Here is a 224,160-nt window from a genome sequence, read left to right on the forward strand (position 1 = left end):
GCAAACTTGGGAAAAGTTGTGCGGCTTGAATGTGTGCCCAAGGTCCAATAAAGGTTTTTACTGTGGTATGACCTTTTAATGCTTCATGCCAAAGCGGTTCACTGCGTTGGAACAAATCACGTGTTCCCCCGACAATAAAAGTCGGAACTTTAATATTATTGGCTTGTTCTAACAGCGATCTTTCTTGCCAAAAGTCATTATCAAATGCATCAGCTTTGCCTTTTAGAGCATTGGCAAAAAGCGGTATTTGGAATTCTGTACTGTTAATAATTTTATCGAGTGCGGTCAGTTTTCCAGTAATCGGGTCTTGCACCAAGGTATCAATCGGTAAAGTACCCAACAGTGTAATTAAACTCATCCAAAGTGGAATGAAGTTAGTGTTTAGCTGCCCGCCATTGAAAAGAATATCGCGGTACGCATCACCCATAGGTACGATTGGGAACGCTGCCTTGATCGCTGGATGTTGTGTCGCTGCACCCAGCATCGCCGTGATTCCTAGATAAGAAACGCCATATAAGCCGACATTTCCATCAGAGAAGCTTTGTTTACTTGACCAGTCAATAATTTCATAAGCATCTTGTTGTTCGACTTTACCGAAAGCTTCCCACTTACCTGTAGAGTTGCCTGTTCCACGAACATCTGCAACGACTGTTGCATAGCCACGTTTCACCATTTCAGGGTCTGCGCCACCTGCTATTGCTGAAACCTTACCTGCAACCCCTGCGCTATAGGCCGTTTGAATAACAATCACAGGGAATTTTGCATTGATAGGACGACCTGACTCATCCGCAGGGAGCGTGACATAAGTGGCGATTCGCGTTCCATCACGCATGGTAATCCACTGTGCTGGCAAGGTCACCGACTTGGGATATTCAGCAGGTCGATCATACAATTGCCATTGAGCATTGGCATTGGAAAGTAATGGGACTTGAGGTTGACTCGGAGATTGTCTAGTTCCGAGTCGGGTGTTTTTTAATGCAACGGGAGTACCTGGGAGCGTGACATCTGGGGAGGTCACTGGGTCGGGTTGAGGACTTAAATAGCTTAAGTCTGGTGTCACATTGGGTGTTGGATTAATTGTTTTATTTGCTATGCCAATGGTAGTCGCAAGTATCGTGACACCGATGCCAACAGCAGCATAGAAAGAATTTAGCAATTTCATTACATAATTCCTTTTTGTTTTTCATTTTTGTAGTCGTGCTTGAGTGAAGAATGAAATATGCATAAAGCCAAATCGTTCCATTCATTTTATTTTTATGTCTCCTAATCTGATCAAAAAAGATAATTCAGATCAGGCTTCAATGTTGTATCACTGTTTAGTTTAACTAACAAGTTTGGGGCTTGCTGTTTGTCGGATTGGCAATGATGTTTTGATTAAGTATTTTATTTTTAATATAAAAAAATGTTTATTAGGTCAGTTTAAAAAATACAACTGTATATAAATTAATCATAATTTAGAAGATATTTCTTCTATCTGATTTCTATAGAAAATTATTGAATGTGAGCACTTATGCCAATCGGGAACTGTGATTAAGAAATCATGAAGTAGCTTCATTCCAATTAAAAAAGCACAGTTGGTTTTAGCCAATTGTGCTGTCGTAGTTTATGAATGATCAGATGAATGATTTTTAGCGTCTTAGAAATGTTCACACTGTTGAAGATTTTTCGCTTTAAAGTGGTTTTTGAGCGCGTTGAAATTGGTTTGTTTTACTGAATCTTGAATATCAAATATGGTCTGTTTGTTCTCGACATCTGCATCTAAATTTGCATGTGCTGAAATCAGTTTTTCCCCTTGGAAGAACCAGTATTCAGTAGCTTTGCCTGTTGCAAAATTGCCTGTGAATTCGATCAGGCAGTTGTCTTTTTGTTTAATGAGTCGTGCCAAATTGTGTTTGGTTTCAGGTTCAACGGCGATGTTCTTGTGTTGTTCTAAAACGCGTGGGGTGTTGGGGTTAGATGGTGTAGTCGAACAGGCTGTAAGGGTTAAACAAGTTAAAGCTGAAATAACTAAAGTTTGGATTTTCATCATCCCTCTTATATTTTGATCTCTATGAGTTTAAGTATATGAATTTGAAATCAGAATTCATATGGGTGTTTGGTTGAATTTTAGTGAAAAAATATAGATTTTTCATTCATTTAGTTCTTGTAGTAGGGTGAATCCTTGTTGTTGTAATTGTATAAATTTAACCTCTAAACCTTCCATATATGCAATAAAAGGTTCTAAAGTTGCAATCATAAGTTTTTTTGATCTGGTTAAATTGGTTGTCATTCTAGGTAACTGTTTAACAGCATTAAGAAAACTATTATTACCTTTAACCATGAGAGGAATAGCTTCAATAGTTTGGGTAAATGCGTTCAACATTGTTGTTAATTCTTTTGCATTATCTTTATTATGAATTTCAGGATATATATTTAGAAATTTATAAAATTTAGTTAGAGCTAATTCAAAATTATTTTCGATGCTTTTAAATTTCTTTTGTACTTTATGGGAGTAATCTGCCATATATTCACTCGATTCGTTAATGATCGATTTTCTTGCTTTAAAATTATCAGGATATTTATCTAATCTACTGGTGTAGTGATTGATCATTTCATTATGGCTATTTGTTAGATCATTGAAGCTTTGCAAATCATCTGTGACACTTTTAAATAAAGAAATCATACCTTCAAATAAGTCATAAAATCCTTCTTCGTCATCTTCTTGTTCTAGTTTAGTTATAGAGATATCTTCAACATGGATAGTATTGGGTCTTACTTGAGTTTGTGGAGAGGTTAACTTTTGACAAATTAATGTGAGGTGCCTTCTTAATGTGTCTTGGAAATTAGAACTTTGAAAATCCCAATGATATCCACCAAGTTCGCCTAAGCTACTCTTAAATTCTTTTACTTTTTTAAATTGGTCTAGATCAATTTTATAAAGATCAACTTCATCGGTTTTAAAATATAAACATATTTCTAAACTTTTATCCTTTTTAAATCTTGTCAAAGCTCTTTCAAATTCTTCCAAAGTTCCAGATAGAGCCCGATTAGTTGGTGTGCCGAATCTAGCCCATAGAATTCCGATGAAAATATCATACTCATCGCCGATTTGGTTGTTAATCACATCTTGAGGATAGTTGCCGAATGCTGGATAAGTGGCATTTTCCCAACCTATCATTTCGAGGTTCAGTTGAAGTGGTTTACAAATGGTTTGATTTAACTCATCGACAACATTTTTTACGATTGTTCTTTCAGCTAATACATCAGATGGTGATGCTACAAAAATAGTTAAAGTTGTAGTTTGTCTTGGCATTGTCTAATTTTGTAGGATTTGAATAAATTAGTTATATAAGTAAATGCTTAAATTGACAACAAAAAACCCGCTTTAAAGCGGGTCTTTTAATATTTAATACTTAGTGTTGTAACACCGAAATATCAGCCACTTTCGTAAACAAGTCACGAAGCTGTGCAAGCATACGCAAACGGTTCGCTTTTAATTCAGCATCATCTGCCATCACCATTACACCGTCAAAGAATGCATCTACAGGTGCACGAAGTGCAGCAAGTGCAGACAACGCAGCAGTGTAGTCTTTCGCAGCAAATAATGGCTCAACCACAGGCGTGATTTTCGCAAGTTCAGCGAACAATGCTTTCTCAGCATCTTCAACCAAGTTTGCTTCAACTACAGCGCCTTCAGGTGCAGCTTCTTTCGCAAGAATGTTTGCAACACGCTTATTCGCAGCAGCAAGCGCAGCCGCTTCAGGTAATGCACGGAAATGATTTACCGCATTTACACGCTTATCAAAATCAAGTGGTGATTTTGGTGACAACGCTTGAACCGCTTGAATCACATCAACAGCAACGCCTTGGTCTTCGTATTTCGCACGGTAACGACCTTCAAGGAATGCAACAGCATCGTTTAGCGTCTTATCATGATCTTTTAATACATCGCCATAAGCCGCTAAAGCAAGTTTGATCAAGTCTTCAATTGACACATCAAGCTCGTTTTCAGTCACAAGACGTAAGATACCAATTGCAGAACGACGTAGTGCAAACGGGTCTTTAGAACCTGTAGGTGCTTGACCAATACCAAAAATACCTGTGAGGGTATCTAAACGGTCAGCAAGGGCAATCGTTGTACCTGTTTTAGTTTTTGGTAAAACGTCACCTGCAAATTTAGGTAAATACTGCTCACCTAAAGACTCAGCAACTTCATCATTTTCGCCTTCAAGACGTGCGTAGTAAGTGCCTGCAATCCCTTGAAGTTCTGGGAATTCACCCACAAGTTCAGAGGTTAAGTCACATTTTGCAAGAAGCGCAGCTTTTTCAGCGTCTTGAGGGTTTGCACCTGTAATTGGCGCTAAAGCAACAGCGAGTTTTGCAATACGTGTCGATTTGTCCCAAAGCGTACCCAATTCTGCTTGGAAGACCATATTGGCAAGTTTCTCTTTACGAGAAGCAAGCGGTTGTTTTTGGTCTTGTAAGAAGAAAAATTCAGCATCAGACAAACGTGGACGAACCACTTTCTCGTTACCTTCAATAATTTGTGTCGGGTCTTTCGACTCAATGTTTGACACAGTAATGAAGTATGGTTGAAGTTTATTGTCGCTGTTTACTAAGCAGAAGTACTTTTGGTTGTCCTGCATTGTTGTGATGAGTGCTTCTTGAGGAACAGCAAGGAAACGTTCTTCAAAGCTAGCACGAAGCGCAACTGGCCATTCAACCAATGCAGTCACTTCGTCACGAAGGTCACTTGGCACAATCGCAATTGCATTCACTTCATCAGCCAAGGCTTTGACTTGACCGTCAATGATTGCTTGACGCTCTTCAAAGTTTGCCACAACGTAAGCCTCTTTTAACTTCGCTAAGTATTCATCAGCGTGCGTTAAAGTAATTGCTTCAGGCGCATGGAAACGATGACCGAAAGTGACGTTACCTGCTTTGTGATCTTGAATTGTTGCATCAATCACGTCGTTGTCTTTTAACAACACAACCCATTTTACAGGACGTACAAATTCAGTACGGCTTGCAGCAGAACGCATACGTTTAGCGATTGGAAGGTTGTCTAAAGCTGCTTGTAAAATTTGCGGTAAAAGTACGTCTAGGCTTTGACCTTTCACATCTTTTAAGTAGCAAACTTTTTCAACTTTACCTGCTTGGAATGTCGATACTTGATCAACCGTGATGCCTTGACCACGCATAAAGCCTTCTAAAGCTTTCGTTGGGTTGCCTTCAGCATCAAACGCTGCTTGTTTCGCAGGGCCATCAAAACGTTTTTGCGTGTCAGCTTGCGCGCCATCAACGTTTACGATTTTAAGGGCAAGACGACGTGGTGCTGCATAGGCTTCGATCGAGTCGAATGCAAGACCTGCATCTTTTAAGCCTTTTACAGTTTCAGCTTGCAGTGCATCACGTAATTTTTTTAAGCTTTTTGGTGGAAGTTCTTCACAACCTAATTCGAACAAAACGGTATGTTTAGACATTATTTGCTCTCCTCAGATTTTGCTTCTGCTTCAACTTGTGCCTTTAACTGTGCCAATACTTCATCACGTAATGCTGGTTCTGCCATTGGGAAACCAAGTTCCGCACGTGCAGCCACATAAGCATTTGCAATTGAACGTGCCAATGTGCGTACACGTAAGATATAACGCTGACGTTCTGTCACAGAAATCGCACCACGCGCATCGAGTAAGTTAAAGCTATGCGACGCTTTAACCACTTGTTCATACGCAGGAAGTGGAAGTTTTGCTTCGATTAAACGTGTTGCTTCAGTTTCATAGAAGTCGAAGAGTTCAAACAGTTTATCAACAGGTGCGTATTCAAAGTTATAAGTCGACTGTTCAACTTCATTTTGATGGAATACATCACCATAAGTCACTGTACCAAACTGACCTTTAGTCCAAACCAAATCGTAAACTGAGTCTACACCTTGCAAGTACATTGCAAGACGCTCTAAACCGTAAGTGATTTCTCCAGTAACAGGGTAGCACTCAACACCACCGACTTGTTGGAAGTAAGTGAACTGAGTCACTTCCATGCCGTTTAACCATACTTCCCAACCTAAGCCCCACGCGCCAAGCGTTGGAGATTCCCAATTGTCTTCTACGAAACGAATGTCGTGTACCAACGGATCAATTCCGATCGCTTTAAGCGAGTCAAGATACAACTGTTGGATGTTGTCTGGGTTTGGCTTAAGTACCACTTGGAATTGGTAGTAATGTTGCAAACGGTTTGGGTTTTCACCATAACGACCATCTTTCGGACGACGTGAAGGTTGAACGTATGCAGCGTTCCAAGTTTCAGGCCCTAATGCGCGTAGGAAAGTTGCAGTGTGGAATGTACCTGCACCCATTTCCATGTCGTAAGGCTGTAACACGACGCAGCCTTGCTCCGCCCAGTAGTTTTGTAAGGCAAGAATTAAGCCTTGGAAAGTATCAATATGCGATATGGCGCGACTCATGGTCTTCCACTTAAAATTAGAGAAAAATTGCGCTCAATTATAAGGACTTTAGCAGGGAGTGGCAAAGGGTTAATACGCTGAAAATATTTTGGAAAAAATTAAAATGGTCTTGATTCATGCCAGATTTTGCGCGGCTTTGCTACAATTTTATGCTAGATCAGCAATGGGGTGAGATCTAAAAATCAGGAATAAATCAGATGTATAGCATCCTGTTCACTGAAGCGCGATAAAGTTAAACTGATCTCATACGATTGCGGTCTTAGAATTAGTTCAATCTTCACACAATATAATAATGCCTAATAATAAGGAACTTCATGACCACTTACCAAATTCAGTGTCATTTGAAATACAAGATTGTGCAACCTACCGAATTTATTTTTATGGTTCAGGTCGCCCATCATCCCGATCAGAATATTCTCGAAGAACAGCTCACCATGAATATGCCGGTCAAATGGCATGAATTTCGGGATGCTCAGCATCAAAACCGTCATATCCGGTTGCAACTCGAGCCTTGTGAGGCATTTGAACTGAATTATAGCGCGACAGTTACCCGTCAGCCGTGCATTCCTGTTGATCTGAGACAAAACCTGAATGAAGTCAAAATTCCAGACCTGCCGGATGAAGTACTACCTTATTTGCTGGCCAGCCGCTATTGCAATTCAGATTTATTACTAGAAATGGCGAAACGCTCATTTGGCTGGATGACACCCGGCTATACGTGTGTAAAAGCCATCGAACAGTGGATTTATAACAATATTTTTTATGTCTCTGGCTGCTCTGACCAGTTTACGACTGCGACGGATGTACTGATCCACCGGGCGGGGGTATGCCGTGACTTTGCCCATTTAGGCATTGCGCTGTGCCGTGCTTTAGGAATTCCGGCACGCATGGTAGTCGGTTATGTGGAAATTGAAAAGTTTTTACCTGATTTTCATGCCATTTTTGAAGTCTATCTGGAAGGAGGATGGGTGCAGTTTGATCCGACCCGTTTAGCTCCAGTCGACGAGCTGATTCGCATTGGCACCGGGGTAGATGCCGGAGATGTGGCATTCTCAACCTATTATGGTCAGGTCGAGCTGCTTAAAATCGAGCCTCTGATTAAACCTGAATGCGATAGCGGCGCTGAGGCTAAAATTACCTGACATGAATGATCTTATTGAAAATCCTATGAGGAGTTGAACCGTAAAAGAGAACTAGATGGATGACTGTTGCCTGGAGAGAGACTTGGCTTTTTAAACAGCATCCATTTAAGTGTAATTAAAAGATATAAAATGAATACATCTTTAAAGCGACTAGTTTTATAATGCGCAAAATCTGTAAACATTAAAATCAGGCGCGCCGTGTTCCATTCCAATCTTGACTGGCTCAATACCTTAAAACCGAATTTTAAAGTTCTTCCACTCAAAGACCGTTTACTCTGCGGTATTGGGGCACTACTGGGTCTCACGGTATCGTCATTACTGAGTTTATGGATTCTGGGTGATTTTGAAGCCTGGTATATTGCGCCGATGGGGGCCTCATCTGTGCTGCTGTTTGCAGTTCCGACCAGTCCCTTGGCACAGCCCTGGAATATTCTGGTAGGTAATACTATTGCTGCGGTAGTGGGTGTGACCTGTGCCTTGTTTATTGCCAGTCCGACTGAAGCTTTTAGTCTGGCGGTGGCCTTGGCCATTATCCTGATGATGACCACAGATTCCCTACATCCACCCAGTGGTGCTGTCGCCATTACGGCGGTACTCGGCGGCAATGCGGTCCATGAACTCGGCTATGCTTTCGTTTTCTATCCGGTGCTGCTGAATTCGATCTTATTGATGGTAATTGCGATCGTCTTTAATCGAATGATTGGCAAGCGTTATCCGCAGCAGGCGCAATTGAATACCCGTTCCAAAGATCCGACCCCGACCCAGAAAGTCACTATTCAGCCGCAAGATATTCAGGAAGTACTAGATCAGCAAACCGAGCTGCTGGACATTAGTGAATATGACCTGCAAAAGATTATTCTGGAAGCGCAGGACCGAGCCAATGCCCGTGCGGTCAACCAGTTTACTTGTCAGGACATTATGACCAAAGACGTGGTGACCTTGCATGCCAATGATGATATTCAGCATGCACTGGACAAGTTTAAGCAGATGAACCTGATGAGCCTGCCGGTGGTTAATGCGGAAGGCAAGCTGGTGGGAACGCTGGCCATGTATCAGGTGGTAGAATGGTTTAAACGTGCTGCAGATGTGCGCAGCAGCTGGGAACATCAGGTCAAACATATTATGACCCGCAAGGTAGTCACAGTGCAGCCATTGCAGCCGATTCAGGATCTGGTGCCCTATTTTGTGGAGCGTTCTTTTAACTATATCCCGGTAGTGAGCGAGCAGCGTCTGGTCGGAATTATTAGCCGTGCAGATATTATCGCTGCCCTGAATCAGGAACTAAACCATTTTAAAATGAGAGCTTAAAACTGTTTTAGATTGTCCTAAAAAAGCACCCAAGGGTGCTTTTTATTTGGAATCTGGATTTATTTAAACTTAGATAAAGAACCAGTAAATAAACAGGGAAACCAAGAAAATACACATGATATTCAGGACAAAGCCGACTTTCATCATTTCACTTTGTTGAATATGGCCAGTACCAAACACAATCGCATTCGGTGGTGTCGCAACAGGAAGCATAAATGCACAAGAAGCACCAATGCCGATCACAATAACTAAAATTTCCTTAGGCATGCCCATTTGATCTGCAATCGCTGCAAATACTGGTACTAACAGTGCAGCTGATGCAGTGTTACTGGTGAATTCAGTCAAGAAGATAATGAAAGTAGCAACGACGAAAATAATGAGGAGTGGGGAGGCATCACCAAAGGCATTGGCAAGCGTTTGACCAAGCACCAATGAACTGCCTGAATCTTTTAAAATTGCACTGAGGGTTAAACCACCGCCAAATAAAAATAAAACGCCCCAATCTGTATTTTCAGCAACTTGTTTCCATGTTGCAGTGCCGATAATCACGACCAAGCATGCTGCCAGAACAGCAATCCAAGTATCAGGTTGTGAAATACCAAAGTTCTCGGTCAGCTTTTTGCTGAAGATCCAAGCAATAGCCGTACAGACAAACAATACCATTGTTGCAATTCGAGTACCTGTCCAAGGGATATCCTCAGTCACAAATTGCACTTTATGATTGAGCTTAGGTCTAAGTACCAGATAAAGACTCAAGAGCATGGCAGGTAAAATAAGAAGCATCATCGGTAAACCGATTTTCATCCAATCTGCAAAATCATAGTCTAAAGCTTTTGCTGCAATTGCATTTGGTGGAGAGCCAACCATGGTCCCTAAGCCACCAATACTTGCAGAATAGGCAATACCTAACAGGATAAAAACAAATGTTTTTCGATCTCGACTGACATCTAAATGTGAAAGTAAACCAAGGGCAAGTGGAAGCATCATTGCTGCAGTCGCCGTATTTGAAATCCACATAGATAAAAGTGCTGTTACAGCAAAAATCGCTATTACAGAGATGCCGAGATGACCACCAGACATAGAGATGATCCACATCGCAATTTTTTTATCGAGCTTTTGAATATGCAGCGCGGTCGCTAATGCGAAGCCACCAAAAAATAAAAAAATCACAGGATCTGCAAATGTAGCTAATGCCGCTTGTGTTGTGATTGGTATAAGCTCATTGCCTTTAGCCATAGGCATCGCGAGAAGAACTGCGAGTACGGGTACCAATAGGGCGGTAATCGTGATGTGGATGGCCTCAGTCAGCCATAAAATGCCGATAAAGCAGAGTAATGCCAAACCTTTATTGGCATTTTCATCATAGGGTAAGACTTGATAGAGTCCATAAGAAATAAAAGCGGCGATCAATATCAACACCCAACCTTTGATGAGCCCTTTAGGCATCATGTTGGTTGGGGTCGCGAGTTGTTCCGTCATATTCGCTCCTTTTGAATGTCGCTATAGGTTTTATAGTTGCATGTATTAAACTTCTTAATTCTGAAGAATGAATATCCTTATCACTTTTCAAAATATACTATTTAAACGATGAAATCGATTGTTCTAATAAATTATAGCTTTGCCACAGGGCTTGAATACCGAGCAAAAGTAATAGGATCAATACTGTATTTTTAAAAAACTGTTGAGAGATGTGTTGCCTGATCAGTCCGCCGATCCATACCCCAAATATTGCAAAAACACAGATCAACATGACTAAAAGTTGTTGATGCTCATCAATATTGACCAAAATTGGGTAAAGTAGAAGGAGTTGTATCAATTTGCTGGCGATAAAGCATAAATTACTCACGATCACAATATCGGTTTTACTCAGCTGACAGCTGAGTAAATACATCATTAGAAATGGTGCCATTGCATTGGTAGCACCACCGATAATGCCTGCTAACAGACCGAATATCAGCATATTGAGCACTGACGGGCTGACGGTGAATGAATGTTGTCGTAATTGATCAATCACATACAGCACCATCACCATGCCAAGTAAAAGCTTTAAATAACCTTCATTGAGCCACAATAAAAGTTTTACCCCAAGCAGACTGCCAACTAAGCTACTTAGAATAAGGGGAAAAAATCTTATGCTGTAGTGTTGAATGCTCTGCCATATTGAATACTGAGGGTGAGCAGTTAGCAGAATTAAATTTAAAATGAGACAGGGAAGAATGACCAAAGTGACAGCGAGGCTGAGCGGGAGTTGAGTAGAGAGTACGGCGGTACTCATCATGGGAAAGCCGAAACCGCTCAGGCCATGTAATAATGCGGCCAGTGCGCATAGCCACAATACCATCCATTCCGACTGTGCCATTGATTGTCCATATTTATTGTTTTGTTCAAGTTAGCGCTATTTTGAGAAAGATGCAAAATGAGAATAAAAAAAACACGATAATTGGGGGAAATTATCGTGTTAAAAAACTCACCCGAGGTTGTGTGGGTGATTGAGGGTAAACTCAAGTTAAAGCGGTGATCTGTCCTGATGTACAGTGCGCATTGGACGATCATAAGCATTTGAATGTTCGTGCTGAACTTTATTTTTTGGCATCACTAACCAAAGAACTAAGTACACTAAAATTCCTGGAAATGCAGCGCTCATCACTGACACTAGAACAAAAATAATTCGTAATAAATTCGCATTCCAACCAAAACGTTCAGCAATACCGCCCATCACACCAGCAATCATGTTAGAGCGGTTTGAGCGATATAAACCAACATTGGCCATTGAGTTCTCCTTTAGAACCAAAAAATAGTCATGAAATAGACTTCGCAATTTCTCTTTAACGTTTGTCTATACATTTTATATGGAGAATAATTTTTAGTTTTAAAGGAGATTATTCACAAAATATCGTAATTTTATGTAATGAAAAAGATAAAACCTTGATGTGGTATAGGTTCTGGATAATTAGACAGAACATGCTAATACTTGTATATCCCTATTTTATAAGGATAATATTTTTATACATCGCAATTTATGAAATGGCTCAAGATATAAAATGATGAATTTAAATTTTAAAGTTCATTCAATCTCAATGTTCAGCATTATCGCCATCATGAATATTGCACTTGCGGCATGTAGCCAGAATGAATCGCCACATATTGAACACATCAACCAAATTCAGGAGTCGCATACGCCTGAGTCTTCTAACTCATTAACGAATGTCGCAGGTAAGGCACGGCCTCCAGTTCAAGAGAATGCGGATACAACACCGCAGTCTGTTGCTAAAGAATGGCAGAAATTTGTAGGTCGTTACCAAACCACCATGCAATGTGATGATGGCTTTGCTCGTTGTGATAAGGGTGAAGCTGAGTTTATTATCAATTTATTGGCTGATGGCACAGCTCATCGTATTTTTATGCATCGTGGTAAGGTTGAATTTACAACGCAACGTCAATATCGCCAAGATCGTTGGTTGTATGATCCGCATCACCATCAAATCATTATTTTGAGAGAGAGTGGGGTTCAGTTTTTTTACGATTTGGATGAGCAGGGTAATATGGTCATGGATCTTGATAAAATTGCCAATGCAACGGAAGTGAACCAAACTTTCTTTAAAGACAATCCGCTTCCGTCACGTGCATATACTTTGCAACGTCAAAAGCTTTGAAGATATAAGAATTGATACTTTATAAGGGTAGCTTGTATTATATTGCAGGCAATAAAAAAGCCTTTCAAGATGAAAGGCTTTTTTAAGAATCTGGTGGGTCGTCCGCGACTCGAACGCGGGACCAACGGATTAAAAGTCCGCTGCTCTACCAACTGAGCTAACGACCCATAGGGTTTCAAAATAAGTGGTGGGTCGTCCGCGACTCGAACGCGGGACCAACGGATTAAAAGTCCGCTGCTCTACCAACTGAGCTAACGACCCATCTCGTTTTGATGTTGCGTATTTTAGCAAGTTATTTGAGTAGCGCAAGTAAAAAATATAAAACTTTGTTACGTTTGGCTAGAAATGACACAATTTCGTGTTTTCTAGCCAAAAAACAATCGATTTTAGCTTAAAAACGATATTTATACTGTTCAATATTTTTCAGAATCTCTTCATTTAAATCGCAATATGCATCTTCATTTGGTAATAAAACCAAAATACGATCTGAAGTTTTGTCTGGAAAATAAGCTTCTTCCTTTAACTTACTCTTTTGATATTTAAATGTTCCTGTAGTTTCGAGTGTTTTCTGTACACGTAAGAACACTGGAACCGCATAGCTTGGCAAAGACTTCTTAAAGAACTGAGCCATATCGGATAAATCTTGCTCATTTAGTTCAGCACCTTCTGCTAAAGTGATGGCTGCCATACCTGCACGACCGTTAGTATTTGGAATCTCAACGCCGTATACCACTGCTTCTGTGATCTTTTCATAATCACTACAAATATTTTCAACTTCAGTTGTAGAGACATTCTCACCTTTCCAGCGGAAGGTATCACCGAGACGGTCAACAAATTGAGCATGGCGGCACCCGATATCTCGCACAAGGTCACCCGTGATGAAATAAGAATCTCCTTTGGTAAAAACATCATGCATGATCGAGGATTTATTCTTTTCTGGATCGGTATAACCATCAAATGGCGAGCGATTGGTAATTTTACCAATCAATAAGCCTGTTTCACCTTTTTTGACTTTAATACAATGACCTTTTGCATCGCGAATAGGAGCTTCTTTTTCCTTGTCATATTGGATGATGGCATAAGGAATAGGAGAGAAACCTACGGTATTGTCGAAGTTTAAAATATTGGAAAAGCCGACATTACCTTCACTTGAAGCATAAAGTTCGAGCACTTCTTCAATACCAAAGCGATTTTTAAATTTATCCCAAATATTTGGACGCATGCCGTTACCAATCATCTTGGTGACGCGATGATTGCGATCTTGGTGTGATTCAGGTGCATCTAGAAGATAGCGACATAGCTCACCAACATAACCAATTGCTGATGCATTAAATTTTTGAACATCTTTCCAAAAAGAAGAGGTTGAGAACTTACGACGAATCGCTAGTGTCGAACTACCAGCAATTACACCACACCAGCACACTACCATGCCTGTAGCATGATAAAGCGGTAAAGTGACATACATAACGTCATCTTTATTTAGATTGAGGACATGACCATATGTGCCATACGCTAACATCCAACGACTATTGGTAAAGACTACGGCTTTTGGTAAACCTGTTGTGCCAGACGTATAGATGTAGAATAAGCCGTCAGCACCAGTCACCTTATGTGTTTCAGCTAGATTATCTTTAGATTCAGATAAAATTTCTTGTGCAAGATTATGATAGCCTTCAGGTGCTTGACCAGCATTTTGGCGTGTATTTTGATCAGCAAACCAATAGAGCTTATCTTTTGCGACAGTCAGTTGTTCGCGTACTTCATCTACAGCTTCACGGCATTCTTCACCGACTATTACGCCGATTGGTTTAACCAAATTAATACTATGGGTAAGTACCTTACCTGTTTGAGACGTATTGACGAGTGCTGAAACAACCCCAATTTTTGCAAGACCAATGACGGTGGCAATAAGTTCACTACGGTTTTCAACAATGACCGCAATCACATCACCTTTTTTTGCACCCTTAGCGATGTAGTAGTGTGCAATTTGGTTTGCCCAATCATTTAGTTGTTGGTAGGTATATTTCTGATCTTCACATAACAGCGCAATACCTTGAGGATTTTTTTGCGCTGCACGCTCAAAAGCGAGGGCAAGACCTGCTGGCGTTTTAGGAGTACGTAAATAAGCCTGTTTGAGCCCGACAAGAATATTTGGCAACTTCGTGACCAAATGTGGGAGTCGTGCTGCTACGTCTTTGATTCCAATGAGATCGTTTTGATAAGTCTGGCTCATACTGGTCCTATTTTTTGTGATATTCCGTTTAGTCTTTAATTTTTCGCAAGTTTTTTTACTTGGTTTTGTCACTGAATATCTTATCCATTTTGAAAAATTGATCAATTCTGAACAGGATTTTTCAGTCAAAACTTTAAAGACCATAACAAAAAAACCTAGCCACCGTAATGACTAGGTTTGTCAAAAGCTAATGTAGTTTAAGCAAATTACTCAGCTGATGGTGTTGCTTTTTTAGGTGGGCGACCACGAGGGCGACGCGGACGAACAGGTTTATCTTCTTCCTGCTGTTCTGCATCATCCTTATCTGCTTCAGCTTGTGCAGATTTATCTTCAGCACTTACGGCAACTTCCGCCACTTCAACTTTCGCAGTTTCTGCTTCTGTAGGCGCTACTTCATTTGATTCTGAAGATTTTTCTTCAGGTTGCTGTTGTGAAGAAGTTTGAACTTTTTCTTCAGTCTTCACTTCAGATTGAGTCACTTCAGCTGTCTGTGTTGCTGTTTCTTGATGTACAACATCAGATGTTGCATCAGTTGCTTGTGGAGCATCCGTAACAGGTGCTTCAACTTTCACGGCTTCTTGTGCTGCAACTTCTTCAAGGCGCGCTTGTTTTGCTTGCTCTGCTGCAAGTTTTGCAAGACGACGACGCTCACGTGGATCGTTTGCAACACGCTTATCAGACACTGGTTTTGGAGGTGTTAAGTCCAACACAGGTGCAGGCTCTTTTTCAGCTGGAGCTTGTTGAACAGCGACATCACGTGTGACTGGTTTTTTCTCAGTAGCAGGTTCAGCAGATTGAGTATTTAAACTCGCTGCATACTGTTCAGTAAACTTTTGCAATGCGCGATTGAAGGTTGGAATTAATCCAAACTGCTCAATCAATACAGAGCAATCCGCACCATAAACATGTTGAATTAAACTTAAAACCGTATGTTGTGCTAAAGCTGGCACTTGTGAAGGGCGAAGCTTCGGCGCATCTGATTTTGCTTTCTGGTCATGTTGATGCTTGTTACGACGACGTTGACGTGGGTCGTTACTTGCACGTTGTGGTGCTTGTTGAGGTTTAACCTCAGCTTCAATGACAGGTTCATCAACCGTAATTTCCACTTGAGGTGTTGACACTTCAGCGTCTGTCACAACAGGTGCTGGAGCAGTTGCTACAGGTGCTGCCACTTCAGGCGTTAATGCAACAATCTCACTTTGTGCTTGATCAACATTAACTACTAACGCTGTTTTAAGCTCATCATTACGAGGTACATCAATTAAATCAACTTTAACTTGAGCTTCTGGAGCAACAGGTGCTGAAGATTGTTCTTGATTTAATACACTTTGATCGCGGTGACGATTTGGGCGTTGTGGACGTTGTGCATTACGGTCACGACGTGGCACAGCTTGTTCAGTTTGTGCTTCGAAAGCCGTCTCGTTTTGTTGAGGGCGCTTTTGATGACGTTTCTGATCACGCTGTTCTTGGCGTTGCTCATGACGGTTTTCATTGCGTGACTCATGACGATTGTCTTGACGTTGTTCATGGCGAGGTGCCTGTACAACTTCTTCAATCACATGTTGATCTGCGTTAACTTCGCGTGTGTCACGTTGCTTATTGCGATTTTTCTTATTATGACGTTGTGGACGCTCGTCTTTTTCAGTTTGGCGTTCTTGGTCACGTGCATCATTTTTCGCAACAGGCGTATGTGAAATATACGCATTTGTTTCGACAGGTGCAGATGCTTCAATTGCCACAGGCGTCACAGGTGAAATTTGACCGAATTGACCACGACTTACGGCACCACCGTTCACCATTTGTTCAATTGCTGCCGCAGCAGAGTTAGCCGTACGCGATTGATCAATCGTACTCGCTTGTTTTTGAACAAAAAGATTTTCTAACCATGCGCATGGGCTAGTTGCTGGAGCAGCTACTGCTGGGGCCGTTTTTTGTGCTACCGCAGGTTGTGTAGCATTTTGGTTGTTTTTATGACGCTTATTGCCTTTTTCCTGTGTGACAGGGGCATGCGTATGTGGAGCTGTATGCTCTTCTTCTAAGTGCCATTCTGAAGACTCATAACCCAACTCTTTTTCACTTGAACGAGTCGCTTCAGTACGTTCATAGCTGGTTGGTGCAAAGCCTTCAGGATTATACGAGATTTCGTAATGTGGCGTTTCTAAATGCGGGTGAGGGAGTACAGTCACACGTACATTTGAAGTTTGCTCCAAATATACGAGGCTATGACGTTTTTCATTGAGAAGGAATGCTGCAATTTCAACAGGAACTTCTACTTGAACTTCACCTTGACGCTCACGAAGTGCAATTTCTTCAACTTTACGCATGATCGAAAGTGAAAGAGAACGCAAGTCACGAACCATACCTGTGCCATGACAACGTGGACATACATAGCCAGTCGCTTCTTCTAAAGAAGGGCGTAAACGTTGGCGACTCATTTCCATTAAGCCGAAACGAGACAATTGACCGAACTGGATACGTGCACGATCACTTTGAGTTGATTCACGCAGTTTCGCTTCAACCATACGTTGATTGCGTTCTTTGGTCATATCAATGAAGTCAATCACGACCAGACCACCGATATCACGTAAGCGAAGTTGGCGAGCGATCTCTTCTGCTGCTTCTAAGTTAGTACTAAGCGCAGTTTCCTCTACATCGTGACCACGAGTAGATTTTGCAGAGTTAATATCGATCGAAACCAATGCTTCTGTTTGGTCAATGACAATTGAACCACCAGAAGGAAGTTTCACTTCACGCTCGTAAGCTGTTTGAATTTGACTTTCGATACCAAAATGAGCAAATAAAGGCTCATTCAAAGTATATGTTTTTAACTTGTCTAATTGGTTCGGCATCACGGCTTTAACAAAGTTATAGGCTTCGTTATAAGCTTGTTCAGAATCAATTAAAATTTCTGCAACATCATCACGTAAATAGTCGCGAATTGCACGAGTAACTACACCAGCTTCCTGATGAACCAACATTGGAGAAGGTCCAGAATTTGCTGTACTTTGGATGCGTGCCCAAAGATCGAGAAGGTGCTGAAGATCAAGTTGCAGCTCTTCTTGTGAGCGACCAATCCCTGCAGTACGTACAATCACGCTCATCCCACGAGGTACATTTAAAGACGCCAACATTTCTTTCAATTCTTCACGAACTGAACCAGAAATTTGACGACTAATACCACCACCTTTCGGGTTGTTTGGCATTAAGACCAAGTAACGACCAGCAAGGGAAATAAAAGTTGAGAGAGCAGCGCCTTTGTTGCCACGTTCCTCTTTTTCAACTTGAACTAAAAGTTCAGTACCTTCAGTGATTAACTCACGAATGTTTGAAGTTTGACGAGGGTCAGCTTTGTAATATGAGTTTGCGATTTCACGCATTGAAAGGAAGCCTTGACGGCCTGCACCATATTCTACAAACACAGCTTCAAGAGATGGCTCAACGCGAGTCACATGACCTTTGTAGATATTGGCTTTCTTTTGTTCACGAGTACGATTTTCTAAATCGAAATCGTAAAGACGGTGACCAGTGATGAGTGCAACGCGAACTTCTTCGGCATGTGTTGCATTGATCAACATACGTTTCATGGGTGTAACACCTAATAGTGATACACAAGCAAAACATCGCGATTTACGTAGCGAACATCAACCCGCATGGATCAATTCCTAGATCACCATAATTAGATTGATCTAAGTGTATTACCGGCCTTTATTGATGGGCTTCGGTATTTTGATTCACGTATTGATGATGGCAATACGGCTTTAATCCTGTCACTGATTAAAGAAGCCTGAACATTCACTGGCGGACTAACGGTGCATTGGATGTTCGTTACTTTCACTGTCACATTGCTCGAAGATCATCTCTTCAATTTTTTGATAGAGTGTCTTGATACGGAATTATCGTCGTATCTTTACAAATTGTGCAGATCCAATGCATCTAACGTTATAGCCTGAATGAGAAATCAGGTTGCGACCATTCTGATGTGTATCAGTTAACGTTTAAAAACCAACATAATTTGTTGGCGACATATTTTTTTAAACAAACTGATTTATGTGCAAAAGCACAATTAAACGCAACAGTTTGTCTTTTTGCCGATATAATAAGCCTTCGGCGTTGGCATATTCTTTTGGGACCATTCCGAGTTTATGCTAAACAAAAATTTAGTTTGAATTTCAAAATTTTGAAATCTCTAAACAAATGTTCACTTACGGCGGTATCCGTGCGCTGACTATAGCAAACCTTAGATCATCTGCCTATGGGCTACACAGACATTTCTAGTCAATTGGGTAGTCTAAATGATCAGTTTTTAATCGAATTTAGTATTTTTTTAGGTCAACGTAACTGTATGAATTCTACGCAAGAATGGCAAAGCGTCACTTGGTTTGAAGTGGATGAGCACCAATTGGGGCAACGCATCGACAATTTTCTATTCGCTCGTCTTAAAGGAGTACCGAAAAGTCGAATCTATCGTTTAATTCGTGAAGGTCAGGTGCGGGTCAACAAAAAGCGTGTGAAAGCGGAAACTAAATTGAATATTGGCGATCAAATCCGTGTTGCACCGATTCGTTATGAACAAAAAGATGAATCTCAAGCTCCAGTATCAGACAAAGTCGCGCAGGGCTTGTTAAGCCGTGTGATTTATGAAGATGAAGGTCTTTTAGTGGTGAACAAACCTTCTGGGATTGCGGTGCACGGTGGAAGTGGTGTTGCGTATGGCTTAATTGAAGGCTTACGCGCAGCGACAGGGAAAAAATATTTAGAATTGATCCATCGTATTGACCGTGATACTTCAGGCTTGGTGATGATTTCTAAAAAGCGGAGCGTGTTAAAAACACTTCAAGATATGCTTCGTGAACACAAGATTCAAAAAACTTATGCTGCTGTGGTGAAAGGCCAAGTAACACTAGATTCCCAATTAATCGATGCACCATTACATCGCTATGAGCTAGCCAATGGTGAACGTCGAGTGCGTGTATCTAAAGAAGGAAAGCCTTCAAAAACCCAATGGAAGGTAGCAGAACGCTTTATGCATGCATCACTCGTGTATGCATCACCGCTTTCTGGTCGTACACATCAAATTCGCGTACATGGACTCAGTATTGGTCATCCCTTGGTGGGTGATGAAAAGTACGGGCATGAGACGGAATATCGTGGACCTAAACCACGTCGTTTATGTTTACACGCAATGCGCTTAGAGATTCCAGGATATCCAGTAATTGAAGCACCCTTGCCTGAGGATATGCAAAGTTTGGTTGCACAACTTCGCGCACAAAAAGCGGATAAACCTGTAGTGCAGTCTCAACAAGACTGATTGCGTCTCAGTGGTTGTGTAAAGATTGAATCGTTGTGTCATGACGAGGTCATGCAACGATGGGATCTTAATATGTCACGATGATATTTAAGTGGCATCTGCCCGATCAAAATTAGGATACAAAATATGACATCAGCGGTAAAACTCATTATTTTTGATTGGGATGGCACTTTGTTTGATTCAGTGGGTCAAATTGTTGAAAGTTTAAAATTTGCCGCTAAACAATTTAATCAACCTTTGACTGATGAGGATGCTAAAAGCATTATTGGCTTAGGATTACCTGAAGTTGCGCAAGTTTTATTTCCTCAGGTTCCTGATTTACACGAGGCAATTTTACAATCTTATTCAGCGCATTATGTTGAGCACTCGAAACATGATCGTTGGTTTGATGGTGTGGCTGAAATGTTGCATGATCTCAAAGAATCAGGAATTCATTTGGCTGTTGCGACAGGAAAAAGTCGTAAGGGGCTAGATCGAGTACTGGGGCAAACTCAGAGTGTGAGTTTGTTTTCAGCTACACGTGCAGCCAGTGAAACAAAATCAAAACCAGATCCGTTGATGTTGGCTGACATTTTAGCCGAAACTGGTTTTAATGCAGATCAAGCGATAATGGTAGGAGATACTTCATACGATCTTGAAATGGCATTGAATATTCGTATGCCAAGTGTAGGGGTGACGTATGGCGTTCATGTACCTGAGGTATTACAGCAATATCATCCCCTTGCGGTTGTGGATTCCATTGATGAATTACATCAACTTTTAAAAAATTTGATTAATCAGTCAGTTGCTTGCTAAATCACATCGATAAAAAACCCGCTCAATTCAGCGGGTTTTTTATTCACGTTGAACTTTGATTAAAGTCTAAATAAAAGACTTTTGAAAGTAACTCCATAAATTTTTGCACAGCAATACCAGTGGCATTCTTGCGATAACTTACAAAGAGATCCAGAGAAGGTAGCTCTACATCGAGTGGACGAGTCACACTATTTTCCAAGAGAAGTGGCATAATATAGCCAGGAAGAATCGTACACCCTAAGCCAATACCAATAGAGTTAATGTTAAACAAGATATTGTCAGCTTTTTGAACAATTTTAAAAGAAACGCCATTTTGTTCAGCGAAGCCTAAAATGGTGTCATGCAGGGTCTTAGATTGCTCATCTGAAGGAATAACAAAATCAATGCCATCAAGCGCTTTTACAGGAATACGTTCGTACTTTGCCAAAGGGTGGTCTTTAGGCAGAATAAAAACTAAAGGTTCACGCAGTACAAAGCGACTCTCGATCTCTTCAGAATCTAAACGTTGACGAGTAAAAGTAATGTCCAATTCACCTTTCTTTATGCCTTTGAATTGCTCAATATTATTTAAGCTTTGTAATTCAATTTTTAATTCGGGATTTTGAACACGTAAGTTAGGTAATACATAAGGAAAGATTTTCATTTCTGCAACTGGCACAAAACCAATGCGTAGCATTTTTTGTTTTGCTTTAGACACTTGGCGCGCCATATTAATTGCTTTTTCTGCTTGAGCAATGGTGAGTCTCGCCTGTTCCAGAAACACAGCGCCTTCTTCGGTCAATTCAACTTTTCGTTTGGTACGATTTAGTAAACGCACACCAACATCTTCTTCTAAATCTTTGATTTGTTGGCTGAGTGAAGGCTGTGCTGTGTAGAGCTTAAGTGCAGCTTTGCTAAAATTAAGCTCTTCTGCAACTGTAATAAAATAGCGCAAATGCCGTAATTCCATATAGCCTTCCAGAGAATAATCTAAAAAATGTCTTAATGTTGCTAAAGATGAGTATAAGTGAAATTGATCAATAAGTAGATGTATTTTGGTATTTAGTTAGTGAATGAAGCATTTTTTTGTATTTTAAAATTCACATGCATTTAATTTCTTACTTAGATAGAAATTCTACATTTCAAGATCGAACTCTCATCGCGAATGAGTGACTGATTTGTATAGGTTTAGAAAAGATTGTATCTATTAAAGTTGAAACCAATTGTTTCGGCTTTAAGTCTATGAAAAATAATAATGTAGAGAAAAGTACGTTGAAGCTTTGGGAGATCAGTTGTTCAGCGTTAAATCACATCCTAAACAAAATTTAACTTCCTCTATTTAAGATTTCTGTGGGTGATTAAAAAAACATCAAAAATCAGAAAAAAACAACAAAATCATAAACAAAAAGAAAGTCTGAGTTGTATATGATGAATAATAGAGGGATGATTGGTGTTCTATCTCACAATTTATTGATGAAATTATAACCACTTCATGGGAATTGAGATTGATGTTGTCTTAAATGAAACACGAACAGTGTATCTTTTAAAAACATAATTTAAAAATGCGAATAGATGATGAACATAATCTATTTATATAACTGAATAATCAACTATTTCAAAATCGCTTCGGTTTAAGGTGCTTACATTTATTATGTCTAATTTGACTGATATTCCAACGACGACTTCGAGTAATCCAGAGTCTACACTTGTTGTTGGACGGAAGCCGCAAGATTCTAATCTGCACTATCAACTAAAGACTGAAGATTGTATTCGGCATGTGTGGTTTAAACCAAAACTTAAATTGGTTTCACTGGATCACCATAATGGGCAAAGATTCGTTAATCAGGAACCACGTCCTGCACAGCTCAACCAATGGAATTTATATAAATGGTTGATGGCTCGTAAAAGCTTTACCTGGCAAGGTGATTTCGCGAAAGAGCAACAGGACTTTATTCAAACCAAACGTGCTAAGCCTGAGGCTCGTCCGCATGCAGATTTAGAAGATTGGCAAGTATGGTTTGTTGGTCATGCTACGGTTTTAATTCAAATTGGTCCATATAACTTCTTAACCGACCCTGTATGGGCGGATTATGTAAGCCTAAAGCACGGGAGTGGACCGAAACGTGTTATCCCTGCAGGGATTGCACTTGAAGATTTACCACAGATTCACGCAGTATTACTCAGTCATAATCACTATGATCATATGGATTTAGCGAGTTTGAATTGGCTACATCAAAAATTTGCTATGCCGATCTATACAGGTCTAGGAAATGCAGCCTATTTACCGAAAGCATTTCATGTGATTGAGATGGATTGGTGGCAGTCTGCCTTATTCAAAGATTTTAAAATTGTCTACACGCCTGCCCAACATGGTTCTGGTCGAGGGCTTCGTGATCAAAACCTTGCATTATGGGGTGGTTTTTCAATTTTATCTGAGCATGGTCATTGTTACTTTGCTGGTGATACAGGCTATGCACAACATTTTAAAGAGATTCACCAGCGCTTAGGTGCACCAAGGATTGCTTTACTGCCAATCGGTGCATATGAACCAAGAGTATTGATGCAATATCTACATATGAATCCTGCTGATGCATTCCAAGCACATAAAGATTTACACGCAAAACGTTCACTAGCGATTCACTATCGTACTTTTCAGTTGACAGATGAAGATCGGAATCAACCTGAGTTGGATCTGCACCAAGCGATGAAAAATGCATCTAAATTTATCAGTCCGTTTTATTGTATTCGGGAAGGTAAAAAACTAATTGTTTGAATAAAAAAAACCGCTGATAACAGCGGTTTTTTTATGGAGATATTAATTAAAGTAAGCCTGGATTTCCTTGTGCTGGGTCAGTTGCACGTGCAGCCTGTGCATCAGCTACGGTCATGCCTAATGCTTTTGCAACACCCTCGCCATATGCTGGGTCACAAGCATAGCAGTTACGAATATGACGATACTTAATGAAATCTAATGCATCGCCCATTGCTGCGGCTGTATTGTCAAATAAAGCCTGTTTTTGCTGATCATTCATGAGATTGAATAATGCGCGTGGTTGACTGAAATAGTCATTGTCATCTTCGCGGTAATCCCAGAAATCTGCCGCACCAGAAATTTTTAATGGTGGCTCTTTATATTGTGGCTGTTCCTGCCATTGGCTGAAACTATTTGGTTCATAGTGTGGCAAAGCACCATAGTTACCATCAGTACGACCTTGACCATCGCGACGGTTTGAGTGAACAGGGCAACGTGGTGCATTCACTGGAATTTGATAATGGTTAACACCAACACGGTAGCGTGCAGCATCTGCATAGTTGAACAGACGTGCTTGAAGCATACGGTCAGGTGAGAAGCTGATGCCTGGCACTAAGTTACTTGGGGCAAAGGCAGCTTGTTCTACGTCTTGGAAGTAGTTTTCAGGGTTACGATTAAGTTCGAATTCACCGACTTCGATCAAAGGATAGTCCCCTTTAGGCCATACTTTGGTTAAGTCAAATGGGTGATATGGAACTTTCTCTGCATCTAGCTCAGGCATGATTTGGACGTACATTTTCCATTTCGGGAAATCACCACGTTCAATCGCATCAAATAAGTCAGTTTGAGAACTTTCGCGATCTTTCGCAATAATCGCTTCAGCTTCTGCATCAGTTAAATTCTTAATGCCTTGTTGCGTGCGCATATGGAATTTAACCCAGAAGCGTTCGTTGTTGGCATTGATAAAACTGAAGGTATGGCTACCAAAACCATGCATGTGACGGTAACCATCTGGGATACCGCGGTCTGACATGACAATCGTCACTTGATGTAATGCTTCTGGAAGTAAAGTCCAGAAATCCCAGTTGTTGGTTGCACTACGTTTGTTGGTTTTAGGATCGCGTTTTACTGCTTTGTTTAAGTCAGGGAACTTACGCGCATCACGTAAGAAGAAAACTGGAGTGTTATTACCTACTAAATCCCAGTTACCTTCTTCAGTGTAGAATTTTATTGCGAAACCGCGGATATCACGTTCAGCATCTGCTGCACCACGTTCGCCAGCAACTGTAGAGAAGCGCACAAAAATATCGGTTTTTTTACCGATTTCAGAGAATAATTTAGCGCGAGTATATTGCGTAATATCATGGGTAACAGTGAAGGTACCAAATGCCCCAGAACCTTTCGCGTGCATACGACGCTCAGGAATCACTTCACGAACGAAGTTGCCTAATTTTTCATTCAGCCATAAATCTTGTGCAAGTAAAGGACCACGTGCACCTGCTGTCATACTGTTTTGGTTGTCTACTACAGGAGCACCAGCATCAGTTGTTAAGTGGGTGACAGGACATTTTTTTGAGTCATCGCTCATATTCATTCTCCATTTATAATATATGCCTTTCTTGATGGTTGGCTGAGCATTCACTTTTATAAGTTCTAGCGCCTCCAATATCAGAGACATGAACCGTTTTGTTCGATCATTCTAAAGCAACATTGTGACAAGAATGTGTGTTTTATTGAGTTTACAAATTCATCATAAATCATGATGCGTTCAATTGGAGTGTTTAATTTGTAAATAAAATTCCAATTACCCTCATATAAATTAAGGGTTTATTTGAATATTCACCAATAGAATATTTGGTTCAAGTTAAAAGGATTTAACGATGATTTACAGTAAGGTTTTGGTTGTGTAATTTTTGGATATGAATCATAAGTTTGGTTGTTTAAGTGTTTGAATCTTACTGTCATGAAGCATTGCATGATTACTTCATGACGGCGATTAACTTAAGAATCTTTGTTAAACATCAAGCACAATGATTGGTGAGCGAGCTACAGTGTTGCATAGGGTAATGCGATGTTGAATAGTGGATGAGTCAACTTCTAACTGAGTTTGACCTTCCAATTTAGTACATACACAGGCTTTGCATAAACCTTGTTGACAACCGCTTGGCAGTTTCAGTCCAGCTTGACGCGCGGCTTCAAGTAAAGTGACATTCCCTTCAATGTCGATACTTGTATTACTCTTTTTGAAAATCACTCGACGTGTAACACCATCAGACTCAAAACTGAGAGGAGCAGGTTTAAAATTTTCTGTGTGAAATGCTGCTGCTTTAACGCCTGCTTGAATAAGTTGTTGGCGAGCAGAATCGATTAATGCTTGAGGGGCGCAGGCATATACGTGTTGGCATTTAAAATCTCGAATATAAGCTTGGAAAATTTCAAGACTAAAACGTCCTTGTCGTAAATCAGATGCCGACTCGTTCTGAACTTTGGAGCAGATGAAGTGAACATTCAAATTTGAATACTTCACGATTTGACGAATCTCATTTTCAAACAAAATAGAATTTTCATCATGGTTAAAGTAAAACAAATGAGCTTCAGCTTTACTTTCGATACGATGATATTTTCTTAACATACTTAAAATTGGTGTAATACCGACTCCTGCTGCGATAAAGATTAACTTCGGCGGGAGGGTGTCTAAAACAAAATCGGGTGTAGATTGTGGTGGACTTACAATCGTCACCTCTGTATTTACAGGAACATGATCATGAATATAGTGAGAAACGATGCCCGCAGGTGTACGTTTCACTGCTATTTCAAAATAGCCATCTGCGCTTTGGCTTTCATGCAATAAGCTGTATTGACGAATATAAGTTTGCCCATTTATTTCAAAGCTTAATGAAATAAATGCACCTGCCTGCCATTTTAAATGTTCCCAGCCTTGAGGCTTGCTCATTTTAAGTGTTTTGACTTGACCATTAAGCTGTATTTCGACTTGTACAACTTTTGCCGACGCATTATAGAACTGTGGCTTGTGTAAATATGTCATGGTTGAGGGTGGCTGATATTGAATTCCTCGTTTGATACGTTTTAATAATTCTTTTGGTCGAATGAGTAATTTGAAAGGGTTATTTTTTTCTTGATTACCAAAAGGTAGAGTTCTTTTAATGAGGCTGAGCGGTATCGCTGGAATCAGCTTTTCCATGGGTGAATTGTGATAAGGCAAATGATATTTTTCACAAATACTACGTACTACAGCTTTGATTTGTCTTTGACGATTACATGCTAAATCTGGAAATAAATGATGTTCAAGATGTGTATCTAATCCGCCATAAAAGATTTCGAATGGAGGTGGATTTGGATACGGGACCTCTTCATCAAGGATCTTTTTGAGAAACTGATCCAGCGGTGCATATGGGATAAAATTGGTGGTACTTTTAATCTGTCGTATGAAATATTCTTCTTGCGTCTCATCAGGTCCAGGATCTGAATAAAGCTCCAAATTTTCAGCGTGATGTTCTAAGAAGAGGATATGAAGTAAAAAACCATAGCCTATCGTCGTTGTAAGATAATTTCCGATAAAAACTGGTAATTTTTTTGACCATTTTGCAGCAACTGGTGCTTCAATAAATTTTTTTTGAACATGAGCTTTTATGAGACGAAGTGATTGAGTAAAGGTTTCTTTGGACAGGATCTTTCGCCCTTCTGTACGTGCTGCTGATGTGGCTGTATAGAGTGTGAAATAGTAAGATGGTGTTATCATCAGTGCACTGTAAATTAGCAATTGAATACTGTGATGTCCGTACCAGCTTTGACCTGCTAAGCTTCTTAAAAAGGAATATCCTAAATCATGATCTTTGCCAACGATATTGGTAAATGGATGATGATTTTGATGATGCATGACGCGCCATTCACGAGGATCAGTCACAAAGTCCCATACCCAGCGTTCTGAATGAAACTCGGTTGCTTGGGGGAGGTGATCATAACTTCCGTGCATGATGTTATGACCGAGCTCTGAAAATTCGAGTAGGGTGTGTAAACAACCCAGAATAATGCCCCGTCCCCAAGATTCTAAACTTACACATTCACGAATAAGTTGCTCACTGCGTAATTTTATAGCCTTTGAATATGCAGCAACATTTCGAATATGATCAATATCTTGGTCGTTCATCTCGGCTTTGGTTTTTTGATATAACGCCGTGAGTTCATTGACCAGGCTTTGCTGTTCCTCAGCAAGATTGGCATACATGTTCATAAAAATTCCATTTTCTTTTTTTATGAATATAAGAGATTGAATTCACTTGTAGAATGATAATTAAACAGTTAAATTTGACATTAGATGACAAATAAAAACGCGAACAATGATGCTTAATTCATGGAAGTTTTTAAGGGAAGCGAATACAGCTCGGGTACTATGTCATGTTGCTGAAAGCTACGGTATTACTTTTGAGCAATGCCTAGAAAATACACAACTGACGAAACAGGATCTTTATCAAGAAAATTTTGAAATTCAAGAACGAAATGAATTACAGATCATCAGAAATATTCTGAATCTGATCTCTGACGAACATCCCATTGCGATCGAAGCTGGGCTTCGACATCACACCACCACATTAGGGGCTTGGGGATTTGCAATTTTAAGTAGTGCCAATGTCAGAGAAGCGTTGCTGATCGCGATACGATATCTGAAATTAGGCGCAATTTTTTCTGATGTGGCTTTGCAAGAAGATGGTGAATTTACACATTTAAATTTATTTCATCATGACCTAAGTGCTGATATGCAATTATTTATTTTAGAAAGAGATATTGCGACCATCATCACACTTCAAAATGACATTCTTGGTGCTCAATTACCATTTCAGATAGATTTAGCGATGACCAAGCCTTGCTATGCAAATCAGATAGAAGAATTAACTGGTTATCCTATTTTTTATGAGAAACCACAAAGTCGAATCACGATTCAATCTGAATTGTTGCTTACCCCATTGCGTCAAGCTGATGACTTCACTTTTATGCGTTACCAAAAAGAGTGTGAGCATGTATTTCGACGCCGAAAAAGCTTAGGGGACTATAGTAAAAAAATACGCGAGTTTTTATTAAAGAATGCATCACAAATGCCGACGATTGAAGATATATCCAAAGCTTTAGCTGTCAATGTTCGTACCATTCAGCGCAATTTAGCCAATGAAGGGATTACGTTTCACCAATTGGTTAAAAATTTACGTGAGGATTTGGCAGATGATTTATTGCTGGGTACTGATCTCACAATAGATCAAATTTCTGAACGGTTGGGTTATGCAGAAGTATCTGTTTTTTCTAGAGCATTCAAGCGCTGTAAGGGTATGCCACCAGCAAAATATAGAAAGATGATGCAACAATAGCAGAACACAATACTGAGATCATATTAAGACGTTAATAAAAATTTAATGACAATTCAGGTCATCATTTGCACTAGATAATCTACTTTCAAAAGCTATACTCGATAATATAAATAATGAAGTTATAGATAAAAATTCCAAAGAGGGTGCGTTTATGTCGGCATGGATGACACATCAAATACATAATCAATTTGATGAGCTTCAAGATTACAATCTATATACAACAGATCCAATCTTACAAGAAATCTTACAGCGTTATGGCAGTAGAAACTCAGTCCATTTAAGTGAGTTTGGCGCAGTCGTAGGTTGTGAAAGCTTTTATCACCATGCTGATCTTTCCAATAAACATCCTCCTATTTTACATAGTTTTGATGCTCGAGGCAGGCGGGCAGATTTTGTTGAATTTCATCCTTCATGGCACAAATGGATGGCGTTAAATCGTAAATATGCGGTTCATGCACATCCTTTTCTAAATTTTACTCAAGAATCTGGTTGGGTAGATTGGGCAGCAAAATTCTTCCTCAGTGGTCAAGTGGAGTGTGGAAACTTATGTCCAAATTCAATGACCTTGGGCAGCATTCCATTGATTCAAAAAGAACCTGAGCTGTGGAAAAAGCTAGGAGATAAACTTTTATCCACTGAATATGATGAACGTGATTTACCAATTGCTCAGAAAAAATCGATTTGGATTGGAATGGGCATGACTGAAAAGCAGGGTGGTTCTGATGTGCGTGCTAATGAAACGACAGCTGTTCCAGTTGGGCAGTCTGGAAGAGGACAAGCTTATTTACTAACTGGGCATAAATGGTTTTTTTCAGCACCTATGTGCGATGCACATTTGGTTGTTGCTAAAACTGAGCATGATGGCTTGGCATGTTTCTTTGTTCCGCGATGGTTGGAAGATGGCACAAAAAATGCGATTCATATTCAACGACTCAAAGAGAAGGTTGGAAATCGCAGCAACTCTAGCTCTGAGGTCGAATTTAAAGAAGCTTGGGGCATTATGATGGGGGAGGCTGGACGTGGCATTCCGACGATTATTGAAATGGCGAACTATACCCGATTAACGTGTGCGGTAGGTTCAAGTGGCATTATGCGTCAGGCCCTAGTACAAAGCATTGCCTATACTCGTCAACGTCAAGCATTTGGTAAGAGACTTATTGAGCAGCCATTAATGCGGTCGGTGCTCACAGATCTTGCTTTAGAGACTGAAGCGGCAATGCAGTTGAGTTTCCATTTGGCTCATTGTTATGAACATGACAGTGAACTTTGTTTGGCATGGAAACGTATCATGACACCAGCAGCAAAATTTTGGGTCTGTAAAAGAGCAGTAGAGATGACTGGTGAAATGATGGAAGTCTTCGGTGGCAATGGCTACGTCGAACATGGCATCATGGCTCGTCTCTTTAAAGAAGCACCTGTAAACACCATTTGGGAAGGGTCGGGTAATGTCATGTGTCTCGATGTGCTTCGTGCTATTTCTCGTGATCCTGAATCAATCGAGCACTTATTTAAAGATTTAGCATCTACCGCAAGTCACGACAAAATTCTCAATGAAGAGTTGCAGGGACTGTTTAGATTATTTCATCAGGAACCTGATGATTTACAATTTATGGGGAGAAGCTTAGTCAGTCGTTTGGTTGTGCTCTCTCAAGCAGTATTGCTGAAACGTTATGCGCCAGATTTTATTGCCAATGCTTTTATTGCGACGCGTTATCAAAAATTTCATGGTCAAGTGGTGGGAATGCTTAATCCTAAACAAGTAGATGTGACCTCAATTTTAAATCGAGCATTTGCCGCTTAATTATTTTACAAAATCCTTTTCTGATAGACAGCCAACACATAGATGCGGTTGGCTGTTATCGATACATAAAAATAAATAAGTACGACAGTGTGAAAACATAGAATTCACTAGAATCGTGTCATTAAAAATTTTTAAATTTTGATCATATTAAAGTGAATAAAACATGTTGATCAAAAGTTATCTCCTTAATAAAGATTATTCGTCATTATGCATATGCAAAAAAAATCAAAAAAATTAAAGTATTTTTTGGTCTTAGTGGTATTGGTTGCTTTAGCTCTTTCTGTTTATTTCTATATTCAGTCACAAAAAAAGCAGCCAGAACCGCAGACCGTTGAAGTCACTCAAGGTGATCTAACGCAGATTGTTAAAGCCACAGGTGAAATTTATGCATCCGATATTGTCTCCGTGGGTGCGCAAGTCTCAGGTCAAATTCAAAAGCTGTATATCAAGTTAGGACAGGATGTAAAAAAAGGCGAATTAATCGCTGAAATTGACTCGACAACACAGTTGGACAAGCTCAATACCAGCAAAGCCGAACTTGAAGCTGCGAAGGCAGACTTGGCAGCGAAACGTGTCGCTTTACAAACTTTAAAACAAAACTATCAGCGTAAATTAACCTTATACAAAGCTGAAGCAGGCTCTCGTGAAGAGCTCGAACAGGCGAATAATCAGCTTAAACAAGCGATTGCAGATGTTGAGTCAAATGAATATCGGCTGAAACAATTACAGATTAATGTGAATACAGCACAAACTGAATTGGGCTACACACAGATTCGCTCTCCATTGACGGGTACCGTGGTTTCCATGCCTGTTGAAGCTGGTCAAACCATTAACTTTGCACAAACGACACCTTTGATCGCGACGATCGCCAACTTGAATAAGATGGAAATCCGAATGCAGGTCGCAGAAGGTGACTACACTAAATTAAAAGAAAACATGCCAGTTAAATTTAGCACCTTGGCAGACCCCAATGTGAAATTAGATGGTGTGATTCAAAGTATTGATCCTGCTTTAACGACCCTGACCAAAGGAACTTACGACGACAAAAATGAAAATGCGAATGCAGCAGTGTTCTACTATGCAAGAATGTTGGTGGACAACCCTGAGCGTAAGCTCAGTATCGGTATGACAACTCAAAATGACATTATTGTAAATCAAAAAAAGAATGTGCTGAAAATTCCGAAAACAACGGTGATTGGATATGGATCAGATGCCATGGTTTACCTCTATCAATCTGATGCGAAACCTCAACCAAGAAAAGTTGTGACTGGAATTTCTGACTCAAATGATATTGAAATCAAGGCTGGTTTAAAGTTGGGTGAAAAAATTTTGGCAGAGGCACCTGACGATAGTGCGAATACATCAGGCGATACTCAATGAGTTTGATTGAATTAAAAAAAATAAATAAATTTGTAGGTCCAGAAAATAATCAGCAACACATCCTAAAAGATGTCAGTCTCAGTATTGAACAGGGTGAGTTTATTTCGATTATTGGGCAATCAGGTTCAGGTAAGTCTACTTTAATGAATTTACTTGGATGTTTGGATCAAGCCTCTTCAGGACAGTTTCTGTTTCGTGGACAAGATATTTCCTTATTGAGTAATGATGAGCTGTCATCGTTACGTTTAAAAAGTTTTGGGTTTGTGTTCCAACGCTATAATTTATTGAATGCTTTATCTGCTTTAGAGAATGTCGCCTTGCCCGCGATTTATTCAAATTTGAATGCACAAAATCGTTCAGATCGAGCACTGCAACTTTTAGCTCAGCTCGGTTTAGCTGATAAGAGTGACAATAAACCCAATGAAATGTCGGGTGGACAGCAGCAACGAGTCAGTATTGCCCGTGCGCTTATGAATGGTGGTGAGGTTATTTTAGCCGATGAACCCACAGGTGCTTTGGATTCTGAAAGTGGTGAAATGGTCTTGCAAATTTTGGAAGATCTACACCGTCAAGGGCATACGATTATTTTAGTCACTCATGATAAAAGTATTGCAGAACGTGCAGATCGTGTCATTGAAATTAAAGATGGACGCATTCTTTCGGATACGCAGCGTAAATCTTTAGGGCAAGTTTCTCCATCAAAAGTTTTTCATGCGGACATGAAATTCAGCTTTGTTTCCCAAGTGTATGAAGCGATGAAAATGTCTTTGCACTCAATTTTCGCCAATCGTTTAAGGTCATTTTTGACCATGCTAGGGATTATTATTGGCATTTGCTCAGTCACCATTGTCATTGCCATTGGTAATGGCGCAAAAGAAAAGTTTTTGAATGATTGGGGAGGCTTGAAAACAGCAACACTTGAGATTTATCCGGGGGGAACAGCTTTAGCTGCATCTGCCAGCCGTTTAAATATGGATGATTTAAATGCTCTCAATGAGATGAAAGAAATTACCCATGTTTCTCCACATGTCAGTTTAAGCGGGAACATGATTTATCAAAATCGTAATATTGATGTGAGTGCAACAGGTGCAGATGGTTTTTATTTAAAAATTAGAAACATGAAAGTTCAACATGGTCGCTTTTTTACACAGAGCGATGTTGAACAGCGTTCCCAAATCGTAGTGATTGATAAGCAAGCTGCTGAAAAGTTATTTGGACAGCAAAAATTAGCTTTAGGTAAAACAGTGTTATTTAATAAGCGTTCTTATGAAGTTGTTGGAATCGCTGAACCTCAATATAGCTCAGGTTCTTCACAAATTTGGATGCCTTATAATGTATTGATGTCACAAATTTCAAGTAGTGATAATGTCAATCTGCTGACTGCGGTACTACATCAAAATACTGACTCAGTGAAAGCCGAAAAGAAAGTGAGGCAACTATTGATTGCTCGTCATGGTGTGGAGGATTTTGATATATATAACAGCGATGAGTCTATGAAGTCCTTTGAAAAATATTTAGGAACGATGACTTTCTTTATTTCTGCAGTAGCCTTTATTTCATTGGTCGTAGGTGGCGTTGGTGTGATGAATATCATGCTCGTTTCTGTGACCGAGCGAATTAAGGAAATTGGCTTACGAATAGCAGTTGGTGCTCGCCAAAGTGATGTGCAGGCTCAGTTTTTGATTGAATCTGCAGTTTTATGTTTAATTGGTGGCGTAATTGGTGTTGCGATCGCCTTGATCGCCAGTTTTATTTTTAATGCGATTAGCTCAGATTATAAGATGGTATTTTCATGGTCAGTTGCTATTATCGCACTGCTATTTTCAACGCTGGTTGGTTTGATCTTTGGTTATATGCCCGCTAAACGTGCTGCAAACTTAAAACCAATTGAAGCCTTAGCCCATGAATAAGAAAAAATTAGAGATGGCTGTTCAGTGAGTATTGTCTGTATTAACAGGAATTCAAAGTTAGAGATACTAAAGTTAACATTTTTTATCGTGGAATTTATTGTTGCAAATCAGTCTAATATTTTAACTGAAAATTCGATTTTTTTACTTACTAAACCGTAAGTACTTCTCATCCTTCTTCTGCCTCAATAAGCTGTTAATTCGCCTTATTACACTGCCACATCCGCAGTATGACGAGGGGAAATATGGCACTTTTGCTTTAAAGCTTATTTAAAAAATAAAGATCAATAAGAACCATAGATAAATTTATCTCATGAGGCTGATATGACAAAACTCCTAACCACTAGTTTATTTGTGACCACCATTGCTTTAAGTGGCTGTAATGATTCTGATGATAAAAGTCCAAAAGATTCATCAAATCCATCTCCACTCACTTTGCAGACTTATACTCCTGGAGAGGATGCTGTTTTTGCCGTTGCATCAACTTTAATTTCAGGAAAAAAAGATGCTATTTTGGTCGATGCTCAATTTCAGAATCAATACGCTAAAGACGTAGTCAATCTGATTAAGAAATCAGGTAAAAATTTAAAATATATTTATATTTCGCATAGTGACCCTGACTATTATTTTGGAACCAATGAAATTTTAAAAGCATTTCCAAATGCTAAGGTTGTTTCAACCGCGCAGACAGCCTATTTAATACAAGCCTCTAAAGAAGATAAGTTATCAGTTTGGCAGCCACAATTAGCAAAAAGCGATGCCCCTAAAAAGATTATTATTCCTGAAGCCTTAAATTCAGGATATATGGAATTAGATGGGCAAAAGATTCAAGTCCAACTTGATCCAGAAGATTCCGCACATAGTTTCCTATGGATTCCAAGTTTAAAAACGGCATTGGGTGGTATTTCGGTCGCTTATGGTGAGCATTTGTGGATGGCCGATACCAATGGTGTGCAAGGGATCGATCTTTGGAAGAAGCAACTTGATAAAATACTGAGTTTAAATCCTAAAAAAGTGATCCCAGGTCATTATGTAAAAAGTGACTTTTCACCTAAGCCATTGGATTGGATTAAAGGGTATTTAACGAACTTTAAAACAGCAGTTACTGAAAATCAAAGCTCGGAAGGGATTTTTGGATATATGAAAGCAAAGTATCCAGATCTTGAGTCGAGTGAAGAAGTGCTAAAAATGTCTGCACAAGTATTTGCCAAAGAAACCGATTGGAAAGTTGCATCTCCTTATCCGCCAATAGGACAAAAAATTCAAGTCGATTTTATGAGTTTGAAATTTGATCTTGATGTCAAAGACCATCAAAACCTAACTTTTACAGGTGCCGGTGGCGCAGTTGGGCCAGATCTTTCTGAAGCGGTAAAATACACACCTGTTGAGATTGCTAAAAATATTTTTATGGTTTATTGGCATGAGGATAAATCAGGAGATAAGGTCGTTCATATTCAAGATTATAATCGAGATATCGTTTACACCAACATTGCTGGGAATGATGGAACAATTCATCTTAAAGGCAAAATACTAGGCGTCAAAGGTGTAATCAAGGACATCGGTTTACAACAAGCATTGAACAAACCATTCTTCGCTATTGGACAGACTTTGGCGTTAAACATCAATGGTCAAACGCAGCGTCTTGAATTCAAAGACCAAAGTCTTTTAAATATCACATCAGGACAAAATACATCTGCCAATATTGAATATTTAGCCACACAGGTTGGACCTGAGCAGTTTATGGTGTATTGGACAGATGATGCGACTAAAGAAAATGTTGTACTGATCATCGATCAAAAGCAAAAGATCATTTACCAAAATATCGCAATGCCAGATGGAAAATTTAATCATCATCGAGGTACATTTAGTCTTCTACCGAAATAATGAAGATTTAGTCCTTTCTATGCTGAGTAAGAGTACCTTCGGGTGCTCGAGTTTTTGATCAATTTAACATAGAAAAATGGCAGAGCTAATCTTAAACATTGTATGCATTCGATGAATGTCATTGAAAAAACCATTATGAATTTGCTTGTATAATGTACAAAAAAGCGTAATATCGCTTTCCCATCATGAAGGATGGATAAACTGAAGGTGATTAAAAAATGGCAAAGAAAAAAGCGTTGCCAGAAGTTGTGATTCACAACTTTGTGGCAAAACATATGCATGAAGTCAACAAAAGCCAAGTTTTTGTAGATCGTAAGAAAAATGCAAAACGTGGCTATAGCAAGCACAAAAAAGGGAGATATTCGAATGATTATCTCCCTTTTTTTATATGCCTAAACACGTGAAGGTTAGTCTGCTCCACCACTACTTCCACCATAATCTATATCTACATATGATGATTCGCTCATTTGGTGTTCAGAATTCATCGTTCAACCATGATCTAGCGTATAATTTGAAATAGGTTTATTGGGTCTTGAACTACTTTTTAATTTACTAACATATAAATGAAATAGAATTACCGAGATCGCTACGATCAACATGAAGATTAAAAAAAAAAGCCAATTGATTATGTTGTTACTCAGCTCTTTCTCTGCTTAAACCGAGATTCATATTAGGCATTTACAATACGATTCGATTTCACCATATCCGCTAAACCATGATGACGGAAATAATACTCCATCCAACTTTTCACAATGAGTGGATTACTCATTTTCACCACTTCATCCAAAAGTGTTTGCGCATCGACCATTGGAACATGACAAATTGCTTTACGGACTCTGAGAATATTGCTCGAACTCATTGAAAGCGTATTAAAGCCCATTGCCATCAGTAAAATTGCTGAGAGTGGATCGCCAGCCATTTCACCACAAATACTGACAGGTTTGTCATATTTATGACACTCTTGAACTAAGCGTTGCAATGCTCGAAGCACTGAGGGATGGAAGTGAGAATAAACACTCGATACACGTGGGTTATTACGGTCGACTGCCAACAAATATTGGATTAAATCATTCGAACCCACAGAGAAGAAATCAACTAATTCTGCAAACTCACCAATTTGGAGTAAAACACTAGGTACTTCCACCATGATGCCAATCTTAGGACGATTAATTTTAACTTGTTCTTCTTCCTGAACCGCAGCTAAGTCACGCTCAATAATATAAAGCGCTTCTTCTACTTCACTGACGCTGGTGATCATTGGCAGCAAAATATGCAAATTATTCAAGCCGACACTGGCTTTTAACATCGCACGAATTTGTGAAGAGAAAATCTCAGGATGATCCAAGGTAAAACGAATCCCTCTCCATCCTAATGCTGAGTTTTCTTCTTCTATTTCGAAATAAGGTAAATCTTTATCTGCACCAATATCCAAAGTACGCATCACGACTGGTTTATTGGCAAAGTGACTAAGTTGTTGACGGTAAATCGCCCGTTGCTCTTCTTCACCCGGGAAACGATCACGCAACATAAATGGAATTTCTGAACGATAGAGTCCGACACCTTTGGCACCGCGTTGTACACCACGCACGACATCAATCATTAAACCTGTATTCACAAATAAGCGTACTGCAACACCATCAGGAGTGATGGCATCTTTGGTTTCATACTGTTTAAGATCTTTGGCGATTTGTTCTTCTTCTTTTTGGATGTCACGGTAACGTTGACGTAAACGACGTGGTGGATTGATAAATACACGTCCTTGATAGGCATCAACAATCATTTCCACATCATCAAGGGTAGTCACCGGAAGTTCGGTGACACCAACAACTGTGGGGATACCCAAAGCACGTGCCACAATCACCATATGTGAATTGGCAGCCCCTTCAGACGTCACAATCGCTGCAATCTTATCTACAGGAAGTTCAACCAATGCTGCCGTACTGATTTCTTCACCCACGATGATACTGTCATTGCTCAGTTCACGATGACTCAGATCATCTTCTTGAAGTGCTGCTAAAATACGTCGCCCAAGGTCTTTTAGGTCTGCAACACGTTCTCGTAAATAATCGTCTTCCATTTGTGCAAAGATTGCCACATGACGATCAATAACGTGTTTAACTGCACCTTGAGCCCAGTGACCATCACGGATTAACTCTTTGATTTCAGCAGGCAGGGCATTCTCATCTAACATTCTCAAGAATACGCTAAATAATGCACGTTCCTCAGACATCAAAGAATCTTGCATTTTATCATCAAGTGATTGAATTTCTTGGCGAACTGAATCAACTGCATGATCAAGTAATTCAAGCTCTTCACTGATATCTTCAGCTTCGCGGTCAGGTACTGAACCTAAATCTGCGGGTGGATAAAGAATAAGTGCACGACCTAATGCAATACCACCTGCACCTGATGATCCTTGAAATGTTTTATAGGTTGGAGAATTATTTGGCTTACGGAAAACATCAATATTTCCAACTGCATGCGCATGGGCGATAACGCCAGAAAGTTGCGCACAAAGTGTGACTAAAAACGATTCAGCAGCTTCGCTAAAGTCTTGTGGTTCAGTATTTTGAACCACGAGAACACCCATGACTTTTCGACGATACATAACAGGAACGCCAAGGAAAGAGTTATAAATCTCTTCACCCGTTTCTGGGAAATATGCGAAACGCTCATGCTTAAACGCATTCTCGATATTGACGATTTCCTCGCGTTGCCCAACGAGTCCGACCAAACCCTCACCCAGCTGCAGTGAGACATTGCCAATAGATTCAGCATTTAAGCCTTTGGAAGCCATCAGAACGTAACGTTGGTTACGTTCATCAAGTAAATAAATAGAGCACACATCTACATGCATTGCTTCAGAAATTTGGTTGACCATAATTTCTAACGAATCATGCAAACTGACAGACGCATTGATTTCTTGGACAATGCGCCGTAAAGAGTCTAATTGCATGTTCGACATGTAGCGGTGCTCCTCTTAAAGGGATGTAATTATGGTGATTATTCAAATAGTCGAAATAAAAATCAAACATTTAAATTCAATGTTTAATATAAATCATGCTATGGCAGATGCATACACAATTCCAACATGGCACGACGGTAAACATCTTTTTTGAAGTTCACCACTTGGCCTAGTGGATACCAATAGCTGACCCATTGCCATTGATCAAACTCTGGCGGATCATTTAAGTTCAACTGAATATGATTCGTTGACGCGACTAATTTCAATAAAAACCATTTTTGCTTTTGTCCGATACACACAGGATCAGAATCTGATCTGATGTAGCGAAGTGGCAAACGATAATGTAACCAACCTTCGGTCTGAGCAATTATTTGGACGTGCTCCGGCAATAACCCGACTTCTTCACGGAGTTCCCTGAAAAGTGCCTGTTCTGGAGTTTCACCAAATTGGATGCCTCCTTGAGGAAATTGCCAAGCATTGTGACCAATGCGTTTTGCCCATAAAACTTGTCCAATATCATTTGCCAAAATGATCCCGACATTCGGTCGGAAACCTTCTGAGTCGATCATTTGGCACCTAAAATTTATTAAATTCGTTGACTTTGGGTTCGGGGGCATCCACTCTCTATGCCCAACTCGAAAAGTTCAAAGTAATAATGTTTTAAAATTGCTATGATCTTAACGAATTTCTATCGACTAGCGGAGATAGATTTACATTTTTTTTCTTAAATTTCAGTTTGAACGAGTAATTTCATGAAATTGGCGTTGTTTGATTTAGATCACACCTTGTTAAATACCGACTCTGACCATTCTTGGGGTGAGTTTTTAGTCAATGAAGGCTTGGTTGATCCAGTTCGACATCGCGCCATGAATGACAAATTTTATGAAGACTACAAAGCAGGACAACTTGATCCAATTGCCTACAACGAATTTGTATTTGAATTTTTAACGCAACATGACAATGAGTATTTGACCGACTTACATCAGCTTTTTATGCAAAAAGTGATTCGACCTCAAATGCGTCCTGAAGGTTATAAAGCGATTCAACGTCATCAAGATGCTGGGCATCAATTAGTAGGGATTACCGCAACATCAGATTTTATTACTGCACCTATTTTTCGTGAATTTGGTATTACAGAAATTATTGCAACCAATGCAGAAGTGGTTGATGGTAAATATACGGGTAAAGTAATTAATATTCCGTGTTATCAAAAAGGTAAATTGGCACGATTAGATCAATGGCTCGAGGGACGAGACGTTACTGAATCATGGGCATATTCAGACTCCATTAACGATCGATTCTTATTGGAATATGCGGATCATGCGATTGCAGTCAATCCAGATGAGCGTCTTGAAGCATTGGCTAAAGAGCAGGGTTGGGATATCCAAGACTGGTCCATTTAAGACAGTTTTATTCTCAAAATTAAATCATTGCTAAAGCCATTGTATCAATGGCTTTTTTTCATTGATCAGCATTGAAATAACTTGAGATGAAATTCAGCATAAATTTACAGACGCTTTCATCGCTTGGTGATACCTTATGCGCAAACAACTAACTTAAAATTAATCAAAATCATAAGGAATACACGATGCTAAATGCAGAGCCAAGAATGACCAACTTATTTGAGCAATTAGGATTGGATTCTAGCGAGCAAGCTATTGCAGAATTTATTGAAACACATCAGTTAGAAGCTGAAACCTTTTTGACTGAAGCAAGTTTTTGGTCTGAAGGTCAACGTCAATTTTTGAAAGAAAAATTATGTTCAGATGGTTCATGGGCATTAATTATCGATCAGCTCAATGAGTCTTTACATGAAGATTCATTGAAGAAAAAAGCTTAAGTAGCTCACTTGTCTTAATAAAGTAAAAAGTCATCTTATTAGATGACTTTTTAAATATCGAGTGCCGAAATTATTTCATTAAATCAACCAGTGCCTTGGCAGCCTTAGATTGGGTGCGTCCCGGATGCCAAACCATACCCAATTGACGCTGCATTTCTAAATTAATATCCAGTCTGACCAAGTCTTGATTGACTAAAGTACTTGGCAGGACAGACCAACCTAACCCAATAGAAGCCAACATGCGAATGGATTCAAGCGGATTATTGCTCATGGACACTTTAGGTTTTAATCCATTTTTTTCAAATTCTGCAAGGGTGATCTGCGCTGTATATGTTTGAGCTGCAGGTAATAAACTTGGGTACTGCATGAGATCTTCAAGGCTTAAATTTTTCATATTTGCCAATGGATGAAAAACTGCAGCAACGAAAACCAAAGGGTCACTCCATAAAGGAACATATTTTAAACGTTCATCTAGGACAGGGGGTAAGGTTAAGAATGCCAGTTCAAGGTCACCGGCTAACACTTTTTCATGCGCTTGTTCTGAATCTACAAAATGCACATCTAATGTCACATCAGGATATTGCTGAACATAGCTTTTTAAATGTTGCGGTAAATGATGTAATCCAATGTGATGGCTGGTACCAACTTTAAGCTTTCCTTTAATCTGATTTTGGTCGTGGCTTAAGGTGTGATGAATATCACCTAGTTCATTTAACCAATTTTTAACTTTAGGAAGCAGGGAATGAGCCGCATGGGTGGCTTGTACACCTCGGCCAGCAGATTCAAATAATTTGACACCAAAATAATCTTCTAAACTATGAATACGTTTGGTGACAGCGGGCTGAGTGATAAATAGTTGATCAGCTGCCATAGAAATCGAACCCGTTTCCATGACTTTTATAAAAGCTTCAAAGGCAGCAAGATTCATAATTTAAACTCGGTTATGAAAATATTATTTAATTATAAAATAAATTTATATCTATTGCGAAGTAATTCTTCATAAACTGTTGCAAAAAAAGCCGCATAGTGCGGCTTAGATGAGGAGGATCACAGGTGAAACTATGCGACGATATTTTCTTCCTGTTGTATCGTTTTTTTCTCCCACACGCGTTCGTGAATGAAATAAGCCACGGCTTGTACAGTAGGCTCAAGTAAACTTAAAGTAATTGCCATCCAAATGCTGCCTGTGACAAGGTAGCCTACAATCATGGCTACCGTAATGTGCATAATGTAGTAGCTTAATGTTTTTTTGAACATGCGTTGATTATCTTCAACAAATTTTTGAATATGTGCCATGTGAACATCCTCAGTTGGTGGTGATCTTGGAGATGTTAAAATGATAAGCATTCTTATTTAATCTGTAAAAGCGAATATTATTTTTAAATTAATCGTTTTTATAGATGGTTTTTGTGTTTAAATTGATTCTAAAAAGTTTTTAAACTAATAAAAATGATAAATTAGATTTATGTGAATAGGCCGTTATAATCGTAATTAATGACAGAATTACCCAGTCCAGTGGAGCAAATCGACATGGCAGGCGAAACCCAAAAAGCAGAAACTCAAACAAAAAAAACGTTGTACGATAAATTGTGGGACGATCATTTAGTTAAACAACGCGATGATGGATCTTCTTTACTTTATATCGATCGTCACTTGTTGCATGAAGTGACTTCTCCACAAGCTTTTGAAGGCTTACAACTTGCAGGACGTAAACCTTGGCGTTTAAGTGCAAACGTGGCAACTCCTGACCATAACGTACCAACGTCTACGAAAGAGCGTTCTGAAGGGATTGCGGGGATCGAAGATGATACTTCACGTATCCAAGTGCAAACTTTAGATGATAACTGTAAAACATTTAATGTTGCACAGTTTGATATCAACGATGTCCGTCAAGGGATCGCACACGTTGTTGGACCTGAGCAAGGTTTAACTTTACCGGGTATGACGGTTGTTTGTGGTGACTCTCATACAGCGACGCATGGTGCGTTTGGTTGCTTGGCACACGGTATTGGGACATCAGAAGTTGAACATGTATTGGCAACGCAATGCTTAGTTCAAAAGAAAATGAAAAACATGTTGGTACGTGTTGACGGTAAATTAGGTCAAGGCGTAACACCAAAAGACGTGGTTTTAGCGATTATCGGTAAAATCGGTACAGCTGGTGGTACAGGTCATGCCATCGAATTTGGTGGTCAAGTATTCCGTGATATGTCGATCGAAGGTCGTATGACGGTGTGTAACATGGCAATCGAAGGCGGTGCCCGTGTAGGTATGGTTGCCGTTGATGAAAAAACCATTGAATACGTAAAAGGTCGTCCATACGCACCTAAAGGAGAGCAGTGGGATCAAGCTGTAGCTTATTGGAATACTTTACATTCTGATGAGGGTGCACACTTTGATACAGTTGTTGTATTACAAGGTGAAGAGATTGAGCCACAAGTGTCTTGGGGTACATCTCCTGAGATGGTGATTCCTGTATCTCAAGCAGTACCGACATTAGAACAAGCAAAAGATGATGTACAACGTAACGATTGGACACGTGCTTATCAATATATGGGCTTAACCGCGGGTCAAGCATTGTCTGATATTAAATTGGATCGCGTATTTATCGGTTCTTGCACCAACTCTCGTATTGAAGATATCCGTGCGGCAGCTGAAGTTGCAAAAGGCAAAAAAGTTGCAAGCACGATTAAGCAAGCGATGGTTGTTCCGGGTTCTGGCTTAGTCAAAGCACAAGCAGAAGCTGAAGGTTTGGATAAAATCTTAATTGAAGCTGGTTTTGAATGGCGTGAGCCGGGTTGCTCAATGTGTTTAGCAATGAACGCAGACAAATTACAACCGGGTGAGCACTGTGCATCAACATCAAACCGTAACTTCGAAGGTCGTCAAGGTAATGGTGGTCGTACGCATTTAGTGAGTCCAGCGATGGCAGCAGCAGCGGCAATTGCAGGTCACTTTGTAGATGTGCGTACGTTCTAAGCAAACCTAGAAATGAGTTATGTAACTGAAGTGAAATGCTCACTGACTAGAGACTCAGTTTGCATGGGGGATGATGTAAATGCTCCTCATTTGTTACAGACTCACATTGTAAAATATGAACAGAGTGAACAGTTTTTCAATGAAATTTTAAAACACTATTCATTTCCAGCTATGGCATGTTGGTCTTGTTATTTAAATGATGAACTGTTTGCACTCATTAAATTTGATCATAAAGAAAATGGAGTCCATGTGGAGTACAAATATTTAAAAGATAAAGTTGAACTGTTAAAAGTTAATTTTATACATTTTAGATATGATAGTTCTTGTGAAACATGGTCTTGATTCCATTAGGTAGTAATCATGAAAAAATATACCGTTGAACAAGGTATCGTTGCACCTTTAGACCGTGCCAATGTCGATACAGATTTAATTATTCCAAAACAGTTCTTGAAATCAATTAAGCGTACAGGTTTCGGCGCGAATTTGTTTGATGAGTTACGTTATTTAGATGAAGGCTATTTGGGGCAAGACAACTCAAAACGTCCTTTGAATCCAGATTTTGAGTTGAACAAACCACGTTATCAAGGTGCTTCAATCTTGATTTCACGTGCCAACTTTGGTTGTGGTTCAAGCCGAGAACATGCGCCATGGGCTTTAGAAGAATATGGTTTTCGTACCGTAATCGCACCAAGCTATGCAGACATTTTCTACAACAACAGCTTTAAAAATGGCATGTTACCAGTGATCTTGTCTGAAGAGATTGTGGATCAATTATTCAAAGAGTGTGCAGCTCAAGAAGGTTATCAGTTAACGATTGATCTTGAAGCACAAGAAGTACGTACACCTACAGGCGAAGCATTTAAATTTGAAGTTGATCCATTCAGAAAGCACTGTTTGTTGAATGGTTTAGATGATATTGGTTTAACGTTACAAGCGGCAGAAGACATTCGTGCTTATGAGGAAAGAACTAAAGCTGTTCGCCCATGGGTATTCCAAGAAATCAAAGCGTAACTGATACTTAAAGCTATAGTGCTCTGATTCAAGTCTTGCTAATATCGGTGCAAAATTATTCTTTTAGTTTTGCGCCGTTTGGTGAGGTTGGGCACAAATGAAGGCAAAAGTTTTATTACGCTATGCGTTTTTCGGATTGTCTGTCGCCGTTTTATCCGCTTGTCAGACCGTAGACCGATTACAACTGAAAAAGATTAAAGAAACGCCTGAAACCAGAAATCATGCTTTGATTTATTGCTCAGGAACGTTGAATTGTGAGTTTGAAAGATTCGATGAGCATCCCATTGTTGATGCTCAATCTCGAAGATTAGATCAGCGTGCGATCAAGCAAGGTATGGTGCGATTAAATGCTGACTCTTTGAAAGATCCGCAAGCCTTATATCTTTCAGTTCCTGCTGGACTGCATGAGGTGGTGGTTCGCTTTTATCCGATTTCAGAGGAAAAAGCAGAAACTATTAATGTCATCCATCGCTTCGAAGCAAAAAAAGATTACCGATTTGTAATGTTTAGAGATCGAAGCAGTGGGAAAAAAAGTTTACTTGATGCTTCTGCACCAGAGCCATTATGTGTTGACTTGTTGCAAGAGCAACAAACCATTCGCCGTTTCTGCAAACCCTATAATGTTCTCAATGGACTAGGTGAGTTTGTGGAACAAAAAAATTTAAAAACACGTTAGTTCATACTAACTTTACAAATGGAAAATCTCATGTCTAAACAAATCTTGATTTTAGCTGGTGACGGCATTGGTCCTGAAATTGTAAAAGCAGCTGAACAGGTCCTCACCCGTGTCAATGAAAAATTCAATCTAGATTTAACATGGGAACAAGGTTTATTGGGTGGCGCTGCAATTGATGCGCATGGTTCACCTTATCCAGAAGTTACCTCTGAACAAGCAAAAAAAGCAGATGCGATTTTGTTAGGTGCTGTTGGTGGTCCGAAGTGGGATACAATTGAGCGCTCAATTCGTCCTGAGCGTGGTTTATTGAAATTACGTAGCGAACTTAACCTTTTCGCTAACTTGCGCCCAGCGATCTTGTATCCTCAATTGGCAGATGCTTCAAGTTTGAAACCTGAAATTGTTTCAGGCTTAGATATTTTAATTGTCCGTGAATTAACTGGTGGTATTTACTTCGGTCAACCACGTGGTATTCGTGAATTAGAGAATGGTGAGAAGCAAGGCTTTAACACCGACGTATATGCAGAGTCAGAAATCAAACGTATTGCTAAAGTGGCGTTTGAAATGGCGAAACTACGCGGTGGTAAAGTGTGTTCAGTTGATAAGGCGAATGTTCTTGAAGTCACTGAGCTTTGGAAACAAACAGTAACTCAGTTGCATGCTGAACAGTATGCTGACATTAACTTGTCACATATGTATGTCGACAATGCAGCAATGCAATTGGTTCGTGCACCTAAACAATTTGATGTGATCGTAACAGGTAACTTGTTCGGTGATATCTTGTCTGATGAGGCTGCGATGTTGACTGGTTCAATCGGTATGTTGCCATCAGCTTCTTTAGATGAAAATGGTAAAGGGATGTATGAGCCTTGTCATGGTTCAGCACCAGATATCGCAGGTCAAAATATCGCAAACCCATTGGCAACAATTTTATCTGTTGCAATGATGCTTCGATATACGTTCCGTCAAGAAGCTGCAGCAAAATCGATTGAAGATGCAGTAGGGAATGTTTTAGACCAAGGTTTACGTACAGCTGACATTATGTCTGAAGGCATGAAGAAGGTTGGGACAATTGAAATGGGTGAAGCAGTTGTTGCAGCGCTTAACTAATTTCAGTTGATTCATTCAAAACGCAGCCTATGAGCTGCGTTTTTTATTGCCGAGCTTTTGAAAGCGATATTGTTTTTTTAAGCTAAAAACACTTGAGCAAGTCATTACGTTACCGTATGACTGACTTGCTGAAGCTGTCCATACAGGAATCATAAAACTATTTTCATCTCTCATCGAATTTCCCATTGGAATCGAGGTGTTGACTATACGTTCAAAGGTGAAAATGGATCGATCATCTCGAATCTCAAGATTGGGCTTCAGCTTAATGTTAAAAGAATTCAACTCGGTAGTTTCTCGGATATGTTGGATATCTTGTCCTACAAATTGTGAAACATAAGTATTCATATTTTTTTGTTCTGAAAATTTGCTGTTTGGCATGCCGTAAACAGGAAAAGTGTAAATATGCAGATGGGCAAAAAACACAATTTATTTAGTGCACGAAATAGTGGGGCAGTACGACGATTTTTTAGATTGAATGTGCAAATGGGCTTTGTTGGTATATATGATTGGATAGTAAATGAATAAATAGTGAGTTTAATTATTCTATATATCTGAATTTGTCTCTTATCACAAAGACAGGCGATTGATTTAGCTGAATGAACTTTCTATGCGATTCATAAAATAAAAGTACAAAAACAAAAAAAGCCACTCAATGTGGCTTTTCGCTTACTAACACTTAGCGTGCACGGTAAGTAATGCGACCCTTAGATAAGTCATAAGGTGTCATTTCAACTTTAACACTGTCGCCAGTCAAAATACGAATATAGTGTTTACGCATTTTACCAGAAATGTGTGCAATTACTTCGTGACCGTTTTCTAAACGTACACGGAACATAGTATTAGGAAGCGTTTCGGTGACAACGCCTTCGAACTCGATAAGTTCCTCTTTATTGGCCATAGCCTACCTGATGATCAAATTGGAAAGGCGCAAATTATAGGCAAAATTTTAGAAAAAAACAAGGTTAAACCAAGTTCAGTCGGCGTTTCTATGGTCAAACTTGTCGAACAAACAAATAAAATTTTTAAACAAAAAAATGCTTAACTATGTTGTCAGTTTGGTCAATCGACTGTAATCTAATTCATAAGTTTTAAGTAAATATTAATAACATACAAGGAAGGGCACTGCGTGAGTCAGCTAACTGATGCTTCGGTTGTTCTACGATTAGGTTATCAAGCAATTCGTCGTGCTGGATTGCCCACAGAAGAAATTTTAACAAAAGCGGGTGTAGCCTTAAATCAAGTAGATCAAAATGCGCGTACGCCTTTAAGCGCGCAGTACGCTTTCTGGGTTGCTGCCGAAGAAGTCAGTAAAGATCCAGACATTGGTCTACATTTAGGTGAGCATTTACCACTTTATCGTGGTCAAGTGATTGAACATCTTTTTATTTCATCTGAAAATTTTGGCGAAGGCCTGAAAAGGGCTTTAGCGTATCAACGTCTAATCAGTGATGCATTTCATGCCAAATTAGTTATTGAAGATGATCGTTGCTACCTAACCAATGGTGAACAACCTTTCTCTGAAAACCTAGTCAATCGTCATTTTTCTGAGTGCGCGATTTCAGGCATTTTAAGATTCTTCAAATTTATTACTGAAGGTCGATTTCAACCTATATATATCGATTTTAACTTTAGCGAGGGTGCTTCAGACGATGAGTATTTCCGTGTATATGAGTGCCCGGTAAGTTTAGGCCAAAAAGAAACGCGACTTTATTTTGATCCTGCAATTTTAGATTATGTGCTTTGGCAAGCCGAGCCAGAATTACTTCAACTGCATGAGCAGTTGGCGATTGAAAAATTACAGGAGTTGGCTCGATACGATTTAGTGGGTGAGGTGCGCCGTGCCATTGGTTCTACACTTGAGAGTGGAGAAACAACGCTAGAAACTGTGGCAGCTCAGTTGAATATCACCCCACGTCGTTTGAGAACACAGCTCAGTGAAGCCAATACAAGCTTCCAGCAAATTTTATCTGACTATCGTTGTCGTTTAGCTAAAAAACTTTTGGCAAACACCAATGAAAGCGTAGAGAGAATTGTCTATCTGACGGGTTTCTCAGAACCAAGTACGTTCTATCGTGCCTTTAAACGATGGACCAATGAGACACCTGTTGAATATCGTAAGCGTAAACAGCGCTAAAAAATCCCTTCTTATGAAGGGATTTTTTTCAATTCAAAATAAAAAATTATTCAGGCATGTTTAACCAATGAGGGCCTAGCGGCACTTTAGGCAAGTTAAACTCTTCAGGATAGTGTGCTTGGATAAAGTAAAGGCCGTCAGGTGGTGCTGTGATTCCTGCTGCTTTACGGTCTTCTGCTGCGAATATTTCATCGATATGGTCAATGTCGTACATCCCCTGACCAATTTCTAGTAAACAGCCCATAATATTGCGAACCATGTGGTGTAAAAAACCATCTGCTTGGATGTCTAGAACGAGGTAAGCACCGTGTTTGATGAGTTTGCAATGGCTCACATGGCGTACAGGCTGGTTGGATTGACACGCAGCAGCTCTAAAGCTTTCAAAGTTATGAGTACCCTCAAATTTTGAGGCTGCAGCAATCATTTTATCCACATCAAGTGGGTAATAAGCATGCGTTACTTGTTTGTGGAGTAAGGCAGGACGCATGGGTCTGTTATAAACGACATAACGATAACGGCGAGCCTGCGCTTTAAAGCGTGCATGAAAATCACTGCCCATTTCTTGAATCCACTGGATGGCAATATCTTTCGGGAGTGTACTGTTAGCTCCCATAAGCCAGCCACGAATTGGACGTATTGCATTTGTGTCAAAGTGAGCCACCATATTTGTGGCATGAACACCTGCATCTGTTCGACCCGCACCATGCAAAATGATGGGTTCATCAGCAATTTTGCTCAACACTTTTTCCATGGTTTCTTGTACGCTCGGCACGCCTGGTTGCTGTGTTTGCCAACCTCGATAACGAACGCCACTAAACTCAATTCCGATTGCAAAACGTGGCATTTGAACCTCTAATTTGATGAATCATACCAATGCTGTAACCATTGATCTGTGGAGGGGTATTGTAAATACATTTTTAGAATTTTGGCATAAAGATCGGCATCACTGAGTGTATCGTCGATCAAAATATCAGATGCTTTAATCCAACTGCTAATTGCATAGCGTTGATCTAATTCTCCAAACATGACCTGACTACTTAATACAATATGGCAGCCTAAGGCACGAAGCTGCTTCAAAATATCTGTGGTATCCGCATTAATTGCTAAATTACCGGTTCCATATGCTTGAAGTATGAGTACATGAGGCGAGTTGTCGATAAAACGCGTTAAATGCTGATTGAATAATTTGATTTCAATGGGGCGAAGACTCAGATTCGCAATATTGAGTTGTGTCGAGCGTTCAATATGTTGCTCAGTAATGTCGACAAAAGAACTTGATATGGGCTTGATGACATTTGTAAATGCTTCACCACAAAATGCATTTAGTGCCGTGCGATGAGTCTTGACTGCAGTTCTGGCATGAAAAATTTGATGGTTAAAGCATAAGTAAACACCATCAGACACATTTTCCATATATTGGATGGCATGATTCAGATTATCTAAAGCATCGCTCGATGGATGCAAAGATGTCGCTGCATGATTGAGCAGAGGAAATTGGCTACCTGTGATAATGACTCGACACGTATCATGGAGAAATCGAGAAAGAATAGCCGCAGCATAACTCATGGTATCGGTACCATGAATGACAATAAAATTTTGAAATTGTTTAGCTTGTAATTGTTGAATTTGTTGGATTAACAGCAACCAATCACGCGCCATACATGCACTACTGTCTTTAATCTCATGAGCCTGGACAAGCTCGATTTGATTTTGAACGGGCAAAATTTCTTTTAATTGCGGAAAAAAATCGGCAGCAGGCATAGGCGCTAAAGGTTCACCAACGCAACCAAATGTACCACCCATATAGATTAAAGCTATTTTTGAACTCATAAAAAAGCAGCCTAATTAGACTGCTTCATATTAAGATTAATTGGAATCAGATTCCATGCTCTCTCGGAGTTTTGCTGCACGTATTTTTTGTTCATCATTGTAATGCGATTCATATTCCGTAATTAATTTTTCTGCTTCATCAAACGCGCCAAATTTAATGTATTGATCCGCTAAATCTAAGTTAAGTTGAATTTCATCAACGTTGAGTAATTCAGGAAAACGTTGTACAAGAGGATCATCAGGACGATTCGGATTCATTTTTATCGCAGATGTTTCATGCGAATGATTCTGTTGCACTTCTACATTTTCATCTGATGAATTGAGGTCAAAATTAAACTCGTTTATCGGTTCAATTGAGCTTTCTATTGTAGATTTTGAATCAAGATTTTCCTCAAAGTCGAAAGTTACAAAATCTAAATTTTGATCATTCACGCTTTGTTCTGGAACTTTTGCTGAGCTAGATATTTCAGCATCAAAGTTAAAATCATCTGAAAGATCAAAAGTGAGTTCATCCTTAGATGTTGTTTGAGAATGAGGCTGTTCCGACTGATCTGAAAAGCTAAATTCCAATGGATCTATTTCAATATTCAGTTCTTGTGGATTTTTTTCTAATGGAGAAGAGCTCAGTGCTGAATGAGAGAGATCTGTTTTTTCAACCCATTCTTGACTTAAATCAAGTGTGAAGTCGAGATTTTGGATGGACTCATTTTCTGAAGCAAGGTTCTCAGCATCAGTTGAGTGCACTGATGCTGTTTGTGATTTATTTTCAGACTGAAAACTGGAGAAATCTAAATCAAACTCTAAGGGTGCGCGATCTTCAGTCGATTGATTGGTTGTTTCAGATTCAGTCTGTGTTTGAGCATTTGGCTCGAAAGTTAAATCTGTCGTTATAAATTCTAAAGGTGTTTGCTCTTTTGATGCAGGAGTCTTCTCATCATCTTGCTCGAATGGGTGTTGTGAGGTTGGTTGCGGTGTATCTTCCATAAAAAAATCGAGTTCAAAATGCTCGTTTTGCGATGGAGTCTGTTGTTCAGTTGCCTGCTGATTTTCAGCCTGATCAGAAGGGAGCTGGTCAATGATTTCTTCATTGGTTTTATTGAGCGTAAACTCTTCTGCTAAATCCAGCTGTTCTGAGCTAAATACAAAATGAGCAGTAGGTTCAGCAGAGACATGCTCAGTTTCTTCCTCAGGAGTGCTTTTCTTCTCTTTGGCTTGTAAGGGATGTGGGTATTGTTCTGTTTCAAACACAAATGTTGAGCTTTGAGAAGGAAGAGAAGATTGCTCTGTGGTCTCATTTGTTTCAGTGGGTGTGCTTTCCTGAGTGCTATGTTGTTCATCCTGTGATTTGATGAGATGATCAAAGGCTTGTTCTGATTGCACTGCAGGGATTTCAGTTATAAAACTGGTGCTATGAAACTGTGCAGCATGACGAGGCTGATTCTCGGTGTTCGATATATCCCGTGATTCTTTCGCAATTTCTTTATTCTGTTCCGCTTCTTTTGCAGCTTTAAGTTTGTCTTCAGCTTCATCCGCAATGTAATGTAATCCAGTGGAGCGTAAATAATTACTCAATTGTTTTAAAGCAAATTCATCATTCTGTAAGATGTGAATATCAATCAAATACGAGTAAAGCTCATGTTGTCTAGGATCGCGATTCAATGCTTGATTGATTTTTGCTTCGGCTGACATATAGCTTTCTGATTGAATTAAGTATTCAATACTGGCTTTAAGTTCATCAGCCACTGGTTCGGCACTTAAGTCTTGTGGTGCGCCATGACCATGCTGTGAATAGGCTTGTTGTGGGGTGGAACGAGTTTTGGGGCTTTTCTTAGCGCGTTTTACACTCACATTTTTTTTAGATTTTGTTGATCCTGTGTCACCATTTTTTTGTTTATCCTCACGTTTTTTGAGCACCAGTGCGATTAACAGCAAGACGACAAATGGAATGACATACAACATAATTTTTCCCCTTCATTGAATTCAATGAATTTATTGCAAATCTAATACCTGAGTGCTCGAAATATTGGACTGTTTTTAATCTCGATTTTTTATATTCTCAGTTCATCATTATGTATCGATCAAGATGTTCGAAATAAGAAGTGATGAGATTGTAATTTAACTGTTTTTTGTATCGATGTCATAATATTTCCTTTCAAATAGCACTCCAAGCTCTAATCAATTCAAATTGCATAAAAAAAGCCGATCTAATCAGACCGGCTTTTTATTGAAGTAACTATTAAAAATTAAGCATTTTTATAGTCAATCAAGATGCGTAGCATACGGCGTAAAGGTTCAGCAGCACCCCAAAGTAATTGGTCACCAACAGTGAACGCGCCTAAATACTCTTTACCCATATTAAGTTTACGTAAACGACCTACTGGAACAGTAAGCGTGCCTGTTACTGCAACAGGTGTAAGATCAGTCATTGATGCTTCACGTGTGTTCGGCACAACTTTAGACCAGTCATTTGCACTTGCAATGATGTCTTCAATTTCATTTAAAGGAACATCTTTACGAAGTTTTAAAGTCAATGCTTGTGAGTGACAGCGCATTGCACCAATACGTACACAGTGACCATCAATAGGTACAATTTGTGAATTACCAAGAATCTTATTGGTTTCAACTTGACCTTTCCATTCCTCTTTCGATTGACCGCTTTCAAGCTGTTTGTCGATATAAGGAATTAAAGAACCTGCTAAAGGTACACCGAAGTTTGCTGAAGGGAATCCTTCACCACGCTGTAATTCAGCAATTTTAGAGTCGATATCTAAAATTGGAGAACGTGGATCGTCTAATAGATCTTTTGTATTGTTGTACAAATAGCCCATACCTGTGATGAGTTCACGCATGTTTTGCGCACCCGCACCAGAAGCAGCTTGGTAAGTCATTGAAGTCGCCCATTCAACAAGATTGTTTTGGAACAGACCACCAAGACCCATTAACATCAATGAAACAGTACAGTTACCGCCTACAAATGTTTTCGTACCTTTTACCAAACCGTCTTTGATCACATTCATGTTGACTGGATCTAATACGATGATTGCTTCATCGTCCATACGCAATGTAGATGCAGCATCAATCCAGTAACCATTCCAACCATCAGCTTTCAACTTAGGGAAAACTTCAGTGGTATAATCACCACCTTGACAGGTAATAATGACATCCATTTGCTTCAGACTATTAATGTCTGTCGCATCCATAAGTGCTGGGGCAGTTTTACCACCAAACGCAGGGGCTTCACCACCTGCATTACTGGTAGAGAAGTAGAATGGCTCAAAATGAGCGAAATCATTCTCTTCAACCATACGTTGCATAAGGACGGAACCAACCATCCCGCGCCAACCGACCAGACCTACTTTCATGTCACTTTGCCTCGGTGCGTTAAAATAAAAAAGGGGGTTCGAGTGTATCAAAAGAGTGTATAACTGCAAGTGGTACACAATCAAAACAGCAAATATATTGTGCAATATATCTTGTTTATGTTACATGCAAAACTAATATAAATTTATGAATCATCGAAAAATTAAGAATATATAAAGAGAAGCGCTATGCTATGGATTGAGATACTGGCTGTTGTTGTGATTTGGTTAAGTTTTTGGTCTTTGATTCCGCGTGATGAGTGGTGGTTTCGAGGTGCCGATTTTCCAAGACTACAAATTTTAGCCCTAGGCTTTATCGCATTTATCCTCCTGTTGATTTGGGATGGGGAATGGGATTTAAGACGCCAAGTCATATTTGTTGGATTAATTGCTGCATTAGCATATCAATTGAAGATGGTTTTGCCTTATACCTTAATTTGGAAAAAACAGGTGAAACAGGTCCAACCAGATCAACTTGATCCATCAAAGCAAATCTCTTTAATTGTGTCGAATGTTTTAACACCAAATACAGAATATCATCGTTTGATTGAACAGATTCATCAGCATCAACCCGATATCGTATTGACGCTTGAAACAGACCAAACCTGGCAGAATGAACTTTCAGTCATCGAAGCGGATTATCCTTATCGTGTTCCAGTACCTTTAGATAATCTCTATGGAATGCATCTCTACAGTAAGTTGGAATTGAGTGATACCGAAGTCAAATTCATACTGAGTAATGAGATTCCTTCTATTCATACCACAGTGAAATTACGTTCTGGACAGCCAGTTCAATTATATTGTTTACATCCCAAACCGCCGAGTCCAACTGAAGCCAAAGACTCTACATTACGTGATGCTGAATTGTTGATTGTGGGTGATCAAATTAAAGACTTAGATGAAAGTTGCATTGTCATGGGAGATCTAAACGATGTGGCATGGTCTCGTACCACACGACTATTTCAACGTATCAGTGGTTTATTAGATCCGCGTGTTGGACGTCATTATGTCAATACCTTCCATGCTGACTATCCGCTATTACGATGGTCACTCGATCATGTATTCCACAGCACTGATTTTGCTTTGGTGAAAATGGAGCGATTACCGCATATTGGTTCGGATCACTTTCCTGTGTACGTTGTTTTACAAACTGGACGACAATTTGAGCAAGTACAGCAAGAATTAGAACAGACGGATGCTGATGAGCAAGAGGCTCAGGAGGCGATTCAAGAAGGTATTGCGAAAGCTGAGAAAGAAGAGAAACAAGTGACAGATGAAATTGCGCAAGATTATAAAGATGGCAAACAAGTGTGAATGGATGCGTGTAAGAAATTGCTTACAATGAATGTGTCTGTTGACCCATAGTCACGAAGCGAGCTTAAGCGTAATCTAAGCTTATCGGCACAGGGAGTGGGAATGGAATGATCCCAATATGGAAGACGACGCCGACGGAAAATCATCATGGAGATGATGTAGGAAAGGAAAGCCAATAAAACAATAATATGATTTTTGAAAAGCACAACCTCATCGACCCGAGTTTTACAGGATGTAGAACTCGGGTTTAGTTTATGGTGGATTTAAACGTTTATATGCATACAGGTCGAATGAATTAAATCTCGTTATTCAGCTCTAATCTTTTATTAATGCTATGATTTGCCAAAATGAAAATATTGAGCAGATGGGGTATGACTTTGTTTCTTAAAAATATGAAAGACATAACTACAAGCAAATCCTTCGCTTCAATCGTTGTGTTAAATGTACTAATGAACACCAGCGTATTTGCACAAGAAGCTGATGAAAAAATGATGGATGCGGTTGCATCTCAAGAACAGGTCGCGAACACTGAAGCTAAAGAAGCTAAAGAAGCTAAAGAAGCTAAAGAAGCTAAAGAAGCTAAAGAAGCTAAAGAAGCTAAAGAAGCTAAAGAAGCTAAAGAAGCTAAAGAAGCTAAAGAAGCTAAAGCACAGTCTTTTGCTCAAAAATTAACGCCTGAACCAACAGCCTATCAATGTTTTGCTGAGCAATGTCCAAGGGTGGATTTAAAAGAGATTCAAATTGATCTCAACGGAAAAGTACCAAAATTTATAACCCCTGTTGCTGTCGGGGAAATTCATGCAAATCAATGGACTCGTTTAGGTACGGAGTTCAATGTAAATTGGACAGATCAGAATCAAAATAAAACTTCAGAAAAGCTGATATTAAATGTCTTGGACATGCAGCATATCACTTTAAAAGATGAGTTAGGCCGTATCAACCGCTATAAGATGGTAGAGGCGAAAAAGCCTGATACTGATAAAAATTCAGATGTATTAAAAACACAATAAAAAAGCGGCTCAGCCACTTTTTTTAATAAATTTTTTCAAAACCTTCCGGACGTGTTTTAAATCTACGGTGGAACCACATATATTGGGTTGGTGCTAAACGAAGTTGATTTTCAATAATCAAATTTGTTCGTGTCGCGTCTGCAATTTCATCTTCACTTGGCATATTGTCTAACGCAGGTTCAATCAAAATATGATATTTCGGATTTGCAATATCACCTTTACGGTAGAAGTAAAGTGGAATCGCAGCAGCTTTGGTCATTTTTAATATACGGCGATGTGCAGTTACAGTGGCTGCGGGTACACCAAAAAAGGGCGCCATAACACCTTGTTTAAGACCAAAATCTTGGTCGGGACTATACCAAATAGGTCGTCCTTCTTTTAAATGACGGATTAATCCACGCATATCATCATGGTCGATTTGATGGGTATAAATCGTGGCACGACAACGGTAAATCAGCATGTCTAGCAAAGGATTATTTTGCGGACGATATACGACATCTGGATCAAAATACTGGGCACAGACATATCCACCTGCATCGAGTAGGGTAGAGTGTGTACCAAGTAGTAAAGCCCCACGCCCTTCAGCTTGCGCTTGTTGAATATGTTCTAAACCTTCAATCGTTACACGATCTTTAAACCATTTGGGACAATACCAAGCATTCAGTGTTTCAAAAACACCGACCATTTGATCAATAAAGACTTGGCGAGAATTTTCATAACGAAGTTCGGGCATCCATTCAGGAAAGCAGACTTCCAAATTTCTTAAAGTTGTTTCACGACGTGAACGCAAGTATTTGAAAGCTACATTTCCCATCAGATAAGCTAAACGATGCTGAATTGCCCAAGGTAATATCGCAAGGAGCATCAGAAATATAATACCAATCCAAATGCCCCAATATTTTGGCATTAAGAAAGACCACTGGAACTCTCCCGGTTGGTAGTTTTTCTGTTTACTCATATTCAAACTTGATAACAATTTAAGGTAATTCACTATATTAGCACGAACTGTTTTTTTTCGGCGAAGGCAACAATCGGATTCTTTAGAAAAACGTTCTTAGATTTTTCACATGAATTACTCATCAATAACAACATTAAGTGCCTAAAAACCTTTAACCAAAATTAGCTTGAGCAAACTTGGTGCAATTTTTGCAGAACATTTACTGAAAATGATATGAATACGAAGATGACCGTGAATGAATCAAGTATTGTTCAATGAGCCAGTCAAAAATGCACAGTATTGGTTTGCTAAATTAGAGTTAGGTTTTACCAAAGATTCAAATCGCACAATTTTGGCGCATCGTAAGCACTTTGGACCTGTTCGCGTGCAAAAGATGCTGTGGCCTGAAAAAACAGGAGTATGTCATGCCATTATTGTTCATCCACCTGCTGGAATTGCTGGTGGAGATCATCTCACCTTTGAAATGAAAATAGATCAGGATTCGCATGCTTTGGTTACCACACCTGGCGCAGGGAAGTGGTACAAAACCAATCTTAAACAAGCATTTCAACATATTCATATTCATGTACAAGATGAGGCGATTTTCGAATGGCTTCCTCAAGAGACGATGCTCTTTAATGGTGCGAATGCAAATTCAGAGACGATCGTACGTTTGGACGCTGCTGCCAGTTTTATCGGTTGGGATATGTTGGTAATTGGACGGCAAGCACGACATGAAACCTTCTCGCAGGGTGCTTACCAAAATAAATTTCAGCTTTATCAAAATCAGAAAATATTGGTTGCAGACTGTTTAAATTTTAAAGGCAATGATCGTTGGTTAAAGTCTTGTTTAGGGATGAACGGTCATGCAGTGATGGCCAGTTTTTGGGCAGTGCCTCCAGAACAATACCGGTCAAATTTCTATCTTGATCAACATATTGATCAAATTCGTGAATTAATCATGCGTATGAATATTAACGTCACATTGACGTTACTCGGTTACGTCGTGACCGCACGTTATCTCGGACATGATGTACGTGAGTGTCATGATGCATTTGCTGCAATTCGTGCAAAGCTTCGTCGTTATTGGTTTGATCTTGATGAAGAGTTCCCAAGAATTTGGCGCACATAAATTTATTCTTGTCATAGCAACCTAGTTAAGTTGTTTTAACACAAACATTTGAGCACACATCTTGCATCAATATTTAAAGATAGTGAGGAAAGCATTATGGAACTAACACCTACAGAAAAAGACAAAATGCTGATTTTTACTGCGGGGCTTGTAGCGGAAAGACGCAAGGCCCGTGGTTTAAAGCTGAATTATCCAGAAGCAGTGGCTTACATTTCTGCCGCACTATTAGAAGGTGCACGTGATGGAATGAGTGTGAGTGACCTCATGCATTTTGGAACAACATTGCTAAAACGGGATGAAGTAATGGAAGGCGTAGCTGAAATGATCGCAGAGGTCCAAGTGGAAGCGACATTTCCTGATGGTTCAAAACTGGTCACTGTACATCAACCGATTGTGTGATGTCTGAGAGGAAAAATTAAATATGATTCCAGGTGAAATCATTACGTCCGATACAGACATTGAAATGAATGTCGGACGGGCAACGCTCAAAATGACGGTAGCAAATGCAGGGGATCGACCGATTCAGGTTGGGTCACATTATCACTTTGCTGAAGCGAATGATGCGTTGCAGTTTGATCGTGAGTTAGCACGAGGATATCGACTGAATATTGCGGCAGGTACAGCGGTGCGTTTTGAGCCAGGACAGAGTCGAGATATTGAACTTGTTGCACTCGCAGGTAAGCGTGAGGTGTATGGGTTTGCGGGTCGTGTTATGGGTAAGTTGGATTAAGGGAAAATAATAATGAAAATGTCACGCCGTGCTTATGCGGAAATGTTTGGTCCAACGGTAGGTGATCGAGTTCGTCTCGCGGATACTGAGCTGTTTATTGAAGTTGAACAAGACCTCACTACCTATGGTGAGGAAGTGAAGTTTGGCGGTGGTAAAGTCATTCGTGATGGCATGGGACAATCACAACTGTTGGCAGACGATGTTGCCGATACGGTCATTACCAATGCACTCATTGTCGACTGGTGGGGCATAGTTAAAGCTGACGTGGGGCTGAAGAACGGTCGTATTTGGAAAATTGGGAAAGCAGGCAATCCTGATATTCAACCAGATATCACCATTCCACTTGGTGCAGCGACGGAAGTGATCGCTGGTGAAGGACAGATTCTCACCGCAGGCGGTGTCGATACGCATATTCATTGGATTTGCCCGCAGCAAGTTGAAACCGCACTGATGTCCGGTGTGACCACCATGATTGGTGGTGGTACAGGCCCTGCGGCAGGAACCTCTGCAACCACTGTCACACCGGGTCCGTGGCATATTTCAACCATGCTGCAAGCCATTGATGATTTACCGATGAATATTGGTTTATTGGGTAAAGGCAATTTGAGTCAGCCTGAGCCGATTCGTGAGCAAATTCGAGCAGGTGTGGTCGGTTTAAAATTGCATGAAGATTGGGGTTCAACCCCGGCAGCGATTGATAATTGCCTGAGTGTTGCCGATGAATTTGATGTGCAAGTGGCGATTCATACCGATACCTTAAATGAAAGTGGCTTCTTGGAAGAAACCTTGGCGGCATTTAAAAATCGTACCATTCACACGTACCATACCGAAGGTGCAGGCGGTGGACATGCGCCTGATATTTTAAAAGCCATTGGTCAGCCGAATGTGTTGCCATCTTCCACCAATCCAACTCGTCCGTATACCATCAACACGATTGATGAGCATTTGGATATGCTGATGGTTTGTCACCATTTAGACCCTGCGATTTCTGAAGATGTGGCATTTGCAGAAAGTCGTATTCGCCGTGAAACCATTGCTGCGGAAGATATTTTGCAGGACTTAGGTGCCATTGCCATGATGTCATCAGACTCGCAAGCGATGGGGCGTGTCGGTGAAGTGGTGATTCGTACGTGGCAAACCGCGCATAAAATGAAAGTGCAGCGTGGACCTTTAGAGGGTGATAATGCGACACATGACAATAATCGGGTCAAACGTTATATCGCCAAATATACAATTAACCCTGCCATTACGCATGGTTTAAGCCATGAAATTGGCTCGGTTGAAGTGGGGAAACTTGCCGATTTAGTGTTGTGGAAGCCTGCATTTTTTGGGGTGAAGCCTTCGATGATTATTAAAGGTGGCATGATTGCAGCTGCGCCGATGGGAGATATTAACGCTTCGATTCCAACACCACAGCCTGTGCATTATCGTCCGATGTTTGGGGCAAATGCGCGCGGTGTGCATAACACCTGTATCACCTTTTTATCCCAAGTCGCCATTGAGGCAGGTGTACATGAAAAATTGGGTCTGAAAAAGTTGATCAGTCCATGTAAAGGTACACGCGATATTCAGAAGAAAGATATGAAACTAAATACCTATTGTCCTGTGATGGAGGTTGATCCTGAAATTTATGAAGTGCGAGCCGATGGGAAATTGCTAACCTGTGAGCCTGCGGAAGTATTGCCGATGGCACAGCGGTATTTCTTGTTTTAAAGTTGTCTCTAGAAAAGATAATTACTGTGATAGGTGATAAAGTCTTATGTAATTAATAAGACTTTATCATTAGATAGAATTCATCGATTTATTTTAAATACATAAAAATTTCAGCGGAATAAACGCGTTTGCTAAAAGAAATTAAACACTGAATTAAAATATATAAATTTTAAATTTAATCGATATTAGAAGTTTTCCAAGCACAAGAAATATTAAATTTAATAGATTCATAGAGGTACTCTAATGATTGAAACTGAGAGACTAATATTAAGACAATGGAAGGAAGCAGATTACTCATCTTTTATAAAAATGGGTTTAGATCCAGATGTTATGAAATATTTTCATGAAGTTTTGACCCCACAACAGAATATTGAGATGGCGGAAAAAATTTATGAGTTAATTGAACGAAACGGGTGGGGCTTTTGGGCTGTAGAGTTGAAAGATACTAGTGAGTTTATTGGTTTTATTGGATTGCACAATCAACCAGTGTTATTCGAATTTTCTCCATGTGTTGAAATTGGATGGCGGTTATTAAAAAGATATTGGGGAATGGGGTACGCAACAGAAGGTGCAAGAGCTGCATTGATATATGCTTTTGAAGAGCTTAATTTAAATAAAGTAGTTGCATTTACAGCTTTGACAAATAAGCCTTCAGAAGCAGTTATGAAAAGGCTAGGTATGACCGAAGTTAAGCAATTCAAGCATCCAGAATTACCTACAGGGCATATTCTTGAAAATCATATTTTATATGAAATAAATAAAGATACCTTTATAAAATAATTTTGAAATTAATTTATTAAAACTAATCTTTCTTAGACAAGGAATATACAGACCATTTTTTATCTTGAAATTGTTTGAGCCAATGTCTAATCATGACTTCAGTTTCAGAAAAAAGTGGTTGTGGAAGCTCATCAATGCTAAACCATTCCCAACGCTCAAAAATCTCAGATTCTGTCACGCAAATTTGAGTTTTTAAACGTTCATCTAAAAGTTGATAAATCGTTCCGAACGTAATCTTCACCGCCTCAGCATTTTGATCAATGATCGTATTTAAGGGTTGAATAGACTCAATATATTGACTCAGATCTAAAGCAGTTTCCTCTAACAATTCGCGTACTGCAGCATCTTCAATTGATTCATGGGCATCCATTTTTCCACCCGGGAAACACCATGAGGCAGGTTCATCATTTTTGTTTCTATAACCCAATAGAACTTTTTGACGTTGATCAATCAACATGATGCCCACGCCGATGATGGAGTTGCTTTTAATATTCATGATTGTGCACATCTAGCTGCTCTGTGTTCTACAAAGTACAACAGCGATATGACAACGCTAACTTTCAAATGTTTCAAAACATGTAATTTAAATAAAAAATCATTCACATTTATAGGGGATTTTACCTATCACTATAGTGAAGAAAACCTATTTTATTTCTCTAAAACCTCTATACCAGTGAGAATAAATCAATATTTCTACAAGATAATCCCTTAATTCAACATAGATTCATCCTTATATTTCCCAGCCTCCTTTCAAGACTAGATTAAGACATGCGCTAGACGATTTAGAACATCGCCAGCAAGGAATTTAGCAACGAGGGGGATGCGGTAAATGGTAAGGAAATATCTAACTTCTGTGGCATTGACCACATGTCTTTTCAGTAGCGCAAGTTTAGCGCTTGCCGCTGAAAATGGCGGAAGTGCTTATCCAGATGGGACAGAGAGTTTTTTTGGTGGCGCAATGCCGCCACCTGGGATGTATCTCGTCAGTTATAACCAATACTACAACGCAGATAAATTTAAAAATGATCATCCAGTATTTGATGATTTTAAAATTGATACTTTTGCCACAGTTGCTCGTGGTGTCTATGTCAGTGACAAAACATTTTTAGGCGCGACATGGGGCATGCATGCATTCCTTGTATATGCCCATGCAGATCTTACATTAGGTGGTCGTCAAGATGATCACATGGCAATGGGTGATCTCATTATCGATCCATTCTTATTGGGTTGGCATAAAGGGGATTGGCATGTGGCGACAGGTGTCGACTTTTATATTCCAGTTGGCTCTTACAACAAAAATAGACTCGCAAATATTGGACGTAATTATTACACCATTCAACCGATTATCTCGACCACATACTTAAATAAACAAGGTATCGAAGTCAGTACCAAGTGGATGTATGACATCAATTTCGAGAATAAAGATACCAAATACGAGTCGGGTAATGCTTTGCATGTCGATTACTTAGTCGCGAAACACATGGGACCTTTGGCGGTTGGTGTTGGTGGTTACGTACATCGTCAGCTTGAAGGTGACTCAGGTGAAGGTGCTGTTTTAGGTGATTTTAAAGCTAAAGCAGCCAGCGTAGGACCACAGGTTCGCTATCAATTCCCTAAAGGGTATGCAATCGCAGCGAAATATCAAAAAGAATTTGATGTTGAAAACCGACCAGAAGGTCAGAAGTTCGCAATTGATATCACCATTCCATTTTAAAACATTGTTACCCAAACATTAGAGCAAGCATATAGAGGTAAGGCCATGAAAATTGAGAATCAAGAATATGCAGCAGGCAGTGCTGGAGCTGTCGATTATTTAGTGGTGAATGAGTTTTCAGGCGGTATCGTCGGACCGAGCCAACGTATGCTTGGCCCTTTAAAAAATGGTGGGACACTTAAAACTGGTACACCTCCAGGATGCTGGGGTCCCATGATTACACCTGCATTCCAAGGTGGGCATGAAGTAACACTGCCTGTCTTTATTGAAGGTGCAGAGGTGGGCGATGCTGTCGCTTTAAAGATAAAACACATGCATGTGACCTCTACGGCGACCTCATCTGGTGTGATGCAATTTGTTGAGGGGCGTTATAAAGGCGATCCGTTTGTTGCGAAATATTGTGAGGCATGTGGTACTGAACAGCCTGCAAGTTATGTAGAAGGGATTGGCGACGACGCGATTCACTGTAAAAACTGTGGTGCAGAAGTCAGTGCTTTTCGCTTTTCACATGGTTATGTGATCGTGTTGGACGAAGAAAATAAAGTGAGTTTGACGGTCAATCAAGAGATTGCCAACAAGTTAGCTGGTAATGCCAATGAGCTTTCTGCATTACCTGAACATGCTGCACAGCATTCTATTCTATCACTAGCGCGTGCTGACATGCCGGGTGTTGCTGCACACATGCGTCCATTCCTCGGAAATATTGGTACGACACCTTCACGTGATTTACCAGACTCTCATAACTGTCACGACTTCGGTCAGTACTTGATTAATGCACCGCATAAATTCGGGATGACTGAAGAAGAGCTTATCGCAGCCAAAACTGACGGTCACATGGATACCAATTCGATTCGTCCAGGCTGTATTTTGATTTGCCCTGTGAAAGTACCAGGTGCAGGTGTCTACATGGGAGATATGCATGCGCAACAAGGCAATGGTGAAATTGCAGGGCATGCCACGGACGTTTCAGGCGAAACAGAATTACAAGTGGAAGTGATTAAAGGCTTAACTATTGATGGTCCAATTTTACTTCAAGCACCAGATGACTTACCACCAATGGCACGTCCATTTACCAAGGAAGAGCGTGAAAAAGTGAAAGCTTTAGGTGCGCGTTGGGGACAAACTGAAATTGAGGAAAGTGGTCCAATCACATTTATGGGAACAGGTAAGAACCTCAATGATGCAACGGACAATGCTTTAAATCGAGCGGCAAAAGTCACAGGTTTAAGTGTGGATGAGGTTATGAACCGTTGCACAATTACAGGCTCTATCGAAATCAGCCGTTTACCAGGAATGGTACGTGCAACCTTCTTATGCCCAATGCCAATTTTAGAAAAATTGGGGATCGCAAACTTAGTTCGCGAACATTACCAACTTTAATTCATCACGTGAACGGCGGTTGATTCGGGTGATTCAAACGCTGTTCGAAAAAAGCATGAAATTTACTGAACTTAAAACTTAGAAACGAGAACTTGAACAGGAATGTCATATGAACAGTAATGCAAAACTCCGTTGGGGCGATTTATATCCAGAACTTGGTATTGAGCCTATTCCAACCGAACCATGTATTTCGCCAGAGATCTATCAGGAAGAAATTGAAAAAGTTTTCTCAAAAGTTTGGTTGAAAGTGGGGCGTGTAGAAGAAATACCAAAGAAAGGCGACTATAAAGTTAAACGCTTAGATTTTGCTAAAACCTCAGTCATTTTAATGCATGGTAAAGATGGTGAAATCCGTGGATTCCACAATATTTGTTCACACCGTGGTAACAAAGTTGTGGTGGAAACCGGCAATGAAACCTTTGGTTCAAACAAAGCCGCAGTCGTGACGTGTCGTTTCCACGGTTGGGTTTACGATGCTAAAGGTGATTTGGTCAGCGTACCTGAAGAAGAAAAATTCACATCTTGCTTTGACAAAGGTCATAACGGTTTAGCACCAATACGCACCGAAGTGTGGGAAGGTTTTATCTTCATCAATTTGGATAATGACGGCACTCAATCGGTAGAAGAATTCTTAGGCGGTATGGGACAGCATTTAGGCGGTTATCCATTCCATGAAATGGAAGAATGCTTTGCCTATAACACAGTTCTGAACTGTAACTGGAAAGTCGCTCATGACGCATTTGCTGAAGCGTATCACGTGGCGACCATTCATGCAGGCTCTTTCCCGAATGTATTCGCATCAGGTTTACAAGAAGTGCAATTGTTTGGTGATCATCGTACTTGCGCTGTGTGCTTAACCAAAAACGCCAATCCAAAACCAGCGGCTGCATTGTCAGGTGAGATCACTGGCGCATCATTGGTGAATCACTATGAACGTGTTCAGCTACCTAAATCAGTCAATCCAAATGATCGTGATGACTTCTCGTTTGAATTATCTGTCATTTTCCCGAATATCTTGGTGCATGTGACTGAAGGAGTATGGTTCACCCATCAGTTCTGGCCGGTCGGCCATAACCAAACCCGTTGGGAGGGTCGCTATTACCTGCCTAAAGCGAAAACCTATTCAGAGCGTTGGGCGCAAGAGTTTGCACAAGTATTACAACGTAATGCGTGGTTAGAAGATACTGCCACCATGGAAGATACCCAAGAAGCACTTGAGTCTCGAGCGAAAAAAGTGATGCATCTACAAGACGAAGAAATCCTGATTCGTCACGGTTACCACGTTCTTGAACAATACCTGAATCGCGCATAAGGAGAATGCACATGTCAAACATCATTTCACAATTGCCAGCTGACTTTGCAAGCTTAGAACCTTTTGTTGCGAAATGGGCTTTAGGAACGGGTAAGCAACGCCATGAAGCGCGTTTGAACTCAACCAAAGAAGAATTGCAAGCATTTTACGATGCTATTTTGCCCGAAATGCGCAAGCTACTTGCCGCACTCGATCAATATGTCCTAGGGACCTTACCTGAAGAGCTTCATAAGTTGTATTGGTTAAGTCTCAGCTTTGCTGAAGTTGCACCACACATCGAGCTTTATAAGGGTTCAGTTGGCGTACCGTATGCATTTGCGGAGAACCGTTTCATTTATGAAACTGGTGACATGGTCAACGTTTAAGAGGAATACAGGATGAGCCAGCACAATCTAGAACAGCGTTTGCATTATCTGGAGGCCTGCGAGGCGATTCGTGGCCTGATCGGTCGCTATGCAACAGCGGCTGATCAGCGCAACAATCCAGCCATTTTACAGCATGTATTTCACCAAAATGCCGTTTGGTGTGCTAAGGGTTTTGGGGAGTATCAAGGACGTCAAAATATTTTAGAGGCATTGTCCAATATTGCAGAGGCTCAAGTGTTATGGAGCTTACATATTATGGCCATGCCCGATATACAGCTCCTAGATCAAGACCATGCAAAGGCAACTTGGATGTTATGGGAAGTCTGTAATTTAGCCGAGGAATCAACAACAGCCGCAACAGATCAAGTTAAACCTGCAACGACCTGTTGCTTAGGTGGATTTTATAAAACAGAAGTAAGTCGGAATGAGCAGGGTGAATGGAAATTTGAACGCGTCGAATTGAATTTGACCTTCAATCAACCCTATCCGAACACAGTTAAATAGGCACTGAATCAATACGGCCTAAGGGGAATTTAAGATGAGAAAAATTGCAATTATCGGTGGTGGACAAGCAGGCTTATTACTCGCGTTCTCGCTACTCGAAAATAAATATGATGTCACTTTATATGTAGATCGCCCTGCGGATGAATTGTTACACGGTCGTATGGTCAGTACCACGATGTTCTTCGCCAATACATTAGAGTTTGAACGCAAACTTGGTTTGAATTTCTGGGATGGGAAAGCGCATCGTGGTCAAGCATTGCATGTCGATTTTCGTGCACCAAACGGCGATATCATGTTACCTGTGACTGGTTTTTTACATGATAATGACGGTATTGCCATGGACCAACGAACCAAATATCACCGTTGGTTAGAGGAATATCCGCGCCGTGGTGGCAAGCTCATCATTCAAAATGTCAGTCCAGAAGATTTGGAAGTAATCACTGCTGAAAATGATTTGACGATTTTGGCGGCAGGTAAGGGCAATATCACGAGTTTATTCAAACGCAATGAAACACGTTCAGTGCATCAAACGCCGCCACGTAAATTGGCTGCTGCACTCGTCGTAGGTGATGATTTGTGTGGTCCAAATAGTTGGCAAGGTCAACCATCTCAGACTTTGCATTTTAATTTTGTTGCAGGTGCAGGTGAATACTTCAGTATGCCGTTCTATAGTCACACGCATGGTCCATGTCGTAGTTTCTTATTTGAATGTGTACCGAATGGTCCAATGGATATCTTCGATGATGTGACGTCTGGCGAAGAAATGGTCCAACGCATGAAAGAAGCGGTTGCCAAAGTAACACCAGATCAAAGCTTCCGTATGGTCGATAATATGGAATTAAGTGATCCAAATGCATGGCTCAAAGGTGCATTCCGCCCTGAAGTTCGAGATCCTGTTGCAACCTTAGATAACGGTGCAAAAATTTGGGGGATTGGAGACACTGTCATTGTAAATGATCCAATCGCAGGACAAGGCGCAAACAATGCAACTCGTATGGTGGAGCATTATTTAGCTGCGATTTTAGCACGAGGTGATGAAGACTTTAGTGCAGATTGGATGACAGAAGTATTCGAGCAATTCTGGGAAAAGTCAGGTCGTTATACCACAGAATTTACCAACTTGCTGTTAAACCCACCAAGTGAAAGCTTATTGCAAGTGTTAGGCGCAGCATCGCAAAACCAAGCGATTGCAGATGATTTTATGGGGCATTTCAACAATCCATGTGGTTTCTGGCCAGCGGTAGATGGTGAAGCTGGGGCAAAAGAATACTTGTCACGAAAGGAGTTTCAACATGCAGCTGCCTGAATTACTTTGGCAGGATGTTGATCTGGCGGAAGCGAAATCGCTCCGTCAGGCATTTGGTGGCTTTGCGACAGGAGTGGCGATCGTCACTTGCCTAGACCAAGATCAACAACCTGTAGGGTTGACGATTAATTCCTTTAGTTCAGTGTCTTTAGATCCTGCATTGGTGTTATGGAGTTTAGTCAATCATTCTCCAAGCCGATCTATTTTTGAAAATGCTGAATACTTCGCCATTAATATTTTAGGTGCACATCAGCAGGAAGTAGGCTTAAACTTCGCTAAGCCGATTGCGGACAAATTTCAGTATGGTACGTGGAAAATTCAAGGTTCGAAAGCACCTGTTTTAGAAGGATGTGTCGTGCAATTTATTTGCAAAAGAGCTCAACAAATTGAAGCGGGTGATCATCAAATCTTCCTCGGTAAAATTGAGCAATGTCGCCACAGTAATCAACGACCTCTGCTGTTTTGCAAGGGACAATTTAATGAATGGCCTGAGTACAAGGAGGTTTCATGACAGACTTAGATGGAAAAGTCGTCTTGGTGACAGGTGGTGCGACACATATTGGTCAAGCCGTAGTCCAAGAGTTGAAAGGCTTAGGTGCACAGGTCATTGTTGCTGATATTAATCAAACTCAAGGACAGCAAGTGGCAGACGCAACCCAAGCGCAATATGAATTTTTAGATCTCGCTAATGATGACAGTATTCGCACATTAAGTGGAAAACTCACTCAGTTAGATGTCTTGGTTAACCTAGCGTGTTTGTATGAAGATCATGGATCTGAATCTACACGTCAAGATTGGCAAAACACGTTCAATGTCACGGTATTTGGTCACGCAGCGTTAGTACAAGCATGTCGACCACTTTTGAAAAAAAGTACTGATGGTGCCGTAATTAATATCAGCAGTGTCAGTGCACGTATTGCACAAAAAGAACGCTGGGTCTATCCAGCATCTAAAGCAACTTTAGAGCAACTCACACAAAGCATGGCACTGGATCTAGCACAAGATGGTATTCGTGTACATGCACTCTCATTAGGTTGGACTTGGTCCGTCCCAATGCAAATGATTTCCGGCGGAGACCGCGCCAAAACTGATCGAGTGGCAGGACGTTTCCATGTGTTAGGACGTATTGCGGATGCAGAGGAAGTCGCACAAGCATTAAGTTTATTGTGTAGCCCGAAAGCAAAATTACTTACAGGCAGTGTGATTCATGCCGATGGTGGTTATCACATTCTAGGTCCTGAAGCCACAGATTCACCGATAGAGGAGTTAACTCAATGAACATTAAAATGACCAATGTTGCTGAGAAATTTTTGTGTTCAACCTCTGATGTGGAACAGGGTGAGGGACTACAAATCATTATTGACGGTTATCCTCCATTGGCAGTGTTTCACTTAGAAGATGGCGAGTTCTATGTCACCGATGATACGTGTACACATGGTGATGCATCATTGGCAGATGGTGAGATTGATGGCTGTGAAGTGGAGTGCCCATTTCATGCGGGTGCATTTAATATCAAAACCGGTGAACCATGTGGTGCACCTTGTACGATTCCACTGAAAACCTATCAATCGATTGTACGTGACAATAATGTTTATTTGGTGGAGTGATGCCGATGTATAAAATCCAAATAGACGGTCAAGCCGAATTTTATTGTTCAGCTAATGATGTATTGCTACGCGGTGGCTTACGTGAAGGACTAGGCATTCCTTACGAATGTAATGCGGGTGGTTGCGGGACGTGTAAAATCGAAGTCCTGTCAGGTGAAGTAGAAAATTTATGGGCAGATGCACCTGGATTAAGCGATCGTGATAAACGTAAAGGTCGGTTACTGGCGTGTCAGTGTCGCCCCAAATCGGATTGCGTGATTAAGCTTCGTTTAGACGAACAATGTGTTCCTAAAATTATTCCAAAACAAAAAAAAGTAACATTGAAGCATGCTCATTTGGTGACACATGATATTTTGGAAGTACATTTTCAATCAGATGAGCCAGCACAATTTATTCCTGGACAATACGCTTTAATTTGGGTGAATCAAGAGTTACTTCGTGCGTACTCAATGTCTAACCTACCGAATGAAGAGGGGGTATGGATCTTTCAAATTCGACGTGTTCCTGATGGTAAAATGACCAATCTGTTATTTGATGAACAGTTACGTGAAAAGGCTGATATTCAAATTGATGGTCCATATGGGTTAGCGCATTTACAAGAGAAGCCTCGCCCTATTGTGTGTGTGGCTGGTGGTTCTGGACTTGCTCCCATGTTAGCGATTGCTCGAGGCGTTGCAGTTAACTCACATTTGCAACATCAAAAAGTCTGGTTTTTCCATGGTGGTCGTGAGCAACGTGATTTGTTTACTGAAAATCAATTACGTGACTGGACAGAATTAGGGGAACGCCTCAATTATGTGCCTGCAACCTCCTCTGAACTCATTGAAGGTATCCGTTCGGGGTTTATTCATGAAGTGATTCAAGATGTATTAGGCGAACAGTTGCTTGAGCATGAAATTTATTGTGCAGGTCCGCCACCGATGGTGAAATCTATTGAACAAATGGCCCATCAAGCAGGTATTCCACAACAACAAATTCATTTTGATCGTTTCTTTTAATCGAAGATATCATTTTTCTCCCGCTCAGGCGATGGTTAACCCATCGCCGGTATTGAGCGATCACGACACATCAAGACCATATTGACGATCTGTGCGATAGATTCAGTTCCTAATTTCTGACGAATATGAGTGCGGTGAATTTCTACTGTTTTATGGCTGATATTCAACATTTGTGCGATATGTTTACTCGAAAGTCCATCGACCAATAAATTGATAATCTCACTTTCTCTTGGTGATAAAGATTTCAATTTAATCATCTGTTCTTGACGTTTTTCTTCTTCAATAAAGTCTTGTTCAGCAAGTTGCAGACAGACTTGGATTTGATTAAGCATATGCTGTGGATTAAAAGGTTTTTCTAAAAAATCAAATGCCCCAGCTTTCATCGCATTGACCGACATTGGAATGTCGCCGTGACCAGTCATGAAAATGATTGGCATACGGATTTTTTGTTGATTCAATTGTTGTTGTAGTTGCAAGCCACTCATCCCTCGCATACGAATATCAAGGATTAAACATGCAGGCGTTTGCGGGCGCTGATAATTCAGGAATTCAGTAGCACTATTGAATGTTTTAGTTTCGAGTTGCACGGAATCGAGCAACCATGTGAGTGAATTACAAATGTCTTGATCATCATCTATCACATACACAATGGGCTCGGGAACATGAGAATTAGTTAAATACATTTTGCACGCTCCTGTGCTGCTAAAGAAATATTAAAAATGGCACCAGACTCACCTTCACAGACCCATAAATAACCATGATGATTTTCAATGATGCTCCGAGACAGGGTTAAGCCAATGCCCATACTGTTGTTTTTACTTGAATAGAAAGATTCAAAAATTTGTTCTGGATTTTGCCCTTCGAGTCCAGGACCATTATCTGCAATTGCAACCCGAGCATGTTGGTTATGTTGCCAAGTGCGGATATAAATGTCCCTTTCACCTTCGGGATTATTTTGTAGAGCATCGACCGCATTAAAGACGAGATTGATAATGACTTGGCTAAAGAGCGTTTCATCTGCTGATATAAAAATAGGTGAAACACTTAATTCATAATGGATGGTACATCCACCTTGATCAGCTTTAAGGTTAATCAAAGGATGTAACTCTTGAATAAGATGATTCACAGAATGAATCTGAAAATTCGCCTCACCTTTACGCAAAAAACTTCGCATGCTGTGAATAATACCATTGACGCGATGTGTTTGATTTAACGCAGCATTGAGGGCATCAAGTGTCTCTTGTGAGTTGGCTAAACCGTTTTGAATGCGAATAATACTGCCTCCGACATAATTATTGAGTGCAGCCAGTGGTTGATTTAATTCATGTGCAAGTGCGGTAGCTAACTCACCCATAGTTTTGCAACGTGACATATGACCAAGTTGCTTTTCTCGAGCACGTGCTTTTTCTTCAGCCTCAATACGTTCAGTGATATCACGATAATTTACCAATATACCTTGAATATCAGGGTGATCTAATAAGTTACGATAGGTTGCCTCATGGTGTCGCCATTTTCCATTGTGGTGCAAGATTTTGTAATGAATCACACCAACTGCATGTTGTTCTGTTTTTTTAAATAAAAGCTGTCTGACTTTAATACGATCGTCGGGATGAATAGCGGTTAACACATTCTTATTAAGTACAAAGCGATCCCGATAACCAAGAATACCTTGTAGAGACGGGCTGGCATACAGCAACTTGCCTTGTAAGTCGAGAATAGCAATTCCATCTCCTGAATGTTCAAGCAGTATTTTGAAATACTGATCTTTAGACTGTAAGGCATATTGATATTTTTTGATTTCGCTGATGTTGCGTACTAGAGCAAGAAGCTTTGGTTCATTTTCGATTTCAACTTTTTTAAGACATACTTCAACGGGTATATGACGTTGGTCATGAGACTCTATTAACCATTCAAATGTGATTGCTTCATCTGTTGTTGTGGCGGCCTGTTGAACTTTTCTGAGCGCATGATGTAAATCAAAACCATGTTGAAAAGCACTGATCTTTTCAACAGTCATCTGTGTCAATTCAGATTTACTATATCCTGTAAGTTCCACAGCGGCTTCATTGACATCCATAAATTGGACGCTGCCAATATCATGTACAAAAATTGCATCGCCCGCTTTATCAAAAATAGTTTGATAATATTGTAAGCTGGTCATTGTAGGTCCTTACCTGAGATGGCTTCCGGCTATCGGGTATAGGGAGAAATATCGTCACTGATAAATCATTTTTTTTATAAGTAAATACTGCATTAAGGGGCAGCATCTTGCAATTAGACTTAGGGTCTAATTACATACTTTTAACATATAAAAATATTCATGTGAAAAATTTATCAGTGATCTCAATGTTATGCAATTTAGATACCATATTACTTCAACTGATTTAGGTGACAGTTACACGAGGAATGTTAGCTCAAAAAATATCATCTTTTTATCTAACGAATAAAATCAAACTTTATGCTATCTACATACAATCCTTTTTTGATTAGTCATTACACTGGATGAGGCATAGAATAAAACCCGTCAGTCCTACTCATTAAAGTGATATTTTTATGGCGTTCAGTTGGATTCTCTTTACCCTCATGGCTGCTTTTATGCAGGCTTGGCGCAATGCCTTTCAAAAACAATTGAGTACCACTGTCGATGTATGGGGCGTCACCCTTGCACGCTTTATCTTCGCCTTGCCTTTTGCATTGATTTATTTGAGTAGCCTTTATCACTTCTCACCGGTAACAGCGACTGTTCAATTTACGACAAAATATTGGGTTTATATTTTTATCGCAGGCATTAGCCAAATTTTAGCCACTGCATTGATGGTGCAGTTATTTAAACAAAAAAACTATGCCATTGGCGTGGGACTGGCTAAAAGTGAAGCGATCTTAGCTGCAATCATTGGCGTTGCTTTTCTCTCTGATCATTTGTCATGGTTGGCATGGTTTGGGGTGTTACTGGGTGGTTTTGCTGTGTTTCTGTTGAGTCGGGGACATGGTTTTACTGGATTTTCACCCAAAACACTGATGATTGGCATCGGGAGTGGTTTGTGTTTTGCTATCACTTCACTATTGGTTAGAGAGGCCAGTCTTGAACTAACAATGTTGCCAACAATTCATCGCGCTGCATGGGTATTACTGTCGGTGATTGGCTTTCAATGCTTGAGTATGCTTTTGTATCTGAGCTTATTCCGTCGTCAAACGCTGCTGGCGATGTGGCAATGTCTAGGACTGACCTTTAAAGTCAGTGTATGTAGTTTTATGGCATCACTGGGATGGTTTACTGCCATGAGTATGATGAGTGTCCCAGTGGTCAAAACGCTCGGTCAGATTGAGATTTTGTTTAGCTTATTGATCTCCGCTTATTTCTTTAAAGAAAAGTTAGCGAAAGCCGAACATTGGGGATTAGCTTTAGTTGTGATTGCAGCAATCTTGGTGATTTGGGCTTAAACATTTTTATAGATCATTGAATATTCTTTAATAAGAAGAAGGGGATGCACCAATAGATTTCATGTTGGCATGAATAATGCTTAATTTTGATGCGTAAATGGATTGATGTTGAACAAGACATTTCGCGAGTTGAAATTAAAGCAAAGTATTCAAGCGACAATAGGAAAGGCATGAAAATCTATACTCAAAGAATAGAAGCAGTGACAGAAGATCAAGCTTTCGAAACTGTGCAACTCAACTTTGATACACGACAAAAGAGCCGTTTTCGTGCAACTTTAGTTTCAGGGTGCGATATTGGTGCAGATTTACCGCGCACAGGTATTCTTCGCGGCGGATCATTTATTGCAACTGAATCAGGTGACTTACTGCGGGTGGACGCATTGCCCGAACGCCTGATGTGTGTTCAAGCTTCTTCTGAATTTGAGCTTTTGAAAGCAGCCTATCATTTAGGGAATCGTCATGTCCCTCTTATGCTCACGCCTAGTGCACTATATTTTGAACCTGATCATGTCTTAGTCGAAATGGTCGAAGGATTGGGTTTAATGGTCACGGAAGTGGATCATCCATTTGAGCCAGAAAGTGGTGCTTATGCTCAGCATGCACATGATCATCGTCTAAGCCCAATCAAAGCGATTCATGCTCATGCGCATCACTAATGCAGCTCACTTACTCAAACTGTTAACTTTGTCCTCTACAGCTTTGCCTGTAGGCGCTTATTGCTATTCGCAAGGTGTTGAAAGTGCGATCGATCAAGGTTTGATCCATGATGAGCAATCCAGTATTGCGTACTTCGAAGAAGTTCTGGAAATGCTTTTGGTTCGTTTTGAGCTACCTGTATTGAAGCGTTTGATGCAGGCCCATGATAATGAACAGCAGTTTAATCATTGGGCGCAGTTGTATCGAGCCAGTCGTGAAAGTCGTGAGTTATTGGCTGAATCGCAACAGTTGGCATTTTCCTTGAACGCATGGATTAAAGATGTATTGAAAATGCCCGTTACGGTCAAAAAACAACTTGGATTTGTACCCGTATATGCTCAGTTATGTGGGCGATTGGATCTGAATATCGAAGATGTTTTAACGGCGTATACGTTTACTGTTTTAGAAAACCAAGTACTTGGCGCAGTCAAAACTGTGCCGCTCGGTCAGATGAGTGGTCAACGAATTTTGTGGCATTTACATGGCTTAGTCCCAGACGCCATAACGCATGCAATGTGTATAGAAGACCATCAACTCAGCAGTGCCTTACCTCAATATGCCATGCTCAGCATGTCGCATGAAACACAATATTCACGCTTATTTAGATCTTAAGAAAAACATAAGGAATAAATGATGTCAGAACGTTCTCCTTTACGTGTCGGAATTGGTGGACCAGTCGGCTCTGGTAAAACAGCACTGACTTTAAATTTATGCCGTGCATTGCGTAATAAATACAATATGGCGGTGGTGACCAATGATATTTACACCAAAGAAGATTCCAACTTCTTAACTCGTCATGAAGCCATGTCACCCGATCGTATTGTGGGGGTGGAAACTGGCGGTTGCCCTCATACGGCTATTCGTGAAGATGCCTCAATCAATTTGGCAGCGATTGATGACTTATGTGAAAAGTTTGATGGTCTAGAGTTAATTATCATTGAAAGTGGTGGTGATAATTTGGCAGCAACGTTTAGCCCTGAACTGTCTGATCTGACGCTATATGTGATTGATGTTGCTGGTGGTGAAAAAATTCCACGTAAAGGCGGTCCAGGCATTACCAAGTCTGACTTACTGATTATCAATAAAACAGATCTGGCGCCAATGGTTGGAGCGAATTTGCAGGTGATGGATCAAGATGCCAAGCGTATGCGAGGAGATAAACCGTTCTTGTTTTCAAACATGAAAACTGAAGATGGTTTAAACGAGATTATCAGTTTTATTGAAAAACAAGGTTTATTCAAAGCTTAAACAAGAGGGCTTAAAGGATGAAACAATGCAATAAATTCGGTCTATTCATTCTGGCAAGTGTTCCGAGCCTTGTAATGGCACATCCAGGCCATCATCACCATGACGCTAATTTTTGGACGGGCTTCATTCATCCGTTTACAGGATTGGATCATTTGATGATGGCACTCAGTTTCGGCGTTTTGATGTGGAGCATGTCTAAAATTTGGAAGATGATTGGGGCATGGGGCTTGCTTACAGCGCTCGTTGCTGGATTCAGTTTAGGTGCGCATGGAATTATTCCGAATGGCGTTGCAGAAATTGGAATTGTAGGTTCATTGTTCATCTTAGCTGTAAGTTTATGGACCAAATCGAACATAATTTTTCCAGTTGCAGCAGTGTTTCTATCAGTTTTTCATGGTTCAGCACACGGAGCTGAATTAGCGATGAATGGAAATGTTAGCATTCAGATTTTAGGCATGATTACTGCCATGGCAATGATTTATGCTCTTGGACTGGGTTTAGGGGCATTGATGGTGAAATTTGTTCCACAAGGTAAAAAGATTGTAGGTGCGCTAGCAGCATTGGTTGCAGTAATTGGTTTAGCGTGATCAATCTTGACAAAAAAAACTCCGCAAGCGCGGAGTTTTTTATTTACTAGGGTAATCAGCTACCATTCGCAAGACTTTCAAGCGCTTCCCAGCGTTCTAATTTCTCTAAAAGTAGCTCATCAATTTCAGTAAGTCGAATTGAAAGTTGAGTTGCTTTGTCACTATCTGACACAAATAAAGAACCATCTGCTAAAAGTGCATTAATCTCGGCTTGTTCCTTTTCCAAAGCTTCCATTTCAGCAGGAAGTTGTTCTAAAGCACGCTGATCTTTATAGCTTAGTTTAACTTTTTTAACTGCGGGTGCAGGGGCTGCTGCCGCTTCAGCCTTTGCGGCTGCTTTTTTCACCGCAGATTTTTGATCGACTACAGTTTGATCAGGACGTTGCATGAGGTAGTCTTGATAACCACCGACATATTCATCGATATTACCTTTGCCATCGAATACCCAAGTTGAAGTCACAACATTGTCCATGAAGGCACGGTCATGCGAAATAAGAAGCAATGTTCCTTTGTAGTCGCTGAGCATCTCCTCAAGTAGTTCAAGCGTGACCATATCCAAGTCATTGGTTGGCTCATCCATCACGATGAGGTTCGATGGTTTAAGCAGTAATTTCGCCAATAAAATGCGGTTACGTTCACCACCAGAAAGGGCTTTTACAGGCGTACGAGAACGTTCAGGTGAGAACAAGAAGTCTTGTAAATAGCTATAGATATGACGACGCCCGCCATTGATATCGACAAAGTCTGACCCTTCAGCCACATTATCTTTTACTGATTTTTCAAGATCGAGTACATTACGGAGCTGGTCAAAATAAGCCACTTCGAGTTGAGTACCTGTTTTGACCGTGCCTGAATGTTCTTGTTGACCCAAAATTGCTTTGATCAGCGTGGTTTTACCGACACCGTTGTCACCGACTAGACCAATACGGTCACCGCGTAGCACCAATGCGTTAAAGTTTTTGATAATTGGAGGATTGTCGCCAAATTGCACACTGAGGTTTTCAATTTCGAAGACCACTTTGCCTGAACGTTGAGCATCTTGGGTGGCCATGCTCACTTTGCCTTGCTGCGAACGGCGGGCTTTAGATTCTTCTCGTAATGCTTTTAAGGCACGCACACGACCTTCGTTACGGGTACGACGTGCTTTAATACCTTGACGAATCCAAACTTCTTCTTCTGCTAACTTTTTATCGAACAGCGCATTTTGTTTTTCTTCTGCTTCCATCTGTGCAGCTTTGAGTTCGAGGTAACGTGAATAGTTCCCTTCATAACTGCGTAAGATGCCACGATCCAGTTCCACAATACGTGTAGCAATACTGTCTACAAATGAACGGTCATGCGAAATGAAGAGTAATGTTAGATTATTTTGATCGAGTAAGAATTTTTCTAACCACTCGATACTTTCAACATCTAAATGGTTCGTTGGTTCGTCGAGTAACAAAACATCAGGTTGGGTGAGTAGTGCGCGTGCAAGAAGCACACGACGTTTACGACCACCTGAAAGATCAGCTAAATCAGCATCAGGATCAAGTCCCATTTTACTGAGGATTGAATTCACTTTAGTTTCAAGTGCCCAACCATCTAATTGATCCATTTTATGTTGCAAGTTACCCATGCGATCGCAAGCTTCCATATCGCCGAGTACACAAGCTTCGCTTGCTTCGTGATAAGCTCTAAGAACAGAAGCTGCTTCACCTGCGCCATCTGCCACAATATCTGCAACACGTCCCGAGTCCATTGGCACGTCTTGAGCCAGCATAGAAATGGTAATACCATTTTGCAGGGAAACTTCACCAGCATCAGGCAATAAACTTCCATCAATGAGTTTAAGTAAAGTAGACTTACCCTCACCATTACGGCCAATCAAACACACTCGTTCGCCGCGCTCTAAACTAAAATTCGCGCCGTCGAGTAAGTACGGTCCACCAAATGCGAGTTGGACGTCCCTTAAGGTAATATAGGCCATAATGTTTCCTGAAATCCCCTGATGAGGACTTATAATGTCGAATCAAAAAAATCTAAATGAGCAGGCGTCATTTTCCGCACCCATAGAAGATTTGCAAGTCCGAATTGCATTTTTAGATGAATTAGTTGATCAGTTAAATATTCAAATTGCATTACAAAGCCGTGAAATCAGCGATTTAAAGAAACAAATGCAAATTTTGTATCAACGTGTTGAAGCTACTCATGCTGACGATGGTGTTGCTCCATTTGATCCAATTTTGGATAAACCGCCACATTATTAAGACGTGACATAAATACTGATTATTTATTAAGAAGTATGCGTAAATAGTTTGACCTTTGATATGAAGGTCGTTGTAATAGTCTTTTCACTTGCCGAATTCTGAATCTTATCCTATGAGCGCTAAAGTTGTCCTAATAGATCTTGAAAATAACATGCCGACTTCGACGTTATTTCGGGAGATTGTGCAACATTACACCACGACCTATCTATTTCATTCGAAAGGGAGTTTTCATTACAGTCTCACTGATTTGACTGAATTTGCGAGTTGGATTAGTAGTGGTCAAATTGTCATTTTAGAAATGCTTGAGGCAAAAGAAAAAGAATTTGAGTACGCTGTGATTGTGGGGCAAATCCTGGCATTGGTTGAGCATGGCGCAGAGATTGATGTGATTTCTGCACGAAACTGTAGCACGATGTTGGCTGACATGATGCGAGCTTCTGGCATTCAATGTAATTTGATACAGGTACAACCAGAGCAACCTGTGTCAAAACTCAAATACAATGTGCCTTCAGTTGAAACTATTCGTCAAAATTATGATTTATTTAGAGTAAAGCAATATTGCGATGTTGTGGTTCGTATGGAAGGGAAGCCAAACACTTTAGCTAAGCTTAAAAACTCGATCGAGAATACGTTGCGAATAAATGACGAGCACAGCGCTAAATTGATTGGCATGCTCATTAATTTAAAGGTGATTAAAAAAGAAGGTGAGCAAATTTCCTTTCGTAAAAAGGTATTAAAGCAGTGGGCTCAATTGGATATGAATGTTGATGAAGATGTAGTAGCAGACCACAAGCTTGGTCAGGTAGATGCGTTATTGACGAAGCTACATATCGAAGCAAAAGACATTTTAGCTGAAATTGAAGAGTCACAAGACATTCAACATATTCAGAGTGATTTGTTTAAAAACTTTGAAAAAATAGATCCTGTCCAGCTGGAAGTCATCCAAAAATTGAATGCTTTAAAATCCGGAAAGCCTAAAGATATTTATGAACTGCGTGATTTATTAGAACAACTATTTCCAAAATCAGATGTGCGGTTATTGCTTAAGGAAATGATTGATAAAGGATATATTTATTGGAACGGTCATGAAGTACTTTATAGCCATGAGATGTTTTTGAACTGAAATATGCCTAGGAAAAAAGCGATGATTTTATCGCTTTTTTTATTTCAGTTGCACTGTGCTTAGGTGGGTTATACCAGATCATGCCTTACTTTGGTTCAGGTCTCAATACTGGTTTCATGCCGCTATAAATCGTATTTTTAATTTTCAACTTGCCTTTTATATTCGGCTTATGCAACTCTAATATAAGAAGCAAAAGGTGAACTATGGAAAATGCTGGACTTTGGATAACGATTCTTATCGTTGTTTTTGTGCTGGGCTCGATCTTCGGATTACGTGTAAATCCAAGAGAAAAAGCGTTGGGGATTATGCGTGAGAAAGCGCGAAAAATGGGATTACACCCGCGTTTGATTGCTGCACCTTCATGGACCAATATTCCAATGGCATCAGAAAATCGTGCCAGTATGGTAGCGTATTACAGCGTTATCATTCCTGATGGTCGCCTACCTTTAATGCGCGCTTTGGTTGAAAATGAAAAACTTAAGGTTGTTCACGGGAATGAGAAATTTAATGATTTCCCCATTGCATTAAAAGGGATTTATGCTATTGATATGCAGTCTAATTGCGTCGGTTTGTACTGGAAGGAAGAAGAAGATCTTCATGCTACACAACTTGATGAAATGAAAGCACTTTTACACAAATTGGCTGAAATTTAATTTTTTAATCTTATAGGAATAACGGTTCACTATGGCGAATGCTCCTAAGTCCACATCCAAAAGCGCTACAGCTCAATCGTCAGAAGCTGGAAAAAAACGTGCTTTAGTGATCGTCGAGTCGCCTGCTAAAGCGAAGACCATTAATAAATACTTAGGTTCAAACTACATTGTGAAATCATCTGTGGGTCATGTCCGTGACTTACCAACAGGTGCTTCAAAAAGTACGGAAAAGAAACCAGTAACACGTACCAAACAGACTGCTGAAGAGAAAGCTGAAAAAGCTCAACAGGCACTGATCAATCGTATGGGGGTAGACCCTGAGCACGGTTGGAAAGCACACTATGAAGTGCTTCCTGGTAAAGAAAATGTTGTTTCAGAACTGAAAAAGCTTGCTTCGCAGGTTGACGAGGTCTATCTCGCAACTGATTTGGACCGTGAAGGAGAAGCGATTGCTTGGCATTTAAAAGAAGTTATTGGTGGTGATGACTCTCGTTATAGACGTGTGGTTTTCAACGAAATTACTAAAAATGCCATTCAAGAAGCATTTAAACAGCCTGCTCGTTTAGATATTGATAAAGTCAATGCACAACAAGCACGCCGTTTCCTTGATCGTATTGTTGGCTTTATGATTTCACCACTATTGTGGGAGAAGATCGCACGTGGTTTATCTGCGGGTCGTGTACAGTCAGTTGCTGCGAAACTTGTGGTTGAGCGTGAGCGAGAAATTCGTGCTTTTATTCCTGAAGAATATTGGCAAGTTTTTGCAGATACCAAATCTAAAAAAGATGATATTCGTTTAGAAGCAGTCAAACAGTCAGGTAAGACATTAAAACTTCAAAACAAAGCACAAACAGATGCTTTATTAGATGTTTTAAAAGACGCTGAATTCAAAGTTGCTGCCCGTGAAGATAAACCGACCAAAGTTAATCCGAGCGCACCTTATATCACCTCGACCTTACAACAAGCAGCAAGTACTCGACTCGGTTTCTCTGTAAAGAAAACGATGACGATGGCACAGCGCTTGTATGAGGCAGGTTATATCACCTATATGCGTACCGACTCTACATTCTTGAGTGATGATGCGGTCAATATGGTACGTGGACATATCGAAACTGAGTATGGTGAAAAATATCTCCCTGCAAAGCCAAACCGTTTTGGAAATAAAGCAGGTGCGCAAGAAGCCCATGAAGCGATTCGTCCATCAAACGTCGCACTGAAGGGTGATCAACTTGCGGGTGTAGATCGCGATGCTCAGCGTCTATATGATCTGATTTGGCGTCAGTTTGTTGCATGTCAAATGACACCTGCTGAATATTTGTCTTCGACGATCTTGGTTGACGCGAATGGTGTAGAGCTTAAAGCTAAAGGTCGTACTTTGGTATTTGATGGCTTTACGAAAGTACGTGGCCAGAACAAGTCGGATGATGATGTTTTACTGCCTGCTGTGAAAGTGGGTGAAGTTCTACAACTTCAAAAGTTAGATCCTTCGCAACATTTCACTAAACCGCCTGCACGTTTTACAGAAGCATCATTGGTGAAAGAGCTTGAGAAAAAAGGCATTGGTCGTCCTTCAACTTACGCAGCGATTATTTCAACGATCCAAGATCGTGGCTATGTGAAATTGGATAACCGTCGTCTCTATGCAGAGAAGATGGGTGAAATCGTTACAGATCGTTTGGACGAAAGTTTTAACAACTTAATGAATTATGCATTTACTGCAGATCTAGAAGGTCAACTGGATAAAGTTGCAGATGGTGAGCGTAATTGGAAAGAGTTATTAGATAGTTTCTATGGTGATTTTAAGAAACGTCTGACTACTGCACAGGGTGAAAATGGCATGCGCCGTAATCAGCCTGTTGAAGTTGATGCTGTGCATTGTAAAGAATGTGATCGTCCGATGCAGATTCGTACCGGTACCACAGGTGTATTCTTAGGTTGTTCTGGCTATAACTTACCACCGAAAGAACGTTGTAAAGGTACACTTAACTTAACGCCAGTAGAGTCTTTGGCTGCATTATCTGATGATGAGTCTGCAGAAACCGCAGATTTAATGTCGAAAAAACGTTGCCCAATTTGCGAAACAGCAATGGATAGCTACGTTATTGATGGTGGTCGTAAACTTCATATTTGTGGGAACAATCCAGACTGCGAAGGTTTTGAGCTTGAAGAAGGTGAGTTCAAAATTAAAGGGTACGATGGTCCAACAATTCCATGTGACAAATGTGATGGTGAGATGCAGTTAAAGACAGGGCGTTTTGGTCCTTATTTTGCCTGCACAAGCTGTGAAAATACACGTAAAGTATTGAAGAATGGTCAACCAGCACCTCCTCGTGTCGACCCGATTAAAATGGAACATTTGCGCTCAACGAAACATGACGACTTTTTCGTATTACGTGATGGAGCAGCAGGCTTATTCTTAGCAGCAAGTAAATTCCCTAAAGTGCGTGAAACTCGTGCTCCTAAGGTTGCGGAATTGCGTACGGTTGCTGAACAGCTAGATCCAAAGTATCAGTTTATTCTGCAAGCGCCAGATACTGACCCTGATGGAAACCCAACTTTAGTGAAGTTTAGTCGTAAAAATCAAGCGCAATATATTGGTTCTGAAACGCCTGAAGGTAAACAAACGAAATGGTCTTTGATTTACCAAGATGGTAAATGGATTGAAGCTTAACGTTTAAATAACAGAAAATGCTGACCTAGGTCAGCATTTTTTTATGACATTAAATTTATTGTCTTACACATACTCTTGAGAGATTTTCTATTTCTGTATCAAATAGAATGAAATTCGCAATCATTTCTTTGTTATCGAGTTTTTTAATTAGTAATTTCACAGCATCAGGATCAGCTAAAGCTGATTTAAGGTTTAATTGCTCTTCAACTTGAGCATTGTCTATTTCAAATTTCAGTAATTTATTTTGATCAATTGTGAGTATATGTTCTTGTAAACTCCATTGAGCTTCAGATTGGGTATAAGCAATTGCTTTCTCGTTATCTTTAATAAAGGTCATTTGATTTTTTTCAAAATATTGACCATTTGGTTTGAACTCAGATACTATTTCGCTTTTCGCAGCATAACCCATGTAATCCATTTCTTCAGTACATTTCCATTTGGCTGAAAGTGCTGATAATTGAATATTTTCACTACTGTGTGAATTGGTTGCAGACGAGCTGGTAGCTTGATTACATACAAAAATGAATGTACACAGCACTAAAGTTTTTTTAAATATTTGATATTTTTGCATTGTTATACCGTTATTTTTTTTGGGGAATTGTAAGTTTATTACAATATATATAAGGGTTCTATTTGAAAAATTGAAAATCTCAATGTAATAAATAAGTATCTGAATTAATTTAAATATGAGAATAGCAATAAAGTATGCAGCAAAGGATAGAAACTTTTATTTTGGCTCCCGACTCTTTCAAAGAAAGCATGCCTGCTGAGCAGGTATGCATGATTATGAAAAATGCCATCCATAAAGTCTTACCCGATGCACAATGTATTTTGAATCCAATGGCAGATGGTGGTGAAGGAACCATTGATGCATTGGTCATGGCAAAATCAGGATTAAAAATCGCGTGCGAAGCACAAGGCTCATTCGCTAATCAGCGTGTCATGACTCATTTTGGATTAATTGATCAGGGACAAACAGCAGTCATTGAAATGGCGAAAGCCAATGGCATTCATCTCATACCACCTCATTTAAGAAATCCTTTGTTCACTAATACTGTAGGAACAGGGCAACTGATTGCTGCAGCTCTCGAATTCGGGGTGAAAAAGATCATCATCGGATTGGGTGGGAGTGTGACCAATGATGGTGGTGCTGGTATGGCGCATGCTTTGGGCGTGAAATTTATTAATCAATATCATGAAGCATTTGAGCCAACAGGTGGAAACTTAAACCAAATCGATTCCATTGATGTGTCACAACTCGACCCAAGATTGACTAAAACAGATATTGTTATTGCTTCAGATGTAAACAATCCATTATGTGGTCCACTTGGCGCATCTTATATTTTTGGTCCGCAAAAAGGGGCAACACCTGAAATGGTGCAAGTATTGGATCATAATTTATTGCACTTTGCAGGGGTGGTAGAGCAGCAGCTTTTAGTCGATTTACGTCATCGATCTGGTGCTGGTGCAGCAGGTGGTTTGGGATTTGGTTTGATGGCATTTACAGGCGCAGATATTCGATCGGGTGCTGAATTAATCATTGAGGAAACTCAATTGGCTGAAAAAATTGCGCAAGCTGATTATGTATTTACGGGTGAAGGGAAAATTGATACTCAGACTCAATTTGGTAAAACCCCATTTGCCGTTGCTCAAGTCGCATATCGGCACAACAAGCCTGTATTTGCATTCGCTGGTAGAGTTGGTGAAGGGGTAGAACCATTGTACGAACAAGGGTTTCATCACATCTGTAGTATTAATCCTCTGGATCAAAGTTTGTCAGAATCCTTGAAAAATGCAGTTCAGAATTTAGATTTAACGGTACAAAATATCGTAAGGCAGTATATCTAATCCTCTATGTAAGTGGGCTTTGAGGTTTAAAACTGAAGCGTGTTTGTATTTTCTAAATCTAGCTCTGTTAAACTATTGTTATTGTAAAATTGATGAGTAGCGATGAGTTTAGACAGCCTGATTGATGAATTAAATCCTCAACAAAAACAAGCTGCAACCACAGAAGCCTTACATAGTTTGGTGTTGGCGGGTGCGGGCTGTGGTAAAACCAAAACGATTGTGGCACGTGCTGCTTATCTTATTGATCAAGGTGTACCCGCCAATCAAATTCAAATTTTGACGTTTACGCGTCGTGCTGCCAGTGAAATCGTGGCGCGTGTCGAATTGGCACTCGGTGAACAAGCAAAAGGATTACGAGCATCAACATTCCATACTTTTTGTATGTACTTGCTGCGTCGTATACCAAAAGCTTTCGGCTTAGCGCAATTCTCAATTATTGATCGTGATGATCAACTCATGATGTTTCGTTTGATACGTGGTAAAGATGATAAGAAGAATCCCAATCAGCTCCCGAAGCCTGCTGAATTATGTGATCTGTATTCATATGCTAGAAATACGCGTCAAAAGCTAAGTGTTGCCATAGAAAAGCAAATGCCTGAATTCTTAGCAATGAAAGACCTGATTGCAGAAATCATGAAAGAATATGAAACTCGAAAGCAGGCACGCAGCTTTCTTGATTATGACGATATTCTTGCGATCGTGGCGTCAGCTTTAGCACAGTCTGAGGGTCTAGTCGATTATGTGGCTTCGATTTGCAGACATATGCTCGTGGATGAAATGCAAGACACCAATCCATTGCAATGGGCGCTATTAGAGCCTTTGAAGGACCGAGTAAGTTTGTTTTGTGTCGGGGATGATGCTCAATCGATTTATGGTTTTCGTGGCGCAGATTTCGAAAACATTCATCATTTTAAAGAGCGTGTGCCAGCAGCTCAGATCTTTAAATTAGAAAAAAACTACCGATCTACTCAAGAAATTTTAGATTTATCAAATTGGTTGCTTGATCAAAGTGAGATTAAATATGACAAGCGCTTAGATGCGTATCGAGGTACAGGCATAAAGCCTAAAATTCATATTTTCCCGAATGAGTTTGATGAAGCAAAATGGATTGCCATAGATATTAAAGAGAGATATTTGCTTGAGGGAAGTCCTTGGCGCGATCATATGGTTCTGGTACGTTCAAGCTTTGCAGCTCGTCATATTGAAGCAGCTTTCATTGCAGCTAATGTCCCATACCGGTTTATTGGTGGTATGAAACTTCTTGAAACTGCGCATGTTAAGGATTTACTAAGTTTACTACGCGTCATTGCCAATCCTTCAGACGATATTGCATGGATGCGGTTTTTGACGCTTTGGGATGGTGTCGGTGATGTAGGCGCAAGCCGTTTAGCGCAACACTTGTTACAGGATCCTCAAGATGACGTCATTGCGGAAAAACTAGAAAAATTTGGACGTATTCCTGCTGAGGCTCTACTCATTATGAAGCAGTTGAATGTGTTAAAGACCGAAGTTAAAGCTTGCGTAAGCTTGGCAATTCAGGCAATAGAAATTCAGTTGAGTGAAAATTACAAAAAGGATTGGGGGCGTCGTCAAGGAGACTTTGAGTTGGTGAAACAGTTAGCTTCAAAACATACTCAGTTAAGTGAGTTTTTAGAAGCCTACGTGCTTGATCCAGTTTCAATCAGTGAAATCGAACGCCAGTCAGATACTGATGTTGTTACCTTGATCACGATACATTCTGCTAAAGGAACTGAACAAAAAGTTTGTTACGTGGCGAATGTGACACCTGGTCAGTATCCACATGCAAGAGCTCAAGGGGATTTTGATGAAGTTGAAGAAGAACGCCGTGTCCTTTATGTAGCACTTACCCGTGCACAAAATGAATTGATTTTAACTAAGCAAAATTTGGTGACGTGGGCAAGGGAACAAGTCGATGAGCAAGGACGAAAAGTTGAAAGCTATTTTCTTAATGATCTTTCAAGACATTTGTGTACAAGTGAAACACATTATAAAACCAGGCAGCAAACGGTTAAGAGTGCTTTGATTGAGCGACAGTCGATTAATTTAGATTTTGGGATTGATCTCGATTAAACTATCTAGATTGTTTCATACAAAAAGTAGAGTAGGCGCGTACTTTTTGGTTTTTTTGCCTATCTTCTTAAGGTTTTTTCATGAAAATTTTAGTTCGTAACTTAGAGCGCAGCATTACTGAAGCTGAGATTCTGGAGTTATTTCAGCAGTTTGGAACAGTAGACTCATGTACATTGGTGTTAGATGCTGCAACAGGAAAATCGAAAGGATTTGCCTTTGTTGAGATGCCACATGGCCGTGAAGCTGTGAAAGCAATTAAGGGGCTGAACACCCGTAAAGTTAAAGGTGCAGGTATTCGAGTAAAAGCTGCAGACGAAAAGCCAGAAGCATAACTTGATGTCTAAATAAAGTAGGAGCAGTTATTGCTCCTTTTTATTTGATATTTTATTTAATTTAACTAATAAATATGAATATTTTTTAGCTTTTTTGACCGACTTTTGTACTTTCAAGAATTGACATATTTTTGAAATGTATTTCTGTTATATATTAATATTTTTATTAAAAACATACAATTAAAATCACATTTATATACAAATTATTGTGAAGTATATATTAATAATAGATTGAATAATTTTGAGTGAAGTGTGTAGTATAAAAGCTCCATTATAAAACCCCAAAAGGTTATAAAAATGTCTATTCAAGAATTAAATCATCTAGAAACAGAAATCGTATCAGGTGCAGGTACGTTAATCGGTGACACGCTTCAAAACGCATCAAACTTATTTTCGAGCACATTGAATGTTCAAGCTCCAATTTGGAAGCCATTGAGCCTAATACCTGGTGTTGGTACAGTTCATCAAGCAATTGATGTTGGCTTCCTTGCGATTTCAGAGGGTCTTTACAAGGCTGGAACACTGTTAGGTGGTGATCAAGATCAGGTCAAATTTCATTATGACAATGAAAAAGGCGATGGGACTTATAATCCATTAGGAATTTTTAAGGGTATTGTTCGCTAATATAACCTTAGATTCATTCGCAAGGGTCAGCCATGCATTTGGCTGGCTTTTTTTTAAGCAGTATGCATTAATCATCAAGCTTTCAATCAATCTTGTTGATCTAAAATTAATCTTTATTTTTTTCTTAAAAGCATTGCGTGATATGGCGCCAACATTTAAGTTGTATGACATAAATGTTGCTAGGAAGTTTTCATGTCTCGTGTTGCTCGTTTTCATGCAGATCGCACTAATCAAAAACTCTATTTTGCCCGTCTATCATGTCAGCAAGCAGAACAGACAGATCATATTCAACAAGCTCAAGCCCATCGTGAAGCGGCAGTCTTTCATTTGCATGGAGCGGTTTTGGCATTTTTGCAAGAGTTGGTTCGTTATTACCGTTTAAATGATTTTTCACCTACATTAAAATCTATTGAAGAGCATATGGCCGCTAAAGGGCAAGTTTCTCCAGAAATCACCGTGTTACAGCATCTTGCAAAGGATGGTTTTATTGCAGAACTAAAGCGCGCTTATCGTATGTGCCAGTATGCACCTGAACCAAGTGCACCAGAACCTGAGGATGAGACTTCTTCAAATCTTATTATTAAAGTCACGCAGACACCTCAAGCGTGGTTGCCAGACACTCAAATTCTTCGAGAGTGGCATCGTGACTTAACCCATCTTATTGACGGTTTTCGTAACGAAATGGTTGAGTTTTAATTGTAATCATGACAGTTTTAAACGATTAGACTTGAAATATAAATTTTAGAACTTATATAAAATAGTCTAAGCTATGCAAAGTGCATTCAGCATTTTGCCACCATGTGAATCATGGAGGGTATATGTCTATAGAGCAATTGAAAGAATTATTCGGAACACAAGAAGCAATTTTAGAATTGGTGCAACTTGAGAATGGCGAGTTAGCGCTTCGTCACGCTGCATCCGAGGATGAGCCACTTGTGAAAATTCAATTTAATGATGAAGTGAAAGCTTTATTAGGTGATCATATGCCTTTGATTGCCCAACACATGATTCAGGCTGCGTTATTTGCACTTCTCGAAAAACAATCGAATGAATGGCATGCGGAAGTCGTAGATGAAAAACCACAGTTTTATAGCTAAGAAAAAACCGCGCAAATAGCGCGGTTTTTATTTTACTTAGTGAGATGGTGCATGATGATGTGCGATTTCAATTTGATTTAGAATATGATTGCTCATGTTCTTCGCCATTTCTTCCTTCGCGTAATACACTTCACCAATTTCATCTGCACGTATTGCTTCAGCTTCTTCTTTACTTTCTGCACAGATCAAAACTTGAATCTGTGGATTCAGAAGTTTGGCAGTATCTACAATCTTATGAATATCTAAAATATCCATCGGCGAGATAATTAAAAGCCTCGCATGTTGTATATGCGCTTGAATTAATACGCCCGGCTCTGTTGCTGAACCTGATACTGCAGCAATATCTTTTGCACGTAGTTTTTCAACAATTTCTCGATTTTCTTCAGCAATCACCACTTTGATGTTATTTTCCATCAGTGTTTTTGTTAAGCGACGTCCAACTTCTCCATGACCGACCATGACCACTTGATCGCGCAGGTAGTCCTGTGAGACCTCGTCAGGTAGCATCGCCAATGGATCACCACTACGCTCAAGCAAACGAGCCAAATGCGAGCGCTCACGAATCCATTTCTGTACGGGTTCAATGGCTGAAAATAAAACAGAATTGAGCGAAATAGAAAATAATGCCCCGGCTAAAATCAAGTTTTGAGCTTCAGGGGTTAATAATCCTATAGATAGACCGAGTGTTGCCAAGATAAAGGAGAACTCACCGATTTGAGCGAGTGAGGCACCTACTGTAAGTGCGGTATTTAATGGATAGCGGAAGAACAAAACCAGCGCCATTGCTGCCAATGTTTTTCCGATCATAATAATGCCAATCACAGCCAGAATATGAAGTGGTTCTTCAACGATAATTGTTGGGTCAAACAACATTCCGACAGAGACGAAGAATAGGATGGAGAATATCTCACGCAGTGGTAACGTTTCTTCTTCAGCACGATGACTGAAGTCAGACTCTTTAACCACCATCCCAGCAAAGAATGCACCTAATGCCATTGAAACGCCAAAAACTGCATACGAACCATAGGCAATGGATACGGCTGCTGCAACCACAGTCAATGTAAATAGCTCGCGAGAACCTAAGCGTACGACAAACTGAATAATTTTAGGGATGAGGCGCTTACCAATAATCAGCATAAAGGCAATAAAGCCCGCAACTTTAAGTAAGGTTATTCCTAAAGTCACAAAGACATTTTGATCTGGATCAGCGCCTTCCAGTGCTGTTCCGCCAAGGAGTACAGCTGTAGCGGGTAATAAAACTAAAGCGAGCACCATGACTAGGTCTTCGACGAGTAGCCATCCCACAGCAATTTTTCCATTGACTGAATCCAGTAAGCCTCGGTCACCTAAAGCTTTCAGGAGTACCACAGTACTCGCACAAGATAAGCTTAAGCCAAACACCAATGCTGACCCAAAATTCCATCCCCATAGCATGGAGACGCCAATCCCGAGGATGGTAGCCACTGTGATTTGTAAAATTGCACCAGGGACAGCAATACGCCGAACTTGCATTAAATCTTTCAGTGAAAAGTGCATCCCGACACCGAACATCAAAAACATGACACCCAGTTCTGCGAGTTGATTGGCTAGTGTGATATCGGCGACGATACCGGGGGTTTTGGGGCTAATAATAATGCCGGCAATGAGATAGCCAACAAGAGGGGGTAGACGTAAACGTGCGGCGATAAAGCCAAAAATAAGGGCTAAGCCAAAACCAACCGCAAGCAATATAATTAAATCTACATCATGTGGCACTAATCACCCCTTAAATATTTATAAATTATGAATTGGCTTTTGAGCTGTATAAGCATAAAAAATGCCAAACTGAGATTAAATTTTAACAACCTGAAGAAAAAAAAGGCAAAAAAAACGACCCAATGGGTCGTATTTTTTTAAAGAACTAAAATTATTTGATTTTAGCTTCTTTGAAGATTACGTGTTGACGGATTTTTGGATCAAATTTTTTGATTTCCATTTTTTCCGGCATAGTACGTTTGTTCTTAGTAGTGGTATAGAAATAACCTGTACCAGCAGAAGAAACTAGGCGAATCTTATCACGCATTTTCGTTGCTCCTTAGATCTTTTGACCTTGAGCACGTAGGTCAGCAACAACCTTTTCGATGCCCAATTTGTCGATAATACGCATACCTTTAGTAGTTAGACGAAGACGTACGAAACGTTTTTCGCTTTCTAACCAAAAACGGTGGTGGTGCAGGTTCGGCTCGAACCGGCGCTTAGTTTTGTTGTTGGCGTGTGAGACGTTGTTACCAACGACTGGACGCTTGCCGGTAACTTGGCAAACCTTAGACATGGTGTAACTCCATTGATTTAGCCAACAGCAAATCTGTATGGCCAGTCAAAATAAAACGGATTGAATTCATTCAAGGGGCGTTTTATATCAAAAATACGCTTAAAAGACAAGCGAAATTGATAAAAACAGGGCATGACCTGTTGTGATAGATCATGCCTTGATCATTTAACGAAGAAAGGCTTTACGGATAAGACTAGGGATCGGTCTATTAAACGGAGGCAGTACGTATTTCAAGCTGAATAGCTTTGGAATAGACATGACTGAGCGTTCATTTGATAAACTGAAGAAGCCTTCGGGACCATGGTATCTGCCCATACCAGATGCACCAACGCCACCGAAAGGTAGATCATCTTGTGCAACATGAGTAACAACAGCGTTTTGACCAAAGTGTCCAGAGTGAGTACGTTGCGAAACGTATTCTGCTCGAGCATCGTTAAAGTCGAAATAGTATAATGCAAGTGGACGTGGTCGGTCATTAATAAACTCGATAACTTCGTCTATTTGATCATATTCTAAGATTGGTAAAATTGGACCAAAGATTTCGTTCTTCATAATTTCCATATCAGGGCTGATATTGGTCAGAAGGGTTGGCGCTATTTTACGTACAGAAGCAAGCTCTTCTTTTAATGGGTTAATTTCAGTGACTTGAGCACCATTTTGAATCGCATCTTCTAAGTAACCTTGTAAGCGTTTATTTTGCTTATCGCTCACTATAGAGGTGTAATCTTGGTTGTCACGTAATGTTGGATACATCGTTTTCGCAACAGTTTCAAACTGGTGAATAAACTCTGAAGTTTTACCACGTGGTAGGAAAATATAATCTGGTGCGACACAAGTTTGACCCGCATTCCACAATTTACCGAATGCAACACGCTCCGCGACATCCTTTAAGTCAATTGAAGGGTGCACGATAACTGGTGATTTACCACCAAGTTCTAGAATAACTGGAACTAAGTTTTCAGATGCTGCTTTCATAACAGTCTTACCAACATTGGTAGAGCCTGTGAAGACTAATTTATCAAATGCAAGATGACTGAATGTGTCAGAGATTACGCCACCACCTGTAACAACGGCAACTAACTCTTGTGGGAACGCTTCAGATAAAGCATTTTGTAATACATAGCCAAAATTACGAGAGGTGCTTGAAACTTTAATTATGGCGTGGTTGCCCGCTGCCAATGCACATACTAATGGGCTAATCGCCAATAATAAAGGGTAGTTCCAAGGGGAAATGATACCGACAACACCTAAAGGTTGATACTGAACCCAACCTTTTGCAGGTTGATGTAAAATACCGATATGGCGTTTAGAAGGCTTCATCCACTCTGTTAAATGTTTGCTGTAATATTTGATTTGTTCGAGTGAAGTGAGTAGTTCACCAATTTTCGTTTCAGAAACCGAACGATTACCATAATCTTGGCTAATTGCTTCTGCAATTTGGTCCTGATATTTAATCAAAACTGCTTTAAGACGAGCCAAACGTTCAATACGCTGTTTTGCTGTCGGGTTCGGATAACGTCGATAGGCTGCTTTCTGAAGCGCTAGAAGATCATGTAAATTCTGAACTTCCGATGCTTCAGTCGTCATTAAATTTGTTTTTGTTTGACTGTTCATGACCAGTACCACTAATGTAAGGGTTGATGTGATTTTTATTTTTAGAGTAAATACTCTAAAAGTCAAGTCACTTTTATGTTAGCTTGGGCTAAACGTCATTATTCTTGTTATAGATGGTATTAGGATGTCGCATTCCAAAACGTTAAAAACCAAAGACCGAATCTTGCAAATTAGTTTGCAACTCTTTAACGAACGTGGAGAGCGATCTGTCACAACTAACCATATCGCAGCAGAGTTAGGTATTAGCCCTGGTAATCTCTATTATCACTTTCGTAACAAGCAAGAGATCATTAAAGAGTTGATGGAGCAATATCAGCATGCAACTTTAGAGCTACTAGCATTGCCAGAAGACCGTGATGTAAATGCCAATGATAAAATCCGATACTTTCAAGTACTCAGTAGTCAGTTATGGGCCTATCGTTTTCTGCATCGTGATGTATATCATTTAACCGAAAATAATGATGACTTTAGAAAAATTTACCCGCGTTTCGCAGGTAAAGTGATGCAACAAGGTCAAAAGATTTACAGAGCCTTCGTCAATGCAGGTCTCATGCAAATGACAGAGTCTGAAATTGAAGCGTTGATCATCAACCTATGGATTGTCCTAACCAATTGGACGAACTTTCTCTATATGTCTGGTCATTTAAAAGATTCCAACCATTTAGATGAAAAGTGGGTTTGGCAGGCACTGCGTCAAATGGTGTTTCTTGAAGGTCCTTATTTACGTGGTGAAAGTCGTCAGACTTATGAGCGCTTGCTTGAAACGTTGGGAACATCTGAATTATTTGCTAGTCTTTCTGCTGATCGAGAAGATTGATTTCAGCAAAGATAATTTGAAAGCATTAAAAAAAGAGTTAGAATACGCGGCTGTTTTTCAATTTAACTGTTAAGTGATATAAATCATCATGAATATGACAACTGCTAACACAGCACGTTTACTGATTACTTGCGAAGATAAACCAGGAATCGTGCAGGCTGTATCGAGCTTTTTGTATCATCAAGGGGCAAACATCACTGCGCTTGATCAATATGCAACAGAAGCTCAGGGCGGGCGTTATTTCATGCGTGTTGAGTTTGAACTCGACAATTTGCAAAGCCGTAAGGAAAATATTCTACAAACTTTCGCCACAAACGTAGCTGAACGTTACAACATGCATTGGCGTCTAGCTTTAGTGTCAGATGTAAAGAAAGTCGGTATTTTGGTATCGAAAGTCGATCATGCCTTGCTTGAGCTTTTATGGCGTCATGCACGTGGTGGATTACCTTGTGAAATCACTAAGGTTGTGTCGAATCATGAAGATCTACGTGAGTCTGTGGAAAACTTCGGTATTCCTTTTGAAGTTGTGCCTGTCAATAAAGAGAACAAGCGCGAAGCATATGCAAAAATTGATGAGTTAATGCAAGGTAATGATTTGCTTGTACTCGCACGTTATATGCAGATTCTTGATGAAGAGTTCGTCTCTAAGTGGGAAATGAAAGTGATCAACATTCATCATTCTTTCCTTCCAGCTTTTGTGGGTGCTAACCCTTATAAGCAAGCGTATGAAAAAGGGGTAAAACTGATTGGTGCAACAGCGCATTATGTGACAGCTGATTTGGATCAAGGTCCGATTATTGAACAAGATGTTGAGCGTGTCAGCCATGATTTTACAGTTGATCAATTACGTGAATTAGGTCAAGACGTTGAACGTAATGTCTTGGCGCGTGCTGTTAAGTGGCATTTAGAAGACCGTATCATTGTTGATGGTAATAAAACTGTGGTATTCCAGTGATTTTTAATTAAATATCACTGATTTATTAAGGCATGCGTGAGCATGCCTTTTTTATTGATGATCAAAAAAACTCATCAAAACTGCAGAATTAATAGTTGCAAATGAAAACACTTCTCATTTATTATTGGCGTAATTTAATTGTACTAACCGATAAGTTTGATTGAAATCTTCCTTATGAAGACAGCGTCAATGTATATCAGGTCATAAATTTTAATGAGCCCATCTCCCATTCCTATGATGCAAAATCCAATCTCAATGAAAAAGAAAGTGCTTACTTCGCTCATTGCAGTGGTGATCGGGCATATTGGTGTTTTATTTGCCGTGAGTCAGATGAAAACACCTGAATTAAAACCTATTGATAAGGATCCAATTAAGGTTCGTTTTGTTCAGATAAAAGAGGATGCGCCACCGCCGCCACCTCCTGTTGAACCTGTGAAACCTCAAGTTCAACCAAAACCAGAACCTAAAGTCGTTGAACCACCTCCTGTGGTTAAACCCAAAGTCATTGCTGAAAAGCCTAAACCTGTCGAACAAAAAGCAATTGTTCAAGAAGATAAATTAGAAAAGCAAAAGCAGGAACAACAGCGTTTAGAGCAAGAACGTAAAAATCGTGAGTTGCTTGAACAGCAGCGACGTGAGCAAGCATTGCGTGACCAACAGCTACGTGAGCAACAAGAACGTGAGCGCTTGGAAAATGAAAGACGCGAACAAGAACGTCGTGAGCAGCAAGCACGTAATACACCAAAGAATTTAAGTATTGGGCAAATATCATGGTCTCGTACACCGAAGCCATCATATACCAACCGAGATTTACAAGGTTCTGATCGTACTGTTGTAGTATCGATTGAAGCGGACACTAGCGGTAATGTAGTGAATGCCCGAATCACAAAATCAAGTGGAATTGATTCGCTTGATCAAAAGATTTTACGCTCAGTGCGTAATGCAAAATTCAGACCTTATAAGGAAAATGGCGTGGCTTACCCGTTTAGAGCGGAACAACCATTTGAACTTAAGTTGAATTCTAACGGCTAACTTTTATTAGGAGTTCGAGTATGAACTTTTCAGTTTATTGGCAACATGCTGATGCAGTCAGTAAGACGCTTTATTTCGTTTTACTCGCAATGTCTATTGCGACATGGACGATTGTCGTTTTACGTGTGATGGGAACACGTCAACTGAAAGAAGTTGCTTATGCTCAACTCTCTAAAGCATTAGCAGGATTGAAAGCAAAACTCGTTCCTTTGGGATTTGAACAACGTAAAGCTGTTGCGGAGCAAGCTTTATTGCGTCAGATTGCTTTGGAAAAAGCATCTGCTGAAAAAGGTGTTGCTGTACTCGGAACAATTGCCTCACTTGCACCATTTGTAGGGCTATTTGGTACAGTATGGGGAATCTTCCATGCATTGGTTGCAGTAGGTAAAAGCGGTCAAGCAGGACTTGCACAAGTTGCAACCCCTGTGGGTGAAGCCCTGATTATGACTGGTATTGGTCTAGCAGTAGCTATTCCAGCAGTGATCGCATACAACATTTGTATTCGCTTTAATCGTACATTAAGTAATGAACTACAAGATCATGCTCACAGTCTTTTAATCGACACGATGCTGCAACAAGATTCTTCTGCGCAAAAAGTTGAAGTGAAAGTGACTCAAGAAAGTTACGTTGGAGGTCAAGCTTAATGGCTTTTCAATTGGGTGAAGACAACGATACAGGCATGACGGAGATGAACCTCATCCCGTTAATTGACATTATGTTGGTTTTGATGATCATCTTCTTGGTGACAGCGACCGTTGCTAACCCATCAATTCCATTAACTTTACCAAAAACGACAGCGGATATCATTGATCCACCACCTGAATCGATTCAAGTAAGCATTAACTCACAGGGTGAGATTGCATGGGATTCAGAAATTATCAGCTTAGATGAATTGCAAAAAAGATTTAACGATGCCGGTGGTTCAGCACAACAACCGACGATTATTCTTAAAGCAGATAAAGAATCACGTTATGATACTGTTGCTCAAGTGATGTCACGTGCAAGCGAAGCCGGGCTTGCTGACATTGCCTTTGCCACAGATAATTAAGTGATTAACATGAGAAAAGCGACCATAAGGTCGCTTTTTTTATACCTGTATTAGTCTTTGAGTAAACCTTCAAATTTAGAGCGCAGCTTTAAAAGTTTTGGTGGGATACTAAAATTGCAGTAGCCCTGAGTCGGGTTACGAGCAAAGAAGTTTTGATGATATTCTTCAGCAGGGTAGAAGGTCGGTACTGAGCTTAATTCTGTAACAATATCTAAACCTTCTGCTTTTAACTGTTGAATTGCTTTCTCTGCAATCTGGCGCTGTTCTTCATCAAAATAATAAATGACAGAGCGATATTGCGTACCTATATCATTACCTTGGCGATTGAGTGTGGTTGGATCATGTGTTGCAAAAAATACATCAAGCAATTGAGCAAAGCTAATTTGACTTTCATCAAAATCCACTAAAACCACTTCCGCGTGATGGGTGTCTCCTTTGCAAATGTCCTCATAGCTTGGATTGGCCGTATACCCACCCGCATAACCACTCACGACTTTAGTGACACCTTTGAGTTGAAGGAAAACTGCTTCAACACACCAGAAGCATCCGCCACCGAGCAAAGCTTGTTGCATGGGATTCACTTTATTGAGTTGCAATGACTGAAATAATGGGGTGTAGAATGAAAAAAGCAACCAGTGAAATGGTTGCTTAACTGTTAACGCGGTTGTATTGCAGACTCATACTGCAATACTGGATTACCATTCTCATCGAGTAGGCGAAGCGTTTTGTCATAGACTTGGAATGCCGCGACTTTTGCCAAGGCAGCATTATAGCGATTTGCAAGTTCTTGAGTATTCACGCACATCATTTGTGTAGTCGCAACTTCACTCAAGCTAATTTTGTCAGCTTTAATGCTATATGCACCCATAAAACGGTTACAACCATCTGCACCACTCAAACGACTAGATGCTGCATCAAATTGAATACTTGGAACATTGTGTGCAGTAGGGTCGGTTTTAAATTCTGTTGCGCCGATATGTGTCAAAATCCAAGTTTTATTTTGCAATTGATTAAGTGCTTGTTGCTGCTTTTCAGCAGATGGTGTTGTGGTACATGCTGTAAAAAGTAATGCTGAGCCTATAACGGATACGGCTAAAAGTTGTTTTAACATATGAAATGCCCCTGTGTTATTTCTTTCTAATATAAATTAAATTCAAGTCAATTTTATGTATATCAACTGATACGCTAAGGTGCAAGCTCTGGCTGACTCTGAGGGAGACCCAGACGAATCAATTTTGAATAATTTTCACTACTTTGATATTTAAATTGATTAAATTGGTCTGTTCTTGGGTTGACATGTGCCTTGTTGTACCATGTTTTGATATCCCAATGATGTTGTAATGCCCCCAAGTCATACAGATAATTAGGTAAATAACCTGAGGCTAATAATCTGTAGTCCACTGGCAGTTCATGTTTGGAAATCGCTTGAACCATATCAAAAACCAAAGTGGTGCAGTTACTGGTCAAGGTGTTATACCATTTTGGTTCTTGATTAAGTTGATCTGCTTGCTCTAAATATTCCTCAAATAAAGCTTTCATTTCAGCAGCTTCCATGTTGATTGGGAAAAAATAGACCTGCTCATTACGTACATTGCTACGTGTATAAATAATGTCTTTCTCGTCAGCAGCAACTAAACTGACTTCGTACTTTCTAAAAAAACCACCAATAGCAGAGAACTCTTCATCTTTTTCTTTGCGAATTTCAATCGAAAAGGTCAATGGTTTAGAGTTTTTGAAATCAAAGCTGACTAAAGTGTGGGCGATTTGTGGTCCCATCCAATATGAAGTAATGATGTTAATGCCACTGATTTGATTCAAATCAATCTGACGTGTATCCCAGCGTTCTTGATAGGTTCCGTCTTCATTCCATGCAAAATTACGCACATTGTGTAAAGTGACCCAATCACCTTGACGTTCATAATTGAGAATTCTTGCGACTTCAGGATTCCACTCACGGTCTTGTTTGGCAGGGATGCTAAAATACCAAACTAAACTGAACGCAAAAAAGACAATGTATAAGACGACATCTTTACTACGGCTAAAAAAATGTTGTGTTGCATATATGCCTAAAACACTTAAGGCAAAAGCGCCCCAAAAGCCAATGATAATACGACTGACTAACCAGCCAAATGGCTCTTGAACCCATAAGGCCATACATAACCAAATCGAAGAGAAGATGACAAATAAACTAAATAGGGAGTGAAAAGCTCCCTTTGCAAGTGCAAGAATAAACTCTCTTTTACCGATGTTATGCATTATTATTGGCTATATGTTAGAAAGCTTTATTTTTGGTAGGTTGCGAACTCAAATGCAATATTTGTTTTGTCATCAATATGTTGCTCTGATGCCACTTTTTTAAATTCAGGTGGAATCTCGGGATAATGAGCATCACCTTGAACGTCTAATTCAACATGCGTGAGTTCTAAGCGATCCGCAATAGAGATCGTTTGGCTAAAAATTTCTCCACCACCTATGATAAAAATAGATCCAGGCTTTTCTGAAGCTTTTACATCATGGACTGCCTGCTCAAGTGCACTCTCGATTGTATGCGCGATTTTTGTTCCTTCAAATTGCCATGACGTATCTCGTGTAATGACCCAATTTACACGTTTAGGAAGCGTTCTACCCATAGACTCAAGTGTTTTACGTCCCATCACCACAACACCACCTTGGGTAATTTCTTTAAAATGTTTGAGATCAGCTGAAATATGCCATGGCAAATCATTTCCTTTGCCAATACAACGTTGCTGATCCATTGCAACGACGTGTACGACTTCTAAACCTTGAAATGCCATGATTATTCTTCCAGCGAATATGAGTTAAAGAGGGAAATGTAAAGTTGGATCACGATTAGTATCAACTGTGATCCCAAAAGACATTAGTTAAAATCAAACCGCAACAGGTGCTTTAATTGCAGGATGCGATTCGTAATTTACGATTTCAATATCTTCAAATTTGAAATCAAAAATATCTTTAATTTCGGGATTCAGTTTGAGTTGGCACAATGGAAGTGGTTCACGTGTTAATTGAAGTTGTGCTTGCTCGAAATGATTGGCGTAAAGATGAGTATCACCACCTGTCCAAACAAAATCACCGACTTCTAGATCACAGACTTGCGCAATCATATGGGTGAGAAGTGCATAACTTGCAATATTAAATGGAACGCCAAGAAAAACATCAGCACTACGTTGATAAAGCTGACATGATAATTTTCCATCCTGAACAAAAAACTGGAAAAGCGTGTGACAAGGAGGGAGTGCCACTTGTCCAGCTTCTTTTGGGTTCCAACCTGATACGATTAAACGACGGGAGTTTGGATTGGTTTTAATTTCATTAATTAACCATTTGATTTGATCGAAACCATCTTGCTCGTATAAACCATCGTCTTTTTTAGTTGCACCAAAGTTACGCCATTGGTGTCCATATACTGGACCTAGCTCTCCTTCAGGACGTCCAAAACGAGCAGTCTGCTCAGCTGTCGACCATTCATCCCAAATTGTAACTTTATGATCTTGGAGATATTTAACATTGGTATCACCTTTAAGGAACCAAAGTAATTCAACCACGATTGAACGGAAGTGAACTTTCTTTGTGGTCAGTAGAGGAAAACCTTTAGAAAGATCAAAGCGCATTTGATGACCAAATACAGAACGAGTACCTGTACCAGTACGGTCACCTTTATCACCGCCATTGTCGAGGATATGTTGTAGTAGGTCTAAATACGCTTTCATAAATTTCCTGATCGATTTGAATGTGGCATTTGAAGAATAAACCAATGCCAAAAATTTCATTGGCATCAGTTTATACTAAAGCAGCATGCTTTTTAATATCTTCCTTACGGAATAGAATCTTTGAAAGCGAGTAATTAAAGAAATAAGAAAGCACCCTTTAGGGTGCTCTCATTTAACTCAAAATTTTAGGGCTTAAGTAGTTTTGTGTCCTGTATGTACAGTATGAATTAAATCGCTTAGGTCATAACCAATGGATTGAGCATATGCAAGATACGCTTGTTTGATAGATTCATTTAACACAGGTTCACGGTGCAGAATCCAAAGATATTTTTGATTAGGTTCACCGACTAAAGCAGTTTGATAATTTTCATCGATCTTAAGTACCCAATAGTCACCTTTAGTGAATGGAATCCAACGAAATCCTTCAGGCAAAAAGCTGACTTCTAATTTGCCATGTGCAGCATCTACGACTGTGGCTTCGCCAATAGACTCATCCAGTTCTTTGTTGCCATCAAGACAACGATTTTGAACACGTACAGTTCCATCGCTGTTTAAGGTATAGACTGCCGAAATATCCGTACTGTCTTCAGGTTGATGCTTCATTGGTAAGCGTGCAATCTCATACCAAGTACCTAAATAGCGTTCAAGTTGGAAGTTAGATACGGTCGTTAAATTTTGACTCATTATGATGTACTCCATTTAATCTAAATTAGATACATCCTTTGAGTATAGGCACAGTTTTGGAGTAGAAATAATACTGTTCTGTAGCAAAGCGTTAAGTGAGTGTGATTAATTTATATTTATTTTCATTTGCTTAGTAGTTTTGAAATTCAGCGGGGTGTACGAGATGCATATAAACTCACTACGAATAATCCCACTGCGCTATAACCCATGAGTTGTACAAAAAGTGCAAAAAACTCTCTGCTATTTTGAAAGTTCAGCGCTGAAAGCATGAAGATAAAAAATACAATCAAGATGAAAGGACTAAAAGCATAATATGCTTTCAGCTGATGCTTTAGACGCTTAGATTGGATCAAAACATGATGAATAATGTGTAGACTTAAGCCTAAACATAAGCTCATGAGTGTCGATAGAAAATCAAGTTTTTTAATTTCAGCTGTCAACAGAATCACTACACACGTTGATATACAAATGATCAATTTAAGCCTGCGTGTGCATCGTTCCGAATACCAGAAATTTAACATAATGAAGTCTTAATGCTGATGTTGATGAAGTAGAGACAGTGGGGAAAATAAGCAAATAGATAAAGCCATAAATCCTAATCCTTGAGCGCCAGGTAAAAGAATTTCTCCATCTTTTGCATGCATGAAAATCAAGGCAAGTAGCAGAGCGATAGGAATCCAAGTAAATAATCGGTACATCAACCCTGTTGGATGGTGTGAAGCGAAATGAATTTTACAGTAACGGCAAATAAGAAAAACGATACCTGTGCCCATAAACATTAAGAGGGCATCGAAGTTAAGCGGTTGCATCCAATATAACGTAGCGGTAGCACTCGCAATCAAAATAAAAAATAAAGCTTTGTGTTGTATTGAAACTTTAGGATCAAACCAAAACTCGAGCATAGCAATCTGAATCAAAGTAAATAAGTCAAAACTCTAGCACAAAAAAAGGCGAACAAGATGTTCACCTTTGAGGACATAATTTACTTATTTGCCATTATTTTGTAGAGGACCCCAGTCATATACTTTCTTTTGGTAGGCATACCAAAGCATCCATAGCCCGATAAGAATCATTGGAACTGTAAGGAATTGTCCTTTGCTCATCCATCCGATAAATAATTGTCCATTATCTGGCTCACGGAAGAATTCAACTGTGAAGCGAGCGATACCATATCCAATTAAGAATAGAGCAGAAACAGCCATGCGTGGACGAGGTTTAGAACTAAACCACCACAGAACAATAAAAAGAATTAAACCTTCACAGAGTGCTTGGTAAAGTTGGGATGGATGTCGTACGAGTTGTAAAGGATCTGTAGGGAAAATCATACCCAATGCGAAATTTGGATCTGTGACTTGTCGGCCATAAAGTTCGCCGCCAATAAAGTTGCCAATACGACCAAACATCAGACCTGTTGGAACACATGGGGCAATAAAATCCAGTGTTTGGAACCAAGTCATTTTGTATTTTTTACACCACAATAACATGGCCAACATGACACCTAAGAAGCCGCCATGGAAACTCATGCCACCTGTCCAAACTTGGAATAACCATATTGGGTTTGCAAGGAATTGATCAAAACCATAAAAGAACACATAGCCCACTCGTCCACCAATCACGACACCTAATGCGCCGTAAAAGATGAGATCAGAGACCATGTCTGGTGTCCATCCTCGTTGCTTAGCACGGAATGTTGCCAAGCCCCACGCAAATAAAAATGCGAGTAGATACATGAGTCCATACCAGTGAACTTGTAATGGACCCACAGATATTGCCACTGGGTCAATAGAAGGATAGGTCAGCATTGCTTTTCCTTTATATTATGTTTTGTGTCGATTCTAACGGAAAGACTGAAAAAATGTTGTACATTCAATGTGTAAAGTTCTAAGGATGCAACGATGTGTATTGTAGCAATCGCATGGCAAGTGTTGGATGAAACACCATTATGCTTAATTTCAAATCGGGATGAGTTTTATCACCGACCTGCTTCACAAATTCATAAGTGGGAAAATAGCCCAATTATTGCAGGTCAAGATTTACAATCTGGTGGGACATGGATGGGGATTACTGCTGCAGGGCGTTGGGCACTTGTGACAAATTACCGTGATGCAAATGATAAGAAGGAATATCCAACTTCAAGAGGACATATCATTCAGCAATATCTGGAGTCTGAATTAGCACCGATCCGATTTGCCCAAGAATTAGAAAAAAAGCAATGTGATTACGCTGGATTTAACCTTTTTATCGGAACCTCTGATCAAGCGGTTTATATGAGTAATCGTGGTGAATCTCCACAAGTTCTTGCCAAAGGTGTATATGTGGTTTCCAATGGTGTATTAAGTGATCCATGGGAAAAAACCAAACATTTGCGTAAACGCTTTACACAAGAGTTCTTACCATTATTGCAATTAAATCCCAATGCTCAAAAAGCGTATGATTTAGAGTACGCCGTTTGGGATATCTTACAAGATGAAAGAAAAATTGATTTAGATTTATTACCTCAAACAGGAATATCAGTGGAAATGGAGCAGCTGTTATCTTCTACTTTTATACGCAGCCCGATATATGGAACACGATGCTCAAACTATTTATTGATGAAAAGAAATCAATGGACTTGGCTTGAAAAAACGCAGCAAGGTACGCATCAGAATCACATAGTCAAAATTGATTTGCATCTCTCAAAAAAAATGCCGACATCGTAGTCGGCATTTTCTATTTCAATGTTTGAATTAAGCAGCAGGAGTGTTTTCTTTCTTTTCTAGACTTTCCCCAACAATCTCGCCACCATCTTTACGAGTAATCACGACCGTCGCAGAGCGAGGACGTGTACCTTTACCACCGCTGATACTATTGCTGTGATTTGCAGGCCAAGTACCACCAGGATGCTGAACATTCACAAAAATAGCTTTATAGTCTGGTGTCATCGTTACACCTGTAATTTCACAGCCTGAAGGACCTGTTAAAAAACGACGTAACTTTGAATCATCAAGCTGTGCGCCAGCAGGAGTAAGTTGAGTGGCATTATTTGAACCAGCATTTGCAGAAGTCACTTTACCATCACTTACTTGACCTGGAAGTGCAGCGAGCATCATGCAATTCGTTTCATCTGTATAAGCGCCATCATCAGTTTGTATCCACAAGACACCACGTGGATCAAACCATAGGCCATCTGGACTTGAGAAATCATTTGCTGATGTGAGTCCAGATAGGTTTACACCTGGAAGTGAATCTTCTTCTGCGCCAAATAAGAAGATATCCCATACAAATGTTTTTGCTGTAACAGTATCACCAGTTTCACGGAAACGAATAATATGTCCGTTGATATTCCCGCGAGGAGTACCACCTTTATCATTATCAGCATAGTTACGAGGGTTAGCAGCATCAATTGTATGCTCACTTCCACGTAATGAGTTATTGGTTAAGGTGACATAAACCTCACCATTCTCTGGGTTTACTGCAACCCATTCTGGACGATCCATTTTGGTTGCACCAACTGCATCACCTGCTAAACGGGCATTTACCAATACATCAGCTTGATCTGTAAATTTGTATTTTGAATAACTAGCAATTAATGGATTGGAGATATTGAGTTCAATCCACTCACCAGACGTCTTTTGAGTTGCTTCATTAAAGTTAAATTTAGCAACATAGAATTTACCGTTATTCATATATTTATCACCAGCAGCATAACCGCCGTTGATATCTTTAGGGTCCCAAACCGCATCTGAAACAAATTTATAGATATATTCGCCTTGAGAGTCATCCCCCATATAGAAGGCTAGTGGTTGCCCAGGAATGGCACGACTCACACGGCAATCTTCATGAGCGAAACGTCCAAGAGCTGTACGTTTTACTGGGCGCTGACGACCATCAAATGGGTCAATTTCAACAATCCAACCAAATGTATTTGGTGAGTTTCTAAAATCTTGAGTTGCAGAAGATGCAGAGACTTTGGTTAACCAGCGCTCATAGACATCTTGAGGGAACAGTTGTGCTTGAACAGTGTGCCACTTATAAGAACTATTTGAAGCAATTTTATAACGTTTTAATGACTCCAAATCCTTTTCAGAACGATCTTTGTCATCGCGAGTAAAGTATTGGTTAAAGTTTTCTTCGGTGGTTAAGTACGTGCCCCAAGGCGTATAACCGTTACCACAGTTATTGATCGTACCTAATGTAAATGTGCCTTCTGGACTGATCTTGGTCTGCACCAATTCATGCCCTTTTACAGGACCAGCGAAATCGATTGGTGTTGCAGCTGTAATTCGACGGTTGAATACAGAGCGTTTATTTAGAGTGACTTGTTGAGTTGTTGGATTTTTTTGTACTTCAATCACTGAAACGCCGTGACAGTTGATTTCACGTAATGCTTCATCTTCAGAACGAATATCCGCTGAAATGGTATTATTCGCTGGATGTAAAATTGCTTTGTTATCTACATATTCATGGTTGAGTACCAGTAAACCTACATTTGACTCATTTTGATCATAACGGCTATTTTTCATGCCGAAATATGTCATACCGTCATGACATTCACCTGAACGCATGGTAAATGAAGCACCACTCGGAATATTATCTGCATCCCATTCAGGCATACCTTCAAAAAGCGGGTCTCCTAGTGCATAAATAACACGTGCTTCATATCCTTCAGGCACTGTGAATTCATTTTTAATATTTTTATCAACCGCTTTAAATGTTAGTTCAGTTGGCGTTTTTGATTTGTCGAATTCAGGTAGTGAAGGATTTGAGTTGTTATTGTCATTGTCGTCACTGTTACAGCCTGCGACTGAAGCTGCTACTGTCAATGCTACTGCACCACCAGCAGTCTTCTTAATGAGATCTCTACGCGTAATTTGCTTTTCAAGTAAATGGTGAAATTCTGGATTCCCCGAATCATTGCTATCGTAATCATCGTTAAAAGGTGTTAAATCAGTCATGTTCGTTCCTAGCATCTTGCTTGGTAGTTTTTAGCGTCACCAACAACTTAATGCGCAATCATGACAATCAAATGATAGATTTATGTCAGTTGAATTAAGCTTTTATTTAAAGAGTATGAAAAAGGCGAGTCTTAAGACTCGCCTATGTTTAAAAGGGTCAAAATATCAAAGTACTGACTTTGCTCTTCTATTTTCGAGTAATTTTCCAAAGAAAAGCCCCAATTCAAATAACATCCACATTGGTATCGCCAACATAATCATCGATAGTGCATCAGGTGGCGTCACAAACATAGAAACGAAGAAACAACCTACAATAATAAAACGTCTTTTTTCAACCAATTGTTCTGTGGTAACGACCCCAATCATAATGAGTAATAAAGTCACAATTGGAATTTCAAAAGTTAAACCAAAAACCAAGAATAATTTTAAACAGAAACTCAGATAGCTATTAATGTCAGTCATGGGTGCAACCGTTTCAGGTGCAACGCTAATGAAAAAATGTAAAATCGAAGGGAGGGCTATAAAGTAAGCAAAAGCAACACCCGCATAAAATAATGTAATACTTCCGATGAGTAATGGTAGAGCTAAAGCTTTCTCATTTTTATATAGCGCCGGTCTGACAAAAGCCCATATTTGATAAATGATAAATGGCATGGCGATCATTAGAGCAACGAAGAAATTTAACTTAAATGGTGCCATAAATGTCGCGGTGACATCAGTTGCAATCATTGATGAATTTATTGGGAGTTGAGCTCTAAGAGGCTCAGACATCATTTGATAGCTTTGATTTGCAAATGGTAATAAACAAAAGAATAAAACGAGAATGACCCCAACTATTCTAAATAAATATTTTCTTAAAATAATAAGATGCTTGGTTATTGGCATTTCTTCAAGCTGAGGATTATCTTCATTTGAAGAGATGATATTTGGGAGAGTATTGTGACTCATACTGCCTCCGCTAAGACTACATACGGTTTATTGTGTTGCGCCGAATTTTGAATATGAATAAAACTTTGCTTAGGTGTAGCGTGTCCTCTAAAAGGAACTGCTGTACTTTGCTGAACGCTTAAATACACATAAATAGATCTTGTTTCAGAGAGAACCTGTTGATCGATAGGTGGATTTAAATATTCATCGCTTAATACTGTGTGTTTTTCAATTTCCTGCATTTGCGCTTTCATTTTTTCTTCTAATTCTTGAATGCGCTTCATTTCAGTCTGCATTTGTTCTTTAAGTTCAGACATTCTTAGTTCACGATCAATATCATTTTGTACATTGCTGACCATACGCTTAATTTTGCCATACCATTTACCAGCAAATCGCGCACCCTCAGGAAGCTTTTCAGGTCCAAGAACAAGCAATGCAATGATGCCAAACATTAATAGTTCAGCCATACCAATATTCAGCATTACTGTTACCTACCTTTAATGTTTCGCTGTTGAGTTCAAATCATGAGATGTTTGATGTTCAATCGTGCGTGGTTCTTTTAATTGAGCAGATGTGCTCTGGTCTTCGTCATCCTTAATTGATTTTTTAAAATCTTTAACCGCACCACCAACATCTTTACCCAAATTTTTTAGCTTAGACGTACCGAACAAAAGTAAAACGACAATTGCGAAAATAAGTACGTGCCAAATTGATAATCCAGCCATGATATATTCCTTATTGAAAATGATCTTGAATGATTTCAACAGTTCTTTATGACAGCAAGTTGACGGAATTATTTCAGTTTGAAGTCATGGATTTTTTATGTGTGCAAGAGACTTATTCTGAAGTGAAATAGATGTTGTGCTAAGATGAGAAAAAATCTATTTCATATTTAATATGGTTCTTCTACTCCCACTAGTCTCCTTTCTCATCGGCTATTTTGGCGTAGAATATTTACAAAAAATTCGTCCCTTTATGGCGATGTTGTTGGCGAAAGTGCTGATTCCTCTCATCATTATTTACAATATGGTGTTTTACCAAGAGGGCAGTATATGGTTGATGTTATTTAGTTTTATCGCTTCATTTTTGCTGTATTTATTTGTTTATTACCGTACAAAAGACAAATTAGTCTCCTTATGTTCCAGTTACCTGAACATGGCTTGGCTTGGCTTTCCATTTGCATTCGCTATTTTTGGTGCGCAAGCATCTAGTCCTATGGTTGCACTTTATGTCGGGGGCTCTATTTTTGGTAATATTTGTGCAGTGACCGTATTAAGTGCTGAAAAGCAGTCTGCGATGGAGATTTTGAGAAAATTGACTTTCTCTCCACCGATTTTAGCTTTATTAGTTGCTGGTTTTCTTTCGTTATGGAATGTTAGTCATTTTCAGCAGAATGCAATGATTCAATCATTGTATATATTGGATAAGTGGTTAATGACCTTTACAGGGATGTGTATCCTTGGGATGTGGTTATCTCAAGTAAAAATTCACTTGTCCGATTTAATTGAAAGTTTAAAACTTGCTTTGATTAAATTTCTATTTGGTTTAGTGTGCTGTGCGGTAGCCTATTTTCTTCTACCGATTCCTCACGAACTGGTTGTTATTGCACTGATGTCTATGTTTTTTTTATTACCACCCGCAGCGAATATTGTTGCTTTAGAAACACATTATTCAGGAACAGGTGTTTCAGCCCAATATATCGCAGCGGGTACCATCGTAAGTTGCATGACAATTGGTTTATTTGCCATGGTTTATCATGGACTGATCGTTTAGTTCGTTTCGAGGCTTGCTTTGAATAACTGCATGGCTTGACCACGATGACTAATCTTATTTTTGTCTTCTTTGGTCATTTCAGCGCTACTAATATTGAGTTCAGGTAGCCAAAACAGTGGGTCGTAGCCAAAACCATTTTTGCCACGTGCTACTTCCAAAATTTCACCTTTCCAGATTCCTTGGAAAATCTGAGGTAAAGGATCTTCGGCGTGTTGAACTAAGGCGAGTACACACACAAACATCCCTTCAATCACGTCACCATTGTTACGTAATGGTGCTAAATCTGCCAGTAATTTAGCATTATTGGCAGCATCATCGCCATGCTCACCAGCATAACGTGCAGAGTAAATACCAGGAGCACCACCAAGTGCAGGGACGCAAATACCTGAGTCATCTGCTATAGCTGGTTTACCCGAAATCTTAGAGGCATGTCGTGCTTTGATAATGGCATTTTCTACAAAACTTAACCCATCTTCCACCGCATCCTCAATGTTCAGTTGACCTTGAGGAACAACGTTAACAGGGAGTTTTAATTCTTCAAATAACTTTTCGAACTCAGCTATTTTCCCTTTATTGTTACTCGCTAAAACTAAAGTACCTTGATCTAACCAATCTTTAGACGCCATGTTGAATCACTTTCTGTTTCAAATTTGAAGCTATTCTAACGGATATTTGCGATGATACAGATGAACTCATCTTTAAAATAACCAATCATTAAACATGAGAAATTTAAATAGCATTCATATTCGTCAAGCAGAGATCGCAGATGTTGAAAATATTGCGTCCTGCATTGCTTTAGCTTTGAACCACTTTGATGAAATACCAAAAAGTAAGTCCCTATTTTCAAAATAAGCTCTTGTATCACACATCAATCATCAAGAGATAAAATACTTTGTTGCAGAATTAAAGCAGTCGCTTGTTGGGATGATTGCTTACAAACAACCCACTCATATTTTTCATTTTTTTGTTCATCCAAATCTGCAATTTCAAGGCGTTGGAACTCATTTATTTAATTATGTGTTAGATCAATTAAATCAAACGGATATCCAGCAGATAACAGTCAATGCGCATATAGGGGCTGTTCATTTTTATAAAAAATTAGGTTTTACTTCACAGAGTGAAGTGGACATATTCGAAGATCTGAAATTCATAAGAATGAAGAAGATGATCGAATAAAAAAAGCACCGATAGGTGCTTTCTTCAAACTTATAAGCGTTACTAACGGCTTTGAATCCATTGATCAGCACGATCACGTGCAGTACGAATTTGTTCTGGTGTCAGGTTGGCAGCCAAAGCCGTCTTTTTTGTCTCAGACATATTGATCACTTTATTATCTAACATGCCATCACGTGTAGAAAGCTCATACCATTGGTAAGCACTCATATAGTTTTTCTTTTGCTCTTCCATAACGGCTAAATTGAAGCTTGCACGATTGTCACCATGACTTGCTGCTTTTTCGAAGTATTGGCGAGCTAAGGTTTCATTTTTAGCAACACCAATACCGTCAGCATACATACGACCCACATTCAGCTGAGCAGATGAAATACCTTGATCGGCTGCTGCCTTATACCAAACGAAAGCTTGCTTTAGGTCTTTAGCAACATCTTTACCATGTTGATAATGTGTTGCCAGATAAAACTGGGCAGCCGGTTGACCTGCTCGAGCAGCTTTTTGAAGCTCAGATACTGGCATACGTGAATACTGTGCAGCTAGTGCAGAAGTTGATGGTTGTTGAGGTACATAATCTGCATGAACTTGGAAACTCAACAACCCTAGAAATAATGAAGTACCTAAGAATAACTTTTTCATAGAGCGCTCACTCGATAAATCGCGACCTCGCCAAACAAGTTCGGGATATGCTTGCTGAGCAAACTCCCTTGTTGATTCCCATTCACGGCTAAACGGTCAATAATTTTAATTTGATTCTCAGCACAAAGTGCTTCGAAATCCTTAAACGTGCACAGATGGATATTTGGAGTGTTATACCACATATAGGGTAAGGCATCCGAAACAGGCATTTTCCCTTTTAAAGCAAGGAAAGAGCGTGTTTTCCAGTGTGCAAAGTTAGGAAAAGTAATAATTGCTTGTTTCCCAACACGCACCATATCGCGCAAAAGCACATCAGGTGCATCTACAGCTTGCAAAGCTTGTGCCATGACAACATAGTCAAATGACTGGTCTGCAAAGCGTCCCAAACCGAGGTTCAAGTCTTGTTGGATGATATTTAACCCTCGACTGACTGCAATTGCAATCTTTTCTTGATCGATTTCTAATCCGTATGCACGAATGTTGTGCTTTTTGCTCATATGAGCCAGTAATTCACCATCGCCACAACCAAGATCTAAAATGCTTGAATCAGGTTTAATCCATTTTTCTGCAAGCTTCTGATCGATACGCATTACACGGTCTCCTTAGGGGTTGAAGCAAGATGGTCTACACCACCTAAGAAAGCCCTTAAAGTTTTGACATATAAAGGGATAGGGAACAAGAATGAGTCATGACCTTGTTCTGCATCAATATCAACATAGCTCACAGGCTTATGATTGGTAATCAATGCATCCACAATCTCAACAGATCGGGAAGGAGAGAATCTCCAATCCGTAGTAAATGAAATCACAAGGAATTTACATTTTGTATTCGACATTGCTTTAACTAAAGATTGTTCATACTCACGAGAAGGATCGAAGTAATCCAAAGCTTTAGTCATGATCAAGTAGGTGTTCGCATCAAAGTTACGACTAAATTGTTCACCTTGATAACGAAGATAACTTTCAACTTGGAATTCAACATCGAAACCATACATGAATTTGCCAGATTTTAAATCACGACCAAATTTTTGCTTCATGGCTTCTTCAGAAAGGTAGGTAATGTGACCGACCATCCGCGCTAGAATAAGACCACGTTTAGGATAGCTATCTTTTTCTAAATAGCGACCATGATGAAAATCAGGATCGGACAAAATGGATTGGCGCGCGACCTCATTAAATGCGATATTTTGCGCTGAAAGTTTAGGCGCACTGGCAATAATGACACAGTTATTTAATCGGTCAGGATAATCTACAGACCACTGAAGTGCCTGCATGCCTCCCAAAGAGCCACCAATAATCGAGTGCCAAACAGTGATACCAAGACGATCAGACAGCATTGCTTGAGTTTTAACCCAATCGCGCACGGTCACTAATGGAAAATCTGGACCATAAGGACGATTTTCATTTTCAGGATTTGGGGAGGTTGGTCCTGTTGATCCGTTACAACCACCAATATTGTTTAATGCCACCACAAAAAATGTATTGGTATCAATTGCTTTGCCTGGCCCAATACAAGCATCCCACCAACCTGCTTTTTTATCATCTTCATGGTGATAACCAGCAGCATGATGATGACCAGAAAGCGCATGGCAGATCAAAATTGCATTGGATTTATCTGCATTGAGTGTGCCATAAGTTTCGACCATCAATTCGAAACGTGGTAAAACGCGGCCACATTCTAATGCGAGTGGTTCTTCAAATTGGAACTTTTGTGGAACAACAATGCCCACTGAGTCAGCTGGAAAAGACACAGGATAAATTCGCCTAAAATCTTAAGTATGAATAAATAAAAGGATACCACTTGAGGGTATCCTTCTAAAGTCATTTTCGTGCTAAATATTATTGCTAATATTTATACTGCCGCAGCGATCACTTGATCTGTGCTCAAAACACCTTGATCAATTAAACGATTTGTACATGCAATAATTCCTTCAATAGATGAAGTCACGATGTTGTCATGTACACCAGCACCGAATGCTGATTTACCTGTACCTTTGACTTGAAGTTCAATTAGTGCCAACGCTTTAGCATTTGCACCAGAACCAATGCTGCGTTCTTCATAGTTCACAACATCGATTGGCAACTGTAAAGCATCTAAAATTGCAGAGATTGGTCCGTTGCCTTCACCACGTAGATGTTGAACTTGACCACCGACTTCAATATCTAATTCAATGACTTGATTGCCATTTTCATCAGATAATCGATAGTTTTTCGCGACATAATGTTTATCTTTCTGATTTACATATGTACTTTGGAATAAACTCCAAATTTGCTCAGCAGAAACTTCTACGCCTTCTTCGTCAGCTACCTGTTGTACGACTTGCGAGAACTCAATTTGTAAGCGACGTGGTAATACGACGTTGTAGTTCGACTCTAACAAGTATGCGATACCACCTTTACCTGATTGTGAATTGACACGAATGACTGCGTCATAATCTCGTCCCAAATCTTTAGGATCAATTGGTAAGTAAGGCATATCCCAAATTTCTTCGTTTTTCTGGAACTCAAAGCCTTTTTTAATCGCATCTTGGTGTGAGCCAGAAAATGCAGTAAATACTAAATCACCCGCATATGGATGACGTGGATGAACGGGTATACCTGTACATTCTTCAATAGTAGAAATGATTTCATTAATATTTGAAAAATCTAGATTTGGAGCGACACCTTGGGTATACATATTTAATGCAATCGCTGCAACGTCAACGTTACCTGTACGTTCACCATTACCAAATACACAACCTTCAACACGATCAGCACCAGCCATGATCGCTAACTCGGATGCTGCAATACCGCATCCACGGTCATTGTGACAGTGTACAGAAATAATGACACCATCGCGGCGTTGTAAGTTGCGATGCATCCATTCAACTTGGTCAGCGTAAACATGAGGCCCAGAAACTTCAACAGTCGCGGGTAGATTCAAGATAACTTTATTATCTGGGCGAGCATCCCAAATTTCAGTGACTGCATCACAGACATCTTTTGCAACTTCTAATTCAGTTGCGGTAAAGCATTCAGGAGAGTATTGGAACACCCATTCAGTTTCAGGATATTGCGCTGCATATTCTTTCACTTTTTGAGCCGCATTCACCGCTAAGGCTTTCGCACCCGCTACATCAACATTCAATACTTTTTGACGGAATGTTGGTGAGTTTGAATTATAGATATGCACAATTGCACGTTTTGCACCTTGTAATGATTCAAATGTACGTTGAATCAAGTGATCACGAGCTTGAACTAATACTTCGATATAGACATCATCTGGAATATGATTTTCTTCGATTAATTTACGGGTAAAGTCAAAATCAATCTGTGAGGCAGATGGAAAGCCAATTTCAATATGTTTGAAACCAATTTTCACCAACATTTGAAACATCTTGAATTTTTGTTCGATGTTCATTGGTTCGAAAATAGCTTGGTTACCATCACGAAGGTCGGTGCTCATCCAGATAGGCGCTTTATTAATTTCGTTATTTGGCCATTGACGGTCAGGTAAGTCTACACGTTGGTACATGCGACGGTATTTTTTGCTTGGATCAGCCAACATCATGAGATAACTCCTTTCATAGCACAACATGCTTGGGTCTTGTGTAAAGGCACTGCGCTATTTATATCGATTGTGTCTATTCTATCAATTTACAAGTGGCTTACTGCATCATTTTGCTGAATTCTCTAAAAATCTTTTGAATATATAGAGCTTAGCTATACCGTCACAGTGCTTGTAAATTCTTTCTTTTATTATAGTGCGATCTTCAAGAGAATTATTCCCTGATTTAGATCAAAGTAAGATGAATGTGAAATTTTTTTTCACAATATATTTTTTTTTAATAATATTTTTCATTATAAAAATTAACTGTGAAAAATAAATTAGAGTTCTGCCCATTTTCGAATTAAATTGTGATAGAGGCTCGTGAGTTTGATGACTTGCTCATGTTGATCCCCTAATGCCATACGAAGTTGCTGAATAGATTGATCTAAAGTAAATAACATATGTCGATTTGAATCATCTCGAATCATACTTTGTACCCAAAAAAATGATGCCAAGCGACAACCCGATTGGATAGAAGTGACCTCATGTAAGCTAGTAGATGGATAAAGTATCAAATCTCCTGCAGGGAGTTTGACTTCGTGATATCCATAAGTATCTTCAATGACTAATTCACCGCCGTCATATTCGTGCGGATCACTCAAGAATAAAGTACAAGATAAATCTGTTCTCAAGCGTTCTTGTGAGCCTTGAACTCTGCGAATCGAATTGTCGACATGAAAACCGAATGATTGATGCTGTTCATAGCGATTAAACAGAGGAGGGATGATATCTAGTGGAATTGCTGCTGATAAGAATAAAGGATGTTGACCTAGGGATTCTAAAATAATATCACCTAGATGTTTGGTCAGGGGATGATCATTGGAAAGTTGCTGATTATGTTTCACTGTTGCAGAGAGTGTTCCAGCTGTTACCTTTCCATTGACCCAATCTACTTTAGACATTTCTTCACGAAAATATCGAACTTGTTCAGGGCTTAGAATATTTGGAATATGATGAATCACTACGATCACTCACTGCTTTAGGTGATGAAAAGCATAGCTTGTATAGAGCTATGCTGAAATGAAATTAAAACTTGAAATTTAAAGACAATACAGCATTTCGACCTTCAGCTTCAGTTGCATAATGCGAAGCATAAGCTTTCGTGAAATAACGTGTATCTGAGAGATTATTGACGTTCAATTGAAGATCAATATCTAAATTTACTTGATAGCGAGCCATGGCGTCATAACGAACATAGCCTGGTACAAATTTGGTATTTGCAGCATCTCCATACACTCGATCCATAGCTAAAACACCAGCACCTAATTGTAATTTAGGGAGAACTTGGTAAGTTGTCCACAAAGTGGCAGAGTGTTTTGCGACATTTTGGACTTGGTTACCATTAGTTGGGCTAGCCGAATAACTTCCATCGCTATTTTTGACATAACCTGCATCAACAATTTCACTATCTAAATATGTGTATCCTGCAGATAAAGCCCATTTATTTGTGATATTGCCGTTTAAGCCTAATTCAACGCCATCAACACGTGTCTCACCAATATTTCTTGTAAATCCATCACTATCTAAAGCGCGAGTATTTTCTTTTTCTGTACGGAAAATAGCAGCTGTAAGATTAATTCTGTTATTCAAAAGGTCCCATTTGGTTCCGATTTCATAGGTTTTGACTTCTTCAGGTTTGAGGTTGTTAATTGCTCTTGCTTGTGCATCAGTTGTATTGCGTCCTGGGACACTTAACCCTTCTGAACCATTACCAGCATCGATTCCAACGGGATTAGCTGAAGTCGCATAGCTTGCATAAATTGATCCATTTTCTCTTGGTTTAAAGGTTAATCCAGCTTGATAATTGAAGAAATCGTGTTTTGAATTATATTTTGTTCCTGCTTGAATTGCTGAAGTGCCTGAACCAGTATCTTGATTGTATTTCATTTCAGTTTCGAATTCATCCCAGCGAATACCAAGGTCAAGGAGCCACTGAGGATTAAGCTCAATATTATTTAGGGCATATACTGATTGTGTTTCAGATTTAATCTTCATGACATTTGGATTCGCTTGAACTTTACCTAGCCAAGCATCATTCGAATTGGGGTTATAAAGATCAGTACACCAACCATTTGAAATATTTAATGAGCATGCATTATTAGCACCACTACCGCCTATTAACGTGGTATTAGGGTCGGTTACAATGTTTGTGCCGCGTTCAGAATCTTGTTTACTGTATTCAGCACCCAAATTGAAATTATGTTTTATGATGCCTGTTTGGAATTTACCTGTTAATGCGAGTTGATCTGTAAAACTGTCAGTGTTTGTTAGGTTGGTATTTAGACGACGCCAAACTTTTCCATTTGCGACGTTGCCCTGACTGTCATCTGGTTGAGTCCATAAGTAATTATTTTTTGATTTGCTATAGACAGCAGTATTCGTCAAGCTTAGATTTTCGCTAAAATCGTGCTCTAGCTTAAGGGTCCCACTTTGATTTTCTTGCTTTTGAAAATCACGATTTAACCAACCGTAGTATGTACCCTGTTTAACATCAACGGGTGAGCCGACGGTCGCTTTTCTGTCAGTGTCGTATTTATATGGAATACCTGAATCTGGCTTATCATCAGACTTTAGGTAGTAGTAGGCTAGTGTCGCTCGAGTGGGCGTGTCTAACCCAAAGCTAATACTTGGTGCAATACCAGCACGTTCATATTCAGCGCCATTATGTTGTCCCGCTTTTTCATTCTGGTGACCCATTGCCACGACACGAGTCGCAATACCATTCCCAAAATCTTTATTTGCATCTAATGTGATACGTGCATAAGCATCAGTACCGCCAGCAACAGAGCCTTGGAAAGCATCTCCAGATTTGGCTAATTTGGAAATTAGGTTAATACTACCACCCGTAGAACCTCCACCACCTAAAGTAGAGGCGGAGCCTTTGGTGACTTCAACCTGTTCGACAGCAAACATTTCACGGTTTTGAGAAGTAGAGTTTCTTACACCGTCAACGTACATTGAACTTTCAGAGTTATAACCACGGATAAATGGACGGTCACCATTTGGGTTGCCACCTTCGCCCGCACCAAGTGTAATTCCTGGAACAGTTCTTAAAGCATCAGACAGCGTAGTCACTTGAGTATCTTGTATCTGTTTTTGAGAAATAACAGAGATTGATTTGGGAGTATCGAGTAGGGGAGCAACGTATTTAGCGTTTGAGGATTTGTCGACTTTAAATGACTGCTCTGATTGAGCCTCTGATTTAATTGTTTCTAAATGCGCTGTATCTTCTTGTGCAAAAGTTTGACCTGAAATAACAGCCAATGACGTTGCTATAGCAGATGAAACGATTTTTTTACGTGTTGTGATAAAGGCCATGTTTAACCTGATATGAATTTGTTTTCAGGTTGAGAATAATAATGATTCTTTTTTAGCTTTAACGGATCTTAAAATTGATATTTGCGATTTAAGTCAAACTAAATAACGGAAGCTTAAATGTAATAATGTAATATTATGTATATAAGTAAATGAATTTAAATAATATTGGAAAAATTAAAGTTTCTACATTTTTGTATGGCTATTTTTAATAGGGAATTTTATTAAAATAAAAAACCCTGCTAGCGCAGGGTTTTGCTAGAGAGAATCTACCTAGAATTAGAAATCATATGAAATAGATAACCAGTAGTTACGACCAGCTAAATATGTGCCTTCAGAGCTACGTCCAATTGAAAGATATTTATAAGCTTGTTGAAGATCGCCGTTAATATCTACATATTCCATATTTTGAGTAAAGTCTTTATCCAATAGATTGTTTACTGCAGCATTAATACGAATTTTATCGTTCAGTTGATAACTTGCACCAAGATTAAATAAATTATAACCAGAAAATTCGTTATTGGTTTGTTCCAAAATACTAATTGAGCCAGCGTCTGTAGGTTCACTAGTAAATCGAGGACGACCAGATTGATATTCATGTTGTAACCATAGGTCTAAAGAGTCATTAATGTGCCAAGTAGATGTTAGGCTAGCTAAATGTTTCGCAGTAGACTCTAAAGCATATCCTTTGTCTTGACCTTTAGTTATTTCTGAATCGGTATAGGTGTAAGCCGCTTTTAAGCTCCATTCTGGAATAATTTGATAATTTAGGGATGTCTCTAAACCATAAATTTCTGCTTCATCCGTGTTGAAACTCTTGCTATAAGAAGTTGCTTTATCACTAAGATTAGAGCAATCATTGGTGTTACAACTGAACGTTCTAGAAACGATCTTGTCTTCAACAACGTTGAAGAATGCAGTTGCTGTAAGGTTAAAATTATCAGAAGGTTGATAATTAAATCCAAGCTCATAGTTGATTGATGTTTCAGGATCTAAATCTGGATTTCCAAGACTCGGTGTAGCACCTTGACCACTATAACCATTGATTCCGTCGTAAAGATCCTTAGCGGATGGTGTTTTATAACCTGTACTTACGCCACCTTTGATCGTTAGTGCATCATTGGTGTTCCAAACTAAATAAGCCCGCGGACTAAATTGTCCACCAAATCCGCTATGATCTTCGAAGCGACCACCGAATGTGAAAAATAAGTTGTCTTTGAGTTGCCATTCATCTTCAGCGTAGAGAGACCAAGTATCCTGTGTAAATTCTTTTCCTATACCTGCAATATCATCTGCAATGGTTGTATCTTTGTATTCAGTACCAACTGTCAATTTATGACTTTTGATTGGTGCAACAATATGAGAGTCAATCACAAGATCTTTATTTTCGAGTTTTCGAGCTTGACCTGCTAACTCTGGGAATGCATCTGTTGGAATGGTGCGACCTTGGGTCTCTGTTGTGTTATGGCTTAGATAAGTTTTCCACAAACCAAAATCATAGTTACCATCATGACCAAGTGCAAATTGAGTTCGATTGAACTCAAGCTCATCGTTATAGCCTGCGATACCACCACGAGAAATAAAGTTTCCTAAACGTTGATCTGTGTTGTCATAGCGTTGGCTAGAATAAAAACCATCGATCCATAAAGCATTTTGTTCATCTAATTTAAAGTCTAATTTTGCACCATAATCATAATTATCTGCTTTAGTTGGGCGTGGATCACGGCTAGTCGAACCCTCAACAATACGTTCAGAACGTTGACGATCCAAATAGCTACCTCTTAATTGTAAACCTAAGCGGTCATTAATAAGTGGACCATTAATCACAAAACTAGATTTCCAAGAGTCTGCTTCAGCATTACTTTCCATAATGTTGCCACTCGTTGTGACATTTGCTGACCACTGATCTGCAACTTTTTTAGTAATGATATTGATCACACCACCCATTGCTTCTGAACCATAGCGAGTAGCCATTGGTCCACGGATAACTTCAATTCTCTCAATAGCGGCTAGAGGCGGTAAAAAACTATTAGAGGTTTCACCAAAGCCATTAGGTGTTACATCTGATGAGGTTGTTTGACGGCGTCCATCAATAAGAACTAAGCTATAGTCATTACCAAGACCACGCATCTTAACGTTAAGGCCAGATGTTTTCCCAACTCCAGAACGAATATCAATACCAGGGACATCTGATAAAAGATCAGCGATGCTTGTCGCATTTTTCTTTTCAATATCTTCTTTAGTTACAACACTAATAGATGCAGGTGCATTTTTAATATCCTGCTCAAAACCCGCAGCAGAAACGACAATTGTCGAAAGTTGATGAGCACTACTTTCATTTGAGGTATTTGCAAATGTTACACCGCTAGACAAAGCGAATAATGCAACTGTAAGAGGTTGAAGCTTAAACTTACTCATATTATGTTCTTCCGCTGGTATGAGTGATGCTTGAGGGCATGATCAAATTTGATGCAAATATTAATGATAAACTTTATCATTTGCAATAAAAAACAAACAATAATTAAGAAATATGAATTGAATATGGTCAAACCTTGTGAGCAAAAAAATATTCTCAGGTTCATAAAAAAGATGGTTTGAAAAAGGTATTTTGTATATCTTTGATTGTTGTCATATAATGTGGCACTTTAAAAATTGCAATTACTATTTCTATATCGAGGAAGCCATGCAAGTAACTTCTGAAGCGGTTTCGGGCGTAGCCCGTCGTTTAAATGTATCTGTACCGACGAGCCGTGTTAATGAGCAATTCGAAGCTCGTTTAAAACGTACTGCTAAAACAGTTAAGATCAACGGCTTCCGTCCAGGTAAAGTGCCTTTAAATGTTGTTCGTCGTGAATACGGCGCGAGTATTTACCAAGAAGTGGTAAATGATGTTATTCGTGACACAGTATTCGAAGCAATTCAACAAGAGAAAATCAATGCTGTAGGCATGCCTAACATTGAAAAAGTTGAAAACAAAGAAGATGCTTTAGTTTATGAAGCAACTGTTGAAGTTTACCCAGAAGTTTCAGTTAAGTTTGACGGTTTAGAAGTTGAACGTAAATCTACTGAAGTAAATGATAAAGATGTAGATCAAATGATCGAAAATCTTCAAAAGCAACGCGCGACTTGGACTGAAACAAAAGGCATGGCTAAAAAAGACATGCAAGTTACTTTTGATTTCGAAGGTTCTATTGACGGCGAAAAATTTGAAGGTGGTTCTGCTGAAGACTTCAAACTTGTATTAGGTTCTGGTCGTATGATCCCTGGCTTCGAAGACGGTATCGTTGGTATGAAGAAAGGCGAAGAGAAAGTAATTGATGTAACTTTCCCTGAAGATTACCAAGCAGAAAACCTTGCAGGTAAATCAGCTCAATTCAAAATCACAGTTAAGCTTGTTGAAAAACAAAAGCTTCCTGACGTAGATGCTGAATTCCTAAAAATCTTTGGTTTAACTGAAGAAGAAGGTGTTGAGAAGTTAAAAGCTGACGTTCGCAAAAATATGGAACGTGAAGTGAAAAACGGTCTTCGCAATCAAGTGAAAGGTGCAACTTTTGATGCGCTTGTAGCTGCAAATGAAATCGAAGTACCTGCATCTATGTTGTCTCAAGAAATTGACCGTCAACGTCAACAAATGATCCAACAGTTTACTCAACAGTTTGGTGCTCAAGGCGCTAAAGCATTTGATTCAAGCATGCTTCCAGATGAATTATTCAAAGAGCAAGCTGAAAAATCAGTAAAATTAGGTGTTTTGGTGAGCAGTATTCTTGCTGAAGCAAAAATCGAAGTTGATCAAGCACGTGTAGAAGCTTATATCGAAGATATGGCGACTTCTTATGAAGATCCTACAGAAGTTATTGAATACTTCAAAAATGATAAGCAACAACGTGCACAAATCGAAGCTGTTGTTTTAGAAGACCAAGTTGTAGATCACATCTTAGCGTCTGCTAAAGTAACTGATAAAGCTGTTAGCTATGAAGAATTGTTGAAAGAACAACAAGCTCGTCAACAAGGCTAATCGGTTATCCGAAGGAAGAGGCGCTTAACGCGCCTTTTTTCTTGTAAAAAATATGGATCAACTTGTCCTGTATTCACAAAGCCTAATTAAAAAATATCTGATATTTAATGGTGAATATTTTGCATTTTCGACAATTATCCCTCATATTGTGAAAATGTATTGAGTGACAAAAAATTCAGGAATAAATAACGTATGTATGTTCCAACAATTGATAATGCTTTGGTTCCAGTTGTCGTAGAGCAATCATCTCGTGGTGAGCGTTCTTTTGATATTTTCTCGCGTCTTTTGCGCGAACGTGTAATTTTCTTAACGGGTGAAGTTGAAGACAATATGGCGAACTTAATCGTTGCGCAAATGTTGTTCTTAGAAGCTGAGAATCCAGAAAAAGATATTCATCTGTACATTAACTCACCTGGTGGTTCAGTGACTGCGGGTATGGCAATTTACGATACGATGCAATTCATCAAACCAGATGTCGTGACATATTGTATGGGCCAAGCAGCCTCAATGGGCGCTTTTTTATTGAATGCTGGTGCTAAGGGTAAACGTTACTGCTTAGAAAACGCTCGTGTTATGATTCACCAACCATTGGGTGGTTTCCGTGGTCAAGCTTCAGATATTGAAATTCATGCACGTGAAATTCTATTTATTAAAGAGCGTTTGAACCGTCTAATGGCTGAACACAGTGGCCAAGATTATGAAACTGTTGCACGTGATACAGACCGTGATAACTTTATGACCGCTCAAGCTGCAAAAGAATATGGTTTGGTCGATGAAGTTTTAACGAAACGTCCGCAACTTTAAGCTGTAAAGCATAGAAATTTATTTGGAGTGAAGATGTCTGAAAATCCTCAAGGACAAAAGCATTGTTCATTTTGCGGTAAAACGCAGTCTGAAGTGGGTAAACTCATTGCAGGCGAGGACGCTTACATTTGTAATGAATGTGTAGATGTATGCTTAGATTTAGTTCAGACGAGCCAGCAAGTCGAAACTGGTGAATGGGCAACTCGTCCATTACCTAAGCCGCATGAAATTCGTGCAGCTTTAGATCAATATGTGATTGGTCAAGACACTGCGAAAAAAACGCTCTCTGTTGCGGTATATAACCACTATAAACGTCTTAAAGTGACTCAATCAACTGCAAAGTCAGAAGATCGTGTAGAACTTGCTAAAAGCAATATCTTACTCATAGGACCAACAGGTTCGGGTAAGACTTTGTTGGCGCAAACTTTAGCGCGCTTATTAGATGTGCCATTTGCGATGGCTGATGCAACGACATTAACTGAAGCTGGTTATGTTGGTGAAGATGTTGAGAATATCGTTCAAAAATTGCTACAAAAAGCAGATTACGATGTTGAGAAAGCACAGAAGGGTATCATTTATATCGACGAGATCGATAAGATTACCCGTAAGTCTGAAAATCCTTCAATAACACGTGATGTTTCAGGTGAAGGTGTTCAACAAGCGCTTTTAAAAATGATCGAAGGCACGGTAGCTTCAATTCCACCTCAAGGTGGTCGTAAGCATCCACAGCAAGAGTTCATTCAAATTGATACGTCTAATATCCTGTTCATCTGCGGTGGTGCATTCTCTGGTTTGGAGCGTGTCGTGCAACAGCGTCAAGAAAAAGGTGGAATTGGTTTCACTGCTGACGTGAAGACTAAAGATGACTCTAAGAAGTTATCTGAATTATTTAGTCAGGTAGAAGCTGCCGATCTTGTGAAATTTGGTTTAATCCCTGAATTCATTGGTCGTCTGCCAGTGATTGCAACGCTCGAAGAATTGGACGAAGAAGCATTAATGCAAATTTTGACTGAACCAAAAAATGCATTAACGCGTCAGTATCAATACTTGTTCGAAATGGAAGATGTTGATCTATTATTTGAAGATTCAGCATTGCGAGCTGTTGCGAAAAAAGCACTTGAGCGTAATACAGGTGCACGTGGTTTACGTTCAATTCTTGAAAACGTCTTACTCGATACGATGTACGATTTACCAAGTCGCTCTGATATTGGTACTGTTGTGATCAATGAAGCTGTGATCAATGAAAATGCTGAACCAGAATATCGAACTGAGCGCCAACCTAAACAAGAACAACAAGTTGAAGAAAAGGTCGATTTAAAGATTTTAGATACTAAATCTGCTTAATTGATTGTAATTCATCTGAAACGCGTAAAAAGTCCCACTTTTTGCGCGTTTTTTGTTTTTAATCTCGGATTGAGATGATAATCTAACGATAACAAAAATATGACATAGAATAAAAAGTATTCGTGATGAGGGATAATCATGCGATCAACCGTAGTAGTGTGTGCTTTGAGTCTGTTTCTTGTGGCATGTCAGACACATAAAGGGCTTAACGAAAATAATCAAACTCATGTGGTTTCAACGTTAAAACCGGTAGATTTTAGTGAGAAAAAAACTTTTGTATCTCAGAAGCTAGCTCAATATAAAGTTGCAGGATTTGATCTGGGCTCATGGGTAAATCAAAAACCAGGACAGTTTTTCAGCCGTGTAAAACCTCAACATCAGCAAGCCGCAGTGTTGTATCTGTACCGTCCTGATAGTAAGTGGAATCGTCAGGAAATTATTGCACCGAGTTTTTTTCTAAATGGTAAGCGCATTCCGAGTTTAATCAGCAATCATTATTATTGGATAGAGCTGGCTGAAGGGGATTATCAACTTAGTATCAGTCGACCTTTAACTGTGATGCATTTTCAAAAACCTTTGGTTGCAAGTTTTAGTGTTAAAGCGGGGCAGCAGTATTTCTTAAAATATGAAGAAGAACAGTTTCGAGGTGGACCAAATGGTAGTGAAGATCTCCTCAGAGTTGGACCATTGATGCAAATGCCAACAAAACAGGCATTAAGAGAAATTGGCATGACTCAGTTGAAAACGCCTGGGCTTAACTATGTTGCCGTTATTCAACCGAACGGAACATTGCAAAAATCAAAAGAAAAAATTAAAAATAAAGAATATAAAGCCAGTGATGATGTGCGCTTAACAGAACCTTTTAAGATATATGATCCACGCACATGGTAACTCTGATTCAGCAGAATGGTTTTTAGCTTATTTCGAGTCAGTATGAATACTTTGTTTTTGTAGTTGTTCTAATTTCTTTTGGACTTCAGCAAAATTCTTTTCTGTAGATTGTAAAGAGCCTGCAAGTTGTTGATTCAGGATTTTCATGGATTCTTGAGCAACAAGTGGACCTTTATTTAAAATGGATTGACCTGTTGGAGAGGAATAAAAGTCGATCTGGGCTTGAACTTCTTGGGCATCATAGACATCTTTATAAATTTTGAGATAGATCGGTTTAAGTTTTTCCCAAGAAGTTTGCTTAATATTTTCTTGGTGAATTTTATCAGCCAGTTCATTGGCAATAACTTGTTGTTGTGGTGTTAATTTTTCGGCCTTAACAATATTTTGAACAATGCTATAGGCCTGTTGATCAATTTGAGGTCGGATTTGTTTAAGCGTACTTTGTAAGAGCTGATCTAAATTCAATACTTGTATGAGTTTTTCGATTTGTTGATCAGTCGCTTGAGCTGCCATAACCGCAGGTGAGCAGATCATGCATCCGCTCAAAAATAATGTTCTTAAAATTTTCATGAGTATTCTCGGTATAAAAAAGCACCCTAATGATAGAGTGCTTTTTGAACTTGAGACAAGTCGAATATTATTTATTGTGCAGCTGCATCTACAACTGGAATTTTACCAATTTTAGCCTGCCAAATTTTTGGTGCAGTTGCGTGAACTGATGTACCGTTAACGTCTACTGCAACAGATACAGGCATATCTTTAACCACGAACTTATAGATTGCTTCCATACCTAAATCTTCAAAAGCGACAACTTCCGCTTCACGAATTGCTTTAGATACGAGATATGCAGCACCGCCTACAGCCATGAGGTAAGTTGCTTTATTGTCTTTAATTGCTTCGATCGCAGCAGGACCGCGGTCCGCTTTACCGATCATACCGAAAAGACCAGTTGCTTCTAAAACTTGACGTGTGAACTTATCCATACGTGTTGCAGTTGTTGGACCTGCAGGACCTACAACTTCGTCACCCACTGGATCAACAGGACCAACGTAGTAAATGAACTTACCTTTAAGGTCTACAGGAAGCTCTTCACCGTTGTTTAACATATCAACCATACGTTTGTGCGCAGCGTCACGACCTGTATAGATTGTACCGTTAAGAAGAAGTGTATCACCAGGTTTCCAAGAGTTCATTTCTTCTTGTGTGATGTTATCTAAGTCAACACGTTTAGAAGAAGATGAGTCCCAAGTGACTTCAGGATAGTCTTCAAGTTTAGGTGCAATAATATTTGCAACACCTGTACCGTCTAGTGTGAAGTGTGCGTGACGAGTCGCAGCACAGTTCGGAATCATACCCACTGGTTTGCCCGCAGCGTGACAAGGGTAGTCTTTAATTTTGATGTCTAGAACAGTCGTTAAACCGCCAAGACCTTGTGCACCAATACCCAGCGCGTTTACTTTCTCGAAGATTTCGATACGAAGTTCTTCAAGTTTATTTTGTGGACCACGACGAAGAAGCTCGTCCATGTTGATCTCTTCCATCAATGCTTCTTTAGCAAGCATCATGGCTTTTTCAGCTGTACCACCGATACCAATACCGAGCATACCAGGAGGACACCAGCCTGCACCCATGGTTGGTACAGTTTTCAGTACCCAGTCCACGATTGAATCAGATGGGTTTAACATTGCAAGTTTAGATTTATTTTCTGAACCACCGCCTTTTGCTGCAACAGTGATATCTACTTTGTTACCTGGAACAAGTTTATGGTAGATCACAGCAGGGGTGTTGTCTTTCGTATTCTTACGGCCAAAAGCAGGATCAGCAAGTACAGATGCACGAAGTACGTTAGAGTTTTCTAAGTAACCTTGGCGAACACCTTCGTTAATCGCGTCGTCTAAGCTCATTGTTAAATCAAATTTAACGTCCATGCCCACTTCAACGAATACGTTGACGATACCAGTATCTTGACAGATCGGACGGTGACCTTCGGCACACATACGTGAATTGATTAAGATTTGTGCGATCGCATCTTTGGCAGCTTTGTTTTCTTCACGGTCATACGCACGACTCATTGCTTGGATGAAGTCTTGTGGATGATAGTAAGAAATGAACTGAAGCGCATCTTTAACGGATGTGATCAAGTCGTCTTGCTTGATAATAGTTGTCATACAAATATCTCTTGAGCGGGCTGATAGCTAGCGGGCTAAATTATAAGACAAAATGATTAAGTTGTGGCTGTTTTGCTGAGGATTTGACCGAAAGTTTACGAGAAAGGTGGGCTGTTCTAAAGGTTTTGCTTGATATATTCATCATATCTGGAGTGAACTTTCCAGATTGGGCTATTTGCTTCCACTGTTGGTATTTTGGGGGTATTACTGTAGCTGCTATCTATGCTCTACAATAAGATCGAGTTGTAAGCTTTATATTCGCTTTTTTGTGTAGAGGTGTCTAAAAATCATCGACCTATCAAGTTAATTTACCTCTTCATTTATCCACCTTTAAAGAAGGCAAGTTCTAAAGCACGATATTCAGAAATCTGATACCCGACTTTGTTTTGCATTAAGTAGTAAAATTTTTCAAACATCATCTCATTTTTCAACTGATCAAGAAGTGTCAAATATGCTAAATACGTTTCTGGTTGTTTAAAAATTTGATGATGGGGCTTACTCTCGCTTAAAAATCTGAATACTCGGCTATCCCAAATTGCATATTGTTCGGGGTGAATAAAGTGCAATAGTTTAGATACGCTCACCAGTGAATTATTGAACGCACTTTTGAGAATTTTAAGCTCTTCAACTGTGATGCGATGACCCTGTTTGAATTTATTCAAAATAAGGATTAGATCATCTGCTGAAGTTAAATCAATTTTTTTTAAATCGTAGGCATCCATGAATAGGTGAAGCTGATCCCGATCACAATGTCATCTAAAGTTAGGGTTTCGCTACTTTTGAAAAAGTTCAAAAAATAAGAATAAGCAAGTAAATAGTTTTCCTGATCTTTGTTAAATTGATTTGCGATTTCAAAGATTTGTTTAAATATTTCTGAATGACTTTTCAATGTTAAGGGCATATGACTATCATTTTAATATACAGAAAAAACAAATCTATTTGATTTTATTGATGTCTCAAAATAAAAAACCACCCCATCTTTCGAAAGGGTAGGTAACGCGGAGACATCAATTGTTAGAAGCTTAAGATGCCAATTGTTGATCTGCTTGAATGGCAGTCAATGCAATGGTGAATACAATGTCATCGACCAAAGCTCCTCGAGATAAGTCGTTGACCGGCTTATTTAAACCTTGCAACATTGGTCCAACACTTACAACGTTTGCAGAGCGTTGAACAGCTTTATAGGTGGTATTACCTGTATTAAGATCTGGGAAAATAAAGACATTGGCACGTCCAGCCACTTGAGAGTCAGGAGCCTTAGAACGTCCCACACTTTCGACAGATGCAGCATCATATTGAAGGGGGCCATCGATCAATAAATCTGGACGACGTTCTTTTGCGATGCGTGTTGCTTCAGCAACTTTTTCAACATCAGCACCTGTGCCAGATGTACCAGTTGAATATGAAATCATGGCAATACGTGGATCAATACCAAACGCTTTGGCTGAATCGGCAGATTGAATCGCGATTTCAGCAAGTTGCTCTGCATTAGGATCTGGATTGATTGCACAGTCACCATAAACATACACTTCATCTGGTAATAACATAAAGAAAACAGACGAAACTAAAGAGTAATCAGGTGCCGTTTTAATCAACTGAAATGCAGGGCGAACTGTATTGGCTGTGGTATGAACTGCACCTGAAACTAATCCATCCACTTGATCTAGTGCTAACATCATCGTTCCAAGAACCACTGTATCTTGTAACTGTTCTTTCGCTTGCAGTTCATTTAACTTGCCTTTACGCAACTCTACCATTTGCGCAATATAGTTGTCGCGAATGAGGTCTGGATCAATGATTTCTAAATCATCAGGTAATTCAATCCCTCGAGCTTTGGCTACATCTAAAACTGCTTCTGGTTTTGCCAGTAAGATACAGTGAGCAATACCACGTGATTGGCAGATCGCGGCTGCTTGAATCGTACGAGGTTCATCACCTTCAGGAAGAACAATTCTTTTCTTCGCTGCAATTGATTTTTGTACCAGCTCATGACGGAATGCAGATGGGGAAAGTCGTGGTTGGTATGAGCCATTCAGCAACTGCGTTACCCAATCCGCATCAATATGGCTAGATACAAATCGAGTGACTTGTTCAGCGCGAGCTGTATCATCTACAGGAATTTCATTGCTTAAATTAGCCAGTTGGGTTGCCGTTTCAAAGGTACTCAATGGTGTGTGTAAAATAGGTAAGCCCTGTTTTATTGCTGCTTGGCAGAAAGCCAGTACTTGTTGATTAGGTGCATAATGTTCAGTCAATACTAAACCAGCAAGAGGGATACCATTGCTGCTTGCTAAACTACTTGCAAGTAAGACATCAATACGATCTGATGCGCTAATAATCAGTTCGCCTGCCGTGAATTTGTGCAGTTCGCGCTCGATATTTGAAGCGATCAGGCTACTATGCAGAACACGTCGTTGTGCAGCCTCACCTAAGTTAATCCATTCTGCTTGAATATGTTGCGCGATATCAGACATTCGCGGCACACTTAAAGTATTACTAAATGGTACTAATGCAATAACAGGAAGTTGTTCGGAACCAATCAGTGGATGTGTTTTTTGAATTTCCCCAACAAATTGTTGAGTCTCTTGTGTCAGACGCAGACTTGGATCAATGGTCACTGGAATCTGTGCAGACTCCTCGGACAGACCTTTGGTTCGCATGAACAGCACACCAGCTGTTCGGTTGCTGTTTGCTCCACCAAAATTACGTAATTGGGTTTCTACTTTTTCTGCTGTATAGGCTGGTTGTTTGATATCAGCATTGCTCACAATGATGACTTTCGCATCTAGTGCTTGAGCAAGTTGAGCATTCAGTTCAGATGCAAAACTATCACGACTGTTTGGAACTAACCCTTCCACAATAATAAGATCATGTTTTTTAGCAATTTGACGATGTAGACGAACAGCTTCTTCTAATAACTCATCACTTTCACCAGCATTTAATTGCTGAACTACATTTTGATATGAGATTGGTTCAACTGTTTCGTTCTGAGAAACATGGCGGAATAACGCTGTGGTGCGATCGAAATTTTCAGCATGTACTTCTTGTGAAAATGGCTTAACAAAACCAGCTTTTACACCTTGACACTCAAGTGCATAAATTAAGCCTAAACACGCTGATGTCAGACCTACACTTTCACCAGTTGGAACAAGTACAATTGTTTTCATATCATCAAAATCTATATCTAAAAATAAAAAAGAAATATGTAAATAAGTCTGAGCGGGCGACTACTTAAGCAGTCGCGGTTTCAAGTTCAGACTTTTTTTCAGATGAATTCACATCTCCGATTTGATTCACCACATGTTCTGTTTCTTGTGCAATACGTCCTTCTTCATCTGTAGGAATGACCCAAATTTGCGGACCAGTACCTTTATCAATGCGACCTTCTGTACCGCGAGCTAATTGGTCATTTTTTTCTTTGCTAAAGTTAAAACCAAAATGTGGCAAATAAGATAATGTTTTTTCACGGATAAATGCTGAATTTTCACCAATACCACCTGTGAAGAATAAGCCATCAAGACGAGGTAAACCACAGCTGAGTGCTGCTAAGGATTTAGCAAGACGATAGCAGAATACTTCAATAGCAAGTGCAGCATCTTCATTGCCTTCTTCTGAAGCTTCGATAAGTGTTCGCATATCGTTTGACAGGTTTGAAAGTCCTAATAAACCAGATTGGCTATTGAGCATTCTGTCAATTTTGTAAATGTCCCATCCTAGGTTTTTGGCTAAAAAATTATGTAAACTTGGATCTACATCACCACTACGGGTACCCATCACTAAACCTTCGAGTGGCGTTAATCCCATAGAGGTATCAACACTTTTACCATTCCAAATTGCACAAGTAGAACTACCATTGCCTAAATGAGCGGTGAGCCAACCACCTTCACGGAAACTACCAGCAAGCTCAGAACCACGATCTGATACATAGGCATGGCTTGTACCGTGGAATCCATAGCGGCGAACATTATGTTCAGTGTATAAAAATTTTGGTACCGCATAACGATAGGCATGCGCTGGCATTGTTTGATGGAACGCTGTATCAAACACTGCAACTTGCGGTAAGTCTGGGAACAAACGTTTAGTCGCTTCGATCCCAACGAGATGTGCAGGATTATGTAATGGAGCTAAAGGTGTTGCTTCACGGATCTTTTCAATAATTTCATCGGTGATTAACTCTGCTTGAGTTAAAGAACCACCATGTACAATACGATGACCAATGGCATCAGGCTTGTGATTCGCTAAGCGAGATAATCCAACTTCAAGTGCTTCTTTGTGGTCTGCATTTGGAATACGAATATCAACTGGTTCGTTGCCTACAGTCACGCCTTTGATGCGCGCTTCTGGCGTACCTAAGTTTTCAGCAAGACCATGAATTCGGAAATCTTGATCTTTAAGTAATAATGCAAACTTGATCGAAGAAGAACCGCAATTGATGATAAGAACTGAATGAGGCATGGTGTGTTCCTTTACTGGCAATTTTAATATTTCGTTTGTTTTCTTCCAAATGAACAAAAAATGTTATTTCTTGATCGTGAAGCATTTGTATCATGCGTTTTTTTATTGTCCTAGATAGACTTTAGGTGATTAGACTTAAGCACTATCGACCACTAAGGTAATAATAATTAAAATTTATAGTCTTTCTTTATTCATTTATTAAATAAATGATGGTTATATTTTAATTAAATTGTATGCGTAAAACATAGCATGTATTGTATTTTTTATATACCACTTCTGCTTTGTAATTGATTTAATTTATACGTTTTTTATTTTGTTATAATGAGTTGAATCACTCAAAAACAAAGCCCTTTACTCAAAGGGCTTTGTTTTTTAAGTTAGGTTTATTGACGGATTTGGCCATCGCCTAAGACAATCCATTTTTGTGAGGTGAGTCCTTCTAATCCGACGGGACCTCTGGCATGAATTTTATCTGTTGAAATGCCGATTTCAGCACCTAAACCATATTCAAAACCATCAGCAAAACGGGTAGAGGCATTGACCATGACCGAACTTGAATCCACGCGAGTAAGGAATTTTCGCGCCGTGCTAAAGTTTTCAGTAATAATCGAATCAGTGTGATGCGATCCGTATTTATTGATATGCAAAATTGCTTCATCAATGCCACTGACTACTTTAACCGCTAAAATAGGTCCTAGATATTCCTCATACCAGTCTTCTTCGGTCGCAGTTTTAATCTGTTCACCTAAAATTGCTTTGACTTTCAAGCAACCACGCAACTCAACTTGTTTTTCAGCATAAAGTTCAGCAATGCGAGGCAGAAAGTCATCAGCAACTTTTTCATCAACCAGCAGCGTTTCCATGGCATTACATACGCCATAGCGATGAGTTTTTGCATTTAACGCAATTGGCAATGCTTTTTGTAGATCTGCTTGAGCCTCAACGAAGACGTGACAGTTACCATCAAGATGTTTGATTACTGGAATAGTTGCTTCACGTGTAATACGTTCAATTAAGCCTTTGCCACCACGTGGAACAATAACGTCAACATACTCAGAGAGAGTAATCAATTGTCCAACAGCAGCACGATCAGCTGTATTTACAACCTGCACTGCGTTGACTGGTACTCCAGCTTGCTCTAAACCTTTTTGAATTGCGGTAGCAATGGCTTTGTTTGACTCTAATGCTTCTGAACCACCGCGAAGAATGATGGCATTGCCAGACTTTATCGCTAAAGAGGCTGCTTCTAGAGTGACGTTAGGACGTGATTCATAAATCATACCTACGACACCTAAAGGCACTCGCATTTTTCCAAGCTGAATACCAGACGGGCGATAAGCTAGGTCGGTAATTTCACCAATGGGATCAATTAAACTGATGACATCTTTAAGACCTTGTAACATTCCACTGAAGCGTGTGGGTGTAAGTTCCAAACGATCGAGTAATGCGCTGTCTAAATTGTTTTCATGACCACGAGTCATGTCTAGTTTATTCGCAGCTAGAATTTGAGCTTGATGGTCTTCCAAAGCGGTATGGATTGCCGTCAAAGCATTATTTCGTTCAAAAGTCGAAGATCCAGCCAAAAAGCGTGAAGCTTCACGCGCATTCTGACCGACGACTTGCATGTACTGTTCGATGGAGTCTTGCATAGCAGTTTAACTGATCATTTTAAAATCTCATTCAAATAGTAGCAGCGCAGATGACAACAATCTATGTTTATCAGCGAAAAAAGCTAAGTTGATAAAACTTGTAACTATTTTTAGAACCTAACGGCAGTTAAAAAAGATAAAAGGTGAATTCTTGCATTGCGCAGATTTCATGCATCTGTATAAAATGAAATGAATGTTAATTATGTTGCATAATCATAACGAATTGAGAGTATGATCAAATTAACGGCTGTGAAAACAAAACAATAAAGCCAAATGGAGATAAAGGAATGAATTCCATGATAAAAATGGAGCTTGAAGATTATTCAGCTGAAGACAGCACTCATTTTTTTGATCTGTACCATAAAAATAGTTTTAAAGAGCCGCCACGAACCACATGGATTGATGGGTGGAAAATTGAATATATGGCGATCGCATCGCCAGAAACACTGCATCAGACGCCAACGCTGATTGTCGGAGGCGCATTTCAAAATTTTAATTCATATAAATATTGCGTTGAACAGCTCTTCGAGAAAGGACCTGTTATTTTAATCGACTTACCATCTTTAGGTTCAAATCAACAAATCCACAATCGTGATACTGGAATTTCTGCTGGTACTCTAGAGCTACCAGAGCTTTCAAAAATGTTAGGTCAATGGTTGGATTTGGTGGAGATTAAGAAAGTCTCTGTTATGGGGATGTCATTAGGCTCTGTGGTTGCTTCCTGTTTTGCTCATTATCGTCCAGAACTGGTAGATCGATTAATTCTGATGGGCGTCATGCAGAAGACGCGGAAAAGCTGGCGTATGTTGCTTGAAGAGTCATTAATATTGATGCAAGAGCAACGTATGGATGAGTTTGGTCAGGCTGTCATTTTGTATTTGGTGAATCATGCAAAATTAGATCAAACGCGTATGTCTCCAACAGCTAAACGACTTTTTTATAAGCAGATGTCTGAGTTTGATATCGCTGAGCGTGAGCGATATGAAATTAACTGTAATCGTTTATTGCGTCTTTCCCATGTTCCAATTCCGATGTGTAAAACATTGGTAGCATGTGGTCAATTCGATAGTTTTACTTTGCCATTTGAGAATGCGAATTTTGCCTTGCAATGTCCAGATGTTGAGTTTGCAATGATTGCAAATGCGGATCATGTGCCTCAATTGCAACGTCGTAAAGAAACCATGAATCTTTTTACCAGTTTCTTAAAAGGCGAATCGATTCACAATCTAGATGGAATCATTTATTTAGATAAAGACCAAATGCAATCTTTGGATCGAAGGGGGGAAGTTCGATTTGCCCTTAAAAATGCGCATTCTGTTTTAATTCATCAAACAAATACACAACGTTTTGAAGTTGAAATTAAAGACCTGAATTACTTTGGTGTATCATTCTTTTTGGATGACCCATCTCAAGTTGAAGTCTTACAGGAAGATGCTCGAAGTTTTGCAATTGAATTTGAGGATGAGCAAGGACATTTTGCTGTCGAATGCTTAATGTTCGATTTTATTGGAAATGAAGTAAGAGCATTATTCAAGCATGGTTATTTTGAAGTGGCTGATCGCTTACTTCAATTTATAGATACCCATAAACACAATGACAGCGTGGATTAGGCTGTCATTGAATTCATTTGAATCAAAAAATAGATACTTCGTAATATTGCTACGAATGAATCATTATTTTATTGCATGAATCATCCATACTAGATCACCAAGATGCTGATCTGTATCCATATTTTGATTCTTTTTTTCAAAATACAGTTGAGGTTGAATGACTTCAACTTCAGTAAAACCTGACAGTTTAAAAAAGTGCTGTACCTCTAAAGGGTCTTTAAAGTGGAAAGTAAATGCACTTCTTGAAGCGTATTTGAGTAATTTGCTGCTCGACCAAATTAAGTTAGCCAGTTTATGTTGGACAGGTTCGGGATAAAGGTCAGTTAAATAATGAAGCGTTTGGAATGGTTCACCAAAACGTACAATTGAATTCAGCAATTGTTTGAGTAAATCTTGATTAAAATAATTGATTAATCCTTCACTGATAATCACTAGCGGTCGTGTTGGGTCGAATTCGTCAAAAGCTGTTTTGAAATCATCCGTGAATAAGTCTGCTGATAAAACTTTAGGGCTTTCGGGATCGATTTTATTCAAAGCGGATTGTTTTGTGGCAGCCATGTCTGGTAAATCTAATTCGCGATAATCTATTTCGGGATAATGAGATCTAAACCACCAACCACGAGGTGAAAGTCCCGCTGCAATTTCTAAAATTTGCAGGTTTGGATATTGTTTGATTAATAATTTTAAATGGTCGTCTAATAATGTATGTCGTGTCTTCAGAGTTGAACGCATACTTCCACCGATAAACTTCTCAGCCATACTTTCAAAAGGGTGAGCGAATTGCGCCAACGCTTTACCTTTCGAAGTCGCAAATGCTTCGTGAGAGATACCCATTTGGTACCAAATATAGCCAGTGTAGTGAGCAGTAAACGAAATATGACGGTGCTTTGATTGTTTTGATTGAGACATACACATCCTTAGCTATGATTATTATTGGATTGGTCAAGATAAAGGGAGCATTTAGATGCTCCCTTTATTATTAAAATGATTGTCTAAAATCTTCAATGACCTTTTTGACAGATTTCCATTCGTTGCCTAAGTCAAGTTGTTCACCAATGCGAATCTCTTGAATCTTACCGCGCATACGCTCTAAGCGTTCTTGGTTCGGCAATGGATAATTCTCTATGGCACTGAGCGCGACACATGCAGATTCCCGATTATTGCAGACTAAGCCCATATCACAGCCAGCTTCAAGCGCGGCTTTGATGCGAGCATCTGCACCACCTGCAACACAAGCTGCTTGCATACTTAAGTCATCAGAAAACAAGACACCATCGAACTCAAGTGTTTCACGAAGTACTTTTTGAACCCAATACTGAGAAAAACCAGCAGGATTTGGATCTACTTTTTCATAAATCACATGTGCTGGCATGAGTGCGTCAAGTTGAGGTTGGAGTTGAATAAAGCTTTGCATATCTTGAGCTTCAATTTCAGCATAACTTCGTGTATCCACAGCTGCCGCAATATGTGAATCTGCTTTAACCGAGCCATGGCCAGGGAAGTGTTTCCCCGTGGTTGCCATACCAGCGCGTTTCATACCTTGCATAAAGGCTTGGGCTAAAGGGATGATATCTGAGATATTTTTAGCAAAAGCACGGTCACCAATAACCTCGCTGATGTCGTTAAGGTCTAATACAGGTGCAAAGCTAAAGTCGATCCCGACTGCAAGGACTTCGGTAGCCATGAGCCAACCGCATTGTTCAGCCAATTCAATTGCTCGTTCTGGCTGACTTAAATAGAGCTCACCGAAACGTCCCATGGCAGGAAGGAGAGTGAAGCCTTGTTTTAAACGTTGTACGCGTCCGCCTTCTTGATCGACTGCAATTAAAATATCGGGGCGAACTTGGCGCATATGATCCGTTAAGGCGCGAACTTGTTGAGGTGATTCAATATTTCTTCCAAACAAAATGACTCCACCAACTTGTGGAGAATGTAGGAGTTGAATATCTTCTTGATTAAGTGTTGTGCCCTCAATATCAAGCATCAATGCGCCAATCATAGTGGAATCCGTGATTCTAATTTTAAAAGAGAAAACAATACCCGAATTTTGCAATGATTTGCTACATTTTCTCCGTACAGATTATGATAAAACTATACGGCAGAAATAAAAAAGTTGTTTAAGGTTTTGAATATTAATATTTCTATCTGAAAACAATAGTGTAAATTTGGTTTATCCAAGGAAAGACAAATTCGTTATGAAACTTCAAACAATCGCTTGCGCGGTAGCCATTGCCACTGGTGGTTTATTTTTTGGTCATACAATTAATGTTGCGATCGCAGCGAATGAACCAGCGGTTCAACAGGTTCAGAATATAAAGCCCACACAAGAACAAGCTTTAGTTTCAAGACAATTAGCAACTTTGGTGGATCGTCAGCACTATTTAAATATGCGTTTAGATGCTACGACCTCACAACGTATTTTTGATATGTATATTGATAGTCTTGATCCTGACCATAGCCTTTTCTTGGCAGATGAAGTGGCAAACTATAAGAAAAAATACGGACCAACTTTTGGAGCGGCGCTGAAAGCGGGTAACCTTGAAGGACCTTATGCCATTCACGCTCAATATCGTGATCGTTTAAAGTCATTCTATGAGTTTATGTTGGCGGAGTTAAAAAAACCGCAAAACCTAAATCAACCTAATGTGTTTATCGAGTCTGATCGTGAAAAGGCTCCATTTTTCAAAAATAAAGCTGAGCAAGAAAATCAATGGCGCAAAATGCTGGTGTCTCAGTTAATCAATTTAACGATTGCTAAAGAAGAAGATTTGGCTAAGCAAAAAGCGCTGAAAGATGATCCTTCTTTAGCAGCAGGGCAAGATCTCACTTCAGCTGAAGATTTAACGCCAGTTCAGACTTTGACCAAGCGCTATATGCGTCAATTAGAACGTATGAAGCGTACAAAAAGCGATGACGTTTTAGAAAAAACGCTCAATGCTATGTTAGCGACTTATGACCCGCACAGTAATTATTTCCCACCAATCGATGCGATTGAGTTAAATCGTCAGACCACATTGCAGCTTGAGGGGATTGGTGTGTCGATCCGTCCAGAACGCGGGAATGAAGACTATACGCGTATCGAGACGATCGTAGATGGTGGTCCTGCGTTTAAGACGGGACAGGTCAAGTCTGGTGATCGTATTATTGGTGTCGCGCAAGACGGTGACAAAATGGTCGACGTCATTGGATGGACCAGTTCTGAAATCGTTGGATTGATCCGAGGTAAGCGTGGGACTAAAGTCACCATTAAATTGCTCGGACCTGGAGCATCTATGAGTCAGGCACGTACCGTAACTATCGTACGTGATGTGATTCAAGAAGAGGATGCGGGTGTACGTTCAAGAACAGTTGAAATTGTACGTGATAGCAAGAAACATAAAGTTGGAGTAGTCGAAATTCCATCGTTCTATTACAACTACCGTGCCCGTCGTGCTGGTGAAAGCTATCGTTCAGTATCTGAAGATACCAATAATGCATTGAAAAGTTTAGCTGCGCAAAATGTCGATGGCATTATCGTTGATCTTCGTAATAACCCTGGCGGTTCACTCGAAGAAGTGGCAAAAATGATTGGGCAAGTGATTAAATCTGGTCCAGTGGTTCAAATTCGGGATGGGAATGGTAACGTCAGTGTCTTCGAAGATCGTGATGGAGGCGCTCAAACCTACGCAGGTCCATTGGCTGTCATGGTGAATCTGGCTTCTGCATCAGCAAGTGAAATCTATTCAGCTGCTGTGCAGGATTATGGTCGTGGGATTGTGATTGGAAGTACTACGACAGGTAAGGGTACAGCTCAAGTTCAATTGGACAGCTTAGCGTATGGTCAAGCGACATTGACGCAACGAAAGTTTTACCGTGTTACTGGTGGAAGCACACAAAATAAAGGGGTTGTGCCTGATATTCAATTGGTTGATATCTACGATGAAGAGTTTGGGGAGCGTAAAGCTAAGAATGCTTTAGAGTGGGATACCATCCCTACAGCTCCTTTCAAACGTGAGGGAGAAGTGCAAGCCTTTGTACCAAAATTAGCTGCTCATTCAAAACAGCGTGTTGCGAATGATATTCAATTTAAGTATTTAGAAGCGCGTAAAGCGATTTCGCAGAAAGCTAAAGAGAATAAACAAATCGTGTTGGATATCGATCAACGTAAAGCTGAACTCATCGCTTTGGAAAAAGAAACGTTGGCAGAAGAAAATAAACGCCGTATAGCAATGGGTAAAACTGCTTATCCAAATTGGGAAAGTTATCAGGCATCGATGGAAGCTTTGGCTGAATCGCGTGCTAAGATGAAAACTAATCAACGCCCACCTTTACCTGAAGAAGAGGCATTTGTCACTGAATCAGCTCATATCTTGCTCGATTACATTGCCTTGCAAAAATAAAAATATTTATTGTTAAGTTTTACTTAAAAATGGCGTATTTCGATACGCCATTTTTTATGGATATCGCCGAAAAACAACTTGACGTTCAATGAGATGGTGATATTGTTGTAGGCGACAAATGCTCATTAAAAAGTTGAACCTTCTTACATTTATTTGCTGTACTTTTGGGGTTTAAATAAAATAAAAACAGGTTCAGGTACGGATAAGTCTCTATATGATTCATATGAGTTACGATTATGCAATGGTGGCGGGTTCTGCTGTGGCGGCAGTGATCGTCTGCTTTATTGCTATTTCATTTGAACAACTCATTAGTACCCACAAAAACCCAGTTGGTCAAAAAGTGCTGCTCGGTGTAAGTGGCATGATATTTGGTCTTGCGATTTGGGTCATGCATTTTGTTGGAATGCTGGCTTGTCATTTACCTGAAGATCATAGTTTCGATATAGGTTTAACGCTATTCTCTTATGTGATCGCAGCTCTCGCTTCAATTTTTGCCATATGGCTCACGACTAGATCTACACTTCCTTTGGCTAGATTGGTTTTGGGTGCACTTCTGATGGGTTTCGGTATTTCAGGTATGCACTATACTGGAATGGCGGGATTGATCGTTCCCAACTACATTATTCGTTATGACACCATTTTGGTGATTTTTTCTGTACTGATTGCTGTATGTGGTTCAGGATTGTCATTCTGGCTGATGTTTAAATATAAGCGTACCTATCACAATAAATTGGCTTTCAAGCTTGCCGTGGCATTCATGATCGCTTTTAGTATTGTGGGAATGCATTATATTGGTATGGCGGCTGCGACTTTCCAACCCGTGGATGCCAAATATGCAGCATTGAATCAACTCCATGAAGGTCAAGGTTTATTACTTTTTGTCATTATATTTGTCACCTGCTTGGTTTTAGTGGTCAGTTTTTTTGTCGCTATTTTAGAATTACGACTTGAAGAGCGAAATCAACAATTAATCAAAATGAATAAGGAATTGGAAAGCCTTGCCCTTCAAGATAATTTGACCAAACTTCCAAATCGACTTTTTTTGCTTGATTACACCACTTCATTATTTTCACTACACCAATCTAAAGATCATAAAGTTGCATTCATTTATATTGATTTAGATCGTTTCAAGGCAGTAAATGATGCTTTTGGACATCATATTGGTGATCAGCTTTTAGTGAATTTAGCACATCGACTTCATGCATTACTCGAAAAAAACCAAAAATTAATTCGTATTGGTGGTGATGAGTTTTTATTGGTTGTTGAAGACTTTTCTACAGACCAAATTGATCAAGTTGCCAATCTAGTATTGAGTAAAATCCAAGAAGGCTTTGTGATTTCTGGGAAGGAAATCAATATCTCAGCAAGTTTAGGTGTGGTCTATTATCCAGATCATGGTGCTGATTTACATGATTTGTTGGTGAATGCTGATGCTGCAATGCTGATGTCCAAAGAGCAAGGTCGCAATACTTACAGTGTGTTTAACTATTCATTAGATCAACAAGAAATCGCACGTAGCCAATCAAAACTTATTAATGATTTGTATCGTGCTGTTGAAGAACAACAATTCATTTTATTTTATCAGCCGAAATTCACAGCAGATTTTAAAATTTGTGGCGTTGAAGCTTTAATTCGTTGGAAGCATCCAAGTCTAGGACTTCTAGCACCAAATATGTTTATTGAGGGTGCGGAGCAAACAGGTCTTATTATTAAAATGGGCTACTGGGCTCTTGAACAAGCGTGTATACAGATTCAAGCTTGGCAAAAAAAGAAATTGCCTTTCTGTCCGATCGCTGTAAATTTATCAGCTGTACAATTTGAACATAAAGCGCTGGTAGATACATTAAGATGTTTAATCACGCAATACCAGATCGATCCAGCCCATTTAATTATTGAGATTACTGAATCGACAGCAATGCATCATATCGATGTCAGTATTCGTACTTTTGAGAGCCTACGTAATTTGGGGATTGGGCTTGCGATTGATGATTTTGGAACTGGTCATTCTAGCTTCTTATATTTAAAGAATCTCCCGGTAGATGAGCTTAAAATTGACCGTGAATTTATTCGAAATCTTTCACCCAATACTAAAGATGAAATTATCTTAGAAAGTATTATTGTATTGGCTAAACGTTTAGGTTTGGTGGTGACAGCTGAAGGCGTTGAAACTCAAAAACAAGCCGATATCTTAAAACGTTTAGGTTGTCAGCAATTACAAGGCTATTTATTGGGTATGCCATTACCTGTGGATCGTTTAGAAAGCACATTTAAGAACTATTAACTTCTGGTCAGTTTCTGATTCATCACATTCACATTCGGTATTGATCTGCTACAATATCGCCAATTTTTATTTTGATCTTTTTTGATCTTCTAAACTGCATGTCTGCAGTAGGTGTTATTCATGAGCTTTAAGCAAGAGTTAGCGGAGCAAGTTGCTCAGCGACGTACATTTGCCATTATTTCCCACCCCGATGCGGGTAAAACCACAATGACGGAAAAGTTATTGTTGTGGGGGCAAGCGATCCAAGTTGCAGGTATGGTAAAAAGCCGTAAATCTGACCGTGCTGCGACATCAGATTGGATGGAAATGGAAAAAGAGCGTGGTATCTCAATCACGACCTCTGTGATGCAGTTCCCTTATAAAGACAAAATGATCAACCTGCTCGATACACCGGGGCATGAAGATTTCTCTGAAGATACATATCGTACCCTTACAGCCGTAGACTCAGCATTGATGGTGATTGATGGTGCGAAAGGTGTCGAAGATCGTACGATTAAATTGATGGATGTGTGTCGTATGCGTGACACACCGATTATTTCTTTCGTTAACAAAATGGACCGTGAAATTCGCGAGCCACTTGAGCTCCTCGACGAAATTGAAAACGTCCTGAAAATTAAATGCGTACCTTTAACTTGGCCTTTAGGCACAGGCCGTGACTTCGCGGGTGTTTTTAATCTGATCGAAGAAAAATTCTATGTCTATAAAGCAGGTTTTGGTTCAACCATTACAGATATCGAAATTCGTGACGGTTATGACCATGCTGACCTTCGTGAAAAAGTCGGTGAATTAGCTTGGGCTGCATTTGAAGAGTCACTAGAATTAGTTCAAATGGCAAATGAACCGCTTGATCGTGAAGAATTCTTAGCAGGGCGTCAAACTCCAGTATTGTTTGGTACAGCGTTGGGTAACTTTGGTGTAGACCATGTCTTAAATGCATTTAGTGAATATGCACCACCACCAAAAGCACATCCTACCCAAGACCGTAAAGTTGAAGCGACTGAAGAGGGTTTCTCTGGTTTTGTCTTTAAAATTCAAGCCAATATGGACCCTAAACACCGCGATCGTATTGCTTTCATGCGTATCTGCTCAGGCAAATATGAAAAAGGCTTGAAAATGAAGCATGTGCGTATTGGGAAAGATGTGCGTATTTCAGATGCATTAACGTTCTTGGCGGGTGATCGTCAGCATCTAGAAGAGGCATGGCCAGGTGACATTATTGGTTTACATAACCATGGTACGATTCAAATCGGCGATACTTTCACTTCGGGTGAAAACTTGCAATTCACAGGTATTCCTCACTTCGCTCCTGAAATGTTCCGCCGTGTTCGTTTAAAAGATCCTTTGAAATCGAAGCAACTCCAAAAAGGTTTAAAAGAGCTTTCAGAGGAAGGTGCAACTCAGGTATTTATGCCACAAAACAGTAATGATCTTATTGTAGGTGCTGTGGGTGTTCTTCAATTTGAAGTTGTAGCTTATCGTTTAAAAGAAGAATACAAAGTGGATTGTATTTACGAGCCTGTGAGCATTAATACAGTTCGTTGGGTTTCATGTCCAGATGAGAAAAAATTTAATGAATTTAAGAAAAAAGCACATGACCAACTTTCAGTTGATGGTGGTGGGCATTTAACGTACTTAGCACCTAGCCGTGTCAATTTACAATTAATGCAAGAGCGTTATCCTGATATTGTTTTCCGTAATACACGTGAACATTAATTTTGCTTGAAAATGTAAAACAGCTTCCTCGTGAAGCTGTTTTTGTATCAGAATAACCAATGCTTTAATTTTGGTTGATTCTTGTGATTACTCTAAATTTACAAAAAAAACGACTGCGTATTCTTCTTGCTACCTTAGTCATTGGGGTGGCATCTTGTGAAAAACAACCAGAGTCTACGACACAAAAGTCAGGGCAGTCTGCCCAAGTTAAAAACGCTGATGTGTTACCTTACTTAAATGATGACGCGTTTCAAGTTGAAATTAAGAGCGAAAATTGTACAAAATCGGTCTGCGAAAAAATTGAAATTTTAAGTCTAAAAACTGCAGATCATTGGGTCAATCAACAACTTAACAACCATTTGGCTTTTGTGATTCAAGATCAAATCAATGAAAAAGAAAAATTGAGTTTGGATCAATCCATCGAAACCTATATAAGTCGATCTGAATCATGGATGAAGGAGTTTTCACTGAATCAGCCTTATGAGTTGGATATACTGACGCAAGTCGCCACCCAACGAAATCAATATGTGTTGATCCAATTCATCGTAAACACAAAACAAGCTGAAGTGATCGTTAAAGATCGTGGTTACTTTATGGTATTGGATCGAAAGCAGAAAAAAGTTTTACAGTTGCAGGATGTGATTCAAAAGAACCAAATAAATGATTTTGAAAGAATACTTCAGTTGTCCTATCAAAAATGGTTAAAGGCCCAGAGCAGTGAAGTGAGAAGTATCGCTCCAGTGAATCTTAGCTGGAAAAATCAGGAGTGGTTCTTTGATGGTGAAGGGATTGGTATTCATATTCGCGCGAACGAAATTGTCAAAGGTGGTGAGCAATTGGATATCTATTTGAATCATGCTCAAACCAAGCAAGTGGTTGTGCCGCAGATCTTCCAAAAGATGTTTTGAAATATTACAAATATTGTAATGTAGCATATACAATTGCAGTTAAACCCATACAAACGAAGCTTGAGCTATCAATTTCATCGGGTTAGGCTTAAATCAATGATAAATGACCGTTTCTCCTCAAGGTTGTGAGATGTTAAAAAATAAAATAGTTTGGACTGTATCTGTACTTACTGCCGCAATTACGCTGAGCGCATGTCAGCCAAAAGGGGACGGGCCTAAAGAGTCACCTGACACTCAAACTCAAGCAGCATCGGAAGTTCAGATACTCGTGCTTCAGGGTGAAACTGAAAAAGTGCCTGTTCGGTTGGTAGAATGTGATGGTAACAATTGTCCAGAAATTTCAATTGATCGATTGAGAACGAATCAATTTGTGTTAGATGGCTTAATTGATCAAGCGATTATCAAAAATTTACAAGAAACGCTAGAGTTGTTCGAACCTGAGCAGACGCTGTCTAAAGACAAAGATACTCAAGCCGCAAGCGAAGTTGTTGAATATAAAACTGCAGCGCAGTTACTTGCAGAGCAGATTCAGCCCTATATTGATAACTTTGTGGGTTTAGATAAAGAGTTAAAGCACTTGGGGGTTGGACATCAAATTAGTTTGAGTATTAGTCCTAAAATTTTAAATTCACAAGGACCACTTGCAACCATCGTATTGAATACGAGTAACTATTTAGGAGGTGCACATGGTTCTTCTTCACAAACTTACTTTAATTTTGATTTGAAACAGCAGAAACAAGTGTCACTGGATCAAATTTTAGTGAAAGACCAAAAGAATAAATTAAATCAATTGGCCCATGAAGAATTTAAAAAATGGGTCATAGATTCGCAGTTAGCAGATAACGTTGAAGAGTATGAAGAGGCTTGGAAATTTAAACTCACTGATAACTATTATTTGGGTAAAAAGGGTTTAATTCTTCAATACGGTGAATATGAAATTGGTCCTTATGTGGTGGGTTTGCCAAGACTTACGATTCCTTATGAAAAGCTACAGGGTGTGATTAAACCTGAAATGCTGGAGGCTGTTCATCCTGCGGTTCAAGTTGCTGTACCTCAAGCTGCAGGTGAAGCAAAATAACATGTCTATGCCACGTTTGTTTGATACGCATACGCACTTTGATGTAGAAGATTTTGACTTCGATCGTGAGCAACTTGCGTATCAGGCTAAACAGAAGGGAGTGGATGCCCTTGTACTGATTGGGTTTCAACACCAACGCTTTAATACATTGATTGAAACACACCATTGGTTAAATGGTTTAGATCAGGCACCGAGGAGTTATCTCGCTCCTGGTCTACATCCTTTTTATATCGAACAACATCAGCCTCATCATCTAGACGATTTAAAAAAAATTCTTGAAGTACAACAATGCATCGCCGTTGGAGAAATTGGTTTAGATACTTTTCTCAAGCAACATAAGCAGTCGGAAGTTTTCGCTAAGCAACAGAATTTTTTTGCGCAACAACTCGATTTGGCTCAACAATTTAAGCTTCCTGTGCTGTTACATATTCGTAAATCTCATGCTGAAGTATTAAAACTGTTAAAAGCAAAGCAATTTTTTCAGGGGGGGATCGCCCACGCATTTAGTGGAGGGGTAGAAGAAGCAAAGGCATTTATTCAACTTGGATTTAAGTTAGGGGTCACGGGACAGATTACCAATCCCAATGCTAAAAAATTACACCAAACAGTTCAGTATGTTGGCATTGAGCATCTGGTCATTGAAACAGACTGTCCTGATATGCCGCCATTATGTTGTCAAACTTCAACTGAACACCGAACCCGTAATACCCCACAGAATTTAATTTATGTTTTAGAGGGTTTGGCACATAGTCTAAATACGAGAATCGAAGACATTGCGCAACGTGTTTGGGAGAATAGTGTGTCTGCACTCAACCTAAAAAATGAACTGAAATTGTCGTGAGTTCAAAACTCTCTATTCCTCTGAAGTTTTGCTAAAATACGCCTTTTCCAAATAGTGTTAGAGCAATATGACTGACTTAGTTCATGATGATGAATATGAACGCCGTTTTACCGGTGTAGCCAAAATTTATGGCGAAGAAAATTTTCAGCATTATGAAAACAGTCATGTCATGGTGATCGGTATTGGCGGTGTTGGCTCTTGGGCTGTCGAAGCTTTGGCTAGAACAGGTTTGGGCGAGCTCACATTAGTGGATATGGATTCTGTTGCAGCATCGAATATTAATCGTCAGTTACCTGCGATGACATCAACATTAGGTCATGAAAAAATTGAAGTGATGGCAGAGCGTTGTCGCCAAATCAATCCACGTATAAAAATCAATTTAATTGATGATTATCTAACGCCTGAAAATGTAACAGAGATTTTGAGTTCAAATCCAGATGTTGTGTTGGATTGCATTGATGATGTCAAAGCAAAACTCGCATTGATGCTACATTGTCGTTTCAATAAAGTCCCTTTGATTGTATCTGGCGGTGCTGGTGGTAAATTAGATCCACTCAAAATTCGGGTCGCAGATTTGTCAAAAACAGAATACGACCCGATGCTGGCAAAATTAAGAAGTCAGTTGCGCTCAAAAGGTATCTGTAAAAAGCCGAAAGAGAAGTTTGGTATCACCTGTATTTATTCGGTGGATAATCCTTTTTCGAATGCTGATGTTTGTGCAAGTGCCGGGTTAAGATGTGGGGGCTATGGTTCAGCCGTGGTGGTGACATCAAGTTTTGCAATGGTAGCTGTGGCTGAAGTGTTAAAACGATTAGACTCGATTCAAGCAAAATAAGCCTAAAAGTGATTATCAAAAAAGGTCTCTATCAAGAGACCTTTTTTACTGATGATATTTGTTTATTCAGCATTGATTTTTAAGCTTTCTTGTTCAGCATGTCTTTGAATGGCTTGTTGCATACCGATTAAGGCATTTTCAATATCTTTTAAGGTTTTCGCATTACCCCCACTCAGGGCTTGTCGCCATTTTCGTGCACCAGGAAGGTTCTGAAATAAGCCTAAAATATGACGTGTAATCACTGAAAGTGGCGCACCATCAGCTAAACGTTTTGCAATATATGGCATCATTTCCTGCATGATCTCAAAACGATCAGGTGCTGACAAATTCCATAATTGTCCTAGTTCAGCCAGTAGATAAGGATTGTGATAAGCCTCGCGACCAATCATGACACCATCCACATGTTGTAAGTGTTGTTGAGTTTCAGCAAATGTTTTGATCCCACCGTTGATTTCGATCAATAGTTCTGGGCGATCTTGCTTTAAGCGATAGACATCTTCATAACGTAAAGGCGGAATGTCCCGATTTTCTTTCGGTGACAAACCTTGTAGTAAAGCAATGCGTGCATGCACGATAAAATTTTGACATCCCGTTTTTGCAACGGTATCGACAAAATGCAGCATCTCCTCATAAGATTGCATATCATCGATGCCGATTCGGTGTTTTACCGTGACGGGGATATCAACTGCATTTTGCATTTCAGCAATACATTCAGCAACCAGGTCAGGCTCAGCCATGAGGCAAGCACCAATTTTATTGTTTTGAACGCGATCACTAGGACAACCAACATTCAAATTGATTTCATCATAGCCCCAATCTTGAGCCATTTTAGAGCAGGTTGCGAGGTCTTTAGGATTTGATCCACCAAGCTGTAACACAATAGGGTGTTCTTCTTTACTGTAATCTAAATGACGGGCTGCATCGCCAAATAAAATTGCGCCTGTGGTTACCATCTCGGTGTACATGATGATATTTGGATTGAATAGACGTGCAAAAAAGCGGTAATCACGGGTCGTCCAATCCATCATTGGGGCGACGGAAATTCGAGGCTGTAAGGATTGGATATAAGACATGGTGAAACCTAGATTGAGTAAATCGTGAAAAGCTCGGCATCTTACCATAATTTAAAAAATGGTTCATTGAGGGAGGTGTTAAAGAATACTGCTTTTAAAGGTTAATGAATCTCTAATTTTTAAAGGCTTTGTTGCACAAAGATTTGAAAGGCAAAGAGCCCCTAATTGAGCCAAATTTAAGGCGTAACTTGGGTAAGTGGTCGACCTAATTCCGTAAATCTGTTGAGGACTGCTACACGTGTATGAACCTCATTGACTTGGCTATCAAAGCTCCTTGCACTGAGTTTATCTCCTAATAATTTGATGCAGTGCATTTTAGTCTCAACCAAACTTCGGCGATGATAGCCTGACCATTTTTTCCATAGTGTCCTACCTAAACGTTTAACTGTTCGAAGTAATTCATTTCGCTCTAGCGAGCTGCTCTTTGTATCTTTCCATGGTTTCGCATTTTTTCTAGGTGGAATCACCGCATGCGCTTGCCGATCTGCAATGGCCTGACGGCATTGCTTGGTGTCATAAGCTCCATCGGTATAAACAGAGTCAATCTGCTCATCTTGTGGAATCTGATCAAGTAAATCACCTAGTACCTGCGAATCACTGATATTATTGGTTGTGAGCTGAATAGCACGTATTTGAAGAGTTTCAGCATCTATAGCAATATGTAGCTTACGCCATTGGCCACGATATTCAGGTCCATGTTTCTTGCGTTTCCATTCGCCCTCACCTAGAAACTTCAAGCCTGTAGAGTCCATGAGTAGATGCAGCCCATAGCTACTTTTTTGGTAGCTGATTGCAATATCAATATACTTTTGTCTTTTACAAAGCGTACTTTAATCTGGCGCTGTCCAATTTAATCCGCAAAGTTTAATCAGACTTTGCACAAAGCCAGTGACCATACGTAAAGACAGACGAAATAAGGATTTAATCATTAAGCAGCATTGGATGGCTGCGTCGGAGTAGGTTTGATTTCGTCCTTGTTTGCCTTTTGATAGAGCATACAATTGCGTAGTAGGATCAAACCAAATGGCAATATTTCCGCGATTAATGAGTGCTCGGTTATATGCGGGCCAATTGGTTGTGCGGTAGATTTTGTGTGTAAGCTTCTTCATTTGAAAATTATATGGCTGAAGAAGCCCTTAAGAATAGCTTTTTGCAACAAAGCCTCCTTGTAGCAGAACAAGTTTCAAGAAACGATTTATCTGGATTGATGTTTAATTTGGGAGCGGAATATGATCGTACCTTGCAGACCGTGCTTGCTGCGTTTAAAAATGAATACGGTACGCAAACAACATTATCACAATGGAGATATGAAGCAGGTGATGCCATTATGAAATTAGGGTATGAAGACTTTAAAAATGTTTATCAAAATTACCAAACAATAGATTTAAAACAATGGAGTATCCAGCGCTTGGTAGATGAACAGGTTGCATTACAATCTATTCATGAAAAATATGTTTCTAAATTAGCACCTCCATTAAGATTAATTATGCAAGGTAAAGCGAAAATCGAGAATATTTTAAATGTCCAAGATCGAATAGATAAAGGATGTGGGGATATGGGCTATGAAGCCAAATGTGGGGTTTCAAAATGATGAGTGGTTTTAAAAACCCAGGAGACTTTTTACTCATTTTGGCATATTTTTTTATTTTTCAGGCTACATTGACTCTCTTTGGTTGGCAATTAAAAGAGAAAAGAGAAAAGATATTGAACTGGAACATTGTAATTGGATCGCTTCCATTTGTACTCAGTATTGAATTGTTGTTTGATCACTATCAGAGTTCATTTTTTGGGGAACTAACATTAATTCTCACTTATTTTTGTATATGTTTTGCTTTAAATACATTTTTTTGGATATTTAGTCTTTTATTTGAATTAAATCTACTTAAAATTAGATGGTATTTTTTTTCTTATATCAATGTTATAGGCGGTTGGATATTTTCAATATTAGGGTTCTTTCATAAATCATTTTTTACTCAGTTCTAAATTATAAATCCCTGCGATTAAACTGAATCTTAATCCCAATCTTTTGCCACGGTTGCGATATCGCTCAGCAAGGATTTTGAAGGTCTTCAAAGTTCCAAATACATGCTCAATCCCAATTCTTCTTTTATTGATTTCTTGATTGTAAACTTTTAGCTCAGGATCTAGTTTACAGCGCTTTTTTGCTTTTAATGGCAATAGACTATTTGGATACACCGTATAAATCCCTTGATAACCTTTCTCTGCAAGAATAAAAGCACCTTTAGGAATCTGATTCAAGTTGCGTTTGAAAAGCTCGAAATCATGTACAGCACCACAACTCGTGCATAAACTCAGAACTTGCTGTGTTCTATAATGGATAATGGCTTGTACTTTGAAAGTATGAGCTTTCTTCTTACCACTATAGCTTTTCTTCTGTTTTTTTAGGTCTTTGTATTGGGGTTTCTGTGGCATCTACGATCACCACATTCCAGTCGATACCTTCGCCTTCAGGCAAACTCTTGGGTAAATTAAATAGATTGGACTTGATCAGGCAATCCTCTACGTGGCGGACGATTCTTGAAGCAGTAGGCTCTGACACACCATAACTGGTTGCGACATGAAACAATGTTCGATATTCACGCCAATAACTTAAGCACAGCAGGATTTGATCTTCTACACTTAACTTAGATGGTCTACCTTTAGCAGGTACAAGCATTTTTAGCTGTTCCGCCATTAAATCAAAGGTTGACCATGAGATGCCTGTATATCGCTTAAACTGTGTTTCAGAAAGCTTCTTTGAGTCGATGTATGATGTATTTCATTCGCAAATTATGTATGAATATTTAAAATTATTCGGTACAAATAATCAGCAAAGGATAGATCTTTTTTTGATTTATGAAAGAGATATAATTTAAATTTTTCAATCATTGGTTTAAAAAGTGTTCAAGTGAAGTCATATTTTATTGATGATTTTATTTTAGAATTCTATTAGCTAACCCTTCAAGAATAAACTTAGCTGCTTGAGTTTGACTCTGGATAAAACCATTATATTTTGGCAAATCATCAGCTACATCTTGCACACGACGATGGTAAAAAATATGCATATTTTCAGGGGGAACTTGCGAGAAGTCTTTTAAGTTCCATTTAGGAATAAATAACAACTGATCTAATATTCCAAATTCAATAGAAGGGGACTGACATTGTTTGCATATCCCACGACGGATATTGGGTGGTGACTTCAAACGTTTAAAAGTAGTCTGTTTAATATTTAAATCATAAACATCTTGTTTCAAGAATACTAAAACATCTGAAAATGCCTTACCTGTATATTCTTGGCAAACTTGGCAGTGACAAATAAAATGTGCGATGGGTGCATGAGAAAAGCGAAAAGTATTTGCGCCACAAGAACAACTTGCTTCAACATTGAAAGGCATGTGATTTAAATTTGACATAAAACTTCCTTGTTTAAGATCTATTCATAGATGAAATTAAAATTTTAAAGTTCGATTGAGTATCACGCAGGATAAATAAGGACTCTGATCAAGTTTGAGCCCCATAGTAAAAAAATCGCTGAGCACTTATGTCGTATAGAACCTAAAGATTATCTAAAGTGCACTGATATCAGATCCGGTCTTTTTGGGGTCGACCAAAATTTTAGCGTGTTGTTCAGGATCACCTAAGGCCTGAAAAGCATCTTTGACTCCTGCAAGACCTACAACGCCCGTTATCAGAGGAGAACAATCAATTTGACCTTCAGCGATCATATGGAGCGCATCTCTGAACTCAAGTGGCGTATAACCAATCACAAACTGGATTTCGATTTCTTTGTTTAAAGCCAAAGCGGGTTCGATGCTGTCGGATTGCATACATACACCCACACCGATAATTTTAGAAAATAATGGCGCACCGTTAATAATCTGTTGAAGGATGCCTGGCATCCCGACACATTCAAAAATCACAGGGCGTTTGGGTAAAGCACCTAATTTGTCAGCCACACGCCACGCATGCCACCATGGAATATGCATAGACTGTATCTTTTCGAAAATACCGATTCCATAGTTAATCGCTTCAGAAGCATCACCCAATAAACCGTATTCTTTCCAACTCTCAAAAGGCGAGGATTGTTTAGGATCAATGACGACATCTGCACCACAAAGTTGAGCCAGCCGACGGCGATTTGGTGAAAAGTCACTGGCAATAATTTTTTTCACACCAATCGCTTTGAGCATTAAAATGACACCTAAGCCTACTGGACCACAACCAATAACAATTGCGGGTTCTGATTTCTTTATTCTGCTCCGACGTACTGCATGTAAAGCAACCGCCATTGGCTCGGTCATTGCTGCAAGATCGGGATGTAATCCATTTGGCACCGCAAACATGAGTTGAGATTGCACCAAGATTTGTTCGGCATAACCACCAGAAGCTTGAGGGGAAAGACCAGTCGCTTGATAACACCACTGATCAACTTTCAATAGTGGCATCGCACAAACTAAGGTATCTGTTTTAAATTTTTTTCTAGTTTTAGGACCATAATCTAGAACACGACCGCAAAATTCATGCCCCATGACAAAACGGTCTGTTGACTTTGCAACACCTTTTAGACCCACTTTAGCCGTAAGTTCATGCATGTGGTCACAACTATGTTGCATATGTAAATCACTGCCACAAATACCACATCGCACAACTTCTAATAAAGTTTGTCCTTGTGATGGTGTTAGATGGCTGACATCTTCAAGTGTTAATTCATTTTGATGACATACAACTGCTTTCATTCTTGTTCACGAATATTTTTTATAATGATAGTGAACAGTGTGTGTGATTACGCACAAGAGATACACAGCTTTAGAGGACTGAATGATGACTGCAGAGGCTAAATTATTGAAAAAGCCTCTATTTATAGAGGCTTAACATGCATATTTTATGAGTTAGCTGAGTTGGGTTCGATGATAACGTTGATCCACTAGCGTGAATAGTGCCGTACAACTGACCAAGATTAATCCTACGATACACGCCATTGCCCATCCACCATGATCCCAAGCATAAATTCCTAGCGCGGAACCACTTGCGCCACCAATAAAATAGCTGGTCATATAGAGTGAATTCACACGAGATTTAGCATCCGGTCTTAAATTAAAAATCACATTCTGGTTGCTACTATGCACCAATGCTAGGCCGAGATTCATCAGTCCAAAACCGATGATATAGCAACTTAAATAGAATGCACCTAAATAAAGGAATATCCAAGCGCTACCTAGGATTAAAATGCCAAACCAAGTGATTTGTTTGACGTAACCACGGTCGGCGATCTTACCAATTTTCTTGGTGGACAAGGCGCCAAATACGCCAACCAAAGTGACTAAACCCACCATGACATCTTCAAGAGAAAAAGAGGATTTAAGTAAAATAGAAATGGTGGAGAAGAGAATGCTCATCGTTGCAAATGCAAAGGCACCAATGATAGAGCGATAGATTAAACGAGGCTCTTCTTTAAGTAGCAGCCCCATGGATTTAAACACAGCAAAATAACTAATTTTAGAGCTAGGAATATAAGGCAGACGAATATTAAGTACCACAGCGACCATTAACATCAAAATTCCACTGACGATATAAATGAGCTGCCAATTAAATAAGTTGGATAACAAACCAGCTAAACTGGTCGAAATTAAAATGCCTACCAATAATCCGCTCATCAGTAACCCGACGACTTCGCCTGTTCGTTCTGGTCGAACCGCCATCGTGGCAAACGGAATCAAAATTTGTGCTGCAACCGAGAAAAGCCCAGTGATAATTGTGCCAGCCCATAACATATAAAGGTTGAGCGAAAAAGCACAAATAAATAATCCCACTGCTGCAAAGAACATTAAAAATGGGATTAATTTCGTTTTATTGAGAATATCACCAAGTGGTACGATAAAAAGTAGTCCGACAGCATAAGAGACTTGAGCCAAAGTAACAGTTAATGCCACATCTGTTGCAGGGGCATTAAAGTAAAGTTGAACAGAGTGAATTAAGGGCTGCGAATAATAATTAGCGCCTGCACAAATACCACAAGCAATGGCCATCAACCAAAGTAAAGCAGTGTCATTCGTGATGTCTTTTTTATTTAAATCGTCAAGATCGTTATACATGAATAAATGGCTCAGTGGATGAGGAGCAGTAAGCTGTGGCTTCGATTTCAATTTGCATGGCGTCTAATGCCAAGCGAGACACAGGGATTAGTGTGCATGCTGGGAAATTTTGATCTTTCCATATTGTATTCATTTTCAGATTTAACAGGTGATGTTTTTGTTGGTCAAAATTGACAATCAATACGCTTAGAACAGCAATGTTATAAAAGTCGATATGTGCATAGCTGAGAGCGATTTTGAGATTTTCGAAGACTTGGTTGAGTTGTTCTGAATAATCAGCGGAATAATGTCCTTCGGCATTTTCACCACCTTGACCTGATATATGAACGACTGTGTTGAAGTGTTTGACCTCACAGATGTGGCTATATCCAAATTGCCTTGGGGAATAAAGCTTAGGTGGATTTTTAGTGGTTAAACTAAACGTTGGCTTATTTGGTTTTGTCATTCTATCTTCTCTGCATTAAGCTTAGAAAAGAATTATGAAAGCTCAACTTAACTTGAGGTCAAGAGCATGGAAGAACAAAAATTACAACAGTGGCTCAGTATAGGCGCGTTAGCTGCTCGAAGTGGTGTATCGGTCGCAGCACTCAGATTTTATGAAGACAAAGCACTTATTTGGAGTGTGCGGACGGAAGGAAATCAACGGCGATATCCACGATATATGCTGAGAAGGATTGCCATCATCAAAGTGGCACAGCAGGTTGGGATTTCACTCTCTGAAGTGAAGCAAGCATTTAACATACTCCCTAAGAATAAAACCGCGACTAAATCAGATTGGACCGCATTATCAAGTGCGTGGCAGAAAATTTTAGATCAAAAAATTTTAAATATGCTTCAACTTCGTCAACAACTGGATTGGTGCATTGGTTGTGGGTGCTTATCTTTAACTGAATGCCCACTAAGAAATGAAAATGATCAAATGGGGTCTACATCGTCGGGTTCCCACTTTGTTCCACTCGACATTAAATTTGACGATGATCAAGGGAAAATAGAAATTCACTATGAAGACTAAGTTTCATCGTGAAGCATTATTTTGAAATTTGAACTGTGAGGTTAATGTTGTCTTTATTTCAGTTTAGTTTTGGAAAGCGTAATCATCATCACACCCAATATATTCAGCGCACAACCAAACCATTGAATCATATTCATTGATTCCCCTAAAAAGATAGTTGCCAATATAATGGTCAGAATTGGACCAAGTGAACCAATCATGGCTGTTTGAGAAGCACCTAAACGAGCAATACTTTGCGCAATGAGAATAGTTGGAATCACCGTTACCCCAATGCCTAATGCAACACCATATCCGATTAGTTCCATGGGTTGTTCAAGGATATTGGATACAGGGCTTGGCTGAGCAATAAAATAGTGAAGAATCGTCCCTAAGCAGGCGATAGACATCGCTAAGCCCGTAAAATTCCACGATCCAAATTTTTGAATTAATTTTGGAGTCATCAATAGATAACTCGCAAAGCAAATCGCGCTTGCGAAAACTAAACTCACACCTAGCCAAAAATTACTTTCATGAGGCACATTGCTTTGTTCTTGGAGCATCACCATAAGCGTGCCGCCATAACTTAGTCCAATTGCAAAAATAGTCTTCAGTGAAAGAGGATGTTTGAAAATTACACTTGATGCAATTACTGTCATGGTGGGATATAGAAATAGGATAATACGCTCCAAAGAGGCACTGATGTACATCAGACTCATAAAATCGAGCCAACTTGAAAAATAATATCCAATCAAACCAGCAACGAGGAGTAGGGCCCAATCCTGCGCTGAAAATCCGCGATTACGGTGTCGGTTCAACCAACAAATAAAAAGAAAAACGGGTAAGGCACTGAGCATTCTTAAGGCAACCAGCAATGTTGCATCAACATCTTCAGAAACTGCATAAGCTTGTTTGATTAAGATCGCTTTACTACTAAACAAGAATGCTGCCAACAGCGCACATAAACTCCCTAACTGAGTGGGAGTCAGCTTAAGTACCATAAATGTTAAAAATCAATTTTTAAGTAATGGAAGTATAAGCCAATCTTCATTGTAAGCTCTAAAATTCAATCTCTAATTTTCGCTAAATCACCTACCTAGCGACATAAGGCGTTTTGATTTTTTGTTTAAATGCATCATTGTGGTGCGTAATATGAAAAAAACAGTGGTCTATCAACCCAAAAAATACATCAAAAAAATATTTCAAATTTTTTTTGCACGGTTTGTAAGTATTCTTTTCAAGAGTCAGTCAGCTTGTATTTCATGTTCAGCCAAAATTTAAGCTCAATTTTAAAACCAAGTTTTATCTAAATTTTGTCTTATTTATAATTTTTAAGAATGTCGTGAGAATTTGAATCGATTAGTCTGATTTTTTGTCAATTCGGCAAATTGAGATTTATGAGAATGAAAGAAGCAACTAAAAATGTGACATGCACGGCGCTTTAACACAATCAAAAGGGATAAAAAGAAAGCTAAAAAATGTCAGAATGATCAAAGCTTAATAAAGTCAAGCTCCCTATACTGACGATAAATTAGAAAAAAGTTTCTTTTTTGTTAAAAAATGGATCGAAAATTGAACGAATCTGGAACTATTTTTTATGAAAATGATAGATCAAGTACCATGAAATTTTGTGATGATTGTGAATCATGAGTTCAAAATGAGGGTATTTATTAAATAAATATTGGGTGGTAATTTAAAAAAGTTCAATTAGAATCCAAAAAATTCACATGAATACATCCAGGGGTATATCGCAAGAATGCGATATCTACTTTAAGAAAAATTAGCTTGAGGAATGCTCATGCAGATCGGAATCCCTACCGAAACTGTAGTTGGTGAAAGTCGTGTAGCTGCGACACCAGAAACAGTAAAGAAGTTAATTGGTGCTGGTCACAGTGTCGTTGTCCAACGTAATGCAGGTGTTAAAGCTGCTTATATTGATAGTGCCTATGAACAGGTTGGTGCAAAAATTGTTGATGATGCTTATACCGGCAGTCAATTGGTTTTAAAAGTTCGCGCACCTAAAGGCGAAGAAATACAAAAATTAGCCCCAAACACCACAGTGGTTGCGATGTTTGATCCGTACCGTAATACGGAACTTGATCAATTCGCTGCTCAGCAAGTGTCTGCATTTGCACTTGAGTTATTACCACGTACGTTATCTCGTGCCCAAAATATGGACGTGTTGTCATCACAAGCAAACTTGGCAGGTTATAAATCTGTGCTTCTTGCGGCGGCAGAGTACCAACGTATGTTCCCAATGTTAATGACAGCGGCGGGTACGGTTAAACCAGCTCGTGTAGTCATTATGGGTGTTGGTGTAGCAGGCTTACAAGCGATTGCAACAGCCAAACGTTTAGGTGCTATTGTTGAAGCGACAGACTTACGTCCAACAGCCAAAGATCAAGTTGAATCTTTAGGCGGTAAATGGTTAGACGTACCAATGTCAGCAGAAGAGCAAGCGCGTGCCGATGAAGCTGCAAAAAATGGTTATGGTTGGATGCCTGGTGAACAATATATTAAAGACCAAGCTGCAATTGTAGACAAAGCGGTATCGAATGCTGACATCGTGATCACGACGGCGCTTTTACCAGGTCGTGATGCACCGCGCTTAATTAAAGCTGAAACAGTTGCCAAAATGAAACCAGGTTCAGTCATCCTCGATATGGCAGTTGAAACTGGCGGTAACGTTGAAGGCTCAAAATGCGGTGAAACTGTTGTGACTGATAATGGCGTGAAAATTTTGGGTATTCCAAATATTCCAGCGACCGTTTCTACAGAAGCTTCAGCGCTATATGCACGTAACGTTTATAACTTTGTTGAAACGCTTTTTGATCAAGATAAAAACTACAGCATTAATCAAGAAGATGAAATCCAAAAAGCATTGCTTGTCACTCATGGTGGTCAAGTGCTGTTGAAGCGTGGTTAAGGAGACTGATCATGGTTGAAACTATTACAATTTTTGTCCTCGCAATCTTCGTAGGTTATTACGTTGTTTGGGGAGTGACACCTGCGCTTCACACGCCGCTGATGGCCGTAACGAATGCATTGTCTTCAATTATTATTGTCGGTGCGATGATCCAAACTGTTGGTCTACCTGTTATGGGTGTTGAGGGGGCTGTTGATTTTCAAACCATCAATGTGGTGAGTGTATTAGGTGCGATCGCTGTTTTCTTAGCAAGCATTAATATTTTCGGTGGCTTCGCTGTAACCGCTCGTATGCTTGAAATGTTTAAGCCAAAGCAAAAGAAAAAAGAGGGTTAATACATGGAATTTATTCGTGAGTATGCGGATTGGTTTTACCTAATCGGTGCCGTTCTTTTTATCTTAACTTTGCGTGGCTTGTCTGGTCCTAAGACAGCAATTGCAGGTAACCGTTACGGTATGATTGCAATGGCAATCGCCGTGTTAACAACTTTCTTTGTTGCTGATAATCCTGTGGTATGGATGATTGTCGGTGCAATGGTATTGGGTGCGATTGTTGGTATTGCTCGAGCTCGTACAGTGCCTATGACACAAATGCCAGAAACAGTTGCTCTCATGCACTCACTCGTGGGTCTTGCTGCAGTGTTGATTGCGATCGCTGCAATTATTCACAACAACAAGCTCGTCGAGCTTGGGCCAGACTTACTGGCTGCAAATGGTGTGAACTTCCATGAAATGAGTCGCGTACATTTATTCGAATTATTCGTAGGATGTTTCGTTGGTGCCATTACATTCACTGCATCGGTATTTGCTTATGGTAAATTGGCGGCAAAGAAATGGGCAAAAACGATTTCAGGTGCATGGGTTAAACCTGTTCAAGCTTTGATTTTTATTGCGATGCTAGCAGCAGGGATTCACTTCTTCTTGACGGGTAACATGACCTCGTTCTGGGCAATGACAGCACTTGCTTTAGCCTTTGGTTGGGTATGGATTGCGCCTGTTGGTGGTGGTGATATGCCAGTTGTGGTGTCTTTACTTAACTCATTCTCTGGATGGGCGGCAGCAGGGATTGGTTTTACGCTTGAAAACAACATGTTAATTGTTGCAGGTTCGCTTGTAGGTTCGTCAGGTGCAATTCTGTCTTATATTATGTGTAAAGCAATGAACCGTTCAATCATCAACGTATTGTTTGGTGGTGCAATGGGTGGTGTTGCAGCACCGACAGCAGCAGCTGGTGCAGCAGTTCAACGCAACTACCGTTCTGGTTCTGCTGACGATGCTGGTTTCTTAATGTCAAATGCAGACAGTGTTGTAATTGTACCGGGTTATGGTATGGCGCAGGGTCGTGCTCAAAATGCGGTGAAAGAGCTTGCAAATTTATTGAAAGAGCAAGGTGTAACTGTACGTTTTGCGATTCACCCAGTGGCAGGTCGTATGCCTGGTCACATGAACGTCCTTTTAGCTGAAGCAGATGTTCCGTACGAAGACATCTTAGAGATGGATGAGATTAACTCAGACTTCCCAGCAACAGATGTGGTGTTGGTCATCGGTGCGAATGACGTCGTTAACCCTGCAGCGAAAGATGATCCAAACTCGCCAATTTATGGTATGCCTATTCTTGAAGCACATAAAGCTCGTACCATTATGGTGATCAAGCGCTCTATGGCGACAGGTTATGCGGGTCTTGATAATGACTTGTTCTATAACGACAAAACAATGATGATCTTTGGTGATGCGAAGAAAGTTGTTGAAGATATGACGAAAGCCATTAATGGTACAGGTCACTAATTTATAGACTGTTTTAAAAAAACCACCTTCGGGTGGTTTTTTTATTTTTCATGTGTAGGTTTTCGCCACATTCCCCAAATTTCAGGTGCATTGTAGGGCAGATCGCGAAGGTGAAAGATCACTTCAAATCCATAATGACGATAGAGTCCAACATTACTTGGTGTTGCAGTTTCTAAATAACATGGGATACCGTGTTGATCGCTCTTTGTGAGAATAGGTGTTAAGACTTTGCTGGCTAAGCCTTGTCCTTGGTGGTCAGGACTTACACCTATGAGTTGTAAATAATAATGCGCCTCACTGGGATGATGTTTCTGCACCAGATTAATGATGTGAATAAATTTCACCAGTTGTCTTAAACCGATAATCTTCGTTAATTGAGGGAGTAGTTTAACCTGCTGAATGAGGTTTAAATCCCACTGATTTGGCGGAATCCAAAGTGCAGCAACTGAGCGATCGGGATTGGTATAGACTTCATCATATGGTTGAGCGATATCTTTCAATTGAATACTAAAGAATTGCTCAAGTTTTTCATGTTTTTGTTGGAAACTCAGTTTTTCAGCTTGGATCGCCCAGTTGCAAAACTCTTCGTTCCAAAAGGATTGCATTAATGTTTCTACTAATGCATCGTGATCTGTTCTTGTGGCTTTTATCATGGTCATATCAAGGTAAACCAAATTAGTGAGTTCTTTTTTGTTGGCTTTATTGTTATAAATTTAAAATGCACAGTATAAAAAAGCGACCAAGAAGGTCGCTTTAATATGTTTATGCTACAGAATCTGTAGTTGAAGCATTACGCCATAAGTTTTCTAGATCATAAAACTTACGTGCTGTAGGTAACATCAGATGTACTACAACAGTGCCAAGATCAACAAGGATCCATTCTGCATCGCTTTCACCTTCAATACCGATAGGGCGAAAACCTGCTTTACGTGCTTCATCAGCGACGTTGTTTGCAAGCGCTTTCACGTGACGTGTAGAAGTACCTGAAGCAATGACAATTGCATCTGCAACATTGCTCACTTCGCTAACATCAATCGTTGTGATTTCTTTTGCTTTAACGTCAAGCAATGCTTCTTGAACAACTTTTAAGCAAGCTTGAACGTCTTGTTTTGGAGAATTCAAAGAGAGTTCGTGAGAATTAGAAGCGCCGGGCGATGGTTCTAAATTCATGAGAAGTGTATTTTCCTGACTATAACTCATCTTTCACTATAGCGCTTTCTGCTTGAAAATTCAAACTTTGAACAAATTTTATACCACAATATGATGATATTAAAGAAGTTTATTTTTCCATTCGAAAGAATCTGTTGAATGAGATTGGGGGCGATATTCGGCTGCGACAAATCCTTCATACATGCTATTTGCAATGCATTCAAAAATAGCGGGATAGTCAATTATCCCTGTGAGCGGTTCATGGCGACCTGGTACATCTGCAAATTGGATATGCCCAATGTGTTGCATATTTTCTTTGAGTGACAGAATCAGGTCTTCTTGCATTCTAGCCATGTGATAGCAATCGAATTGCATTTTTAGAGCTGGATGATTGACGTCTTTCAGTAACTCTTTGGCTTGATGCATTGTTTGAATCATGAAGTTGGGCATATCAAAGCCATTAATCATCTCAAAAACGGGTTGAATCCCATGCGCTGTGAAGATCTCGCTGACAAATTTAAGATTTGAGACTAAGGTTTCATAGCAGACCTGATATTCAACATTATCTGGTTGCTTGCCAGCCAAAATATTCACTCGAGGTATATTGAGTGAGCATGCATATTCAATCGCTAAGTCAACAGCTTGTTTAAATTCATCAGTTTTACTTGGGATACTTGCTAATCCGCATCCGCCTTGCATTAAATCTCCGGCAGGAACGTTGATGAGACACAAGCTAAGTTGATGTTCATTAAGTTCATGCTGAATTTGCTCAATACTCAGCTCATATGGAAATTGAATTTCTACATGTTGGAACCCATATTCAGCAGCCAGCGCAAAGCGTTCAATGAGTGGAACTTCTGTAAAGATCATCGATAAATTAACAGCGAGCTTCATATTGAATGCGACCTATTTATTGTTTTGTTCAACTTGCAGAATGACTGAGGCAAGGTCTGATTCAGAAAAGCCATTGGATTGATGCGCTTTCAATTGTTCTATGGCTTGTTGAGCGACAGGAATATTAAGGTCAAATTGTCGAGCCAAACTCAAGGCATTATTTAAATCTTTAGACAGCGTCTGAACTTTCCATTGCACAGGCTCAAACTCATGCGTTGCCATACGTGGTGTTAAAATTTGAAAAGGTTTAGAGTCAGCGAATCCACCTGCTAAGGCAGGTGCAAGCAGTTGAGTATCAACACCCGCCTGATCTGCTAAAGCAACAGCTTCTGCGATGAGTGTGCTATTTGCAGCAACGATGAGTTGATTACAAATTTTGGTGGCTTGTCCTGTTCCAGTTCCACCCATACAGGTTACACGTTGTGAAAGAACTTGATACATTGGTTGTAAAGATTCGATGATGCTCGATGGTCCGCCAGCAAAAATAACTAAACTGCCATTTTCAGCACCAGCTGTTCCACCTGACACAGGAGAATCTATCCAATGCGCTGATTTAGCAGTTGCACGTTGTGCAAGATTTTTAGTTTTATCCACAGATAGACTCGAGAAGTCCACAATAATCTGCTCGGGTTGAATCAGTGATTCAATTTGAGAAAAAACAGCCTCTACCGCATTGTCATCGGCTAAACAAGTTAGGATCAGATCAAATTGTGCTATCTCAGAGAGTTGAAGGGGATGTGCCCCAAGCTGGATTAACGGCTCACATGCGTTGGGGCTTCGGTTCCAGACAGCAGTGTAAAACCCAGCCTGTATCAATCGAGTCGCCATTCTGCTACCCATTAAACCCATACCTAAGAATGCGATTTTAGTTTGACCGTTAATCATTATTGAAGCTAATCCCTGATCTAAGTTTGAAAACCAATTTATTTGAATTGACGTGGTAGAAATTCCAAATCTGGATTTTTATCTTTTTTACGCGCAATTTGACTGTTTTTGCCAAGGAGTAATTTGAGTTGCCAAATTTTCTCAAGACGAAGTGATTTTTTGGGTGCGTGTTCCATCGCATCTAAGACTTGTTTTACTGCAGCTAAGGCATCAGGTGAGCGCTGCAACATTTCGTCGGCAAGCTGTTGAGCTTTTTGCATCGGCGCGTTATCAACATGTGTGATCAATCCAATTTCTTTGGCATATTGACCATCAAATACACGTGCTGTTAATGATAATTCTTTGGCTAGGTCGACTCCAATAATACCTTTGATTGAGCGTGTTAACCCCATATCTGGAACTAAGCCCCAACGGGTTTCCATAATCGACATTTGGGTGTTGGGGTGAGCAATTCGAATATCAGCCGCTAAAGCCAATTGCATACCTGCACCGAAGCAATACCCTTCAATAGCTGCAATGACTGGAACAGGGAGTTCTTGCCAGATTAAAAAAGCTTTTTGAAATAGACTTTGACCAGGCTTAATGAGTTCCCATGCGGCATAAGCACGATTTTGTGGATTATTCAGGTCTGTTAAATCAATACCTGCACTAAATACGTTGGCTTCACCAGTGAGAATCACACAGCGGATAGTACGATCAGATTTAATTTTTTTTGCGACTTGCACCAACTCTTTCAAAAGTTGAAAGCTCATGGCGTTACGTTTGTCGGGACGATTCAGAAAAACCGTCGCAATTCCATTATTTTTTTCTACACGTATTACAGCCATTATTGTGACTCGAGTTTATTGTTCCTTGTTTTAAGCATAACATGTCCAAAATAGACTGTCGTGACAGTAGAGTCATCACGTATTGCCTAATACAGTGCGTTGATCGTCTATTAATGATTCAAAATAGACTCGGCTGCTTCTTTTACTTGTACAATCGCATCTTTTAATTCATCCAGTCGTTTCATCACATTTTCAATAAATTGCTCATCTGCTTTTCTACGCTCTTTACGCAGCGTTGAAACGAACTGTTCAAATTCACCTGTGATGCTTTGTAAATTCGGAGTGCCGACGTAGCGTGTTGCCCCATACAAACGGTGTAATACATGTTCGAGCTGCGGATAATCTTCAAGTTCGATGAGTTGTTCTATTTCAGCAAGTTCATTCGGGAAGCTGTCCACCAGCATCTTCAATAAATCTTGTGCTAAGTCTTCTTTATTCGCTGCCAATTGAACGCACTGTTTCCAATCTAAAACCTGATGATCTAAGGTTTCGATACGTAAAGTTTTTTCTTGGGATTTAATTGGATGAATAAACTTATCACTGCTCCAATGGGTCAGAATTTGAATAATCTGATCCATTTGGATTGGTTTGGTGACATAGTCATCCATGCCAACTTTAAGCAACTTTTGTTTCTCATCTGCTAAAGCATGTGCTGTGAGTGCAATGATTGGTGTGTGACGTCCCTCGATGGTGGATTCTAACGATCTGATCGCACGAGTCGTATCGATGCCAGACATCACTGGCATTTGAATGTCCATAAATATCAGATCAAACGGCTTTTCATCATTTTGAATCTGTTGTTGTAAAATTTGTAGTGCCTCTTGTCCACTTTGCGCTTTAGTTGTTTGAACATTAATTTCGCCGAGCAAAGCTTCTAAAACGATTAAGTTTGGTAGATGATCGTCTACTGCAAGTACATGTAAATTAAGGGCTTTAAAGTTATCATGAGGTTCTACTTCAAATATTGGCTGATTTTCCAAAAGCTGAATTAATGATGAACGGCTCAGAGGTTGATACAGTGGTCTCGCTTTGTATTCATTCAACATGTTGAGGTCGAGCGCCATCTGATAGCCATATACGGCTAAGTGACCTTGATAACGTCCGCGAATCTCTTTTAATAAAGCCTCTGGATCACCACTGTGATCTACAATCAACCACGTATTTTCAGGTTGATGTGTTAAACCATTTAGACGGCTGAATAAATCTAGAATGGATTGAGCTTCTGTGTGTTCAACACCATAATTTTCTAAATAATGACGTAAAACATTCGCAGTTGCAGGGTGGGCTAAATAGGAGATGACACGCATGTCATGGAATTGCGGATGAATAATTTCATATTCATCAACCGCAAATTTCGCAGTAAACCAGAATGTTGAACCCTTTTCAGTTGGGGCACGTTCTTGGTTATCTTCAAAGCCAATTTGTCCATGCATAAGACTGACCAATTGTTTTGAGATTGCTAACCCTAAACCTGTGCCACCAAATTGACGAGTAACGGAAGCATCGCCTTGAGAAAATGATTCAAATAACCGTTTACGATCTGTACCACTTAATCCAATACCACTATCTTGAACACTGAAATGCAATAGGCAATATTCTAGATCGTCATGCTCCATGCGAACACGTACAATAATTTCACCATCAGGAGTGAATTTAATGGCATTTGAAATCAGGTTAGTCAAAATCTGTTTACAACGTAAAGCATCGCCAATCACATACTTTGGAATGTTATCGGCATAGTAGAAGGCCATATCGATATTTTTTTGTGCGGCTAATGGCGACAACATGTCCATAACATCGAAGATCGCTTCTTCTAAATCAAATGATGCGGTTTCTAATTCAAGTTTACCGGCATCAATTTTTGAAAAGTCTAAGACATCATTGATCAGTGCTAAAAGATGTGCTGATGATTTGCGAATCGTTTGCAAATACAGGCTTTGATCATTGCTGAGATTCTCTTGGCGCAATAACAAGTGAATAAAACCATCGATACTATTCAGCGGGGTACGCAACTCATGACTGATATTGGCAAGAAAAACAGATTTTGCCTGATTGGATGAGATGGCCTGATCGCGTGCTTGTTTATAAGTAATATTTTGCACTTCAAGTGTATCAAGCGTACGTCTTAAATCGTCTTCGGTCTGCTCGGTATGTTCCTTCAGCTCTAAAAAGCTGAAATGTAGACGCTTCACGACATTCGCAATATCACGTTGGAGTAACCTTAACTCGCCAGTACTATTGATGACCATGTGTTGGTCGAGTGTGTCTGCATTGAGTCGCTGTAATTGCATACGTATTTCGTACATAGGCGCAATCCAACGTCGTGAATAAAAGTTCAAGCACAGTAATAAGAGTAAAAGTGTCAACAAACCCGTCGTGATCAGTACAATGAAAACACGATATTGAGAAATGGCTAGAGGTTGATTATCTAGCTCGATAACAAGCCATTTTTTACTTTGATCAGGCGTATTTAATGCTAAGCCATAAATATGATTATATTGATCTTTAATCGGACCAAATGTTTGTACATTGGTCGGGAAGCTAGGCCAAGGTTTTTCATTGCGATAGCCTAACCCAAAATAAGGTTTTTGTTGTTGGTCTAGGACTGCGACACTGAGTAAATACTTTTCATTAAACATCTTTTGTAAGATGCTTTTAGCGCGGTCTTGTTGCGCTTGTGAGGGGTTTTTTTCAAGCGCAATAAGTAGGTTTTCTGTCGTGTATTTATAACGACTTAAAATTGCATTTGCGGCAAAGCGTTGTTCTGATTTTGCGGAATTAGACGTTTCTGTGAGTACCAGTGCAGAGCCGACGCTTGCCAGTACCGCAATGGGTACAAAAATGAGGGCAATCAATTGCCCATAAGCATGGTTTAGTTTTAAGCGATTGAAGATTTTTTTATTCAAATTCGACATGTGCAGAGTGACTCATTCCCCATGTTGGGCATATTAGCACGCTTTAAAAAAATGATGGTGCTTTAATCACCCTCATTAAAAAGCCTTTGAAATTGATGCAGTGAGATACTTTTTTTCATACAATACCTGCACCTCAATATGGGTGCAAATAATGAGTAATACACAAGTAGATTTTCAATCAGACGATTTTTTATTAGACCACTATGTGGGTAAAACCCCATTGGTTAGGTTACAGCGTCTGGCAAGTCATACTCAAGCGACTGTATTGGCAAAACTGGAAGGTAATAATCCAGCGGGCTCTGTCAAAGATCGCCCAGCATATAACATGATCATGCAAGCTGAAAAACGTGGTGACATTAAGCCAGGTGATACGCTGATCGAAGCGACTAGCGGTAACACAGGTATTGCATTAGCCATGGTTGCGGCAATGCGTGGCTATAAAATGAAATTGATTATGCCTGCAAGCTCTAGTCAAGAGCGCAAAGATGCAATGCGTGCGTATGGTGCTGAGCTTATTGAATCCGAGAATATGGAAGAAGCTCGTGATATCGCATTGCAAATGGAAAAAGATGGTCTAGGTTTAGTACTCAATCAATTTGGTAATCCAGACAATGTCCAAGCACACTATTTGACAACTGGTCCAGAAATTTGGCAACAAACTGGCGGTAAAATTACGCATTTTGTAAGTTCGATGGGAACAACGGGAACCATCATGGGGATTTCAAAATACCTCAAAGAACAAAATCCAAATATTCAAATTATTGGTCTACAGCCATCTGAAGGGTCGAATATTGCAGGTATTCGCCGTTGGCCTCAAGAATATTTACCGACGATTTTTGATGCTTCTCGTGTTGATCAAATTATGGATATTCCACAAATTGAAGCTGAAAAAATGGCTCGTCAATTGGCACGTAAGGAAGGAATTAGTGCTGGTACTTCTTCTGGTGGTGCAGTTTGGGCATCAATAAAAATCGCTGAACAACATCCTAGTGCTGTGATTGCATGTATCGTGTGTGATCGTGGTGATCGTTATCTCTCTACGGGGTTATTCTCTGTAGAAGATGAACAATAAATTCGAGTAAATCTATATGCGCTTACCTGTTTTAGTGTTTGATATTGAAACATTGACCGATCTTAAATCAGGAGCGCATCTATATGGCTTAGATTTACCAGAAGATAGTATTGAACAAGCGCTGAGTAAGTTAAGACGTCAAGAAGCGGGCACTGACTTTCAGCGACTTGCTTTGCATGAAATTGTCTGTATTTCAGGACTATGGATTGATGAAAAGGCGGGAATGAAATTATTTTCATTCAGTCGTGAACATTATTCAGAACCTGAAATTTTACAAAAATTTCTATCAATTTTTGATAAACGTAATCCGACTTTAGTCAGTTGGAATGGCTCCCAATTTGATCTGCCTGTTATTATGTATAGAGCAATGTATCATGGGTTGTCTGCGCCAAGTCTGTTTGATCAAGGCGAAATTGATACACAAAAGCGCTATAATAACTACCAGAATCGTTACCATCATCGTCATATTGATTTGATGGATTTTATGGCAATGTTTAATGCGCGTCACTTCCAAAAACTGGATGATGTCGCCTATATGCTCGGTTACCCGGGTAAGCGCGGAACACCAGGTTATTTTATCCCTGAATATGTTCGTAACAATAATTGGATAGAATTAACCAGTTATTGTGAAGGGGATGTTTTAAACACATGGTTAGTCTATCTGCGCTATGTATTGTTAAAAGGACAGATTTTGCTTGAAGATCATCGTCTGTGGATTCAAGCGACGATTCATTATCTTCAGGGTCAACCCCAGCAAACAGAATTTTTGCGTATTTGGCAAGAATCTGCTGAAAAAACTGACTTCACCGCTTCGGATTTTAAATCAACTCAACATTAGGTTATCTCTTTGAAACAACGTGCCGCACATCGCTCATCTCAACTTCCTCGTTATACATTTACAGTTGAGAGACTTTCACATGAAGGGCGAGGGATCGCACATTTTCAAGGACAGGAACATCCTCAAGACAAATTGGGTAAAAAGGTTTTTATTCGTTTTGCACTGCCAGGAGAAACAGTAGAAGCTCAAATTACCCATCAGGCAAAAAAATTAGAAGAAGCTGATTGTGTGCAGTTGATTGGGGCGCCGAGTCCAATTCGTACACAGCCAGTTTGTCCACATTTTGGAAAATGTGGAGGCTGTAATATGCAGCACATAAAATTAGATGAACAAATTCGTTTAAAACAATCAGTTTTAGAGTCGCATCTCACCCACTTTGCAGGTGCTCTTCCAGAGTCGTGGCTAGAACCATTGCGTTCGACACGTGAAGATTATCGTCACAAGGCTCGTATTGGCGTTCGCTACATTGCTAAAAAAAATAAACTAGTCATGGGTTTTCGTGAGGTTCAATCTAATCAGCTTACAGAAATTAAAACCTGCAAAATTTTAGATGCAGAGCTAGATGCTGCGTTACCTCACCTCAAGGTACTCCTTGAAAATCTAAAAGCAAAAGCAGATATAGGTCATATCGAATTGGCGAAAGGAGATCAAGAGGTTGCACTTTTGATACGTCATACCAACAAATTACTGCAAAATGATGTCAACCAACTGCGTGAATTTGCGTTAGAAAGATCATGGCAGCTTTATTTGCAACCAGCTGGTGTAAGTAGTGTTCATCGTGCGGATGGTGACCTATCTGAGCGATTACATTACTCACTACCGGATTTTAACGTGACGTTTGGTTTTAAACCGACTGACTTTACTCAGGTTAACCCCACCATTAATCCACAAATGGTGAAGCTGGCATGTGAATTGCTTGACCTGAGCGGAAATGAGCGTGTTCTTGATTTATTCTGTGGTCTAGGGAATTTCTCATTGCCACTTGCACGTTCTGTAACACGGGGTGAGGTCGTCGCGGTGGAGGGAAGTGAGGAAATGGTGATGCGTGGGACAGAAAATGCACTGAAAAACGGCATCACAAACGTAAAATTTTATGCTCAGGATTTAACGCAAGATTTTTCGCAACATTCTTGGGCAAATCAAGGGTTCGATGCACTCTTAATAGACCCACCACGCGCTGGAGCTGAAGAAATTATGCACTATGTGCCAAATTTTGGTGCAAAAAAAATCGTCTATGTTTCCTGTAATCCTGCTACATTAGCACGTGATACAGGGATTTTAGTACAACATGGTTATCAGTTGAAGAAAGCTGGTGTGATGGATATGTTCAGTCATACAGGCCATGTTGAATCTATTGCTTTATTTGAAAAAAGCTAGTGCTAAGTGTTGATTTAATAAAATGAAGATTAGATTTAAAAAAGGAGAAGGGTATGGTCACAGTACGTGAGCAGTTACCTGGACGACTGACTGAGTTGTCTGAGGAAACGACTGTAGAACATGCCGCTGAAGCGCAACTTGGTTTAGCAACTTGGCTAGACCGTGCGCGGATTATTTTAGACGGTGCAGAACTTAAAAAATTAGAAGAAGTCGCTCTTAGTGTTTTAAAAAAAGAACTGACTTCTGATCACCATCATAAAACCAATACCTTCGCGACTGGCTTAGGTATGGCAGATATTTTGGCTCACCTACATGTTGATGAAGATACTTTGTCAGCAGCGATGCTTTATCGTAGTGTGCGTGAGGGCATGACGTCGCTTGAGGAGATTCGTAAAAGCTTTGGTGAAAGTGTCTACAATTTGGTGAAAGGCACTTTGGCAATGGGTAAGTTGTCAGAGCTGATCGAAAAAAATAAACGTTTAGAAGATCACTTCAATAATAATCAGCGTGAACATTTAACTGGGATTTACAAGATGTTGATCTCAGTAACAGAGGATGTTCGCGTTGTATTAATCAAGTTGGCTGAGCGTACGCTGGCTTTGCGTGAGTTGGCAAACTCTCCAAAAGAGCGTCAAGAGCGTGTCGCACGAGAAATTTTGACCATTTACTCGCCCTTGGCGCATCGTCTTGGTATCGCGCAGTTAAAATGGGAACTTGAAGATCTTGCATTCCGTTATTTAGCACCAGAGCGCTATAAAGAAATTGCATCTTTACTCAATGAAAAACGCTTAGAGCGCGAACAATATATTCAATTCGTGGTCGATAAGCTGAAAAGTGAGTTGTTGAAGCATGGCATTGAGGCTGAAATCTCAGGTCGTGTGAAACACATTTATTCGATTTATCGAAAAATGAAAAGCAAAAACTTAAGTTTCGATCAGCTATATGACATTCGAGCTGTTCGTGTATTAGTTCAAAATGTATCTGAGTGTTATCACGCTTTGGGGATCGTACACCAAATCTGGCGTCATATTCCCCATCAATTTGATGATTACATCACTAACCCGAAAGCCAATGGTTATCGCTCTTTACATACTGCAGTGATTGCTGAAAATAAATCTTTAGAGATACAAATCAGAACCACTGAAATGCATGAAGAAGCTGAGTTAGGCGTTTGTTCTCATTTCAATTATAAAGAAGGTGCGAAAACTACAGATTATTCATTTAATCATCGTTTACACTCTTTACGTTCGGTGCTTGAGCATTATCAAGAGCGAAATGAAGCAGGTGCGCATCCGAATGAAGACGAAACTGAAAATTTCAATCAGCTTCAAGATTTTGAAGATTTTGAAAAAATTTATGTTTTTAGTCGTGATGGTGACATCAAAGAATTACCACGTAATTCAACCGTTTTAGATTTTGCATACCATGTGCATACGGAGGTTGGCAACAAGTGTTATGCAGCACGTGTAAACCAACGTTATGTTCCACTGACTTATACATTAAAAACAGGTGAACAAGTCGAGATTTTGACCAAGAAAGATCGTGAGCCAAATCGTGATTGGTTGGTGAACTCTTTAGGTTATATCAAGACAGCACGTGCAAGAGACAAGTTGCGCCATTGGTTCAGACAGCAAGACCGTAGTAAGAACTTAGAAGTCGGTCGAGAGATTCTCACCAAGGAATTATCACGTCTTGCAATTCACCCAAAAAGTATTGATTTGAGTGATTATTGCGCTCATTTTAACGTTAAAACAGGTGAGGACATTCTTGTATCCTTGGTGAGTGGAGATATCAGTCTTCATGCATTGATTAATCAAGTCAATCGTCATATGCACTTGGATCAAGATGAGCCTGAGTTAGTGCTGAAGCCAGCATTAAATCCACGGGCGAGTCATACATTATCAGCGCATGGGATTCTGATTGACGGTTTGGATAATGTTGAACTACATATTGCACAATGTTGTCAGCCTGTTCATGGTGAGTCGATTGCTGGATATATCACACTCAATCGTGGGGTGAGTATTCATAAGGTGGCTTGTCCGGATTATGTACGTATGATCAGCCAAGAACCTGAACGCGCTGTTGAAGCAGATTGGGAAATGCAACCTACAAGAGGGCAGAGTGTCCAAATTGTGGTTGAGGCTTATGATCGTCGAGGACTGCTGAAGGATCTAACCCAAGTGATTTTTTCAGATCAGATTAATATTCGCCAAGTGAATACCATTTCCGAAGCGGATGGTATTGCCAATATGAAGCTGTTGATTGAGGTCAAAGGTTTGGCTCAATTGTCTCGCTTGTTGGCTCGATTGGAACAGCAACCAGGCATCATTAGCGCAAGACGTTTGGTGCAAGGGAATTAAAAAAAAGCCTGCTTTAGCAGGCTTTTTTATGACTGATCACTCAAATAGCGTTAAATCAGATTTTGCATTTTTTAGAACCTTGATAGATTCCAATATTATCAATGTTTGCTTGTGATGCAGCTTTGATCTGTTGCTGTAATGGAATATTTGCAGCATCAGAAGTATCGCTTTCACCCGCTACAGAGTTTGCAACTTGCCCCATCTTTGTTGCTTTTTCTGAGTTGCCACCGAAAGTAGATAATGCATTACCTGCCATACCCGCCCATTTGCTCAATGATTTAGCTGGTGTTTGGGTTGCAGCAGCTGCAATATTTTTATCAGCATTTTCTAAGTTACGCTTAGCATTGGCTTTTTCAACAGCTAGTGTTGCACAATCCATTGCCTTGAGTTCAGCAGTTGAGTGTTGATGCGTTGGTAGTTCACCCGCAGCTTGAGCAAGAGTCGTTGTTAAAGCAGTAGCGATAGCTAAAGTTAAAATTTTTTTCATTATATATTCTCATTTGTAACGCATTGTTATAAATGCCCCTGTTAGGGCGAGAGAATATTACACAAATGTGACCAATTTGTCATTTCTTTTTACTTAATATTAAGTTTGTCACTCTATTGATCAATTGAGGGCTAAATCTTGACAGGTGATACATCAATTCAGTTTTGATGCCAACCGTATGGTGAGTCACGGTTAAGTGATGGTTTTTTAAACGAGCGACCCGGTAAATTTCCTGAGCAACGTCTTGGGCGCTGAGGCTGACTCCCATATTTTGGATCGTACCCGCATCCATGCCTTTTACCATTGCAGTCTGAACAAATAATGGCATGATGTCTAATACGCGTATTCCATATTTTTGCCATTCAACATCAAGACCTTCTGTAATACCGCGAACAGCAAATTTACTTGCTGAATAAGACACTAAATCAGCTTGACCATAGATAGCAGAAGCAGAAGACATATTGATGATACGTGCGTGGGAGGCCTGTTTTAAGAAAGGGAGCGCAGCGTGACAGCCATTGAGAACGCCGTTAACATTGATATTAAATGTTCGATGATGCGATGAGATATCTGTATTTTCGAATGCCCCTGAATATAAGATGCCAGCATTATTTAATAATATATTTATTTCACCAGCCCATTCGTTGAACTCAGTTAAAGCACTTTGCCATTGGTCGTATTGGGAAACATCTAGCAAACCCGCTTTAGCATTTGGCCCTAAAGATCGAGCCAATTGTTCAGCTTGTTCGAGATTGATGTCATAAATACCGACTTTATAACCTTGCTGATAGAATAGTTTCGCGGTAGCTGCGCCAATCCCTTGAGCCGCGCCACTGATAAAAATGCAAGATGTCATCGAAAATCCTTGTTGTTTTACATCATTTTATGTTCCTAGTTGAGCATAAGATTGTTCATTGAATCAACAATAACTTTAAACTCATCATTCACTAGAGATCAACTTTCATGGAAAAACTTTTAAATATCATGCAAGAGCTTCGTGCGAAATGTCCATGGGATCAAAAACAAACGCCTGAAAGCTTGACTCGCTATGCGATTGAAGAAGCTTATGAGGTTGAAGAAGCAGTTCGATCACAAAATACAGCGCATATAAAAGAGGAATTAGGAGATCTTCTGCTGCAAGTTGTATTTCAAGCGCAAATGTATAGTGAGCAAGGAGCATTTAATTTTCATGATGTGGTGGAAACGTTGTGCGACAAGTTGATTCGAAGACATCCTCATGTCTTTCAATCGGCTCAATTTGAACAACAGAATGAACAGCAGGTGAGTGAACTTTGGCAAAAAATTAAGGCTGAAGAGAAAAAAGACAAAACTAAATCACGTTTAGATGAAATTAAAGCGGGTCCTGCCTTAGATCAAGCCGAGCAAATTCAAAAAAATGTAGCTCAGATTGGATTTGATTTCGAAAATGTTGAGCAAGCGTATGAAAAGTTAGATGAAGAGTTATCTGAATTGAGAGAGGCGCTCAACCATCAAAATTCCGACGAAATACAAGAGGAGTTTGGAGATTGTTTATTTTCTTTAATCAATGTTGGACGTAAAATCGGCATTTCAAGTGAGATGGCTCTACTTGGAACCATCCATAAATTTAAACAACGTTTTTCATACATTGAGTTGCAGGCAAAAAATAGAAATACACCCATTGAAAATATGAGTCTCAAAGAAATGGACCAATTGTGGGATCAGGCAAAAGTGTATCTAAAGCAACATAACAATAAAATTCAGGTTCAACATGAATAGCATCATTTCTTTTCTTCTTCTGATATTTACTGCATGTGTGAGTTTAATCAGTTCGGCATATCCACAACAGTTTGATCAATCTTACTTAAAATGGAAAGCAGAGCAAGAAGCTCATGATCAACGACTTAACCGGCAAAGTGCGAACCATTATTTATCTCGACCAGCCGTAAATACATCATCAAAGCAAGCAGCTGGTGGTGTCGGGCAATCAACTAAAGTTCGTCTTAATACGGCTTCAATGGTTGAACTACAAATGATTAAAGGAGTGGGTGAGAAGAAAGCTGCTGCAATTATTGAGTATCGGCAAAAGCATGGCAGTTTTAAGTCAGTAGATGAACTTCAAAATGTCAAAGGAATAGGTCCAAAGTTTATCGAAAAGAATCGCAACGAGTTAGCCCTCTAACACATTTTTATAGAGAACGAATGGTACTAAGGGGTGTTGAAATTTAATCAATTTTGACAGTGAATCCTGGAGAATAAAATTGCCCTTTGATTGTGTTAGAGCTATGATTAGCACAATTATGATTTTACGTTCTGACGTAGGAGACAGCGTCTTTTGCAAACTTTGCACGCGTCAAAGTGCGGTTTATCCACTGCACAATTACCTTCTTCCATTTTAGATGTTATTGATTCTTTAACTAAAGCCGGCTATGAAGCTTATATCGTCGGTGGTGGTGTCCGTGATTTGATGCTTGGACTTGCGCCTAAAGATTTCGATGCTGTAACCAATGCGACACCTTCACAAATCAAAGAAGTATTTGGTCGTCGTTGCCGAATTATTGGTCGTCGTTTTGAGTTGGCTCATGTCTATTCTGGTCGTGAATTAATTGAAGTGGCCACTTTCCGAGCTCCTCCTAAAAAAGCAGTGACTTCTGCTGCAGGGATGATTCTAAGAGATAATAATTGGGGCTCAATTGAGGAAGATTTTGCTCGTCGAGATTTCTCAATCAATGCGATGTATTACCAACCGCGTAAGGGTATCGTTCTTGATTTCTGTAACGCTATTGATGATATAAAAACAAAAACATTGCGTTTATTGGGTGATCCAAAGTTACGCTTTGAAGAAGATCCAGTTCGTATGTTACGAACACTGAGATTTGCTGCGAAACTTAACTTTAAAATTGATCCTGCAATTTTAGACGTATTTACACCTGAAGCAACCTTGCTTTTACGTGATGTATCACCACATCGTTTATATGATGAATCTCAAAAGTTATTCACAATGGGGCATTTGAATCGTGTGCTCCCGATGTTGATTGAGTTTGGAATCTGGAAGCAATTATTTGCAGATATTCCTCCTCATATTGATGCATTTATTGAACGTGCAGCGAAAAATACAGATCAGCGAATTCAAATTGGTAAAACGATCAACCCTGCATTTTTCTATGCGGTATTGTTGTGGAAACCATTCCTTGAGCGTTGTGATTTTTATATGCACAAAGGTGTTGTGGCAGCTGAAGCACGTGCTCAAGCTGGCTTAGATGTGCTGAAGCGCCAAGCGACACGCACGATTATCCCGCGTTTTGCAGAAACATTTATTCGTGAAGTTTGGGAAATGCAAACTCGTTTGTTGAACCCAAAACCTCAGCAAATTGAAGCACTCTCAGGTCATGCTCGTTTTAGAGCAGGTTTTGACTTTATGTTGCTGCGTGAAAAGTCTGGAGATCAGACGACCAATGGCATGGGTCAATGGTGGGATGCTTATCAGTTGATGTCTTTGGACGAAAAAGAGCGTGTGATTGCGCAGTACAATCGTCAACGGACTAAATCACGACGTAAAGTTGCCGTGACCGAAGATGTTGCGGAAACAAAGCCTCAGCAGATTGAACCGCTAGTTAAAGAAACGGAGTCACGTAGCCGCCGCAGTCGTAAGGCCGCTTCAGCGAATGAGCGAAGAACAGAGCAAAATGCGAGTATCGCTTTGGATAATGGTATTGCAGCTGATCATCCTATTTTGAAGCGTAAACGTGTCAAACGCGATTTAAATACAGTGGTGTTTGGTCCTATCCAATGACAGTACGAACATATATTGGACTGGGAAGTAATTTAGGTGATTCTCAGCAGTTGATGGCAGAAGCCTATACAAAACTGGCAATGCTGGGTGTGGTGAAAGCATCAAGGCTTTATCATAGTCCACCTATGGGTCCTCAAGACCAACCACATTACCACAATGCGGTCGTTCGTTTAGATACGAGTCTAACGGCGCTTGAATTATTAGATGAATTACAAAAAATAGAAAATGAAGCAGGGCGGGTGCGTTTACGTCGTTGGGGTGAACGCACACTCGATTTAGATCTATTGTTATATGGTGATCAAACGATTCAAAATGATCGCTTAACTGTTCCGCATATCGGGATATTTGAGCGAGATTTTGTCATACTGCCGTTATTAGATCTGGATGTCGAATTAGAAATTCATGGACAGAAAATTCGAGAAACGAATATTGCAAAACACAGCCAATTGGATGTTTTAGCAGATTCATCTTGGATCAATATTTAAACTTTAAAATGTTCTAAGGAACTGTGTTAGAGGACATCTTATGATCAGTCTGAGCGATTTAAGACAATTCAAACAGCAAGGTCGAAAATTTTCATGTCTGACTTGTTATGACGCCAGTATGGCGAAGGCAATGGAAATTGCTGAAATAGATACCATTTTAATTGGTGATTCGCTTGGGATGACTATTCAAGGCCATGATTCAACGTTGCCTGTGAATGTGGAAGATATGGTCTATCACACCTCAGTTGTACGTCGTGGAAATAACCATGCTTTCATCTTAACTGATCTGCCTTTTATGAGTTATGCCACACTCAATGATGCACTAGTAAACTCGAAAAAAGTGATGCAAGCTGGCGCACAAATGGTCAAGCTTGAAGGTGGTGCTTGGCTTGCTGAAACGGTAGAAGTATTGACTCGCAATGGTATTCCAGTGTGTGTCCATCTTGGACTAACGCCACAATCCGTTCATGTATTTGGTGGCTATAAATTACAAGCCAAAACGCGTGAAGCTGCGGATCAGCTGATTGCTGATTGTAAAGCCGTTGTTGAGGCTGGGGCTGCAGTGTTATTGCTAGAGTGTGTACCTGCACAATTGGGTCAAGAAATTACAGAACTATTTCCGCATGTACCTGTGATTGGTATTGGTGCTGGAGCACAAACCGATGGTCAAGTTCTGGTTGTTCAAGATATGCTGGGATTAAACTTCGGTCGTGTTGCACGTTTTGTACGTAATTTTATGAAAGAACAGTCTGGTGAAACGGCCATTCTTGATGCAATCAAATCGTATCATGTTGCTGTACTAGATCAATCTTTCCCTGCTAAAGAACATACGTTCCAAGTTGAGCTTTAATCATGAAAACTGAAACAACAATCCATGGTTTAACCGCATCACTTCATGCTGCTCGTCAAGCACGAAAGACTATTGGTTTTGTCCCGACCATGGGGAATCTACATCAAGGTCACTTAAATTTAGTACGTGAAGCACGTAAATTATGTGATGTGGTTGTGGTCAGTATTTTTGTGAATCCGATTCAATTTGGCCCAAATGAAGATTATGACAGTTACCCACGCACACTTGATCAAGACAGTCAGTTGTTGGCTGAAGAGGGTTGTGACATTATTTTTGCACCTTCAGTTGAGCAAATGTATGGCAGTCAACCTCGCTTAACAAACATTAGTGTCGGTCAAATTACCAATGATTTATGTGGTGCTCAACGTCCGGGGCACTTTGATGGTGTTGCGGTAGTGGTAACGAAGTTATTTAATATCGTACAACCACATTTTGCATTTTTTGGTCAAAAAGACTACCAGCAGTTGGCTGTGATTAAGACAATGGTACGTGACTTGAACATGCCGATTGAAATTATTGGTGTGCCAATTGCACGTGCTGAAGATGGTTTGGCATTAAGTTCACGTAATGGTTATCTTTCGGCTGAACATCGTCAAATTGCACCAGTCATTTATCAATCTTTAAAAACTGCTGAAACAAATTTAAAACAAGGTCAAGCGCTTACAGAGGTTCTTGCTGAGATAAAATCAACTTTAAGTGATGCTGGCTTTGTCGTGGATTATGTTGAAGCACGTAATCCAATGTTGCAGGCAGTAGAGCAATTTGACCAAGATATTGTGTTATTTGTTGCTGCGAAAATTGGTTCGACACGCTTGATCGACAATTTACAAATCAGTCATTAAAACAGGATTAAACTCGATGATGATCGTCAGGTGTGGTGCATGAAGCGAATTCTTATTGTTACAGGACAATCCGGTTCAGGGAAGTCATCTGCATTGCAGGTTCTCGAAGATTTAGGTTATTACTGTATCGATAATTTGCCGCTAGCATTACTTCCTGAGATCGTTGGAAAGTTAGATCAAGAAAATAATTTAGAACAATTGGCTTTAGGGGTTGATGTTCGGAGTACACGCGCTGATTTGCAAGAATTTGAGCAAGTTTATCAGCAACTGGAAAAACATGGTGAGGTCGAGGTGATTTATCTCACCACCAAAGATCAAGAGTTAATTGCTCGTTTTAGTGCTTCGCGTCGACCTCATCCACTGGCGAATCGTTTTAAAAGTCTGAATGAGTGCATTCAGGAAGAGAAACAATTACTGTTGCCGATTCAATTAAGAGCAACTGTACAGATTGATACATCAGATAAAAGTGTCCATGATCTTAAAGATACATTATTATCCCGCTTAGGGCAGGTAGATAACTTAATAGTTATTTTACAGTCTTTTGGATATAAGCATGGTATTCCGTTGGATGCTGATTTTATTTTTGATGTGCGGCATTTACCCAATCCACATTGGGATTTAGAGCTTAGAAAATATTCGGGTTTAGATGAGCCCATTGAAAAATTCCTGACATCATTTGACCAAGTGAATATGATGTTTGAGGATTTAAAGCAATTTTTAGAGAAGTGGTTGCCTGCCTTTGCAGAAGGGCATCGCCATTACATTACGGTTTCGATTGGATGTACAGGTGGTCAGCACCGCTCTGTATTTATTGTGGATAGACTCAAAAAGGCGCTTGAGGCACAATGGTCTATTCAGGTCTTGCATAGAGAAATGAAGCACTGGTCATGATTGACACAACTGTTGACGTAATTAACAAATTAGGATTACATGCGCGTGCGTCAGGCAAGCTCATTGAGGTCACTACCAAATTTCGAAGTTCGATTAAAATTGGTAAGGGCGATAAATTAGTTGATGCCAAAAATATTATGTCTTTGCTCATGCTCGGTGCAGGCAAAGGAACTACATTAAGACTAGTGATTGAAGGGACAGATGAAGAGAAAGCTTTGTCTGAAGTTCAAGCATTATTCGCAGCAAAATTTTACGAGGCTGAATAATCGTGGCACGTCGATCGCAACGTTTTACTGAAGATGATTTTGAGTCTTTAGAAGGGCGTGCAAGTAAAACTGAACAAAAGAAAGCTGTACAACGTATGGCTGCTTTAGGGGCTCAACTTGCTGAGTTACCCAAAAAAAAGATTGAAAGCCTTCCTGTGGAAGAGCGCTTAATTGAAGCTTTATTGGATGTTCAATTGATAACATCAGGTGAGGCTCGTCGTCGTCAATTTTTGCGTATTGGTAAATTATTACGCAATGAAGACGAGAGCATGATCTTATCTTATTTGACACCTCAACAAGGGGCGAAAAAGACAGCACAATTGCACCGCTGGGTCGATCGTATGATTGCACAAGGTGAGCCTGTTATTAAAGAATTTATGAAGACTTACAATGCTGCAGAGCATCATGCAATACGTCAGCATTTACTTCGTATTGAACGTGATATTCAAAAAAACTTAGGTGAGGATGCTGTTGCACAATCTAAGTTAAATTTGCTGAATTACGTTCAGCAAGTTGCACTTATCTCTGATCGTTAATGGTCAAAAAAAAGGTCTGATGTGTCAGACCTTTTTTATTTCTTAGATGCTTAATATTTAGAGTGCAGCACGATCTTTTGCCCAATCTCGCAACACAAACTTTTGCAGTTTACCAGTTGAAGTTTTAGGGATTTCAGTAATCACTACGTCTTTAGGTACCTTGAATCGAGCAAGATGTTGTTTGCAGTATTCAATGATTTCTTCAGGTGTAGCTTGTTGCCCTTGCTTCAATTCAATAAATGCGCATGGAACTTCTTGCCAACGTGGATCAGGTTTTGCAACAACTGCAGCTGTCAGCACGGCTGGGTGTTGATAAAGTACTTCTTCCACTTCAAGTGAAGAAATATTTTCACCACCAGAAATAATCACATCTTTCGAGCGATCTGTGATTTTGGCATAACCATCAGGCTGGCATACGGCAAGATCGCCAGTATGGAACCATCCACCAGCAAATGCTTCAGCGGTGGCTTCAGGATTCTTCAAGTAACCTTTCATGACAATGTTGCCACGGAACATAATTTCCCCCATGGTCTGACCATCGTTCGGTACAGGCAGCATCGTTTCAGGATCCAATACTTTCATCCCATCTTGAAGTGGATAAGGTACACCTTGGCGTGAATGTAGTTGAGCTTGTTCTTGGATGCTTAAATCACTCCAGCCTGCTTGCGAAGCACATAGCGCTGATGGTCCATAGGTTTCAGTGAGACCATAGACGTGGGTAACATTGATTCCTAGATTTCGCATACCTTCAATAATGGCAGCTGGTGGCGCTGCACCAGCAACCATCACTTCGACTCGATGATTAATTTCGCGTTGTTGCTCTTTTGGTGTGTTGATCAACATGGACAATACAATTGGTGCACCGCAGAAGTAATCGACTTGATGATCCGCGATCAATTGATAGATCTGTGCTGGATCAACTTTTCGAAGACAAACATTTGTGCCACCGTTGGCGGCCATGGTCCAAGCGAAACACCATCCATTACAATGGAACAGAGGCAAAGTCCATAAATAGGTGGCACGGGGTGTCATACCACAAGCAATGATATTACTCGCTGCATTAATATAAGCCCCACGATGATGATAGACCACACCTTTTGGATTCCCAGTTGTGCCTGAGGTGTAGTTTAAGCTGATGGCATCCCATTCATCCTGTGGTAATTGCCACTCAAACTCAGGATTACCTTGTGAAAGCCAAGATTCATACTCAATTTTTCCAATACGGGGCGCTTGTTCATTGAATTCATATTCAGTATCTGCAACATCGATAACATAAATATCTTGAGGAACTTGTGCTAAAGCTTCCTGTGCTAATTCTGAGAATTCAGGGTCAACTAAAAGTACTTTTGATTCAGCATGTTCAAGCATAAATGCGAGTGTTTTTGCATCTAGGCGCGTATTTAATGTATTGAGTACAGCGCCTGCCATAGGCACTGCAAAATGCGCTTCGATCATGGCTGGAATATTTGGAAGTAATACTGATACAGTATCATTTTTCTGAATACCAAGCTTTTGCAGCTGATCGGCAAATTGACGGCAACGTTGGTACTTTTCTTTCCAGCTAATCCGGCGTGTACCATGAATAATTGCATCTTGCTGAGGGTAGATGTAGGCCGCACGCTCTAAATATCTGAGTGGAGAAAGGGCAACAAAATTTGCCGGCGTTCTAGGTAGTTCGTCATACGGACTTAAATTCATTTTAGTATCCATCTTCATTTTTATAATCCTGAGTAAAAGATAAGCAAAAAAGAAACGGAATACATTTATCCTTTAGTCGAGCAAACGTGACATTTTGTCAATTAGGCGAAAATTCATATTTTTTAATTTCAATTTATTGCGTTTTATTCGTGAAGTTGGTGATATTTATTTGTGCTGATTAATGTAATTGATCTAGAAATAGGGTAAATTTTAAACAGATTTTAAGTTTCAAAATCGAATAATAAAAGCAAAAGGATTTTGCATATGTATATTGTTGGGTGGGGGAAAGATGAAATTAACATCGAACCCAAAGGCTATGCCATGTTTGGCTATGGGATGTGGCATCACCGTGCCTATAAAAAAAGAACTGCGCTGTATGCGAGAACAGTGACCATTCAAAAAGATCGAGATGCTCCATTAATTTTATGTTGTCTAGATTTTGGCTGTATTACTTCAGCAATTCGAATTACTGTAATCCAACGCTTGAATGAAACGTTGAGCGATCGTTTCGATCCACATCGTTTGGTTCTAATGGCAACGCATACCCATTCAGGTCCAGGCGGTTGTGGTTATGAAGCTCTTTATAATATGCCGACACCAGGATTTGTGCCTGAGCACCTTGATGCAGTTGTGGATGCTGTGCAATCCAGTATTCAACAGGCATTATCCAATCGCGATTTTACAGAGATTCGGTTAGCGACAATTGACATTCCTGAGCAAGTTCCTGTGGCATGGAATCGCTCGATAAAAGCGTATAATCGAAATCTCGATACTGCATTTGTCGACGAATCTGAAACTTACAAAGCGATCAATCGACAAATGCAAGTCCTTGGCTTTTATCGTGGGGAAAAGCTGCATTCACTGTTGTCACTGTTTGGTGTGCATGCGACATGTTTGGGCAATCAATTAGACGCTCATGATGGTGATAATAAAGGCTATGCCGCAACACTTTCGGAAGAGACCTTAAGTGCTGCTGGGGTGGATGGACCAGTTTGTATATTTGCGCAAGCAACAGCAGGCGATGTGTCACCACACTTCCATGGCAAGAATCAGACTAAGATCAGAAAAAAGATAAAAGGAGAAGCAGAATACATCTATGCGAGAAACAATGGTCGTATACAGAGTGAGTATGCTTTAGCCGCTTTACTTGAGCAACAGAATCAAAACATCCAATATCAAGATTTGGATGCAGTACTCGAGTATGTGGATATGGCAAATACTGTGGCTGATCCAGAGTTTTCAGGTGGATATAGCAATGCGATAACAAGCCAAGCTTGTCATGGGACAGCATTTATTGCGGGCACACCAGTCGATGGTGTGGGTGCTGCAAAGCCCTTGATCATGGCTATGAATTTACTTTCAAAACAATTCAAACGAAGTAAATTGAATTCAAAAGATCCAGTGGAAAGTGCTTATTATCAGAAGCTTTATCATGCTCAAGGACCCAAAAATATTATTTTTGAATCGGGTCAGCATCGGATATTAGGAAAAAAATTAGGTTCACTTCCTGGTGTTTTAGATCCACTCATTGCTGAAATGAATGCTCAAGTTCACGCCGGCGCAATTCAAGAGAGCGATTTAGTGCCACATATTGTGCCAATTCAGCTCATTCGAATCGGTCAACTTTTTTTGGTATGTGCTCCCGGAGAATTTACAACAACCTCAGGTAAGCGCGTATTAAATACCATTCAGAAAAGTGTATTACCGACATTTCCTAACGCAAAAATTTGGTTTGCATCTTATTGTAATGACTATATGGGCTATGTCACGACATTCGAAGAATATCAAGAACAAGCCTATGAAGGTGGACACACTTTATTTGGTCAATGGACTTTGGCAGCTTTTCAAACCTATTTTAAACATTTGGCTAAACAGATTTGTTTGCCACCTGAACAACGTCAATTATCAAATTGCGTACCTAAAGCAGTACCTCAAAAAGAATTAGAGAAAAGAACCAATCGGGGAAATGTTCAAACCGCCGTTGCACAAAAGGAGTTGGCAACATGAGTAATCTGACACATCATTATTGGTCTAACTGGTCGGGATATTGCCACTCAAACCCGCAACACATCTTATATCCAGACCAATTACATGAATTACAGGATATTGTGATTCAACATCCTAAAGTTCGTGTGGTTGGTGCAGGGCATTCATTTACTCCGTTGGTAAAAACGGATGCGTCTATTATTTCTTTAGACCGATTTTCAAGTGTCTTAAATGCTGATCAGGCTAAATGCCAAGCGACGTTATGGGCAGGTACTCGACTATTCAATTTAGGCCAGCATCTTGTGCCTTATGAGCAGTCGCTTATGAATCAGGGTGATATTGATCAACAAAGTTTAGCTGGTGCTGTGTCTACAGGAACACACGGGACAGGTGCAGCGCTACATTCTATTTCAGGCTATGTAGAAGATTTTGAGCTATTACAGGCAAATGGAGAGTTAATCCAGTGCTCCAAGACGGAGAACCCTGAAATTTTTCAGGCAGGGAGAGTATCGTTGGGATCACTCGGGATATTAACGAAAATAACCATGCAAAACCGCCCTAGATATAAATTGGAAGAGAAAATTCATTTAGCCCCTGTAGAAGAAAGCCTAGATCAATTTCTCCAATTGATGCACCAACATCGGCATTTGGAGTATTTTATTTTCCCTTTTACAGATCAGTTAATTTTTAAAACACTTGATGTTACAGAGGGTGAGGTGAAGCCAAGAGAAACTTCTTGGCCATCTGAGGATCAACTTTTAACATGGTGTTGTGAAATTTCTAAAAAAGCCCCTTTTTTGACGAAATATCTTCAAAAATTAGTCGGTGTTTTTGTGAAGCCAACAGAATTCATTGATTGGTCGGGTGATATTTTTGCAACACCTCGGAATACCAAATTCAATGAAATGGAATATCAAATTCCAATTGAGAATGGTATTCAATGCATCAAAGAAGTGATTGCAACGTTTAGAAAATATCAAATAAATTCTTTTTTCCCTATCGAATTCCGCGTGGTCAAAGGGGATGATATTTGGCTAAGTCCTTTCTATCAGCAAGACAGTATTTCGATTTCAATCCATCAATATTATAAGCAGTCACCTCAAAAAGTATTTGATCTTATTGAGCCGATTTTTCAAAAATATCGAGGCCGTCCACACTGGGCTAAGATGCATCAACTGTCTCACCAAGAGATGCGAGCTCTTTATCCGAAATGGAATGAATTTATGCAAATCAGAGAAGCGCTCGATCCCCATCGAAAGTTTCTCAATCCCTATCTTGAAAAACTATTACTTGGGCAACAAGGATGAGAGATGAATAGTTTTTTTAATCAAATGAATGATGATTTGCGGGCACATGGTTTAGGTCAACCTATGCTCTTGATCGATGACGATGCATTAAACTTTAATATTGCTTATGTAAAACAGCAGCTAGCTTCGGCAAAGCACTTAAAACCGCGGTTAGTCGTTAAATCTTTGGCTTGTTTGCCTTTGTTAAAAAAGCTAAGTTTCGATTTAGACACCCGACACTTTATGGTGTTCCATATTGATCACTTACAATTGATGTTCAATCATTTTGATCAAGCTGATTTACTCTTTGGCAAGCCGATGCCAATTCGTGCAGTAGAAAGGTTTTATCAAAACCATCACACGCCAATCCAATGCAAGATACATTGGTTAATTGATTCCTTTGCTCGTTTGCAACAATATCATGCCTTGGCTGATCAACTGGGACTTAGCTTCAATATCAATCTTGAAATTGATGTGGGATTACATCGTGGAGGCGTTCAAAATTCTGCTGAATTTATACAAATGCTCAATTATATTCAGCAGCATCAAAAAACGCTAAATTTGAGTGGCTTAATGGGCTACGATGCGCATGTCACTAAACTACCTAAGGTGGTGAAGCGTGCAGAAACAGCTTATGCTGAATCTCAACATATTTATCAAAATTATCAGCACATCTTAAAGCACCAATTCCCAGATTTAAATCATGCTCAGCTGTGTTTTAACGGAGGAGGAAGTCCAACCTTTAGTTTTCACGTGAAACATAGTGTGTGTAATGATCTGTCATTTGGCTCAATGTTGCTTAAGCCCAGCGATTTTGATTCTGAATATCTTTCTTCACTTAAATCTGCTTTATATATAGCGAGTCCCGTACTGAAAGTTTTAGACCAAGTTTCATTGCCAGGAATGCCTTCATTTAAAAAAATAAAATTCTTTCAGAAGCATCAATCGGTTTTTATCTACGGTGGCTATTGGATGGGTCAATATGTTTATCCAGCAAAATCTCATCCTCATTTATTGTATGGACGAAGCACCAATCAGGAAATGATTTGTGTCGATCGTAAAATTGATATCCATCCTGATGACTATGTAATTATTCGACCGAGCCAGAGTGAGGTGGTCATCCCGCAGTTCAATCGCACGTACCTTTATCGAAAAGAAAATGAGTGGAATTCATCTGATTTGGAAACGAGTAGATTTGAACCTTGGGAAAATTTTAGAGAGTAGTGATTAAAAGAAAAAGGGATGAAGTTAATCATCCCTTTTTAGCATTGGTTTGAAATTTATTGGATACCGCCGTAGTGGATGCCCGTTAATTCACTGATTTCTTTTTTCCAAGTGGTTAAGTCATCCAAATTAAATTTACTTAAATGGTCATGCCCACAAGCACGCGCCATTACCTGCATCAATTCGACTGAAGCATTGAAGAAGTTGGCGAGTTGCTGTGCTGATTTTTCAATTTCGAGTCTTCGACGCAAATGATCTTTTTGTGTTGCAATACCGACAGAGCATTCATTTGTATTACACGCGCGCATTCCCAAACAACCAATGGCCTGCATGGCAGAGTTAGACACTGCAATGGCATCTGCACCCAGCGCTAAGGCTTTAATAAAATCAGCGGGGATACGTAAACCACCTGTAATGACCAAACTAATGTCACGACGTCCTAATCGATCTAAATGACGACGTGCCCGTGCCAAGGCAGGAATGGTCGGCACTGAAATATTGTCACGGAATAATGTTGGTGCTGCACCTGTACCACCACCACGACCATCTAAAATAATGTAGTCCACACCTATCGCAATCGCAGCATCAATGTCTTTTTCGATATGCTGTGCAGAAAGTTTAAAGCCAATCGGAATACCACCTGTCTGCTCGCGTATATAGTTTGCAAACTCCTTGTACTGTGAAAGTTCAGTCCAATCCGGGAAGGTTGCGGGAGAAATCGCAGATTGTCCTTCTTCTAAACCACGTACTTCTGCAATTTTTCCGACCACTTTATGCCCGGGTAGATGTCCGCCTGTTCCTGTTTTTGCTGCCTGTCCACCTTTAAAGTGAAAAGCTTGGCATTTTTTTACTTTTTCAATGTCATAGCCAAAACGACCAGAGGCCAGTTCGTAAAAATATCGTGAATTCGAGGCTTGTTCATCATCTAACATTCCACCCTCACCAGAACAGATGCCAGTACCTGCCATTTCCGCACCCATTGCCAGTGCAGTTTTTGCTTCTTGAGATAAAGCTCCAAAACTCATGTCGGAAACAAATAATGGAATATTGAGTCTCAATGGTTTTTTTGCATTTGGTCCAATAATCACTTCGCTTGCAACGGGGGTATCATCCAGTAGAGGAACTTTCCAAAGTTGAGCTGTGACCAGTTGAATATCTTCCCATTTTGGAAGTTTGTCAAAAGGCACACCCATGGCTGCGGTAGGACCATGATGACCGAAATTTTTTAGACCATTTCGAGCTAATTCTAAGATGAATCTATTGTGTGGCTCTTCAGGAGCAGGCTGAGAATCTGCGTAGAGTCCTTGATAACGATTACGGTTGAATTGCTGTGGATTTCTTTTTTCCCAAGCTTCGATTTCTTCTAAGTCAACATAGACATGATCATCATGAATCCAAGCTTTAAATTTTTGCAGATTTTTATTGAGATATCTCGGGTTAATGCCAGTTTTATAGAAGTAATGAGAGCCGTGAAGGCCACATACAATTTTGTCGCCTTGAATATGGGCATCGGACATGAGTGCTCCGCGATGCTGACAACGACCATACATGACAACGACTTTTTCTTCATCATGATCTTCAAGACGAAGAACAACAAGATCCACATTGGCTGCTAAAGCATATGCGGGTTTAAGCGGCTGGAGTGTAGACCAAGCAATTAGTGGGTGAGATTTCATATGACCTGCCTAATGATTTCAGTGGGTTATATTTATTTGTTTAAAAGTATGTTGATCATCTAATAGAAAGTATAAAAGATTATTTTTCTATAATTGGGATAATATTGGTTTAAATATTAAATTGGGAATATATTTTAACTATTTTTGTCACAATTAAAACTGCTATCGCCTAATGCTCGATTAACGGTTTATTAAACAACGTGACACGTGTAAAATCTCTAGCGATTTTATTTATCCACCGTTTTTATCTTTTGAGGTTCGCCTCGATCATAATCTCGCGGTGACATGCTCCATTGTACGGGGCATCACTCCTTAAGGATTTTTTATGCCAATTATTACTTTGCCAAACGGCGATCAAAAACAATTTGATCAAGCTGTCTCTGTCATGGAAGTTGCTCAAAGCATCGGTCCAGGTCTTGCAAAAAATACGGTTGCAGGTCGTGTAAACGGCCATCTAGTTGATGCATGTGACTTAATCACTGATGATGCCACGTTGCAGATCATTACGCCTAAAGATGATGAAGGTGTTGAAATTATTCGTCACTCTTGTGCCCATTTAGTTGGTCACGCAGTGAAGCAGCTTTTCCCCGAAGCAAAGATGGTGATTGGACCTGTCATTGAAGATGGTTTCTATTACGATATCTACAGTGAAAAACCATTTACACCAGATGATATGGCTGCCATCGAAGAGCGTATGAAAAAGCTCATCGATCAAGATTATGATGTCATTAAAAAGATGACACCTCGTGATGAAGTGATCAAAGTATTCACTGAGCGTGGTGAAGATTATAAATTACGCCTCATCGAAGATATGCCAGATGAGACTCAAATGGGTCTTTATTATCATCAAGAATATGTGGATATGTGTCGTGGTCCACACGTACCAAACACTAAATTCTTAAAGTCATTTAAGTTGACGAAGATGTCAGGTGCTTACTGGCGTGGTGATGCGAAAAACGAACAACTTCAACGTATTTATGGTACGGCTTGGGCGGATAAGAAGCAGTTGGCTGCTTATATCAAACGTATTGAAGAAGCTGAAAAGCGTGACCACCGTAAAATTGGTAAAGCGCTTGATCTGTTCCACATGCAAGAAGAAGCACCAGGCATGGTGTTCTGGCATCCAAATGGCTGGACGATCTATCAAGTTTTAGAACAATACATGCGTAAAGTTCAGCAGGACAATGGTTATCAAGAGATTCGCACACCTCAGGTGGTCGATTTTAGTCTTTGGGAAAAATCAGGACATGCTGCAAACTATGCAGAAAACATGTTTACTACACATTCTGAAAACCGTAACTATGCCGTTAAACCAATGAACTGCCCATGTCATGTTCAAGTGTTTAACCAAGGTTTAAAATCTTACCGTGATTTACCAATTCGTCTTGCTGAATTTGGTTCATGTCACCGTAACGAACCATCGGGTTCATTACACGGGATTATGCGTGTTCGTGGTTTCACCCAAGATGATGCACACATTTTTTGTACAACTGAGCAAATTGGTCAAGAAGTTGCTGACTTTATTAAACTGACTTTAGATGTTTATAAAGATTTCGGTTTTGAAGAAGTGCAAATGAAACTCTCAACACGTCCAGAAAAGCGTGTAGGGGATGATAAGCTTTGGGATGTTGCTGAAAAATCTTTAGCTGACGCACTGGATGCAGCGGGTCTCGCTTGGGATTTACAACCTGGTGAGGGTGCGTTCTACGGTCCTAAAATTGAATTTTCTTTGAAAGATTGTTTAGGTCGTATCTGGCAGTGCGGTACAATCCAATGCGATTTTAACTTGCCATTACGTTTAGATGCATCTTATGTCACTGAAGACAACGATCGTGATCATCCTGTGATGCTTCATCGTGCAATTCTTGGCAGTTTTGAACGTTTTATTGGTATACTTATTGAACACTACGCTGGATTTATGCCACCATGGTTGGCACCAATTCAAGCATGTGTGATGAATATTACCGATTCTCAAGCAGATGCTTGTCAGTCAGTCGTCGCTAAATTGCAAGAAAATGGCATTCGAGTGATTTCAGACTTGAGAAATGAGAAAATCGGCTTTAAGATTCGTGAGCGTACTTTAGAGCGTATTCCATACCTATTGGTGCTTGGGGATCGAGAAGTAGAGGAAGGTACAGTGAATGTACGTACTCGCTCTGGAACAAATTTAGGTACTATGTCTATCGATGCATTCGTTGACTTAGTGAAAGTAGCCGTAGCCGAACGCGGCCGGTATATTGTGGAGTAAGAAAGATTAAACAGCCTGACCGTAACCAACAACAAGGTGCTAAAAGCAATCGTCCTGCATTAAATGATGAGATTCGTGCGAAAGAAGTGCGTCTCGTTGGCGCTGACGGAGAACAAAAAGGCATCGTTTCACTTGCTGAAGCGTTGCGTGCTGCAGAAGAAGTTGATCTTGACCTCGTTGAGATCGTTGCGAATGCAGAGCCGCCTGTTTGTAAAATCATGGATTACAACAAGCATTTATTTGATCTGAAGCAAAAGCAAAAAGATGCTAAGAAAAAGCAGCATCAAGTTCAGGTTAAAGAGATCAAGTTGCGTCCTGGTACAGACGTTGGTGATTACAATGTTAAGTTGCGTGCTATTCTGAAATTCCTTGAAGAAGGCAACAAAGTTAAAATTACTCTACGTTTCCGTGGTCGTGAGATGGCTCACCAACAATTGGGTCTTGCTCAATTACAAAAGATTGAAGCTGATGTGGCTGAAATCGGTGTAGTGGAACAAGCACCAAAAATGGAAGGCCGTCAAATGGGTATGTTACTTGGTCCTAAAAAGAAAAAGTAAAACCGATTTAGAGAAAAAGCCCTGCACATGCAGGGCTTTTTTATATGTTGATTGAAGGGATATAGGTACATCCTGAGTTAGTAAAGAGAGGAACGACTGTAGTTGGGGGTATAAATCATCAGTTGAATATTTCCATCAGGCAGTACTTTAGAGAAGTCTAATAAACGTATATTTTAAACTTCTCGAATCATTTTGTGGCTTGAGTAAAAAATGTAATTATTTCGACAGGTAAACTCGTACTTATACATAGAAAATTCTAGATGGATGGTAAAACTGAATAGGTTTAGAGTGTTTACTGTCTTGAAAGATGACCCAAAAAGGATTTTTTATATTGCACATCAGCACATCAGGAAATTCGTTGCTCAAAGTAGCTGTAGATTTGATTTATAAAAAAAGCCGATACTTTTGCATCGGCTTTTTTTGTGACTCATTAAGTTCGATGCTTTATTCGACATGAACTGTTTTTTCAGTAGACTCTGTATTTTCTAACAGAAGTTTTTTGCCAATTGGAATTTGTCGAGGTAATTTCTCTTCTGGAATGATACGCTCTAAGTCGATCACTAATAAGCCATTTTCATAATCTGCTTGTTGAACTTCAATATGTTCATCTAAGCGAAGCGATAATTTAAATGAACGACGCGCAATTCCTTTATGAAGATATTCGGTTTGTTCAGATTGAATAGCTTCTGGTTTTCCTGTGATCGAGAGAAGCTGATTTTCAAGACTGATATTTAACTCATCTTGACTAAATCCTGCAGTAGCGACCACGATGCGATATTTATTCTCACCTTTTTTTTCAATGTTATAAGGTGGGTAGTTTGGAGCATCACTTTGCATTGCATAATCAATAAAATCGTTTAAACGATCAAAACCAATGCTACGACGAAACAATGGATGAAGATTTAAGTTACTCATGATTAAAACCTCCTGAGGTCAGCAAAGTCATAAAAATAAGAATGTTGTTCTGTCATGACTATCATCAACAGAACCAGATGATCATCATAAATCTGGCAATTTTTTATATAGGTTCAGACCGAAATTTTTCAATAATAAATTCAAAAAATTTTTAAAATATTTTATAAATAATTGATTTTTTATAACTTATAAATAAAAAATTTCTATCCTTGTTGTTTGGTTTGAAATGATTTATGGTGGATAAATCAATCAACAAAGGGCATATGGAGCCTGAACTGTAATGATCGATTTATATTACTGGGGAACACCCAACGGATTAAAAATAACAATTGCACTCGAAGAAATGGCTTTAGATTATCAAATCTATCCAATCAATATATTAGAAAATGATCAGTTCCAAACTGACTTTCTTGCGATCTCTCCTAATAATAAAATTCCTGCGATAGTTGATCAAAATGGACCGAATAATCAATCGATTTCGATTTTCGAGTCTGGTGCAATACTGCAATATTTAGGACGTAAAACGGGACAATTCTATCCTCAGCACGAAATCGCGAGGATTCAGGTTGAACAATGGTTGATGTGGCAAATGGGTGGTCTAGGACCGATGTTAGGTCAAAATCATCATTTTGCTAAATTTGCTAAAGAGAAAATCCCTTATGCGATCGAGCGCTACATTACAGAAACTAAAAGATTATATGGGGTGCTCAATAAGCAGTTAGTTGGGCAAGACTATGTGGCTGGTGAGTACTCTATTGCGGATATGGCAATTTTCCCTTGGTTGATGCGGCACGAGTGGCAAAGTATTCATTTAGCAGAGTTTCCTGAAGTGGAAGCTTATATTCAACGTATCCAACAGAGACCAGCGGTACAAAAGGCGCTTGCACTACTAAAGTAGATCACGGATTTAAGTGTGCTAAACTCTATACATCTAAACCACCATTTGGTGGTTTTTTTATGGAGAACTGCCATGAAGGATTTTTTTTTAAATTTCAGCAAAATTGTTGAATCTAATTCAAAAGTATACTGGGCAATTATTGCTGGTATTTTACTCTGTGTTGCTTCTTATATCGTCGAAATATTTCATGTGCAAAATATCATTGCAGCAATCGATCCAGATTCTAGGGATCAATTAAAACAGGTGATTCCAGCAATTACGAGTAAATATACGGTGCTACGTGTCATCATAGTAGTGTTGGCAATTGCGTGGTCGATAAAAGAATATCGTAAAACTCAGAAACTTCTAGCGGTGAATAAGTCCAGTAAATGAATCTGATTTTATTGTTCTTAAGTGCCTTTGGAGCCGCCACTTTATTGCCCTTACAGTCCGAAGCAATATTGTTGGGGTCATTTGCTCTAAAACAATTTTCGCCGTGGATGCTTATTTTTGTTGCAAGTGTAGCGAATGTGATGGGTTCATGCGTTAATTGGTGGTTGGGCTTAAAAATAGAGCAGTTTAAAACCAAAAAGTGGTTTCCATTTAAGTTAGATCAAATGATTCGTGCTCAACGCGCTTATCAGCAGTATGGTACATGGTCACTTCTTTTAAGTTGGGTGCCTATCATTGGTGATCCAATCACCTTAATTGCAGGAATCTTGAAAGAAAAATTCTGGAAATTTATCTTCGTAGTGGGTATAGCGAAAACAGGTCGATATCTATTTATCTACTGGGTGTATCTTGGTTTGTTCTAAATTTTCGTAGAGTAAAACTCATCAAGATTAATTTGTCTGAATCAAGATTAACGGTGCTTTTGTTTTGCGCAAAGATGCTATAGAATACTCGCTCCCTTACCTGCAGGTCGTATTGTAATGGTGCAAACGAGCCGAACAGGTGTTCAAAAGAGGTTGTTATGCCTAAGATGAAAACTCGCCGTGGTGCAGCAAAACGCTTCAAAGCGACTGCTAACGGTTTTAAGCGTAAACAAGCGTTCAAACGCCACATTTTGACCAAAAAATCTGCTAAGCGTATTCGTCAATTGCGCGGCTGTGTAATGGTTCACGTAAGTGACGTTGCTTCAGTTCGTCGTATGTGCCCGTACATCTAAGGAGATTATAAATGGCTCGTGTAAAACGTGGTGTACAGGCTCATCGCCGTCACAAAAAAATTCTTGCTCGCGCTAAAGGTTACTATGGTGCTCGTTCACGTGTTTACCGCGTAGCGTTCCAAGCGGTAATCAAAGCAGGTCAATATGCTTACCGTGACCGTCGTCAAAAGAAACGTCAATTCCGTGCTTTATGGATTGCGCGTATCAATGCTGGTGCACGTCAAAATGGTTTGTCGTACAGCCGTATGATCGATGGCTTGAAAAAAGCTCAAGTGATCATCGACCGTCGCGTACTTGCTGACATCGCTATGCATGACGCAGTTGCATTTGCTGCTTTAGCTGAAAAAGCTAAAGGCGCATTAGCTGCTTAATCATCGTAGATGAGAAAAAGACCGCTTTTTAGCGGTCTTTTTTATTTTCATTGTTTACGATCAAATAAAGCCAAGAGATTAGTATGAATAAAATTATGGTCGTCGGTACAGCAGCATCTGGGAAAACAACCTTTGCACGTAAGTTGGCTGCTCAACTGCAAGTCGATCATATTGAACTTGATAATCTCTTTTGGTTGGATAACTGGACTGAGTCATCTTCAATAGAATTTCAAGAAAAATTTATAAATCGTGTTAGGTCTATGAATAAGGGCTTCGTGATTGATGGTAATTATTCCCTGATTCAAAATTTAATCTTAAGTGAGATCGACACTGTGATTTGGTTGGATTTTTCACTACGCGTAAATCTTTATCGTGTGATTAAGAGGTCGCTATACCGTGTGATTAGCCAAAAGAAAATATGGAAAAATTCTAACAATAGAGAACATTGGGCGAAATTGTTAAGTAAAGACTCAATAATATTGTGGGTAGTCCAAACACATGGGAAAAATAGATTTAAATATTTGCAGATGATGAATGCCACTCAATATCATCATATAAAGTGGCTACATTTTCATAAAACTGAACAATTAGATGAATTTTTAAAACATCACAGTCCAAAATAGTAAGCGCAGAAACAGATTATTGCAGTGACTAAAATGAGGGCAAACACATTTGATTTACCTGTTTTAGGTGTGGGTTGGTGAGAACTGGAATCATTGTTGAAAAATCGTTTTCCATGTTGAGTATGTGTTGAAGCTTCATCCAAAGGGGAGTGAATTTCGGGGCTTTTTAAATGAGCAGTTTTATAGTGATTTGCTACTTTAGTAATGAATTTTGCACTCAGGTCATCTAACTTTTGTTGAAATACCTTCAGTTGTTTTTCTTCCTCAAGAGATTCTTGATGATCTTGCTCCAAAAGCTTTCGTTTTTGAATCTTTAAATGTTGTTCTAGATGCATGAAACGCACTAAGGTTTCATTGGCATAAGGTGCTGCATAATCTTGTGGCAGTAATGGTAAGGCAGCTCCAGCGTTGGAGGGTGATTGATCGTCAGTACCATAAAAGATTGCGCCACGTTTAACAGATTCCACCCCTTGTGCTAATGCGCGATCGAACAGCTCATTCTCTGTGTAGTCGTGAATATCATTCCAATTAGGTGCTTGAAGATCTGCCTCAACACGTTTGATATGTTGGGTGGATAGATCAAAACGCCAAAATGTTTCAATTCGTGCAGGGAGTGTTTGGTTGTTTGGTATGTCGAAGTCTTGTTCAGAACTATACCATTCGGCAAGTTCTTTACCACAGATCCATGCTGTTTTTACATTGCGGTGATGACTGACAATGAAATGGGGATATGGTAAAAGCTCAACATTTGGATTGGGATTTTTTTCATCGATTAATAAACTTGAGTTATGTAGGCTTAAGCGTGTGACACCCTGACGTTTTAAGCTTTCTAACCAAACTTGGAAATGTTGTGCCAATAAGTGTTGCGTATTTAAATCTCGAAAAAGGAAATGGTGCTGATTAAAAATCGCATGATTTTTCCAGTGTTGAAAACTTAAATCCTGACTTAAAAACTCATTGCCGTAAGTCACAAGTGTGAGCTGTTGTTTCCAAATTTGATCTAATGCCATGACATATCTTCTCAATGATCATTGCGCATATCTTAAACTTTTTATAAATGTAATTTCCAATTTAATTCCACATCCAATTTTAACACTTGCTGATCTTCATACGGAGCTATAAAAGCTGTTAGAATGCGCAGTTATATTATTTTTTATATTTGTTGCTTTGAGAGTTACTATGTCACTGGAAGCCCTGACCACTGAAGCGCTCGCTGCCATTGCAGCAGCTCAAGACCTTGCAACACTCGATCAGGTTCGAGTGCAATTTACGGGTAAGAAAAGCCAGCTTGCTGAACAATCGAAAGCACTGGGTAAAATGGATCCGGAAGAGCGTAAGGTTTTTGGTGCGCAGATTCATTCAGTTCGAGAAGCGATTAATGGCGCATTAACTGAGCGTCAAACTGCATTACAAAAAGCTGCACTAGAACAAAAATTAGCAAGTGAACAGATCGACATCACGTTGCCTGGTCGTGGACAACAGGTGGGCAGTATCCACCCAGTGACCCAAGTACAAGAGCGTATTTGTCAATTCTTCACGAAAGCAGGTTTTTCTGTTGCGACTGGTCCAGAGGTTGAAGATGATTATCACAACTTTGAGGCATTAAATATTCCTGGTCATCACCCTGCGCGTGCAATGCACGATACCTTTTACTTCGATGTAAACCATTTGCTTCGTACGCATACCTCTGGTGTACAGATTCGAACGATGGAAACACAGCAACCACCAATTCGTATTGTATGTCCAGGTCGTGTGTATCGCTGTGACTCAGACCAAACACATTCTCCGATGTTCCACCAGATTGAAGGTTTGTACGTTGCAGAAAATACGAGCTTTGCTGAGTTAAAAGGATTATTGGTTAATTTGCTGAATGAGTTCTTTGAAAAAGACTTGAAAGTACGTTTCCGCCCATCTTACTTCCCATTCACAGAACCAAGTGCTGAAGTCGACATCATGGATGAGCGAGGAAAATGGTTAGAAGTATTAGGTTGTGGCATGGTACATCCAAATGTTCTTCGTTCAGCGGGTATTGATCCAGACAAGTACAAAGGCTTTGCATTTGGTTTAGGTGTTGAACGTTTTGCAATGCTTCGTTATGGCATAAACGACTTGCGTATGTTCTACCAAAATGATGTGCGTTTCTTACGCCAGTTTGCTTAAAACTTTTTATTAAATCCTCTCCTAACTTGAGGAACTCCATAGAATCATTTGGGGTTCTCTCCCTTAGCAAAGGGGGTTAGAGGGAGGATTCTAGAGATTTGAATTACAGGTTTTATATCAATGAAAATTAGCGAAAATTGGCTACGCACATGGGTTAACCCAGCCATCGATAGCGATACTTTATCTGACCAACTGACCATGTTGGGTCTTGAGGTAGATGATTTATCTCCTGCTGCAAAACCATTTACAGGTGTGGTTGTAGGTGAAGTACTTACGGTAGAACAGCACCCAGATGCAGATCGTTTACGTGTAACGACTGTCAACATTGGTTCGGGTGAACCATTACAAATCGTCTGTGGTGCACCTAATGTACGTGCAGGAATGAAAGCACCCGTAGCAACCATCGGTGCAGTATTGCCAGGTGATTTTAAAATCAAAAAAGGTAAGCTTCGTGGTGTTGAATCACAAGGTATGCTGTGCGGTGCATCTGAAATTGATTTAGAAGATAAAATCGACGGTCTACTCGAGCTTCCTGCAGACGCGCCAGTCGGTGTAAACGTACGTGAATATCTAGACCTTGATGACAACGTGATTGATATTAGTATCACACCAAACCGTGGTGACTGTTTCAGTATTCGTGGGATTGCACGTGAAATTGGTGTGATTAACCAACTTCCTGTGACTGCGCCTGAAATTAAAGAAGTGGCTGCAACGATTGCTGATGAAAAGAAGGTCGTTGTATCTACTGAAGGTTGCCCACGTTACTTAGGTCGTGTGATCAAAAATGTCAACACCAAAGCGCCAACTCCTGAATGGATGGAGCGTGCACTGGCTCGTTCTGGTATCCGTCAGCACAGTATCTTGGTTGATATTACCAACTATGTATTGATGGAGTTGGGTCAACCGCTTCACGCATTTGATGGTGGTAAAGTTCAAGGTGCGGTACACGTTCGCCAAGCAACTGCAGGTGAAAAACTTGTTCTATTGAATGAGCAAGAAGTTGAAATGCAAGACAACGTGATGGTGATTGCAGACGACCAAAAAGCATTAGCAATTGCGGGCATCATGGGTGGTTTGTCTTCATCGGTGACAGACGCAACGACTGAAATCTTCCTTGAATCAGCATTCTTTGCACCACTTCATATTGCGGGTCGTGCGCGTAGCTTCGGTTTACATACAGATGCGTCTCAGCGTTATGAGCGTGGGGTGGATTTCGAACTTCCAATGATCGCAATGCACCGTGCATCTCAGTTGATTTCTGAGCTTGCAGGTGGTGAATTTGGTCCAATTACTGTAGCAGAAAATCCAACAGTATTGCCAACACGCGAAGCAATCGAGCTTGAGCAGGCGCAAGTTGATCAACTTCTTGGTTATAAAGTTGACTCTGACTTTATTACTGATGCGTTAACACGTCTAGGTTGTCAGGTAACAATTAAAGCACAAGGTCAATGGTCTGTCGTACCGCCATCACATCGTTATGATATGGCAATCTACCAAGACTTAATTGAAGAGGTTGCACGTATTCATGGTTATGACAACATTCAAATCAGCTTGCCTGTGATTGATGTGAAACTTGCAAAATACCAAGATCAATTTGAAGTTGCACAATTACGTCAAACTTTGGTTGCACTTGGTTACCAAGAGGCAATCAGCTTTAGTTTTGCTGATTTAAAACTTGAAAAACAGTTAAATCCAAGTGTAAATCCTTTGGCATTGGCAAATCCAATTTCAAGTGATTTGGCTGTAATGCGTTCGACTTTACTTTCAAGCTTAATTCCTTGTGTCCAATACAACGTTAATCGTCAACAATGTCGCGTACGCTTCTTTGAGCTTGGCTTACGTTTTGATTATCAAGAAGCAACCAGTATTCATGATCTTAAGCAAATACCTACACTTGCGATTGTGGCAACAGGTGCGAAGAATCAGGAATCTTGGCATGCTAAACCTCAGCCAATGGATTTCTTCGATTTTAAAGGTGAAATTGAGGCTGTATTGGCGGCTGGGCGAGTTCAAGTAGAATATGTGCGTTCAGAGCGTTCATGGTTACATCCAGGTCAATCTGCTGAAATTTTAGTGGACGGACAATCGATTGGTTATATTGGTCGTTTACATCCATCGCTTGAAGATGAGCTTGATCTCGCAACGACATGGGTAGCAGAACTCGATCAATCGTCTGTTTTGCAAACTTATGTATCTAATTTTACAGAATTATCACGATTTCCTTCAGTGAGACGTGATATTGCAGTTTTAATTAGTGATAAGATTAATGTTAGTGAAATTCAGCAACTTATCGAAAAAACTGGAGGAGAGTTACTTGATTCTTCTTGGTTATTCGATGTGTATACGGGTCAAGGTGTAGAAGAGGGTAAACGTTCATTGGCGTTTGCACTTTTATGGCAGCATCCGAGTCGCACGCTTGAGGATGCTGAAATTAAATCTGGTATGGATAATATTTTACAAGTGTTAGAAAACACTTACCAAGCGACATTGAGGGCCTCATGACAGCATTAACAAAAGCAGAAATGGCTGATCATTTGAGTGAGCTGACGAGTTTAAATCGTCGTGAAGCTAAACAAATGGTTGAGTTGTTTTTTGATGAAATTAGCCAGGCATTAATTGCAGGTGAACATGTCAAATTATCGGGTTTTGGTAATTTCGAACTGCGTGACAAGCGTCAGCGTCCAGGGCGTAATCCAAAAACAGGTGAGGAGATTCCTATTTCTGCTCGCCGTGTAGTGACCTTCCGTGCTGGTCAAAAGTTTAGACAGCGTGTAGGGACAGAGCAAGTCGATTAATCGCTTGATCAAATAACATAAAAAAACCTGAGCTCAGCTCAGGTTTTTTTATGCTCTTAACTTTATGCGTATTCATAAAATTCAGCGCATAAAAAAGAGAACCAAAGGTTCTCTTTTTTTCGAATAATCTAAACTTTAGATTATTGAGCAGCAGAAGCAGCAGCAGTAGCGTCAGCAGCAGCGTCAGTAGCTTCAGCAGCAGCATCAGTAGCTTCAGCAGCAGCAGCGTCAGCTTGAGCAGCAACTTCAGAAGAAGCTTCAACAGCAGCAGCGTCAGCAGCTACAACAGCTTCAGAAGCAGCTTCTACAGCTTCAGATGCAGCAGCGTTTGCGTCAGCAGCAGCTTCTTCAGTTTTTTTAGCACAACCAACGAAAGCTAAAGTAGTAGCAACGGCAGCAGCAATAGCAATTTTTTTGAATAACATGGCATCACTCTCATTAAAATAAATTGAGACAAAAAACCCGGTTAGTCTGTTGTGTGCTTTTATTATTCCTAACGTTAGTAAGGTTAATAACGCATGGAGCAGCCTAACTGGTATGCCGACATGCTATCACTGAGTATTTTGAATTACTACTAGGCGAAATGAAAAAATGCTTAAAAAATGAGAAATTTGACCCTATTTTTAACAGAAAATTACAATCATTTTTGCATTTTGAATTGGAGAAATACTAAGTAAATACTTAAAAAATAAAGGGAATTAAAATACAAGATGATAAAAATCACATACTTGCAAGAAAAGTTACATTCAAAAGTTAGTATTGTGTATTTATGTAAATGGTGTCAACCCAAATAAAAGGCCATCAATAAATGATGGCCTTTTGCGTATTAGTTGGCAGCTTTGCGTTTCATTTGATCGAAGAAATCATCATTGGTCTTGGTTTCCTTCATGCGATCAAGTAAGAATTCCATCGCAGCAAGTTCGTCCATAGGATGGAGAAGCTTACGTAAAATCCAAACCTTACGTAGTTTATCTTCATCCATGAGACGTTCTTCACGACGTGTACCAGATTTCTTGATATTCATCGCAGGGAATACGCGCTTCTCTGCAATACGGCGATCAAGCGTAATTTCTTGGTTACCTGTACCTTTGAATTCTTCGTAGATGACTTCATCCATTTTACTGCCAGTTTCAATTAAAGCAGTAGAAATGATCGTAAGTGAACCACCTTCTTCGATATTACGTGCAGCACCGAAGAAACGTTTTGGACGTTCTAAAGCGTGGGCATCAACACCACCAGTTAAAACTTTACCTGATGATGGAATAACAGTGTTATATGCACGTGCTAAACGTGTAATTGAGTCAAGCAAAATAATAACGTCTTTTTTGTGTTCTACCAGACGTTTCGCTTTTTCAATCACCATTTCAGCGACTTGAACGTGACGTGCAGGTGATTCGTCAAATGTTGAAGCAACAACTTCACCACGAACGGTACGTTCCATTTCTGTTACTTCTTCTGGGCGCTCATCAATGAGAAGAACGATTAGGAAGCATTCAGGATTATTACGAACAATAGATTGAGCAATGTTTTGGATCAACATTGTCTTACCAGCTTTAGGTGGTGCAACAATAATTGAACGTTGACCTTTACCAATTGGAGCAACTAAATCGACAACACGCGCAGTTAAATCTTCAGTCGAACCATTTCCTAACTCCATCACTAATTGTTCAGTTGGGAATAAAGGCGTTAAGTTTTCGAAAAGAATCTTATTGCGAGAGTTTTCTGGCGTGTCGTAGTTAATTTGATTCACTTTTAAAAGTGCAAAATAACGTTCGCCTTCTTTTGGTGGACGAATCGTACCTGTAATCGTATCCCCAGTGCGCAAATTGAAGCGGCGAATTTGAGAAGGGCTGACATAAATGTCATCTGGACCCGCAAGGTAAGACCCTGCTGCAGAACGTAAAAAACCGAAACCATCAGACAGAATTTCAAGAACACCATCGCCGAAAATTTCTTCACCATTCATAGCATGGCGTTTCAAAATGGCAAAAATAATGTCTTGCTTACGGTTACGTGCCATTCCTTCAAGGCCCATGAACTCAGCAATTTTGATGAGTTCGCCTATCGGTTTTTTCTTGAGTTCAGTTAAGTTCATAAATGGTCGATTGAATTAAAAGGAAGTGTGGAACACAGATAGAATAGAAGCAAAAGACATCCGCAGTGCAAGAAAAGAGCAGCAATTGATTTGCACAATAACAAACTCAGAATCTAGTAAGTTCTTTCGAGGAGAAATGTGTAAACAATTTCTTTAGCCGAGCGGCGATCTTATGTTTTGTGTATTGTAAGAAACGAGGAGAAATTGTCCAAGTGTTTCTTGATCATGCAATATAAGTGAGATATGGCTCTTTGTCAATTTTACCGTCAAAAAAAGCGCCAAAAATTTGACGCTTTCAAGGCAATTAAAATTGAAAGAATTAGATATTTTCTTCAATAAAAGCTGCAAGTTTAGATTTAGGAGCTGCACCAACTTGTTGAGCAACAACTTCACCATTTTTAAACATCAATAAAGCTGGGATATTACGAATATTGTAATTTACAGCAGTTTGTTCGCATGAAGTTACGTCAACTTTTACGATTTTAACTTTACCTTCGTATTCAGTTGCTAAAACTTCAAGTACAGGAGCAATAGCTTTACATGGCGCACACCAGCCTGCCCAAAAATCAACAAGAACTGGCGTGTCAGAATTTAAAACGTCAGCTTCAAAATTAGCATCAGTTGTATTAACGATATTAGCAGACATGGAATTTGCTCCGAATAATTTTTTGAAAACGGTCTATCTATGTATATAAGTATTACATAGACCACTTTAACAAAGTAGGGGATAGGGTTTATTTTCGGACTAAATTCTGTAAATGTCTAATTGATGCTCACGATTTCCATGATCGGTGTAACACAATTGTCATATATGATGATTTTTTAAATAGTCGTTAAATTGACTAAATAAATGGCTTTTAAATTACAGTTATGTGAATTAATCTAGGCACAATTCTGGTTGAACTTAGCGCAACAATGTCTGATTTTTTGATTGATGAAGAACTCCTTGCAGCCATTGATATGGGCTCAAACAGCTTCCACTTGGCGATTGCTCGAGTTGATCATGGTGAGGTAAAAAAAGTCGCATCGATGTCTGAAAAGGTCCAATTGGCCGCAGGTTTAGATGAAAATAAAAATTTGACAGAAGCTGCTCAACAACGTGGTTTAGCATGCTTGGCTCGATTTGTAGGGCGCCTAAGTTCAGTCCAATCGAATCGTTTAAGAATTGTGGCCACCAATGCTTTGCGCCAAGCTAAAAATGGGCATGAATTCATTCAAAAAGCAGCTGAAATTCTGCCTAAACCTATTGAAATTATTGCTGGTCGTGAAGAAGCACGCTTAATTTATTTAGGTGTATCACATACTATGGCGAACAGCGGTCGCCGTTTGGTGATTGATATTGGTGGTGGCTCGACTGAGTTAATCATTGGTGAAGAGTTTGAGCCGATTCATACTGAATCCGTGCAAATGGGATGCGTTGCATTTACGAAGGCCTATTTTGCAGACGGAGATATTAATCCAAAAGCTTTCGATCGTGCGGTGACTGCGGCACGCAAAGAAATCTCGGGTATCGCGACTACTTACCGTGCGGCAGGATGGGATACTGTTGTTGGTTCAAGTGGAACCATTAAAGCCTGTCGTCAAATTGCGGTAAATATGGGTTGGAGCGATGATCAGGAAAACTTGACGCGAGAAGGCTTGGAAAAACTTAAAGATAAGTTACTCAAATACAAGCATATTTCAGACATGGAATTTGAGGGTCTTAAGGAAGATCGTCGTGCAGTCCTACCTGCGGGTATTGCGATTTTATACGCTGTATTTGAAGTTCTTCAAGTTGATAAGCTAGTCTATTCAGATGGCGCCTTACGAGAAGGTGTAATGTATGATTTACTCGGGCGTTTCCAGCATGAAGATATTCGAGATCGTAGCGTACAAGCCTTGATGGGGCGTTATGGTGCTGATCAAAAACAAGCAGAACGTGTTGTTGAAACGGCTCAACAATTATTTGATACCGTGGCAGGAACGCTTGGTCTAAATAATGACGATAGTGATTTGCTACGTCGAGCAGCTTATCTTCATGAAATTGGTTTAGCGATTAGTCATAGTGGTTATCATCGTCATGGCGCATATTTGCTTCAGCATTCTGACATTGCTGGTTTTTCACAAATTGATCAAAATCATTTGTCACATTTGGTCGCTCATCATCGCCGTAAATTGCGTGCTGAAGCAAAAAATGATGTGACGAAAGTCGGTGGAATTAAACTTGTCTATCTATGTTTGCTCCTTCGTCTCGCAATTTTGCTGAATCACAGCCGAAGCGATGAGATGCTTCCTGCCATTGAATTAAAGATATTAGATGAGCAACAATGGCAACTGAAAGTTTCTGGTGATGCAAAACAATGGCCTTTGTTGGTTGCAGAGCTGCATGATGAGCAGGTGCAATTTAAACATTGGGATATCGTTTTGAATATTCAGTCGGAACAATTTATTGGCTAACAGAAGCTGATAAGCGAATTTTATTAGTTAACTACGTCATAGTTAATTTAGGGATATTCATCGACTTATGAAAAATAAAGCTGCTCAATCTAAAGCATGGAAAACGGTTCAAATTGCGCGTCATCCAGATCGCCCACAATTTTTAGATTATGTGAGCGAAATTTTTACAGAATTTGATGCACTTCATGGTGACCGTTTATATGGTGATGATGGTGCAATGGTTGGCGGTTTAGCACGTTTTAATGGTCAGGCTGTGATGGTGGTTGGTCAACATCGTGGTCGTAGTACACGTGAAAAGTTACAGCATAATTTTGGGATGAGTAATCCAGAAGGCTATCGCAAGTCTCAGCGTTTACTTGATATGGCTGAACGCTTTAATCTTCCAGTTTTCACATTTATTGACACCATGGGTGCATACCCTGGTGTAGGTGCTGAAGAGCGTGGACAAGCAGAAGCAATTGCTACGAGTCTAGCTCAACTCTCAAGTTTAAAAGTACCTGTCATCGCGACTGTTCTAGGCGAGGGTGGTTCTGGCGGTGCATTAGGCATTGGCGTTGCAGATCGTGTGATTATGCTCTCTCACAGTATTTACTCTGTGATTTCACCTGAAGGTTGTGCCTCAATTCTTTGGAAAACTGCTGAAAAAGCTGAGCAAGCGAGTGAAGCACTTGCACTCACTGCGGATAAACTGAAAGAACTTGGTATTGTTGAGTATGTTGTAGATGAAGGTGAGGGTGCTCATCTTCAGCCAGACGTAGTCATGGATAAATTAAAACATGTGTTACAAGCTGCACTTGATGAGCTTGTTCCAATGGATGCAAATGCAAGATGCGAAGCACGTTACCAACGTTTAATGAAGTTTGGCAGCGACAATTCAGGTCTAGCTTCTTAAAACAAATTGCCAAATTTGGTGATGAACACACGTTCTTAGTGGGATGTAGTGGCGGCATGGATTCCATGCTGTTGCTGTATCTCATGTCTCAATTAATTCCCCAAAAAATCCGTGCGATTAATATTAACCACCAGTTGCAATCTGCAAATCAGGAATGGGCTGAATTCGTCCATCAATTTTGTATAGCAGCGCACATCCCTGTGGTTCTCGAGACAGTTCAAGTTGCTGAGGGGAATTTGGAACAGCAAGCTCGAGCAGCACGTTATCAAGCTTTTAAACATCATTTATCCGACACAGATATTTTAGTACTGGCACATCATCAGCAGGATCAAGCTGAGACCGTATTATTACGTTTGTTCTCTGGTGCTGGAATACAGGGGTTGTCCGCGATGAAATTATTAGATTCACGTGAAGACATCATTATTTGGCGACCATTATTGAATCTAAGTCGTGAGCAGATTTGCCAATGGGTAGAACAACTCAAATTGCCCTACGTGGATGACCCGACCAATTTTGATACGCACTATGATCGAGCTTGGTGCCGTCATGAGCTTTGGAATATTTTGCAAAGCCGATTCCCTAAAATGCAACAGGCGATTGTGAGAACCAGTGTGTTGATGCAAGATGCGGATGAAATTTTGCAAGAGATTTTACAACAGGATTTGGCGTTCTGTGGCGATGATGATCATCTAGATTTACGACAACTCAATCAATTAAGTTTAGCAAGAAGAAGACAACTTTTATCCAATTGGATGAAAGGTAAGGATCAATACCGTCCTGCATTTGAGATGGTAGAGCGATTGACTGAAGAAGTTATTTTGGCGAAACCTGATGCACAAGCAGCATTGCATTGGAATGGACAATATTATGTTCGTTTCCAAAATATCTTATATCGAGTTCCTAAGGATGAATACTTAGCAGAATCAAACACAACTGATTCGGAAATAAAATTTGAAATCCAGCAAGTTGTTAATTTAGCTTCGGGTCAATTTAAGATCTGCCAACATCATGAAGAGTGTGGTCTGCGTACAGAACTTTTAAATCAGTCTCTGACATTGCATTATCGTCAAGGTGGGGAAAAAGTCCATTTGCATGGACGTGTGGGGAAATGGCCATTAAAAAAAGCAATTCAAGAGGCACAAATTTTTCCATGGAAGCGTCATACTATTCAAATTTTAAGCTTAGATAATGTTATGCTTGGTGTTTTCACGCCAAAAGGGTTTTGGCTGGCTGAATCAGAATATTGTGAAGTCGGTGGTTGGCAGCCAAAGTTAGTTTCATCGCTATAAAATCAAGGTTGAGAGTCGTTCATGAGTGTTGCGTTAAACTGTAATATTTGTTTCATTGGTGGTGGTAATATGGCTCAAGCCCTAATTGGAGGGTTGATTAGTCGTGGTTTACCAACAACGCGTATTACAGTTTCCGATCCTGTAGAACGTGTGAGAGAGTTATTAAAAGAAAAAGAAATTCAAGTTACAGACAATAATGAAGACGCGATCCAAAATGCTGATGTTGTTGTTCTGGCGGTGAAACCACAAGTACTGGCACAAGTTCTTAAACCGTTAAAAGATAAATTTGAGAATAAGTTAATTGTTTCGATTGTAGCAGGAGCTGAAATTGCAACGATTGCTGCATTAACGGGGACGGAGTTTATCGTTCGTGTCATGCCTAATACACCTGCATTGGTTCAAACAGGTGCCCATGGTTTATATGCTCATGACGTTGTTGACCAAGCAAAGCGTGAATTGGCAAGTCAGATTTTAGCTGCAACAGGCTTAACACTTTGGGTAAACTCAGAAGAGCAAATTGATGCAGTAACTGCGGTATCGGGGTCAGGTCCAGCGTACTTTTTCTATATGATGGAAAGTATGATTCGTGCTGGGAAAAATTTAGGCTTGGATGAGAAAATTGCAACAGCATTAACGCTACAAACAGCTCTCGGTGCTGCACAAATGGCGATCACCAGTTCTAATACGCCATCTGAACTGCGTAGAAATGTGACATCACCAAATGGTACAACTCAAGCGGCCTTGGAAGTTTTTGATCGAGCGCAAATTTCACAGAATATTCAAGCTGCTCTTGCGGCTGCAAAAAAACGCAGTCAGGAGCTCGCTCAGGAATTAAGTGATAGTTCTAAATAACTAAATTTTAGGAAAATTGAAGTATGGGTGCGAACTCTGCGCTATTTTTTGACATTATCATTAATGTTGCGATTTTATTGGTATTTTTCCGTTTTTTAATGCAATTGGCGGCAGTCAGTCCATATAACCCTGTTGTGCTATCGACAGTGAAAGCAACTAAAATTGTAGATGTGTTTGGACGAATCTTGCCAACTGTGGCACAGGGGCGTGTAAATCTAGCAGCTTTAGTGCTGATCGTGTTGTTGTATTTTCTTAAGGTATTTGGCTATAAATATTTAAATGCCTTACCAACAGGCGATGTATTGTACTTTATTGGTTCAACAGTACTTTCAATGTTGCAGGCATTAATTTCAATTCTTAAATATTTACTGTTCGCTTACATCATATGTAGTTGGATTTTGATGTTTTCACAAACACGTTCACCTTATATTGAAGTGATTCAAGAATTAGCTGAACCGATGTTGGCACCATTCCGTAAAGTAATGCCAAATTTAGGGATGATTGATCTATCTCCAATCCTTGCATTCTTTACACTTTATATTGCTGAAATCATGTTGAAATCAATTGGTTAAATCTAGATTACGGATTTTAACAATTTTATAAAAAAGGACTCAAATGAGTCCTTTTTTGCAATTTAAGAATCTTAGAAATTAGTGCGCTTCGCCCCAGTTTTTCCCTTTGCCGACTTCAACAACAAGTGGCACAGAGAGTTGAACAACACCTTGCATTGCATCTGCGATTTTAATAGAGATCTCGTCAGCAATCGCTTCATCTACCTCAAACACTAATTCATCGTGAACTTGCAATAATAATTTGGCCTGATCTTTAGGGAGAATTTTATCTACTTCGATCATTGCCATTTTGATAATCTCCGCAGCAGAACCTTGAAGAGGCGCATTAATTGCAGCGCGTTCAGCTGCCTTTCGAATCATCATATTGCGCGCATCGATATCTGGGGTGTATAAGCGTCGCCCTGTAATGGTTTCAACAAAGCCTTGTTCTAAGGCGACTTGTCGTGTGCGTTGCATATATTCATAAATGCCAGGATAGCGATGGAAATATTGTTTAATGTAATTTTGAGATTCTTCGCGTGTGAATCCCAACTGACGTGTTAAACCAAACTCAGACATGCCATAAAGTAATCCAAAGTTGACTGCCTTGGCTTGGCGACGTTGATCATTGGTTACATCATCCAAAGCAATATTTAATACTTCTGCTGCAGTACGGCGATGAACATCTTGGCCGTGATTAAACGCGTCAACTAAAGCCTCATCTTGTGAAAAATGTGCCATAAGACGTAGTTCAATTTGTGAGTAATCGGCAGCAAGTAAAACCCGACCTTCAGGTGCAACAAAAGCTTTTCGGATTTGACGACCGATCTCTTCGCGAATTGGAATATTCTGAAGATTAGGATCAGTAGAAGATAATCGTCCAGTTGCGGTTAAAGCTTGATGGTAGCTGGTATGAACACGATGACTTTCGTTATTGGCTTGTTTGATTAAACCGTCAGTATAGGTACTTCTTAATTTAGACAAGCCACGATATTCTAAAATAAGTGCAGCGATCGGGTGATCAATTTTCTCAAGAATGCTTTCGCTGGTACTGTATTGACCTGTTGAAGTTTTCTTACCACCTTTTAAACCTAACTTATCAAAAAGAATATCACCCACCTGCTTAGGTGAGCTGACATTAAAAGGTTGACCAGCGATTTCGATAATCTGATTTTCTAACTCTAGAATTGTATTAGAAAATTCTTGACCCAATTGATCGAGGAAACTCAAATCGAGCTGAATTCCATTTTCTTCCATCGTCGTCAGAACTGCAGCTGTCGGCATTTCGATTTGATGAAGAATATTGAAAAGCTCTGGGATTTCTTTAAGCTTACGCTCCAATACCTCATACAAACGATAGGTTACATGGGCATCTTCAGCGGCATAATGCGCTGCTGTTTCGATTTCAATTTGATTAAAGGTTTTTTGTTTAGCACCTTTGCCCGCCACTTGTTCGTAAGTAGTGGTTAAGTGGCTAAGATAAACGCGCGCAACGTCATCCATACCATGGCGCGTCGCCACAGCATTGAGCACGTACGAGGCAAGCATGGTGTCAAAGTACCAGCCTTGTAAATGAATTCCATGATTTTCGAGAATATGAGCATCATATTTTAAATGATGACCAATCTTCTCAATCTCAGCGTTTTCTAAAATTGGTTTGATTTGCGCAAGAATAGCGTCGCGATCCAATTGCTCTGGAGCACCTTCATAGTCGTGAGCAAGCGGAACGTAATATGCATCTTGGGCATCAAATGCCACAGAGAAGCCTACCATCTCTGCAACACGATAATCTAAACTTGTGGTTTCAGTATCGAAAGCAAAGCGTTTCTCAGTAGTCAATCTTTGAAAGAGTTTTTCCCAATCCGCTGGTGTTAAAACGGTATGGTAAGTTGCCTCGCCAAGCTGATCATCTACACTAGTTTGAACCGCTTGGTCTTCGATTTTCGATGTTGCAGTACTCGGTTTTGCGACAACTTGACTTGATTGTTTATACGCAGCACTATTTGGATTGTTGGGATGATCTAAAGACTGAAGTTGATTTCTAAACTCAAGTTCGGTGTAAAGCTGACGTAACTCTGCAACATTTGGATCTCGGAGTTTAAGATCATCGTAGGTCAGATTCATGTCTAAGTCACAAACAATACTTGCTAGCTGATGATCTAGCGCAATACCATCTACATTGTCTTTAATATTTTGGCCTACTTTGCCTTTAATTTTATCGACATTTTCAAGAATGCCACCAATTGAACCATATTCATTCAGCAGTTTAGCCGCAGTCTTTGCTCCGATACCAGGAACGCCCATGATGCCGTCAGAGGCATCTCCCATGAGGGTTAAATAATCAATAATTTGGTTCGGCCAAACACCAAACTTTTCAAAAACGCCATTCACATCCATGGGCTTGTCTTTAAAACTGTCTTCAAGTGTCACTTTGTCCGTGACCAATTGAGCCATGTCTTTATCGCCTGTGGAAATCAAGACTTGATAGCCTTCATTTTCTGCACGTTTTGCCAGCGTACCGATGATATCATCGGCTTCCGCACCAGGTATGGCATGGAGTGGGATACCTAAAGCACGAATTAAATTATGTAAATACGGAATTTGTTGAGCGAGTTCGTCAGGCATGCTCGGTCGATCCCCTTTATATATTGGGGAAAGTTGATGACGGAAAGTTGGTTCAGGTGTGTCAAAAATGACAGCCATGTGTGTAGGTTGAACACGACGCATTAACTTTTGGATAGCAGAAATAGCTCCGCGAATTGCGTTGGTTTGTAAACCTGTTGACGTCGTTAGCGGTGGTAGTGCGTGATAAGCACGAAATAAAAAATATGACCCATCGACCAAGACAAATGGTGGCATTGAAACGTTCCTAATCCAATTAACTTTTTCATTGTACGTGATTTTCAGCAGTTGCGCTGATACAAGATTTGCAATCAAGTGTACAGAATATGCGATGAAAAACGCAAAATGCCAATTCTTGCTGAGGTATCATCAATCTAGCTAAAAAGGAATGATGTGTATGCTGAAGCAACATAGTGAAATAAAAATGATTTGGTTGATGCTCCTCATCATAGTAGCGATCAGTACTTGGGTTCTAGCGTTGCCGATCATTACGTTTTTATGTGTTGCTGCATTCCTCATAAGTGTTATGCAATATGCCCATCATATTGAAAAACCGCTTACCAACATTGAGCAACAGACTCATTATTCGAAACAGAATACATCACGATTGCCCTTATATATTTCGTCATTTCTTGCACTAATTGGCAGCTTGTTCGATTGGACATGGTTGGTTGGATTAGGTTTAACACTCTGGATTTATTTTTTTCTAAACTGGTTGCGACAACTTGAGGGACGATTAATTCAAATCGGTGCTTTGCAGGAAAAGCTAATAAAACTAGATCGAGACGATCAGACCAGCACCACAAGTATTTTACAAGATTCAGAGGAAATCCAGACAAATCAGCAGCATGATTTGGGTTTTGGGATGCAAATCAGACGATGGATCTTTCATGGGAATCCTGTTCTCAAAGTTGCGATTACCGTCCTAGTGATTGGGGTCGTCTTATTATTGAGATATATGGTTGAACATTGGACCTTAAGTCTTTCAATCAAACTTTTGGCTGTTGCTGTCATCGCGATCATATGTGTTGCCTTTGGTTATCATATACAGAAAAAAAACCGCGGCTTTGGTCTTGCTTTACAAGGACTGGGTTTTGCGGGATTGTTATTAAGTATTCTATTTGCTTATCACTATAATCTGTTAAATCTCATTAATACGATTACGCTTTACAGCTTGAGCATGCTGTCGTTGGTCATGCTGATTTTAAAACAGCGGTCAGTGGAGCTTTCCCTGATGGGCGTTTTGGTTGCTTATATTGCACCGTTCACATTACCTCATGCAGATTTTTCCTCAGCTCAATTACTGTCTTATTATCTAGCGGTCAATTGTGTTGTAGGTGTAATTTGTACATTACATCCATGGAAAATACTCACTCAAATAGCGTTGCTGCTCATTATTGTTATCGGTGGTGGTTATGCTTTTTTGAATGGCGGTGTTGCAGAGAGATTCGTTTTATCCTGTCTAGTTATTGCACATGCGAGTGTATTTATTTGGTCGGGTTTCAGATTTAACCAGCTCGCTACACATCAAAATCAAGCTCATTTAGGTCAGCGTATTATTGACTCCGCATTGATGTATGTCAGTCCGTTGGTCGCATATGCATTTTTACATCTCATGTATTTAGATCAAACATCGGTTCAAATTGCCTTGTGTTTGGGTTTTGCATTGACTCACTTTGCGATTTTTAAAGTTGTGCAGCATGCGAAATTTGATACGGCGATTAAACAAAATTATTTAATGTTAGGTTTTATTTTTCTAAGTTTTGTCCCGCCGATCTTGATCCCACAAGTATGGAGTGTGATCGGGTGGATCATTGAAGGACTTCTTATTTTAATATGGGGTTTGCATCGTGAGTTTAGGGTAGGGCGAACATTAGGTTATGCGTTGTTAACAGTTGGATTATTTTCGTATTTATACTATTTGATCGAGTTAGCATCAATTCCAAATATCATCCCATGGTTACTAGGTCTAAGTTATATCCTTGCGATTGTGGTCTCCAATGTTGTGATGCGTTATCAAAAACAGCTGACACTGTCAGATAAAATTTTCCTGTCTATTTTTTCTTTTTTTGCGAGTCTTTTACTGCTTTATCAAGGTGTGGAAAGTTTTAGTGAACCGATGAGATTAATCTACACACTTGCATTCACAACTGCGATTTATTTTGCTGCCAATTTTGTGTTGCAACCGCGCCAAGTAGTCTCATGGTCATGGTTATTACCAAAATGGTTGGGGCTGATTCCTATTGTAGTGTTCGCAGCTATTATGCTGATCGATCAATACACTCAAGGAGTCATCGTCTGGCAGTCATTTGGTGAGCAAGGCTTGTTTATCTTGGCTTGCTTGGGCCTGAGCTATCTGTGGTTAAAACCAATTTCAAATGCTCAGTACGAAAATGAATGGATCGCCTTTGGTGGACTCGCTTCTTTAGCTTGTGCCAGTGTGGGTGTAGTTTCAATGTCACCTATGATGGGAGCTGTTCTTTTACCGTTGATACTTTATGGCTATAGTGTTTCTAAAACAACAGACTTGAATAAGCTTTGGTTAACAAAGACCAGCCTCATTTTATTGTTGTGCTGGATTGTCAGCTCACAAATTTGGGTGGTAGAACCCTTTTGGAAATATTTTATCCCAATCTTAAACCCTATTGATTTCGTCAGTCTGACTGGTTTGTGGGTGCTTATTCAGGTGCTTCGCAGTCAAATCAGAATGGGGCTAGAGCGAACACTTGGCGCATTCTTGATCTTACTCGCTGTGCTATGGGTAAGTAGTTATGTACTTCTTAGAGCCTTACATTTTTATTTTGCTACACCTTATAACCAGTGGATCATTTGGCAAGATTCTGCAGTGCAATTGGCGTTGACATTATTGTGGGTGGTCATGGCATTCATTGTGATGAAATATGCCGCTATCATCCATAATCGAGTGGTATGGATGTTTGGTGCAAGTATTTTGGCGATCGTGACTTTTAAGTTGGTGTTGTTAGATTTATCCCATATCGGCACTCTAAGTCGAGTTTTATCATTTTTAGGCGCGGGAGGATTAATGTTGATTATTGCGTACATCGCTCCAGCGCCAGAGCAAAAACGAGTAGAAGAGACTAATGCTTGATCCTGAGATCAAGCATTAACCTTAATTCATTATAATTTAGGCTCTCTTTTGATTTCCTTATCATTGGCGTATTGGTCTATTTCCTCATCTGTCAACGAGGGTTGTGGAGGGCGATCAACAAAGCCCATTTTAGGTACAGGAATTTCAATATGGTGATCAACAAAACCATTTCGAATGCGTTCTTGCATTTCATCACGCACTTTCAAAAAGTTTTCCTGTTGGCACCAAATGGCGAATAACAATTCGATTGAAGATTCACGGAATGCGGTTACCGTCACAGCAGGTTTAGGATCTGCTAACACTAAAGGATAGCTGTTCGCCACCTTTAATAAAACTTCTCGTACTTTAATGATGTCTTCATGAAAGTTGATTGCAAGTGTAATGGGAATGCGCCGTATCGGAAATTTAGAAAGGTTGTGTACGGGAGCACGAATTAATTGCTCATTAGGTAAACGGACATAGACATTATCTTGAGTCAGTAATTTGACAGACAGTAAATCAATGGAGATCACTTCGCCTTCGATGGTATGTCCACGAATTAACGTAATTTGAATGGTGTCACCAATTTCAAAAGAACCTTCACCAATCAAGAATAAACCGCTAATCAAGTTCGTCGCAGAGGTTTGGGAGGCAAAACCCAGCGCTACGGTCAAGATACCAGCGGCACCTAGAAATACACTTAATTTAAAACCTGCTTCTTTTAAACTCGCCATCACAAAGATGAGGAAAATAAAATAAAAAATACCGCGACGCCATACCAAACGCTGATGAGCATTAAATTTGGCGCCGATCGTTCTAACAAAAGTATTGGAAACGACTCGAGCAAAAAGGAATCCAATAAAGCAAAGCACAATCGCAATAATAATTTCAGTTAAGCGATCCGTATTGATATTGGTAAATATACTTTTGAGGCTATCAGCAATGGTGCCGGTAAGACTATCTGCCATATGCCCCCCCTTAGAAGAATGAATCAAACATGTTAAATAAAGTACTACCTGGGGCACGTGCTGGATTGACATAAATTACATCACCAGCCAATGGTGGGGTGCGATTTTCAATACGAATACGTGCTGGTCGATCCATCCCTTCGTGAATGACTTTAATTTGTGACGTCCATAATCGCTCTGTACTTTCACTATAAAACAAAGGCAGGGCAGGAACAGGTACATTCATTCGATCGAAACGGAGTTGATGTCCACTGACATTGTGAAAGTCAATTGGAGTGACTGCACGAAATGCACGTGGACGAAGTTGTTTGAGTTCTGTTCGACCATCAACTGAAGTGGCGTAACACATTTCACCACTGCGTTGATCAGGTCCGAACCATGTATCTTTAGGCATAATGACCGGTATATCGAATAATGGGGTCTTTTGACTTTCGACATAACCTGAAAGCCACAGAGGGGTACTAATATAAAGCGTGCCACGTTGACCAGCTGGAATGTAAATTGGGTCTACAGGACGGATCACCACAGATCGATCTGCAAGACGTGGTATCAATTGAATTTTAGGGTGAGTTTCCCTGAACATGTAACGTTCTACATGCACTGGACGAGGAAATGAAAAATGGGGGTCATCCATTTCCTGCCACTTTTGTTCGTAGTCGTATTGAATTTGAGGACGGTAGTACTCCATGCGCCATTCTTGTAAGCCACGAGTGAGTCGAAAGAGCAATGAACCAAATTGCCAAGCACGCACTTGATTGAGTTCAAAATGCTGCTCACCCCACCATCTTAAAGTCGAAGGGTTTTGCTCAAGTTTCTGATCTAGTGACAATAGGGAATATCCTTAAATAAATTCATTAAAAAACTGTCTTCACGCTGTCAAATGCTTAGAGTACACTCGAGGTAATTTTAATCATGATTATCATCCCTTATGCAAGTACTTAAACAAATACAAATACCGTATAGTTTTGCAAAAAAGCATGGCGTTTTGTTGCGTTATGAAGGGGATCAAGTTTTTATTGTCCGTCGTCAAGATACTGCTTTGGTTGCTTTGCAAGAAGCACGCCGTTACGTGGGGCGTACAGCCCAATATCAATTGGCGACTGAACAAGATTTTAGTCAGTTACTCAGTTCAAGTTATGCTGGCGAGACAGGCGAGTCTCAGCAAGTGGCTGCTGGTTTAGAAGATCATCCTGACTTGTTAAGTTTAGCCGATCAAGTACCTGAAGCAGAAGATCTGATGGATCAGGAAGACGATGCTCCGATTGTTAGATTGATTAACGCATTATTGTCCGAAGCCATTCGAGTGAGTGCATCAGATATACATATTGAAGCTTTTGAAAAAAAGTTATCGGTTCGTTTACGTGTTGATGGGCAACTTCGAGAAATCGTGCAACCACGTCGTGAACTTGCCCCATTGTTAGTTTCACGTATTAAAGTAATGGCAAAACTTGATATTGCTGAAAAGCGAATTCCTCAGGATGGTCGTATCTCTTTACGACTGGCTGGTCGTGAGGTGGATGTCCGTGTTTCGACTTTACCCTCTTCACATGGTGAGCGCGTAGTAATGCGTCTTTTAGACAAGCAAGCAGGCCGTTTAAATATGACCCATTTGGGTCTGATGAAAGATGATTACGAGCGATTAACCCAATTAGTGCATCGTCCTCACGGTATCATTCTCGTGACCGGACCGACAGGTTCTGGTAAAACGACGACACTTTATGCTGCACTCTCGGATTTAAATGATGGATCTAAGAATATTTTGACCGCGGAAGATCCAATTGAATATCAACTTGAAGGTATTGGACAAACTCAGGTTAACACTAAAGTGGATATGACATTTGCGCGTGCATTGAAAGCGATGCTTCGTCAAGATCCCGATGTGGTGATGGTGGGGGAAATTCGAGATTTAGAAACTGCAGAAATTGCTGTGCAAGCATCTTTGACGGGTCACTTGGTATTGTCGACGTTGCATACCAATACTGCGATTGGTGCAGTGACGCGTTTAAAAGACATGGGAATTGAGCCATTTCTTCTGTCGAGTTCTTTAATTGGTGTGATTGCGCAACGATTGGTTCGTACTTTGTGTTCGCATTGTCATAGTTGGCGTGCCGCGGATGACTTTGAAAAAGAAATTTTTAAGAATGTCCATGATGGTATTGCGCTCAATCTGCCTCAACCAGAGGGGTGTGAACATTGTGCGCATACAGGTTTTAGTGGTCGTACCGCCATTTATGAAATCGTCCCTGTTGATGATGGAATGCGCCGTCTGATTCACGGGAATGCTGCAGAGTTTGAAGTTGAAAACTATGCTCGCCAGCAGTCAGGTTCGATACGTGATGATGGATTACGAAAGGTGCTTGAAGGTAAGAGTACATTAGAGGAAGTACTTCGAGTAACAAATGAAGCGGCGGAGTGATTCAGAGATTATTTAATAATTCTCGATAAAACGAAGAAGCGCTGATTTGAAATTAAGCTCGAAAGCTGAGGATTCAACAAAAGAGCTCAATTATAATAGTTGGGCATTTCGCATTCGCATAAGGTAATGAATTACATTAATAAATAAAAATAATTTTGAATAAGGTTTATAAGGTGAATTATAGGAATATTTATGAATTATCTTATGTCAAAACGCCATTACAGTAAGACATCTCACTAAAATTATTTTACAAAATTAAAGATTATGTAATATTTAGATTTTGCAATGTGATAATTTAATTTTGCATTTGGTTTCATACTTAATGTAAAAAATCTGTGAAGTATTACCAAATAGATCTAACAATACAAAACAATAGCTATAAAACATATATTTACTAAAAAATAATAAAAACATATGGTTAATTAACATGCGACAGACATTGAACTTGAAGATCTACATTTCTATGTATTCTACATGCTTAACTATAGAATGATCCTTTCCAAGTCTAAAGATACCTCGACGTGTTTCTCAGCAAAGCTGAGTTGTTTTACATATTGAACCGTGTAATCAGAAGTTCTTCAAAATCAAATATCAGTAATTAAGGAAAATTATACATGGAACTCAAAACACTCATCTGCACCCTCACCGCACTCGGTGGTATCGGATTAGTTGGATGTAATGATTCAAATTCATCTGAGCCTATTCCTCCAACAAATGCTACTGGTAATCTCTTGGTACTGACCAGTGACGGTATGATTAGCTCACTCAATCACGACCAACCTAGTTCGCTGATTTCAAATATTAAAATTTCAGGTTTAGTTTCTGGGGATCAGCTGGTTGGAATGGACCATCGTCCAAGTGATGGAAAGTTATATGCAGTAGGTTTGTTGGGTAATATTTACACGTTAAATCCAAGTTCTGGAGTAGCAAAATTCGTTATTAAAATGACAGCTGATCCAGCAGATACGACAGATGGTAATGCAGCTTTTAGTAAAATTACTTCCAATCCTGATGCGCTTAGCGTGAATTTCAACCCTGCTGCGGATCGTCTAAGAATTATTGGTCAAGATGGTCAAAACCTAAGAGTTAATGTTGATACAGGTCTCACCATCACCGATGGAGAAATTAGTCGGGTTGGTGATGCTACAACCGAAGTAAGTGCCGCAGCTTATACCAATGCTTTTGCTGGAACGGCAAGTACAAAATTATACAGTATCGAATCTTCGACAGATCGCATTTATCTGCAAAATGCAAATGCCGGAACATTAGGTATCTCTGCACCCTTAGGTCAGGATGTATCGAATAACGGTGGTTTTGATATAGACCCAATAAATAATATTGGTTTTGCTGCATTAAAAGTCTCGGGTGCATATAAACTATTTCAAGTTAATCTTGCTCAAGTCGGAACGACCAATAACGCTATTTTTGAGACAAGCGACTTGCCTAACGAATATCGTCAAACCTCCATTCGTGGGATTGCGCTTAATCGAGCAGAAGAAACCACTTCAAAAGGAATTGGGTTGACCAATAATAATTCTTTAATTAGATTTGAAATCAATAGTCCAAATGATACGACCGAACAAAAAATTACAGGCGTATTGGTCAATGAAAAATTCGTAGGTATTGATTTTAGATTACGTACTGCTACTGATAAATCCGATACACTATATGGTTTAACTAATCAAGCAAACTTGTATACCATTAACCCAAATTCTGGTGCTGCAACACTTGTGACTGCACTTAAAGCAGGCACGGGTAGTAACTTTAGTACTCTAGACGGCACACAGTTTGCTGTTGACTTCAATCCAACGGCTGACCGTTTAAGAGTCATCAGTAATTCAGGGCAAAATCTGCGAATCAATGTCGATACGGGTGAAACCATTCAAGATGGCAAAATTAATGGGATCACAAATGCAGTGATTAGCGCTGCGGCATATACCAACAGTTTTAAAACACCTATTTCAGCTCTTAGCACCGAATTATTTAATCTAGATCAGGCCAATCAGTTACTGACGAAGCAAGTTCCACCCAATGATGGAACATTGGTGAGATTAGGTAGTCTTGGCGTGAACTTAAGCTTGAATGATGGTTTCGATATTGCTGGTGGTGATAATGGATTAGCTCTAGCGGCGATAAGCAACAATAATGGTGCTTCTATCCTATACCGTATAGATCTAAATAGCGATACAGCACTTACAACTCCTCGTGCACGTCCAGCTATTTCCGTTAATGGGACGCCTAGTGTTATGAAGTCAATGATCGGCTCAATTACAACGCCCGCCTTAATTGACTTAGCAATACTTTTTAAATAGTTTACTTGCTAGATTAAAAGAGTAATAGTCAAAAAGACATATGTACTTTTGAATTGATATAGTTGAAGACGGAAATTTTGGAGATACTGAACTAGTTAGTGGAGGTATCTCCAAATCACTATTTTTCTTTAAATTAAGCTGCAGGACTGATTACTGCAAGCTGAGGCAAAGAGTCATTATTCCTTTAGATACACATAAATCTACTTGATCCCACCTAATATAAAATTTCTTTTTCTAAGTTGAAATTAACTTATAACCACAAAAAAGCTGAGATGCATATGCATATCAGCGTGATTTTTAGGATTGAAACAACTGGATCAAACAATCACATTCAAGGTCACATCAATATTGCCACGTGTTGCATTTGAATATGGGCAAACGATATGAGCAGCATCTACCAGCTTTTGAGCTTCCTCTTTATCCAAGCCTTCCAGATGAATATTTAAAGTGGCTGCTATTCCAAAACCAGTTGGAATAGGACCAATACTCACTTCGCCTTCAATATAAGCATTTGGTGTGATTTTCAATTTATCGCGGTTGGCAACAAATTTCATCGCACCTAAGAAACATGCAGAATAACCAGCAGCAAATAATTGCTCTGGATTTGTTCCACCACCGGGACCACCCATTTCTTTTGGTACAGCGAGCTGAACATCTAAAATTTGATCTGATGATGTAGCACGACCATCACGCCCACCAGTAGCTTTTGCATGTGCGGTATAAACAACTTTTTCTAATGACATGATTCCTTCCAGATAGAGTATAGGTGAATATCTATACTCTCTGATTTAAAAGGAATGATAAGCGGTAATTTTGTAAAGCTTGGTATTCAATTTTTATGTCTGAGCAGGTCAAAGCTGAATAAGTTTACGATGCTGAATTAATGGCATCGATTCTCTAATTTTTTTCTGTGCATCGATGTCAAACGGAACTGTAATCATTTGAGCACCTTCTTCAGAGATGATATCTAACAATTGACCACGAGAATTCGCAGCACCAGAGTGACCCCAGGTTTGTCTTTTTTCACCGTGCCACCCTTGTTGAGCTGAGCCTAAAACTTGGCATTGACTATCCATGGCACGAGCTTGTAAAAGTAATTGCCAGTGCATTTGACCTGTCGTGTAAGTAAAAGCAGAAGGTGCTGTTAAAATATTTGCGCCTTGTGCGCGCAGCTTTAAAGCAAGTTCAGGAAAACGAAGGTCATAGCAGACCATTAAACCAATATTGCCAAATGGAGTTTTAGCAATGACGGTTTGATCACCTGGTTCAAAATACTTAGATTCTTGATATCCACCTACCGCATCACCGACTTGAACATCGAATAAATGAATCTTGTCATAACGTGCTTCTGTCTTTTCAGGGCTAATACAAAGACTGGTTGTTCTGACACGACTATCTGGCACAATGGTGCCGTCTGGGCGAAAAGGACAGGGGAGTGTCCCAGCAACAATCCACATTTGATATTGATGAGCAAGTTGTTCTAAACGAGATTGTATTTCTTCAAATCGTTCAGCAGTCTCACGCTGTTTGCCTGCCGCAAAACAAACGAAATTCTCCGGGAAAACGATCAAGGAGGCCCCTTGATTCTTACTTTTTGCTAACAATGATTCAATGACTTGAAAGTTATTTTCAATATCATTTTGGGAGTTCATTTGGGTGACAGAAAGTAAGGTTGTCATGAGGTTCTCCTTAAGCGCTCAGTATGCTTAAGAGAATATCAGATGCTGTGATCGATGGTATCTTGTTGTTGTTCTAATTGCTTAACCAAAGGCTCGAACATATTTTGATTATCAGCATTTAATTTCATTAATGTACGATGAGCATCTAATACAGTTGAAAGCATTGCATTATGTGTGATGTGTTCGTCCAATAAAGCGCGCGTGCACACATTCGGATCTCCGCAATAGTTTAAAATTACGAAAACCTGACCAAGACCCATACTGTTCGCAAGTGTAGTGATATCTGGGTTAGTAGATAACATAACAGCTTGAACTTGATGCACTTGTTTGAGCTTTAATCCTAGTTTTGCGAGGATTCCAAGCACAGTACTGTCTATGAATGTAGTTTGGGTTAAATCAACAATTGCGCCTACGACGTTTTGTTGTTGTTCAATCCGAGATAATAATTTATCAAGGCTTATACAAGATTGAGCGCGCACTTCTCCAATAAGTTTGAAAATGTGCGTACCATCCAAGCTTGCATATTCAACATGACCTGTTGACATATAAATGCCATTTGCAGAAAGGATGCTAAAATTATCACATAGCGCAAGTCGATACTCAAGTAGTCTTCAGTCGTAGATCGATTTCTAAACAGCTACACTATTGATTATTAACTTAATTTAGACGTTGGAAGCTGAGTATTGCAATATCATCTGCAACATGTTCAGGAACTTCGAATGATTGATTTTGCAAGTGATAGACCAATTGGGTGAATTGTTCATTCAAACCACCATCAAAAGGTTCAAGCGCACCATCTGAGCAAATAATAAAACGAGCTCCACGATTCAACGTACATTCAAACTCTTCAATTTCGAGGTCTTCAGTAAGCCCTAAGGGGAAACTGCTGGTGTTGAGGATACGAGCATCCTGATTAGGTTCAAAGATAATTGCTGGAGGGTAATGCCCTGCGCTGGACCACTTAAGTTGGTGGGTCTCTAGATTCAATGTGCCTGCAATCATTGTAATATGCTTTTCAATGTTCTCTTGCAAAAGCATGCCATTAAGTTTTTTGAGAAGTTCTCGTGGGGTTTTCGATCTACCGTGAAATGCAGCCATCCAAGAGGTAAGAAGTGAGCTTGTTACACCATGTCCAGAAACATCCGCGAGATAAAATAAGATTTCACGATCACTGAGTTTCCAATAATCATACCAATCACCAGATAAGTAAGCTGACGGTTGAAATAAAGTCTCGACTTTATAATTAAGTAGGTCGATTGGGTTGGGTAATAGTTTTTTTTGTAATTCGGCTGCGGAGGGCAGGTCGCGGCTGTCCTGATTACGTTTGTATTTTGCTTCGATTTTAGCAATCGATTTTGCGAGGTCTTTTGGAAGACGATCCCAAATCCAGCCAGCGAGTGCACCAAGTTCCCATGCTTGCGAGAGTTGAAGTCCCTCATCTGCATGACCTATCACGATCGTAGGGAGAGTCCATTTAAATTGCAGAAAATCATTAACATCACTAATGGCAATGATGGTTGAATCGTAAAGATGAAGATCATCTATATGAATCATTTGTAAACTCGGCAGAGCCTCTAGAACGCTATCTAGAAGATGGATGTCACGAGTGGGTTGAATGAAATACATAGATGAAAGAATCAATCCTAAATGCTTTATTTATAAAACTATCTTAGACGAACTTATATCGAACGCCAAGTTAAAGTCTAAAAACAGAAGATTTAGACTTTAACTTGCATATGGCTTCTATTCGGATTCCATAGACTCATCCATGAAGGATTCATCATCTGAAAAATCATCTTCAATAAATAGCCCAGAACCCGTTTCTAGACCGCGTTTTTCAGCAATAACATAGTTTTTTCGTTGTAAGTAGGCATCACGCATTGCTGCATACTTGTCACCTTGCAAGACTTGTTCAATCTCTAAAAGTTGAGCACGTGTATCTAATGCGCTAAGTGCCCAGTCACTATAATAGATACGATCATGACCATCGAGTAAATATTTTTGAGGGCGTGCCTGACTATCTACTACGCGACCAACAGTATCACGGAAGGTGCTTGGTCCCATAAAAGGAAGAACGAGGTAAGGACCAGAAGGGACACCGTAATAGCCTAGAGTAGTTCCAAAATCCTCATCTTCCATTGGCAGAGATAAGCGACGTGCAGGATCAGCGAAACCAAGCGTTGTAATTGTATTTAATGTAAAACGACCAAACGTTTGTGCGGCACGTTTAAAGCGACCTTGAGCAACCTGATTTACAGCATTCCATGGCTCACCCAAATTGTCTCGGAAGCCACGTAATGAATCTCTAACTTGTTCTGGAACTTTATCAGCGTACTGCACGGCTATAGGGCGCAAGACATTTTGATCGACAACATCATTAAATGCGTAGATTTGTCTGTTTAAAGGTTGAAGTGGATCTTTTTCATTTTCAGGTAATGCTGCTGTTGCATTGACTTTGAAATTATCAATTTTTAAATTTTTTAAATCTTTGATAGATCCATTGGTGTTAACTGAATTTTCTAAAGCTGGTTGTGAAGCCTTAGCAATATCGTTGTTTAAAGGCTGGTTATTATCATTTGAGGTAGACAACTTATCAGATGTTGATAATGCAGTATCGTCAGCAATTTTATTGCCTGCAATCTCAGGTTGTTTGGCGTAAGCGGGTGCTGCTAAACCAATACTTAACATACTGACCCAAATAAGTTGAGAGTACTGCATAAAAACATCCTAGAATAAAAGCTGAATATTAGTCTTATTAAATAAATAGTAAGTACGAACAGAATAACGCCATTATAGCGAGAGTTGAAAGCAGTTTACTAAAGTATATTTGCACAAAAAATGTGAATTAACCGTGAAAAAAGAGTGATTTTGTAGAAAATATAATCACTTGTTAAGAAAATATAATTAAATTTTAAAAAAGAGGTTGCATTGGGAGAGGAATGCTGTAGAATGCACATCCATCGGCGGTGATGTTGATTAAAACTTGTTGAAAAACAAGGATTTAGCTGAATAGGTTGGATCTAAGTTTTGAGAATGAGTTAGAAAATAAATTAACATTGCTAGTTGACTTTCTGAAAAGAAAAGGTAATATAGCCGACCTAGCTTGATGTTGACGAAGCATTAAGAAGATCATTAAGAGATTATGAAGAACAACTTGTGTGGATTTTTACTGGTTGATTGATCGATATATATTATCATTGATGATTGGTAGAAATTTCTCGAAGTTTATTTGAGCA

The 224,160-nt window shown here is 39.7% G+C and carries 205 protein-coding genes, 2 tRNA genes and 1 pseudogene (1 of these 208 running past the window's edge); 112 read left to right on the top strand and 96 right to left on the bottom strand.

Going from position 1 to position 224,160, the window contains the following annotated elements; translation table 11 throughout:
• From AC1M9K_RS04510 to glyQ, 5 genes are all read right to left on the bottom strand, one after another.
• Positions 1-1,162, bottom strand: the 5' portion of a protein-coding gene (locus AC1M9K_RS04510) for a CocE/NonD family hydrolase (protein ID WP_180028626.1). The gene continues 857 nt to the left of window position 1, outside the view; 1,162 of the gene's 2,019 nt are visible here — the first part of the coding sequence; its start codon is at positions 1,160-1,162; its stop codon lies beyond the left edge, outside the window.
• Between the two features lie 474 nt (positions 1,163-1,636).
• Positions 1,637-2,026 (bottom strand): hypothetical protein, encoded by a 390-nt coding sequence (locus tag AC1M9K_RS04515; protein ID WP_481588629.1) that lies wholly within the window; start codon positions 2,024-2,026, stop codon positions 1,637-1,639.
• A gap of 102 nt (positions 2,027-2,128) precedes the next feature.
• The gene (locus AC1M9K_RS04520) at positions 2,129-3,292 is read right to left on the bottom strand and encodes a DUF4062 domain-containing protein (protein WP_481588630.1); all 1,164 of its coding nucleotides are present in this window, start codon (positions 3,290-3,292) and stop codon (positions 2,129-2,131) included.
• A gap of 100 nt (positions 3,293-3,392) precedes the next feature.
• On the bottom strand, positions 3,393-5,462 hold the full coding sequence (glyS, locus tag AC1M9K_RS04525) for a glycine--tRNA ligase subunit beta (protein ID WP_481588631.1): 2,070 nt from the start codon (positions 5,460-5,462) through the stop codon (positions 3,393-3,395).
• Positions 5,462-6,439, bottom strand: a complete 978-nt coding sequence (glyQ, locus tag AC1M9K_RS04530) for a glycine--tRNA ligase subunit alpha (RefSeq protein ID WP_035264216.1) — start codon at positions 6,437-6,439, stop codon at positions 5,462-5,464. The genes glyS and glyQ overlap by 1 nt, the downstream gene beginning before the upstream one ends.
• Before the next feature lie 314 nt (positions 6,440-6,753).
• Between glyQ and AC1M9K_RS04535 the strand changes: the two genes are divergently transcribed.
• Both AC1M9K_RS04535 and AC1M9K_RS04540 read left to right on the top strand, forming a co-directional pair.
• Positions 6,754-7,581, top strand: a complete 828-nt coding sequence (locus AC1M9K_RS04535; RefSeq protein WP_481588632.1) for a transglutaminase-like domain-containing protein — start codon at positions 6,754-6,756, stop codon at positions 7,579-7,581.
• A gap of 198 nt (positions 7,582-7,779) precedes the next feature.
• Entirely contained in the window at positions 7,780-8,889 is a 1,110-nt protein-coding gene (locus tag AC1M9K_RS04540) for an HPP family protein (RefSeq protein WP_481588633.1), read from the top strand.
• Between the two features lie 69 nt (positions 8,890-8,958).
• On the opposite strand, the gene AC1M9K_RS04545 is transcribed toward AC1M9K_RS04540, so the two are convergent.
• The 3 genes from AC1M9K_RS04545 to AC1M9K_RS04555 all read right to left on the bottom strand — a co-directional run bounded on the left by AC1M9K_RS04545 (position 8,959) and on the right by AC1M9K_RS04555 (position 11,659).
• Complete coding sequence (locus tag AC1M9K_RS04545; protein WP_481588634.1) at positions 8,959-10,368, bottom strand: SLC13 family permease; 1,410 nt, start codon at positions 10,366-10,368, stop codon at positions 8,959-8,961.
• A gap of 97 nt (positions 10,369-10,465) precedes the next feature.
• Positions 10,466-11,248 carry a sulfite exporter TauE/SafE family protein gene (locus AC1M9K_RS04550; protein WP_481588635.1) on the bottom strand — a complete coding sequence of 261 codons (783 nt, stop codon included), beginning with the start codon at positions 11,246-11,248 and terminating at the stop codon, positions 10,466-10,468.
• Positions 11,249-11,395: 147 nt separating this feature from the next.
• On the bottom strand, positions 11,396-11,659 hold the full coding sequence (locus AC1M9K_RS04555) for a PspC domain-containing protein (RefSeq protein WP_481588636.1): 264 nt from the start codon (positions 11,657-11,659) through the stop codon (positions 11,396-11,398).
• Positions 11,660-11,930: 271 nt separating this feature from the next.
• Between AC1M9K_RS04555 and AC1M9K_RS04560 the strand changes: the two genes are divergently transcribed.
• Positions 11,931-12,542 (top strand): hypothetical protein, encoded by a 612-nt coding sequence (locus AC1M9K_RS04560; RefSeq protein ID WP_481588637.1) that lies wholly within the window; start codon positions 11,931-11,933, stop codon positions 12,540-12,542.
• 91 nt (positions 12,543-12,633) lie between these two features.
• Here AC1M9K_RS04560 and AC1M9K_RS04565 read toward each other — a convergent pair.
• The 4 genes from AC1M9K_RS04565 to AC1M9K_RS04580 form a co-directional block, all read right to left on the bottom strand.
• Positions 12,634-12,709 (bottom strand) — tRNA-Lys (locus AC1M9K_RS04565).
• Positions 12,710-12,727: 18 nt separating this feature from the next.
• Positions 12,728-12,803, bottom strand: a tRNA-Lys gene (locus AC1M9K_RS04570).
• A 130-nt stretch (positions 12,804-12,933) separates the two neighbouring features.
• On the bottom strand, positions 12,934-14,775 hold the full coding sequence (locus AC1M9K_RS04575; RefSeq protein ID WP_481588638.1) for a long-chain-acyl-CoA synthetase: 1,842 nt from the start codon (positions 14,773-14,775) through the stop codon (positions 12,934-12,936).
• Positions 14,776-14,981: 206 nt separating this feature from the next.
• Positions 14,982-18,359, bottom strand: coding sequence for an Rne/Rng family ribonuclease (locus AC1M9K_RS04580; RefSeq protein ID WP_481588639.1), 3,378 nt, complete (start codon positions 18,357-18,359; stop codon positions 14,982-14,984).
• A 758-nt stretch (positions 18,360-19,117) separates the two neighbouring features.
• On the opposite strand from AC1M9K_RS04580, the gene AC1M9K_RS04585 reads away from it, so the two are divergent.
• Complete coding sequence (locus tag AC1M9K_RS04585; protein WP_481588736.1) at positions 19,118-20,083, top strand: RluA family pseudouridine synthase; 966 nt, start codon at positions 19,118-19,120, stop codon at positions 20,081-20,083.
• Between the two features lie 126 nt (positions 20,084-20,209).
• On the top strand, positions 20,210-20,878 hold the full coding sequence (locus AC1M9K_RS04590) for an HAD family hydrolase (protein WP_481588640.1): 669 nt from the start codon (positions 20,210-20,212) through the stop codon (positions 20,876-20,878).
• A 43-nt stretch (positions 20,879-20,921) separates the two neighbouring features.
• On the opposite strand, the gene hcaR is transcribed toward AC1M9K_RS04590, so the two are convergent.
• A complete protein-coding gene (gene hcaR, locus AC1M9K_RS04595) occupies positions 20,922-21,827 on the bottom strand; it encodes a DNA-binding transcriptional regulator HcaR (protein WP_035264195.1) in 906 nt (301 codons plus the stop codon).
• A gap of 681 nt (positions 21,828-22,508) precedes the next feature.
• Here hcaR and AC1M9K_RS04600 point away from each other — a divergent pair.
• Positions 22,509-23,630 carry an MBL fold metallo-hydrolase gene (locus AC1M9K_RS04600; protein WP_481588641.1) on the top strand — a complete coding sequence of 374 codons (1,122 nt, stop codon included), beginning with the start codon at positions 22,509-22,511 and terminating at the stop codon, positions 23,628-23,630.
• Between the two features lie 46 nt (positions 23,631-23,676).
• Here AC1M9K_RS04600 and AC1M9K_RS04605 read toward each other — a convergent pair whose 3' ends face one another.
• Positions 23,677-25,197 (bottom strand): catalase, encoded by a 1,521-nt coding sequence (locus AC1M9K_RS04605; RefSeq protein WP_481588642.1) that lies wholly within the window; start codon positions 25,195-25,197, stop codon positions 23,677-23,679.
• Between the two features lie 426 nt (positions 25,198-25,623).
• Positions 25,624-27,861: a fatty acid desaturase gene (locus tag AC1M9K_RS04610; RefSeq protein ID WP_481588643.1), complete on the bottom strand. Its 2,238-nt coding sequence runs from the start codon at positions 27,859-27,861 to the stop codon at positions 25,624-25,626.
• A gap of 106 nt (positions 27,862-27,967) precedes the next feature.
• On the opposite strand from AC1M9K_RS04610, the gene AC1M9K_RS04615 reads away from it, so the two are divergent.
• The 6 genes from AC1M9K_RS04615 (at position 27,968) to AC1M9K_RS04640 (ending at position 36,363) form a co-directional block, all read left to right on the top strand.
• Positions 27,968-28,987 (top strand): AraC family transcriptional regulator, encoded by a 1,020-nt coding sequence (locus tag AC1M9K_RS04615; RefSeq protein ID WP_481588644.1) that lies wholly within the window; start codon positions 27,968-27,970, stop codon positions 28,985-28,987.
• 151 nt (positions 28,988-29,138) lie between these two features.
• On the top strand, positions 29,139-30,788 hold the full coding sequence (locus AC1M9K_RS04620; RefSeq protein ID WP_481588645.1) for an acyl-CoA dehydrogenase family protein: 1,650 nt from the start codon (positions 29,139-29,141) through the stop codon (positions 30,786-30,788).
• A gap of 207 nt (positions 30,789-30,995) precedes the next feature.
• Positions 30,996-32,168 (top strand): efflux RND transporter periplasmic adaptor subunit, encoded by a 1,173-nt coding sequence (locus AC1M9K_RS04625; RefSeq protein WP_481588646.1) that lies wholly within the window; start codon positions 30,996-30,998, stop codon positions 32,166-32,168.
• On the top strand, positions 32,165-34,078 hold the full coding sequence (locus AC1M9K_RS04630) for an ABC transporter permease (protein WP_481588647.1): 1,914 nt from the start codon (positions 32,165-32,167) through the stop codon (positions 34,076-34,078). The genes AC1M9K_RS04625 and AC1M9K_RS04630 overlap by 4 nt, the downstream gene beginning before the upstream one ends.
• A 321-nt stretch (positions 34,079-34,399) precedes the next feature.
• A complete protein-coding gene (locus AC1M9K_RS04635; RefSeq protein ID WP_481588648.1) occupies positions 34,400-35,959 on the top strand; it encodes a MoaF-related domain-containing protein in 1,560 nt (519 codons plus the stop codon).
• A 218-nt stretch (positions 35,960-36,177) separates the two neighbouring features.
• Entirely contained in the window at positions 36,178-36,363 is a 186-nt protein-coding gene (locus AC1M9K_RS04640; RefSeq protein WP_035264181.1) for a DUF7230 family protein, read from the top strand.
• 266 nt (positions 36,364-36,629) lie between these two features.
• Here AC1M9K_RS04640 and ptsP read toward each other — a convergent pair whose 3' ends face one another.
• Positions 36,630-38,924 carry a phosphoenolpyruvate--protein phosphotransferase gene (ptsP, locus tag AC1M9K_RS04645; RefSeq protein ID WP_035264179.1) on the bottom strand — a complete coding sequence of 765 codons (2,295 nt, stop codon included), beginning with the start codon at positions 38,922-38,924 and terminating at the stop codon, positions 36,630-36,632.
• 98 nt (positions 38,925-39,022) lie between these two features.
• Positions 39,023-39,493, bottom strand: a complete 471-nt coding sequence (locus AC1M9K_RS04650; RefSeq protein ID WP_035264177.1) for an RNA pyrophosphohydrolase — start codon at positions 39,491-39,493, stop codon at positions 39,023-39,025.
• 183 nt (positions 39,494-39,676) lie between these two features.
• On the opposite strand from AC1M9K_RS04650, the gene AC1M9K_RS04655 reads away from it, so the two are divergent.
• Both AC1M9K_RS04655 and AC1M9K_RS04660 read left to right on the top strand, forming a co-directional pair.
• Positions 39,677-40,327: an HAD family hydrolase gene (locus tag AC1M9K_RS04655; protein WP_035264175.1), complete on the top strand. Its 651-nt coding sequence runs from the start codon at positions 39,677-39,679 to the stop codon at positions 40,325-40,327.
• A gap of 185 nt (positions 40,328-40,512) precedes the next feature.
• Positions 40,513-40,764 (top strand): DUF2789 family protein, encoded by a 252-nt coding sequence (locus tag AC1M9K_RS04660; RefSeq protein ID WP_035264173.1) that lies wholly within the window; start codon positions 40,513-40,515, stop codon positions 40,762-40,764.
• Between the two features lie 70 nt (positions 40,765-40,834).
• On the opposite strand, the gene AC1M9K_RS04665 is transcribed toward AC1M9K_RS04660, so the two are convergent.
• Together AC1M9K_RS04665 and AC1M9K_RS04670 are read right to left on the bottom strand one after the other, a co-directional pair.
• Positions 40,835-41,692 (bottom strand): LysR family transcriptional regulator, encoded by an 858-nt coding sequence (locus tag AC1M9K_RS04665; protein WP_035264171.1) that lies wholly within the window; start codon positions 41,690-41,692, stop codon positions 40,835-40,837.
• 131 nt (positions 41,693-41,823) lie between these two features.
• Entirely contained in the window at positions 41,824-42,060 is a 237-nt protein-coding gene (locus AC1M9K_RS04670; RefSeq protein ID WP_035264169.1) for a DUF2061 domain-containing protein, read from the bottom strand.
• A gap of 234 nt (positions 42,061-42,294) precedes the next feature.
• On the opposite strand from AC1M9K_RS04670, the gene leuC reads away from it, so the two are divergent.
• From leuC to leuB, 5 genes are all read left to right on the top strand, one after another.
• Entirely contained in the window at positions 42,295-43,743 is a 1,449-nt protein-coding gene (gene leuC, locus AC1M9K_RS04675) for a 3-isopropylmalate dehydratase large subunit (protein ID WP_035264359.1), read from the top strand.
• 12 nt (positions 43,744-43,755) lie between these two features.
• On the top strand, positions 43,756-44,085 hold the full coding sequence (locus tag AC1M9K_RS04680; RefSeq protein WP_155756938.1) for a hypothetical protein: 330 nt from the start codon (positions 43,756-43,758) through the stop codon (positions 44,083-44,085).
• A gap of 18 nt (positions 44,086-44,103) precedes the next feature.
• Complete coding sequence (leuD, locus tag AC1M9K_RS04685; RefSeq protein WP_481588649.1) at positions 44,104-44,754, top strand: 3-isopropylmalate dehydratase small subunit; 651 nt, start codon at positions 44,104-44,106, stop codon at positions 44,752-44,754.
• A gap of 97 nt (positions 44,755-44,851) precedes the next feature.
• Positions 44,852-45,430: a hypothetical protein gene (locus AC1M9K_RS04690; protein ID WP_035264152.1), complete on the top strand. Its 579-nt coding sequence runs from the start codon at positions 44,852-44,854 to the stop codon at positions 45,428-45,430.
• Positions 45,431-45,460: 30 nt separating this feature from the next.
• The gene (leuB, locus tag AC1M9K_RS04695) at positions 45,461-46,540 is read left to right on the top strand and encodes a 3-isopropylmalate dehydrogenase (RefSeq protein WP_035264143.1); all 1,080 of its coding nucleotides are present in this window, start codon (positions 45,461-45,463) and stop codon (positions 46,538-46,540) included.
• Between the two features lie 27 nt (positions 46,541-46,567).
• On the opposite strand, the gene AC1M9K_RS04700 is transcribed toward leuB, so the two are convergent.
• Both AC1M9K_RS04700 and infA read right to left on the bottom strand, forming a co-directional pair.
• Positions 46,568-46,885 carry a hypothetical protein gene (locus AC1M9K_RS04700; protein ID WP_143047400.1) on the bottom strand — a complete coding sequence of 106 codons (318 nt, stop codon included), beginning with the start codon at positions 46,883-46,885 and terminating at the stop codon, positions 46,568-46,570.
• A 331-nt stretch (positions 46,886-47,216) separates the two neighbouring features.
• Positions 47,217-47,438, bottom strand: a complete 222-nt coding sequence (gene infA, locus AC1M9K_RS04705) for a translation initiation factor IF-1 (protein WP_004692529.1) — start codon at positions 47,436-47,438, stop codon at positions 47,217-47,219.
• Between the two features lie 228 nt (positions 47,439-47,666).
• Here infA and AC1M9K_RS04710 point away from each other — a divergent pair, with 228 nt between their 5' ends.
• Positions 47,667-48,674, top strand: a complete 1,008-nt coding sequence (locus tag AC1M9K_RS04710) for an AraC family transcriptional regulator (RefSeq protein ID WP_035264130.1) — start codon at positions 47,667-47,669, stop codon at positions 48,672-48,674.
• A gap of 46 nt (positions 48,675-48,720) precedes the next feature.
• Here AC1M9K_RS04710 and truA read toward each other — a convergent pair whose 3' ends face one another.
• From truA to asd, 4 genes are all read right to left on the bottom strand, one after another.
• Positions 48,721-49,518 carry a tRNA pseudouridine(38-40) synthase TruA gene (gene truA / locus AC1M9K_RS04715; protein WP_092766713.1) on the bottom strand — a complete coding sequence of 266 codons (798 nt, stop codon included), beginning with the start codon at positions 49,516-49,518 and terminating at the stop codon, positions 48,721-48,723.
• A gap of 8 nt (positions 49,519-49,526) precedes the next feature.
• Positions 49,527-50,504, bottom strand: a complete 978-nt coding sequence (locus tag AC1M9K_RS04720) for an asparaginase domain-containing protein (protein ID WP_481588650.1) — start codon at positions 50,502-50,504, stop codon at positions 49,527-49,529.
• A gap of 36 nt (positions 50,505-50,540) precedes the next feature.
• Positions 50,541-52,463 (bottom strand): hypothetical protein, encoded by a 1,923-nt coding sequence (locus tag AC1M9K_RS04725; RefSeq protein ID WP_481588651.1) that lies wholly within the window; start codon positions 52,461-52,463, stop codon positions 50,541-50,543.
• 284 nt (positions 52,464-52,747) lie between these two features.
• Positions 52,748-53,866: an aspartate-semialdehyde dehydrogenase gene (asd, locus tag AC1M9K_RS04730; RefSeq protein WP_035264122.1), complete on the bottom strand. Its 1,119-nt coding sequence runs from the start codon at positions 53,864-53,866 to the stop codon at positions 52,748-52,750.
• Positions 53,867-54,052: 186 nt separating this feature from the next.
• Between asd and AC1M9K_RS04735 the strand changes: the two genes are divergently transcribed.
• On the top strand, positions 54,053-55,177 hold the full coding sequence (locus AC1M9K_RS04735) for an endonuclease/exonuclease/phosphatase family protein (RefSeq protein ID WP_035264120.1): 1,125 nt from the start codon (positions 54,053-54,055) through the stop codon (positions 55,175-55,177).
• Positions 55,178-55,524: 347 nt separating this feature from the next.
• Positions 55,525-56,187, top strand: a complete 663-nt coding sequence (locus AC1M9K_RS04740) for a hypothetical protein (RefSeq protein ID WP_481588652.1) — start codon at positions 55,525-55,527, stop codon at positions 56,185-56,187.
• A gap of 22 nt (positions 56,188-56,209) precedes the next feature.
• Here AC1M9K_RS04740 and AC1M9K_RS04745 read toward each other — a convergent pair whose 3' ends face one another.
• Positions 56,210-57,145, bottom strand: a complete 936-nt coding sequence (locus tag AC1M9K_RS04745; protein WP_180028366.1) for an LpxL/LpxP family acyltransferase — start codon at positions 57,143-57,145, stop codon at positions 56,210-56,212.
• A 235-nt stretch (positions 57,146-57,380) separates the two neighbouring features.
• On the opposite strand from AC1M9K_RS04745, the gene AC1M9K_RS04750 reads away from it, so the two are divergent.
• The 5 genes from AC1M9K_RS04750 (at position 57,381) to AC1M9K_RS04770 (ending at position 61,479) form a co-directional block, all read left to right on the top strand.
• Entirely contained in the window at positions 57,381-58,256 is an 876-nt protein-coding gene (locus AC1M9K_RS04750) for an urease accessory protein UreD (RefSeq protein WP_481588653.1), read from the top strand.
• A 96-nt stretch (positions 58,257-58,352) separates the two neighbouring features.
• The gene (gene ureA / locus AC1M9K_RS04755; protein ID WP_035270654.1) at positions 58,353-58,655 is read left to right on the top strand and encodes an urease subunit gamma; all 303 of its coding nucleotides are present in this window, start codon (positions 58,353-58,355) and stop codon (positions 58,653-58,655) included.
• 22 nt (positions 58,656-58,677) lie between these two features.
• Entirely contained in the window at positions 58,678-58,986 is a 309-nt protein-coding gene (locus tag AC1M9K_RS04760) for an urease subunit beta (RefSeq protein ID WP_035270651.1), read from the top strand.
• 12 nt (positions 58,987-58,998) lie between these two features.
• The gene (gene ureC / locus AC1M9K_RS04765; RefSeq protein WP_481588654.1) at positions 58,999-60,699 is read left to right on the top strand and encodes an urease subunit alpha; all 1,701 of its coding nucleotides are present in this window, start codon (positions 58,999-59,001) and stop codon (positions 60,697-60,699) included.
• Positions 60,700-60,942: 243 nt separating this feature from the next.
• On the top strand, positions 60,943-61,479 hold the full coding sequence (locus AC1M9K_RS04770; RefSeq protein WP_481588655.1) for a GNAT family N-acetyltransferase: 537 nt from the start codon (positions 60,943-60,945) through the stop codon (positions 61,477-61,479).
• Positions 61,480-61,501: 22 nt separating this feature from the next.
• On the opposite strand, the gene AC1M9K_RS04775 is transcribed toward AC1M9K_RS04770, so the two are convergent.
• Positions 61,502-61,975, bottom strand: a complete 474-nt coding sequence (locus AC1M9K_RS04775) for a nucleotide triphosphate diphosphatase NUDT15 (RefSeq protein WP_481588656.1) — start codon at positions 61,973-61,975, stop codon at positions 61,502-61,504.
• Positions 61,976-62,308: 333 nt separating this feature from the next.
• Here AC1M9K_RS04775 and AC1M9K_RS04780 point away from each other — a divergent pair, with 333 nt between their 5' ends.
• The 10 genes from AC1M9K_RS04780 (at position 62,309) to AC1M9K_RS04825 (ending at position 70,665) form a co-directional block, all read left to right on the top strand.
• Positions 62,309-63,193, top strand: a complete 885-nt coding sequence (locus AC1M9K_RS04780) for a SphA family protein (protein WP_481588657.1) — start codon at positions 62,309-62,311, stop codon at positions 63,191-63,193.
• Between the two features lie 45 nt (positions 63,194-63,238).
• Positions 63,239-64,573 (top strand): acetamidase/formamidase family protein, encoded by a 1,335-nt coding sequence (locus tag AC1M9K_RS04785; RefSeq protein WP_180028361.1) that lies wholly within the window; start codon positions 63,239-63,241, stop codon positions 64,571-64,573.
• A gap of 109 nt (positions 64,574-64,682) precedes the next feature.
• Entirely contained in the window at positions 64,683-65,885 is a 1,203-nt protein-coding gene (locus tag AC1M9K_RS04790; protein WP_180028360.1) for an aromatic ring-hydroxylating oxygenase subunit alpha, read from the top strand.
• An 11-nt stretch (positions 65,886-65,896) separates the two neighbouring features.
• Positions 65,897-66,250 (top strand): hypothetical protein, encoded by a 354-nt coding sequence (locus AC1M9K_RS04795; RefSeq protein ID WP_092766725.1) that lies wholly within the window; start codon positions 65,897-65,899, stop codon positions 66,248-66,250.
• Positions 66,251-66,262: 12 nt separating this feature from the next.
• Positions 66,263-66,754, top strand: coding sequence for a nuclear transport factor 2 family protein (locus tag AC1M9K_RS04800; RefSeq protein WP_092766726.1), 492 nt, complete (start codon positions 66,263-66,265; stop codon positions 66,752-66,754).
• Positions 66,755-66,788: 34 nt separating this feature from the next.
• Complete coding sequence (locus tag AC1M9K_RS04805; protein ID WP_481588658.1) at positions 66,789-68,060, top strand: styrene monooxygenase/indole monooxygenase family protein; 1,272 nt, start codon at positions 66,789-66,791, stop codon at positions 68,058-68,060.
• Positions 68,047-68,571 (top strand): flavin reductase family protein, encoded by a 525-nt coding sequence (locus AC1M9K_RS04810; protein WP_092766728.1) that lies wholly within the window; start codon positions 68,047-68,049, stop codon positions 68,569-68,571. Before AC1M9K_RS04805 ends, AC1M9K_RS04810 begins: the two co-directional genes overlap by 14 nt.
• Positions 68,568-69,338 carry an SDR family oxidoreductase gene (locus AC1M9K_RS04815; protein WP_481588659.1) on the top strand — a complete coding sequence of 257 codons (771 nt, stop codon included), beginning with the start codon at positions 68,568-68,570 and terminating at the stop codon, positions 69,336-69,338. Before AC1M9K_RS04810 ends, AC1M9K_RS04815 begins: the two co-directional genes overlap by 4 nt.
• Entirely contained in the window at positions 69,335-69,667 is a 333-nt protein-coding gene (locus AC1M9K_RS04820; protein WP_092766730.1) for a non-heme iron oxygenase ferredoxin subunit, read from the top strand. The genes AC1M9K_RS04815 and AC1M9K_RS04820 overlap by 4 nt, the downstream gene beginning before the upstream one ends.
• A 5-nt stretch (positions 69,668-69,672) precedes the next feature.
• Complete coding sequence (locus AC1M9K_RS04825) at positions 69,673-70,665, top strand: 2Fe-2S iron-sulfur cluster-binding protein (RefSeq protein WP_481588660.1); 993 nt, start codon at positions 69,673-69,675, stop codon at positions 70,663-70,665.
• Positions 70,666-70,700: 35 nt separating this feature from the next.
• On the opposite strand, the gene AC1M9K_RS04830 is transcribed toward AC1M9K_RS04825, so the two are convergent.
• Together AC1M9K_RS04830 and AC1M9K_RS04835 are read right to left on the bottom strand one after the other, a co-directional pair.
• Positions 70,701-71,348, bottom strand: a complete 648-nt coding sequence (locus AC1M9K_RS04830; RefSeq protein ID WP_035266798.1) for a response regulator transcription factor — start codon at positions 71,346-71,348, stop codon at positions 70,701-70,703.
• Positions 71,339-72,826, bottom strand: a complete 1,488-nt coding sequence (locus AC1M9K_RS04835; protein ID WP_481588661.1) for a PAS domain S-box protein — start codon at positions 72,824-72,826, stop codon at positions 71,339-71,341. The genes AC1M9K_RS04830 and AC1M9K_RS04835 overlap by 10 nt, the downstream gene beginning before the upstream one ends.
• Before the next feature lie 392 nt (positions 72,827-73,218).
• Between AC1M9K_RS04835 and AC1M9K_RS04840 the strand changes: the two genes are divergently transcribed.
• The 5 genes from AC1M9K_RS04840 (at position 73,219) to AC1M9K_RS04860 (ending at position 76,637) form a co-directional block, all read left to right on the top strand.
• Positions 73,219-74,106 (top strand): DMT family transporter, encoded by an 888-nt coding sequence (locus AC1M9K_RS04840; RefSeq protein WP_035266795.1) that lies wholly within the window; start codon positions 73,219-73,221, stop codon positions 74,104-74,106.
• 170 nt (positions 74,107-74,276) lie between these two features.
• Positions 74,277-74,762, top strand: a complete 486-nt coding sequence (ureE, locus tag AC1M9K_RS04845; protein ID WP_481588662.1) for an urease accessory protein UreE — start codon at positions 74,277-74,279, stop codon at positions 74,760-74,762.
• Positions 74,749-75,414, top strand: coding sequence for an urease accessory protein UreF (locus tag AC1M9K_RS04850; RefSeq protein WP_481587607.1), 666 nt, complete (start codon positions 74,749-74,751; stop codon positions 75,412-75,414). Before ureE ends, AC1M9K_RS04850 begins: the two co-directional genes overlap by 14 nt.
• 21 nt (positions 75,415-75,435) lie before the next feature.
• The gene (gene ureG, locus AC1M9K_RS04855) at positions 75,436-76,050 is read left to right on the top strand and encodes an urease accessory protein UreG (RefSeq protein ID WP_035266791.1); all 615 of its coding nucleotides are present in this window, start codon (positions 75,436-75,438) and stop codon (positions 76,048-76,050) included.
• 17 nt (positions 76,051-76,067) lie between these two features.
• Positions 76,068-76,637, top strand: a complete 570-nt coding sequence (locus AC1M9K_RS04860) for a HupE/UreJ family protein (RefSeq protein WP_481588663.1) — start codon at positions 76,068-76,070, stop codon at positions 76,635-76,637.
• Between the two features lie 55 nt (positions 76,638-76,692).
• On the opposite strand, the gene AC1M9K_RS04865 is transcribed toward AC1M9K_RS04860, so the two are convergent.
• Positions 76,693-78,603 carry an ATP-binding cassette domain-containing protein gene (locus AC1M9K_RS04865; protein WP_481588664.1) on the bottom strand — a complete coding sequence of 637 codons (1,911 nt, stop codon included), beginning with the start codon at positions 78,601-78,603 and terminating at the stop codon, positions 76,693-76,695.
• A 34-nt stretch (positions 78,604-78,637) separates the two neighbouring features.
• On the opposite strand from AC1M9K_RS04865, the gene AC1M9K_RS04870 reads away from it, so the two are divergent.
• The 4 genes from AC1M9K_RS04870 to topA all read left to right on the top strand — a co-directional run bounded on the left by AC1M9K_RS04870 (position 78,638) and on the right by topA (position 83,330).
• Entirely contained in the window at positions 78,638-78,883 is a 246-nt protein-coding gene (locus AC1M9K_RS04870) for a SlyX family protein (protein WP_035266784.1), read from the top strand.
• Positions 78,884-78,995: 112 nt separating this feature from the next.
• The gene (locus AC1M9K_RS04875; RefSeq protein WP_481588665.1) at positions 78,996-80,006 is read left to right on the top strand and encodes a hypothetical protein; all 1,011 of its coding nucleotides are present in this window, start codon (positions 78,996-78,998) and stop codon (positions 80,004-80,006) included.
• 203 nt (positions 80,007-80,209) lie between these two features.
• Positions 80,210-80,659 (top strand): hypothetical protein, encoded by a 450-nt coding sequence (locus tag AC1M9K_RS04880; protein ID WP_035266779.1) that lies wholly within the window; start codon positions 80,210-80,212, stop codon positions 80,657-80,659.
• 31 nt (positions 80,660-80,690) lie between these two features.
• Positions 80,691-83,330, top strand: coding sequence for a type I DNA topoisomerase (topA, locus tag AC1M9K_RS04885; RefSeq protein WP_035266776.1), 2,640 nt, complete (start codon positions 80,691-80,693; stop codon positions 83,328-83,330).
• Positions 83,331-83,385: 55 nt separating this feature from the next.
• Here topA and AC1M9K_RS04890 read toward each other — a convergent pair whose 3' ends face one another.
• A complete protein-coding gene (locus AC1M9K_RS04890; protein WP_481588666.1) occupies positions 83,386-83,901 on the bottom strand; it encodes a hypothetical protein in 516 nt (171 codons plus the stop codon).
• A gap of 134 nt (positions 83,902-84,035) precedes the next feature.
• On the opposite strand from AC1M9K_RS04890, the gene AC1M9K_RS04895 reads away from it, so the two are divergent.
• The 6 genes from AC1M9K_RS04895 (at position 84,036) to AC1M9K_RS04920 (ending at position 89,322) form a co-directional block, all read left to right on the top strand.
• Positions 84,036-85,178: a glycerate kinase family protein gene (locus tag AC1M9K_RS04895; protein WP_481588667.1), complete on the top strand. Its 1,143-nt coding sequence runs from the start codon at positions 84,036-84,038 to the stop codon at positions 85,176-85,178.
• Between the two features lie 102 nt (positions 85,179-85,280).
• Positions 85,281-87,269 carry an ATP-dependent helicase gene (locus AC1M9K_RS04900; protein ID WP_035266767.1) on the top strand — a complete coding sequence of 663 codons (1,989 nt, stop codon included), beginning with the start codon at positions 85,281-85,283 and terminating at the stop codon, positions 87,267-87,269.
• Positions 87,270-87,349: 80 nt separating this feature from the next.
• The gene (locus AC1M9K_RS04905) at positions 87,350-87,601 is read left to right on the top strand and encodes an RNA recognition motif domain-containing protein (protein ID WP_035266766.1); all 252 of its coding nucleotides are present in this window, start codon (positions 87,350-87,352) and stop codon (positions 87,599-87,601) included.
• Between the two features lie 297 nt (positions 87,602-87,898).
• Positions 87,899-88,225 carry a hypothetical protein gene (locus tag AC1M9K_RS04910; protein ID WP_035266764.1) on the top strand — a complete coding sequence of 109 codons (327 nt, stop codon included), beginning with the start codon at positions 87,899-87,901 and terminating at the stop codon, positions 88,223-88,225.
• A gap of 192 nt (positions 88,226-88,417) precedes the next feature.
• Positions 88,418-88,921: a DUF6586 family protein gene (locus AC1M9K_RS04915; RefSeq protein ID WP_035266761.1), complete on the top strand. Its 504-nt coding sequence runs from the start codon at positions 88,418-88,420 to the stop codon at positions 88,919-88,921.
• Positions 88,922-89,043: 122 nt separating this feature from the next.
• The gene (locus AC1M9K_RS04920) at positions 89,044-89,322 is read left to right on the top strand and encodes a hypothetical protein (protein ID WP_035266758.1); all 279 of its coding nucleotides are present in this window, start codon (positions 89,044-89,046) and stop codon (positions 89,320-89,322) included.
• A gap of 36 nt (positions 89,323-89,358) precedes the next feature.
• Here the strand turns inward: AC1M9K_RS04920 and AC1M9K_RS04925 are convergent, their stop codons facing one another.
• From AC1M9K_RS04925 to AC1M9K_RS04940, 4 genes are all read right to left on the bottom strand, one after another.
• Positions 89,359-91,077, bottom strand: a complete 1,719-nt coding sequence (locus tag AC1M9K_RS04925) for a cation:proton antiporter (RefSeq protein ID WP_092766745.1) — start codon at positions 91,075-91,077, stop codon at positions 89,359-89,361.
• A 151-nt stretch (positions 91,078-91,228) separates the two neighbouring features.
• A complete protein-coding gene (gene rpmG, locus AC1M9K_RS04930; RefSeq protein ID WP_001205031.1) occupies positions 91,229-91,384 on the bottom strand; it encodes a 50S ribosomal protein L33 in 156 nt (51 codons plus the stop codon).
• A 12-nt stretch (positions 91,385-91,396) separates the two neighbouring features.
• Complete coding sequence (rpmB, locus tag AC1M9K_RS04935) at positions 91,397-91,633, bottom strand: 50S ribosomal protein L28 (RefSeq protein ID WP_000048256.1); 237 nt, start codon at positions 91,631-91,633, stop codon at positions 91,397-91,399.
• Positions 91,634-91,798: 165 nt separating this feature from the next.
• Complete coding sequence (locus tag AC1M9K_RS04940) at positions 91,799-93,247, bottom strand: coniferyl aldehyde dehydrogenase (RefSeq protein ID WP_481588668.1); 1,449 nt, start codon at positions 93,245-93,247, stop codon at positions 91,799-91,801.
• Between the two features lie 124 nt (positions 93,248-93,371).
• Between AC1M9K_RS04940 and AC1M9K_RS04945 the strand changes: the two genes are divergently transcribed.
• From AC1M9K_RS04945 to AC1M9K_RS04965, 5 genes are all read left to right on the top strand, one after another.
• Positions 93,372-94,064: a TetR/AcrR family transcriptional regulator gene (locus AC1M9K_RS04945; RefSeq protein WP_035266753.1), complete on the top strand. Its 693-nt coding sequence runs from the start codon at positions 93,372-93,374 to the stop codon at positions 94,062-94,064.
• Positions 94,065-94,152: 88 nt separating this feature from the next.
• Complete coding sequence (purU, locus tag AC1M9K_RS04950; RefSeq protein ID WP_092766746.1) at positions 94,153-95,019, top strand: formyltetrahydrofolate deformylase; 867 nt, start codon at positions 94,153-94,155, stop codon at positions 95,017-95,019.
• A gap of 213 nt (positions 95,020-95,232) precedes the next feature.
• On the top strand, positions 95,233-96,051 hold the full coding sequence (locus AC1M9K_RS04955) for an energy transducer TonB (protein WP_481588669.1): 819 nt from the start codon (positions 95,233-95,235) through the stop codon (positions 96,049-96,051).
• 20 nt (positions 96,052-96,071) lie between these two features.
• Positions 96,072-96,695, top strand: coding sequence for a MotA/TolQ/ExbB proton channel family protein (locus AC1M9K_RS04960; protein WP_481588670.1), 624 nt, complete (start codon positions 96,072-96,074; stop codon positions 96,693-96,695).
• Entirely contained in the window at positions 96,695-97,099 is a 405-nt protein-coding gene (locus AC1M9K_RS04965) for an ExbD/TolR family protein (RefSeq protein ID WP_035266746.1), read from the top strand. The genes AC1M9K_RS04960 and AC1M9K_RS04965 overlap by 1 nt, the downstream gene beginning before the upstream one ends.
• A 50-nt stretch (positions 97,100-97,149) precedes the next feature.
• On the opposite strand, the gene msrA is transcribed toward AC1M9K_RS04965, so the two are convergent.
• From msrA to lgt, 9 genes are all read right to left on the bottom strand, one after another.
• Positions 97,150-97,671, bottom strand: a complete 522-nt coding sequence (gene msrA, locus AC1M9K_RS04970) for a peptide-methionine (S)-S-oxide reductase MsrA (protein ID WP_481588671.1) — start codon at positions 97,669-97,671, stop codon at positions 97,150-97,152.
• Positions 97,672-97,754: 83 nt separating this feature from the next.
• Positions 97,755-98,210 carry an META domain-containing protein gene (locus AC1M9K_RS04975; protein ID WP_035266743.1) on the bottom strand — a complete coding sequence of 152 codons (456 nt, stop codon included), beginning with the start codon at positions 98,208-98,210 and terminating at the stop codon, positions 97,755-97,757.
• 74 nt (positions 98,211-98,284) lie between these two features.
• Positions 98,285-99,355, bottom strand: coding sequence for an Lnb N-terminal periplasmic domain-containing protein (locus AC1M9K_RS04980; RefSeq protein ID WP_481588672.1), 1,071 nt, complete (start codon positions 99,353-99,355; stop codon positions 98,285-98,287).
• A gap of 26 nt (positions 99,356-99,381) precedes the next feature.
• Entirely contained in the window at positions 99,382-99,894 is a 513-nt protein-coding gene (locus AC1M9K_RS04985; RefSeq protein WP_035266739.1) for a dihydrofolate reductase, read from the bottom strand.
• Between the two features lie 93 nt (positions 99,895-99,987).
• Entirely contained in the window at positions 99,988-100,830 is an 843-nt protein-coding gene (gene thyA, locus AC1M9K_RS04990; protein ID WP_481588673.1) for a thymidylate synthase, read from the bottom strand.
• A gap of 192 nt (positions 100,831-101,022) precedes the next feature.
• Entirely contained in the window at positions 101,023-101,514 is a 492-nt protein-coding gene (locus AC1M9K_RS04995; protein WP_481588674.1) for a lipocalin family protein, read from the bottom strand.
• A 146-nt stretch (positions 101,515-101,660) separates the two neighbouring features.
• A complete protein-coding gene (locus AC1M9K_RS05000; protein ID WP_179998671.1) occupies positions 101,661-101,912 on the bottom strand; it encodes a hypothetical protein in 252 nt (83 codons plus the stop codon).
• A gap of 132 nt (positions 101,913-102,044) precedes the next feature.
• Positions 102,045-102,416, bottom strand: coding sequence for a hypothetical protein (locus AC1M9K_RS05005; RefSeq protein ID WP_481588675.1), 372 nt, complete (start codon positions 102,414-102,416; stop codon positions 102,045-102,047).
• Between the two features lie 84 nt (positions 102,417-102,500).
• Positions 102,501-103,316, bottom strand: a complete 816-nt coding sequence (gene lgt / locus AC1M9K_RS05010; RefSeq protein WP_035266733.1) for a prolipoprotein diacylglyceryl transferase — start codon at positions 103,314-103,316, stop codon at positions 102,501-102,503.
• A gap of 93 nt (positions 103,317-103,409) precedes the next feature.
• On the opposite strand from lgt, the gene AC1M9K_RS05015 reads away from it, so the two are divergent.
• Positions 103,410-104,213, top strand: a complete 804-nt coding sequence (locus tag AC1M9K_RS05015; RefSeq protein ID WP_481588676.1) for an NRDE family protein — start codon at positions 103,410-103,412, stop codon at positions 104,211-104,213.
• Between the two features lie 27 nt (positions 104,214-104,240).
• Here the strand turns inward: AC1M9K_RS05015 and AC1M9K_RS05020 are convergent, their stop codons facing one another.
• The 4 genes from AC1M9K_RS05020 to tatA form a co-directional block, all read right to left on the bottom strand.
• Entirely contained in the window at positions 104,241-106,448 is a 2,208-nt protein-coding gene (locus AC1M9K_RS05020) for a PhoX family protein (protein WP_481588677.1), read from the bottom strand.
• 165 nt (positions 106,449-106,613) lie between these two features.
• Positions 106,614-107,396 carry a twin-arginine translocase subunit TatC gene (tatC, locus tag AC1M9K_RS05025; RefSeq protein WP_481588678.1) on the bottom strand — a complete coding sequence of 261 codons (783 nt, stop codon included), beginning with the start codon at positions 107,394-107,396 and terminating at the stop codon, positions 106,614-106,616.
• The gene (tatB, locus tag AC1M9K_RS05030; protein ID WP_051586559.1) at positions 107,393-107,857 is read right to left on the bottom strand and encodes a Sec-independent protein translocase protein TatB; all 465 of its coding nucleotides are present in this window, start codon (positions 107,855-107,857) and stop codon (positions 107,393-107,395) included. The genes tatC and tatB overlap by 4 nt, the downstream gene beginning before the upstream one ends.
• A gap of 15 nt (positions 107,858-107,872) precedes the next feature.
• A complete protein-coding gene (gene tatA / locus AC1M9K_RS05035; protein WP_035266725.1) occupies positions 107,873-108,100 on the bottom strand; it encodes a Sec-independent protein translocase subunit TatA in 228 nt (75 codons plus the stop codon).
• A gap of 172 nt (positions 108,101-108,272) precedes the next feature.
• Here tatA and AC1M9K_RS05040 point away from each other — a divergent pair, with 172 nt between their 5' ends.
• A complete protein-coding gene (locus tag AC1M9K_RS05040; RefSeq protein ID WP_092766755.1) occupies positions 108,273-109,148 on the top strand; it encodes an AEC family transporter in 876 nt (291 codons plus the stop codon).
• Here the strand turns inward: AC1M9K_RS05040 and rdgB are convergent.
• On the bottom strand, positions 109,145-109,774 hold the full coding sequence (rdgB, locus tag AC1M9K_RS05045; RefSeq protein ID WP_092766756.1) for an RdgB/HAM1 family non-canonical purine NTP pyrophosphatase: 630 nt from the start codon (positions 109,772-109,774) through the stop codon (positions 109,145-109,147). The two genes, AC1M9K_RS05040 and rdgB, sit on opposite strands and share 4 nt — an antisense overlap.
• Positions 109,775-110,015: 241 nt before the next feature.
• Between rdgB and AC1M9K_RS05050 the strand changes: the two genes are divergently transcribed.
• Entirely contained in the window at positions 110,016-110,324 is a 309-nt protein-coding gene (locus tag AC1M9K_RS05050; RefSeq protein WP_481588737.1) for a GNAT family N-acetyltransferase, read from the top strand.
• Positions 110,325-110,366: 42 nt separating this feature from the next.
• On the opposite strand, the gene AC1M9K_RS05055 is transcribed toward AC1M9K_RS05050, so the two are convergent.
• The 7 genes from AC1M9K_RS05055 to AC1M9K_RS05085 all read right to left on the bottom strand — a co-directional run bounded on the left by AC1M9K_RS05055 (position 110,367) and on the right by AC1M9K_RS05085 (position 120,278).
• Positions 110,367-110,957 (bottom strand): tetratricopeptide repeat protein, encoded by a 591-nt coding sequence (locus AC1M9K_RS05055; protein WP_180028340.1) that lies wholly within the window; start codon positions 110,955-110,957, stop codon positions 110,367-110,369.
• Positions 110,954-111,547: a methionine biosynthesis protein MetW gene (gene metW / locus AC1M9K_RS05060; protein ID WP_092766759.1), complete on the bottom strand. Its 594-nt coding sequence runs from the start codon at positions 111,545-111,547 to the stop codon at positions 110,954-110,956. The genes AC1M9K_RS05055 and metW overlap by 4 nt, the downstream gene beginning before the upstream one ends.
• Positions 111,547-112,707, bottom strand: coding sequence for a homoserine O-succinyltransferase MetX (gene metX, locus AC1M9K_RS05065; protein ID WP_035265259.1), 1,161 nt, complete (start codon positions 112,705-112,707; stop codon positions 111,547-111,549). The genes metW and metX overlap by 1 nt, the downstream gene beginning before the upstream one ends.
• Positions 112,708-112,808: 101 nt before the next feature.
• On the bottom strand, positions 112,809-114,506 hold the full coding sequence (gene leuA, locus AC1M9K_RS05070; RefSeq protein WP_035265262.1) for a 2-isopropylmalate synthase: 1,698 nt from the start codon (positions 114,504-114,506) through the stop codon (positions 112,809-112,811).
• 317 nt (positions 114,507-114,823) lie between these two features.
• Positions 114,824-115,507, bottom strand: a complete 684-nt coding sequence (locus AC1M9K_RS05075) for a Fe2+-dependent dioxygenase (protein ID WP_180028368.1) — start codon at positions 115,505-115,507, stop codon at positions 114,824-114,826.
• A 64-nt stretch (positions 115,508-115,571) separates the two neighbouring features.
• Positions 115,572-117,863, bottom strand: a complete 2,292-nt coding sequence (locus AC1M9K_RS05080; RefSeq protein WP_481588679.1) for a TonB-dependent receptor — start codon at positions 117,861-117,863, stop codon at positions 115,572-115,574.
• A 276-nt stretch (positions 117,864-118,139) separates the two neighbouring features.
• Positions 118,140-120,278 (bottom strand): TonB-dependent receptor domain-containing protein, encoded by a 2,139-nt coding sequence (locus tag AC1M9K_RS05085; RefSeq protein WP_180028338.1) that lies wholly within the window; start codon positions 120,276-120,278, stop codon positions 118,140-118,142.
• Positions 120,279-120,543: 265 nt separating this feature from the next.
• On the opposite strand from AC1M9K_RS05085, the gene tig reads away from it, so the two are divergent.
• The 4 genes from tig to AC1M9K_RS05105 all read left to right on the top strand — a co-directional run bounded on the left by tig (position 120,544) and on the right by AC1M9K_RS05105 (position 124,914).
• Positions 120,544-121,875, top strand: a complete 1,332-nt coding sequence (gene tig / locus AC1M9K_RS05090) for a trigger factor (protein ID WP_180028337.1) — start codon at positions 120,544-120,546, stop codon at positions 121,873-121,875.
• 192 nt (positions 121,876-122,067) lie between these two features.
• The gene (clpP, locus tag AC1M9K_RS05095; RefSeq protein WP_035265270.1) at positions 122,068-122,679 is read left to right on the top strand and encodes an ATP-dependent Clp endopeptidase proteolytic subunit ClpP; all 612 of its coding nucleotides are present in this window, start codon (positions 122,068-122,070) and stop codon (positions 122,677-122,679) included.
• Positions 122,680-122,712: 33 nt separating this feature from the next.
• Complete coding sequence (gene clpX, locus AC1M9K_RS05100; RefSeq protein WP_035265272.1) at positions 122,713-124,023, top strand: ATP-dependent protease ATP-binding subunit ClpX; 1,311 nt, start codon at positions 122,713-122,715, stop codon at positions 124,021-124,023.
• A gap of 138 nt (positions 124,024-124,161) precedes the next feature.
• On the top strand, positions 124,162-124,914 hold the full coding sequence (locus AC1M9K_RS05105) for a DUF2846 domain-containing protein (protein WP_481588680.1): 753 nt from the start codon (positions 124,162-124,164) through the stop codon (positions 124,912-124,914).
• A gap of 27 nt (positions 124,915-124,941) precedes the next feature.
• Here the strand turns inward: AC1M9K_RS05105 and AC1M9K_RS05110 are convergent, their stop codons facing one another.
• From AC1M9K_RS05110 to AC1M9K_RS05135, 6 genes are all read right to left on the bottom strand, one after another.
• Positions 124,942-125,484, bottom strand: coding sequence for a DUF2059 domain-containing protein (locus tag AC1M9K_RS05110; RefSeq protein WP_035265277.1), 543 nt, complete (start codon positions 125,482-125,484; stop codon positions 124,942-124,944).
• 71 nt (positions 125,485-125,555) lie between these two features.
• Positions 125,556-127,082, bottom strand: a complete 1,527-nt coding sequence (locus AC1M9K_RS05115; protein ID WP_035265279.1) for a fumarate hydratase — start codon at positions 127,080-127,082, stop codon at positions 125,556-125,558.
• A gap of 320 nt (positions 127,083-127,402) precedes the next feature.
• Positions 127,403-127,804 carry a hypothetical protein gene (locus AC1M9K_RS05120; RefSeq protein WP_481588681.1) on the bottom strand — a complete coding sequence of 134 codons (402 nt, stop codon included), beginning with the start codon at positions 127,802-127,804 and terminating at the stop codon, positions 127,403-127,405.
• Between the two features lie 300 nt (positions 127,805-128,104).
• On the bottom strand, positions 128,105-130,249 hold the full coding sequence (pta, locus tag AC1M9K_RS05125; RefSeq protein ID WP_481588682.1) for a phosphate acetyltransferase: 2,145 nt from the start codon (positions 130,247-130,249) through the stop codon (positions 128,105-128,107).
• Between the two features lie 64 nt (positions 130,250-130,313).
• The gene (locus tag AC1M9K_RS05130; RefSeq protein ID WP_481588683.1) at positions 130,314-131,537 is read right to left on the bottom strand and encodes an acetate/propionate family kinase; all 1,224 of its coding nucleotides are present in this window, start codon (positions 131,535-131,537) and stop codon (positions 130,314-130,316) included.
• A gap of 383 nt (positions 131,538-131,920) precedes the next feature.
• On the bottom strand, positions 131,921-133,186 hold the full coding sequence (locus AC1M9K_RS05135) for a glutamate-5-semialdehyde dehydrogenase (protein WP_481588684.1): 1,266 nt from the start codon (positions 133,184-133,186) through the stop codon (positions 131,921-131,923).
• 287 nt (positions 133,187-133,473) lie between these two features.
• Here AC1M9K_RS05135 and AC1M9K_RS05140 point away from each other — a divergent pair, with 287 nt between their 5' ends.
• Positions 133,474-134,796: an alpha/beta fold hydrolase gene (locus AC1M9K_RS05140; RefSeq protein ID WP_481588685.1), complete on the top strand. Its 1,323-nt coding sequence runs from the start codon at positions 133,474-133,476 to the stop codon at positions 134,794-134,796.
• Positions 134,797-134,859: 63 nt separating this feature from the next.
• On the opposite strand, the gene AC1M9K_RS05145 is transcribed toward AC1M9K_RS05140, so the two are convergent.
• Together AC1M9K_RS05145 and nagZ are read right to left on the bottom strand one after the other, a co-directional pair.
• A complete protein-coding gene (locus AC1M9K_RS05145; RefSeq protein ID WP_481588686.1) occupies positions 134,860-135,705 on the bottom strand; it encodes a class I SAM-dependent methyltransferase in 846 nt (281 codons plus the stop codon).
• Between the two features lie 70 nt (positions 135,706-135,775).
• Complete coding sequence (nagZ, locus tag AC1M9K_RS05150) at positions 135,776-136,795, bottom strand: beta-N-acetylhexosaminidase (protein WP_481588687.1); 1,020 nt, start codon at positions 136,793-136,795, stop codon at positions 135,776-135,778.
• A gap of 196 nt (positions 136,796-136,991) precedes the next feature.
• On the opposite strand from nagZ, the gene AC1M9K_RS05155 reads away from it, so the two are divergent.
• The 7 genes from AC1M9K_RS05155 to AC1M9K_RS05185 all read left to right on the top strand — a co-directional run bounded on the left by AC1M9K_RS05155 (position 136,992) and on the right by AC1M9K_RS05185 (position 146,831).
• The gene (locus AC1M9K_RS05155; protein WP_481588688.1) at positions 136,992-139,175 is read left to right on the top strand and encodes a carboxy terminal-processing peptidase; all 2,184 of its coding nucleotides are present in this window, start codon (positions 136,992-136,994) and stop codon (positions 139,173-139,175) included.
• A 214-nt stretch (positions 139,176-139,389) separates the two neighbouring features.
• A complete protein-coding gene (locus AC1M9K_RS05160) occupies positions 139,390-141,456 on the top strand; it encodes a putative bifunctional diguanylate cyclase/phosphodiesterase (RefSeq protein ID WP_035265296.1) in 2,067 nt (688 codons plus the stop codon).
• A 120-nt stretch (positions 141,457-141,576) separates the two neighbouring features.
• Positions 141,577-143,169: a peptide chain release factor 3 gene (locus tag AC1M9K_RS05165; protein WP_035265298.1), complete on the top strand. Its 1,593-nt coding sequence runs from the start codon at positions 141,577-141,579 to the stop codon at positions 143,167-143,169.
• Positions 143,170-143,252: 83 nt separating this feature from the next.
• Positions 143,253-144,077: a hypothetical protein gene (locus AC1M9K_RS05170; RefSeq protein WP_481588689.1), complete on the top strand. Its 825-nt coding sequence runs from the start codon at positions 143,253-143,255 to the stop codon at positions 144,075-144,077.
• 130 nt (positions 144,078-144,207) lie between these two features.
• On the top strand, positions 144,208-145,155 hold the full coding sequence (locus tag AC1M9K_RS05175; protein WP_481588690.1) for an RsiV family protein: 948 nt from the start codon (positions 144,208-144,210) through the stop codon (positions 145,153-145,155).
• A gap of 7 nt (positions 145,156-145,162) precedes the next feature.
• Positions 145,163-145,996 (top strand): TatD family hydrolase, encoded by an 834-nt coding sequence (locus AC1M9K_RS05180; RefSeq protein ID WP_481588738.1) that lies wholly within the window; start codon positions 145,163-145,165, stop codon positions 145,994-145,996.
• 67 nt (positions 145,997-146,063) lie between these two features.
• Positions 146,064-146,831 carry a tRNA threonylcarbamoyladenosine dehydratase gene (locus AC1M9K_RS05185; RefSeq protein WP_481588691.1) on the top strand — a complete coding sequence of 256 codons (768 nt, stop codon included), beginning with the start codon at positions 146,064-146,066 and terminating at the stop codon, positions 146,829-146,831.
• Between the two features lie 62 nt (positions 146,832-146,893).
• Here AC1M9K_RS05185 and dusA read toward each other — a convergent pair whose 3' ends face one another.
• The gene (dusA, locus tag AC1M9K_RS05190; protein WP_481588692.1) at positions 146,894-147,904 is read right to left on the bottom strand and encodes a tRNA dihydrouridine(20/20a) synthase DusA; all 1,011 of its coding nucleotides are present in this window, start codon (positions 147,902-147,904) and stop codon (positions 146,894-146,896) included.
• A gap of 176 nt (positions 147,905-148,080) precedes the next feature.
• Positions 148,081-149,013, bottom strand: a pseudogene (locus tag AC1M9K_RS05195) (IS5 family transposase).
• A gap of 11 nt (positions 149,014-149,024) precedes the next feature.
• On the opposite strand from AC1M9K_RS05195, the gene AC1M9K_RS05200 reads away from it, so the two are divergent.
• Positions 149,025-149,495: a hypothetical protein gene (locus AC1M9K_RS05200; RefSeq protein ID WP_481588693.1), complete on the top strand. Its 471-nt coding sequence runs from the start codon at positions 149,025-149,027 to the stop codon at positions 149,493-149,495.
• 371 nt (positions 149,496-149,866) lie between these two features.
• On the opposite strand, the gene AC1M9K_RS05205 is transcribed toward AC1M9K_RS05200, so the two are convergent.
• From AC1M9K_RS05205 to AC1M9K_RS05230, 6 genes are all read right to left on the bottom strand, one after another.
• On the bottom strand, positions 149,867-150,337 hold the full coding sequence (locus AC1M9K_RS05205) for a transposase family protein (RefSeq protein WP_481588694.1): 471 nt from the start codon (positions 150,335-150,337) through the stop codon (positions 149,867-149,869).
• Positions 150,285-150,599: a transposase family protein gene (locus AC1M9K_RS05210; protein ID WP_481588695.1), complete on the bottom strand. Its 315-nt coding sequence runs from the start codon at positions 150,597-150,599 to the stop codon at positions 150,285-150,287. Before AC1M9K_RS05210 ends, AC1M9K_RS05205 begins: the two co-directional genes overlap by 53 nt.
• A gap of 238 nt (positions 150,600-150,837) precedes the next feature.
• Positions 150,838-151,317: a GFA family protein gene (locus AC1M9K_RS05215; protein WP_481588696.1), complete on the bottom strand. Its 480-nt coding sequence runs from the start codon at positions 151,315-151,317 to the stop codon at positions 150,838-150,840.
• Positions 151,318-151,470: 153 nt separating this feature from the next.
• A complete protein-coding gene (locus AC1M9K_RS05220; protein ID WP_481588697.1) occupies positions 151,471-152,640 on the bottom strand; it encodes a zinc-binding dehydrogenase in 1,170 nt (389 codons plus the stop codon).
• 153 nt (positions 152,641-152,793) lie between these two features.
• On the bottom strand, positions 152,794-153,996 hold the full coding sequence (locus tag AC1M9K_RS05225) for an MFS transporter (protein ID WP_035265309.1): 1,203 nt from the start codon (positions 153,994-153,996) through the stop codon (positions 152,794-152,796).
• A complete protein-coding gene (locus AC1M9K_RS05230) occupies positions 153,989-154,441 on the bottom strand; it encodes a RidA family protein (protein ID WP_481588698.1) in 453 nt (150 codons plus the stop codon). The genes AC1M9K_RS05225 and AC1M9K_RS05230 overlap by 8 nt, the downstream gene beginning before the upstream one ends.
• A gap of 66 nt (positions 154,442-154,507) precedes the next feature.
• Here AC1M9K_RS05230 and soxR point away from each other — a divergent pair, with 66 nt between their 5' ends.
• The gene (soxR, locus tag AC1M9K_RS05235; RefSeq protein ID WP_035265311.1) at positions 154,508-155,008 is read left to right on the top strand and encodes a redox-sensitive transcriptional activator SoxR; all 501 of its coding nucleotides are present in this window, start codon (positions 154,508-154,510) and stop codon (positions 155,006-155,008) included.
• 53 nt (positions 155,009-155,061) lie between these two features.
• Here the strand turns inward: soxR and AC1M9K_RS05240 are convergent, their stop codons facing one another.
• Positions 155,062-155,985: a DMT family transporter gene (locus tag AC1M9K_RS05240; protein ID WP_481588699.1), complete on the bottom strand. Its 924-nt coding sequence runs from the start codon at positions 155,983-155,985 to the stop codon at positions 155,062-155,064.
• Between the two features lie 797 nt (positions 155,986-156,782).
• On the opposite strand from AC1M9K_RS05240, the gene AC1M9K_RS05245 reads away from it, so the two are divergent.
• From AC1M9K_RS05245 to AC1M9K_RS05255, 3 genes are read left to right on the top strand one after another with little or no spacing between them, the layout of a single operon-like run.
• Positions 156,783-157,910, top strand: a complete 1,128-nt coding sequence (locus tag AC1M9K_RS05245; RefSeq protein ID WP_481588700.1) for a Re/Si-specific NAD(P)(+) transhydrogenase subunit alpha — start codon at positions 156,783-156,785, stop codon at positions 157,908-157,910.
• Positions 157,911-157,921: 11 nt separating this feature from the next.
• Positions 157,922-158,245: a proton-translocating transhydrogenase family protein gene (locus AC1M9K_RS05250; protein WP_035265316.1), complete on the top strand. Its 324-nt coding sequence runs from the start codon at positions 157,922-157,924 to the stop codon at positions 158,243-158,245.
• Positions 158,246-158,248: 3 nt separating this feature from the next.
• Positions 158,249-159,694: an NAD(P)(+) transhydrogenase (Re/Si-specific) subunit beta gene (locus tag AC1M9K_RS05255; protein WP_481588701.1), complete on the top strand. Its 1,446-nt coding sequence runs from the start codon at positions 158,249-158,251 to the stop codon at positions 159,692-159,694.
• Positions 159,695-159,735: 41 nt separating this feature from the next.
• Here the strand turns inward: AC1M9K_RS05255 and AC1M9K_RS05260 are convergent, their stop codons facing one another.
• The 6 genes from AC1M9K_RS05260 to AC1M9K_RS05285 all read right to left on the bottom strand — a co-directional run bounded on the left by AC1M9K_RS05260 (position 159,736) and on the right by AC1M9K_RS05285 (position 166,364).
• A complete protein-coding gene (locus AC1M9K_RS05260; RefSeq protein ID WP_481588702.1) occupies positions 159,736-160,353 on the bottom strand; it encodes a GNAT family N-acetyltransferase in 618 nt (205 codons plus the stop codon).
• Positions 160,354-160,456: 103 nt separating this feature from the next.
• Positions 160,457-160,864: a ribosome silencing factor gene (gene rsfS / locus AC1M9K_RS05265; protein WP_035265319.1), complete on the bottom strand. Its 408-nt coding sequence runs from the start codon at positions 160,862-160,864 to the stop codon at positions 160,457-160,459.
• A gap of 99 nt (positions 160,865-160,963) precedes the next feature.
• Positions 160,964-161,737, bottom strand: coding sequence for a hydroxypyruvate isomerase family protein (locus tag AC1M9K_RS05270; RefSeq protein WP_481588703.1), 774 nt, complete (start codon positions 161,735-161,737; stop codon positions 160,964-160,966).
• Positions 161,738-161,749: 12 nt separating this feature from the next.
• The gene (locus AC1M9K_RS05275) at positions 161,750-162,625 is read right to left on the bottom strand and encodes an NAD(P)-dependent oxidoreductase (RefSeq protein WP_481588739.1); all 876 of its coding nucleotides are present in this window, start codon (positions 162,623-162,625) and stop codon (positions 161,750-161,752) included.
• Positions 162,626-162,660: 35 nt separating this feature from the next.
• On the bottom strand, positions 162,661-163,449 hold the full coding sequence (locus AC1M9K_RS05280) for a crotonase/enoyl-CoA hydratase family protein (RefSeq protein WP_092768311.1): 789 nt from the start codon (positions 163,447-163,449) through the stop codon (positions 162,661-162,663).
• A 110-nt stretch (positions 163,450-163,559) separates the two neighbouring features.
• The gene (locus tag AC1M9K_RS05285) at positions 163,560-166,364 is read right to left on the bottom strand and encodes a GacS-like sensor histidine kinase (RefSeq protein WP_481588704.1); all 2,805 of its coding nucleotides are present in this window, start codon (positions 166,362-166,364) and stop codon (positions 163,560-163,562) included.
• A 151-nt stretch (positions 166,365-166,515) separates the two neighbouring features.
• On the opposite strand from AC1M9K_RS05285, the gene cysM reads away from it, so the two are divergent.
• From cysM to AC1M9K_RS05305, 4 genes are read left to right on the top strand one after another with little or no spacing between them, the layout of a single operon-like run.
• A complete protein-coding gene (cysM, locus tag AC1M9K_RS05290) occupies positions 166,516-167,436 on the top strand; it encodes a cysteine synthase CysM (RefSeq protein ID WP_481588705.1) in 921 nt (306 codons plus the stop codon).
• 16 nt (positions 167,437-167,452) lie between these two features.
• Positions 167,453-168,274 carry a 3'-5' exonuclease gene (locus AC1M9K_RS05295; protein ID WP_481588706.1) on the top strand — a complete coding sequence of 274 codons (822 nt, stop codon included), beginning with the start codon at positions 167,453-167,455 and terminating at the stop codon, positions 168,272-168,274.
• Between the two features lie 9 nt (positions 168,275-168,283).
• Positions 168,284-169,651 (top strand): 23S rRNA (uracil(1939)-C(5))-methyltransferase RlmD, encoded by a 1,368-nt coding sequence (gene rlmD / locus AC1M9K_RS05300; RefSeq protein ID WP_481588707.1) that lies wholly within the window; start codon positions 168,284-168,286, stop codon positions 169,649-169,651.
• A gap of 53 nt (positions 169,652-169,704) precedes the next feature.
• Entirely contained in the window at positions 169,705-172,011 is a 2,307-nt protein-coding gene (locus AC1M9K_RS05305; RefSeq protein WP_035265331.1) for a RelA/SpoT family protein, read from the top strand.
• Between the two features lie 55 nt (positions 172,012-172,066).
• Here AC1M9K_RS05305 and AC1M9K_RS05310 read toward each other — a convergent pair whose 3' ends face one another.
• Positions 172,067-172,498, bottom strand: coding sequence for a hypothetical protein (locus AC1M9K_RS05310; RefSeq protein WP_481588708.1), 432 nt, complete (start codon positions 172,496-172,498; stop codon positions 172,067-172,069).
• A 79-nt stretch (positions 172,499-172,577) separates the two neighbouring features.
• Entirely contained in the window at positions 172,578-173,354 is a 777-nt protein-coding gene (locus AC1M9K_RS05315; protein ID WP_481588709.1) for an SDR family oxidoreductase, read from the bottom strand.
• 107 nt (positions 173,355-173,461) lie between these two features.
• On the opposite strand from AC1M9K_RS05315, the gene mazG reads away from it, so the two are divergent.
• The 9 genes from mazG (at position 173,462) to yjgA (ending at position 180,140) form a co-directional block, all read left to right on the top strand.
• On the top strand, positions 173,462-174,256 hold the full coding sequence (gene mazG, locus AC1M9K_RS05320; RefSeq protein ID WP_481588710.1) for a nucleoside triphosphate pyrophosphohydrolase: 795 nt from the start codon (positions 173,462-173,464) through the stop codon (positions 174,254-174,256).
• Positions 174,249-174,659 carry a ComEA family DNA-binding protein gene (locus AC1M9K_RS05325; RefSeq protein WP_481588711.1) on the top strand — a complete coding sequence of 137 codons (411 nt, stop codon included), beginning with the start codon at positions 174,249-174,251 and terminating at the stop codon, positions 174,657-174,659. The genes mazG and AC1M9K_RS05325 overlap by 8 nt, the downstream gene beginning before the upstream one ends.
• Positions 174,660-174,812: 153 nt before the next feature.
• Positions 174,813-176,270 (top strand): polynucleotide adenylyltransferase PcnB, encoded by a 1,458-nt coding sequence (gene pcnB / locus AC1M9K_RS05330; protein ID WP_481588712.1) that lies wholly within the window; start codon positions 174,813-174,815, stop codon positions 176,268-176,270.
• Positions 176,267-176,755: a 2-amino-4-hydroxy-6-hydroxymethyldihydropteridine diphosphokinase gene (folK, locus tag AC1M9K_RS05335; RefSeq protein ID WP_035265339.1), complete on the top strand. Its 489-nt coding sequence runs from the start codon at positions 176,267-176,269 to the stop codon at positions 176,753-176,755. Before pcnB ends, folK begins: the two co-directional genes overlap by 4 nt.
• Before the next feature lie 40 nt (positions 176,756-176,795).
• Positions 176,796-177,605, top strand: a complete 810-nt coding sequence (gene panB / locus AC1M9K_RS05340; protein ID WP_035265341.1) for a 3-methyl-2-oxobutanoate hydroxymethyltransferase — start codon at positions 176,796-176,798, stop codon at positions 177,603-177,605.
• 2 nt (positions 177,606-177,607) lie between these two features.
• Complete coding sequence (gene panC, locus AC1M9K_RS05345; protein WP_179998617.1) at positions 177,608-178,447, top strand: pantoate--beta-alanine ligase; 840 nt, start codon at positions 177,608-177,610, stop codon at positions 178,445-178,447.
• A gap of 39 nt (positions 178,448-178,486) precedes the next feature.
• Positions 178,487-179,338, top strand: coding sequence for an RNase adapter RapZ (rapZ, locus tag AC1M9K_RS05350; protein ID WP_035265345.1), 852 nt, complete (start codon positions 178,487-178,489; stop codon positions 179,336-179,338).
• A complete protein-coding gene (locus AC1M9K_RS05355) occupies positions 179,335-179,604 on the top strand; it encodes an HPr family phosphocarrier protein (protein WP_481588713.1) in 270 nt (89 codons plus the stop codon). Before rapZ ends, AC1M9K_RS05355 begins: the two co-directional genes overlap by 4 nt.
• Before the next feature lie 2 nt (positions 179,605-179,606).
• Positions 179,607-180,140, top strand: coding sequence for a ribosome biogenesis factor YjgA (gene yjgA / locus AC1M9K_RS05360; RefSeq protein WP_035265351.1), 534 nt, complete (start codon positions 179,607-179,609; stop codon positions 180,138-180,140).
• Between the two features lie 57 nt (positions 180,141-180,197).
• On the opposite strand, the gene AC1M9K_RS05365 is transcribed toward yjgA, so the two are convergent.
• Complete coding sequence (locus AC1M9K_RS05365; RefSeq protein WP_035265353.1) at positions 180,198-181,838, bottom strand: acyl-CoA synthetase; 1,641 nt, start codon at positions 181,836-181,838, stop codon at positions 180,198-180,200.
• Between the two features lie 264 nt (positions 181,839-182,102).
• Between AC1M9K_RS05365 and AC1M9K_RS05370 the strand changes: the two genes are divergently transcribed.
• Genes AC1M9K_RS05370 through AC1M9K_RS05380 form a run of 3 tightly spaced genes read left to right on the top strand, consistent with a single transcriptional unit; the run spans position 182,103 to position 186,334 of the window.
• Positions 182,103-183,845 carry a neutral/alkaline non-lysosomal ceramidase N-terminal domain-containing protein gene (locus tag AC1M9K_RS05370; protein ID WP_481588714.1) on the top strand — a complete coding sequence of 581 codons (1,743 nt, stop codon included), beginning with the start codon at positions 182,103-182,105 and terminating at the stop codon, positions 183,843-183,845.
• On the top strand, positions 183,842-185,131 hold the full coding sequence (locus tag AC1M9K_RS05375) for a D-arabinono-1,4-lactone oxidase (RefSeq protein ID WP_481588715.1): 1,290 nt from the start codon (positions 183,842-183,844) through the stop codon (positions 185,129-185,131). The genes AC1M9K_RS05370 and AC1M9K_RS05375 overlap by 4 nt, the downstream gene beginning before the upstream one ends.
• Before the next feature lie 3 nt (positions 185,132-185,134).
• The gene (locus AC1M9K_RS05380; RefSeq protein WP_481588716.1) at positions 185,135-186,334 is read left to right on the top strand and encodes an alanine racemase; all 1,200 of its coding nucleotides are present in this window, start codon (positions 185,135-185,137) and stop codon (positions 186,332-186,334) included.
• Between the two features lie 56 nt (positions 186,335-186,390).
• Here AC1M9K_RS05380 and AC1M9K_RS05385 read toward each other — a convergent pair whose 3' ends face one another.
• Positions 186,391-188,010 carry a glutamate synthase-related protein gene (locus tag AC1M9K_RS05385; protein WP_481588717.1) on the bottom strand — a complete coding sequence of 540 codons (1,620 nt, stop codon included), beginning with the start codon at positions 188,008-188,010 and terminating at the stop codon, positions 186,391-186,393.
• A gap of 325 nt (positions 188,011-188,335) precedes the next feature.
• Between AC1M9K_RS05385 and thrS the strand changes: the two genes are divergently transcribed.
• Positions 188,336-190,258, top strand: a complete 1,923-nt coding sequence (gene thrS / locus AC1M9K_RS05390) for a threonine--tRNA ligase (protein ID WP_035265361.1) — start codon at positions 188,336-188,338, stop codon at positions 190,256-190,258.
• Positions 190,259-190,263: 5 nt separating this feature from the next.
• Positions 190,264-190,815 (top strand): translation initiation factor IF-3, encoded by a 552-nt coding sequence (gene infC / locus AC1M9K_RS05395; protein WP_081403231.1) that lies wholly within the window; start codon positions 190,264-190,266, stop codon positions 190,813-190,815.
• Between the two features lie 444 nt (positions 190,816-191,259).
• Here infC and AC1M9K_RS05400 read toward each other — a convergent pair whose 3' ends face one another.
• Complete coding sequence (locus AC1M9K_RS05400) at positions 191,260-191,730, bottom strand: Hsp20 family protein (RefSeq protein ID WP_179998611.1); 471 nt, start codon at positions 191,728-191,730, stop codon at positions 191,260-191,262.
• A 280-nt stretch (positions 191,731-192,010) separates the two neighbouring features.
• Between AC1M9K_RS05400 and AC1M9K_RS05405 the strand changes: the two genes are divergently transcribed.
• The 6 genes from AC1M9K_RS05405 (at position 192,011) to AC1M9K_RS05430 (ending at position 194,769) form a co-directional block, all read left to right on the top strand.
• Complete coding sequence (locus AC1M9K_RS05405) at positions 192,011-192,628, top strand: glutathione S-transferase family protein (RefSeq protein ID WP_035265364.1); 618 nt, start codon at positions 192,011-192,013, stop codon at positions 192,626-192,628.
• 72 nt (positions 192,629-192,700) lie between these two features.
• A complete protein-coding gene (locus AC1M9K_RS05410; RefSeq protein ID WP_481588718.1) occupies positions 192,701-193,000 on the top strand; it encodes a hypothetical protein in 300 nt (99 codons plus the stop codon).
• A complete protein-coding gene (locus tag AC1M9K_RS05415; RefSeq protein ID WP_481588719.1) occupies positions 192,997-193,422 on the top strand; it encodes a YqaA family protein in 426 nt (141 codons plus the stop codon). Before AC1M9K_RS05410 ends, AC1M9K_RS05415 begins: the two co-directional genes overlap by 4 nt.
• A 158-nt stretch (positions 193,423-193,580) precedes the next feature.
• Entirely contained in the window at positions 193,581-193,775 is a 195-nt protein-coding gene (gene rpmI, locus AC1M9K_RS05420) for a 50S ribosomal protein L35 (RefSeq protein ID WP_004278281.1), read from the top strand.
• Positions 193,776-193,786: 11 nt separating this feature from the next.
• Entirely contained in the window at positions 193,787-194,146 is a 360-nt protein-coding gene (gene rplT / locus AC1M9K_RS05425; RefSeq protein WP_004867327.1) for a 50S ribosomal protein L20, read from the top strand.
• 83 nt (positions 194,147-194,229) lie between these two features.
• Positions 194,230-194,769 (top strand): P-loop NTPase family protein, encoded by a 540-nt coding sequence (locus AC1M9K_RS05430; RefSeq protein WP_481588720.1) that lies wholly within the window; start codon positions 194,230-194,232, stop codon positions 194,767-194,769.
• Here AC1M9K_RS05430 and AC1M9K_RS05435 read toward each other — a convergent pair.
• Positions 194,754-195,779: a hypothetical protein gene (locus AC1M9K_RS05435; RefSeq protein WP_481588721.1), complete on the bottom strand. Its 1,026-nt coding sequence runs from the start codon at positions 195,777-195,779 to the stop codon at positions 194,754-194,756. The genes AC1M9K_RS05430 and AC1M9K_RS05435 overlap by 16 nt on opposite strands.
• Before the next feature lie 169 nt (positions 195,780-195,948).
• Here AC1M9K_RS05435 and pheS point away from each other — a divergent pair, with 169 nt between their 5' ends.
• The 3 genes from pheS (at position 195,949) to AC1M9K_RS05450 (ending at position 199,724) form a co-directional block, all read left to right on the top strand.
• The gene (pheS, locus tag AC1M9K_RS05440) at positions 195,949-196,929 is read left to right on the top strand and encodes a phenylalanine--tRNA ligase subunit alpha (protein ID WP_035265373.1); all 981 of its coding nucleotides are present in this window, start codon (positions 195,949-195,951) and stop codon (positions 196,927-196,929) included.
• 120 nt (positions 196,930-197,049) lie between these two features.
• On the top strand, positions 197,050-199,431 hold the full coding sequence (gene pheT / locus AC1M9K_RS05445; RefSeq protein WP_481588722.1) for a phenylalanine--tRNA ligase subunit beta: 2,382 nt from the start codon (positions 197,050-197,052) through the stop codon (positions 199,429-199,431).
• Positions 199,428-199,724 (top strand): integration host factor subunit alpha, encoded by a 297-nt coding sequence (locus AC1M9K_RS05450; protein WP_035265376.1) that lies wholly within the window; start codon positions 199,428-199,430, stop codon positions 199,722-199,724. Before pheT ends, AC1M9K_RS05450 begins: the two co-directional genes overlap by 4 nt.
• A 140-nt stretch (positions 199,725-199,864) precedes the next feature.
• Here the strand turns inward: AC1M9K_RS05450 and AC1M9K_RS05455 are convergent, their stop codons facing one another.
• The 3 genes from AC1M9K_RS05455 to trxA all read right to left on the bottom strand — a co-directional run bounded on the left by AC1M9K_RS05455 (position 199,865) and on the right by trxA (position 202,465).
• Positions 199,865-200,149 carry a hypothetical protein gene (locus tag AC1M9K_RS05455; RefSeq protein ID WP_035268570.1) on the bottom strand — a complete coding sequence of 95 codons (285 nt, stop codon included), beginning with the start codon at positions 200,147-200,149 and terminating at the stop codon, positions 199,865-199,867.
• Positions 200,150-200,550: 401 nt separating this feature from the next.
• Entirely contained in the window at positions 200,551-201,819 is a 1,269-nt protein-coding gene (gene rho / locus AC1M9K_RS05460) for a transcription termination factor Rho (protein WP_481588723.1), read from the bottom strand.
• Positions 201,820-202,138: 319 nt separating this feature from the next.
• On the bottom strand, positions 202,139-202,465 hold the full coding sequence (gene trxA, locus AC1M9K_RS05465; protein ID WP_035268564.1) for a thioredoxin: 327 nt from the start codon (positions 202,463-202,465) through the stop codon (positions 202,139-202,141).
• A gap of 269 nt (positions 202,466-202,734) precedes the next feature.
• Between trxA and ppx the strand changes: the two genes are divergently transcribed.
• From ppx to AC1M9K_RS05490, 5 genes are all read left to right on the top strand, one after another.
• Complete coding sequence (ppx, locus tag AC1M9K_RS05470; RefSeq protein WP_092768355.1) at positions 202,735-204,255, top strand: exopolyphosphatase; 1,521 nt, start codon at positions 202,735-202,737, stop codon at positions 204,253-204,255.
• A 67-nt stretch (positions 204,256-204,322) separates the two neighbouring features.
• A complete protein-coding gene (locus AC1M9K_RS05475) occupies positions 204,323-205,147 on the top strand; it encodes an acetyl-CoA carboxylase carboxyltransferase subunit alpha (protein WP_035268558.1) in 825 nt (274 codons plus the stop codon).
• Complete coding sequence (tilS, locus tag AC1M9K_RS05480; protein ID WP_481588724.1) at positions 205,084-206,436, top strand: tRNA lysidine(34) synthetase TilS; 1,353 nt, start codon at positions 205,084-205,086, stop codon at positions 206,434-206,436. Before AC1M9K_RS05475 ends, tilS begins: the two co-directional genes overlap by 64 nt.
• 21 nt (positions 206,437-206,457) lie before the next feature.
• Positions 206,458-207,288 (top strand): pyrroline-5-carboxylate reductase, encoded by an 831-nt coding sequence (gene proC, locus AC1M9K_RS05485; protein ID WP_481588725.1) that lies wholly within the window; start codon positions 206,458-206,460, stop codon positions 207,286-207,288.
• A gap of 23 nt (positions 207,289-207,311) precedes the next feature.
• Positions 207,312-207,860, top strand: a complete 549-nt coding sequence (locus tag AC1M9K_RS05490) for a YggT family protein (RefSeq protein ID WP_481588726.1) — start codon at positions 207,312-207,314, stop codon at positions 207,858-207,860.
• A gap of 78 nt (positions 207,861-207,938) precedes the next feature.
• On the opposite strand, the gene polA is transcribed toward AC1M9K_RS05490, so the two are convergent.
• Complete coding sequence (gene polA, locus AC1M9K_RS05495; protein ID WP_481588727.1) at positions 207,939-210,698, bottom strand: DNA polymerase I; 2,760 nt, start codon at positions 210,696-210,698, stop codon at positions 207,939-207,941.
• A gap of 160 nt (positions 210,699-210,858) precedes the next feature.
• Between polA and AC1M9K_RS05500 the strand changes: the two genes are divergently transcribed.
• On the top strand, positions 210,859-213,570 hold the full coding sequence (locus tag AC1M9K_RS05500) for a DUF2339 domain-containing protein (RefSeq protein ID WP_481588728.1): 2,712 nt from the start codon (positions 210,859-210,861) through the stop codon (positions 213,568-213,570).
• Positions 213,571-213,599: 29 nt separating this feature from the next.
• On the opposite strand, the gene AC1M9K_RS05505 is transcribed toward AC1M9K_RS05500, so the two are convergent.
• Positions 213,600-214,517 carry a mechanosensitive ion channel family protein gene (locus AC1M9K_RS05505; protein WP_180028502.1) on the bottom strand — a complete coding sequence of 306 codons (918 nt, stop codon included), beginning with the start codon at positions 214,515-214,517 and terminating at the stop codon, positions 213,600-213,602.
• A gap of 10 nt (positions 214,518-214,527) precedes the next feature.
• Complete coding sequence (locus tag AC1M9K_RS05510) at positions 214,528-215,346, bottom strand: hypothetical protein (RefSeq protein WP_092768367.1); 819 nt, start codon at positions 215,344-215,346, stop codon at positions 214,528-214,530.
• Between the two features lie 99 nt (positions 215,347-215,445).
• On the opposite strand from AC1M9K_RS05510, the gene gspE reads away from it, so the two are divergent.
• Complete coding sequence (gene gspE / locus AC1M9K_RS05515) at positions 215,446-216,933, top strand: type II secretion system ATPase GspE (protein ID WP_481588729.1); 1,488 nt, start codon at positions 215,446-215,448, stop codon at positions 216,931-216,933.
• A 614-nt stretch (positions 216,934-217,547) separates the two neighbouring features.
• Complete coding sequence (locus AC1M9K_RS05520) at positions 217,548-219,245, top strand: DUF4394 domain-containing protein (RefSeq protein ID WP_481588730.1); 1,698 nt, start codon at positions 217,548-217,550, stop codon at positions 219,243-219,245.
• Between the two features lie 317 nt (positions 219,246-219,562).
• On the opposite strand, the gene AC1M9K_RS05525 is transcribed toward AC1M9K_RS05520, so the two are convergent.
• From AC1M9K_RS05525 to AC1M9K_RS05545, 5 genes are all read right to left on the bottom strand, one after another.
• Positions 219,563-219,988 (bottom strand): organic hydroperoxide resistance protein, encoded by a 426-nt coding sequence (locus tag AC1M9K_RS05525; protein WP_481588731.1) that lies wholly within the window; start codon positions 219,986-219,988, stop codon positions 219,563-219,565.
• A gap of 108 nt (positions 219,989-220,096) precedes the next feature.
• Complete coding sequence (locus AC1M9K_RS05530) at positions 220,097-220,924, bottom strand: carbon-nitrogen hydrolase family protein (protein ID WP_481588732.1); 828 nt, start codon at positions 220,922-220,924, stop codon at positions 220,097-220,099.
• Between the two features lie 38 nt (positions 220,925-220,962).
• On the bottom strand, positions 220,963-221,469 hold the full coding sequence (gene gigB / locus AC1M9K_RS05535) for an anti-anti-sigma factor GigB (RefSeq protein ID WP_035268529.1): 507 nt from the start codon (positions 221,467-221,469) through the stop codon (positions 220,963-220,965).
• A 112-nt stretch (positions 221,470-221,581) separates the two neighbouring features.
• A complete protein-coding gene (gene gigA / locus AC1M9K_RS05540; protein WP_481588733.1) occupies positions 221,582-222,550 on the bottom strand; it encodes an RsbU family protein phosphatase GigA in 969 nt (322 codons plus the stop codon).
• Positions 222,551-222,667: 117 nt separating this feature from the next.
• Positions 222,668-223,642 (bottom strand): MlaA family lipoprotein, encoded by a 975-nt coding sequence (locus AC1M9K_RS05545; protein WP_481588734.1) that lies wholly within the window; start codon positions 223,640-223,642, stop codon positions 222,668-222,670.
• Positions 223,643-224,160: the final 518 nt, after the last annotated feature.

The organism is Acinetobacter sp. 24-47-67, from assembly GCF_056779735.1.

Excerpts from the sequence above, each read along its gene's own strand:
- AC1M9K_RS04515 (WP_481588629.1), bottom strand. The coding sequence starts at position 2,026 with ATGAAAATCCAAACTTTAGTTATTTCAGCTTTAACTTGTTTAACCCTT.
- AC1M9K_RS04520 (WP_481588630.1), bottom strand. The coding sequence starts at position 3,292 with ATGCCAAGACAAACTACAACTTTAACTATTTTTGTAGCATCACCATCT.
- glyS (WP_481588631.1), bottom strand. The coding sequence starts at position 5,462 with ATGTCTAAACATACCGTTTTGTTCGAATTAGGTTGTGAAGAACTTCCA.
- glyQ (WP_035264216.1), bottom strand. The coding sequence starts at position 6,439 with ATGAGTCGCGCCATATCGCATATTGATACTTTCCAAGGCTTAATTCTT.
- AC1M9K_RS04535 (WP_481588632.1), top strand. The coding sequence starts at position 6,754 with ATGACCACTTACCAAATTCAGTGTCATTTGAAATACAAGATTGTGCAA.
- AC1M9K_RS04545 (WP_481588634.1), bottom strand. The coding sequence starts at position 10,368 with ATGACGGAACAACTCGCGACCCCAACCAACATGATGCCTAAAGGGCTC.
- AC1M9K_RS04550 (WP_481588635.1), bottom strand. The coding sequence starts at position 11,248 with ATGGCACAGTCGGAATGGATGGTATTGTGGCTATGCGCACTGGCCGCA.
- AC1M9K_RS04555 (WP_481588636.1), bottom strand. The coding sequence starts at position 11,659 with ATGGCCAATGTTGGTTTATATCGCTCAAACCGCTCTAACATGATTGCT.
- AC1M9K_RS04560 (WP_481588637.1), top strand. The coding sequence starts at position 11,931 with ATGATGAATTTAAATTTTAAAGTTCATTCAATCTCAATGTTCAGCATT.
- AC1M9K_RS04575 (WP_481588638.1), bottom strand. The coding sequence starts at position 14,775 with ATGAGCCAGACTTATCAAAACGATCTCATTGGAATCAAAGACGTAGCA.
- AC1M9K_RS04580 (WP_481588639.1), bottom strand. The coding sequence starts at position 18,359 with ATGAAACGTATGTTGATCAATGCAACACATGCCGAAGAAGTTCGCGTT.
- AC1M9K_RS04585 (WP_481588736.1), top strand. The coding sequence starts at position 19,118 with ATGAATTCTACGCAAGAATGGCAAAGCGTCACTTGGTTTGAAGTGGAT.
- AC1M9K_RS04590 (WP_481588640.1), top strand. The coding sequence starts at position 20,210 with ATGACATCAGCGGTAAAACTCATTATTTTTGATTGGGATGGCACTTTG.
- hcaR (WP_035264195.1), bottom strand. The coding sequence starts at position 21,827 with ATGGAATTACGGCATTTGCGCTATTTTATTACAGTTGCAGAAGAGCTT.
- AC1M9K_RS04600 (WP_481588641.1), top strand. The coding sequence starts at position 22,509 with ATGTCTAATTTGACTGATATTCCAACGACGACTTCGAGTAATCCAGAG.
- AC1M9K_RS04605 (WP_481588642.1), bottom strand. The coding sequence starts at position 25,197 with ATGAGCGATGACTCAAAAAAATGTCCTGTCACCCACTTAACAACTGAT.
- AC1M9K_RS04610 (WP_481588643.1), bottom strand. The coding sequence starts at position 27,861 with ATGAACATGTATGCCAATCTTGCTGAGGAACAGCAAAGCCTGGTCAAT.
- AC1M9K_RS04615 (WP_481588644.1), top strand. The coding sequence starts at position 27,968 with ATGATGCTTAATTCATGGAAGTTTTTAAGGGAAGCGAATACAGCTCGG.
- AC1M9K_RS04620 (WP_481588645.1), top strand. The coding sequence starts at position 29,139 with ATGTCGGCATGGATGACACATCAAATACATAATCAATTTGATGAGCTT.
- AC1M9K_RS04625 (WP_481588646.1), top strand. The coding sequence starts at position 30,996 with ATGCATATGCAAAAAAAATCAAAAAAATTAAAGTATTTTTTGGTCTTA.
- AC1M9K_RS04630 (WP_481588647.1), top strand. The coding sequence starts at position 32,165 with ATGAGTTTGATTGAATTAAAAAAAATAAATAAATTTGTAGGTCCAGAA.
- AC1M9K_RS04635 (WP_481588648.1), top strand. The coding sequence starts at position 34,400 with ATGACAAAACTCCTAACCACTAGTTTATTTGTGACCACCATTGCTTTA.
- AC1M9K_RS04640 (WP_035264181.1), top strand. The coding sequence starts at position 36,178 with ATGGCAAAGAAAAAAGCGTTGCCAGAAGTTGTGATTCACAACTTTGTG.
- ptsP (WP_035264179.1), bottom strand. The coding sequence starts at position 38,924 with ATGTCGAACATGCAATTAGACTCTTTACGGCGCATTGTCCAAGAAATC.
- AC1M9K_RS04650 (WP_035264177.1), bottom strand. The coding sequence starts at position 39,493 with ATGATCGACTCAGAAGGTTTCCGACCGAATGTCGGGATCATTTTGGCA.
- AC1M9K_RS04655 (WP_035264175.1), top strand. The coding sequence starts at position 39,677 with ATGAAATTGGCGTTGTTTGATTTAGATCACACCTTGTTAAATACCGAC.
- AC1M9K_RS04660 (WP_035264173.1), top strand. The coding sequence starts at position 40,513 with ATGCTAAATGCAGAGCCAAGAATGACCAACTTATTTGAGCAATTAGGA.
- AC1M9K_RS04665 (WP_035264171.1), bottom strand. The coding sequence starts at position 41,692 with ATGAATCTTGCTGCCTTTGAAGCTTTTATAAAAGTCATGGAAACGGGT.
- AC1M9K_RS04670 (WP_035264169.1), bottom strand. The coding sequence starts at position 42,060 with ATGGCACATATTCAAAAATTTGTTGAAGATAATCAACGCATGTTCAAA.
- leuC (WP_035264359.1), top strand. The coding sequence starts at position 42,295 with ATGGCAGGCGAAACCCAAAAAGCAGAAACTCAAACAAAAAAAACGTTG.
- AC1M9K_RS04680 (WP_155756938.1), top strand. The coding sequence starts at position 43,756 with ATGAGTTATGTAACTGAAGTGAAATGCTCACTGACTAGAGACTCAGTT.
- leuD (WP_481588649.1), top strand. The coding sequence starts at position 44,104 with ATGAAAAAATATACCGTTGAACAAGGTATCGTTGCACCTTTAGACCGT.
- AC1M9K_RS04690 (WP_035264152.1), top strand. The coding sequence starts at position 44,852 with ATGAAGGCAAAAGTTTTATTACGCTATGCGTTTTTCGGATTGTCTGTC.
- leuB (WP_035264143.1), top strand. The coding sequence starts at position 45,461 with ATGTCTAAACAAATCTTGATTTTAGCTGGTGACGGCATTGGTCCTGAA.
- AC1M9K_RS04700 (WP_143047400.1), bottom strand. The coding sequence starts at position 46,885 with ATGAATACTTATGTTTCACAATTTGTAGGACAAGATATCCAACATATC.
- infA (WP_004692529.1), bottom strand. The coding sequence starts at position 47,438 with ATGGCCAATAAAGAGGAACTTATCGAGTTCGAAGGCGTTGTCACCGAA.
- truA (WP_092766713.1), bottom strand. The coding sequence starts at position 49,518 with ATGCCACGTTTTGCAATCGGAATTGAGTTTAGTGGCGTTCGTTATCGA.
- AC1M9K_RS04720 (WP_481588650.1), bottom strand. The coding sequence starts at position 50,504 with ATGAGTTCAAAAATAGCTTTAATCTATATGGGTGGTACATTTGGTTGC.
- AC1M9K_RS04725 (WP_481588651.1), bottom strand. The coding sequence starts at position 52,463 with ATGTTGTATGTCATTCCATTTGTCGTCTTGCTGTTAATCGCACTGGTG.
- asd (WP_035264122.1), bottom strand. The coding sequence starts at position 53,866 with ATGAAAGTAGGTCTGGTCGGTTGGCGCGGGATGGTTGGTTCCGTCCTT.
- AC1M9K_RS04735 (WP_035264120.1), top strand. The coding sequence starts at position 54,053 with ATGCTATGGATTGAGATACTGGCTGTTGTTGTGATTTGGTTAAGTTTT.
- AC1M9K_RS04740 (WP_481588652.1), top strand. The coding sequence starts at position 55,525 with ATGAAAATATTGAGCAGATGGGGTATGACTTTGTTTCTTAAAAATATG.
- AC1M9K_RS04745 (WP_180028366.1), bottom strand. The coding sequence starts at position 57,145 with ATGAGTAAACAGAAAAACTACCAACCGGGAGAGTTCCAGTGGTCTTTC.
- AC1M9K_RS04750 (WP_481588653.1), top strand. The coding sequence starts at position 57,381 with ATGAATCAAGTATTGTTCAATGAGCCAGTCAAAAATGCACAGTATTGG.
- ureA (WP_035270654.1), top strand. The coding sequence starts at position 58,353 with ATGGAACTAACACCTACAGAAAAAGACAAAATGCTGATTTTTACTGCG.
- AC1M9K_RS04760 (WP_035270651.1), top strand. The coding sequence starts at position 58,678 with ATGATTCCAGGTGAAATCATTACGTCCGATACAGACATTGAAATGAAT.
- ureC (WP_481588654.1), top strand. The coding sequence starts at position 58,999 with ATGAAAATGTCACGCCGTGCTTATGCGGAAATGTTTGGTCCAACGGTA.
- AC1M9K_RS04770 (WP_481588655.1), top strand. The coding sequence starts at position 60,943 with ATGATTGAAACTGAGAGACTAATATTAAGACAATGGAAGGAAGCAGAT.
- AC1M9K_RS04775 (WP_481588656.1), bottom strand. The coding sequence starts at position 61,975 with ATGAATATTAAAAGCAACTCCATCATCGGCGTGGGCATCATGTTGATT.
- AC1M9K_RS04780 (WP_481588657.1), top strand. The coding sequence starts at position 62,309 with ATGGTAAGGAAATATCTAACTTCTGTGGCATTGACCACATGTCTTTTC.
- AC1M9K_RS04785 (WP_180028361.1), top strand. The coding sequence starts at position 63,239 with ATGAAAATTGAGAATCAAGAATATGCAGCAGGCAGTGCTGGAGCTGTC.
- AC1M9K_RS04790 (WP_180028360.1), top strand. The coding sequence starts at position 64,683 with ATGAACAGTAATGCAAAACTCCGTTGGGGCGATTTATATCCAGAACTT.
- AC1M9K_RS04795 (WP_092766725.1), top strand. The coding sequence starts at position 65,897 with ATGTCAAACATCATTTCACAATTGCCAGCTGACTTTGCAAGCTTAGAA.
- AC1M9K_RS04800 (WP_092766726.1), top strand. The coding sequence starts at position 66,263 with ATGAGCCAGCACAATCTAGAACAGCGTTTGCATTATCTGGAGGCCTGC.
- AC1M9K_RS04805 (WP_481588658.1), top strand. The coding sequence starts at position 66,789 with ATGAGAAAAATTGCAATTATCGGTGGTGGACAAGCAGGCTTATTACTC.
- AC1M9K_RS04810 (WP_092766728.1), top strand. The coding sequence starts at position 68,047 with ATGCAGCTGCCTGAATTACTTTGGCAGGATGTTGATCTGGCGGAAGCG.
- AC1M9K_RS04815 (WP_481588659.1), top strand. The coding sequence starts at position 68,568 with ATGACAGACTTAGATGGAAAAGTCGTCTTGGTGACAGGTGGTGCGACA.
- AC1M9K_RS04820 (WP_092766730.1), top strand. The coding sequence starts at position 69,335 with ATGAACATTAAAATGACCAATGTTGCTGAGAAATTTTTGTGTTCAACC.
- AC1M9K_RS04825 (WP_481588660.1), top strand. The coding sequence starts at position 69,673 with ATGTATAAAATCCAAATAGACGGTCAAGCCGAATTTTATTGTTCAGCT.
- AC1M9K_RS04830 (WP_035266798.1), bottom strand. The coding sequence starts at position 71,348 with ATGTATTTAACTAATTCTCATGTTCCCGAGCCCATTGTGTATGTGATA.
- AC1M9K_RS04835 (WP_481588661.1), bottom strand. The coding sequence starts at position 72,826 with ATGACCAGCTTACAATATTATCAAACTATTTTTGATAAAGCGGGCGAT.
- AC1M9K_RS04840 (WP_035266795.1), top strand. The coding sequence starts at position 73,219 with ATGGCGTTCAGTTGGATTCTCTTTACCCTCATGGCTGCTTTTATGCAG.
- ureE (WP_481588662.1), top strand. The coding sequence starts at position 74,277 with ATGAAAATCTATACTCAAAGAATAGAAGCAGTGACAGAAGATCAAGCT.
- AC1M9K_RS04850 (WP_481587607.1), top strand. The coding sequence starts at position 74,749 with ATGCGCATCACTAATGCAGCTCACTTACTCAAACTGTTAACTTTGTCC.
- ureG (WP_035266791.1), top strand. The coding sequence starts at position 75,436 with ATGTCAGAACGTTCTCCTTTACGTGTCGGAATTGGTGGACCAGTCGGC.
- AC1M9K_RS04860 (WP_481588663.1), top strand. The coding sequence starts at position 76,068 with ATGAAACAATGCAATAAATTCGGTCTATTCATTCTGGCAAGTGTTCCG.
- AC1M9K_RS04865 (WP_481588664.1), bottom strand. The coding sequence starts at position 78,603 with ATGGCCTATATTACCTTAAGGGACGTCCAACTCGCATTTGGTGGACCG.
- AC1M9K_RS04870 (WP_035266784.1), top strand. The coding sequence starts at position 78,638 with ATGTCGAATCAAAAAAATCTAAATGAGCAGGCGTCATTTTCCGCACCC.
- AC1M9K_RS04875 (WP_481588665.1), top strand. The coding sequence starts at position 78,996 with ATGAGCGCTAAAGTTGTCCTAATAGATCTTGAAAATAACATGCCGACT.
- AC1M9K_RS04880 (WP_035266779.1), top strand. The coding sequence starts at position 80,210 with ATGGAAAATGCTGGACTTTGGATAACGATTCTTATCGTTGTTTTTGTG.
- topA (WP_035266776.1), top strand. The coding sequence starts at position 80,691 with ATGGCGAATGCTCCTAAGTCCACATCCAAAAGCGCTACAGCTCAATCG.
- AC1M9K_RS04890 (WP_481588666.1), bottom strand. The coding sequence starts at position 83,901 with ATGCAAAAATATCAAATATTTAAAAAAACTTTAGTGCTGTGTACATTC.
- AC1M9K_RS04895 (WP_481588667.1), top strand. The coding sequence starts at position 84,036 with ATGCAGCAAAGGATAGAAACTTTTATTTTGGCTCCCGACTCTTTCAAA.
- AC1M9K_RS04900 (WP_035266767.1), top strand. The coding sequence starts at position 85,281 with ATGAGTTTAGACAGCCTGATTGATGAATTAAATCCTCAACAAAAACAA.
- AC1M9K_RS04905 (WP_035266766.1), top strand. The coding sequence starts at position 87,350 with ATGAAAATTTTAGTTCGTAACTTAGAGCGCAGCATTACTGAAGCTGAG.
- AC1M9K_RS04910 (WP_035266764.1), top strand. The coding sequence starts at position 87,899 with ATGTCTATTCAAGAATTAAATCATCTAGAAACAGAAATCGTATCAGGT.
- AC1M9K_RS04915 (WP_035266761.1), top strand. The coding sequence starts at position 88,418 with ATGTCTCGTGTTGCTCGTTTTCATGCAGATCGCACTAATCAAAAACTC.
- AC1M9K_RS04920 (WP_035266758.1), top strand. The coding sequence starts at position 89,044 with ATGTCTATAGAGCAATTGAAAGAATTATTCGGAACACAAGAAGCAATT.
- rpmG (WP_001205031.1), bottom strand. The coding sequence starts at position 91,384 with ATGCGTGATAAGATTCGCCTAGTTTCTTCTGCTGGTACAGGTTATTTC.
- rpmB (WP_000048256.1), bottom strand. The coding sequence starts at position 91,633 with ATGTCTAAGGTTTGCCAAGTTACCGGCAAGCGTCCAGTCGTTGGTAAC.
- AC1M9K_RS04940 (WP_481588668.1), bottom strand. The coding sequence starts at position 93,247 with ATGAACAGTCAAACAAAAACAAATTTAATGACGACTGAAGCATCGGAA.
- AC1M9K_RS04945 (WP_035266753.1), top strand. The coding sequence starts at position 93,372 with ATGTCGCATTCCAAAACGTTAAAAACCAAAGACCGAATCTTGCAAATT.
- purU (WP_092766746.1), top strand. The coding sequence starts at position 94,153 with ATGAATATGACAACTGCTAACACAGCACGTTTACTGATTACTTGCGAA.
- AC1M9K_RS04955 (WP_481588669.1), top strand. The coding sequence starts at position 95,233 with ATGAGCCCATCTCCCATTCCTATGATGCAAAATCCAATCTCAATGAAA.
- AC1M9K_RS04960 (WP_481588670.1), top strand. The coding sequence starts at position 96,072 with ATGAACTTTTCAGTTTATTGGCAACATGCTGATGCAGTCAGTAAGACG.
- AC1M9K_RS04965 (WP_035266746.1), top strand. The coding sequence starts at position 96,695 with ATGGCTTTTCAATTGGGTGAAGACAACGATACAGGCATGACGGAGATG.
- msrA (WP_481588671.1), bottom strand. The coding sequence starts at position 97,671 with ATGCAACAAGCTTTGCTCGGTGGCGGATGCTTCTGGTGTGTTGAAGCA.
- AC1M9K_RS04975 (WP_035266743.1), bottom strand. The coding sequence starts at position 98,210 with ATGTTAAAACAACTTTTAGCCGTATCCGTTATAGGCTCAGCATTACTT.
- AC1M9K_RS04980 (WP_481588672.1), bottom strand. The coding sequence starts at position 99,355 with ATGCATAACATCGGTAAAAGAGAGTTTATTCTTGCACTTGCAAAGGGA.
- AC1M9K_RS04985 (WP_035266739.1), bottom strand. The coding sequence starts at position 99,894 with ATGGCATTTCAAGGTTTAGAAGTCGTACACGTCGTTGCAATGGATCAG.
- thyA (WP_481588673.1), bottom strand. The coding sequence starts at position 100,830 with ATGAAAGCGTATTTAGACCTACTACAACATATCCTCGACAATGGCGGT.
- AC1M9K_RS04995 (WP_481588674.1), bottom strand. The coding sequence starts at position 101,514 with ATGAGTCAAAATTTAACGACCGTATCTAACTTCCAACTTGAACGCTAT.
- AC1M9K_RS05000 (WP_179998671.1), bottom strand. The coding sequence starts at position 101,912 with ATGAGCTTATGTTTAGGCTTAAGTCTACACATTATTCATCATGTTTTG.
- AC1M9K_RS05005 (WP_481588675.1), bottom strand. The coding sequence starts at position 102,416 with ATGCTCGAGTTTTGGTTTGATCCTAAAGTTTCAATACAACACAAAGCT.
- lgt (WP_035266733.1), bottom strand. The coding sequence starts at position 103,316 with ATGCTGACCTATCCTTCTATTGACCCAGTGGCAATATCTGTGGGTCCA.
- AC1M9K_RS05015 (WP_481588676.1), top strand. The coding sequence starts at position 103,410 with ATGTGTATTGTAGCAATCGCATGGCAAGTGTTGGATGAAACACCATTA.
- AC1M9K_RS05020 (WP_481588677.1), bottom strand. The coding sequence starts at position 106,448 with ATGACTGATTTAACACCTTTTAACGATGATTACGATAGCAATGATTCG.
- tatC (WP_481588678.1), bottom strand. The coding sequence starts at position 107,396 with ATGAGTCACAATACTCTCCCAAATATCATCTCTTCAAATGAAGATAAT.
- tatB (WP_051586559.1), bottom strand. The coding sequence starts at position 107,857 with ATGCTGAATATTGGTATGGCTGAACTATTAATGTTTGGCATCATTGCA.
- tatA (WP_035266725.1), bottom strand. The coding sequence starts at position 108,100 with ATGGCTGGATTATCAATTTGGCACGTACTTATTTTCGCAATTGTCGTT.
- AC1M9K_RS05040 (WP_092766755.1), top strand. The coding sequence starts at position 108,273 with ATGGTTCTTCTACTCCCACTAGTCTCCTTTCTCATCGGCTATTTTGGC.
- rdgB (WP_092766756.1), bottom strand. The coding sequence starts at position 109,774 with ATGGCGTCTAAAGATTGGTTAGATCAAGGTACTTTAGTTTTAGCGAGT.
- AC1M9K_RS05055 (WP_180028340.1), bottom strand. The coding sequence starts at position 110,957 with ATGAAAAAGTTATTCTTAGGTACTTCATTATTTCTAGGGTTGTTGAGT.
- metW (WP_092766759.1), bottom strand. The coding sequence starts at position 111,547 with ATGCGTATCGATCAGAAGCTTGCAGAAAAATGGATTAAACCTGATTCA.
- leuA (WP_035265262.1), bottom strand. The coding sequence starts at position 114,506 with ATGATGTTGGCTGATCCAAGCAAAAAATACCGTCGCATGTACCAACGT.
- AC1M9K_RS05080 (WP_481588679.1), bottom strand. The coding sequence starts at position 117,863 with ATGGCCTTTATCACAACACGTAAAAAAATCGTTTCATCTGCTATAGCA.
- AC1M9K_RS05085 (WP_180028338.1), bottom strand. The coding sequence starts at position 120,278 with ATGAGTAAGTTTAAGCTTCAACCTCTTACAGTTGCATTATTCGCTTTG.
- tig (WP_180028337.1), top strand. The coding sequence starts at position 120,544 with ATGCAAGTAACTTCTGAAGCGGTTTCGGGCGTAGCCCGTCGTTTAAAT.
- clpP (WP_035265270.1), top strand. The coding sequence starts at position 122,068 with ATGTATGTTCCAACAATTGATAATGCTTTGGTTCCAGTTGTCGTAGAG.
- clpX (WP_035265272.1), top strand. The coding sequence starts at position 122,713 with ATGTCTGAAAATCCTCAAGGACAAAAGCATTGTTCATTTTGCGGTAAA.
- AC1M9K_RS05105 (WP_481588680.1), top strand. The coding sequence starts at position 124,162 with ATGCGATCAACCGTAGTAGTGTGTGCTTTGAGTCTGTTTCTTGTGGCA.
- AC1M9K_RS05110 (WP_035265277.1), bottom strand. The coding sequence starts at position 125,484 with ATGAAAATTTTAAGAACATTATTTTTGAGCGGATGCATGATCTGCTCA.
- AC1M9K_RS05115 (WP_035265279.1), bottom strand. The coding sequence starts at position 127,082 with ATGACAACTATTATCAAGCAAGACGACTTGATCACATCCGTTAAAGAT.
- AC1M9K_RS05120 (WP_481588681.1), bottom strand. The coding sequence starts at position 127,804 with ATGGATGCCTACGATTTAAAAAAAATTGATTTAACTTCAGCAGATGAT.
- pta (WP_481588682.1), bottom strand. The coding sequence starts at position 130,249 with ATGAAAACAATTGTACTTGTTCCAACTGGTGAAAGTGTAGGTCTGACA.
- AC1M9K_RS05130 (WP_481588683.1), bottom strand. The coding sequence starts at position 131,537 with ATGCCTCATTCAGTTCTTATCATCAATTGCGGTTCTTCTTCGATCAAG.
- AC1M9K_RS05135 (WP_481588684.1), bottom strand. The coding sequence starts at position 133,186 with ATGCAAGACTCCATCGAACAGTACATGCAAGTCGTCGGTCAGAATGCG.
- AC1M9K_RS05140 (WP_481588685.1), top strand. The coding sequence starts at position 133,474 with ATGAATTCCATGATAAAAATGGAGCTTGAAGATTATTCAGCTGAAGAC.
- AC1M9K_RS05145 (WP_481588686.1), bottom strand. The coding sequence starts at position 135,705 with ATGTCTCAATCAAAACAATCAAAGCACCGTCATATTTCGTTTACTGCT.
- nagZ (WP_481588687.1), bottom strand. The coding sequence starts at position 136,795 with ATGATTGGCGCATTGATGCTTGATATTGAGGGCACAACACTTAATCAA.
- AC1M9K_RS05155 (WP_481588688.1), top strand. The coding sequence starts at position 136,992 with ATGAAACTTCAAACAATCGCTTGCGCGGTAGCCATTGCCACTGGTGGT.
- AC1M9K_RS05160 (WP_035265296.1), top strand. The coding sequence starts at position 139,390 with ATGATTCATATGAGTTACGATTATGCAATGGTGGCGGGTTCTGCTGTG.
- AC1M9K_RS05165 (WP_035265298.1), top strand. The coding sequence starts at position 141,577 with ATGAGCTTTAAGCAAGAGTTAGCGGAGCAAGTTGCTCAGCGACGTACA.
- AC1M9K_RS05175 (WP_481588690.1), top strand. The coding sequence starts at position 144,208 with ATGTTAAAAAATAAAATAGTTTGGACTGTATCTGTACTTACTGCCGCA.
- AC1M9K_RS05180 (WP_481588738.1), top strand. The coding sequence starts at position 145,163 with ATGCCACGTTTGTTTGATACGCATACGCACTTTGATGTAGAAGATTTT.
- AC1M9K_RS05185 (WP_481588691.1), top strand. The coding sequence starts at position 146,064 with ATGACTGACTTAGTTCATGATGATGAATATGAACGCCGTTTTACCGGT.
- dusA (WP_481588692.1), bottom strand. The coding sequence starts at position 147,904 with ATGTCTTATATCCAATCCTTACAGCCTCGAATTTCCGTCGCCCCAATG.
- AC1M9K_RS05200 (WP_481588693.1), top strand. The coding sequence starts at position 149,025 with ATGGCTGAAGAAGCCCTTAAGAATAGCTTTTTGCAACAAAGCCTCCTT.
- AC1M9K_RS05205 (WP_481588694.1), bottom strand. The coding sequence starts at position 150,337 with ATGCCACAGAAACCCCAATACAAAGACCTAAAAAAACAGAAGAAAAGC.
- AC1M9K_RS05210 (WP_481588695.1), bottom strand. The coding sequence starts at position 150,599 with ATGGCGGAACAGCTAAAAATGCTTGTACCTGCTAAAGGTAGACCATCT.
- AC1M9K_RS05215 (WP_481588696.1), bottom strand. The coding sequence starts at position 151,317 with ATGTCAAATTTAAATCACATGCCTTTCAATGTTGAAGCAAGTTGTTCT.
- AC1M9K_RS05220 (WP_481588697.1), bottom strand. The coding sequence starts at position 152,640 with ATGAAAGCAGTTGTATGTCATCAAAATGAATTAACACTTGAAGATGTC.
- AC1M9K_RS05225 (WP_035265309.1), bottom strand. The coding sequence starts at position 153,996 with ATGTATAACGATCTTGACGATTTAAATAAAAAAGACATCACGAATGAC.
- AC1M9K_RS05230 (WP_481588698.1), bottom strand. The coding sequence starts at position 154,441 with ATGACAAAACCAAATAAGCCAACGTTTAGTTTAACCACTAAAAATCCA.
- soxR (WP_035265311.1), top strand. The coding sequence starts at position 154,508 with ATGGAAGAACAAAAATTACAACAGTGGCTCAGTATAGGCGCGTTAGCT.
- AC1M9K_RS05240 (WP_481588699.1), bottom strand. The coding sequence starts at position 155,985 with ATGGTACTTAAGCTGACTCCCACTCAGTTAGGGAGTTTATGTGCGCTG.
- AC1M9K_RS05245 (WP_481588700.1), top strand. The coding sequence starts at position 156,783 with ATGCAGATCGGAATCCCTACCGAAACTGTAGTTGGTGAAAGTCGTGTA.
- AC1M9K_RS05250 (WP_035265316.1), top strand. The coding sequence starts at position 157,922 with ATGGTTGAAACTATTACAATTTTTGTCCTCGCAATCTTCGTAGGTTAT.
- AC1M9K_RS05255 (WP_481588701.1), top strand. The coding sequence starts at position 158,249 with ATGGAATTTATTCGTGAGTATGCGGATTGGTTTTACCTAATCGGTGCC.
- AC1M9K_RS05260 (WP_481588702.1), bottom strand. The coding sequence starts at position 160,353 with ATGACCATGATAAAAGCCACAAGAACAGATCACGATGCATTAGTAGAA.
- rsfS (WP_035265319.1), bottom strand. The coding sequence starts at position 160,864 with ATGAATTTAGAACCATCGCCCGGCGCTTCTAATTCTCACGAACTCTCT.
- AC1M9K_RS05270 (WP_481588703.1), bottom strand. The coding sequence starts at position 161,737 with ATGAAGCTCGCTGTTAATTTATCGATGATCTTTACAGAAGTTCCACTC.
- AC1M9K_RS05280 (WP_092768311.1), bottom strand. The coding sequence starts at position 163,449 with ATGGCTGTAATACGTGTAGAAAAAAATAATGGAATTGCGACGGTTTTT.
- AC1M9K_RS05285 (WP_481588704.1), bottom strand. The coding sequence starts at position 166,364 with ATGTCGAATTTGAATAAAAAAATCTTCAATCGCTTAAAACTAAACCAT.
- cysM (WP_481588705.1), top strand. The coding sequence starts at position 166,516 with ATGAGTAATACACAAGTAGATTTTCAATCAGACGATTTTTTATTAGAC.
- AC1M9K_RS05295 (WP_481588706.1), top strand. The coding sequence starts at position 167,453 with ATGCGCTTACCTGTTTTAGTGTTTGATATTGAAACATTGACCGATCTT.
- AC1M9K_RS05305 (WP_035265331.1), top strand. The coding sequence starts at position 169,705 with ATGGTCACAGTACGTGAGCAGTTACCTGGACGACTGACTGAGTTGTCT.
- AC1M9K_RS05310 (WP_481588708.1), bottom strand. The coding sequence starts at position 172,498 with ATGAAAAAAATTTTAACTTTAGCTATCGCTACTGCTTTAACAACGACT.
- AC1M9K_RS05315 (WP_481588709.1), bottom strand. The coding sequence starts at position 173,354 with ATGACATCTTGCATTTTTATCAGTGGCGCGGCTCAAGGGATTGGCGCA.
- mazG (WP_481588710.1), top strand. The coding sequence starts at position 173,462 with ATGGAAAAACTTTTAAATATCATGCAAGAGCTTCGTGCGAAATGTCCA.
- AC1M9K_RS05325 (WP_481588711.1), top strand. The coding sequence starts at position 174,249 with ATGAATAGCATCATTTCTTTTCTTCTTCTGATATTTACTGCATGTGTG.
- folK (WP_035265339.1), top strand. The coding sequence starts at position 176,267 with ATGACAGTACGAACATATATTGGACTGGGAAGTAATTTAGGTGATTCT.
- panB (WP_035265341.1), top strand. The coding sequence starts at position 176,796 with ATGATCAGTCTGAGCGATTTAAGACAATTCAAACAGCAAGGTCGAAAA.
- panC (WP_179998617.1), top strand. The coding sequence starts at position 177,608 with ATGAAAACTGAAACAACAATCCATGGTTTAACCGCATCACTTCATGCT.
- rapZ (WP_035265345.1), top strand. The coding sequence starts at position 178,487 with ATGAAGCGAATTCTTATTGTTACAGGACAATCCGGTTCAGGGAAGTCA.
- AC1M9K_RS05355 (WP_481588713.1), top strand. The coding sequence starts at position 179,335 with ATGATTGACACAACTGTTGACGTAATTAACAAATTAGGATTACATGCG.
- AC1M9K_RS05365 (WP_035265353.1), bottom strand. The coding sequence starts at position 181,838 with ATGAATTTAAGTCCGTATGACGAACTACCTAGAACGCCGGCAAATTTT.
- AC1M9K_RS05370 (WP_481588714.1), top strand. The coding sequence starts at position 182,103 with ATGTATATTGTTGGGTGGGGGAAAGATGAAATTAACATCGAACCCAAA.
- AC1M9K_RS05375 (WP_481588715.1), top strand. The coding sequence starts at position 183,842 with ATGAGTAATCTGACACATCATTATTGGTCTAACTGGTCGGGATATTGC.
- AC1M9K_RS05380 (WP_481588716.1), top strand. The coding sequence starts at position 185,135 with ATGAATAGTTTTTTTAATCAAATGAATGATGATTTGCGGGCACATGGT.
- AC1M9K_RS05385 (WP_481588717.1), bottom strand. The coding sequence starts at position 188,010 with ATGAAATCTCACCCACTAATTGCTTGGTCTACACTCCAGCCGCTTAAA.
- thrS (WP_035265361.1), top strand. The coding sequence starts at position 188,336 with ATGCCAATTATTACTTTGCCAAACGGCGATCAAAAACAATTTGATCAA.
- AC1M9K_RS05400 (WP_179998611.1), bottom strand. The coding sequence starts at position 191,730 with ATGAGTAACTTAAATCTTCATCCATTGTTTCGTCGTAGCATTGGTTTT.
- AC1M9K_RS05405 (WP_035265364.1), top strand. The coding sequence starts at position 192,011 with ATGATCGATTTATATTACTGGGGAACACCCAACGGATTAAAAATAACA.
- AC1M9K_RS05410 (WP_481588718.1), top strand. The coding sequence starts at position 192,701 with ATGAAGGATTTTTTTTTAAATTTCAGCAAAATTGTTGAATCTAATTCA.
- AC1M9K_RS05415 (WP_481588719.1), top strand. The coding sequence starts at position 192,997 with ATGAATCTGATTTTATTGTTCTTAAGTGCCTTTGGAGCCGCCACTTTA.
- rpmI (WP_004278281.1), top strand. The coding sequence starts at position 193,581 with ATGCCTAAGATGAAAACTCGCCGTGGTGCAGCAAAACGCTTCAAAGCG.
- rplT (WP_004867327.1), top strand. The coding sequence starts at position 193,787 with ATGGCTCGTGTAAAACGTGGTGTACAGGCTCATCGCCGTCACAAAAAA.
- AC1M9K_RS05430 (WP_481588720.1), top strand. The coding sequence starts at position 194,230 with ATGAATAAAATTATGGTCGTCGGTACAGCAGCATCTGGGAAAACAACC.
- AC1M9K_RS05435 (WP_481588721.1), bottom strand. The coding sequence starts at position 195,779 with ATGGCATTAGATCAAATTTGGAAACAACAGCTCACACTTGTGACTTAC.
- pheS (WP_035265373.1), top strand. The coding sequence starts at position 195,949 with ATGTCACTGGAAGCCCTGACCACTGAAGCGCTCGCTGCCATTGCAGCA.
- pheT (WP_481588722.1), top strand. The coding sequence starts at position 197,050 with ATGAAAATTAGCGAAAATTGGCTACGCACATGGGTTAACCCAGCCATC.
- AC1M9K_RS05450 (WP_035265376.1), top strand. The coding sequence starts at position 199,428 with ATGACAGCATTAACAAAAGCAGAAATGGCTGATCATTTGAGTGAGCTG.
- AC1M9K_RS05455 (WP_035268570.1), bottom strand. The coding sequence starts at position 200,149 with ATGTTATTCAAAAAAATTGCTATTGCTGCTGCCGTTGCTACTACTTTA.
- rho (WP_481588723.1), bottom strand. The coding sequence starts at position 201,819 with ATGAACTTAACTGAACTCAAGAAAAAACCGATAGGCGAACTCATCAAA.
- trxA (WP_035268564.1), bottom strand. The coding sequence starts at position 202,465 with ATGTCTGCTAATATCGTTAATACAACTGATGCTAATTTTGAAGCTGAC.
- ppx (WP_092768355.1), top strand. The coding sequence starts at position 202,735 with ATGTCTGATTTTTTGATTGATGAAGAACTCCTTGCAGCCATTGATATG.
- AC1M9K_RS05475 (WP_035268558.1), top strand. The coding sequence starts at position 204,323 with ATGAAAAATAAAGCTGCTCAATCTAAAGCATGGAAAACGGTTCAAATT.
- tilS (WP_481588724.1), top strand. The coding sequence starts at position 205,084 with ATGCGAAGCACGTTACCAACGTTTAATGAAGTTTGGCAGCGACAATTC.
- proC (WP_481588725.1), top strand. The coding sequence starts at position 206,458 with ATGAGTGTTGCGTTAAACTGTAATATTTGTTTCATTGGTGGTGGTAAT.
- AC1M9K_RS05490 (WP_481588726.1), top strand. The coding sequence starts at position 207,312 with ATGGGTGCGAACTCTGCGCTATTTTTTGACATTATCATTAATGTTGCG.
- polA (WP_481588727.1), bottom strand. The coding sequence starts at position 210,698 with ATGCCACCATTTGTCTTGGTCGATGGGTCATATTTTTTATTTCGTGCT.
- AC1M9K_RS05500 (WP_481588728.1), top strand. The coding sequence starts at position 210,859 with ATGCTGAAGCAACATAGTGAAATAAAAATGATTTGGTTGATGCTCCTC.
- AC1M9K_RS05505 (WP_180028502.1), bottom strand. The coding sequence starts at position 214,517 with ATGGCAGATAGTCTTACCGGCACCATTGCTGATAGCCTCAAAAGTATA.
- gspE (WP_481588729.1), top strand. The coding sequence starts at position 215,446 with ATGCAAGTACTTAAACAAATACAAATACCGTATAGTTTTGCAAAAAAG.
- AC1M9K_RS05520 (WP_481588730.1), top strand. The coding sequence starts at position 217,548 with ATGGAACTCAAAACACTCATCTGCACCCTCACCGCACTCGGTGGTATC.
- AC1M9K_RS05525 (WP_481588731.1), bottom strand. The coding sequence starts at position 219,988 with ATGTCATTAGAAAAAGTTGTTTATACCGCACATGCAAAAGCTACTGGT.
- AC1M9K_RS05530 (WP_481588732.1), bottom strand. The coding sequence starts at position 220,924 with ATGACAACCTTACTTTCTGTCACCCAAATGAACTCCCAAAATGATATT.
- gigB (WP_035268529.1), bottom strand. The coding sequence starts at position 221,469 with ATGTCAACAGGTCATGTTGAATATGCAAGCTTGGATGGTACGCACATT.
- gigA (WP_481588733.1), bottom strand. The coding sequence starts at position 222,550 with ATGTATTTCATTCAACCCACTCGTGACATCCATCTTCTAGATAGCGTT.
- AC1M9K_RS05545 (WP_481588734.1), bottom strand. The coding sequence starts at position 223,642 with ATGCAGTACTCTCAACTTATTTGGGTCAGTATGTTAAGTATTGGTTTA.